Genomic DNA, 227053 nt, shown 5'->3' with positions numbered 1-227053 from the left:
TGAAACTGACAAATTCACTCCGGCTCTCTCCGTTGAGCGCCTTATCGTTTGCCACGCACCAATCCTTGAACTCCTGCGGTGTGGAGTAGATTTTCGTCGCGGCATGGCCTTGGCGCGTCACGCTTTCCAGCAGCTTTTTGGCCTTCTTCTGCCATTGAGGGAATGTGTTCGGTAGCTTATCTACGTCTTCAAATATTTCCAGAAACCGGGCGTATTGCTCGGCATCCCTGTACCAGAAAAAACCAATGTGTTTGACGTCGATCTGTTGCATCACAACCCCTTGATGAATGGAAATGGGTGAAGTTTATTTTACTCATCAGTGCCAGGGGTTGACGCAGCGGTTGCGGGAAATTTTTCTGTGCCGCCTGTCAAAGATCGGTTCAAAAAGGTGCAGATTCGTATAGATTTATGGGAGTTCATCCAACAAAAAAAATCACCCTTACCCATGGGACAAAGCCAGATGATCTCCACCCTCGAACTTCGCCACCTCATTGAATCGGCTTTCCTGCCTCTTTCCTGTACCTGCCGGGTCAACCCAGACGGATATCTGAGTGTTCAGATTTTTGATCAACAGTCTGGTCGAGTCGATCTCTTCGTTACGGGAATCTCCACTTCGGAACTGATCAGCAGCAGCGCAATCTGCAACCTCGTTTCGGAACTGCGGGCGGAACTCCAGGCCGGTCGGGACAATCTGCACATCAAGAAGCCAATCAGCATGGCCAGCTGATTTCCCGCAGAACTGACACCTTTGAGCAGCGCCGGATTACTGCATTTCCATCTGCAACAACAGGCTTTGGTCGTCGGCTCGTTTGCTATGTCGGACGATGCCGATGTACTTTTTGCCGTCCAGCAGAACATTCAGGGTATGCGCCTTATGCAGATCGTCCGGTGGTGCCTCGACCAATAGTTCGAACCCGGGTTGGTCCTTCAGGTTCAGAGTGAAAAGCCTGACCTGGCATTCGCAACGTTTCGAAATCGGGCCAAACAGGGTGTCTTGAACATAGTCGATGCAGGCAGTGCCTGTGCCAATCAACGAAGTCGAATTGTCCATGAGGCCTCCTCGGGTGATCCGGCCATTGCAGCCGTTGTAGCGCCAGCTCAATGCACGGGTCAATTGATTTTTTGATCGTCAGGAACCTCGATGGCGAGTTTGCCCGCCAGTGCGGCCAGTTCCTTATTGGCGGCGCTATGGTCCGTGAGCATCTGGTTGGCGAAGGCTTTGACATCAGCCGAGCTGCTTTTTTGCAACGCCCCTGGTCAGTCGTATTCCGGAAATGCCCATGAATGCCACTCCTGCATAAAAAATCCGAGCCACAGAATTACGAAACGTTGCAGCGGCAGGAGTTCAGCGCTTCTTGGATATAAGCAATAAAGGAAAAAGAAATAAAGGCGCAGGTGGACGAATGTATAGGTGCTAATTGTTATTCTTGTTAGTCGCTTTAGTTACATATCTCTCGGGTGATAGTTGTGGGCGTGTAAAAGATTTAACGCTTTTAATGGCCGCCTGCAGTTATCGCTAAAGAGTCTGAATATTATAGGTGGGTAATGTTAATGGCAGCTAGCATCCTATGGCGCGCAGCAGAAGTAGAAATTGGCTACGCGGTAGGTCACTTATGTTCACTCAAGGAAAAGGAAATCCCCACATGGAAAGCATCGCTATCTCAGCAGCCCAGATTAACTGGAACGGCGGACAACGTATAACCCTCACAGCGGGTGATACAGCCACCTGTACAGTACTTAGTCCGGGTCAGCTCTATGGGATCTTTATCTACAACTCCGCTCAAAATGACAATAATGCCAATGTCAATGTGGTCTGGAGCAATAGCCAGGCCCCCTGCACGATCACTGTTCCCGGCACCACGGCCAATGCAGGCCTGGCATCACTGGGTTTTGTCTCTGGCACTGATACTCAAACCATCTCGGTTTCGCTGCCCGTTGCCGCTGGCAACGCACAGGTCGAGGTCTGGCTCGGGAGTGTCGGCATGCCGACCAATACCTCCGGTTTGAATAATAGTGCGCTGCAGGCCAACGGTGAAAAGTATCCGTTCAACAAGTACACTCGCTACTATGCTGTACCCCCGTCGAAGTGGATGAGCCTGTCGATCGCCAGCACCATTACTCAGTTCATTTCGTGCCAGTTCCGCGAGAGTAAGGCGACTGTGTTCGTGGTTAACGAGACCTCCAATGGCCTGCTGCAGAATCAGGTCACGACAATAGGGCCTACGGCCAGTGAGAGCGGGACCGTAGCAATCGTTACTTCGCAGATCCAGAGTATTACCAATAATCTGCAAGGTGATGGTACGCAGTGGGTCTGGTTGGATGCCGACAGCCCGCAGGACTCTCAGAGTGCAAGCATTTCTTTGCAGTCGCTTTGATTTCCTGAGCTGGAAATGAGAGAAGGCCCTACAGTGTGGGCCTTCTTTCATCGCTAACGGCAAGCGAAAACTATAAACAATGTTCTGGGATAGCTGTTGCGCGATTGGAGCTCAAAGGAGGCGTATGAGGACTGTACTGCTGAAATTGAACAGTAGATTTGATTTGAGTGATAAAAAGAAACTCAGAGACGGATTATCGGCCGTGTTGCAGGTCGGTCAGTCGCTTTGGCTTGCCAATGATGAAAGGTTGACCCTGGAGCGTCTTGTTTACCAAGGCCAGACGGCTGCGGGTGAGTTTCTTTATGAAGATCATCAGCAGTTTGCGTTGAATGATTTTCTGCGTCTGTCTGCGCCCCCGACTTCCCCGCAAGATTTCGAAGAAGCAGATATAGAGGGACTTGCCTATGATGAGACCGAGCACTATCTCTGGTTGGTCGGCTCCCATAGCCTCAAGCGCAAGCAACCAGAAGCGCAAAGAGACGGACACAAGAATATCGAACGACTGAGCAAGGTCAGTAGCGACGGGAATCGATATCTGTTGGCCCGGATCCCTGTGGTGGATCAGGACGGCACCATCAGTCTTGTGCGAGAGACCACGGATTTGCAGCGAACGGCCGCACAGTTGCGCGGCGATCAGTCCTGGGACGATCTGACTAAAGCACTGGAGGAAGATGAGCACTTGAAGGGCTTTTTCGCGATTCCAGGCAAAGATAACGGTTTCGATATCGAAGGGTTGGCGGCCGCGGGCAAACGTCTGTTCATTGGTCTGCGAGGGCCGGTATTGAGAGGCTGGGCAATCATTCTTGAAATTGAACCGCAGGTGGAAGAACACGATCCTCATACCCTGAAGTTGGCAGGGATCGGTGAGCGCGGCCGTCCTTATCGCAAGCACTTTATCCAGTTGGGAGGATTGGGAGTTCGCGACTTATGCGTGCACGGATCTGATTTGCTGATTCTTGCCGGCCCGACAATGGATCTCGATGGACCGGTTACGGTCAGTCGCTGGCCAAACGGAGTACAGGCGGCCGGGGAAAGCATGGTGTTCAGCAAGGATCTCACGAAGATTCTGGATGTTCCCTTTGGCCAGGGAGATGATCACGCAGAAGGTATGACACTTTTTTCAACAGCCGACTGCCCTGGACCTTTTCTGCTGATTGTATGTGACGCACCTGCCGACCATCGAAAGCGCAGTGATGGTAGCGTGGAAGCGGACCTTTTTGATCTGTAGCGAGGCTTGGGTAAATCAGCTGATAGGGCGGATCAGTCTTGCCCCCTCATTCCTCACATTGCCCACCGCGAAATCCACCTTGAACCATTCGAACTCCTCGGCGGGTTCGCCCTGGTGCATGAGCATTTGCTCGGCGCGTTCCTTTGGCGTTGCGTGGGTGAGCCATTCCCGGGCCAGTTCGGGAGTTAGTACTACCGGCCGCCGGTCGTGGATGTCGACCATGCCGCCGACACTGTTTGCAGTAATGATTACAAAGCCATCATCGTCCCTCGGTTCTCGGCCGCCGGCGGGATATTGGCCAATGGCGGCACAGAGGATTGGTGCGCGGTCCTTACGCCGGATGAGATAGGGTTGCTTCTTCGAGCCGCCTTCATAAACCCACTCGAACCAGTTGTCGATCGGCGCAATCGCCCGGTGCGGCCAGATCGCATGAAAGAACGGACCATGCATGACCTTCTCGACCCTGGCGTTGATTGGCGGCGGACGGTCGGTTGCCCACTGCGGCCGCCATCCCCAGCGGACAAGGTCGGCATGCAGCAAGTCGCCTTCCAGATGGAGCAGCGCTACCTGGGTCGTCGGCGCAATGTTGTACCGTTCGAGTGGCTGATCACCCACGGTGTTGACCAGCGCGTTGGGCATGCTCAACGCAGCGACGAAATCGTGAATGCCCCGGTACTGAGAAAGCCTTCCGCACATGGGAAAGTCCTCCGGTTGAGCTTTTAGCTTAGCTGAGTCACTGGAACTATAAGAAAAGGCTGGATTTGCCGATTCAACAATCGATGTTTGCGATTTGAGCAAACCGACGATGCCCCACAGCAAGCAGGCCCATGCTTGGGGTAAGCTGCCGGGTGCCTGTTACTTGCTCTTGAATCGCAACGCCCTGGAGTTTTTCAATGGATGCAACCACGCTGTTTCTCTACGTCGCCACGGTCAGCGCAGTGATGATGACGCCTGGGCCCTCCATGCTGTTGGCGTTGAATAACGGTGCTTCCCACGGCATGCGTATTGCGGGTTGCGGTATTGCCGGTGCGGCGCTTTCCGATGTGCTGCTGATTGGCGCGGTGGGCTGCGGGTTGGGGGCGTTGCTGCAGGCGTCCGAGCAGTTGTTTTCGCTGGTGAAGTGGGGTGGGGCGGTCTATCTGTTGTACCTGGCCTGGGTACTGTGGAAGGCGCCGACCCGGGCGTTGGCGCAGCAAGCGTGCGCGAGCACCACCAGCGGGCGTTCGGCATTTATACGTTCATTGTTGGTCGGGCTTTCCAATCCCAAGGGGCTGCTGTTTTTCTCGGCGTTCCTGCCGCAGTTCGTGCGTCCTGATGAGCCGGTGGCGCAGCAGTACGTGGTGCTGGCGTTGGTCAGTGCGGCGATCGACTGCGTGATGATGGCGATCTATGCCGTTGGCGGTCGTCATGCCATGCGCACGTTTTCCGCCCGGCTCATGTTATGGATCAACCGCAGCTGCGCCGGGATGCTGGCGTTGCTGGCGGTGGGGCTGAGTCTTTATCGGCGCAGCGATGTACGTTGAGGGAAGGCGCTCCCTCAACGCGCACATCCTCAGTCTGCCATTCGCCGATTCCCAAACCAACGCACCAGCGCTTTCTCAAGTTCCACCAAGGCACAGGTGAGCAGCGCCGCGAGGCCACACCAGCCCCAGGCTTCCAACGGCATGGAGGCGGTGGCAAACAGTTGCTGCAGCAGCGGCAGTTCGGTGAACAGCAGTTGCAGGAACACGATCAGCAAGGCCATGCCCCAGACCATCGGGTTGTCACGCCAGGCGAAATGCGCCGCGCCGTCGAGTCGCCGACTGCTGAACAGATAGCCTACTTCGCAGGCCACCAGGGCATTGACCGCCAATGCCCGGCTGGCGTCCTGGCTCCAGCCCAGTTCCTGACTGAAATGGAACAGGCCCAGACAGATCACGGTCATCAGGGCGGAAATCATCAATACCCGCCACAGCAGCACATGACTGAGCAACGGCTGGCGGGGATCGCGGGGTGGTCGGCGCATTATCCCGGCTTCGGCGGGCTCGAAGGCCAGTGCCAGGGCCAGGGTGACGGCGGTGATCATATTCACCCAGAGGATCTGCAATGGCGTGATCGGCAATGTCCAGCCCAGGGCAATTGCCGCCAGCAGGATCATCGACTGCCCGCCACTGGTGGGCAGGATGAACAGGATGGATTTCTTCAGGTTGTCGTAGACGGTGCGGCCTTCCTCGATGGCATGGACGATGGTGGCGAAGTTGTCGTCGGCCAGCACCATCTGAGCCGCTTCTTTCGCCACTTCGGTGCCCTTGATGCCCATGGCCACGCCGATGTCGGCGCGCTTCAGTGCCGGTGCGTCGTTGACGCCATCACCGGTCATCGCCACTCGCGCGCCGCTGGCTTGCAGGCCTTCCACCAGGCGTAACTTCTGCGCCGGGTTGGTGCGGGCGAATACATGGGTATCGGTCAGGCGCGCGGCCAGTTGGCTGTCATCGAGCTTGTCCAGCTCGGCCCCGGTCATCGGCGGGCTGCCACCAAGGCCCAGGCGCTCGGCGATGCAGGCCGCGGTGGCGGCATGATCGCCGGTAATCATCTTCACCTGGATACCGGCGCTATGACAGTCAGCGATGGCCTGGATCACCTCGTCGCGCGGCGGGTCGAGCATGCCCACCAGCCCCAGCAGCACATATCCGCCATCAAGGTCGGCGTAGCTTAACTCCTGCTGGGGCTGTGGCAAGGTGCGCAAGGCCAGGCCAAGCATCCGCAGGCCCTGGCCAGCGCCTTGCTCCAGCGCGGCATGCCAGTGGTCCCGATCGAGGGGCTCTTCCTGGCCGTCACACCATTGTCGATTACACACCTCCAGCAAGCGCTCGGGGGCGCCAATCAGGTAGATCAGGCCGTGCCCGGCTTGATGCTGGTGCAGGCTGGCGGTGCAACGGTGTTCGGCACTGAAGGGAATCGCATCCAATCGCGGCAGATTGGCCGCTTCATGCTGCAACTCCAGGCCGAGCTTGCCCGCCAGGGTCAGCAGTGCCGCTTCGGTTGGGTCGCCGCTGATGCACCACTGCTTATCGGCCAGGTTGAGGCTCGCATGGTTGGCCAGCAGACCGGCCCGTGCCAGGTGCTGGATATCCGCCGCATGATCCAGCAGACAGCCATCACCCGCCGCACAGGAGACGCGTCCGTGGGGGGCGTAGCCGATGCCCTCGACCTGATAATGATGAGCCGCGGTGAGAACCTGCTGCACGGTCATTTCGTTGCGGGTGAGGGTGCCGGTCTTGTCCGAGCAAATCACCGTCACCGCCCCCAGGCTCTCCACCGCCGGCATTCGCCGGATGATGGCCTGGCGCCGGGCCATGCGCTGCACACCCAGGGCCAGGATGATGGTCAGTACCGCCGGCAGGCCTTCGGGGATGGCGGCGACGGCCAGACCCACAGCCGCCATCAACATATCCCCTGGCTCATAGCCTCGCAGGCCGACGCCGAAAGCAAAAGTGGCCGCCGCCATCACCAGGATAACCAGGGTCAGTTGGCGGGCAAAGCGCGCCAGGTCGGCCAGTAGCGGTGTTTGCAGCGCGCTGACGTTCCCCAGCATGTGGCTGATGCGACCCAGCTCGGTATCACCCGCGGTGCCGGCCACCACACCGACCGCGCTGCCGGCGCTGACCAGCGTGCCGGAGTAGGCCATGCTCAGCCGGTCGCCCAGGCTGGCATCCGTCTCTACCGGTGCCGTCTGCTTGTCCACGGGCAGCGATTCCCCGGTGAGGGCCGCCTCTTCAACGCGCAGGTCGCGTACTTCGAGCAAGCGCAGATCGGCCGGAACCCGTTCGCCGGCTTCGAGCAGCACAATGTCCCCCGGCACCAGTTCTTCAGCCGACAGGGATAGCACCTCGCCGTCGCGCCGGACCCGGCTGTCGACCACCAGCATGCGCTGGATCGCGCGCATCGCCTGCTCGGCCTTGCCCTCCTGGATAAAACCGACGATGGCATTAATCAGCACGACGCCGAAAATTACTGCGCTGTCCAGCCATTCGCCCAAGGCGAAGGTGACCAGGGAGGAGGCCAGCAACACATAAATCAGCAGGTTGTGGAACTGCAGCGCAAAGCGCTTCAGCGGACCGTTGCCGCGCCCCTGGGGCAGGCGATTGGCGCCATAACGCGCCAGGCGTTCGGCCGCCGCCGCGGCACTCAGCCCGTGTTCGCTGGCATCCAGTTGCCCGAGGCACTGCTCCGGCGTCTGGCTGTGCCAGGTGTTTTGAGTCACCTTGTCCATGTCGACATTCCCGAAATCAGCCTGTCGCAACTATAGAGTTCACTGGATGAAGCCGCGTTGGCCCACGTCAAAGGTTGGACATCTTTGGACTATAAAGGTAGCGGCCAGTCGTTCAGGCTTGGTTGGAGAAGTGTTTCTTCCAATTACACAGGCCTGAAAGCTTAGCGGATGAGAAGCGGGGACCGTTCAAAAACGCAACCACCGCAGCGCCAGCGGGTCACATATCAGACATCCCCTGACGGCGAGCGCTGGCCATGAAGAATCTGCGGATCGCGACGTTCAACATCAACGGCCTCCGTGCCCGACTGCCCAACCTGCTGGAATGGCTGGAGCGCGAGCAACCGGACATTGCCTGTTTGCAGGAGCTCAAGGCCGCGGATAAGGATTTTCCAGTCCTGGACTTCGAGGCGGCAGGATACGGGGCGATCTGGCACGGCCAGTCTTCCTGGAACGGGGTGGCAATTCTGGCTCGCGATGCGCAGCCGCTGGAAAGTCGTCGCGGTTTGCCGGGCGATGATGCGGACCTCCACAGTCGTTACCTGGAGGCAGCGGTGCATGGGGTGTTGGTGGGGTGTCTGTATCTGCCTAACGGCAATCCGCAGCCAGGGCCCAAATTCGATTACAAGCTGGCATGGTTCGAGCGCCTGATCGATTACGCCAAGTTGCTGCAGGACAGTGAGCATCCAGTGGTGCTGGCCGGGGACTACAATGTGGTGCCCACCGATCTGGATATCTACAACCCGCGTTCCTGGCTCAAGGATGCGCTGTTACAACCTGAAAGCCGCGAGTGTTACCAGCGCTTGCTGGCTCAGGGCTGGACCGATTCGGTGCGTAAGCTTTATCCGCAGGACCGCCTCTATACCTTCTGGGATTACTTTCGCCAGCATTGGCAGAAGAACTCGGGTCTGCGTATCGACCATCTGTTGCTCAACCGGGCCCTGAGCCCTTATTTGCACGAGGCCGGGGTCGATGCCTGGGTCAGGAATCAACCCCATGCCAGCGACCATGCGCCATGCTGGATTCGCCTGGCTTCGCGCAAGCGGCGTTAAATGGGATGATTGGTTAAATCCATTGTTGCTTGGAGGTGTTAATGGCTTATATCTATCGCCGATCCGCATAACGTTTCTTTTCCTGATGAGCCGAACCTATGGAAACGGGCGCCCACGACACCTTATGCGCAAGGACTCAATCATGAGCCAGCCTCAACTGCAAAATATCGGACTCTACTTGCAACGCCTGGGTTACGACGCGCCGCCAGCGCCGACCCTGGAAACCCTGCGCGAACTCCAGCTACGTCATACCAGTGTTTTCCCCTTTGAAACGCTGTCGACGATGTTGCAGGTTCCGGTGCCAATCGATCTGGCATCGGTGGAGTGCAAAGTCCTGCACGAAGGGCGGGGCGGCTACTGCTATGAACTCAATAATATGTTCCTGGCGTTGCTGCAACAGCTGGGGTACGAGGCGCGGGGCATTACCGGGCGGGTGGTGATGGGCAGTCCCGAGGACGCGTTGCCCGCACGCACTCACCGCTTGAGTGTGCTGACCCTGGACGGCACTCGCTATATCACTGACGTCGGCTTCGGCGGCATGGTGCCGACGACGCCGCTGCGGCTGGACACCGAAGAACAACAGCAAACGCCCCATGAGCCGTATCGGATAACGCAGGGGGAGGACAGCTACACCCTGCGCGCAAAAGTCGCCGGCGAATGGCGCGCACTCTATGTATTTTATCTGCAGCCGCAGTCGGCGATCGATTACGAGATCGGCAACTGGTACGTCTCGACCCATAAGGACTCGCCGTTCCTTGGACAGTTGATGGTGGCAAGGACGGGGCAGGGGCTGCGTCGAACGCTCAATAACGGCAGTTACGCCCTGCATCGGATGGGGCTTGAAAGCGAACGGCGAGAGCTGACGGACGCTGACGAACTCATCGAACTGCTGCACCGCGAGTTCGGGATTCGGGTTCCGCAACATCCGCAGCTGAGGCAGATCGTTGATCGCTTGATCAACCCGCCAGCCGTTTGAAACGTTTCAGCTGAAGGGCCTAATACCCGCCGCCACTACTTTCTCTGCGTTCTTTATTGGCCTGTTCCCGGACCTCCCAGCCGGCGCAATTGGTAAAACCCCGATGGTCCACCTTGTCGCGTGCATCGAGGCTGATGTGGTAGGCCTGGCGCTGGCCGGCCTGAGACAGCTGGTAGTCGAGACAGGAGCCTGGATTTTCCGTGCGATCGCTCACCGCAACCGGTTGCCCGCCGATGTCGAGCACCTGCTGCTTGCTCATGCCGGTGCTGACCTTGGCGACCAGCGGCTGGTCCCGGTAGATCTGCTCCTGCGGGGAGGAACAGGCGGCCAGAGTGGTCAGGGCAGCGAGTGTCACGAACAGAAGGTTGGACATGGTCAGGCTCCCGGGGTTGCCTGATGCGCCCGTTGCCGATTCAGCTCAGGGTTGCGCGAGCAGGCAGTATCACTTGCTGCCGCTGACATGCTGCCCTTGGAACTCGGTGCGGAACCAGTCGGCGAGCATGGCTTTTTCGGCATAGAGGCGATCACTATTAGCGGCCCGGCCGGGACGCTGCAGATAGAATTTGTCGCTGAGTTGGGCATCGGCCTGGCGGATCGTCTGATCGTTCTGCTTGAGGACGTAGTGCAGTTTCATCGACGGCCAGGTAATGTCGCGCATGAATCGCACCTGGCTGGCATTGATATGCCAAGGCTCGTAGCGACCGGCCAGATCAATGTCGCTGACTTCGATCTGCAACACCTGTCCAGGTTGCAGATAACGTTTGCCAAGCTGCTCGAAAGAGCTGCGCAACTCCTTCATGACGTAATCGTCGGCTCCGGTTTCATAGCCGGTAGTCCTCAGGCTGGCATCCCGAAACGACTCGGGACTCTTGAAGCTGACCTCGACCGAGGTCGTAGCGGCGAACGGTTGCGTCATGCTGCCCATTAACATCAGCAAGACGGCGGTACCAGCGCCTGTTGCGCGCATCACACACCTCCTGACGCGGCTTGAGTGAAGCCGGCATCTGGTATTAAGTTTACCCCTCGGCAAGTTTTCGGCAATTTCAGCCAGGTTCGTGAGACGCGGATTTTCTGGCTAACGCCGCGCGTCGTGGTTGCAATTGTGGTGTTTCGTGTCGCAAAGATTGTATACAAGTAGCTGGACATTTGTTCCGACTGTTGAATACAGTGTGCGCATAACAAAAACCAGAGACCCTCTCACCATGAATACGCCCTCTGTTTCAAAACAACGGCCCGAGGATCAGAAACTCGGGATCGGCGCGAATATGGCTTATGGCCTGCAGCATGTTCTGACCATGTACGGCGGTATCGTCGCGGTGCCGTTGATTGTCGGTCAGGCGGCCGGGCTGGCTCCGGCGGATATCGGTCTGTTGATCGCCGCGTCGCTGTTTGCCGGTGGCCTGGCGACTTTGCTGCAAACCCTCGGTTTACCCTTCTTTGGTTGTCAGTTGCCGCTGGTGCAGGGAGTTTCCTTTGCCGGGGTTGCCACCATGGTGGCGATCGTCGGTAGCGGTGGCAGCGGCGGTATTCCAGCGATATTGGGTGCGGTGATGGCGGCGTCCCTGATCGGGTTGCTGATCACGCCGGTGTTCTCCAGGATCACCAAATTCTTCCCACCGCTGGTGACCGGGATTGTGATCACCACCATCGGCCTGACGCTGATGCCGGTGGCGGCGCGCTGGGCCATGGGCGGCAACAGCCATGCCGCGGATTTCGGCAGCATGTCGAACATTGGCCTGGCGGCCATGACCCTGGTACTGGTGCTGTTGCTGAGCAAGATCGGCAGCGCGACCATTTCGCGCTTGTCGATTCTGTTGGCGATGGTCATCGGCACGTTGATTGCGGTGTTCCTCGGCATGGCCGATTTCTCCCAAGTCACCGAAGGGCCGATGATCGGCTTCCCGACGCCATTCCATTTCGGTATGCCGACCTTCCAGATCGCGGCGATCCTGTCGATGTGTATCGTGATCATGGTGACCCTGGTGGAAACCTCCGCGGACATCCTCGCGGTCGGTGAAATCATCAATACCAAGGTCGACTCCAAGCGTCTGGGCAACGGCCTGCGCGCCGATATGCTGTCGAGCATGTTCGCGCCGATCTTCGGCTCCTTTACCCAGAGTGCCTTTGCGCAGAACGTCGGGCTGGTGGCGGTCACCGGGGTGAAGAGCCGTTACGTGGTGGCTACCGGCGGACTGTTCCTGGTGATCCTCGGCCTGTTGCCGGTGATGGGGCGGGTGATTGCTGCCGTACCGACTTCGGTATTGGGCGGCGCCGGTATCGTCCTGTTTGGCACCGTGGCTGCCAGCGGTATCCGCACCCTGTCCAAGGTCGACTACCGCAACAATATGAACCTGATCATCGTCGCCACTTCCATCGGCTTCGGCATGATCCCGATCGCCGCACCGACCTTCTACGATCAGTTCCCGAGCTGGTTCGAGACCATCTTCCATTCCGGGATCAGCTCGGCGGCAATCATGGCGATTGCACTGAACCTGGCATTCAACCACTTCACCGCCGGCAACTCGGATCAACAGTCGGTATTCGTCGCCGGTACCGAGCGCAGCCTGTGCTTCCAGGATGTCGCGGCGCTGCGTGAAGGTGATTATTTCAGCGATGGCAAACTGCATGACGCTGAAGGTAACGAGATACCGCTGTTGGCTGAGCCTCTGCATGCTTCGGAGGATCATCATCCCCACGATCCAAAGGCCGCGAGCGCGTCGGGTAGTACCCAGGCCAGTAGTGCCTGAGTCCCGTAGGAGCTGCCGCAGACTGCGATTTTTTAGAGCGCACCCCAGATCTCACAGGCTTCTCCTCCCGCCTCAAAGCCACACCGCATCCCAAAGCGGGTAATCACCCAGCTTGTTGACCAGCCCGGGTGGTATGGAATGCAGACCTGCAACGGGTCTGCATTCGGGACTTTATCTTGGGGCCTCAAAAGATCGCAGCCTGCGGCAGCTCCTACAGATTTTGCGTACACCTGATAATTCGAGGGTATGCACGGTCGGTGTAGGAGCTGCCGCAGGCTGCGATCTTTTTGCGGTACACACGACATATCCTGAAAAATGGTTTCCAGGGCAAGCGTTGGAAATCCGGCTAGCTTTACCTGTGTCATACATCTTCAGGAGGGCAATGGATTGCCTGTCGCCGCTAATGGATGCCGCCTGCGTAAAGCACGGGTATCCGAAGTCAATCGTATTTATCTTCTGACCGCCGTGGCCCACCAGCGTCAGCCTGTATTCAGCGACTGGCGCTCGGGGCGCCTGGTGGTCGAACAACTGCGCCAGGCTGATGAAAACCAGTTGGCTACGTCCTTGGCTTGGGTAGTGATGCCCGATCACCTTCATTGGTTGGTACAGCTGAATTACGGCTCGTTGGCCGAGTTGATGTGTCGAGTAAAGTCGCGCAGCAGTCTTGCGATCAATCATCTGAATCGAGGTAATGACCGTGTATGGCAACGGGGCTATCACGACCGGGCGCTCCGCCGGGATGAGGATTTGAAAGCCGCTGCGCGCTATATCGTGATGAATCCGTTACGCGCCGGATTGGTCCACAAGCTGGGTGATTATCCGCTTTGGGATGCGGTGTGGCTTTGAGGCGGGCAGGGGTAAGCCTTTGGGCTCAGCAGCGCCTGTTAAAAGATCGCAGCCTTCGGCAGCTCCTACAGGTGGATTGCGCACGGAGCTGCCGCAGGCTGCGATCTTTTGATCTTCCGCACGATGCCTGACGCCTGTGGTCGTAGATTGTGTCCGCATCCTTCGCGCATTTCGCGCCTGTGTGCTGCGGATATTCTCTGGAGCACCGATGAGCCAGGACGTCCTAGCCACCGAAACCAATCGCCGTCAGTTGCAGCAGATTATCTCCGGGCTGTCGGACGGGGTCATCCTGATCGAAACGGATCAGACCATTCTCTGGGCCAACGAAGCCGCGCTGACCATGCATGGCGTCAGTCAGGTCAGCGAACTAGGCGCCAATGCACAGGAATATGCCGAGCGCTTTGCCTTGCGTTATCGCAACAACCATCCGGTTCTTCCTGACAGTTATCCGATCAGCCGCGTCGCCAAGGGCGAGATCTTCAGCGATGTGATGGTCGAAGTCACCGCCAACACCGACCAGCAACGCACCTGGGTTCATCGCGTGCGCAGCATGATTCTCGAGGATCGCAGTGGCGAACCGGAGTCGTTGGTGCTGATTTTCGCCGATGCCACCGACTGGGCCAGCGCCGAGCAACGCTTCGAAAAGACCTTCAACGCCAACCCTGCACCGGCGGTGATTTGTCGACTCAGTGACCTGCGTTACATCAAGGTCAACCAGGGCTTTCTGGAAATGACAGGCTACGCCCGCGATCAGGTCATCGGTCGCTCGGTGTATGAGCTGGATGTGCTGGAAGATGCCGATCGCAAGGACCTGGCCATCGAGCGTTTGAACGCGGGCGCGACCATTCCGCAGATGGAGGCCGAGCTGCGCTTGCCTGAGGGCGGCAGCAAACTGGTGGTAGTCGCCGGGCAGCCGCTGGACATCAATGATGAAGCCTGCATGTTGTTTTCCTTCATGGACCTGGAGCCGCGACGCAAGGCTGAGGTCGCGTTGCGTCAGAGTGAAGAGCGCTTTGCCAAGTCCTTTCGCCTGACGCCAGTGCCGATCCTGGTGTGCTACGCCGAGAGTCGGCAGGTGGTCGATGTCAATGAAGCCTTCCTGACAACTACCGGCTACACCGCTGAAGAATTGCTCGGTAGGACGGTCGAAGAAATAGCCTTTGTCGAAAGCCCGGAAGCCTGTTGCCGCTTGTTCACAGCGCTGGAGAAATCCGGAAGCATCGACGGTGTGGATCTGAAGGTGCGCAAGAAAGGCGCCGAGCTGATCGACTGCGTGGTCTCGGCCGACACCGTCAGCATTCAGGATTCGCCGTGTTATTTGCTAGTGCTGATGAACATCACCGAACGCAAGCGTACCGAGCTGGAGCTGGTTGCGGCCATTGAAGAAGTGATGCAGGACGCCTCCTGGTTCAGTCGGACCCTGATCGAAAAACTCGCCAATGTGAAAAGCGTGAATTCACCGCAACTGCCAAGCGTTTCCTTTGCCGACTTGACGGGCCGCGAGCGAGATGTGCTGAGGCTGATCTGCGAAGGGCTGGCGGACAAGGAAATTGCCGCGCGCCTCACACTGGCGCCCAATACCGTGCGCAATCACGTGGCGATGGTGTATTCCAAGATTGATGTACACAGCCGCAGTGAAGCAATTGTCTGGGCCCGCGAGCGTGGTCTGTTCGCTGGAGAACGGCGCGCAAAGGGCAAGCAGTAAGGTGCAAATGCACTAGGCCAGTCAGTGCAAATTCAGCTTCTGCCGGCTATTGGCGTTTCTTACTCTTTGACAGTGCGACATCCATCTTTTTGGATGGGTGCCGTACTCCCGTCAAGCAGGCAAAGGAACGTTACATGTACAGCGAACAGATCAATGCTGCTGTCGATACAGTCGCCGGCAAAACCCGGGGCACACTCGGGTGATTTCCCTATCGTTATTGCGCGGTTATCTGGCGCAGAGCTTCCTGCCGCTGGCCTGCGACTGCGGTCTGTGTCCCAGCTCTACGTTGACCGTGCGGGTTTATGATCCTGTCAGTGGGCGAGTCGATATGGTGGTCAGTGGCCTGCGTCTGGAAACGCTGAAAACCCTGGAAGATGTCCAGGCCCTGATCGAAGAACTGAACTACGAATTGCAGAGCAACACCCTGGATCGCTCTGGGACGTAGGAGCTGCCGCAGGCTGCGATCTTTTGATTTTGACGATGTCGATCACAACGAAACCTCCGCCACCGGCTCGGTCAATACCTTCCTGAACGTTTCCACCAGCGGGCGCAGATTGATCCGGTGCCAAGCCGCCCACAACGGCGTGGTGAACGAAATCCATGGCACTTCCCGCAGCACCACGCCAGGTGGGGCATTGCGGCTCAGGCCTTTCTGGATCATCGCAATCCCCAATCCAGACGCCACCAGCCCCAGCGCGGTAAAGGGTTCGGTGGCCTCCATGCGGATATCCGGGGTAAAACCGGCGCGGATGCACGCAGAGATGAAATCATCACGGCTGGCCTCATCCTGGCGCGGTTGCACGCCGATCCACTCCTGTTCGGCCAGGTCCGCGGGCGTCAGTTGCGTCTGACTGGCCAGCGGATGCTGTTCGGGCAGCGCCAACAGCATCGGGTCATCCAGCACTTGAAGGCTCTGCAGATCCGGGTCGTCAGTGGCGGGCGGCTCGCTGACCAAGGCGATATCCAGGCTTCTTTGGCGTAACCCCTCAAGCTGTTCGGCGGAGCTCAGGTTGTACAGCGCGACGTGCACGCTTGGCCGCGAATCACGCAGGACCCGCAAGGCATTGGGCAGTACTCCGGCGTGCATGGCGTTTTCGATATAGCCGATACACAGTCCGCCTTCTTCGCCACGGCCGAGACGCCGCCCCAGGGATTCCAGGCGGTTGGCATGGGTCAGCAGGGCGCGGGTTTCGGCGAGGAACGTCTGGCCGTCGCGGGTCAGGCGGATGCGTTGCTGGCTGCGTTCGAACAAGGTCAGGCCCAGGCGCTCTTCCAGCTGGGCGATCTGCCGGCTCAGCGGAGACTGGGAAATGTGCAGCCGTTCGGCGGCGCGACCGACATGTTCTTCCTCGGCGACGGCCACGAAGTAGCGCAGTTGACGGATGTCGATCATATGAGACCTATAGGGACTTAACTGCTGCTCATTATGTCTTGGACGGTCCGATAATCGCAATCTAGGATCTGCTCAACGGTCACTCAAGTGGCCATGAACTGATGAGGATTGAGCCATGAGTCTGAAAGACAAACTGCCCGGCGTTCTGGGCTTCGGTACCGCACCTTTGGGCAACATGTTCCGCGCCATCCCCGAGGAAGAAGCTCTGGCGACGGTCGAAGCGGCCTGGGACGCGGGTGTGCGTTACTTCGATACCGCACCCTTTTATGGTTCGGGTCTGTCGGAGCTGCGTCTGGGCGCGGCCCTGGCCCGGTACAACCGTGACGACTATGTGCTCAGCAGCAAGGTCGGCCGGGTCATCCTCGATGAAGTCGAGGACGCCGCCAACCGTGATCTGGGCGAGAAGAGCGGAGTGTTCGAACACGGCCGGCCAAACAAGATGCTCAACGATTACAGCGCCGACGCGACCCTGCGCTCTATCGAAGACAGCCTCGAACGGCTGCAGACCGACCGGCTGGACATCGTCTGGATTCACGACATTGCTCAGGACTTCTATGGCGATCAATGGCTGGAATACTTCAATCAGGCGCGCACCGGCGCATTCAAGGTGCTGACCCGTTTGCGCGAAGAGGGGGTGATCAAGGCCTGGGGCCTGGGGGTGAATCGCGTCGAGCCTTGCGAGCTGACCCTTGATCTGACCGAAGCGCAACCGGACGGCTTTCTGCTAGCCGGTCGCTACACTCTGTTAGACCACGATCGTGCCCTGCAACGCTTGATGGATGCGGCGCTGGCGCAGAAGGTCGAGATCGTCGTCGGTGGTCCTTACAGCTCGGGGATTCTGGCCGGTGGCGAGCATTTCGAATACCAGAAAGCCAGCCCGGCGATCATCAACAAAGTCGAACATATCAAGCGCATCGCCCACGCCCATGGGGTCGATATCAAGGCAGCGGCATTGCAGTTCTCCCTGGCCCACCCGGCGGTTGCCGCGGTCATTCCAGGGTCGAGTCGTCCAGGTCGAATCGCTGAAGACGTTGCCGCTTTATCGGCAAACATCCCGCGCGCGTTCTGGCAGGCGCTGCGCGAGGCTCATTTGATTTCTGCCAGTGCCCCTTTACCCACTGCTTAAGCATCTGGAGCCGAATATGAAGATTGATTTGACTGGAAAACTCGCGATTGTCAGCGGTAGCACCGCCGGGATCGGGCTGGGGATCAGCAAGGCGCTGGCCGAGTCCGGGGCCACTGTGGTGGTGATTGGTCGCGAGTGGTACAAGGTAGAGCGCGCATTGGCAGATATTCTTCAAAGTGTTCCCGAGGCCAAACTACGCGGGCTGGAGGCGGATCTGGGCACTGTCGAAGGCGCCGAACTGCTGTTCGCCAGCGAGCCGCGGGCGGACATCCTGGTCAACAATCTGGGAATCTTCAACGACGTCGACTTTTTCGACGCCCACGACAGCGAATGGGCACGCTTTTATGAAGTCAATGTGATCTCCGGGGTGCGCCTGGCGCGGCATTATGTGCCGGACATGGTCGGCCAGGGGTGGGGCCGGGTGATTTTCCTGTCCTCCGAATCGGGTATCGCAACGCCAGGAGACATGATCAACTACGGCGTCACCAAAAGTGCCAACCTGGCGGTGTCCCACGGTTTGGCCAAGCGCCTGGCGGGAACCGGGGTCACGGTCAATGCGATCTTGCCGGGGCCGACCTTCACCGATGGCCTGGAACACATGCTCAAGGACGCCATCGCCAAATCCGGGCGCAGCCCCCGTGAAGAGGCCGATGAGTTTGTACGCAAGGCGCGGCCGACCTCGATTATCCAGCGAGCCGCTGAGGTCGAGGAAGTCGCGAACCTGGTGGCCTATATCGCCTCGCCGCTGTCTTCGGCGACTACAGGTGCGGCCTTGCGGGTCGACGGTGGTGTGGTCGACAGCATGGCGATCTGATTCTTTTTAACCTGGATTTTTTGGAGAAAGTGGTATGGCTAACGCATCAGAATTCATCGATGTTCCGGTTTCGGCCGATCAGGTCTGGAAATTGATTGGCGGCTTCAATTCGCTGCCGGATTGGTTACCGTTCATTGCCAAAAGCGAACTCAGCGAAGGCGGCCGGGTGCGCAGCCTGCAAACCGCGGACGGCCTGGTGATCGTCGAGCGCCTCGAGGCGTTCGACAATGCCATGCGTTCCTACAGCTATTCGATCAGCCAGGCACCGTTTCCGGTGACCGATTACCTGGCCACCCTGCGGGTTGAAATGCTGGAAAGCGGTCAAACCTCGCGAGTCACCTGGTCGGGGCGCTTTACCCCGGTAGGGGTCAGCGAGGTGGCAGCGGTGGAGTTGTTTACCGGCATCTACCGTGAAGGACTGGAGGCGTTGCTGGCCAATTTCCAGGATTGAGAAGGCCCTAAAAGATCGCAGACTGCGCCAGCTCCTACGCCGACCGCATTTACCCGCCGGTTCGCTAACCATTCGTAGGAGCTGCCGCAGGCTGCGATCTTTTGATCTTCAGACCTCAGGTATCAGACTAGCCCTTCTTTTCCCCGGCCAACCCTAGTGCATAAAACCCGCCGATATTGCCCGGCTATTGCAAATTGCATGGTCGAGCGCCAGGACAAAAATCTAACTCATTGAAATAAAGCGATTTATCTAAAGTTCGCGATTGGCACGTTGACTGCAATTTCTGCCTTGAGAGTTGTAACTCCATTTCATGGCGGGAGCAGAACAACAATGAATAGATCCTCTGATACTTATCTCACTGCGCTGGACGAGTCGAGCAGTCACTCAGGAGTTTCCTGGGCGGCGGTGTTTGCCGGGGCTGTGGCTGCGGCCGCGTTGTCGTTGGTTCTGGTGGTGCTGGGTTTCGGGCTGGGATTTTCGGCAGTGTCGCCGTGGACCAACAGCGGCATCAGCGCCAAGAGTCTGGGCATCTCGACTATCGTCTGGCTGGCCTTCACGCAGATTGTTGCATCCGGCATGGGCGGTTACCTTGCCGGTCGCTTGCGGGTGAAGTGGGCGTACATGCACGGCGATGAGGTGTACTTCCGCGACACCGCCCATGGCTTTCTGGCCTGGGCTGTCGCGACCCTGGTCACCGCAACTCTGGTGCTCGGCACGCTGAGCAGTATCGTTGGCGGCGGGGTGCAGGCCGGTGCCAGTGTGGCCTCCGGTGCAACCAGCGCGATGACCCAGGTTGCAGGCAATGCCGCAAGCAACAGTCGTGGTGACGATTTTGGCTACTTCGTCGACAGTCTGTTCCGTGACAATCGCCCGGCGTCGGTCAGCGATGATGCGGTGCACGGTACGGTGACGCGTATCTTCGTCCGCAGCCTGAGCAACGACGGTCAGTTGGCGGTCGAGGATCGCAGCTATCTGGCGCAACTGGTCGCCCAGCGCACCAACCTCAGCCAGCCCGATGCCGAACGCCGGGTCGACGAGGTGTATGCCAAAACCCAGCAGGCCGTAGCGGACGCTAAACAAGCCGCCGACACCGCCGCCAAAGCCGCCGCCTGGACTTCGCTGTGGATGTTTGTTGCGCTGCTCTGCGGTGCGTTTTTCGCCAGCTTCGCCGCGACCTTCGGCGGCCGCAGCCGGGATGCCGTGGAATATCTCGAAACCGAAGACTATGTTCGCACCACTTCGCTGCCACCCGTTCGCTAAGCCAGGAGAATGACCATGCGCTCACTATTGCTGTTTTTTCTCGGTGTACCGATCCCGCTCATTATCCTGATTGCGCTGCTTACGTGATCGTGTAGGAGCTGCCGCAGGCTGCGATCTTTTGATCTTGATCTTCGACGGTCTTCAAATCGCGAAAAGATCGCAGCCTATCGGCAGCTCCTACGCCGACCGCGTACGTCCGCAATGTCGCTGGTGTAACCGTTGACCATCCTCTCGAGCACCCGGTATAGGCATCCAGCCGCCAGCTATGCTTATTGATTCAGGTGTCGGGTTGAAGCAGGAGGCCTGCAATGGCCACGGTTAAAACTGCACTGGTGCTGGCTGGTGGCGGCAGTCTCGGCGCGGTTCAGGTCGGCATGTTACGGGCGCTGCTCGAGGCCGGTGTGGCTTTCGATCTGGTGATCGGTGCTTCGGTCGGGGCCATTAATGGCGCGTATTTCGCGGCCAGGCCGACTGCCGAGGGGGTTGCCGAGCTGGCGGACTTCTGGCGTGGGTTGCGCAAGGCGGATGTGTTTCCGTTTTCGCTGACCGATACCCTGGCCGCGATCCTGCGTCGGCGCGGTTATCTATTGCAATCTTCGGCGCTCAAACAGCTGGTGCGTCGGGCGCTGCCGGTGACCTTGATCGAAGAGACCGAACTGCCCCTGTACATCGTCACCACCAACCTGCTCACCGGTACCGACGAACTGCTGTCGAGCGGCAGTGTCGAACAGGCGTTGCTCGCCAGCGCGGCTATTCCGCTGGTGTTCCCCACTGTGCAGATCGGCGACAAATGGCTGGTTGATGGCGGTGTGACCAGTAATACGCCGATTGCCAGTGCGGTGTTTTTGGGGGCAACCCGGGTCGTGGTGGTGCCGACCGGATTCGGTTGTGCCTGCCCACAGCCGCCGACCGGATTGGTGGCGCTGGCGCTGCATACCCTGAACCTGATGAGCATGCGCCAACTGGTTCGCGACATTGAGCTGTATTCACCGCGGGCCGCTATCCATGTGGTGGCGCCGCTGTGCCCGTTGGGAATTTCGGTGTTCGACTTCAGCCAGACCGATCTGCTGCTACGACGGGCCTATGAGCAGACCCAGGACTGGATCGGCAAGGGTGGGCTGGTGCGCACCGGGGTGCCGGGTTCATTGCAGGCCCACACTCACCAGCGAAATAAGCCAGTCTAATCCTCGAACCCTACCTGTTCGTGAATCTCGTCGACCTTCAATTCCAGGCGATAGGCCACGGCGATAAACAGCGCCTGGCACAGGCACAAGGTCGCACTCAACGAACGGAAGGCGAACGAGCTGCCCTCATTGACCAGCAGCACGGTATTGGCGCGCTTGGCCAGGGGCGACAGGTTGCTATCGGTGATGATCAGGGTTTTCGCCTGGTGGTGTTGGGCGATACGCAGGCAATGTTGGGTTTCCTTGCCATACGGGGTGAAGCTGATGGCGATCACCAGATCGTTGGCGCGCACGCTGCGCATCTGCTCGCGGTAACTGCCGCCCAGGCCCGAGACCAGATGGATGCGCTTGTTGGTGTGCTGCAGGTTGTAGACCAGGTAATCGGCCACCGCGAATGAACGGCGCACGCCGACCACGTAGATGTTGTCGGCATTCACCACCAGGTCCACGGCCTTGTCGAATGCCTGGTCGTCCAGTTCCAGGCCCAGCCGTTCGATGCCCGACAACGTGGCATTGATGCACTCGCGCGCCAGATCGCCGCCGCTGGCCTTCTGCGACTTATTGGCGATCATGCTGCGGATGCGCTGCTGGTAGTTCTGCACCGGCGTGGTCTTGTGGGTGTAGGCCTCGCGGAACAACGCCTGCATTTCACTGAACCCGCTGAAACCGAAGCGCTGGGAGAAACGCACGATGGCCGAGGGATGCACTTCGCACTCGCGGGCGATATCGCTGATGCGGTCGACCATAATCCGGTCGCTCTGCTGGCTCATATAGCTGGCGATGCGTTTGAGCTGGCGAGGCAGGCTTTCGTATTCCTCGGTGATCAGCTGCAGCAGGCGCTCGGCATTGATCGGGGGGCTGCCGAGATCGCTCTCGGGCGAACTCTGGGGCGTAGCCGGCTGATCGGTGCGGGACATAGAAAATCCTTCTGGCTTGTTCTTTCAGGGACGGCGGGTGGGTGCCGGCCCTCGACACTAGGTTGGCTTGCGCAGTCTACAGGGTAGGCGCAAATAAAATCTGGAGCGTGAAGTCAGGGGTCGAGTGCTGAATCGATGCACTTGAATCTTGCTGAGTTTATTGGAAAAAATATTCCACGTAAAAAATTTATAGAATAAATATTGATTGGAGTCGCGAGACGTTTTAGTCTGGCCCCACACCAAGAGTGTTCGCCTTGCACCGCGGCGAACTCAGGCTGATAAAAATAACAGGAGCCAGCATGGGCCAGACTCGTTTTGCCAGTGGGCGTCAATTGGATCTGATCTGCCTCGGACGCCTTGGCGTCGACCTCTACGCACAGCAAGTCGGTGCGCGGCTGGAGGACGTCAGCAGTTTCGCCAAGTACCTGGGCGGTTCATCGGCGAACATCGCCTTTGGCACCGCACGCCTTGGCCTCAAGTCGGCGATGTTGAGCCGGGTAGGGGACGACCATATGGGGCGTTTCCTGCTCGAATCCCTGACCCGCGAAGGCTGTGACGTCAGCGGCGTCAAACTCGATCCGGAACGCTTGACCGCCATGGTGCTGCTCGGGCTCAAGGATCGCGAAACCTTTCCCTTGGTCTTCTACCGCGAGAACTGCGCCGACATGGCGTTGCGTGTCGAAGACATCAACGAATCCTTCATCGCTTCCAGCAAAGCCTTGCTGATCACCGGCACGCATTTCTCCACGGACGGCGTGTACAAGGCGAGTATCCAGGCGCTGGACTACGCCCAAAAACACAACGTCAAGCGAGTGCTGGATATCGATTACCGCCCGGTGCTCTGGGGCCTGACCGGCAAGGCGGACGGCGAAACCCGTTTCGTTGCCGACCAGAAGGTCAGCCAGCATGTGCAGAAAATCCTCCCGCGCTTCGACCTGATCGTCGGCACCGAAGAAGAGTTTCTGATTGCCGGTGGCGGCGAAGATCTGCTCGGCGCCCTGCGCACCGTGCGTTCGCTGACGGCCGCGACCCTGGTGGTCAAGCTCGGCCCGCAAGGCTGCACGGTGATTCATGGGGCGATCCCGGCGCGTCTCGAAGACGGGGCGATCTATCCCGGGGTGCGGGTCGAAGTGCTCAACGTACTGGGGGCCGGCGATGCCTTTATGTCGGGCTTCCTCAGCGGCTGGCTGGAGGATGCGAGCGACGAGCGTTGCAGCCAGTTGGCTAATGCCTGCGGCGGTCTGGTGGTGTCGCGCCATGCCTGCGCCCCGGCGATGCCGACCCCTGCCGAACTGGATTACCTGTTCAACAGCCCGGTACCTGTTACCCGGCCCGATCAGGACCTGGTACTGCAACGCCTGCATCAGGTCAGCGTGCCGCGCAAAGCCTGGAAGCAACTGTTCATCTTTGCCTTCGACCATCGCTGGCAGCTGGTCGAGCTGGCGCAAAAGAGCGGTCGCGACCTCAACAGCATTGGTGAACTCAAGCAGCTATTTATCAAGGCCGTGGAGCGGGTCGAGGTCGACTTGCGCAAACAAGGTATCGAAGCCGATGTCGGTCTGTTGGCCGATCAGCGCTTTGGCCAGGACTCGCTGAACGCCGCCACCGGTCGCGGCTGGTGGGTCGCGCGTCCGGTGGAGGTCCAGGGTTCGCGGCCATTGGCTTTCGAACATGGTCGCTCGATCGGCAGCAACCTGATCGCCTGGCCCCAGGAACAGATCATCAAATGCCTGGTGCAATTCCACCCGGACGACGAGCCGTTGCTGCGACTGGAACAGGAAGCGCAGATCAAGGGCCTGTATCAGGCGGCGCAAGTCAGCGGCCATGAATTGCTGCTGGAAATCATCCCGCCCAAGGATCATCCGTCGCCTTATCCGGACGTGCTCTACCGTGCCATCAAGCGTCTGTACAACCTCGGCATCTTCCCGGCCTGGTGGAAGATCGAGGCGCAGAGCGCTGCCGAATGGGAGCAACTCGACAGCTTGATTCAAGAGCGTGACCCCTATTGCCGTGGCGTGGTGCTGCTGGGTCTGAACGCGCCGGCCGCGGCCCTCGCCGAAGGTTTTCAGCAGGCCAGTCGAAGCAAAACCTGTCGCGGCTTTGCCGTCGGCCGGACGATTTTCCAGGAACCCAGCCGAGCCTGGCTGGCTGGGGAAATCGATGACGAAGCATTGATTCAGCAGGTGCAGGGCACCTTTGTCGAATTGATTGAAGCCTGGCGCACGGCCCGGGGGTGAAAGGCGACCTTTGTGGCGAGGGGGCTTTCTGTGGCGAGGGGGCTTGCCCCCGCTGGGTCGCGTAGCGGCCCTAAAACCGGCAATCGCGGTTTTTCAGGTAGAACGCATCCGCCGGCTTTACGACTGCTTCGCAGCCGAACGGGGCGATGCGGCGTTCCGACAAGCCCCCTCGCCACAAGTGTTCGACCTGCGAGACCAGATTCACAGTCAGCAATTTATTCAGAAAACAACAAAAGGTGCAGCCATGCCCGCTATCCGAATTGGCATCAACCCGATCTCCTGGAGCAACGACGACCTGCCGGCTTTGGGCGGTGAAACGCCGCTGAGCACCGCTTTGAGCGAGGGCAAGGAAATCGGCTACGAGGGCTTCGAGCTCAACGGCAAGTTTCCCAAGGACGCCAAGGGCGTCGGCGATGTGCTGCGGCCTTATGACCTGGCACTGGTCTCCGGCTGGTATTCCAGCTGCCTGGCCCGGCGTTCGGTGGCCGAGGAAATCGACGCCATCGGCAGCCACGTCGAACTGCTGGCGAAGAACGGCGCCAAGGTGCTGGTCTATGGCGAAGTCGCCGATTCGATCCAGGGTCAGCACATTCCACTGGTTGAACGCCCGCGCTTCCATACCGCCCAGGCCTGGCAGGAATACGCCGACAAGCTCACCGAGCTGGCACGTTTCACCTTGTCCCAAGGCGTGCGTCTGGCCTATCACCACCATATGGGCGCCTACGTCGAATCCCCGGCGGACATCGACACACTGATGAGCCTGACTGGCAGCGAAGTCGGTCTGCTGTTTGATTCGGGTCACTGCTACATGGGTGGCGGCGAACCGCTGGAAGTGCTGCGTAAACATATCGATCGGGTGTGCCACGTGCATTTCAAGGACGTGCGCAAACCGGTGGTGCAACTGGCGCGCAACCACCTCTGGAGCTTCCCGGACTGCATCATAAACGGCACCTTCACCGTGCCCGGCGACGGCGATATCGACTTTGCCGCGCTGCTGGATGTGCTGCTGGCTGCCGATTATCACGGTTGGCTGGTGGTGGAGGCCGAGCAGGACCCGGCCGTGGCGCCGAGTTATGTCTACGCGAAAAAGGGTTTTGATACGCTGCGCGCACTTCTCAATACCGCCCTGGCTAACCGGAGTACGGGACAATGAGCCTGCTGATCAAAAGCAAAGCCCAAGGCCAGATCATGGTCGAACTGGGCGCCGGTGAACTGGAATACGTCGGTTTCGCCGCCTACCGCCTGAGCCTCGGCGAAACCCTGCCGGTGAGTGCCGGGGATAAAGAGCTGTGCCTGGTGTTGCTCAGCGGCCGGGTCACGATCCAGGGTGAAGCCCCGGGGCAGGGCGCCTTCAGCTGGGACAATATCGGCGACCGGCAATCGGTGTTCGAAGACAAGTCACCGTTTGCCGCCTACTTGCCGCCCGGCAGTCAAGCGCAGGTGTTGGCCTTGACCGATGTGCAGATCGCCGTCTGTGCCGCGCCCGGGTCGACCGAAAACGGCCTCGGCCCACGACTGATCAAACCGCAGAACATGAAGCGCAGCGTGCGTGGCAAAGGTGCCAACACCCGTTACGTCTGCGACATCCTGCCGGACACCGAACCGGCCCATTCGCTACTGGTAGTGGAAGTGCATACACCGTCCGGGCATTCGTCGAGCTACCCGCCGCACAAGCACGACACCGATGACCTGCCGCACCAGAGCTTTCTCGAAGAAACCTATTACCACCGGATCAACCCGCCCCAGGGCTTCGTCTTTCAGCGGGTCTACACCGACGACCGCAGCATCGACCAGGCCATGGCCGTGGAAAACAGCGACCTGGTGGTGGTGCCCAAGGGTTATCACCCGGTCAGCGTGCCCTACGGCTACGAGTCGTATTACCTGAACGTGATGGCCGGGCCCAAACGCGTCTGGCAGTTCCATAACGACCCGCAGCACAGCTGGCTGCTGGATTTGTAGGTTTCTAACTTTCAGATTGGAGAACAACAACAATGAGTGACGTCGAGGTTTTAGGCCATTATATCAACGGCCAAGTGCAGGACAGTGGCAGCGAACGCTTCAGCAACGTCTTCAATCCGGCCACCGGCAGCGTCCAGGCGCGGGTCGGGCTGGCCAACCAGAAGACCGTCGATGAAGCCGTCGCCTCGGCCTTGAAGGCCTTCCCGGCCTGGTCCGAGCAATCGTCCCTGCGTCGCTCGCGAGTGATGTTCAAGTTCAAGGAATTGCTTGATCGTCATCACAACGAACTGGCAGAAATCATCAGCCGCGAACACGGCAAAGTCTTTTCCGATGCCAAGGGCGAAGTCACTCGCGGCATCGAGATCGTCGAATACGCCTGCGGTGCGCCGAACCTGCTCAAGACCGAGTTCAGCGACAACATCGGCGGCGGCATCGATAACTGGAACCTGCGCCAGCCGCTGGGCGTCTGCGCCGGGGTCACGCCGTTCAACTTCCCGGTGATGGTGCCGTTGTGGATGATCCCGATCGCGCTGGTCACCGGTAACTGCTTCATCCTCAAGCCCTCCGAACGTGATCCGTCCGCCAGTTTGCTGATGGCCCGCCTGCTCACCGAAGCCGGTCTGCCGGACGGCGTGTTCAACGTGGTACAGGGCGACAAGAGCGCGGTCGATGCGTTGCTGCAACACCCGGATATCGAGGCGATTTCCTTTGTTGGTTCGACACCGATCGCCGAGTACATCCACCAGCAAGCCACGGCAAGCGGTAAACGCGTGCAGGCGCTCGGCGGGGCGAAGAACCACATGATCGTGATGCCCGACGCCGATCTGGACCAGGCTGCCGATGCCTTGATCGGCGCCGCTTACGGCTCGGCCGGCGAACGCTGCATGGCGATTTCGATTGCCGTGGCGGTGGGCGATGTCGCCGACCAGCTGATTGCCAAACTGCTGCCGCGCATCGACCAGTTGAAGGTCGGCAACGGCATGCGCAGCGACAGCGACATGGGGCCGCTGGTCACCGCCGAGCACAAGGCCAAGGTCGAAGGTTTTATCGATGAAGGTGTGGCCCAGGGTGCGCAACTGATTGTCGACGGTCGCAACTTCAAGGTCCCGGGGGCGGAGAACGGCTTCTTTGTCGGCGCGACGCTGTTCGACAAGGTCACGACCGAGATGAGCATCTACCAGCAGGAAATCTTCGGTCCGGTGCTGGGCATTGTCCGGGTCGCCGATTTCGCCAGCGCGGTGGCATTGATCAACGCCCACGAGTTCGGTAACGGCGTGTCCTGCTTCACCAGCGACGGCGGCATCGCCCGGGCATTCGCGCGGACCATCAAGGTCGGTATGGTCGGCATCAATGTGCCGATCCCGGTACCGATGGCCTGGCATTCCTTCGGTGGCTGGAAGCGCTCGCTGTTCGGCGATCACCACGCCTATGGCGAAGAAGGTATTCGCTTCTACAGTCGCTACAAAAGCGTGATGCAGCGTTGGCCGGACAGCATCGCCAAAGGCCCTGAATTCAGCATGCCGACCGCTAAATAAACCTATCGATCAGCTTTGAGAGCGGAGAAAAAAATAATGAGCCAGCCCCTGCGTTTCGCCCTGAACCGTATGGTCGCCCCAGGTTTGTCACTGCCGGATTTCATTGAGTTGGCAGTGTCCTTGAAAGCCGATGCCATCGAGATCCGCAACGACCTCAAGGGCGTCGAGATCGAAGACGGTACGCCGCCGCTTCGGGTCCGCGAGTTGTGCGCGGCCAAAGGGATCAAGGTGTTGTCGATCAACGCGCTGTATCCGTTCGATCTGTGGAACGACGAACGTCGGGAACAAGCCCGCAAGCTGGCCGCTTATGCCCGCGATTGCGGCGCCGAGGGGCTGGTGATGTGTCCGCTGAATGATCGCGCCGACCCGCGCACCAAGGTCCAGCGCAACACCGCGTTACGCACGGCGCTCAGCGAACTGGCGCCGATCCTGCGCGAGCACGGGATTTTCGGTTTTATCGAACCACTGGGTTTCGAAGAGTGTTCCCTGCGGCGTAAACGCACGGCGGTGGATGCGATCAAGTCGGTGGGCGGGCTGGATGTGTTCCGTCTGGTGCATGACACCTTCCACCATCACTTGGCCGACGAGCATGAGTTCTTCCCCGAGCTGACCGGGCTGGTGCACATCTCCGGCGTCGAGGATGCACAGGCGCCGCTGGCGAGCATTCGTGATGGGCATCGGGTATTGGTGGGGGAAGCGGACATCCTCGGCAATGCCGCGCAGATCGATACCTTGCTCAGCGGCGGTTACACGGGATATTTGTCGTTCGAGCCGTTTGCCGAGAGTGTGCACGGGTTGGTGGATATCGAACAGGCGATAGGGGCGAGCATGGAGCATCTGCAAAAATCCCTGGCATAAACCATCCACCGCGTAGGATCTGATGTGTATTTGAAAGGTGCAAGCATGACTACTACACGACTGACCATGGCCCAGGCCCTGGTGAAATTCCTCGATAACCAGTACGTCGAGGTGGATGGGGTACAGAGCAAATTCGTCGCCGGGATCTTTACCATTTTCGGTCACGGCAATGTGTTGGGCCTCGGCCAGGCACTGGAGCAGGACAGCGGCGACCTGGTGGTGCATCAGGGCCGCAACGAACAGGGCATGGCCCACGCGGCTATCGGTTTCGCCAAGCAACACCTGCGGCGCAAGATCTACGCCTGTACCTCATCAGTCGGCCCTGGCGCGGCGAATATGCTGACCGCCGCGGCCACTGCGACTGCCAACCGGATTCCATTGTTGCTGTTGCCCGGCGATGTCTACGCCAGTCGCCAACCGGACCCGGTGCTGCAACAGATCGAACAATTTCACGACCTGAGCATCAGCACCAACGATGCCTTCAAGGCCGTGAGCAAATACTGGGATCGCATCAACCGCCCCGAGCAGTTGATGAGCGCGGCGATCCACGCCATGCGCGTGCTCACCGACCCGGCGGAAACCGGCGCGGTAACCCTGGCGTTGCCCCAGGACGTGCAGGGCGAAGCCTACGACTATCCCGATTACTTCCTGCAAAAACGCGTACACCGCATCGACCGCCGCCTGGCCACCGAAGCGATGCTCGGCGATGCCCTGGCCTTGCTCAAAGGCAAGCGCAAACCCTTGATCATCTGCGGTGGCGGAGTCAAATACTCCGGGGCCAACGCGGTGTTGCAGGCGTTTGCCGAGCGGTTCGATATTCCTTTCGCGGAAACCCAGGCCGGCAAAAGCGCGGTGGTTTCAGCTCACCCGCTGAATGTTGGCGGCATTGGCGAAACCGGTTGCCTGGCGGCGAATCTGCTGGCGCGGGAAGCTGATCTGATCATCGGCATCGGCACCCGCTACACCGACTTCACCACTTCGTCGAAATCGCTGTTCCAGCATCCCGCAGTGGAATTCCTCAACCTGAACATCAGCCCCTGCGATGCACTGAAACTCGACGGCGTGCAACTGCTGGCAGACGCCAGGTCCGGACTGGAAGCCTTGTCCGCTGCCTTGGCGCGCACCGGATATCGCTCCGCCTGGGGCGATCAACCGAGGGAGGCCAAGGCGCAACTGGACGCCGAGGTCGACCGGGTTTATCAGGTCGAATACCAGACCGAGAATTTCGTCCCGGAAATCAACGACCACATGGACCCGGCGGTGCTGCGCGAATTCATCGAGCTGACCGGTTCCTGCCTGACCCAGAGCCGGGTGCTCGGCGTGCTCAACGAAAGCTTGCCGAGTGATGCGGTGATCGTCGCTGCAGCCGGCAGCCTGCCGGGGGATTTGCAGCGCAGCTGGCGCAGCAAGGGCGTGAACAGCTATCACGTCGAGTACGGTTATTCCTGCATGGGCTACGAGGTGAATGCCGCGCTGGGGGTAAAACTCGCCGAGCCTGAGCGCGAGGTCTATGCACTGGTCGGCGATGGCTCTTACCTGATGCTGCACTCGGAGCTGGTCACCTCGATTCAGGAGCGACGCAAGATCAATGTGATCCTGCTCGACAACATGACCTTCGGCTGCATCAACAATCTGCAGATGGAACACGGCATGGACAGCTTCGGCACCGAGTTCCGTTTCCGCAACCCGCAAACCGGCAAACTCGATGGCGGTTTCGTGCCGGTGGATTTCGCCATGAGCGCGGCGGCTTACGGCTGCAAAACCTACAAAGTAAACACGGTCGAAGAGCTGCAAGCAGCGCTGGCCGATGCGCGTTTGCAGACGGTGTCGACGCTGATCGATATCAAGGTTCTGCCAAAAACCATGATCCACAAATACCTGTCCTGGTGGCGCGTCGGCGTGGCGCAAGTCTCCACCAGCGCGCGCACCGATGCGGTGGCGAATACCCTGAATGAACGACTGGCCAAGGCCCGTCAGTACTGATTGCTCTGCAAATAAAAAATTCCAACGGGAGAACAGAGATGTCTTTGCTTTTTAATTCGTTGCGGGTCGGCGTCATCGGCACCGGTGCCATCGGTCAGGACCATATCCGTCGTTGCAGCCAGACCCTGCTCAACAGCCAGGTGGTGGCGGTGACCGACATTAATCTCGAGCAGGCGGCCAAGGTCGTCGCCGACTTGAAACTGACCGCCGAGGTCTACCCCGATGGCCATGCGCTGATCAACGCGCCGGAGGTCGAGGCGATACTGGTCACGTCCTGGGGCCCGAGCCATGAAGAGTTCGTGCTCGCCGCGATTGCTGCCGGCAAGCCGGTGTTCTGCGAGAAGCCGCTGGCGGTGACCGCCGAAGGCTGCCGCAAGATAGTCGAAGCCGAAGTAGCCCATGGCAAGCGGCTGGTGCAGGTCGGGTTCATGCGCCCCTACGATCAGGGTTACCAGGCACTTAAGGCGGTGATCGACAGTGGTCAGATCGGCGAGCCGTTGATGCTGCATTGCGCTCACCGCAACCCGACAGTGGGGGAGAACTACAAGACCGACATGGCGATCACCGACACGCTGATCCATGAACTGGATGTATTGCGCTGGTTGCTGGCCGATGACTATGTGTCGGTGCAGGTGGTGTTCCCGCGCAAGACCAGCAAGGCCCACGCCCACTTGAAAGACCCGCAGATCGTCCTGCTGGAAACCGTCAGGGGCACGCGCATCGACGTCGAGATTTTCGTCAACTGCCAGTACGGGTATGACATCCAGTGCGAAGTGGTCGGGGAGACTGGCATTGCCAAGCTGCCTGAGCCGTCCCAAGTGCAACTGCGCAGCGGCGCCAAGCTTTCCAATGCGATCTTGATGGACTGGAAGGATCGTTTTATCGCCGCCTATGACGTCGAGCTGCAGGCCTTTATCGACGGCGTGCGCGCCGGGCAAGTCGGCGGGCCGTCGGCTTGGGATGGGTTTGCGGCGGCAGTGGCGGCGGATGCGTGCGTCGAGGCACAAGACAGCGGAGCGATCGTCAAAGTCGCACTCCCTGACCGCCCCCATTTCTACGGCTAAACACATCCCCCTGTAGGAGCTGCCGCAGGCTGCGATCTTTTGATTTTGGCGTCCGCCCAGACAACAGGTTGCTCGCCGAAAAGATCAAAAGATCGCAGGCTTCGCCAGCTCCTACAAAAGCAGCGCCAGTCGCTGGCGAAGGAGAACAACAATGCGCATCGCACTAGACCCCTACATGTACCGCAACCTGTCCCTGGGCAAGATGGTCGACAAGGTCGCCGAGCTCGGTTACCAACACATCGAACTGTCTCCGCGGGAAGATTTCCTGCCGTTCTACAAGGCGCCGCGGGTCGACCGGGCGCGGATCAAGGAATTTCGCAAAGCCTTGAGCGACACCGGGGTGCAACTCTCCTCGCTGTTGCCGATGTACCACTGGGCCGCTGCCGACGAAGGCTTGCGCCAGGCCGCCTTGCGCAACTGGAAGCGCGCGATCCAGATTGCCGTGGAGATGGACTGCGAACTGGTCAACACCGAATTCACCGGCCAGTCGGATAATCCGCTGGTCTGCGAGAACCAGTTCATGCGCTCCATGGACGAACTGATGCCGGTGTTCGAACGCGAAGGCATCAAACTGGATATCCAGGCCCATCCCTATGACTTCTGCGAGCGCAACAACGAGTCGGTGGACATCATTCGTGGCCTGGATCGCGACTGGATCAACTACCTCTACGCCGCGCCTCACACCTTCTTCTACGACGACGGCAAAGGCGACATCGCCTCGATGCTCAAGTACGCCGGCGAAAAACTCACCCACCTGATCATCGCCGACACCTATAACCACAAGGCCTCGTCGGGCCTGCGCTACATCGTCAACCCGCCTGGCGTAACCGCCACTGTGCACCAGCACCTGGATATCGGTCAGGGCGAAGTGGACTGGGAGGCGTTTTTCAGCACCTTGCGCGAGCTCAAGTTCGACGGCATCGCCACGGTCTCGGTGTTCGCCTGGGAAGACCGGCCGGATGAGTCCAACCGGATGATGCTGGAGCGGGTGACGCGCGAGCTTTGCCTATAAATTATCTAGCCTGCATCGAACCTTGTGGGAGCTGCCCCTGTAGGAGCTGCCGAAGGCTGCGATCTTTTGATCCTGACAATCTTGCATCCGACTGAGATGCTTCCAGGAACAACAAGATCAAAAGATCGCAGCCTGCGGCAGCTCCTACAGGTCGCCCGCCAGAAATGCCACATATTTGAGGAAGCTCTTTATGCGTATCGGACTTGTCGGTTACGGCCATGGCGGCCGTTTTTTTCATGCTCCGCTGATCAGCAGCCTGCCCGCCGCGACTTTTGTCGGCGTGGTGACGCGTTCGGCCGAGCGACGCCAATGCCTGGCAAAGGATTACCCGGGCGTACCGGCCTTCGACACTATTGGCCAGTTGGTCGAAGCCGGGGTCGATGTGCTGGTGGTTTCGACTCCTCTGCCGGGCCGCCAGGCGCTACTGCTCGAAGCCATCGGCCACGGGGTGGCAGTGGTCAGTGACAAACCCTTTGCCGCCGACGCGCAGCAGGCGGCCGCCCTGATCGCCGCTGCCGAACGGCAAAAAATCCCGCTGAGCGTCTATCAGAACCGCCGTTGGGATTCGGATTTTCTCACTGTACGCAAACTGATCGAGGCCGGTGCCCTGGGGCGGGTGACCCGCTTCGAATCACGGGTCGAACGCTTTGCCCCGCAGTCGGTGGGCAATGGCAACGGCGGCGGTTTTCTGCGTGATCTGGGCAGCCATCTGGTGGATCAGGCCTTGCAACTGTTCGGGCCGGTGGCACGGGTCTACGCCGAGCTGCAGTACGCCAATCAAGGGCAGGCGTTCGATGACGGCTTTTTCGTTTCCCTGACCCATGCCAACGGGGTGATTTCACATCTGTCGGGCAGTTGCCTGCAAAACAGCCCGGCACCGCGATTTCGGGTCAATGGCACGGCAGGTTGCTACACCGTCGAGGGGCTGGACGGGCAGGAGGCTGCAGCGTTGGCCGGTCTGTCGCCCAAATCCGAGGGAGAGCGCTGGGGCGTTGAGGAGCACCGACGCTGGGGCTGGTTCGAACAAGGCGAGGAGCGCGAACGGATTCCTTCCGAGCGCGGCTGCTGGCAGCAATTCTATTTGCGGCTGCAAACGGCGTTGCAGAGCGCTGGCCCACTGCCGGTCGACCCCCGTGATGCACTTGAAACCACCCGTGTGCTGGACGCGGCGCGACTCAGTGCGCAACGCCAGCAAGTGGTCGAGCTGAGCGCGGTTTTCAGCGATGGAACAGAATTAGAATAAAATTCTAAAATGAGTTGATATAGAAATTATTTTCCAATAAAGTCATTTCCAGGTTGCCGACATCAGCGTCCGATCTGCCTCGAGTCACTTGAAGCAGCAGAGGACGAACCAACAAAAACAAACAGGTACCGTCGATGAAAACCTTCAGCACTGCTCTGCGAGTTTTACCTACCGCGCTCCACCTGTTCCGCGATCTGTTTCGCGGCTCGTATCGTTCCTTGCCCCTTTCCCTTTCCAGACTCCTGTGCGTCGAGCGCAAGGGCGCCTTGGTGTGCTGCATTGCCGGCGCACCCATCGTGCGTTTGCCGACGCAGGCCAACTGATCCCGGTCCAACGCCTTATCCATAAAACCAACAAGAATGTGGAGACAGACTTTCATGAAGACCAAGACCCGTTTTGCCTCACTTGCCTTGTCGCTGATGCTTGCTAGTGGCGCGGCGTTCGCTGATCTGAAGATCGGCGTGAGTATGTCGCAATACGATGACACCTGGCTGACTTACCTGCGTGAATCCATGGACCAGAAAGCCAAATCCATGCCCGACGGCGTGACGCTGCAATTCGAAGACGCTCGCAGCGACGTGGTCAGGCAGCTGAGCCAGGTGGAAAGCTTCATCAGCCAGAAGGTCGATGCCATCGTGGTCAATCCGGTGGATACCGCAGCGACCAGAAAGATCACCGAAGCTGCGGTCAGTGCCGGGATTCCGCTGATTTATGTCAACCGCCGCCCGGATGACCTGAAGCTGCCCAAGGGTGTTATCACCGTGGCTTCCAACGACCTCGAAGCCGGCGAGATGCAGATGCAGTACCTGGCCGAGAAACTCAATGGCAAGGGCGACATTGTGATTCTGCTCGGCGACCTGGCCAACAACTCCACCACCAATCGCACCAAAGGCGTCAAAGAGGTGCTGGCCAAATACCCGGACATCAAGATCGACCAGGAACAGACCGGCATCTGGTCGCGCGATAGAGGCATGACCCTGGTAAACGACTGGCTGACCCAAGGTCGTAAATTTGACGCCATCGTCTCCAATAACGACGAGATGGCCATCGGCGCGGCCATGGCCCTGAAGCAGGCCGGTGTCGAGAAGGGCAGTGTGCTGATCGCCGGCGTCGACGGTACGCCCGACGGCTTGCGCGCAGTGAAGAAAGGCGATCTGGCGGTGTCGGTGTTCCAGGATGCCAAAGGCCAGGCTGTAGGGTCCATCGACGCTGCGGTGAAAATGGCCAAGAACGAGCCGGTAGACCAGGCGGTGTGGGTGCCTTACCGCTTGATCACCCCGGAAAACGTCGATCAGTTCAAATAGCCGATCCGTTCAATAACAACAATAAGCACGCAAGGTGGCCAAGGCGGCCTTGCTGATGGAGTACCTGATCATGTTCGCTTCAGCGACTGCTTCGAGCACCCCGTTGGTGGGTAACCAGCCTACCGCCACTCCTGTCGATGAGCCGTACCTGCTGGAAATCATCAACGTCAGCAAAGGTTTTCCCGGTGTGGTGGCCCTGTCCGATGTGCAACTGCGGGTGCGTCCCGGTTCCGTGCTGGCCCTGATGGGCGAGAACGGCGCCGGTAAATCGACCCTGATGAAAATCATCGCCGGCATCTACCAGCCGGACGCCGGCGAGCTGCGGCTACGCGGCAAACCGGTGACCTTTGACACGCCGCTGGCGGCGTTGCAGGCCGGGATCGCGATGATCCACCAGGAACTCAACCTGATGCCGCACATGAGCATCGCCGAGAACATCTGGATCGGCCGCGAGCAGCTCAACGGTTTCCACATGATCGACCACCGGGAAATGCATCGCTGCACGGCAAAACTGCTGGAGCGACTGCGGATCAACCTCGACCCTGAGGAGCAGGTCGGCAATCTGAGCATCGCCGAACGGCAGATGGTCGAGATCGCCAAGGCGGTGTCCTACGACTCCGACATTCTGATCATGGACGAACCGACTTCGGCGATTACCGACAAGGAAGTCGCCCACCTGTTCTCGATTATTGCCGACCTCAAGGCCCAGGGTAAGGGCATCATCTATATCACCCATAAAATGAATGAAGTGTTCAGCATCGCCGATGAAGTGGCGGTGTTCCGTGACGGCGCCTACATCGGCCTGCAACGGGCCGACAGCATGGACGGTGACAGCCTGATCTCGATGATGGTCGGCCGTGAGCTGAGCCAGTTGTTCCCGGAGCGCGAAAAACCGATCGGCGATCTGTTGCTGTCGGTGCGCGACCTGCGTCTGGACGGGATCTTCAAGGGCGTGTCGTTCGACTTGCATGCCGGCGAGATCCTCGGCATCGCCGGGTTGATGGGCTCGGGGCGGACCAACGTCGCCGAAGCGATTTTCGGTATTACTCCAAGCGACGGTGGCGAAATCGAGCTCGACGGTCAGCCGGTGCGCATCAGCGACCCGCACATGGCCATCGAAAAGGGGTTTGCGCTGTTGACCGAGGATCGCAAGCTCAGCGGCCTGTTCCCCTGCCTGTCAGTGCTGGAAAACATGGAAATGGCCGTGCTGCCGCACTACGTCGGCAACGGTTTTATCCAGCAGAAAGCCCTGCGCGCCCTGTGCGAAGACATGTGCAAGAAGTTGCGGGTGAAAACCCCGTCGCTGGAGCAGTGCATCGACACCTTGTCCGGAGGCAATCAGCAGAAGGCCCTGTTGGCCCGCTGGCTGATGACCAATCCACGGATCCTGATTCTCGACGAGCCGACCCGCGGCATCGACGTCGGTGCCAAGGCCGAGATCTACCGGCTGATTTCCTACCTCGCCAGCGAAGGCATGGCAGTGATCATGATTTCCTCGGAATTGCCGGAAGTGCTGGGCATGAGCGACCGGGTGATGGTCATGCACGAGGGCGACCTGATGGGCACCCTCGATCGCAGCGAGGCGACTCAGGAACGGGTCATGCAACTGGCTTCCGGAATGTCCGCGGTTCATTGACGATTCAATGCATTTAAACGATTTCTGTTAGCGACCAGGGTACTGGTCGCTGGCAACGCTATAGAAGGGTGAGTGGCTATGAACAACGCGATACTGGAAAACAAACCCACGGCAGCTCAGGCCAAGACGCGCCGGCGGTTCCCCACCGAATTGAGCATTTTCCTGGTGCTGATCGGCATCGGGCTGGTCTTCGAAGTGTTTGGCTGGATCGTTCGCGACCAAAGCTTCTTGATGAACTCGCAGCGTCTGGTGCTGATGATTCTGCAAGTGTCGATCATCGGCCTGCTGGCAATCGGCGTGACCCAGGTCATCATCACCACCGGTATCGACCTGTCGTCCGGCTCGGTGCTGGCATTGTCGGCAATGATCGCCGCGAGCCTGGCGCAGACCTCGGACTTTACCCGAGCGGTATTTCCCTCGCTGACTGACCTGCCGGTGTGGATTCCGGTGATAGTCGGGCTCGGGGTCGGACTGCTGGCGGGGGCGATCAACGGCAGCATCATCGCCATCACAGGGATTCCACCCTTTATTGCCACCCTCGGCATGATGGTCTCGGCCCGTGGCCTGGCGCGTTACTACACCGAAGGCCAGCCGGTGAGCATGCTCTCCGACTCGTACACGGCCATCGGTCACGGTGCGATGCCGGTGATCATCTTCCTGGTGGTGGCGGTGATCTTCCATATCGCCCTGCGCTACACCAAGTACGGCAAGTACACCTACGCCATCGGCGGCAACATGCAGGCGGCGCGCACCTCGGGGATCAACGTCAAGCGCCACCTGGTGATCGTCTACAGCATTGCCGGGCTGCTGGCCGGGTTGGCCGGGGTGGTGGCTTCGGCCCGTGCCGCGACCGGGCAGGCCGGGATGGGCATGTCCTACGAGCTGGACGCGATTGCCGCAGCGGTGATCGGCGGTACCAGCCTGGCCGGCGGAGTAGGGCGCATCACCGGCACGGTGATCGGCGCGCTGATCCTCGGGGTCATGGCCAGTGGCTTCACCTTCGTCGGGGTCGATGCTTACATCCAGGACATCATCAAGGGCATGATCATTGTGGTCGCGGTGGTCATCGACCAATACCGCAACAAGCGCAAACTCAAGCGCTGAAAGCCGGTAGTCAACCCGACGGGAACCCTTCAGCGATGCAAAAAAACGCCACGCCTGACCCGCGTGGCGTAGCCGTTTGTCTTTCTATATAGCACCACTTGATTGAATTTCTTGTTATAAACACACTCAAATGCACATTCGTAAAGCCTGCCATAGGGCACTTTCAAGCTTTGTTGGACAAATTCGCTGTCATTTCAGTTGCTGAGCCCTCAAGTCGGCCTTAGACTGCCGCCCCTCGTAAATTGAGTGCCGGGTGGCGCTTGGAATGTATGGCGCCTTTCCGACGATCTGAACCGGTCGACTGGAACGCTCCCTTATTCGCCTTAATGCACGTATTTTTTATAGAGAAATCAATGACAAAGGAAAAGTTGCTGGCCATGCCGGCGGATGACTACATGAACGCCGAGCAACTGGCTTTCTTCACAAAGCTGCTGCAGGCCATGAAGGTCGAAACCCACGCGCGTATCGAGCAGAGCCGCATTGCCATTGAAAGTCTGGACACCCCGGCTGATCCGGCCGATGCCGCTTCCGTCGAAGAAGAGCGCCACTGGCTGGTCAATGTCATCGATCGTGACCAGCGCATGCTGCCGCAACTGGAAATGGCCCTGGGCCGTATCGCTGAAGACACCTTCGGCTGGTGCGACGACAGCGGCGAGGCCATCGGCCTGAAACGCCTGCTGATCAGCCCGACCACCAAGTACTGCATCGAAGCTCAAGAGCGTCATGAGCAAATCGACAAGCACCAGCGTCAGGCCTGATAAACCTGCGCCTCTGTAGGAGCAGCCGGGCGGCGTTCCGTTTGCTCGCGATGGACGTTAACGATAACGCGTGTTTTCTGAATAAACGTGCCGCCCTGTAGGAGCGAGCAAGCTCGCTCCTACAGGGGCAAGCTTGCCCCCTTGCCACAGGTCCAGCGTTTCATTCCACACTTCTATTGATCTGCTGCAACCCCACGACTAAGGGACCATAGATAATGGCCCGGTAGTGGCGTCTAATGCCGACAAAATAAATAGAAGCAGCAGTGGGGTGACGAACATGACGAGCGACGGATCTCTGGTTGGCGCGACGCCGCACTCTGCGGCGTCGCCCGGCCCGGCACGCTGGCTGGCGCCCACATTGCAAAGCATCGCCCTGATGCTGGTGCTCGGTGGCATGGCGTTTGGTGGCTGGTCGCTTTACCTTTGCCTGCCGCTGGCGGTATTGACCATCTGGCTGCCTCGCCTGCGCTCGCGCCCCGTTATCGATACAACAGTTGCGGACTCTTCCAGCGCCATCGCCGAGTTGACCCGCGACCTGTCCTATACCACCAGTCATAACGCCTTGTCCGCCGCCGGCGTGGCCTATTCGGTCAAGCAACTGGCCGCCAGGGTGCAGTCGCAACTGGATGCCGCGGCGCGGATCGTCAGCAGCGCCGAAGTGATGATCGGCACCGAACAAGCCACTTCGCAACTCAGTCGGCAAGCGCTCAGCGCGGCCAGTGAGGCCCATCAGAGCAGTATCGAAGGACGCACGGTGCTCGCCGAGTCCATAACCCGCATGCATCAGCTCAGCCAGCGCGCCAATGACAGTCGTCAGATGATCGAAGCCCTGAGTCTGCGCAGTGAAGAGATTCAGCGGGTGACCCTGGTGATTCAGTCGATCGCCAGCCAGACCAACCTGTTGGCGCTGAACGCGGCTATTGAAGCGGCGCGTGCCGGCGAACACGGCCGCGGTTTCGCCGTGGTTGCCGACGAAGTTCGCGGCCTGGCCGGGCGCACGGCCACGGCTACCGAGGAAGTCGGGGTGATGGTCGCCGATATTCAGCAGCGCACGGCGCAGGTGGTGGAACAGATCCGCCAGCTGTCCAGCGACCTGAACACCGGCGTCGAGCAGGTGGAGCACACCGGCCAATCGCTGCAGACTATTGCCCGGCTGGCGGCGGGAGTGGAGAGCCAGGTAAGTGACATCGCCAAGGGCGCAGATACCAATCGCGAACAGCTCGACAGCCTGTTCCATGCCGTCGAGCAGATGCGCAGCGACCTGGCGGTCAGCGATCAACAGACCCGCAGCCTGGCCGAGGCGGCGGTGCAGATGGAAGGCCAGGCCGAATCCATCAGCGAACGCCTCGCTGCAGTAGGGCTGGACGACTATCACCAGCGCATCTATGACCTGGCCCTGGAAGGTGTTGGCCAGATTGCCGCGCAGTTCGAAGCGGATATCGATCAGGGCCGTGTCAGCCTGGAAGATCTGTTCGATCGCAACTATCAGGCGATCCCCAAAACCAGCCCGGCAAAATTCCAGACCCGTTTCGATCGTTACGCCGACCAAGTGTTGCCGGCGATCCAGGAGCCATTGCTGGCGCGTCATGAAGGCCTGGTGTTTGCCATTGCCTGCACCCAACAGGGTTACGTGCCGACCCACAACAAGATATTCAGCCAGCCGCTGACCGGTAATGCGCAAGTCGATACGCTGCATAACCGCACCAAGCGAAAATTTGCCGACCGAACCGGGATCCGCTGTGGCAGCCACCAACAGCCGGTGTTGCTGCAGACCTACACCCGCGACACTGGCGAGTTGATGCACGACCTTTCGGTGCCGATCATGCTCAAGGGGCGGCATTGGGGTGGTTTGCGGTTGGGCTACAAGCCTGAGAGCGCTCCACGCCACTGAGGAGATGATTGTTACACCTGATGCAAATAACCTATGCAGGGCGATAGCTTTTTCCCTACCCGGTAAATCATTAACATGCCGACATTGTTAGGCAGCTAATGAAATGCTCGGGAAGTGCTCATGCAAAGCAAAGTCGATATTGCGGTAATGATTGGTAGCGGGGTGCCTGCCACGCTGCGGGCGCTGGGCCAAAGTGTCTGCTGGGTCGTGCTGCTCAATGGCGAGCGACGCGGTACCGCGTTCTGCAGTCGCGATGAAGCCGAGGAGTGCAGGGCTGCCTGGCTGGCTCAACTGAATGTCGAAAAGCCTGACAGCCTGCATTGAATGCTGCGTTAGTGCCTTTGATGCATGCGCAGGTTCAGATCGTCGACCACTCGTGCCCAATCGGCATCTTCGCGCAGCTGTTCTTTCAGAAAAGCCGCCTGCTGGGGTGACCAGAATTCAGCGTCTATCAGTTTTTTATCGTTGGCCAGCGGCGAGTGGCTGGCAATGAAATCGTCGATAGCCTTCTGGTTGGAATCCAGACCCAACTGATCGAACAGTCCTGTCAAATCATGTGTCGGCGAATCCATGGTCATCTCCTTCCCGATTGGCAACCCAAGGGTTCGAGGGTTGAGGTCTCATTGCCACACTGTATCTGAGGGAAGACTGACGCCAAGAGTTCGATTGGCAGCAGAGCCAGCCTCAGGCTGAAGTGTCGATCATGCCCTCAAGGCTAGCTCAGACCTGGAACAAGGCCATGGTCGCCATGGAATTCGCGCGGGTGACTGGCGCAAGGCAGATCGATCAAGCGTTCAATGCGCCTTCATCGACGGCAACTTTCAGCGACTTGGCCGCGTCTTTGGCTGCTTTTTCGGCAACGTCCGAAGTCTTGAACCAGCGGTCCTTTTCGACCTGATGGTAGGTCACAGTGGTCAAGGGCGGTTTGGCACGCATCACGATGACTGCCTGAAACTCGCCTTCGACTTCCCTGGACTCGCCATGGATGAAAAATTCACCTATATCAAATTCCGTCACGTAACGCCTTCCCATGGAGGTTATTGTACTTTTGAAGCACAGCCCGGCAGGCTGACTTTCAGTGATCGGGCCAGTATGGCAGTTGTTGCCTGCCGGTGGCTGAGTTAAGTCATCGGAGTGACGAAACGATTACACCGGCAAACGCTGGTCGGGGTGTCAGCTATTCCTCTCCAGGGTCTTCGCCAGAGCGCAGGCTTCGTTGTGGTTGCGGCGAAATCCTCTGACGCGTCCGGTGGCGGTTTCTTTGATGTGAAAAAAGTTCTTGCCTGCGAGTACTACCTGGAAACGCAGCAAAGGCAGGTATTCAGGGCCTGGCTCCAGTGGGTAGAATGGCGTGGCGCGCAGTGGTGCCAGGCAGTTTGCGAAAGTGCCCGAGTCCTGGGCGAAGGATGGAGGTGTATGCATAGGAAGTCCCTTTCTATGGTTTTACCGACGTCTGACCGACGCTATTTGTGGTCTCAATGAGCATGGCTGCTCTAGAATCACTACCAGCGCTGGAGGTATAGGTGTATCTAAAGCATTTTTTTTCTGGCGATATGTCAGAAAAGTGCTTTTTTAAAAGAGTTTTTTCCTTGAAGTTGATAGTCCAGTATTCTCTGGCCATTAGAAGGGCGATTTCCTTCAAGGTCTGACGATGGCATGGATAGGCAGCGCCAGTGTTGCTCCACTATTCTTGGCCTGTTGTATGTTGGAGCAGTGTTCATCTCTGTTCAGGGATCTGAGTGTCAGTCATTGTTGTGTCAGTGCCGACTCAGGCGTTTTTTGTGCTGTCTGTGTTTCATGCAGGCAGAGTCATTCTTAGATTCGGGGACGTTTCCTTGGCAGTAAGTAATCTCGATATGCATGCTTTGTTCGTGCTCGGTGATTTGCGCGCAAAGCTGGTCAAACAATTTCAATCACGTTTCGTCTACATCACCGAACAGACCGCTGAAGGTATCTACATCGCCGAGATCGATACCGAAACGGCATTGGTCGTCGATGATAAACCGCGCCTGGAACTCAAGGTGGGTGACCACTTCCGCGCTGCAGTATTGCCCAGCCGTGAAGGTGGCAAGTTCGAAATCAAGTTTCGCGAGATCAAGCTCACGGTTTATGGTCTGGGTGAATATGCGTTTGTCACCACGGCCGATGGCCACGCCATCCTGTTCAAGGAAGGGCAAACCGTGTTGACGGTGTTTGCCGCCAACGAACAACTGCAAGGCGGACTGGCCAAGATCTTGAAAGCAGTCACCGCTAAAGCGGCGAAGTGGCGCAAGGGCGAACTGACGTTCAAGGCCAGCGAGTAATGACGCTGAGCCGCGCCGATTTCCATGAGCAGAACCTCGAGAGTGCTCATGCGCTAGCCTTTCGGCTTTTCGAACAAAAGGCCGTTATGCAAGGCGCCTGGTTGGGTTGGGTGGCTTCGCAGATCTACAACGTGCACCCGGCCGAATACGCCAGCATGGTGCGACGTGAATTGAAGCGCTTGCAGGAAACCGGTGAAAAATAACCGACATGCCTCGAAAGCAGGAACCTCTACTACAGTCAGTTGACTGAACTACCAGAGGCTCGCGGTCTTCCTCAGGAAGATCATCCTGTTATTGCCGTGAAAAGCACGAGGTGCATAAGCATGAAAGGGTTTCGAGTGCTGCTGGCCAGCACGTTGGCCACTCTGTGTTTGTTGACTGCGTCCATCCCGGCAGCCGCGGCCCAGGCGCCGATTCATTTTGCCGACCTCAACTGGGAAAGCGGCAGCCTGATCACCGACATCCTGCGGATTATTGTCGAGAAGGGTTATGGACTGCCCACCGATACACTACCGGGCACCACCATCACCCTGGAAACCGCGCTGGCCAACAATGACATCCAGGTCATCGGTGAAGAGTGGGCGGGGCGCAGCCCGGTGTGGGTCAAGGCCGAGGCCGAGGGCAAGGTGGTGAGCCTGGGCGATACCGTCAAAGGTGCGACCGAAGGGTGGTGGGTTCCCGAGTATGTGATCAAGGGTGATCCGGCCAAAGGGATCAAGCCCATGGCGCCGGGCTTGCGCAGCGTGGCCGATCTACCGCGTTACAAGGATGTCTTCAGTGATCCGGAAACGCCTGGCAAGGGGCGCTTTCTCAACAGCCCGATCGGCTGGACCTCGGAAGTGGTCAACGCGCAGAAGCTCAAGGCCTATGGCCTGACCGACAGCTATGTGAATTTTCGCAGCGGCTCCGGTGCGGCGCTGGATGCGGAAATCAGTTCGTCGATCCGGCGGGGTAAACCGGTCCTGTTCTATTATTGGTCACCCACGCCATTACTCGGGCGTTTCAAGCTGATTCAACTGGAAGAGCCGCCCTTCGACGCCGAGGCCTGGAAAACCCTGACCGACGCCGATAACCCAAATCCAAAACCCACCCGTTCGCTGCCGTCGAAACTGTCGATTGGCGTGTCCACGCCGTTCCAGAAGCAATTCCCGCAACTGGCGGAGTTCTTCACCAAGGTCGATTTTCCGATCGATCCCTTGAACAAGGCATTGGCCGAGATGAGCGAAAAACACACCGCCCCACGCCAGGCGGCCGAAGCCTTTATGAAGGCCCATCCAGATGTGTGGCGGGCGTGGTTGCCCAAGGATGTGGCGGACAAGGTTTCTGCGGCTTTGAAATAAGGAAGGGTTAACAGAAATCCATGGTCGGGCGATCAACTGTGGTCTTGTGTCTCACCTTATGGGAGCAGGCTTGCCCGCGAAGCTTTTGACTCACTCAAAACCGGGTCTGCACCGCCAGCTCGAATGTCCGTGGCGTCCCCAGGTAGTACGCCGGCGAAACATGGGCGAATTCGGCGTACACCTCATTGGTGAGGTTGCGTACCCGGCCAGTCACGGTGGTGTGCCGGTCCACCTTGAAGCGGAGGAAGGTCCCGTACAAAGTGTACGACGGCAATGTCAGGGTATTGGCGTTGTCGGCATACACCGACGCGACATAACGCGCATCGACGCCGCCTTGCCAGGCTGGGGCAAAATCATAGGTCAGCCACAGATTGCCGACCCGTTGCGGAACGTTGGTCGGTGTATTGCCTTTACGTGAAACGGCCACCCCCGCGGCATTTTTCTCATTGAATTCGTCGTACTCGGCATCGACCCAGGCGAAGTTGCCTTCGGCCAGCAGCTTCGGGGTGATTCTGAAGGAGCCCGCAAGCTCGATGCCTTTGGAAGTCTGCTGACCGACCGGGATGCTTTGGGTCGGGTCCAGCGGATCGGTCACCGCGAAATCCTTGCGCTCGATCTTGTAAGCGGCCAGCGTCGCCGAGCCGCGACCGTCCAGGTAGTCGAACTTGCTGCCCACCTCCCATTGCCTGCCGGTAGAAATATCGAAATCCTGGGTGCCGCCCGGTTGCTCGGCGGCGGTGCTGTATTGCACATACACATTGGCGTTCGGAATGAACTGGTAGGTCAGGCCAGCCCGGCCCGTCAGCGGCTCCCAGCTACGGTCGAGGTGGCGCGGATTGCTGGCAGTCACTTCGCGATGGTTGGTGACCTCGAGGTCGATGTCGTCGTAGCGCAGGCCGGTCAACAGCGACAGTTTGTCGGTGAGGGCCAGGCGATTCTCGGCGAAAATCGCCCGGGTCGTGACTTCATTGGTCTTGTCGCTGACGAAGCCCGATTTGGTCCCTGGGATGTCATAGAAATGTCCGGGGTTGTAGTGGTCCGGGTCGACGGTGCTCGGGCCTTTGACATTCAGCGGCGAGTTGGTGGTGCGGTTGACCTTGTACTCGAAACCGCCGGACCAGGTGGTGTCGAGGCCGAACAGGCTATTGTCGTGACGCAACTCGAACTGGTTGCCGTTCTGCTCGCCCTGATGGCGCACCTGATAGGCGGTCGAACGGTTTACCAGGCTGTTATCGGCGTTGTACTGGTAGGTTTCCAGGTTGCGGTAATCGCGCTGGCTGTCCAGGTGGTAGAGGGTGTTGCGCAGGCTGGTGCTGTCGTTGATGCGGTAGTCGATGATCGAGCGGACCCAGATTGTCCGTTGTTCATAACGGCCGTCCTCGACGTTGTAGTTGTTGAAGCGGTTGTGTTTATCGATCTTCAACTCGCCGCGCTTGGGGTTCAGTACCGGCGTGCCCCAATAGGGGCTGTCTTCATGTTCGTCCTGATATTCCAGGGCCAGGGTGTGGGACAGGTCGGGGCTCAGGTCGCTGAGCAAGGAGAACGCGGCACTCCAGGAGTCGCGCTCCTGGCGGTCGATATAGCCGTTGCTGGCATTACGACTGACGTCCAGCCGCGCGTAGTGCTGTACGTCCGAGCTGACGTCGCTTAGGGCATGATTGAGGCCGAACGCGACCTCGCTGGTGTCGTAGGTGCCATAGCTGATTCGGCCCTCAGCCGCTTGCTCCTGGCGGGTCGCGAGTTTGGTGATGTAGTTCAGCGAACCGCCGACGGAACCGGCGCCATTGATCAGCGACGATGGGCCGCCCACCAGTTCCACCCGGTCATAGATCCAGGCATCCACCGGACGTGCGAGACCGCCGGAGACATTCACTCCATTGAACATCTGGGTGATCTGGCTGCTGGTGAAGCCGCGATAGGAGACGAAACCGCCAAACCCCGGCGGTGCGCTGGCATTCACCCCGGGCAGGGTGTTGGCGGCATCCTGGAAATTCTGCGCGCCGTGGCGCTCGATATCGTTGCGATTGGCCACGGCGATCGAGGCCGGGGTTTCGCGAACGCTCAAACCCAGACGCGAAGCCATGCCGCTGGATTGGTCCAGGCTCAGGCCGGGAGTGAACTGCGGTTCAGCGCCGCCAATGGTGGTCGGCGCCAGCTCAATGGCGGTTTGCGCCCAGGTAGTAGCGGACAGGCAGCCGAACAGGCCTGCGAGCAGGGGAAAGAGTTTCATCGGTGATCCTGAAGTCTTGTCATGGAAAACAGCCCACAGGCCAACGCCACGCGTTACGCGTTAGCGAGCCGGGGGATCAAGAAAAGGCGAAAGACTTAAGCGACAGGAGGGGCGCGAGGGTTGGCCGTCGGCCAGAGGGAGCGGGCAGGGATATCAGCGCTGGACAGCAGCGCCAGCGGCGGACTGTGTTGCTGCGGCAGGAGCGCCAGGGTCAGGCTGGAATTGAATGCCGGACCCATGCCGCCGGTGGAACACAGCGGACAGCCGAAGGCCTTGGTCAGGGTCGGCAGTTTTTCTTCGTTGGGGTTCGATTGGGCCGGCGCCTGGGTGAGCGGGTCAACCGTACAGAACTGGCCGCCGACGCCATTGAGCTGCATGCCGACCATTTGCCCATGACCGATACTGCAGGCGAACACATTGAACAGGACGCAGCAGTAAAGCATCCAGGCAATCAGTGAACGGTCGGTACGCGCGAGTTTCATGGGGTGGCACTTTAACACTACTGAAGATGCAGGAACTGACTAAGAGTGCTGACCTGTGGGAGCGAGCCTGCTCGCGATAGCGGACTGTCAGATGACACACATCCTTCAGACCCCCTCAGCTCCCACCCTCAGACCGCCGACTACTCACCTCCGCCGGCACATCATCCCCCGACATGCGCTTACGGAACAACGCCGCCCGCGCCAGCAGCAAGGTGGTCACCGGCATGGTGATCGACAGCAGGATCGGGATCAGCCAGGCGTGCAGCACCGGGCTCGACTTGAGGCCCGAGAAATAGATGATCGAGGCCAGTGCCACGCACCAGGCGCCCAATGTCGAGGCCAGGGCTGGTGGGTGCATGCGCTGGAAGTAGTCCTTCATCCGCACCAGACCGAAAGCGCCAATCAGCGCAAACACGCTGCCGAGCACCAGCAGGAAGGCCACAGGGACCTCGATCCACAGGGACAGTTGGCTGATCTCGTTCATTCGATCACCTCGCCGCGCAGAAGGAATTTCGCCAGGGCGAACGAGCCGACAAAACCCAGCAAGGCGATCAGCAACGCGGCTTCGAAGTAGGTATCACTGGAATAACGGATACCCAGCACCAGCATCATCAGCATGGCAAGAATGTACAGGTAGTCCAGGGCCAGCACCCGGTCCTGGGCCGACGGGCCTTTGAACAGGCGGACCAGGGTCAGGACCATGGCCACGGAAAAGATGAACAGACTCAGCAGAATCGCATTCGACAGCAGGGCGCTCATTCGAAGATCTCCATCAACGGGCGCTCATAAGTCGCCTTGAAGTGCTGGATGAATTGCGCGTCGTCATCCAGATCGAATACATGCAGCAGCAACACGCTGCGGTCCAGCGCCAGCTCCGACCAGACTGTGCCGGGAATCACCGTGGTGATCATCGACAGCGCGGCCAGGCCATTGGCATCGCGCAGGTCCAGCGGCACCTTGACGAACCGCGAGCGCGGTGCCCGGCGTCCGGCGTTCAGCACGCCCCAGGCGACGACCAGGTTGGACACCAGCACGTCGCGACCGACCAGCAAAAACAACCGCACAATCACCCAGGGCCGGCGAATGCGGATCGGCAGCGGGCGTAGCGGTTTCAGCATCAGCGGTGCGGCAAACCCGAGCAGGGCGCCAAGTAGCAGGTTGCCGGGGCTCATCGACAGGTTCAGCGCCAGCCACAACAACCAGAGCGCCAGCGACAGCCAGGGTGAAGGGAACAGACGCTTCATGGTTGCACCTCCAATAGCGCTGCCTTGGCTTCCGGGCTCGGCACGGCGCGCGTACCGAGCACCGCCATGACGTAGTGCTGCGGGTTATTCAGGGTATCGGCGGCGGCCTGGGTGTAACGCAGCAGCGGTTCGGCCTTGAAGGTCAGCAGGATGCTCAGGCCCAGCAGCGCGAAGATCGGCGCACACTCCAGGCGCCGCAGCAGCGGCGACGGGCGCTCCTCGGAGGTCCAGAAGCGCTGGATGCCCAAGCGCGAGAAGGCGATCAGCGAAGCCAGTCCGGAGAGGATCAGCAATGCCAGCAAGCCCCAGGCGGCAGTCGAGAGGGGCTGGTCTGCAGCGTTGCCCAGGCCCGCGGGGTTGATCAGGGCGCTGAGTAAACTCAGTTTGCCAATAAACCCCGACAGTGGCGGCATGCCGATGATCAACAGGGCGCAGGCAATGAAACTCAAGCCGAGAAAGGCCATGGTCCAGGGAATCAGCTGGCCGACCACGGTTTTCTGTTCGTCATCCAGGTTGGTGCCTTTGGGTGGCTGCAAGGATTCCCGGGGGCGCGGCAGGATCTCGCCCTCATAGTCCAGCGGCACTTCAATGGCCGTACGCGAACGCTCGATCAGTTCCGCCAGCAGGAACAGTGCGCTCAAGGCCAGGGTCGAGCTGACCAGATAGAACAACGCACCGGCGGTGAGGCTCGGCTGGGCGAAGCCGACGGCCGACAGCAGGATGCCTGCCGAGACCAGAATGCTCAGGCTGGCCATGCGCTCCAGCCGTTGCGCGGAGAGAATCGCCAACGCCGCGCAGACGATCGTCGCCATGCCGCCGTAGATCAGCCAGTCACCACCGAAGTATGCCGAAGCACCGGCTTGCCCGGAAAACAGCAGGGTCCACAAGCGCAGCAAGGTGTACACGCCGACCTTGGTCATGATCGCGAACATCGCCGCCACGGGCGCGCTGGCCGCGGAGTAGGCCGGCACCAGCCAGAAATTCAGCGGCCACATGCCGGCCTTGGCCAGGAATGCCACGGCGAGGATCGCCGCACCGGCGTGCAGCAGGCCGCGATCGGCTTCCGGTACCAGCGGGATCTTCAGCGCCAGGTCGGCCATGTTCAGGGTGCCGGTGACTCCATAGATCAGCGCCGCGCCAATCAGGAACAGCGACGAGGCCAGCAGGTTGATCGAAATGTAATGCAGCCCCGACGACACCCGCGCCCGCCCGGAACCATGGAGAATCAAGCCGTAGGAGGCCGCCAGCAGCACTTCGAAGAATACGAACAGGTTGAACAGGTCGGCCGTCAGGAAAGCGCCGTAAAGGCCCATCAGCTGGATCTGGAACAGCGCGTGGAAACTCGAGCCGGCACCGTCCCAGCGGGCCATGGCGAACAGCAGGGCACAGACGCCGATGATTCCGGTCAGTACCAGCATCAAGGCCGACAGGCGATCGACCACCAGCACGATGCCAAAGGGCACTTGCCAGTTGCCGGGCAGGTAGACGCCGATCGAGCCGGGCACATCTGTTTGCTGGGTCCACTGCAACAGCAGGAGCGAGATCCCCAGGCCGAGCAGGCTAGAGAACAGGTTGATCCGCGCCTTGAGCGGTCGACGTTTTTCCCCGAGCATCATCATCAGAGCCGCCGTCAGCAACGGCAGCAGAATCGGCGCAGCGATCAGATGGGGCATCCAGCTCATTCCTTAGGCTCCCGGCCATCCACATGGTCGGTACCGGTCAGGCCGCGGGATGCCAGCAGCACCACCAGGAACAGGGCGGTCATGGCGAAACTGATGACGATAGCGGTCAGTACCAGGGCCTGGGGCAGCGGGTCGGTGTAGTGCAGCAGATCCTGGGGGACGCCGTCCTTGATGATCGGCTCCTTGCCGATAAACAGGCTGCCCATGCTGAAAATGAACAGGTTGACCCCGTAGGACAGCAGGCACAGCCCCATCACCACCTGGAAGGTCCGTGGCCGTAGTAGCAGCCAGACTCCCGAGGCGGCCAGGACTCCAATGGCAATTGCGATGACTTCTTCCATCAGACGACTGCTCCTTGCTGGACAACGGGTTTGGGCTGGCTGCTCGGTTTATGGCCACGCACCGATTGGTGCGCCAGCGCCGTGAGGATCAGCAGCGTCGAACCCACCACCACGGCGTACACACCGACATCGAAGAACAGTGCACTGGCGATGTGGATGTCACCGATTATCGGCAGCTCGAAATGCCAGGTGTGGGTGGTCAGGAACGGATAACCGACGGCCATCGCCCCCAGCCCGGTGACAGTGGCGAACAGCAGCCCGGTGCCCATCCAGCGTACCGGCCGCAGGCTCATTTGCGCTTCGACCCACTGGGTGCCGGCGACCATGTATTGCAGGATGAACGCCACCGACATAACCAGCCCGGCGACAAAACCGCCGCCCGGCTGGTTATGCCCGCGCATGAACAGGTAGAACGACACCACCATGGCAATCGGCAGCAACAGCCGCACCAGCACCGCCGGAACCATCATAAAGCCCAGGGCGGTGTCGCTGGCCTGGCGCGGGTTGACCAGATCGGTCACCACGTCGGGCGCCAGCAACCGCTGTTGAGCCGGCAACTGCATGCTTTCCTTGGGCGGGCGGAAGCGTCGCAGCAGGGCGAATACGGTCAAGGCCACCACCGCCAGCACAGTGACTTCGCCGAGGGTATCGAAGCCACGGAAGTCCACCAGCATCACATTCACCACGTTGCTGCCACCGCCTTCGGGCAAGGCGCGGCTGAGGTAGAACGAGGAGATATAGTTGGGGGTCTGCCGGGTCAGCATGGCGTAGGACAACAGCGCCATGCCGCCACCGACCAGGGCTGATAAAAGCAAGTCGCGCAGGCGGCGCACCCGCGCTTTGCGCAGGGTGCCGGGCAACGGCGAGACGTCTTCGATCCGCCGTGGCAACCAGCGCAAACCCAGCAGGATCAGCACCGTGGTCACCACCTCGACCACCAGTTGGGTCAGGGCCAGGTCTGGCGCGGAGAACCAGACGAAGGTCACGCAGGTCATCAAGCCGCAGACGCTGACCATGGTCAGGGCCGCGAGCCGGTGATACTTGGCTTGCCAGGCGGCGCCGAGGGCGCAGGCAATCGCCAGCAGCCAGAGGGTGACAAAAACGATCGAGCCCGGAATCTTCGGCCGGTCGCCCCAGCTCAGGCTGCTGTGGAGCATCGGGATCAGCCCGGCGAGCACGGCCGCCACTATCAGCAGGAACAATTGGCTTTGCAGGCGCTTGGTGCTGAGCCGCCGTTCGATGCGCCGGGCCAGGCGCATCATCACCACCAGGCTGCGTTCGAACATCCGCTTGCCATTGAAGTGGCCGATGATCGGCGGGTACTTGAACCGCCCGCGCTTGAGCTGCTTGCGCAACAACAGATAGAGCAGGATGCCGCCGGACATGGCGATCAGGCTCATGATCATCGGTGCGTTCCAGCCGTGCCAGATCGCCAGGCTGTACTCGGGCAGAGTGCCGACCACCGGCAAGGCCGCGGCCGCCAGCAGCGGGCCGACCACCTGGGAAGGGAAAATCCCCACCACCAGGCAGGTGAACACCAGCAACTCGACCGGCGCGCGCATCCAGCGTGGCGGTTCGTGCGGGGTGTGCGGCAGGTCAGTGGCGGTCGGACCGAAGAACACGTCGACGGTGAAGCGCAGGGAATAGGCGACGCTAAACGTGCCGGCAATAGTCGCGATCACCGGCAGGCTCATTTCGACCCAGGCAGTGGCGGAAATGAACACGGTTTCGGCGAAGAACATCTCTTTGGACAGGAAGCCGTTGAGCAGCGGCACGCCAGCCATCGAGGCACTGGCGACCATCGCCAGGGTGGCGGTGAACGGAATCAGCCGGATCAAACCGCTGAGTTTGCGGATATCGCGGGTCCCGCTTTCATGGTCGATGATGCCGGCGGCCATGAACAGCGAGGCCTTGAAGGTGGCGTGGTTGAGAATGTGGAACACCGCCGCCACTGCCGCCAGCGGACTGTTCAGCCCCAGCAACAGGGTGATCAGGCCCAGATGGCTGATGGTCGAGTAGGCCAGCAGGCCTTTGAGGTCGTTCTGGAACATCGCGCAATAGGCGCCCAGCAACAGAGTGCAGGCACCAGCGCCACCGACGATGTAGAACCATTCTTCGCTGCCGGCGAGGGACGGCCAGAGCCGTGCCAGCAGAAATACCCCGGCCTTGACCATGGTTGCCGAGTGCAGGTAGGCCGAGACCGGTGTCGGTGCGGCCATGGCGTGGGGCAGCCAGAAGTGGAAGGGGAATTGCGCGCTTTTGCTCAAGGCGCCGATCAGGATCAGCGGCAGCAGGATCGGGTACAGGGCATGGGCCCGGATCAGTTCACCGGCGGCGAGCACCTTGTCCAGGTCATAGCTGCCGACGACATGGCCGAGCAGCATGACTCCCGCCAGCAGGCACAAACCACCCGCGCCGGTCACCATCAGCGCCATATAGGCACCGCGGCGAGCGTCGGCGCGGTGGTGCCAATAGCCGATCAACAGGAACGAGAACAGACTGGTCAGTTCCCAGAAAAATACGATTTGAATCAGGTTGCCGGAGATCACCAACCCGAGCATGGCGCCCATGAAGGCCAGGAAAAACGCAAAGAAGCGCGGCACCGGATCTTCCGGTGACATGTAATAACGCGCGTACAGCGACACCAGTGTGCCGATGCCCAGCACCAACAGCGAAAACAGCCAGGCGAAACCGTCCATGCGCAGGACGAAATTCAAGCCCAGGCTGGGCAGCCAGAAAAACTCTTCGCGAATCACCCCGCCATCGGCGATTTGCGGGTAGAGCAGGGCGACTTGCAGGGTGCCGATCAGCGCAACCAGCCCGGCGAGCAGGGATTCGGTGTTACGCGCGTTGTGCGGCAGCACGGCCGCCAGACAACTGCCAATAAAAGGCAAAAGCAGTAGAACTATCAGGGACATAGGCTTCTAAAATGCGCAGGTTTGGTGACGAATCATACGTGCCGGGCCCCCGATCACCAACTGCCAAGCTGTGGCAGGATCCTACAAGGTAGGCGGAAAAAGCCTGGTTTTCATTGTTTCGAAGAGCGATGTGCCGGCATCGGATTTTGGTTGTCTGCGAAAAGATCGCAGCCTGCGGCAGCTCCTACCCGCGTCCCAATGCGTCGTCAACTTCAACCACACCCTTGCCCTTGGTCTTCAACTCACTGACGATCACCGCCGCCACGATCAACCCGGCGCCCAGCAAGGCTATCGCCGGCAACCGTTCGCCGGCAATCCGCCCGACGATCCCGGCCCACACCGGCTCACCGGCATAGATCAGGGTCGCACGGGTCGGTGAGACACTTTTCTGCGCCCAGTTCATCGCCACCTGAATCGCCGCGCTGGCTGCGCCCAGGCCCAAGGCGCTGATCATCAGCAGCCAGGAAAACTCAGGAATGGCTTCCTGAGTCGGCACCACCATCAGGAACGCCAGCACCGAGGTCACGGCCAGCTGTACGACGGTTACCCGGCGCACATCGACCTGCCCGGCATAGGTGCTGATCAAGATTATTTCGGCGGCAATCGCGATGGCGCTGATCAGTGTGGCGATCTCCCCCGGGCTGAAATTCAACGAGGCCCCGGCAGGGCCGGAGAGCAGCATCAGGCCGGTGAACGCCAGCATGATGCCGATACTCGGCATCAACCCCGGCCGCCGCCCGAGCACCAGCCATTGCAGCAACGGTACAAAAGGCACGTAGAGCGCGGTAATGAACGCCGACTGACTGCTGGGGATGGTCTGTAACCCCACGGTCTGCAGACCATAACCGAGCATGATCGCCACCCCGATGAACGCCCCGGCCTTGAACTCGAACAGGCTCAGATTGCGTAAATGGCGGGCCGAGAACAACGCGACCAGGCCAGCCGCCGCCGCGAATCGCAGGCCAACGAAAAACATCGGGCCACTGACGGTCATTGCGTGCTGCACCAGCAGAAATGTCCCACCCCAGATCATGGTAATCAGCATCAGCACGCATTCGGCTTTGCTGAAGCGAGAGAACGGGGGAGAGGATTGGGGGGATTTCACCGACGTCATGACCTTGCGCGCTACCTGAGGGCGACGCACAATGCGCCTGAAGCTGGGCAGTATACTGCGCAAATCCGTAAAGTGAGCAATATAATGCACAAAGATCCTACGCAACGCGCTTCAGTCCTGCAGCACGTCAGCCAAAACGTGCGTCGCCTGCGGCATGCCGCGCAGTTGAGCCAGACTGCCCTGGCGGAAAAATCCGGGGTCAGCCGGCGAATGCTGGTGGCCATCGAAGCCGGCGAGAAGAACGTCAGCCTGACCACCCTGGATCGGGTCGCCGAAGCCCTGGACGTTGCCTTCAGTGACCTGATCCAGGCCCCCGATGCCCGCGACCCGAGCCGCATCAACGAGCTGGCCTGGGCCGGGCTGATTCCCGGAAGCAAAGCGGTGCTGCTGGCCAAGGCAACAGCCAGTCGTGAAGTCGAGTTGTGGGAGTGGCGACTGGAACCCGGTGAGCAGTACTTGTCGGAGCCGGATGCCGAAGGCTGGAGCGAACAGCTCTACGTGTTCGAAGGCTGCCTGACACTGATGCTCGGTGATCAGGCCCACACGCTTGAAGCCGGCGAATTCTTTATGTACGCCAGTCACCAACCCCATTCCTACCGCAACGATGGTCCGGTGGCAACGCGGTTCGTGCGTAACGTGGTGATTTGATCCGGGCAGCGGACAGCAACTGTTCGCGGCACAACAGCGGATAAACAATTTGCTTGTTCTTGTTCACTTGGATTCTAAGTTGGCTTCATAACTAACTGAATTCGTTTGCAATCTACATCAGGCACGACTTCTGCAAAGAACTCTTTGCGGATCCCCCATCACGCGTAGGCGTACACCGCAAAATTCTGTGGCATGCCAGATTTCCCTGTGGAAAGGGCCGGGTGCTGATGACTGTCCTGTTTTGGTACTGCTGGACGGGCCGACCATGGGTTTGGCGCCTATCATCGTTCAGGAAATTTTCGAGATCATCGCGCAGCCTTCTGATCGCCGGGTAACATAAATGTGGCGTAGAAATATGCCTCCCACACTGACAAGTGAGCACTGCATGAGCGAAACCAAAAGCGCACAGGCGAACCCCGCCATCCGCAGCGCGGACATCCTGATTGTCGGCGGTGGCTTGAGCGGCGCACTGCTGGCTGCGCAGCTGTTGCGTCTGCCCGGCAAGCGTCAACTGCTGGTGATCGAACCGCGCGCTGAACTGGGGCGCGGCGAGGCCTACAGTGCAGTCGAGTTGGGGCATACCTTGAACGGCAACGCGGCGCGCATGAGCGTCGATCCGGACAATGCCGATGACTTGACTCAATGGTTGAGTGAGTTCATCGCCGCCGGTGGCTGGCCCGAGTCGGATCAACAGCACGTGCCGGTCAGCGAGTTGTTCCCGCCCCGGGGAATCTTTGGTCTATATATGCAGCAACGCCTGGCCGAAGCCCAGGCGGTCGGTGCGCAGCAGGGCTCCAGCGTCGAGCATGTCCGTGGCGAAGCGGTCGATCTGCAAATGGATCAAAGCGGGGCGCTGTTGACCTTGGGCGACGGCAGGCAACTGCGCGGGGCTTTCGCGGTGCTGGCCACCGGGCTGTTCCCGGCCGCGCGTACGCCGCAAACCGAATCCAGCGGCTTGAACAGCGCCGCGCTGGACCCTTGGGATGTTGCGGCCATGACCCGGCTCGATCCGCAGTCCAGGGTGCTGATCATCGGCTCCGGGCTGACCATGGTCGACGCCGTGGTGTCGCTGGAGCAGGCCGGGCATCGCGGACCGATCGAGGTGTTTTCCCGGCACGGGCTTTTGCCCCATGTTCGCCGCCAGCCGCCGGCCTGGGTGGATTTTCTCGCCGAAGATCCAAGCATCCGCAGCCCCAGACAGTTGATGCGCGAACTGCGTCGCCAGTGCCAGGCGGCAATGGCGGCCGGTATCGACTGGCAAGCGCCGCTGGACACCGTGCGCGTACATATCGGCCGCCTGTGGAGTCAGGCGACTGACGAGCAGCGCCGGCAGTTCGTGCGCCATGTGCGGCCCTGGTGGGAGAGTCACCATCACCGTTCACCGCCACTGAGTGCCGCACTGGTGGCGCGGTTGCACGCCGAGGGGCGTTTGCGGATTCAGGCAGCGTCGTTCAAGGGCCTCGAACCCTCGGCTGACGGCCCGGTGAGCATTCGCCTGCGCCGACGCGGTGAAGCGCACATCAGCGTGGTCAGCGGTGCAGCGCTGATCAACTCCAGCGGCATCGAATACGACTGGCGCCGTGTGGCCCGGCCCTTGCCGCAGCAGCTGCTGGCACGCGGGCTGATTCAACCGGGGCCGTTGGCATTGGGAGTCGCCGCCGATGCTGGCGGTGCGCTGATCAATGCCCGTGGGCAGGTCGCCGAGCGCTTGTTCGCCATGGGCCCACCATTGCGCGGGATGTGGTGGGAAAGCACCGCGGTGACCGACGTGGCCAGCCAGGCCAAGGCGTTGGCGCAGAGGTTGGTTGAACTGTAGGAGCGAGCTTGCTCGCGATGGACTCAGGGGCGGCGCGTTAATCCAGAAAACACGCGTTATCGTTAACGTCCATCGCGAGCAAGCTCGCTCCCACATTTGATCTCGGGTGTTCACAAATAATGGGTCCACAAAAGATCCTTGTGGGCTTGCTCGCGAAGAAGATCGCTCGGGTTTCCCCGCTAAAACCGGGTCGCATGCTGCAGCATCTGCGCCGCAGTTGAATCCGCCGGGCTGACCATTGCGTAGTTATACCCGGCCCCCGACCAGTACTCGGCCTGTAACTCGCCGTCACTTCGGCTGCCACGGGGCAGCAGTTTGTTTTTCGGTCCCGGTGGGCGGATGTAGAAGCTGACCTTGCGCCCGTCCTGATCTTCGTACAACACCATCGCCGCCGGACCCTGGTCGGTGCTCAACAAGCGTGCGCTGACGGCCTTGAACCCGGCGCTCTGCAGGTCGGGCAGGCGGTTGGCATGGTCGAAGTAGCGGTCGAGCCAGGCTTGCATATCGCCGTTGTTCTGCACTTTCAAGTCGGCCGGCAGGAAGCCTTGCTGGGCGAACAACCGGTGCGCCTGCATGGCGTCGGTCATCGGTGGCGAGCCACCGGCCATGGTCATTTCCCGTGCCTGCCAACCGCTCAAACCACCGACGCCAATCGCCATCAACAGCAGGGCGGCGCTGGCCAGATGCCGTCGTGTCTGACGTTTGAGGCGCTGGCGGATGACGAGCGGATCGTGGTCCGGATTGGCCGGATACTGCAGGGTGCCGCTCAGGGCCGCGCGCAATTGCTGAGTATCCTGCTGCCAGGCTTCGACTTGCGCGGCGACCTCGGGCTGAGTGGCCAGATAGGTTTCGACCAGACGCCGGTCGGCATCGCTGAGTTGATGGTCGACGTAAGCGTGCAGGTCGCGTTCGTTTGGGGGCATGCTGATCATTTGAGTATCCGCAGAGAAGGGCTGGTGATCTCGCCGTCGCTGAGCTGGCGCAAGGCCTGGCGGGCGCGGGACAGGCGAGACATCACAGTGCCGATGGGGACGTCGAGAATCTCGGCGACCTCTTTGTAACTCAAGCCTTCCACCGAGACCCAGAGCAGCAGGGCGCGCTGCTCGGCGGTCAGCCGGTCGAATGCCTGGAGGGTCGATAACGCGATCACTGTGCGCTCCACTGAGGGCTGTACATCGTCGCGCCCGGTGAAGAACTCCAGCATCCGCGCATAACGTCGCGAGCGCCGATGGGCGTCGAGAAACTGTCGGTAAAGAATCGAGAACAGCCAGGCCCGCAGGTCGCCTTCGGGGCGTTTGTCACCCCAGCCCGACAGCGCCCGTTCAAGGCATGACTGCACCAGATCGTCGGCACTGCTGGAGTTACGGGTCAAGGACACGGCGAAGCGCCTGAGCCTTGGGATAAGTGGGCGTAACTGTTCATCGAGGTCGTTCATGAAATTCTGGCTAGTCTTGGGACTAGGGAGACGCCCGGGACTTAAGATTATTCCTGCCTCTGGAAAATAAACACCGGGCGATGGAATAAACCCTACCGGGCTTCGTCTGATTGATCCTTGTCATTTTGCGGCCCAGGGCCCTGGAGATTTTCATGGTTGAGCGCTCACCACCGCCACTGAGTACTGCGAGTCTGACGTTGCGTCTGGCGGGGATTGCCGTGGTGGTCGCGACGATTGCCGGGGCGTTTGCCTATGTCAACGGCACCTTCGACCCGCAGCGCCTGACGCCCAAGGCGCTGGTCGATGTATTAGAGAAAAACAACGGGGTGCATCCCGGATTCCGCCGAAATCACGCCAAAGGCGTGTGTGTGGCCGGTTATTTCGAGAGCAGTGGTCAGGCCCGCGAGTTTTCCCGCGCCCAGGTGTTCGGCGAGGCGCGTACGCCAGTGGTGGGGCGCTTTGCGTTGCCCAGCGGCAACCCCTATGCACCGGACAGCAGCGTGCCGATCCGCAGTCTGGCGCTGCGCTTCAAACAGGCCAACGGTCAGCAATGGCGTACCGGGATGAACAGCATGCCGGTGTTCCCGGTGGGTACACCCGAAGCCTTTTATCAACTGCAACAGGCCAATTCTCCGGACCCGGCCACCGGCAAGCCCAATCCGGCGAGTCCCCCGGCGTTCTTTGCCGCGCACCCGGAAACCGCGCCGTTCCTGCAATGGGTCAAGACCGCCAAACCTTCGGCCAGCTACGCCACCGAAACCTATAACGGGATCAATGCCTTTTATCTGGTGAACGCGGCGGGTAAGCGTCAGGCCGTGCGCTGGAGCGTGGCGCCGCTTGCTCAAGATGCAGCGGGAGCGAGTGCGCCTGAAGGCGCCGACTTCCTGGAAAAAAATCTGGTGCAGCGACTGGCCGCCGGACCCTTGCGTTGGCAGTTGAACATCACCCTGGCCAACCCCGAAGATCCCACCAATGACGCCAGCAAAGCCTGGCCGAACGATAGAAAAGTGTTGAATGCCGGCACCCTGGTGCTTGAGAGCACACAGGCGCAAAGCAACGGCGAGTGCCGCGATATCAACTACGACCCGCTGATCCTGCCGAGCGGCATCGAAGGATCCGACGATCCGCTGCTGGCTGCCCGCTCTGCGGCGTACGCCAAGTCATACCTGCGGCGCACCAGTGAAGTCAGCCAGTTGCCTGCCGCTACCCAGGAGTCGCACCCATGAGCGCCCAACCCAATCATTTCGCGCCTCTGGCGCGGCTGCTGCACTGGCTGATGGCGCTGATGGTCATTGCCATGCTGTTTATCGGCGCGGGCATGGCGGCCTCGGTGTCCGAGCGCCATGAATGGCTGATCCATATCCACAAGCCCTTGGGTGTGGCGATTCTGCTGCTGGTGATCGTGCGCCTGGTGGTGCGTTTCTCGACCCGACAGCCGCCGCTGCCGGCTGATCTGCCCGGCTGGCAGGTGCTGGCGGCCAAGGCTTCCCACCTGTTGCTGTACGCCCTGATGCTGATCCTGCCGCTGCTGGGTTGGGCAATGATCTCGGCGGCCGGTGACCCGGTGATGCTCGGCAGTTCATTGCAGCTGCCGGCGATCCTGCCGGCCAATGCGCCGCTGTTCGCCTTCCTGCGCAAGGCTCACGGGTACCTCGCGTACCTGCTGTTCCTGACCGTGCTGCTGCACTTGGCGGCGGCGCTGTTCCATGGTTGGGTGCGTCGTGATGGGGTACTGCAGAGCATGTTGTTTGGTAAGGATCAGGGCTGAAAATTCGGGGGATACACAACCAGTCAGGACCTGGGCGGCCCCAAAAGATCACAGCCTGCGGCAGCTCCTACAGGTTTTGCATACATCAGATAAATCGCGGGTGCATGGAGTCGCGTAGGAGCTGCCGAAGGCTGCGATCTTGGCGATCTGGCGAGTACCGAAAGTTCGGTGGCGGTCGAGTAACCCGGCCCGCATGCCCCGGCGCGGACATGCGGGCTGGTTGCCGGCTTAGCGCAACACTTCGACCATATCCGCCACTGTCGTTAAAACATCTTTCCCCAACCGCATCGAACGCTTCCCCGACCACCCGGTCAACGCATTCGGTGCGTCGTTGTTGTCTTTGAACGGCATTTCCAGGGTCAACGACAAACAATCGAACTTCTCTCCGACGCTGTTGCAGGCCAGGGTCATGTTGGCTTTGCCGGGTTTGTCTCGGGTGTAGCCGTGGGTGGTCTGGAAGTCGCGGGTCTGGTGTTTCAGGTGTTTACGGAAATGTTCTTCGAGTTTCTCGAGCCGCGGGGTGTAGCCCGGGTTGCCTTCGCAGCCAGCGGTGAAGACGTAGGGGATTTCTTCGTCGCCATGGATGTCGAGGAACAGGTCGACGCCGTACTTTTCCATTTGCTGCTGGACGAAGAAGACTTCCGGGCTGTTGTCCTGGCTCGCGCTCTGCCAGGCGCGATTGAGGTCCTGGCCCATGGCGTTGGTGCGTAAATGGCCATGGAAGGCGCCATCCGGGTTCATATTGGGGACGAGGTACAGATCGGCACTGGCCAGCAGCTTTTTCATCACAGGATCATCACGCTGTTGCAGACGCTCGATGATGCCTTCCATGAACCATTCGGCCATGTGCTCGCCGGGGTGCTGTTGCGCAATGATCCAGACCTTGCGCTGGCCTTCGGCGCCGGTGCCCTTGCGCAGCAACTGAATATCGCGACCTTCGACGCTTTTGCCGGTAGCGAGCAGTTCAGTGCCGGCCTTGGTCAGCGCCTGCTCGATCAGCCAGTCGTGACGTGCGCGGCTATAAGGCTCGAAATAGGCGAACCAGGCATTGGTGGCGCTGGTTTCAAGGCTGAACCGCAAGCTATCACCCTCGAAAATCGTCGGCACCCGAAACCAGTTGACGTGATCGTAGGAGGCCACGGCCTGGTAGCCAGCCCAGGCTTTGTTGTAGGAAGACCTGCTCGCGTTGCTCAGGCGGAACCAGTGTTCCTGACCCACATGCAGACCGCTGGCCTTGAAGTGGAACCATTGGAAGTGATTGCTGCGGGTGTCCGGTTTGATAGCCAGCAACAGCTGCAGCGGATTGCTGGTATCCAGCACCTCGATGTTGCCGCTGTCGAAGTTCGAAGTGATTTCAACAGAGCGCTGAGCCACGGTCATAATCTGGGTCCCTGAGTATGATTTTTATGGCTGCTACTTTACACGTAAGGAGGGGAGAAAATGGCGGGCAATTTCGGCAAAAAGGGGGGGCGTCGTCCCTGACGCGCCGGCAGCTTAGGGGGTATGCGATTGATTCTCAAGTGCTATTTTTGGATACTTTGCCCCAGTATCCACGGCGCTCTCTTGCAAACAGATATTCTTTTGCTATCATCGCCGCCATTCAAATAGCAGCACCCAGTCTTCATTAGCCTGAAGCCAAGCCAGAAAAAACTGGCAAAAAAAAGACCCGGCAAAAAGCCGGGTCAAAAACCGTGATTAGCCTGATGAGGAGATATTCCAAGAGTCCGACCTAAGGTCCCTTGGGCTATCGACTGATCTCGCGACCAGCTGCATGCAATAATAATCATTATCATTTGCAAGTCAAATGTTTTCCTCTGCTTTTCTGGAATTTTTTTTCCTGCCCTCTGCATTTTATCTCTATCTTGACGTCTTCGCTGTTCACGGAAAAGGGTGCCGCCCTTCAGTCGGTACGGGTTCCATCCAGCGCTCGATCGACCATGGATTTCGCCAGATCGATCATATACACCACCGAAAACGCCAGATCACGGTTTGCGCCGAACAGCTTGTCCGCTGTTTCATGGGCGGTGGCCGATGCGCAACGCAACAGGCCGCAGGCGTGGACCATGGCCTCCTCGCTGCTGATACCGCATTTCACCTCAAAGAGTTTTTCCTCGATCGCGGATTTTGAAACCTCCGGTTTCAAGTAATAGTCCAGGGCGCGCTGGGCCGCGGCGTGGTCCTTGAACGAGGAAAAGTCGACCTCTGTTGCCATTTCTATCGAGTCATTGCTGGGTTTGCTCATGATTTGGGATGCTCCACTGATGGGTCAAACAAGTCCATCCCAGACTAGTACAAATTGTATTTGTGACGAAAATTTAAATACTACAATGTGTGTATTGAGGGCTCGAGTACACAAAGTATTGTTCCGGCCATGGATAAATGGATCGAATTGGTCAAGGCCAAAATGAGTGACCTCAAGGTCACCCAAGAGCAACTCGCAGAGCGCCTCGGGATGTCCCAGGGCGGCGTCGGCCATTGGCTGAACAAACGTCGCCAACCGAAGATTGAAGACATGAACCGTGTGCTTCAGGAATTGGGCCTGGGATTTCTGGAGGTGGCTCTGGTGATCAGGGAACCCTCGACAAACGAGGAGGATGGGGAAGAGGATTACCAGCTATCGCTGGCCGATAAATACAATCCGTATTTCCGCTATCCGGTCAGCGACTGGCAAGGCGTATGCGAAGCGCGCGAGACGGAGCAACCGGCCTATTCCAGCGAGCGCTACGAACTGTCCGATTACCATGCCCGGGGCGCGGCGTTCTGGCTGGTGGTGGTCGGGGACGCCATGACGGCCCCGAGCGGCCTCAGCATTGCCCAGGACATGCTGATTCTGGTCGACCCGGCGGTTGAGGCAATGCCGGGCAAACTGGTGATTGCCCAGTGGCCGGGCAACGCCCAGGCGACTTTTCGCAAGTTGATCGAAGAGGGCGGCCAGCGTTACCTGGTGCCGCTCAATCCGACCTACCCGAAAACCCTGTACACCGATGAATGCCGGATCATCGGCGTGGTGATGCAGGCCACGGCGAAGTTCTGATTCGCCAGGTCCTGTGGGAGGCACAGGACCTGTCACTTCACTGCTCTGACTCCAGTTCTACCAACGCACTGCCTTCGCTGACCATCTCGCCTTCCAGGCAATACAGCGCTTTGATCACCCCGGCATGGGGTGCGCGAATGCTGTGCTCCATCTTCATCGCTTCGAGCACCACCAGTTGCGCACCGGCTTCGACGGCTTGCCCGGCTTCGACCAGCACCCGCACGATACTGCCATTCATCGGCGCCGTGAGGCCGCCGTGGTGGCTGTGGCTGGCTTCCACTGCAGCTATCGGGTCGTAAGGCTTGATGCTGCGCAGATCGCCTTCCCAGTGCAGGTAGAGCGTGTCGCCGCGACGGATCGCCCGATGCTGGCGCCGCAGACCGTTGTGCTCGATCAGCAACTGTTCGGCGCAAAGCTCGGCAGTGCGAGTGCCGGCAGGGTCCAGCGTGAGGGCTTTATCCTGCCCCTCGCAACTCAAGTGCAAGGTGGTTTCCAGCGGTAACCCGGCGCGAAATCCAGTGGGCAGCGCCCAGGGCGAACTTGGGTCATCGGCGCGCACCGAGTCTGGCTGGCTTTGCCCGAAGGCTTGTGCCGCGGCCTGCCAGAACTCGTCGCTCAGCTCGTTCGGCGGTGGCAGCAGTTGTTCCTGATAACGCGGAATAAAGTCGGTATCCAGTTCCGCTGCCGCAAAGGCCGGGTGGCCGACGATACGTCGCAGGAAGCTGATGTTGGTCTTCAGCCCGCCGATGGCGAATTCATCGAGCATGCTCAGCAAGCGCAGGCGTGCCTGTTCGCGGTTCTCGCCCCAAGCGATCAGCTTGCCGAGCATCGGGTCGTAAAACGGCGAAATGATATCGCCTTCTTCCACGCCGCTATCGACCCGACGACCCGGACCTGCTGCCGATTCGCGATACAGATCGAGGCGGCCGGCTGCCGGCAGGAAGTCATTGCTCGGGTCTTCGGCATACAAACGGACTTCAATCGCATGCCCGATCAACGGGACCTGCTCCTGAGTCATCGGCAACACTTCGCCCTGGGCGACGCGAATCTGCCAGGCCACCAGGTCGAGGCCGGTGATGGCTTCGGTGACCGGGTGCTCGACCTGCAAGCGAGTGTTCATTTCCATGAAGAAAAATTCGCCGCGCGAGTCCAGCAAGAACTCTACGGTGCCGGCGCCGACATACCCAATCGCCTGGGCGGCGCGAACCGCTGCTTCGCCCATGGCCCGACGTTGTTCGGCGCTCAACCCTGGTGCCGGTGCTTCTTCGACGACTTTCTGATGGCGCCGCTGGATCGAGCAGTCGCGCTCGTTGAGGTACAGGCAGTTGCCGTGCTGATCGGCGAACACCTGGATTTCCACGTGGCGCGGTTTGAGCAGGTATTTTTCCACCAGCATCTGCGAATTGCCGAACGAGGATTGCGCTTCACGCTGAGCCGAGGCCAGGGCTTCGGCCAGCTGGCTGACATCCTCGACCACTTTCATGCCTTTGCCACCGCCGCCGGCGGTGGCCTTGAGCAGCACCGGATAGCCGATGCGCTCGGCGGCGGCGCGGAAGGTTTCCAGGTCCTGGGCTTCGCCGTGGTAACCCGGCACCAGCGGCACGCCAGCGGTTTCCATCAGGGCCTTGGCCGCGGATTTGCTGCCCATGGCATCGATGGCCGAGGCGGGCGGGCCGAGGAAGATCAATCCCGCGGCTTCGATGGCGCGAGCGAACCCGGCGTTTTCCGAGAGGAAGCCGTAGCCGGGATGGATCGCCTGGGCGCCGCTGGCCTTGGCGGCGGCGATAAGTTTGTCGATTTGCAGATAGCTGTCAGCGGCTTTGCTGCCGCCCAGGTCGACGCGGATATCCGCTTCGCGACTGTGCCGCGCATCGCGGTCGGTGGCGCTGTGCACAGCCACGGTGGTCAGGCCCAGGGCCTTGGCGGTACGCATCACACGGCAAGCGATTTCGCCGCGGTTGGCCACCAGCAGGGTGGTGAGAAGAGGTGCGCTCATCAACGCGGCTCCTTGGTGGTCGTATTGGGCTGCCAGTTCGGCGGACGTTTTTGCAGGAAGGCGCGCAGACCTTCCTGGCCTTCGGGGCTGACGCGAATGCGGGCGATGGCGTTTTCGGTGTAGCGGCGTAGCGCCGGAGTCAGTGCGCCGTTGCCGACTTCACGCAACAAGTCCTTGCTGACGCGCATGGCGGCCGGGCTGTTGAGCAGCAGGTTGTCGATCCACTGTCCGACTTTCTGCTCCAGCTCAGTGGCTGGATAGCTTTCGGACAACAAGCCGATTTCCCGCGCCCGTTGCCCGCCGAATCGCTCGGCGGTCAGGGCATAACGGCGTGTCGCGCGTTCACCGATGGCCTGCACCACGAACGGGCTGATGACCGCTGGCGCCAGGCCAATGCGCACTTCCGACAGGCAGAACTGCGCGTCATCGGCGCCAATCGCCATGTCGCAGCAACTGATCAGGCCCAGCGCGCCGCCGAAGGCCGCGCCTTGCACCACCGCCAACGTCGGGATTTTCAGCTTGGCGAGGTTGTACATCAACTCCGCCAATTCCCGGGCGTCGTCGAGGTTGGTGTGGTAATCGAGTTCGGCCGACTGCTGCATCCAGGCCAGATCGGCGCCGGCACTGAAATGCTTGCCGCGACCGCGTACCAACAGAAACCGCAAGCTGGAATCGCTCGAGACCTTGTCCAGGGCGAGGATCAGTTCGCGGATCATTTCGGCGTTGAACGCGTTGTTCTTTTCTTCACGACTGAGCCACAGGGTCGCAAAACCACGCGGGTCGGTCAGCAGTTCGAGGGTGTTGAAGTCGCTCATATTGTTTTTGTCCTTCACTGCTTTGTGGGAGCTGGCGCTGTTGTTGTAGGAGCGAGCTTGCTCGCGATAGATTCAAGGTCGGCGCGTTTATTCTGAAAATACGCGTTTTCGTTAACGTCCATCGCGAGCAATCGAGCGTCGACCGGCTGCTCCTACACCAGGTTCACATCCGGAACACACCGAAGCGGCTCGGTTCGATTGGGGCATTCAGCGAAGCCGACAAAGCCAGGGCCAGTACATCGCGGGTCTGCGCCGGGTCGATGACGCCGTCGTCCCACAGCCGTGCGCTGGAGTAGTAGGGGTGGCCCTGCTCTTCGTACTGATCGAGGATCGGTTGCTTGATCTCGGCTTCCTGCTCGGCGCTGAAACCCTGGCCACTGCGTTCGGCCTGCTCACGCTTGACCTGCACCAGCACGCCGGCAGCCTGTTCGGCACCCATCACGCCGATCCGCGCATTCGGCCACATCCACAAAAAGCGCGGATCGTAGGCGCGGCCACACATGCCGTAGTTACCGGCACCGAAGCTGCCGCCGATGATCACGGTGAACTTCGGCACCTTGGCACAGGCCACTGCGGTCACCAGTTTCGCGCCATGTTTGGCGATGCCGCCGGCCTCGTATTTCTGGCCGACCATGAAGCCGGTGATGTTCTGCAGGAACAACAGCGGGATGCCGCGCTGGCAGGCCAGTTCAATAAAGTGCGCACCTTTCTGCGCGGCTTCGGCGAAGAGGATGCCATTGTTGGCGAGGATCGCCATCGGATAACCGTGCAGGTGGGCGAAACCGCACACCAGGGTGGTGCCGAACAGTGCCTTGAATTCATCGAACACTGAACCGTCGACCAAGCGTGCGATGACTTCACGTACATCGAACGGTTGCTTGGCGTCGGCCGGAACCACGCCATACAGCTCGTCGCTGGGGAACAGCGGGGCAATCGGCGTGCGCTGTTGCAACTCACCGAGCTTGCGCCAGTTGAGGTTGGACACGCTGCGTCGCGCCAGGGCCAGCGCATGCTCATCGCTGTCGGCGTAATGGTCCGCGACCCCGGAAATCTTGCAGTGCACATCGGCCCCGCCAAGGTCCTCGGCGCTGACCACTTCACCCGTGGCAGCTTTCACCAACGGAGGGCCGGCGAGGAAGATGGTGGCCTGCTGGCGAACCATGATCGCTTCGTCAGCCATGGCTGGTACATAGGCGCCGCCGGCGGTGCAGGAGCCCATGACCACGGCGATTTGCGGAATGCCCATGGCGCTCATATTGGCCTGGTTGAAGAAGATCCGCCCGAAGTGCTCGCGGTCGGGAAACACTTCATCCTGGCGCGGCAGGTTGGCGCCGCCGGAGTCCACCAGGTAAATGCACGGCAGGCGATTCTGCTGGGCGATGGTCTGGGCGCGCAGGTGCTTTTTCACCGTCAGCGGGTAATAAGAACCGCCTTTAACCGTGGCGTCGTTGGCGACGATCATGCATTCGACGCCTTCAACGCGGCCGATACCGGCAATCACACCGGCCGCCGGAACGTCTTCGCCGTAAACTTCGTAGGCCGCCAGTTGGCTGATTTCCAGAAACGGCGAACCCGGATCAAGCAGGCGATTGATGCGCTCGCGCGGCAGCAGTTTGCCCCGCGAGGTGTGCCGCTCCTGAGCCTTGGGCCCGCCGCCTTGCTGGACCTGGGCGAGCAGGGTATGCAGCGCGTCGACCTGGGTGAGCATCGCCGCACTGTTGGTCGCGAACTCCGCCGAGCGCGGGTTGAGCTGGGTATGCAAGATGGTCATGGACCTACTCCGTAGGAGCGGCAAGCCCCAAGCTACAAGCTGCAAGCAAGAGCCGATTCTCTTGCTGCTTGAAACCCGAAACCTGCCGCTAAATATCACTTTGCCTCACCCCAAGCCATAAGCCTTGCGCCGCAAGCAAGGGCGAACCCTTCTTGCGGCTTGAAGCTTGTCGCTTGAAGCTGCTCTTATTTCGTTTCGTTGAACAGTTCACGACCGATCAGCATGCGGCGAATCTCGCTGGTGCCGGCGCCGATTTCGTAGAGCTTGGCGTCGCGCAGCAGACGACCTGCCGGGAATTCGTTGATGTAGCCGTTGCCGCCGAGAATCTGGATCGCATCCAGCGCCATTTGCGTTGCGCGTTCGGCGCTGTAAAGGATCACACCGGCGGCGTCCTTGCGGGTGGTTTCGCCACGCTCGCAGGCCTGGGCCACGGCATACAGATAAGCGCGGCTGGCGTTGAGTTGGGTGTACATGTCGGCAATTTTGCCCTGGATCAGCTGGAACTCGCCGATGCTCTGGCCGAACTGCTTGCGGTCATGGATGTAGGGCACCACCAGGTCCATGCAGGCCTGCATGATCCCGGTCGGGCCGCCGGAAAGCACCACGCGCTCGTAATCGAGACCGCTCATCAGCACTTTTACGCCACCGTTGAGGGCGCCCAGCAGGTTTTCTTCCGGGACTTCGACGTCATCGAAGAACAGCTCGCAGGTGTTCGAACCGCGCATGCCGAGCTTGTCGAATTTGTTGCTGCGGCTGAAGCCTTTCCAGTCACGCTCGACGATGAACGCGCTGATGCCATGGGCGCCTTTTTCCAGGTCGGTCTTGGCATAGATGACGTAGGTGTTGGCATCCGGTCCGTTGGTGATCCAGGTCTTGCTGCCGTTGAGCACATAGCGGTCGCCGCGCTTGTCGGCGCGCAACTTCATCGAGACCACGTCGGAACCGGCATTCGGTTCGCTCATGGCCAGGGCACCAACGTGCTCGCCGCTGATCAGTTTTGGCAGGTACTTGGTTTTCTGTTCGTGGTTGCCGTTGCGGTTGATCTGGTTGACGCAGAGGTTGGAGTGCGCGCCGTAGGAGAGGGCGACCGAGGCCGAGCCGCGGCTGATTTCTTCCATGGACACCACGTGGGCCAGGTAGCCCAGGCCGGCACCGCCGTATTCTTCCGGCACGGTGATCCCGAGCAACCCCATGTCGCCGAACTTGCGCCACATGTCGGCGGGGAACAGATTGTCGACATCGATCTGCGCGGCGCGCGGGGCGATCTCTTTAGCAACGAAGGATTGGACCTGATCGCGCAGCATGTCGATGGTTTCGCCCAGGGCGAAGTTCAGGGTTGGGTAGCTCATGGGGTCACCTTTGGGCTTTTTGTTAGATGTGGAGAGCGCCTGTTCAGCTCTCACCTTTACGTTAACGTAAGCCTGAGATGGACGGCTGTCAATCACCCTTTACGTTAACGTCAACTTGCGCCAGAGTAGAGGCAGTTTCTGTAGGAGCCAGGCCCTCATCTGCCCGGTTCCTGCCTACCCACTAATAAACACAATAGGGGTCGTCATGGATCAACCAGGTGCCATTCAGCATAGCTATACCCGTGGCTCGCAGGACAAAGCCCTGCTGGCGCTGACCATCGGTCAGGCGTTTGACAATACCGTTGCGCAGTATCCGGATGGCGAGGCGCTGGTAGTTCGCCATCAGCAGCTGCGCTACAGCTGGAAGCAGTTGGCTGAAGCCGTCGACTTGCATGCCAGAGCGCTGCTGTCGCTGGGATTGCAGGCCGGCGACCGCCTCGGCGTCTGGGCGCCGAACTGCGCTCAGTGGTGCATCAGTCAGTTCGCCAGCGCCAAGATCGGCGTCATCCTGGTCAACATCAATCCGGCCTATCGCAGTTCCGAACTGGAGTACGTGCTCAAGCAATCCGGTTGCCAATGGCTGGTGTGCGCCGGGTCCTTCAAGACTTCCGATTACCACGCAATGCTGCAAGGCCTGGTGCCGGAACTGGCAGAACAGCCCATTGGCCAGTTGCACAGCGAACGCCTGCCCGAGCTACGCGGGGTCATCAGTCTTGATCCGCAGCCGCCATCGGGTTTCCTGCCCTGGTCGCAGTTGTCCGAATTGGGTGCCGGGGTAGCAGTCGAACGCCTGCAGACCCGGGCCAACAGCCTGCATTTCGATCAGGCGGTGAATATCCAGTACACCTCGGGCACCACCGGCTTCCCCAAAGGCGCGACCCTCAGTCACCACAACATCCTCAACAACGGTTACATGGTCGGCGAAAGTCTCGGCCTGACGGCTGCCGATCGGCTGGTGATCCCGGTGCCGCTGTATCACTGCTTCGGCATGGTTATGGGCAACCTCGGTTGCATGACCCATGGCAGCACCATGATTTATCCAAACGATGCCTTCGATCCGCTGCTGACCTTGACCACCGTCGCCGAAGAGCAGGCCACGGCTTTGTACGGCGTGCCTACCATGTTTATCGCCATGCTCGATCAGCCACGGCGCGCCGAGTTCGACCTGTCGAGTCTGCGCACCGGGATCATGGCCGGGGCAACCTGTCCGATTGAGGTGATGCGCCGTGTCATCAACGAGATGCACATGAGCGAAGTGCAGATTGCCTACGGCATGACCGAAACCAGCCCGGTGTCCTTGCAGACCGGTCCCGCGGACGATCTGGAGCTGCGCGTGACCACGGTCGGCCGAACCCAGCCGCAACTGGAAAGCAAGATCATCGACCCAGCCGGTAACACCGTCCCCCGCGGGCAGATCGGCGAGCTGTGTACTCGCGGTTACAGCGTGATGCTCGGTTACTGGAGCAACCCGCAAGGCACTGCCGAGGCCATCGATGAGGCCGGCTGGATGCACACCGGTGACCTGGCGACCATGAATGAGCAAGGCTACGTGTGCATCGTCGGGCGCAACAAGGACATGATCATTCGCGGCGGCGAAAACGTTTACCCCCGCGAGCTGGAAGAGTTCTTCTTCACCCACCCGGCGGTGGCGGATGTACAGATCATCGGCATTCCAGACGTCAAGTATGGCGAGGAAATCGTCGCCTGGATCAAGTTCCACCCCGGTCATGTGGCCAGCGAACAGGAGCTGCAAGCCTGGTGCAAGGAGTGTATCGCGCACTTTAAAACGCCGCGTTACTTCAAGTTCGTCGACGAGTTTCCGATGACCGTGACTGGCAAGATCCAGAAGTTCCGGATGCGCGAGATCAGCATCGAGGAGCTCAACGTGAACCGATAGATCCCGATTTGTCCTTCACCAGGCAAGCTCTGTTTAGCCGCGATGAAAAATGCCGATCCAAGTGTCGGCATTTTTTTGTCAGCCATTTGAAGGTTGTAGGTGACATTCATACACACTGCCCTTGATGACCCTGCTGCTGAGGCTGTTGTATGGTTTTTTCATGCCCACCATGGAGGAGGGTATGAGGACCTACAGGAGTTACAACAGACATGCACGGAAGAAAATTTTTGGCGATCGGTATTATGTGTTCAGCGGTAGGCGTTGGGCTGAGCGAGATGGCGCAGGCAGGTATTTCTCCGGTTACCCCCAAGCTGTGCGAATTAATGAAAGCCACTAATGTCATCACTGACGATAACCCGGTCGGCTGTGACAGATTGCGTGTGGTGACCTTCGACTTCACCAATTTCGAAGGCAACACCGAGCAAGGTTCGGTAACGGTATTGGATGCCTTTGCCCCTTACGTACAAACCATCTTCAACGACCTTCAGCGGATGGCGTTTCCATTGGAGAAAGCGCGTGGTCTCGAACATTACCTGGGGGATGATGGCGCCTCGATGGCCGACAACAATACTTCGGCTTTCAATGGGCGACCAATTACCGGGGGGAGCAGTTGGTCCTTGCATGCCTACGGCGCAGCGATTGATCTGAATCCGATTCAAAACCCCTACATCGGTATCCAGGCCAATGGTCAGGCGATGATCGATCCGGTTGCCTCGGCGCGTGCCTATGTCAATCGAATGCAGTTTCGACCCGAAAAACCGGAGCGGTTTGGCCTTGCTGAACCAGTAGTCGATACCTTCGCCGACAATGGTTTTATCAATTGGGGAGGTTATTTCAACTTCCCGATTGATTATCAGCACTTTGAAGTGGCACCTCGCCGTTTCCTCGAGCATCTGGCGGCGGTTTCTCCCGAGCAGGCTGCAAAAGATTTCGATGGATATGTTGCTCACTACCGGAGCTGTTTGCAGGACTCCAGTGAGCAGGATCCAGGCGCTCGCCGCGCCCGTTGTGTGGGCGATACTCTGGAAGCGTATCGCCAGGTGAAGAGTTAGTTCCACCCAGGAACGGCCGCAGGTTCGGACCGCGTTCGGACGAGCTTTTGGGAAGATAGAGATAAGGCCTGAACGCCAGAAAGCACAAAGGGGAGCCGAAGCTCCCCTTTAATTTGTTGTTACGTGCTCTTTTTTTATTATTGAGGGGCGGTCTGTTGTTGTTTTTGGCAACCGTGGCCCTTTACCGCTGTTATGTCGATCCCTATCCAGGATCAAGAGCAAACGTATTTTTTTGAGCGCTGATCTACCTTCTCGCTAAGCGATCCAACCAGTTCGGGAGCTACCTGAAGGTAGTTTTATTGTTCTCTGCCGGGTTGCGGGTTACTTCGAAAAGCACCCTGGAAGCACACCTTCTCCAAAAAAATCTGTTAGCTGCGTCTCTGCCGTGTTGTTTTTGTTATGTCAGAGTCGTTACGTCTTATTTTTATTGGGTTTGCCGCTTATTTTTATTCTTGTTGTACAGGAGATATAGCAGAAGCCGTGCCAACTTTTAAAAACCCTTTAAAATCAATCACATGGTTATTTTATAGGAAAAGGCACTCAGACAATTCCCGCGAATCTGTTCCCGTGTTACTCGTTTTCGCTCCGGGATTGAGGGGGCGGTAACACCCCGTCACAACCGCACCTCACACGGCGCTGCGAGCCTTGGCCACGCGAGAACCGGTCGGGCGTCCTAGTACCGTGCAGATCTGCTGGCCGGCCTGGATCAGGCGGTCCATGTCGATTCCGGTGCTGATTCCCAGGCCATTGAGCAGGTACAGCACGTCTTCGGTGGCGACGTTACCGCTGGCGCCTTTGGCGTAGGGGCAGCCACCGAGGCCGGCGATGGAGCTGTCGAACACCGCGATGCCTTCCAGCAGGCTGGCGTAGATATTGGCCACGGCCTGGCCGTAGGTGTCATGGAAGTGTCCGGCCAGTTTGTCCCGTGGCACCTGACTACCGACCACCTCGAACATCTTTCGGGTGGCGCCGGCGGTGCCGGTGCCGATGGTGTCGCCCAGGGAAACTTCGTAGCAGCCCATGGCGTACAGCTCCCGCGCGACAGCGGCGACTTGCTTGGGCGCCACCTGGCCTTCATAAGGGCAGCCCAGCACGCAGGACACATAACCGCGCACGCTGATGCCGTGCTGTTTGGCGGCTTCCATAATCGGAACAAAACGCTCGAGGCTTTCGCTGATCGAGCAATTGATATTGCGTTGGGAAAAGGCTTCGGAAGCGGCGGCGAATACCGCGACTTCCTTGACCCCGGCTGCCAGCGCGTCTTCGAAGCCACGCAGATTCGGCGCCAATGCACCGTAGGTCACCCCCGGTTTGCGCTGGATCTGTGCGAAGACTTCGGCTGAGCCGGCCATCTGCGGCACCCATTTGGGCGAAACGAAACTGCCGACTTCTATATAACCAAGGCCGGCGGCGGTCAGTGCATCGACCAGTTGCACCTTGTCCGCCACGCTGATGGGCTGAGCTTCGTTCTGCAGACCGTCGCGGGGGCCGACTTCGATCAGGCGTACGTGGGTGGGGATAGACATGAGTTGACCTGCTATGGGTTGTCAATGTGCCAAAGGACGCGAACATCGATCAAATGTGGGAGCGACGGTGCGGCGATCCCACATTGAGTTATTCGTCACCCTCACGATGGTGTTACTGAGCCACCTTCTGACTCTCGATCGTCTCTTCCAGCGCCTGGATACAGCGCTCTTCTGCCGTGTCCAGCTCAAGCTTCATTTGCTCGATATCGAGCATTTGCTGTTCCAGCTGTTCGCGACGTTCGGTGATTTTCGCCAGCATGCTGTGCAGCTGTTTCTGGTTGCCGCTGGTAGGGTCGTAGAGTTCGATCAGCTCGCGGCATTCGGCCAGGGAGAAGCCGATGCGCTTGCCCCGCAGGATCAGCTTCAGGCTGACTTTGTCGCGAGGCGAATAGATGCGTTCCTGGCCGCGCCGCTCGGGGGCCAGCAGGCCTTGCTCCTCATAGAAGCGAATGGCGCGGGTGGTGATGTCGAGCTCGCGGGCGAGGTCGGAGATGCTGTAAGTCTGGCTGCTCATGGAAGCGCTCAAGAAAGGTCTTGCTGCTAAGCTAATGGCAGGTTGACGTTTACGTCAAGCAGTGTAGATCTTCGGTGTCAGTACTGGCCTCATCGCTGTAGGAGCGAGCTTGCTCGCGATGGTCGCCAACGATAACGCGGGGCGCCTGAATCACTGCAGCGCTTTCGAGTTCATCGCGAGCAAGCTCGCTCCTACAGGAATTAAACGGACCATGTGTGAGCCTGCTCGCGATGAACGATGACGCGGTCCTCAGTCCTACACTTTGTCCAGCTTCTTCTCATGGGCAGTCACTTGCTGGCACAACTCGATCATCTGCTCGCGCATCCAGCGGTTGGCCGGGTCCTGGTCGGTGCTTTCATGCCAGTAGAGGTGGGTTTCGACCGGCGGCACGTCATTGACCGGCAGGTTGAATGCATGCAGCTCATGCCGACGGGCGAAACGCTCCGGCACGGTCATCACCATGTCGGTCTGCTGCAGCACTTGCGAAGCCATCAAGTAATGCTGTGAGCGCAGGGCGATCTTGCGCTGGATGCCCATCTTGCCCAATGCCAGGTCGACATGCCCCAGGCCACTGCGCCGGCTGGAGATATGGATATGGGTCAGCGACAGGTAGTCCTCGAGGGTGAATTTGTCTTTGCCTGCCAATGGATGCCCCTTGCGCATGGCGCAGACATAACGGTCTTCCATCAGCTTGACGTGGCGCACTTGCGGGTCGGTGTTGAGGGGCGCATCGACCGCGAAGTCGAGGCGACCGGCCGCCAGTTCCTTGGTGGTTTCCCGGCGTTTGGATAAAAAGCTCTCGATGATCACTGTCGGGGCCAGGCGTCGCAGGCGCTGGAACAGCGGCGGCAGGATCACCGCTTCGGTGAGGTCGGTCATGCTGATGCGGTAGGTCTTGGTCGCTTGCAGCGGGTTGAAAATCCGGCTTTCCTGCACCGACACTCGCAGTAGCGATAACGCGTTGCGCACCGGACCGATGATGTTTTGCGCCATGGGCGTAGGCACCATGCCCTGGGCGGTGCGCACGAACAACGGGTCGTTGAAGGTCTCGCGCAGGCGGGCCAGAGCGTTCGACACGGCTGGCTGAGTGATGCCGACGATCTGCCCGGCACGGGTCAGGTTGGCTTCGGTGTAGATCGCGTCGAAGACGATGAAAAGGTTCAGGTCGACCTTGCTCAGATTCATTGCGCTGCACTCTTATTTTTAGGTTTCGATCAACTGATCATATATCGGTGATGAATGTTAATACACGCCGAGAATAGGCTAGGTAAATTTTCGTAGCTGTTCTAGCATCGATTGCATGACCTCATCAACCTCCTCGAAGAAGGTAGCTGCTCATGGATTTCGCTTATTCCCCTAAGGTTCAGGAACTGCGTGAGCGCGTGACCGCGTTCATGGACGCTTACGTTTATCCGGCTGAAGCGGTGTTCGAACGCCAGGTCTCGGAGGGCGACCGCTGGCAGCCGACCGCGATCATGGAGGAGCTTAAACTCAAGGCCAAGGCCGAAGGCTTGTGGAACCTGTTCCTGCCCGAGTCCGAGCTGGGCGCCGGCTTGACCAATCTTGAGTACGCGCCGCTGGCGGAAATCATGGGTCGCTCGTTGTTGGGGCCGGAGCCGTTCAACTGCTCGGCACCGGACACCGGCAACATGGAAGTACTGGTGCGCTACGCCAACGAAGAACAGAAACAGCGCTGGCTGGAGCCGCTGTTGCGCGGCGAGATTCGTTCGGCCTTTGCCATGACCGAGCCGGATGTGGCTTCCTCCGATGCCACCAACATGGCCGCCCGTGCCGAGCGTCAGGGTGACGAGTGGGTGATCAACGGCAAGAAATGGTGGACCTCGGGTGCCTGCGACCCGCGTTGCAAGATCCTGATCTTCATGGGCCTGAGCAATCCGGATGCGCCGCGTCACCAACAGCACTCGATGATCCTGGTGCCGGTGGATGCTCCGGGTGTGAAGATCGTCCGTCCGCTACCGGTGTTCGGTTACGACGACGCGCCCCATGGCCACGCTGAGGTACTGTTCGAGAACGTCCGGGTACCTTATGAGAATGTGTTGTTGGGTGAGGGGCGCGGTTTTGAAATCGCCCAGGGTCGCCTTGGCCCAGGCCGGATTCACCATTGCATGCGCTCGATCGGCATGGCCGAACGTGCACTGGAGTTGATGTGCAAACGTTCGATCAGTCGGACTGCGTTCGGTAAACCCCTGGCACGTCTGGGTGGCAATATCGACAAGATCGCCGACTCGCGGATGGAAATCGATATGGCGCGTCTGCTGACACTGAAAGCGGCGTACATGATGGACACCGCCGGCAATAAAGTGGCGAAAAGCGAAATCGCCCAGATCAAGGTGGTTGCACCGAACGTGGCCTTGAAGGTTATCGACCGGGCGATCCAGATCCATGGCGGGGCCGGGGTTTCCAACGATTTCCCGCTGGCCTACATGTATGCCATGCAGCGCACCCTGCGCTTGGCCGACGGCCCGGACGAAGTGCACCGCGCGGCGATCGGCAAGTTCGAGATCGGCAAGTATGTGCCCAAAGAGATGATGCGTAGCGGGCAGTAAGACCCTGTGGCGAGGGAGCTTGCTGTGGTGAGGGGGCTTGCCCCCGTTCGGCTGCGAAGCAGTCGTAAAACCTGTGTATGCGTTCTCCCTGAAAAACCGCAGTTGCAGATTTTAGGGCCGCTGCGCGCCCCAGCGGGGGCAAGCCCCCTCGCCACAGAAGCCCCTCGCCATACTCTGTGTTCACTTCAATACACCCAAACCTCCACCCGCCGATTCTTTATCCGGCCTTCATCGGCGCTATTGGCCGCCACTGGCATCTCGGCGCCAAAGCCGCGAATCTCGCGAAATACCACGCCGTTCTTGACCAACTCCCGCCGCACCGCCATGGCTCGCAGCTTCGACAACAGGTCCGCCCGCGCCGGGTCGCTCTTGGCATCGCCAAAACCCACCAGCGTCACCTGTTTATCGAGCTTGTTGTGGAGCCTTAAATAGGCGAGCACTCGCGACAGATCCTGGCGGGCTTTGTTGTCCAGGCTGGCGCTGCCTTCCTCGAAGCGAAAATTCACCGACAGCCGTTGTGCGTGACGGGTGATGGCCTGATAGCCGTCAGGCATCTGCGCGCCGACCATTACCGGCATGGCATGCACGCTCTGAGCAATAAAACCGTTGGCAGCGACGATAGTCTGGCCCTTGCTGCTTTGGGCAAACGCCACCAGCGCAGTGGCCCACGGGTTTTGCCCGCTGGGTGGCAGGTAAAAGAACAAGCGCCGCGACAACGGGTAGTCCTCGGTGGCGATCAGGCTATTGAGCGGCAGCATGGGTTGCGAATCGCCGTCGACAATCGCCACGGCCTTGGCCTGACGTACATAAGGCAGGCCGATAAAGCCGATGCCTTGCGGGTCCTGGCTGACCGCATCAGACAGCTGCTCGCTGGATTCAAATCGTTTCGCCGCGCCGTCCAGGGTTTTGCCGCGACGGTTGAGCACAAGCTCCTTGAAGGTATCGTAGGTGCCCGATTGGTCATCCCGGGCATACAGCTGGATCGTCCCGCCAATGCCGCCCAGATCTTCCCAGGTGTTCACCTCGCCGCTGAAAATTCGCGCCAGTTGCTCAGTGTTCAATTGGCTCAAGGGGTTTTGCGGATGCAGGATGATCGCCAGCCCGTCGATGGCGATCACCTGCTCGGCGGCGGGGCTTTTCAGGTCGCCCAGGGTTTCGAGGTCGACCAGTTCACTGTCCTTGATCGGTCTCGATGAGGCCGCCAGATCGGCAGTAGCGGCTTGAAGTGCGGTAAACCCGGTGCTCGAACCATGGGCCGCGATTTCCACCACCACCTCGCGGCCTTGCGGCGTCTGGCCGACGATCCGCTGTTCGTTGGTGTGGCCGGTGATTTCGCTGCGCACCTTGAGCAGGCCCTGATCTTCCATCAGCCCTTTGACCAGCGCCGGACCCAATGCGGCGCCGATGGTGTTGGAACCCTGAATGCGCAGGGCAGGGCCCTGGTCCGGGATCGGTAGTTCATTGGCGACGACAGGAACAGTCAGGCTGCAAAGCATCATCACAAACAGCGCGCGCAGCATTGGAGCGGCACCTTCTAAGGCAAGGGAAGTGCCGGGAGAATAAGTCAGTGAGATTGCTGAAATATGACAAACGCCGCAGATCAACTGTGGGAGCGAGCTTGCTCGCGATTGGGGCTGACATTCAACATTGATGTTGGCTGACAGTCCGCTATCGCGAGCAAGCTCGCTCCCACATTATTAGAGTTGTGTCGGTCTTTGGGGATCAGCTCAACTCAAGCCAGATCGGCGCATGGTCGGAAGGTTTTTCCATGGCGCGCAGGTCGTAGTCGACGCCGGCAGCCTTGATTCGTGGCAACAGTGCGTGGGAGGCGAGGATCAGGTCGATGCGCAGACCGCGTTTAGGTTCGTCTTCAAACCCGCGACTGCGGTAGTCGAACCAGCTGAAGCGATCGGCGACGTCCGGGTTCAGATGCCGGAAGCTGTCCACCAGACCCCAGTTCTTCAGACGGGCCATCCACTCGCGCTCTTCCGGGAGGAAGCTGCATTTGCCGGTTTTCAGCCAGCGCTTCATGTTGTCCGGGCCGATGCCGATGTCGCAGTCTTCCGGGGAAATGTTCACGTCGCCCATCACCACCAGCGGCTGATCATTGCGGAATCGGGTTTCGAGCAATTGCTGCAGGTCGTTATAGAAGCGTTGCTTGGCCGGGAACTTGGTCGGGTGGTCGCGGCTTTCACCTTGTGGGAAATAGCCGTTCATGATGGTCACCGATTCGCCGTTGGCGTCGGCGAAAGTGCCCCAGATAAAACGTCGTTGAGCGTCTTCTTCATCACTGGCAAAGCCTTTGTGCAGCGCGATCGGTTCCTGACGGGAGAGCAGGGCGACGCCGTAATGGCCCTTTTGCCCGTGGTAATACACGTGATAACCGAGGGCCTGGATTTCGGCGAACGGGAACTGGTCGTCATGGACCTTGGTTTCCTGCAGGCCGATTACATCCGGCTGGTGTTTCTCGATCAGCGCTGCCAGCTGATGCGGCCGGGCGCGCAGGCCGTTGATGTTGAACGAGACGATCTTCATGGTCGGCAGTCCTGGCAAAACTGCGATGCTAGCCGACAAGTCCGGTGGCGGCCAGCGTGGCGGTAGGTCAGATGCACTGCTAGTGTCCTTTGAGCGTAGAGTGTGAGCAGTTGTTAAGGGGAACTGTGCGCTCGTACACAGGCTCGTAGTAACAAAGGCTTTTGTATAAAGAGCACGGCCACTTTGAGCCGCGCCCTGGGAGATCGACTGTTATGCCTGAAACCTCTGCCATCGCTGACATTCATATGCTCGATAGCGGTTATTCCCGCGAAGCGCGTTCCTTGCTGTATCAGGCCTACCGGCATGAGCCGACGTTCGCCTTTTTGTTCGAGCACGGGCGACCTGGTTATGAGCAGCGAGTCCGGGCAACGGTGCGCGAACTGGTCAAACAGCACTTTCTCCAGGAATTGCCGGCCATCGGCCTGCTGGTCAACGACCGGCTGATCGGTATCGCCTTGATCGCACCGCCACAACGTCGCCTGGGCATCACCGAGAGTTGGGCCTGGCGCCTGCGAATGGTGCTCAGCACCGGCTTTCGTTGTACCCGGCGTTATCTGGACTATCACGAGGCGGTGGTGGCCTGCCTGCCCTCCGATGCGGTTCATGTTTTGCCGTTGCTGGGGATTCATCCGCAATTCCAGGGCAAGCACTTCGGCGAGCAGTTGCTGCAAGCAGTGCATAATTGGTGCGCAGTGGACGAGCATTCGGAAGGTGTAGTACTCGACACCGGGAACCCTCGTTATCTGGAGTTCTATAAGCGCCAGGGCTATGAGGAAATCGGCGAGGTCGCTATAGGACCTGTCCGCGAACATGTGTTTTTTCACCCCAATCCGCAGATGTTACAAACAGCAACCGCTTAATGTAGAAACTTCCGGTCAATCCAGGGCTCTATCACGCTCCCTTGCTCGTGATAGCATCCGCGCCTATGAAGTCTCCAGGAAGAATTACCAGCAGTTTGCTCATGCTGGTCACAAGCTGTGCGGCGTTTGCGCAAAGCGAATTGGACGTCAGGATCAAACCGTCCAACGATGAACTGAAGGCCAATATAGAAGGCTATATCGGTGGCCTCGGCGAGCGCGATGAAGAAGCCTTGTTGCGCTTCAGTCGCGGCGCCGAAGAGCAAGCGCGAAAGGCCGCCCAGGCCCTGGGTTACTATCAGCCGCAGATCGACAGTGAAGTCAAAGGCGGCAAGAAGCCTCGGCTGGTGTTGAACATCGACCCTGGCGAGCCGGTGCACTTGCGTAATGTCACCGTGCGAGTCGATGGCCCCGCAGCCTCTCTCAAAGCCTTCCGCGTGCCGAAAGGCGCTCAGCTGAAATCCGGCGCGGTACTCAATCACGGTCACTACGAAGACGCAAAGCGGTTGATCCAGAATCAGGCCTCGCGCTATGGCTATTTCAGCGGGCGCTTTACCAGCCAGAAATTACTGGTCGACCCCCAGGCCGGCGTTGCCGACATCGAACTGATCTACGACAGTGGTCCGCGTTATGCGTTGGGCAAGGTCAGCTTTGCTGGCGACACTCCGTTCGATGAAGATTTGCTGCAGCGCATGGTGCCGTTCAAGGCCGGTGATCCCTACGACTCCGAACAGATCGCCGAGCTGAACCAGGCGCTGCAGTCCAGCGGTTATTTCGAAGGGGTGCGGGTCGATGCCGCGCCCGCCGCCGCAGCCAACAATGTAATCCCGGTGGCCGTGCAACTGGAAACCCGCAAGCCTCGGACCATGGGCCTGGGCCTGGGGTTTTCCACAGACGTCGGGCCGCGCGTCAAGGCCAACTGGACCCGGCATTGGGTCAACCCCCAAGGCCACAGCTATGGCTGGGAGACCGAGGTGTCCGCGCCACGGCAGAATGTCGGGCTGTGGTACGACGTGCCGCTGGATCCGCCGCTCACCGACAAACTTCGCTATGCCGGCGGCTATCAATATGAAGAACTGGCGGGCACCGACAGCCTGAGCAAGCTGCTGACCGTCGGCCCCGAGTGGCACAGCAAGTTGCCCAGTGGCTGGCAGCGGGTGATTTCGCTGAAATGGCAGCGCGAGGAATACCGCCTCGGCGATGATTCCGGTCTGAGTACCTTGCTGATGCCCGGCGTCAGTTATTCCTACCTGCGCAGCGACAACCGCATCGATCCGCACAATGGCTATCGTCTGCAATTCGACACCAAAGTAGCCAAGGAAGGATTGGGCTCGGATAACAATCTGCTCTATGGCACGGCACTGCTCAAAGGCTTGACCACGGTCTGGGACAAGCACCGGCTACTCGGTCGCGTGCAGTTCGGTGGCAGCGCCACCAATGGCTATGCCTCGATACCGCCGTCATTGCGCTTCTTTGCCGGTGGCGATCAAAGCGTGCGCGGATACGACTATCAGAGCCTGTCGCCGAAAAACTCCGACGGCGATCGCATCGGTGGACGCTACATGGTCGCCGGCAGCGCCGAGTATCAATATTCCGTCACTGACAAGTGGCGGGTCGCGACCTTCATCGACCAGGGCAATTCGTTCAACACCCTTGAATTGCCGAACCTCAAGACTGGGGTCGGTATCGGTGTGCGCTGGGTTTCGCCGGTCGGGCCGTTGCGCCTGGACGTTGCCCGGGCAATGGACGATGACGGCGGCTTTCGTTTGCACTTTTCCATGGGGCCTGAGTTGTGAATCGTGTTGTGAAAATAGCGCTGCTGGCGATCCTGGCGCTGGTGATGATGGTGTTGCTGGCGCTGGCCACGGTGCTGGGAACTCAGGCTGGCAGCCGTTGGGCGCTGGGCTGGGTGCCGGGTTTGACGGTGGAAAACTTCCAGGGTCGCCTGGGCGCCCGATGGAGTGCCGATCACCTGCTCTGGCAGCAGGACAGAAGCCGGGTCGAGCTGAGCCGGCCAGTATTTGCCTGGTCGCCGCTGTGCCTGACGCGCATGACTTTGTGTATCGAACAACTGAAGGTCGAGCAGGTCAGCCTGCAGTTTCCACCGGGCAGCGATGAAAGCAGCGGCCCCATCAGCCTGCCGGACTTGAAGCTGCCGCTGGCTATCGAGTTGGGCGAAGTGCGGATCGGCAGCTTGTTGTTCAACGGCAGCGAAGAACTCAAAGGCCTGCAACTGGCGGCGCAGTGGACGACCAAAGGGCTGCAGATCGACTCGGTGCACCTGCAACGGGACGAGCTGAGCCTGGAGCTGTCCGGCCTGCTGCAACCGAGCGGCGACTGGCCGTTGACGGCTGAAGGCCGATTGACCTTACCGGCGCCGGGCACCGGACCCTGGGCACTGGCCTTGAAAGTCGACGGCAATCTGCTGAAAACCCTGAAGCTCAAGGCTGACAGCAGTGGTTACCTGCAAGGCCAATTGACCGGCGAGCTGCAACCCTTGGTGGAGAACCTCCCTGCCCAGGTGCGCATCACCGCGGATGGCTTCAAGGCCAGCGCCGACTTGCCGGACACTCTGCAACTCAATCAGCTTGAGCTCACGGGCAAGGGCGATCTGAAAAACGGTTATCAACTGCAGGGCAGCGCCACCTTGCCCGCCGAACAGGGCCCGGTCGGTCTGCTGCTGCAAGGCAAGGTCGACGCAAAGGGCGCGCAAATCGCCGCGCTGGACCTCAGCGCCAGTGCTGAGCAGAGCCTCAAGCTCAGCGGGCAACTGGACTGGAGTGAAGGCTTCAGCGCCGAGGGCAAGGTCGACTGGCTGAACTTCCCCTGGCATCGGCTCTATCCGCTGATCGACGAACCTGAAGTGGCGCTGCGGACCTTCAATGGTGAAGTGTCTTACCGCGATGGCAATTATCTTGGCAACTTCAAAGCCGCCCTCGATGGCCCGGCAGGGGCGTTCAGCCTGAGCAGTCCGTTCAGTGGCGACCTGACAAAAATCTTCCTCCCGGAGTTCAAGCTGGTGGCCGGACAAGGCAAAGCCGAAGGGCACTTGAACCTGCAGTTTGCCGAGGGCATCGCCTGGGACACGGCGCTCGACCTGTCGGCGATCAACCCGGCGTATTGGCTGGCGGAGTTGCCGGGTACTCTCGCTGGACCGTTGCGCAGCAAGGGCGAACTGAAGAATGAACAGCTGAAGTTGAACGCTGACCTGGACCTCAAGGGCAAGCTGCGCGGTCAACCCGCGGTGCTCCAGGCCAAGGCCGATGGTGGCGGCGAACAATGGACCCTCAACGCCCTGGATATTCGCCTGGGTGACAACCGCATTCACGGCAGCGGCAGCCTGCAACAAAAACTGGCCGGGCAGATCGACATCAAGATGCCGCGCCTGGGGCAGCTCTGGCCGCAATTGCGCGGCCAGCTCAATGGCCGGGTCGACGTCGCGGGGACGCTCAAGGCACCCCAAGGCAAGCTGAGCCTGCAAGGCCTGCAGCTGGCGCTTGAGGATAAGCGCCTGCAAAGCCTGAACCTGGACGCCAAGCTGGACAGCGCGCAACGGGCGCGCATCGATCTTAAAGCCAGCGGCATCCAGGCCGGTGACACGCAACTGGGCACGCTGACCGCCAGCGGCCAGGGCGATATCAAGCAGCAGAAGCTGCAACTGGACTTGCAGGGCCCGCTGCTCAAACTGGCCCTGGGGCTGGACGGCAATCTGGATAAAGGTAACTGGCGCGGACGTCTGGCCAGCGGTGACCTACAGGCCGGAGGCCAGGACTGGAAGCTGCAGGCCCCGGCGAAGCTCGAGTATCTGGCCGATGGCAGGATCAACTTTGGAGCCCACTGCTGGGTGTCCGGACAAGCCAGTATGTGTGGTGAAGATCAGCGGTTGATGCCCGACCCGATGTTGCGTTACCACCTCAAGCAGTTCCCGATTGAAAGCCTCGCCCAATGGCTGCCGAAAGATTTTGCCTGGAAGGGCAGGCTCAATGCTGACGTGCAACTGGATCTGCCAGCCAGCGGCCCGAAAGGCCAGGTCACGGTCGACGCCAGCGGCGGCACCTTGCGCATCCGCGAAAAAGACCAGTGGCTGGACTTCCCTTATCAGACGCTGAAACTCGATAGCCGCCTTAGTCCGACTCGCATCGATACCCAGCTGAATTTCGTCGGTGGCAAGCTGGGCGAACTGATGCTGCAGGCGCAGATCAATCCTTTACCCCAAAACAAGCCGCTCACCGGCTCGTTCCGTCTCAGCGGCCTGGATCTATCGGTGGCCCGACCTTTCATGCCGATGGTCGAGAAACTGTCCGGGCATTTGAATGGCAGTGGCAGTTTGTCTGGAGGGTTGCTGACGCCCCAAGTCAACGGCAGTTTGATTCTCAGCGACGGCGAAGTGTCTGGGCCTGAATTGCCCACCAGCTTCGAGGCGCTGCAGATTCAGGCGCTGATCGCTGGCGAAAGCGTGCAGCTGAACGGCGGCTGGAAAAGCGGCAAGAGCGGGCAGGGCCGCTTGAGCGGGAATATTAACTGGGGCCAGGCACTGGTGGTCGATCTGAGCCTCAAAGGCTCGCAATTGCCGGTCACGGTCGAGCCTTATGCGGCGCTGGAAGTGGCACCGGACCTGAAGATCTCGATGCAGAACGACAAACTGGCGATCACCGGCAAGGTGCTGGTGCCCAAGGGCGATATCACCATCCGCGAGTTGCCGCCGTCCACCGTCAAGGTCTCGGATGACACGGTGATCGTTGGCCACCAGACCGAAGAGGGCAAGCCGCCGCTGGTCATGGCCATGGATATCGACGTGATCGTCGGCAAAGAAAAGCTCAGTTTCAGTGGTTTTGGATTGACCGCCAACCTGCAAGGCCAGGTGCATATCGGCGACAACATGGACACCCGTGGCGAGCTCTGGCTCAACGAGGGTCGCTATCGCGCCTATGGCCAGCGTCTGACCGTGCGCCGTGCACGGCTGTTGTTCGCCGGCCCAATCGATCAGCCGTATCTGGACATCGAAGCGATTCGCCAGACCGGTGACGTGATCGCCGGGATCCGCTTGAGCGGCAACGCCGAGCAGCCGACCACGCAGATTTTCTCCGAGCCGGCCATGAGCCAGGAGGATGCCCTGTCCTACCTGGTGCTCGGTCATAAGCGGAGCACCACCGGTGAAGACAACAACATGCTGGCCCAGGCGGCGCTGGGTCTGGGGTTGATGGGCAGTTCCAACTTCACCGGCACGCTGGCCAAGGATCTGGGGATTGAGGATTTCCAGCTCGACACCGAGGGCAGCGGCGCAGCCACTAGCGTGGTCGCCAGCGGCAATATCTCCGAGAAGCTCAGTTTGCGGTATGGGGTGGGGGTGTTCGAACCGGCCAATACCATCGCCCTGCGCTACAAACTGAGCAAGCGGGTCTACCTGGAAGCCGCCAGCGGCATCGCCAGTTCGCTGGATATCTTCTACAAGCGGGATTTTTGATTTAAAACCTTCAGGAATTCTCCTTCTTCTTCATATCATGAATGTATGAAGTAAGGAGGGAGAATTTGTTGTGTGGGAATATTCACCTTCGTGTATAGCCTAAGTTGTTTGGTGTTGAAGGTTGGTTGTTGCTGGAGTGTGGGGGTAATCTATTTTTTCAATGGAAGATTGTCTATTTGCTTGTTTTTTTGAAGTGTGTCGTGTTCGCTTTTTATGTATTTTAATATTTATATAGTTGATTTATAACGGTTTATTGTTATTTTACGTTTTCTGAAAGTTGGTTGATACTCTTTTATTATGTTTTTTTTGGTGACATGTTTTGAGGTCTTTTCGAACGGCTGTGGCTGTTCTTTGAAATGCGAGTCTGTACTAGGATGAGGTCATCGCAATTGATGCGATCTATTGATTTATCTGCCTGGGCTGAAAACAAGTCGTAGATGGATGATGACTAAACTTAAAGTGCATACATGGAGTAACAAACATGACTGGAATGACCCAGAAAATTTCCGCTGGCGTAATCGTGATGATGGCATTGATGGCTAACGCCTATGCCGGCAACGCCTGCCCAACGGTCAGCAAGATCCAGCAGAAAGCATCTGAACATGGCGGCTTTGTTTACACGGCACCTGCGGGTAATGGTCTGCAATGGACCGGTGAAAACCCGATGGCTGACGAGACGGATCTGAAAAATGTAGCGTTCAAGGAAGCGTATGTCGTAAATGCGAAAAACTTTGTGGCCTGCGACTACGTCGGCTCGAAGCGTGAAGGCGTACGCATGGCGCTGAAAACCTCTGGCTCCGTTCAACCGGGTGCGGCATGGAGCAATGAAACCCAGCCGGACGGCAGCGTTCTGCCTCGCTGTGCTGGCGTGATGCCAGATCAGTGCAAGTTCAACTGATCAGAGCTGCGCATTGGCTTATCCGTGAGTTGAATTGAATATCCCGCCTAGCCCGCAAGACCGAATCGCCCCGTTCGCGAGCAAGCTCGCTCCCAAAGGAATCACACTGATTCTGTGAGGGAGCGGGCTTGCTCGCGAACGGGGGCGCCGCGGTATCCCAAGCAACATTCCCCTCCGTTCCTCACTCAAATACAAAGCTTCCTAACTATTTCGTTGACATTCGCTGCCTAGGCAGTAACATCTGGACACACACTCTCTGCCTAGGCAGCTATTTGGTGGCCAGATGAAACACTTCACGCCGGACAACTTTCTAAATTGCCATCTCGGGCTGCTGCTCGGCCGTGCCGCGCTGCTCAAGGACCGGATCATCGACACCCATATGGAACCTCATGGCGTCACCGCCGCGCAGTTCAAGGTGCTGATCATCATGGCCCAGTTCGGCGTCGATACCCCGGCCGAGTTGTGCCGACACCTGTCCCTCGACAGCGGTTCGATGACGCGGATGCTCGACCGGCTCGAACAGAAAGGCCTGCTGGCGCGCCAACGCAGCGAAGGTGACCGGCGCCAGGTGCAACTGGTGCTGACGGTCGAAGGACAGCGACTGGCCGACATGCTTCCGGAAATCGGCGCCAACGCGATGAATCAATTGGCCAGCGCACTCGACCCCGAGGAGCTGCAAACCCTGGAGCGGATCCTGAAGAAAATATTGGTGGCGGCCGGTGATTCGATCACCTTGCTGCGGGTAGGTGATAAATGAGCAATAAATCCTTGCGTAGCGGTTTGAGCCTGGTGCTGCTGGCCCTGAGTCTGGCCGGTTGCGCCAGCTACAGCGGCCTCGCCACCGAAGGCGTCAGCCTCGACCCGAACCACCTCAAGGCTGGGCAATCGCTCAGTGGCGTGACCCTGTCACCGGCAGCCTGGCCGAAAAGCGACTGGTGGAAAAGCCTCGGCGATCCGCAACTCGACGGCTTGATCCGCGAAGCCCTGCGCGACAGCCCGGATATGCAGATCGCCGGCGCCCGGGCCCATCAGGCCAGCGCCGCCGCCTATGCCGCCAACGCCGCGCGGATGCCGACCCTCAACGCCAGCGCCAGCGTCAGTCGTTCGCGACTGGCCCGCGACCAGGACCCGAGCGGGCAGGGCGGCAACTACAGCACCCTGCGTAGCCTGGGCGTGGACTTCAATTACACCTTCGACCTCTGGGGCGGCCAGCGCGCCACCTGGGAAGCCGCGCTCGGCCAGGCCCGCGCTGCCGAGATCGACCGCCAGGCGGCGCAGCTGACCCTGGCCGCCGATGTCGCCCGGGCCTACAGCAATTTGGGCCAGGCGCATATCGTCCATGACCTGGCCAATGAAGATCTCAAGCGCACCCGGCAAATGCTCGACCTGGGCAAAAGCCGATTGAGCTCCGGGATCGACAGCCAATATCAGTACCAGCAAACCGAAAGCCTCGAGGCCAGCTCCCAGGCCGCGTTGATCGACGCCGAGAAAAACCTGCAAAGCGCCCGGATTGCCCTCGCGGTGTTGCTTGGCAAAGGTCCGGATCGCGGCAACGAAATTGCTCGGCCGAACGTATTGCAGGCCAGCGCCGTGGCCTTGCCATCGGTGATCCCGGCCGAGTTGCTGGGTCGCCGCCCGGATCTGGTCGCCGCACGCTGGCGGGTTGAAGCGGCGAGCAAGGATATCGTCGCCGGCAAGACCAACTTCTATCCAAACCTCAATTTGAGCGCGGCTGCCGGGGTGCAATCGCTGTTGGGCGATGCGATGTTCGGCTCGGCGAGCCGCTTCTTTAATGTCGCGCCGACCATATCGCTGCCAATTTTCGATGGTGGTCGCCTGCGTGCCGATCTCGATTCTCGTGACGCCGACTACGACCTCGCCGTGGCGCAGTACAACAAGAGCCTGGTGACCGCCTTGGGCGATGTCAGCGACGCCCTCTCGCAACTGAGCGACATCGGCCGGCAGATCAAAGCCCAGCAACACGCCACCGATATTGCCCAGGACTCTTACAACACCGTGGTCCAGCGCTTCGGTTCCGGAATCGGCAACTACCTGGACGTACTCAGCATCGAGCAACAACTGCTGCAGACCCAGCGTCAGCTGGCGAACCTGAATGCCGAGCAGATCGACCTTTCGATTCAATTGATGCAGGCACTGGGCGGCGGGTTTCAGGCCGACACGCTGGCTGCGGCCAACCCAACCCCAGCCACGCGGACTGAATAATTCAAGGTACTTGTCATGGCTACTGAAGACACAATCAACACTGCCGAAAACTCCCAGGACATGGGCAACCAGCGCAAGCGCAAGCTCATGCTGCTGGCGCTGGCTGTCATCGTCGTCCTTGGGGGCTTGAGCGTCTGGGGCTGGCACGAGTTCTACGGGCGCTGGAATGAAAGCACCGACGATGCCTATGTGAATGGCAACGTGGTGGAAATCACCCCCTTGGTCACCGGCACCGTGGTCAGCATTGGTGCCGATGACGGCGATCTGGTGCATGAGGGCCAGGTGCTGATCAACTTCGACCCCAATGACGCGCAAGTCGGTTTGCAAAGCGCCCAGGCCAATTTGGCCCGCACCGTGCGTCAGGTCCGCGGCCTGTACAGCAACGTCGATGGCATGAAGGCACAGGTCAATGCGCAGAAAGCCGAAGTGCAAAAAGCCCTGGAAAACTTCAATCGTCGCAAGAACCTGGCAGCTGGCGGGGCGATTTCCCAGGAAGAACTGTCCCACGCCCGGGATGACCTGACTTCGGCGCAAAACGCCTTGGCCAATGCCCAGCAGCAACTTAATACCAGCAGTGCCTTGGTGGACGACACCGTGGTCTCGTCCCATCCGGACGTGCAGGCCGCCGCCGCGCAACTGCGTCAGGCCTACCTGACCAATGCCCGCAGCACCTTGATCGCACCGGTCACCGGTTACGTGGCCAAACGCACCGTGCAGCTCGGTCAGCGGGTTCAGCCGGGCACCGCGCTGATGGCGGTGATCCCGCTGGATCAGCTGTGGATCGATGCCAACTTCAAGGAAACCCAGCTACGTGACATGCGCATCGGTCAGCCGGTGGACATCGAAGCCGACCTCTATGGCAGCGACGTGAAATACAGCGGCACCATCGACAGCCTCGGTGCTGGCACCGGCAGCGCGTTTGCCTTGCTGCCGGCGCAGAACGCCACCGGCAACTGGATCAAGATCGTCCAGCGGGTGCCGGTGCGGATTCATATCAACGCCGAAGAACTTGCCGAGCATCCATTGCGGGTCGGTCTGTCGACTCAGGTTCAGGTCAATCTGCACGACCAGAGCGGGCCGGTGCTGGCGCAACAACCGCCGCAAAAGGCCTCGTTCAGCACCGGTGTCTACGACCGTCAGTTGGTTGAGGCCGATGCAATGATCACTCGCTTGATCCACGACAACAGCTCTGCGGCGAGCAAAACCGTCCAGCGCTGATTCGCCAATCCGTCAGCTGCGGCCATAGCGGTCGCAGCGCGGGCTACGTTTCAAAGGATTCGCGATGAGCAATAACGCCTCATTCACGCCACCCAGCCTGGTGTTCGCCACCATCGGTTTATCCCTGGCGACCTTCATGCAGGTGCTCGACACCACTATCGCCAACGTGGCCTTGCCGACGATTTCCGGAAACCTGGGGGTGAGTTCGGAGCAGGGCACCTGGGTCATCACTTCGTTTGCCGTGAGCAATGCGATTGCGCTGCCGTTGACCGGTTGGCTCAGCCGGCGCTTCGGTGAGGTGAAGCTGTTTCTCTGGGCGACCATCCTGTTTGTGCTGGCGTCGTTCCTGTGCGGTATCTCCACCTCAATGCCCGAACTGGTCGGTTTTCGAATAGTGCAGGGCCTGGTGGCGGGTCCGCTGTATCCCATGACCCAGACCCTGCTGATCGCGGTCTATCCGCCCGCCAAACGGGGGATGGCATTGGCGTTACTGGCGATGGTCACGGTGGTTGCACCGATTGCCGGCCCGATACTTGGCGGCTGGATTACCGATAGCTACAGCTGGCCGTGGATCTTCTTTATCAACGTACCCATCGGCGTGTTCGCGGTCATGGTGGTCAAGCAACAGCTCAAGGCCCGACCGGTGGTGATCAGTCGCCAACCGATGGATTATGTGGGCTTGCTGACCCTGATCATTGGTGTCGGTGCGCTGCAGGTGATCCTCGACAAGGGCAATGACCTCGACTGGTTCGAGTCGAACTTCATCATTATCGGCGCGGCCATTTCGGCGATAGCCCTGGCGGTGTTCGTAATCTGGGAAATGACCGACAAGCACCCGGTGGTCAATCTGCGGTTATTCGCCCATCGCAACTTTCGCATCGGCACCATCGTGCTGGTGTTCGGTTATGCCGGCTTCTTCGGTATTAACCTGATCCTGCCGCAGTGGCTGCAGACGCAGATGGGCTATACGGCGACCTGGGCCGGGCTGGCGGTGGCGCCGATCGGGATTCTGCCAGTGCTGATGTCGCCGTTTGTCGGCAAGTACGCGCACAAGTTCGACTTGCGGCTGCTGGCCGGGCTGGCGTTTCTGGCGATTGGCTTGAGCTGCTTCATGCGCGCCGGGTTCACCAATGAAGTGGACTTCCAGCATATTGCCCTGGTGCAGCTGTTCATGGGCATTGGCGTGGCGCTGTTTTTCATGCCGACCCTGAGCATTCTGATGTCGGACCTGCCGCCGCACCAGATCGCCGACGGCGCCGGCCTGGCAACCTTCCTGCGGACCCTGGGCGGCAGCTTTGCGGCGTCCTTGACCACCTGGATATGGATCCGCCGCGCCGATCAGCATCATGCCTATCTGAGCGAAAGCATCAGCACCTATGAGCCGGCGACCCGGGATGCCTTGAACAGTCTGGGCGGGGCGGGGAATCCGGCCTATGCGCAGCTGGATCATGTGCTGACCAGCCAGGCCTACATGCTCTCGACCGTGGATTACTTCACGTTGCTGGGTTGGGCTTTCATGGGCTTGATACTGCTGGTGTGGCTGGCCAAACCGCCGTTTGCGGCGAAGGCGGGGCCGGCGGCGGCAGGGCATTGATTTAGCGGCGGCCGCTAAAAGATCGCAGCCTTCGGCAGCTCCTACATGGGAATCGCGTACACCCGTTAATTATCGGACGAACACAAATTCCGTAGGAGCTGCCGGAGGCTGCGATCTTTTGATCTTTGGTTTTTATGGTGTAACGAAGTCAAACGGTGCCAATGCAAACCCTTGCTCATCCACCTGCAACGCCCAGCCCTGGCGATCCCAGTCCCCCAGCACAATGCGCCTGGCCGCTTGCTCGCCAATCTGCAGCTTGTGGATGGCCGGGCGGTGGGTATGGCCGTGGACCAGGGTGCGTACGCCATATTCCTGCATGATCCGCGGGACTTCCTCGGGGGTGACGTCGACGATGTCGTTGGCTTTCATGCGGGTCTGGGTGCGGCTTTCGCTGCGCAGCTTGCGCGCCAGTTTCTGTCGGGTGCCCAAGGGCAGATGCCGCAGGATGAATAGGGTGATGGGGTTGCGCAGATAACGACGCAGCTTCATATAGGCTTCGTCACGGGTGCAGAGGCTGTCGCCGTGCATCAGCAGCACCGGCTCGCCGTTCAATTCAACGACGCTCGGGTCTTTGAGCAGGGTTGCTCCTGCGGCCTTGCAGAAGGCCTTGCCGAGCATGAAATCGCGATTGCCATGCATCAGGAACACCTGCGTACCGCTGTCGCTGAGTTCCCGCAGTGCCTGGCAAATGGAAAGCTGGTAGGGGGTCATGGCATCGTCGCCGATCCATGCCTCGAAAAAATCTCCCAAAATGTACAACGCTTGCGCCGAGCGGGCACGCCCACCCAGTAAATCCAGAAACGCCCGGGTAATATCCGGGCGCTCCTCTTCCAGATGCAAATCTGAAATCAGCAGTATCACTCAATGATCTCGGCTTTCTCGATGATCACGTCTTCTGCTGGTACATCCTGGTGGCCGGACTTCATGGTGGTGGCAACACCCTTGATCTTGTCGACAACGTCGCTGCCTTCGACCACTTTACCAAACACTGCATAACCCCAGCCTTGCGCGGTTTTGGCGCTGTGGTTGAGGAAGCTGTTGTCGGCAACGTTGATGAAGAACTGCGCGGAGGCCGAATGCGGCTCCATGGTGCGGGCCATGGCGACGGTGTACTTGTCGTTGGAGAGACCGTTGTCGGCTTCGTTCTGGATGCTTGGGCGTTTGTCTTTCTTTTCCTTCATGCCTGGCTCGAAACCGCCGCCCTGGACCATGAAGTTACCGATCACACGGTGGAATACGGTGTTTTCGTAGTGGCCGGCCTTAACGTACTCGACGAAGTTGGCCACGGTGATCGGGGCTTTTTCGGCGTTCAGTTCCAGGACGATGTCGCCCTTGTTGGTAGTCAGTTTGACTTTAGTCATGATCGTTATCGCTCTTTCAAGAAATTCGTGGGTTTCGGGGCGCTCACGCTGCCTGCAGGCCCGAACCGGTCTGGCAAAAAAACGCCAGGGTGCGCAGTTTAGCGTGCCGGGCGCGAATTTCGAGGCTGTTTTTCAAAACAGGTGCATTAAACGCAGCTGTTTTCGGGCCTCCTCTGTCAGGTGCTTGACAGCATCGGCTATGATAGCGGCTTTGTTTTGTCAGGCCCGTATTCCGGCCGCGCACTTGTACGTCCAAGGATCCTATGAGCAAGCCCACTGTCGACCCTACCTCGAATTCCAAGACCGGACCTGCCGTTCCAGTCAATTTCCTGCGCCCGATCATCCAGGCGGACCTGGACTCGGGTAAGCACACGCAGATCGTCACCCGTTTTCCGCCAGAGCCCAACGGCTACCTGCACATCGGCCACGCCAAGTCGATTTGTGTGAACTTCGGCCTGGCCGAGGAGTTCGGTGGCGTCACGCATCTGCGTTTTGACGACACCAACCCGGCCAAGGAAGACCAGGAATACATCGACGCCATCGAAAGCGACATCAAATGGCTGGGCTTCCAATGGTCCGGTGAAGTGCGCTATGCCTCGCAGTATTTCGACCAGCTGCACGATTGGGCGGTGGAGCTGATCAAGGCTGGCAAGGCCTATGTTTGCGACCTGACCCCGGAACAAGCCCGGGAATACCGCGGCAACCTGACCGAGCCGGGCAAGAACAGCCCGTTCCGTGAGCGCAGCGTCGAAGAAAACCTCGACTGGTTCGCCCGCATGAAATCCGGCGAATTCAAGGACGGCGAGCGCGTCCTGCGGGCCAAGATCGACATGGCTTCGCCGAACATGAACCTGCGCGACCCGATCATGTATCGCATCCGTCACGAGCACCACCACCAGACCGGTGATACGTGGTGCATCTACCCGAACTACGACTTCACCCACGGTCAGTCGGATGCCATCGAAGGCATCACCCACTCGATCTGCACCCTGGAGTTCGAAGGCCACCGGCCGCTGTACGACTGGTTCCTCGACAACCTGCTAGTGCCGGCGCACCCGCGTCAGTACGAGTTCTCGCGGCTGAACCTGAACTACACCATCACCAGCAAGCGCAAGCTCAAGCAGTTGGTTGACGAGAAACACGTTCACGGCTGGGATGACCCGCGCATGTCTACGCTGTCGGGTTTCCGCCGCCGTGGCTACACGCCGAAATCGATCCGCAACTTCTGCGACATGGTCGGCACCAACCGTTCCGAAGGTGTGGTCGACTTTGGCATGCTGGAATTCAGCATCCGCGACGACCTCGACCACAGCGCCCCCCGTGCCATGTGCGTGCTGCGTCCGCTGAAAGTCGTGATCACCAATTACCCGGAAGGCCAGGTCGAGAACCTCGAACTGGCGTGCCACCCGAAAGAAGACATGGGCGTGCGCCAACTGCCGTTCGCCCGTGAGATCTACATCGACCGTGAAGACTTCATGGAAGAGCCGCCAAAAGGCTACAAACGCCTGGAGCCGAATGGCGAAGTACGTCTGCGCGGTAGCTACGTGATCCGTGCCGACGAAGCGATCAAGGACGCCAATGGCAACATCGTCGAACTGCGTTGCTCCTACGATCCTGAAACCCTCGGCAAGAACCCTGAAGGCCGCAAGGTCAAAGGCGTGGTGCACTGGGTCCCGGCCGCGGCCAGCGTCGAGTGCGAAGTGCGTCTGTACGATCGCCTGTTCCGTTCGCCGAACCCGGAGAAGGCTGAAGACAGCGAAGGTTTCCTGGACAACATCAACCCTGATTCACTGAAGGTGCTCACCGGTTGTCGTGCCGAACCCTCGCTGGGCAATGCACAGCCGGAAGACCGTTTCCAGTTCGAGCGCGAAGGCTACTTCTGCGCGGATATCAAGGACTCGAAACCCGGTCAGCCGGTGTTCAACCGTACCGTGACCCTGCGTGATTCATGGGGTCAGTGATCAAGCGTTAAGGAACAATCGTGCTTACCATCTACAACACGCTCACCAAGAGCAAAGAAGTCTTCAAGCCTCTGGATGGCAACAAGGTGCGCATGTACGTCTGCGGGATGACCGTATACGACTACTGCCACCTGGGCCACGGCCGCAGCATGGTCGCCTTTGACCTGGTGACCCGCTGGCTGCGGTTCAGCGGTTATGACCTGACTTACGTGCGCAACATCACCGACATTGACGACAAGATCATCAACCGCGCCCGTGACAACGGCGAGGCGTTCGAAGCGCTGACCGAGCGCATGATCGCGGCGATGCACGAGGACGAAGCGCGGCTGAACATCCTCAAGCCGGATATGGAACCGCGTGCCACCGAGCATATCGCCGGCATGCACGCGATGATCCAGACCCTGATCGACAAGGGCTATGCCTACGCGCCAGGTAATGGCGACGTGTACTACCGCGTCGGCAAGTTCATGGGTTATGGCAAGCTGTCGCGCAAGAAGATCGAAGACCTGCGCATTGGCGCGCGGATCGAAGTCGACGAGTCGAAACAGGACCCGCTGGACTTCGTGCTGTGGAAAGCCGCCAAGCCGGGCGAGCCGAGCTGGGAGTCGCCATGGGGCACCGGGCGTCCGGGCTGGCACATTGAATGCTCGGTGATGTCGACCTGCTGCCTGGGCGAGACCTTCGACATTCATGGCGGCGGCAGCGACCTCGAGTTCCCGCACCACGAAAACGAAATCGCCCAGAGTGAAGCGGCGACCGGTAAGCAGTATGCCAATGCGTGGATGCACTGCGGGATGATTCGCATCAATGGCGAGAAGATGTCCAAGTCCTTGAACAACTTCTTCACCATTCGCGACGTGCTCGACAAGTACCACCCGGAAGTTGTGCGCTACCTGCTGGTGTCGAGCCACTACCGCAGCGCGATCAACTATTCGGAAGACAATCTCAAGGACGCCAAGGGCGCTCTGGAGCGTTTCTACCATGCGTTGAAAGGCCTGCCGAGTGTTCCGGCCGCCGGTGGCGAAGCCTTCGTCGAGCGTTTCACCCAGGTGATGAACGACGACTTTGGCACGCCGGAAGCCTGCGCGGTGCTGTTCGAGATGGTCCGTGAGATCAACCGCCTGCGCGACAGTGATGTGCAAGCGGCGGCCGGTCTGGCGGCACGCTTGAAAGAACTGGCCAGCGTGCTGGGTGTGCTGCAACTGGAAGCCGAAGACTTCCTGCAGGCCGGCGCTGAAGGCCGGGTTGATGCGACCGAGGTCGATGCGCTGATCCAGGCGCGTCTGGCGGCTCGTGCCAACAAGGACTGGGCCGAATCCGACCGCATCCGCGACCAGCTCACCGCCATGGGCGTGGTGCTGGAAGACGGCAAGGGCGGGACGACCTGGCGTTTGGCTGACTGATTGCTGCGTTTGCTATAAACAAAAACCCGCCACGTGCGGGTTTTTGTTTATCTAAAGATCAAAAGATCGCAGCCTGCGGCAGCTCCTACAGGATTGTGCTTATCCGCGATGGCAAGGTTGTACGCTACCCTGTGTAGGAGCTGCCGCAGGCTGCGATCTTTTGATCTTGGGTTGTCTCAGGTGTCAAGTTGACGCAATCGCTTGTACAAGGTATTTCTGCTCACACCCAGCCTTCGGGCAAGGTGAGAAATGTTGCCTCCTACCGCCTGCAACTGCCGATTCAAATCCTCGGCATCTTTCAAATCAACCGCCAACGGCTCATCCACCTCGCCCGGCTCCATCTCCAGATCCACAAAAAAATCATCCGGCAAATGCTCCGGCCGCACCGGTTGTTCCTCGGCCATGGCCAGCGCCACCTGCATCACGCTGCTGACCTGCCGCAGATTCCCCGGCCACGGATGACGTTGAAACAATTCCAGCACTTCACTGCTGAGCCCGGCCCATTGCGTCGGCTCCCGATGCTGCTCCCACAAGCGCTTGAACAGTGCCTGCTTGTCACTGCGCTCGCGTAAGGGCGGCAACTCCAGCGTCAACCCGCCGATTCGGTAGTAAAGGTCTACTCTAAAACGCCCCGCTTGAACCTGCTCGCGCAAGGCGCGGTTGGTGGCGGAGATGATGCGGATATCCACCGGGAACAGTTCGCTGCTGCCCACCGGCTGCACGCAGCGCTCCTGCAATACCCGCAACAACCGGGCCTGCGTCGGCAGCGGCATGTCGCCGATTTCGTCGAGGAACAGCGTACCTTTGTCCGCCTTGCGGATCAGCCCGATGCTGCCTTTCTGGCTGGCACCGGTAAAGGCGCCTTTTTCATAACCGAACAGCTCCGACTCCACCAGTTCGGCGGGGATCGCCGCACAGTTGACGGCAATGAACGGTTGTTTGCTCCTTGAGCTGGCCTGATGCAGGGCTTTGACGAACACTTCCTTGCCCACTCCGGTTTCGCCATGAATCAGCAACGGGATGTCTTTCTCCAGCAAGCGCTCGGCCTGGCGCACGGCTTTTTCGACGCGACTGTCACCAAAGTGCAGGGTACTGAGGCTGATCGCTGCCGGGGCGGGGCTGACCGGTTCGGCAAACACCCGGGCCTGAATCGGCGTCTGCTTGGGGTGCTTCAACACACACTGAAATCGATTGCGCCCCGAAGCCTGCAGCGCGAAGGGTAAACCTTCCGGCTGGTTGAGCAGGTCCCGCAACGAGACCTTGAACAGGCTTTCGACGCTGACCCGCGACAGGCTGATGCCCAGCAGATTGTCGGCGCGGCGGTTGGCCGATAGCACCTGGCCGCTTTCATCGAAGATCAGCAATCCGGCCCATTGGCTGTCGAGGTTGTTCAGGCCAGTGTTGAAGGTCAGCTGGAATTGCCGGCCCTGGAACAGGTTGAGGATCAGCCGGTTCTCCACCGTCTGACTCATCATTTTCACCATGCCCAAGGTGTGGGACGGCGGCAGGTAGCTGTCGCTGGAGACGTCGAGCACCGCAATCACCTTTCGATCCGCGTCGAAAATCGGCGCTGCAGAGCCGGTCATGAAGCGGTTGGCCTTGAGGAAGTGTTCGTCGTGCTCGATATGCACGGCTTGCTCGCAGGCCAAGGCGGTGCCGATAGCGTTGGTCCCGGTGCAGCGTTCCATCCAGCTGGCGCCGGCCTTGAAACCTCGGGCCAGGTTCGGCTCGATAAAGCGCTGGGTGCCCCAGGACGTCAGTACCTGGCCCTGGTTGTCGGCAAGCATGATCAGGCAGTTGGAATTGCTGAGTATGTTTTCGTAGTAGGGCAGGACTTCCTGGTGGGTGGTTTGCACCAGGGAGTGCTGGCTTTCAAGCAACTGGCTGATGCGTTCTGCCGGCAATTGATCGAAGGCTGGAGCGCTTTGATGACTGAGCCCGAAGGCCCGGCAGCGGCGCCAGGAGTCTTGAATGATGGTGTCGTGGGACAACAGCGGGGCAGGTGCGGCCATGGCAGTCGATCTCTGAGCAAGCTTTATTGTTTTTATAGGATTTCAGCGCTGCCCACGACCCTGTGACCGCGTAATTCGCGAGATGAACGGTGCACCCGACAAAGCGGCGGACAAGGCGAAAAGCATCCGTTGAGTGTTGTTCACTATTGTTCATTGTCAAACCCGGGACTGTTCAGTTGTTCAGTCGCGGTTGTTCATTTCTGTTCAGCAACGAATGCCGATCTCCCTTCATTTTCAGGAAAACCCAACTGGATCAATCGTTTGGAGTTTTTGGCACGAATGTCGCTCTGTTGTTCAGGTCGCTTGACTCCAATAATAAAAAGGCCGAGCCATGTCATTAACGCTGGAGCACGTCAGTCGAACCGTCGAGGGCCAGGTCTGGATCGACGATGCGAATCTTCGCTTCGAACCTGGATCCTTCAACGTCTTGCTCGGCCGTACGCTGTCCGGCAAGACCAGTCTGATGCGGCTGATGGCAGGTCTGGACAAGCCCGACAGCGGACGCATCCTGATGAACGGCGTCGACGTCACCCAGCGCCCGGTGCGGTTGCGCAATGTGTCGATGGTCTATCAGCAATTCATCAACTACCCGACCATGACTGTCTTCGAAAACATCGCCTCACCGCTGCGTCAGTCCGGTGTTTCGGCCGACCTGATCCGGAGCAAGGTGCTGGAAACCGCACAGATGCTGCGCATCGAAAAGTTTCTGCAGCGTTATCCCCTCGAACTCTCCGGTGGCCAACAGCAGCGCACCGCCATGGCCCGGGCGCTGGTCAAGGATGCCGAGCTGATCCTGTTCGACGAGCCGCTGGTCAATCTCGACTACAAGCTGCGTGAAGAGCTGCGCCAGGAAATGCGCGAGCTGTTCAAGGCCCACCACACCATCGCGATCTACGCCACCACCGAGCCCAACGAAGCGCTGGCCCTGGGCGGCACCACGACTATTCTGCATGAAGGCCGGGTGGTTCAGAGCGGCAAGACCGCCGAGGTCTATCACCAGCCGCAGACCGTGCTGGCCGCCGAGCTGTTCTCCGAACCCCCGATCAACCTGATGCCGGGACGTATTGCCGGCAATGAAGTGAGCTTCGCCAATTTCGTGCATTTTCCGCTGAACGTGGATTTACGTCCGGTCGGCGAGGGCGAATTTCGCTTCGGCGTGCGGCCGAGCCATATCTCCCTGGTGCCGAGCAACGACGACGACCTGGAGCTGGCGGTGACCGTCGAGGTGGCGGAGATCAGCGGTTCGGAAACTTTCCTGCATGTGCGCAACGAGCATTTCCTGCTGGTGCTGCACTTGCCCGGCGTCCACGAGTACGACGTCGACGCGCCGATCCGCATTTACATCCCGACTCACAAACTCTTCGTCTTCGATGCGCAGGGGCGGTTGGTCCAGGCGCCCGGTCGGCGTGTCGCGAGGGTTGCCTGATGGCCGAAATCCGTTTGCAGAACCTCGCCCACAGCTACAGCCCTGCGCCTGCCGGGCCTGAGGATTATGCGATTCGCGAGATGAACCATATCTGGGAGCAGGGTGGTGCTTATGCCTTGCTCGGGCCTTCCGGGTGCGGCAAGTCGACTTTGCTCAACATCATTTCCGGGCTGCTCATCCCGTCCGAAGGTCAGGTGCTGTTCGACAGCAAGGTGGTTAATGAGCTGACGCCCGAGCGGCGCAACATCGCCCAGGTTTTCCAGTTTCCGGTGGTCTACGACACCATGACGGTGTTCGATAACCTGGCCTTCCCGCTGCGCAATCAGGGCATGGCCGAGGCGAAGATTCACAGCAAGGTGCTGGAAATCGCCGAGGTCCTAGATTTGCAGGCGCTGCTGTACAAGAAGGCCCGCAACCTGACGGCCGATGAAAAGCAAAAGGTCTCCATGGGCCGTGGCCTGGTGCGTGATGACGTGTCAGCGATTCTCTTCGACGAGCCGCTGACAGTGATCGACCCGCACCTGAAATGGAAACTGCGGCGCAAGCTCAAGCAGATCCATGAGCAGTTCAACATCACCATGGTCTACGTGACCCACGATCAACTCGAGGCCTCGACCTTTGCCGACAAGATCGCGGTGATGTACGGCGGGCAGATCGTGCAGTTCGGCACGCCGCGGGAATTGTTCGAGCGGCCGAGCCACACCTTTGTCGGTTATTTCATCGGCAGCCCGGGGATGAATCTGATCGAGGTCAAGCCCCAGGCCGGCGGCGTCGGTTTTGCCGGAACCCATCTGGCCTTGTCCGAGGCCTTGCAGCAGCGGATTGCCAAGAGCCAATGGCAGACCCTGAAAGTCGGTATTCGTCCGGAGTTCATCCACGTCTGGGACGAGCCCTACGACGACGCGCTGCAAGCGGCCGTGGTGCACGTCGAAGACCTGGGCACCTACAAGATCATGACCCTCGATCTGGATGGCGCGCCGTTGAAAGTGCGCCTGACCGAAGACAAGCCGGTACCCGAAGGCAAGGCCTGGATCAGCTTCCCGGCGCAGTGGTTGATGGTCTATGCCGATGATTACCTGCTAGAGGCGCAACCCATGAACGAGGCGCAGCCATGAATAAGGTGCAGAACAACAAGGCCTGGTGGCTGGTGTTGCCGGTGTTCCTGCTGGTGGCCTTCAGTGCGGTGATCCCGATGATGACGGTGGTCAATTATTCGGTGCAGGACATTTTCGATCAATCGAGCCGCTATTTCGTCGGAGCCGACTGGTATCGCCAGGTGCTGCTCGATCCACGCCTGCACGATTCGCTGCTGCGGCAGTTCATCTATTCCGCCTGCGTCTTGCTGATCGAGATCCCGCTGGGTATCGCCATCGCCCTGACCATGCCGACCAAAGGCCGCTGGTCATCGCTGGTGTTGATCTTGATGGCGATTCCACTGCTGATTCCGTGGAACGTGGTCGGCACCATCTGGCAGATCTTCGGCCGCGCCGACATCGGCTTGCTCGGCTCGACCTTGAATGCCATGGGCATCAGCTACAACTACGCGGCCAACACCATGGACGCCTGGGTCACGGTGTTGGTGATGGACGTCTGGCACTGGACCTCACTGGTGGCGCTGCTGTGTTTTTCCGGTCTGCGGGCCATCCCGGATGCGTACTACCAGGCGGCGCGAATCGACCGGGCTTCGAGCTGGGCGGTATTTCGCTACATCCAGTTGCCGAAGCTGAAAAGCGTACTGCTGATCGCGGTGATGCTGCGCTTCATGGACAGCTTCATGATCTACACCGAGCCGTTCGTCCTGACCGGCGGCGGGCCAGGTAATGCCACCACCTTCCTCAGCCAGACCCTGACCCAGATGGCGGTCGGGCAATTTGACCTGGGGCCGGCGGCGGCATTCTCGCTGGTGTACTTCCTGATCATTCTGTTGGTGTCCTGGCTGTTTTACACCGCCATGACTCACTCTGACGCCAACCGCTGAGGTCTGCCATGAGCAAACGTCTCACCCCTTCTAAAACAGTGCCCTTGCTGATCTACATTCTGTTCCTGCTGGTGCCGATCTACTGGCTGCTGAACATGTCTTTCAAGAGCAACACCGAAATTCTCGGCGGCCTGACGCTGTTTCCCCAGGACTTCACTTTCGCTAACTACAAAGTGATTTTCACCGATCCGAGCTGGTACACCGGTTACCTCAACTCGTTGTACTACGTGAGCCTGAACACGGTGATCTCCTTGAGCGTGGCGTTGCCGGCAGCCTATGCGTTCTCTCGTTACCGGTTCCTCGGCGACAAACACCTGTTCTTCTGGCTGCTGACCAACCGCATGGCGCCACCGGCGGTGTTCCTGTTGCCGTTCTTCCAGCTGTATTCGTCCATCGGCCTGTTCGATACCCATATCGCGGTCGCGCTGGCTCACTGCCTGTTCAACGTGCCGCTGGCAGTGTGGATTCTCGAAGGCTTCATGTCCGGTGTGCCGAAGGAAATCGACGAAACCGCCTACATTGATGGCTACAGTTTTCCCAAGTTTTTCGTGAAGATTTTCATCCCGCTGATCGGTTCGGGCATCGGCGTGACAGCGTTCTTCTGCTTCATGTTCTCCTGGGTCGAACTGCTGCTGGCGCGCACCCTGACCTCGGTCAACGCCAAGCCGATCGCAGCGGTGATGACCCGCACCGTTTCGGCTTCGGGGATCGACTGGGGCGTACTGGCGGCGGCAGGGGTGTTGACCATCCTGCCGGGCATGCTGGTGATCTGGTTCGTTCGTAATCACGTGGCCAAGGGCTTTGCCCTCGGCCGGGTCTGAGGAGCTGCTGATGGAATGGATGAACTGGACCCCGCCGACCGCGGCATTCTTTGGCGCCATCGCTCTGTTGCTGGCGGGCATGACCACCTGGGAGCTGCGTTCGCCGAGCATCCCTCGGCGCGGCTTTCTACCGATCAGCACCACCCGTGGTGATCGGCTGTTTATCGGTCTTCTCGCAAGCGCCTACCTGCATCTGCTGGTGATTGGTGTGACTGAGTGGAGCATCTGGGTGGCGTCCGCGCTGTCCCTGGTGTGGCTGTTGGCTGTGATGCGTTGGGGCTAGCCGAAATCCGGCAGTCATGCTCCGAAACCCAAACAGGAGGTCTCTATGTTCGACAAAAACAATAAGCTGCGACATAGCGTTTCATTGGCAGCCATGCTGGCACTCAGCGGGCTGAGCGCTGCGGCCTGGGCCGATGCCTATGAAGACGCGGCGAAGAAATGGATTGGCAGCGAGTTCAAACCGTCCACCCTCACGCCAGACCAACAACTCGAAGAACTGAAGTGGTTCATCAAGGCCTCCGAGCCGTTTCGCGGGATGAAGATCAACGTGGTCTCGGAAACCATTGCCACCCACGAATACGAGTCTAAGGTGCTGGCCAAAGCCTTTACCGAAATCACCGGGATCAAGCTGACCCACGACCTGTTGCAGGAAGGCGATGTGGTGGAAAAACTGCAGACCCAAATGCAGTCGGACAAGAATATCTACGACGGCTGGGTCAACGACTCGGACCTGATCGGTACCCATTTTCGCTACGGCAAGACCGAATCGATCACCGATCTGATGGCCAAAGAAGGCAAGGCCTACACCTCGCCAACCCTGGACATCAAAGACTTCATCGGTATCTCCTTCACCACCGCGCCGGACGGCAAGATCTACCAGTTGCCTGACCAACAGTTCGCCAACCTCTACTGGTTCCGCGCCGACTGGTTCGAACGTGCGGACCTCAAAGCAAAGTTCAAGGAAAAGTACGGCTACGAGCTGGGCGTGCCGGTGAACTGGTCGGCCTATGAAGACATCGCCAAATTCTTCAGCGAAGACGTCAAGGAAATCGACGGCAAGCGCGTCTACGGTCACATGGACTACGGCAAGAAAGACCCGTCCCTTGGGTGGCGCTTCACCGATGCCTGGTTCTCCATGGCCGGCGCCGGCGACAAAGGCATACCCAACGGCTTGCCGGTGGACGAGTGGGGCATCCGCGTCGAGGATTGCCATCCGGTCGGTTCCAGCGTGACCCGCGGCGGCGACACCAATGGCCCGGCGGCGGTGTATGCGACCACCAAGTACGTTGACTGGATGAAAAAATACGCGCCACCGGAAGCGGCGGGCATGACCTTCTCCGAATCCGGCCCGGTACCGTCTCAAGGTAACATCGCCCAGCAGATTTTCTGGTACACCGCTTTCACTGCCGACATGACCAAACCTGGTTTGCCGGTAATGAATGCCGATGGCACGCCAAAATGGCGCATGGCACCGTCGCCGAAAGGTCCGTACTGGGAGGAGGGCATGAAACTCGGTTATCAGGACGCCGGTTCCTGGACCTTCCTCAAATCCACACCGGAGAAACAACGTCTGGCGGCCTGGCTCTACGCGCAGTTCGTGACTTCGAAAACCGTGTCACTGAAGAAAACCATCGTCGGCCTGACGCCAATCCGCGAATCGGATATCAACTCGCAAGCCATGACTGACCTGGCACCGAAACTCGGCGGCCTGGTGGAGTTCTATCGCAGCCCGGCCCGAGTGCAATGGACTCCGACCGGGACCAACGTGCCGGACTATCCACGTTTGGCGCAACTGTGGTGGAGCCACATCGCCGAAGCCGCCAGCGGCGAGAAAACCCCGCAACAGGCGCTGGATGGCCTGGCCAAGGACCAGGACGCAATCCTGACCCGTCTGGAACGCTCGAAAGCACAAGCGGTCTGCGCCCCGAAAATGAACCCGGAGCGCGATGCCCAATACTGGCTCGACCAGCCGGGTGCTCCGAAACCGAAATTGGCTAATGAGAAGCCTAAAGGCGAAACCGTGAGCTATGCCGAACTGCTGAAATCGTGGGAGGCGGCGCGTAAGTAAACCGCTGAATCACGCAATGCAAAACGGCACCGCAAGGTGCCGTTTTTTTTATGGGACACATCTCTAAAGGCTAGAACTCCCGTAGCAGCTGTCGAGTAGAACGAGGCAGCGTCCGAGGACGGAGTCCTCGTAAAACCTGTGCTCGCAGTTTATCTGAAACACCGAGGTGCCGGGTTTTACGGCTGCTTCGCAGCCGAACGCTGCCTTGCTCTACTCGACAGCTGCTACGCCTTTTTGCTGCGCGTCGATCAAGGACGGATCAGCCTTCAATCGTTCAGGTTAACTCTGCGAGCCGCGCTACCGTCTCTGGGAATCGTGCAACCAGGCGGATAAGCGTCACAGCTTGAGCGTTTGGTTTCGCCCGCCCTTGTTCCCAGTTTTCCAGGGTGCGGGTGTTGGTCCGCAGATACATGGCAAACACGGAACGCGAAAGATTCAGTTGCTGGCGTAGGCATCGGCGAAGGTCATCTGTTTCATCGGGCTCAACCGTTCAGTTCGTGTGAGGCGGGTATTTTCACCAGAGATGGAAGTCTTTTTCAGAGTTTCCCTAGCAGTTCTGATTCATATGAGGCGCCCCCGAGTTCCACCATGGGCCGCGACCATTGAAGGCTGATTTGCAGGCGCGAGCTTCACTAAGCCCCGCTCCTGCAACCGCCCAGTTTTTTTTTTTGGCGTCGTAGGAAATAAGCTACGTTATTTTTAGATATATCTTATCTTAAGTTGGGAATAGTACTTCAAGGGTTGTAAGTGGATTCTGAAATTTTAGAGTTTTCTTTGCATAAATTTTTCTATTGCACTAGTTTCGATTTATTGGCGATTCATCGTTGATTGGTCTGTTGGTCTACTTTGGCTGTCGTGTGTTTGAATGTTTTGAATATGCATAAAAGTATTTATTAAATAGTCAAAAGCCCGAGAGAGTGAAAGTATGAACGAATAGGCGCGATCCTCGATCCTGAAAACTTTAATGTCCCTGAGATGATGTTAGCTCAAATCATTAGATCTGAAAGATGTAGCCAGCCTATAAGAATATTTTCTCTTGAGTCGGTGTTCGTCCCTTATTTTTTTAACCCGATGAGTGGGCCTAAAGCCTAATCGCGCTGCCAGTATTGTCAGATCTTTCCGATAGGCCAGTAAGATACTACCTTTTTCGTTATTTTGCCGATGGAAGATCGTGGTGACGTATGAGAGGTATGGTTCAATAGATAATATTAGATGAAACTTTCACTTGTCCGCTCTTTAGGTGCAATCAATCGATAATAGAAGTGACGTATTTCGCTTCTTGGAGGCAAAGGTGCAAGACCAGGTTTCTTCTAAATATCCGGATTATCTGTGCATTCACCATTTATTCGAGGAGCAGGTTGCGAACAATCCTGAGGCAACGGCACTGGTCTTTGAGGATGAGGAACTCAGCTATGGCGAACTCAACGCCAGGGCTAATCGACTGGCACATCGGCTGATTGATCTGGGAGTTGGGCCCGACCAGCAGGTGGCGATCTGTGTCCAGCGCTCCCCGGCGATGGTTGTTGGCCTGATGGCGATCCTGAAGGCGGGCGGTGCCTATGTACCGCTCGATCCGGACTATCCGGGGGAGCGACTTGCTTACATTCTTGGAGATACTGCTTCGGTCCTGGTGCTGGCCGATGCGGCCGGACGGCAGGTGCTGGGTGAGGCGTTGCAGACCCATACCGTGCTTGACCCCAATGAATCCCAGGCAGGGGTGTTGGCGGAGGCTGATGCTGATGCCAACCCCCGGGTTCCCGGCCTTACCCCCAGTAACCTCGCCTATATCATCTATACGTCGGGTTCAACCGGACAGCCTAAAGGGGTCATGGTTGAACATGCACAGGTGGTGCGTCTGTTCGACACGACACAACCCTCCTTTGGTTTTGAGGCCAGTGACGTTTGGTGCCTGCTCCACTCTTTTGCCTTCGACTTCTCGGTCTGGGAACTGTGGGGAGCCCTTCGCTATGGTGGCACGCTGGCTTTGGTTCCTCATGCCATTACCCGCTCTCCACAGGCTTTCTACCAGTTGATTTGTAAGCAAGGCGTCACCGTCTTGAACCAGACCCCGAGCGCCTTTACCGCCTTGATGGAGTATGTACAACCGTCATCGGACCGACTGCGCTATGTCATCTTTGGAGGCGAAGCTCTGCAGTCGTCGACCCTTCGCGACTGGTATGCGGTGCGTGGCGATACTGTCCCGCAACTGGTCAACATGTATGGGATCACGGAAACCACGGTCCATGTAACCTATTACCCTCTGACTTCATCAGATGCGCAACAAGCCGATAGCGTGATCGGTACACGTCTGCCGGATTTGAATCTCTATCTTCTGGACGCGTATGGCCAGCCTGTTCCGATGGGGGCAGTGGGTGAGATGTACGTAGGAGGCGCCGGTGTCGCGCGCGGATATCTGAACCGGCCCGAACTGACGGCAGAGCGTTTCCTGCACGACCCCTTTGCGGGTAAGCCTGACGCGCGGATGTACAGGACAGGGGACCTGGCCCGTTATCTTCCGAACGGGAATCTGGCGTTTCTTGGGCGCAATGATGACCAGGTCAAGATCCGCGGCTTCCGGATTGAGCTGGGTGAGATTGCGGCGAAATTGGCCGAGCATCCATCCATCCGCGAGGCGGTGGTGGTGGCTCAAGGCGAGGAGACCGACAAGCGCCTGGTTGCTTATGTTTTGGCTCAGTCCGAGGTTCTGGAAAATGATGTCTCTGAGCACAAGGCAGTAACCTCTGAAGCTGGCTTGGCGCTGGCGGGTACGCTGCGTGATTATTTGAGTGGCCGTTTACCCGACTACATGGTGCCGTCTGCCTTTGTGCGGATGGAAAGCTTTCCCCTGACGGCAAATGGCAAGCTTGATCGCAAGGCTTTGCCTGTTCCGCAGGAGGGCGCCTTTGCCCATGCGGCATACGAGGCGCCGTTGGGCGAGATAGAGGTCATCCTTGCCGGGATCTGGTCAGAGCTGCTTGGCGTTGAACAAGTCGGTCGCCATGACAACTTTTTCGCCCTTGGCGGCCATTCGCTCATGGCCGTGCGGCTGGTCAGTCGCATAGCAGCCTTTGGGGCTGAATTGCCTCTTGCAACCTTGTTCGCATCTCCAACGCTCAAGGCTGTGGCTTTGGCAATTGAGGCTCAGCGCAACGCCGGCGCTGTGGCGCGTGCATCGATCCGGACAATCTCTCGCGATGAGTCCTTGCCGCCGTCTTTTGCTCAGCAGCGACTGTGGTTTCTGGCACAACTCGATAGTGGAATCAGCGATGCCTATCACATCCCCTTGGCTCTGAGATTGCGGGGCCAGTTGAACGTGACGGTCTTGCAGCAGGCCCTTGATGCACTGTGGTCGCGCCATGAGGCATTGCGCTCGGTCTTTGTCACTAAAGAGGGGGAGGTCGAAGTGCGTCTGCTGGCCTGCGACCAAGGTTTGCCATTGCGCCAGATTGATCTGCATGATGGACCGATCAAGGGATCGGGTGCAGAGGCCGAGCTTATAAGGCTTTGTACCGACGAGGCTCGGGCCCCCTTTGATCTCGATACAGGCCCGCTAATCCGGGCTTGCCTGATCCGGGTAGCCCTCCCAGAATCTGCCCCATCATCTGCAGATGAGCATGTATTGCTACTCACACAACACCACATCGTCTCGGATGGCTGGTCGCTCGGCATACTGTTACCTGAGCTAAGTGCGCTGTATACGGCGTATAGCAACCATCAGGCCAGCCCGTTGCCGCCGCTTGCGATCCAATATCCGGACTATGCCGCATGGCAGCGGCAATGGCTGTCGGGGGCGCGCCTGGATGAGCAGGTGGATTACTGGAAGCAGGCGCTGGCCGATGCTCCAACGCTGCTCGACCTGCCAACAGACAGGCGGCGGCCTGAGCAGCAGTCCCTGGTGGGCGCCTCTGTGCCGATCGAACTAAGTGCAGAGCTGACAACTCTCCTCAAGCGGTTTAGCCAGCAGCAGGGTGTGACGCTATTCATGACACTGTTGTCGGCCTGGGCGACAGTACTGTCACGCGTGTCGGGGCAGGAAGATATTGTGATCGGAGCGCCAAGTGCCAACCGGGGCCATTGCGACATCGAGCCGCTGATCGGCTTCTTCGTCAACACACTGGCGCTGCGGATTGATCTCGGCGACAACCCGAACGTTGCCGACCTCATTGCTCGAGTACGCGAGAGGGCACTCAAGGCCCAGGATCATCAGGATCTGCCGTTTGAGCAGGTGGTGGAGATAACGCAGCCGCCAAGACGGTTGAGCCATACGCCACTGTTTCAGGTGGTGTTTGCCTGGCAAAACTATGATGCAGGCCAATGGGCTTTACCCGGCCTTGAAGCCAGCCCGGTTGGTTCTTCCTATGATGTAGCCCGGTTCGATCTGGAGCTAAACCTGGCCGAAGCGGGCGATCGAATCGTTGGTGCTCTTGGCTATGCGACTGCGTTGTTTGACGCGGCCACGATCGAGCGCCATGTGGGTTATCTGAAGATCGTCCTTGCCGAGATGACCAGGGATGCCAGCCAGACTGTAGCCACAATCGACCTGCTTGATGCGTCTGAGCGCACATTGTTGCTCAAGACGTGGAACTCGATGGATGTGTCCTGTCCAGCTCATCTGTGTATGCATCAGTTATTCGAGGAGCAGGTTGCGCGCAGTCCTGCGGCAACGGCACTGGTCTTTGAGCAAGAGGCCCTCAGCTATGGCGAACTTAACGCCAGGGCTAATCGGCTGGCGCATCGGCTGATTGCTTTGGGCGTCAGGCCTGACCAGCGGGTGGCGATCTGTGTCGAGCGCTCTGCGGCCATGGTTGTTGGCCTGATGGCGATCCTGAAGGCGGGCGGCGCCTATGTGCCGCTCGATCCGGAGTACTCGGGAGAGCGACTGGCTTTCATTCTTGCCGATACTGCTCCGGTCCTGGTGCTGGCTGATGCGGCCGGGCGCCAGGCGCTGGGGGCCGCTTTGCAGGCTCATACCGTACTCGATCCCAATGAGGCCCAGACTGAAGCTTTGATAGGGGCTGACGCCAACCCTGAAGTTCCCGGCCTTACTCCCAGTAACCTCGCTTATATCATCTATACCTCGGGTTCAACCGGACAGCCCAAAGGGGTCATGGTTGAACATGCCCAGGTGGTGCGTCTGTTCGACACGACACATGCAGCCTTTGGTTTTGAGGCCAATGACGTTTGGTGCCTGTTCCACTCTTTTGCCTTCGACTTCTCGGTCTGGGAGCTGTGGGGAGCCCTTCGTTATGGGGGCACGCTGGTGGTGGTTCCTCATGCCATTACCCGCTCTCCGCAAGCGTTCTATCAGTTGATTTGTGAGCAAGGCGTCACCGTCTTGAACCAGACCCCGAGCGCCTTCACAGCCTTGATGGAGTACGTACAACCGTCATCGGACCGGCTGCGCTATATCATCTTTGGCGGCGAAGCGCTGCAGCCGTCGACCCTGCGCGACTGGTATGGGGTGTGTGATGAGTCTGTCCCGCAACTGGTCAACATGTATGGGATCACGGAAACCACGGTCCACGTCTCCTATTACCCTCTGACTTCATCAGATGCGCAACAAGACGACAGCGTGATCGGTCAACGTCTGCCGGATTTGAATCTCTATCTTCTGGACGCGCATGGCCAGCCTGTTCCGACGGGGACAGTGGGTGAGATGTACGTAGGCGGCGCCGGTGTTGCACGCGGATATCTGAACCGTCCCGAACTGACGGCAGAGCGTTTCCTGCACGACCCCTTTGTGGGGAAGGCTGACGCGCGGATGTATAAGACGGGGGACCTGGCCCGTTATCTTCCGAACGGGAATCTGGCGTTTCTTGGGCGCAATGACGACCAGGTCAAGATCCGAGGCTTCCGGATTGAGCTGGGTGAAATTGCGGCCCGATTGGCCGAGCATCCCTCCATCCGCGAGGCGGTGGTGGTGTCGCGAGGCGAGGATAGCGACAAGCGCCTGGTTGCTTACGTAGTGGCGCAGTCCGAGGTTCAGGACACGTCGGTAGCCTCTGAGGCTGGCTTGGCGCTGGCGGGAGCGCTGCGTGATTATCTGAGTGGCCGTTTACCCGACTACATGGTGCCGTCGGCCTTTGTACGTTTGGAAAGCTTACCGCTGACGGGTAATGGCAAGCTTGATCGGCGGGCGTTGCCGGTTCCTGAGGGCGATGCCTTTGCCCATGCGGCATACGAGCCTCCGTTGGGCGAGATAGAGGTCATCCTTGCCGGGATCTGGTCAGAGCTGCTTGGCGTTGAACAAGTCGGTCGCCATGACAACTTCTTCGCCCTCGGCGGCCATTCACTCTTGGCTGTGCGGTTGATCGAGCGGTTGCGCCGCCAGGGTCTGAGCCTTGCTGTGCGTGATCTGTTTCAGACGCCAGTGTTGTCGGTTCTGGCCAGCACGCTTGGCCAGCACCGCGAGGTGGTGGTGCCGCCAAATCTGATCAGGCCCGAGACGCCCAGAATCACGCCCGAACTGCTGCCGTTGATAGATCTCAGCCAATCGGAAATCGACCTGATAGTTTCACAGGTTCCTGGGGGGGCAGCCAACATCCAGGATATCTACGCACTCTCACCTATGCAGGACGGCATCCTGTTCCACCACATGCTGGCTAAAGAAGGTGACCCCTATTTACTGGTTGCCCAGATGGCCTTTGCTGATCATGAAACATTGGAACGATATCTAGGCGCAGTTCAACAGGTTGTAGACCGCCACGACATTTTGCGTACCGCCTTTGTTTGGGAAGGGATGTCACGCGCCGCGCAAGTTGTCTGGCGACAGGCTTCGCTCTCAGTCACTGATATTGTTCTCGATCCGGCAGATGGCCCCATTACCGAACAGCTTTCCCGGCGCTTTGATTCATGCCGCCACCGAATTGACCTGACCCAGGCACCGGTGCTTCGCTTTATTGTTGCCCATGATCCTGTCGAAGGCCGCTTTATTCTGATGCAACTGCAGCATCACTTGATTGACGATGCTTCTTCATTGCAGTTTTTTTATAACGAAGTACAGGCTTTCCTTGCCGATCGTGGCGAGAAACTGCCATCGCCTCAGCCGTTCCGCAACCTGATCGGTCAGGTACGGTTGGGCAAGAGCGTGGAGGAGCATGAACGTTTCTTCAAATCAATGCTGGCTGACATAGAAGAGCCGACGCTGCCATTTGGATTAGCGGAAGTACATCTGGACGGCGCGCAGGTGGGCCAAACCCACCGCATGGTTTCGGCCGAACTCAATGGTCGGCTGCGGGCGCAGGCGAGGCGATTGAATGTGAGTCTCGCAAGTCTGTGCCATGTTGCCTTTGCTCAGGTACTGGCACGCACCAGCGGCCAGGAAAAGATCGTGTTTGGTACGGTGCTGTTTGGGCGCATGCAAGCGGGCCATGGGTCAGATCGAGCCATGGGCATGTTCATCAACACGCTACCGATTCGATTTGACTCAGGTGGCATTGATACCGCGGAGAGTGTTCAGCAGGCTCATGCTCGACTGGCTGAGTTGCTCGCCCACGAGCATGCCTCGCTGGCGCTGGCACAAAGGTGTAGTGGGGTCGCTACAGGTACGCCACTGTTCAGCGCATTGCTCAACTATCGGCACAATGATCTGTCTGGTGAAGACAATATTGTCCAAACCATGGGGAAAATGACAGGTGTCGAGTTCTTGAGTGAACAAGAGCGGACCAATTATCCGTTCACATTGTCTGTGGAAGATTTCAGTCACTCACTTGGGTTTACGGCCCAAGTGGTCACGCCGTTCGATTCCAATCGCGTGTGTGGCTATATGGAGCGGGCGTTGGAAAGTCTGGCGCAGACCTTGGAGCGCTCGCCGCACTGGCCGGTTCGACAGCTGGACATTCTGCCTGCGTCTGAGCGTACATTGCTGCTCAAGACGTGGAACGCGACGGATGCATCCTGCCCGGATCATTTGTGCATTCATCATTTATTTGAGGAGCAGGTTGCGCGCAGTCCAGAGGCAACGGCGCTGATCTTTGAGGGAGAGGCGCTCAGTTACGGTGAGCTCAATGCCAGGGCAAATCGACTGGCACATCGGCTGATCGAGCTGGGCGTTGGGCCAGACCAGCGGGTGGCGATCTGTGTTGAGCGCTCTGCGGCTATGGTTGTTGGTCTTATGGCGATCCTGAAGGCGGGCGGCGCCTATGTGCCGCTTGATCCGGCCTATCCGGGAGATCGACTGGCTTACATTCTTGCCGACACTGCTCCGGCCCTGGTGCTGGCCGATGCGGTCGGTCGGCAGGTGCTGGGTGAGGCGTTGCAGACCCATACCGTGCTTGATCCCAATGAAACCCACGCAAGGGTGTTCGCGGAGGATGATGTCAATTTCCAGGTTTCTGGCCTTACACCCCGAAACCTCGCTTATATCATCTATACCTCGGGTTCAACCGGACAGCCTAAGGGCGTCATGGTCGAACATCGCGGATTAATAGCGTCGACACTGGCAAGAACCACTGTTTATAAGCCGGGACCCGATGCTGTATTTTTACTATTATCATCGATCGCATTTGACAGTTCCGTAGCAGGAATTTTCGGAACTTTAACAACCGGTGGTGCTTTGTGTTTACCAGGCAGCGAAGCAGTAGTAGATCTACAAATTATTAGCCGCCTTTTGATTGAAAACAACGTCACATCAGTGCTGCTTGTGCCGTCTCTCGCAAGATTGGTGCTGCCGCAAGTCGCCCAACTCGGATATGGGCAACTCCGTCAGGTGATCGTGGCGGGTGAATTGTGCCCTGCGAAGCTAATCCAGGAAGTGACTTCAGCATTTACTGCCGTTGAATTATTCAATGAATACGGCCCCACTGAAGCGACAGTCTGGGCTGCGGTCTATCGCTGTTCGTCTGACGACTTTGATCCAGTCCCCATAGGCCGTCCGATTTCAAACACACGCATATACCTTCTGGACGCGCATGGCGAGCCTGTTCCGCTGGGGGCGGTCGGTGAGATGTATATCGGGGGGATGGGCGTTGCGCGTGGATATCTGAATCTCCCCGAACTGACGGCTGAGCGTTTCGTACTCGATCCATTTGCAGGCAAGCCTGACGCGCGTATGTATAAGACGGGGGACTTGGCCCGTTATCTGCCGAACGGGAACCTGGTGTTCCTGGGCCGCAATGACGACCAGGTCAAGATCCGAGGCTTGCGGATTGAACCGGGTGAAATTGCGACCAGATTGACCGAGCATTCATCCATCCGCGAGGCGGTTGTGGAGGTACAAGGCGTAGACACCGACAAGCGACTGGTCGCTTATGTAGTGGCTCAGCCAGCGGTCTCGGGAGATGATGCCTTTATATTCAAGGCCGATTCAGAGGCGGGTTTACCGCTTGCAGGACTACTGCGTGATTATCTGAGTGAACGTTTACCCGACTACATGGTGCCGTCTGCCTTTGTGCTCATTGAAAGCTTGCCGCTAACCCCTAATGGCAAGCTTGATCGGCGGGCGTTGCCCGTTCCTGAAGGTGAGGCCTTTGCCCATGCGGCCTATGAGGCACCACAAGGTGAGACTGAGACTATCCTGGCAGCGCTTTGGTCAGGGTTGCTCGGGGTTGAGCAGGTCGGTCGCCATGACAACTTCTTCGCCCTCGGCGGCCATTCGCTCATGGCTGTCCAGCTGATGCAAAAAGTCAGGAGGTATGGTTTGAAGTGTTCGCTGAGCGACATTTTGGAACACCCGCGATTGGCTAACCTTGCCTTTCAAATCTCACAGTCTCCTGTGTTTAACCCGCATATCGGAGCGATCACGGTGCGCGCTGGCGGGACTGAGTCCCCGGTCTTTTTTGTTCCCTCGGGATTAGCTGATTTTTCGTATGCTATTTCTCTGGCGCAACAAATCCGGGTTAGCTGCCCGATCCATGTATTGCCGTGGTCGGCCATTGGCGACCCTTTACCTCACTCGATGGAGGTTATGGCCGAAAGAATGATACCGCTCATCCGGGCGATCCAGCCTGAAGGGCCTTATCGAATTGCGGGGTATTCTTCTGGAGGGATCCTCGCTTATGCCATCGCCCATGCGCTTATGTGCAAAGAGGCCAGCGTTGAGTTTTTAGGGTTTATCGATGTTCCTGCGCCGCATAAGTTGCTTTATAAAAATAAAGATATAAAGCACTATTTTATTGAGCATGTTAAGGCGGTGGCTTCCGAGGCGGAGAGTCATAAATTCGATATATTAAGTGAGGGTGATGAGTTTGGTGAACTGATAAAAAAAGCACAGGATTTGGGAGGCTATGATTTAAATGCAGATATCTCACTGGAAACAGTCAAATGGCAAGCAATTTATCATTTTTCACAAATTGCGGGCGCCTATGAGCCATTACCATTACCGATTAACCTCTATCATTTTTACGCGGCTGATCGTGAGCGTGCCAATTTGCCGCAGGTTGATATGGTGGGCGGATGGAGGGAAATATTACCTGATTTAACTATTAATTCTATTTCCATTCCAGGTAGGCATGTGACTATGATGGCTGATGTTAGCAATCGCAAGCATTTAGCTGAAGCATTCAATCGAGCACTTTTTTAAGAAGTGATGATTGAGGGGTAGCATTACATACGTCGCTCACCTATATGCAGGTGGGGCTGTTGCAAAATTTGTAACTGCCCACTTGCATGCTTGCTTAAATGCACTATTTAGTCGCCAGTAAACCGCCCCAAATAGTTTACGTCGCGTACAGCGGGATACTAATCAGCGTCGTATTATAAACTGGAGAAATCATGGCTAATCCCTATCGCGAACTTCTGACAACCCCCGGCGTCATGGGGTTAGTGATCGCGAGTTCCATTGCCCGTCTGCCACAGGCAATGATCGGCATCGGCATCATTACCATGTTGGTGCAGCAGACGGGTCTTTATTGGCTGGCTGGCTCGGTCGCCGGTACATTTACCTTGGCGAATGCGCTTATCGGCCCGCAAGTATCGAAACTCGTTGATCAACGGGGTCAGACTCGGGTTCTGCCCTTTGTGACTGCCTTCAGCATTGGTATGTTGCTGGCGCTGATAATTGCTGTCTATTTGAGGGCTTCGGCCTTCCTGCTTTTTATTCTTGCGGCACTGGCGGGCACGATGCCAAGCATGCCCGCCATGATAAGAGCACGCTGGACACAGCTTTTCCGTGGCAAGTCGCAATTACACACGGCCTTCTCCTTGGACACTGTTCTAACCGAACTCGCCTTTATTATCGGCCCACCACTCGCCATTGGTCTGAGCACCAGCTTCTTCGCCGAAGCCGGACCTCTTGTTGCCGTCTTGCTGCTGGTCATCGGCGTGACTGCTTTTCTTCTGCAGCGGCAGACAGAACCGAAGGTGGTCGTGGGCAGCAGGAGGAGCGCAAGCTCGACCTTACTTATCCCCGGCCTTCGTACCATCGTTCTGGCGCTTCTAGCGATGGGTGTGATTGGCGGATCAATCGATGTGGCGGTTGTTGCCTTCGCCAACGCACAAGGCTGGCCAGCGTCCGCCAGCTTCATCCTGGCAGCCTATGCGCTCGGCTCAATGATCGCTGGCCTGACGTTCGGCGCGCTAAGGGTTTCCTTACCGATTGAAAAGCAGTTCTTCGTTGGGGTACTGGTAACGGCAGTAACAGCCGTATTGCCCATTTTCTCACCGGACGTCTACATCCTTTCTGGGATGCTCTTTGTGGCAGGTATGTCATTTGCGCCAACGATGGTCGTCGTCATGAATCTCGGTACGATCATTGTTCCACCGTCCAGGATCACCGAAGGACTAACGTGGATGACGACAGGCATCAGCATCGGCGTAGCGCTCGGTGGAGTACTTTCGGGCCTGGTTATCGACGTCTATGGCGCGCGGGCAGGGTTCGGTGTAGCCATTGTCGCGGGGCTCGTAATGGTGGGAGTCGTGCTTATAGGTCTGCCCGCACTTCGTACCGCGTCAGCGACGTACGCCGAGCCGACCTTCCAGTAATTGGTACTGTCCGAATTGGACAAATGGATGCGGCACCGACTGAGAGCGATTCAACTCAAGCAATGGAAACTGGGAACTATCACTTATCGTGAGTTGTTAGCTCTGGGTGCGAGTAAAGAGGTTGGTTTTGAGTAAAGGTACTCAGATCGGAAAAGTTGAAGAGGTCGCCGAGGTCGAGCAGATGCTGTTGAACAGACATAAAAAATCCGATGCCAGAGGTCTGGCACCGGATTTTCAAGGAAGCCCTGCTGAGACTCAAATGCTTAAGTGAACAGCATTACGCCTTGTGCGGGTTTTGTTTTTGAGCTGTGCGCTGACAGTTCAGGTCAACACTGCCAACTGTTCAACCGTTTCCGGAAAGCGCTCGACCAGCCGGATCAGGGTAGTGGCTTGAGCATTCGGTTTTGCTCGTCCTTGTTCCCAGTTTTCCAAGGTGCGGGTATTGGTGCGCAGGTACATGGCAAACACCGACCTGGAGAGGTTCAGTTGTTGGCGTATGCCCACCACTTCCTCTGCTGTGATCGGGGCGAGCTTGGCCAGTTTTACCTTGTGAGTACGCAGTGTGACTTTGCCTTGGCGCTCATCGGCCAAGGCCTCAAAGCCCTCTACCAGTTCGGAAAAAATGTCACGTTTCATCGTTCGTTCTCGCTTTTATTTCTCGATGCAGCATGTGTTTGAGCGGGCATTTTTGTTGTGGTGTCAGATCGTCCTGCTGGTTCTTGCCATACAAGGTAAAGAGCCAGAACTGGTCGTAGCCGGACCACCAGTAATAGATCACCCTCAGTCCGCCGCGCTTGCCCTTGTTTCGTCGTTGATCAACAACACGAATTTTACGCAGGCCTCCAGTGCCTTCGACGACATCTCCAGCTTCCGGGTTTTTCAGCAGCTCCTGTTGAAACCTGTGGAACAGGTCATCGTCCAGATAGTCGCTGCGGTGTTTTTCAAATACGGGTAATTCGATAAAGAGAGCATCCATTTTCTATACGTTACCTGCGTATACGTATATCACAAGAATCGAATAGGTCAAGGCATCTGTCCCTGCCAATTCGGTCAAGTCATTACGTACGGTCGCAGGTGGGACAGGGATGTAGGACGAGGCTGTGATTTACCGGTGGGGGTGTTCTGGATGTAGGCGAGGAGGGGGCGAACAGTGTGAAATCCAAAACGCAAAAACGGCACCCGAAGGTGCCGTTCTGTTTTTCTACCGCCTGTAACTAACCGATCAACCCGCCAATCCCGACTGTTGCACCAACGCCAGCAGCGGCTGTGGGTACACACCAAGGAAGAACGCCAGAACCGCGATGGCCAGCAGCATCACGCCGCCGGTACGTTGTTCCCAGTGCAGTTGAGCATCGTGGCGACGCAGGTTTGGTTCGATCAGGTACAGGGTGACCATGACCCGCAGGTAGTAGAACACGCCAATGGCGCTACCCAACACCAGGGAACCGACCAGCCACCATTCGTGGGATTCGACACCTGTAGCGATGATGTAGAACTTGCCGATGAAGCCGGCGGTCAGCGGGATGCCGGCCAACGACAGCATCATCACGGTCAATACCGCGGTCAGGTACGGACGACGCCAGAACAGGCCGCGGTACTCGTACAGTGCGTCGGCGTCACGGCCGTTGTACGGCGAGGACATCAGGGTGATCACCCCGAACGCGCCGAGGCTGGTGATCACGTAGGTGACCAGGTATACGCCGATGGCTTCCATCGCCAGACCCTTGCTCGCCACCAGGGCGATCAGCAGGTAACCGAAGTGCGCGATGGACGAGTAGCCCAGCAGACGCTTGAGGTTGCTCTGGGTCAACGCCAGCAGGTTGCCGAACAGGATCGACGCGATGGCGATGATGGTCAGCACGTTGCTCAGTACGCCGCTGTTGGCCACTGGCGAGATCTGGAACAGACGCACCATCACCGCGAACACCGCGACTTTCGAAGCCGTCGCGAGGAACGCCGCTACCGGCGCCGGAGCACCTTCGTAGACGTCCGGAGTCCAGAGGTGGAACGGAACCAGCGACAGCTTGAACGCCAGGCCGATCAGCATCATCGCCAGGCCCAGTTGCGCGATCGGGCTTGGCAGACCGGTCGCGGCCAGTGCCTGGCCGATACCGCTGAAGCTCATGCTGCCGGCTTCTGCGTAAAGCAGCGCCATACCGAACAACAGGAAAGCCGAGCCGGCTGCCGACAGCACCATGTACTTGATGCCGGCTTCCAGGGAACGCTTGTTGAAGAAGGCATAGGCCACCAGACCGTAGACCGGTACCGAAAGCAGTTCCAGACCGACGAACAAGCCGGCCAGGTGCTGTGCGCTGACCAGTACCAGGCCACCGGCCGCAGCCATCAGGATCAACAGGTACAGCTCTTCGCGGTTGCCCGGGTAACCCGAACCGCCATCGCCGAGGTAGGCGTGGGCGAGGGTCACGCAAGCCAGGGTGGCGACCAGGATCAGCGCCATGTAGAGGCAGGCGAAGCTATCGATCTGCAGCAGTGGAGTCACGGCCAGAGGCGCGACTTTCAGGGCCGGGAGGATCGACAGCAGGGCCAGGTTGAGACCGGCTACCGACAGCAGGAAGGTCTGTGAGTGGTTGCGACGCCAGGCGATGGCCAGCATCACCACGATGATCGTGGCGCTGGTGATCAACAACGGCGCAAGCGCGATAAAGTGTTGAGTCGTAAAGTCCATAGCGCTCTTACCGGGCCGAAGCGAGTTGAGTGAAGGCGGTACCGAACCATTGCTGCACACCACTCATCGTAGCGGCAGAGGTATCGAGGAATGGTTGCGGGAACACGCCGAGGTAAATCAGCAGCCCCGCAAGTCCAACCACCATGATCAGTTCGCGAGCATCCAGGCCCTGCAGAACTTCGTCCGACTTGGACGGACCGAAGTAGGCACGGTGGATCATGATCAGCGAGTAGACCGAACCAAACACCAGACCCGAGGTGGCAATCGCGGTGATCCATGGTGAGCTGGCGAAGTTGCCCAGCAGGATCAGGAATTCACCGACGAAGTTACCGGTACCCGGCAAGCCCAGCGAAGCGGCTGCAAAGAACAGGCTGATCGCCGGCAGGTACGCGATGCGTGACCACAGGCCGCCCATCTCGCGCATGTCGCGAGTGTGCATGCGTTCGTACAGCTGGCCGCTGAGGATAAACAGTGCGGCTGCCGAAACACCGTGCGCGAGCATCTGCATCACGGCGCCTTGCAGCGCCAGCTGGCTGCCGGAGTAGATCCCGATCAGCACGAAGCCCATATGCGAAACGCTGGAGAAGGCGATCAGGCGCTTGATGTCGGTTTGGGCGAAGGCCAGGAACGCACCGTAGAAGATCCCGACCAGACCCAGGGTCATGGCGATCGGCGCGAACTCGGCCGAGGCATTCGGGAACAGCGGCAGGGCGAAACGCAGCAGACCATAAGCCGCGGTCTTCAGCAAGATACCGGCCAGGTCGACGGAACCGGCGGTCGGTGCCTGGGCGTGTGCATCCGGCAGCCAGGAGTGGAATGGCACCACCGGCAGCTTCACCGCGAAGGCGATGAAGAAGCCCAGCATCAGGATGTACTCGGTGGTCAGCGACATCTTGGTTTTCAGCAACAGGGCGTAATCGAAGGTGATCACTCCGGTGTCGTTGAAGTTGACCAGGACCAGCCCGAGGATCGCCACCAACATGATCAGGCCGGAAGCCTGGGTGAAGATGAAGAACTTGGTCGCCGCGTAGATCCGGGTCTTCTTGCCGTCCGATGAACTATGACCCCAGAGCGCGATGAGGAAGTACATCGGCACCAGCATCATTTCCCAGAAGAAGAAGAACATGAACAGGTCGAGGGCGAGGAACACGCCGACCACACCGCCGAGGATCCACATCAGGTTCAGGTGGAAGAAGCCAACGTGACGCTGGATCTCTTTCCACGAGCAGAGTACCGAGAGGACCCCCAGCAGACCGGTCAGCAGGATCATCAACAGTGACAGGCCGTCGAGGGCCAGGTGCACGTTGATGCCGAAGCGTTCGATCCAGACGTGTTTGAACTCAATCACCCAGGTCGGATCGGCGCCAGGCGCCGGAGCAAATGAATAATCGCCATGGGCCCACAGCCAGAGGCCGAGAGCGAGTTCCAGGGACATGGTCAGCAACGCAATCCAGCGTGGCAGGGTTGCGCCGAAGCGCTCCCCCATCCAGCACAGCAGGCCGCCGATAAAGGGGATCAGGATTAGCCAAGGCAGAATCATGACGGGCTCAATTCCTTTCGCAATTTCGCAAGGTTCATATCAGACCGCTACCAACACGATGGCGCCCATTACCAGCACGGCACCAGCAGCCATGGAAGCCGCATACCAACGCAACTGACCGGTCTCGGTACGGCTCAGGGAGTTGTGACCCCCTTTGGCCAGACGCGGGATCAGGCCAATGGTCTGGTCGAGCGGGTCTTTGCGCAGTACATGGTTGATCATCAGATACGGCTTGACGAACAGTTTGTCGTAGATCCAGTCGAAGCCCCAGGCAGCGAACCACCAGGCCGAGAGGAAACGCCCGATACCACTGTTGGCGATAGCCGTGACGAAGCGCCGCTTGCCGAGGAACAGCATGGCCGCCAGCAGGATACCGGCCAGGGCGATGGCGCCCGAAGCGATTTCCAGACTGTGCTTGGCTTCGCCGCCGGCATGGCCGACGCTTTCCGGCAGCACGCCGTGCAGCGGTGGAACGATCATCGCGCCGACGAAGGTCGACAGTACGATGAGCACCGACAGTGGCAGCCAGTGGGCGATGCCGTGACCTGCGTGGGCTTCGGTCTTGGCTTCACCGTGGAACGCGATGAAGATCAGGCGGAAGGTGTACAGCGAAGTCATGAAGGCACCGACCAGACCTGCGTACAGCAGACCGTGGTTGCCGCTGGCGAAAGCTTCCCAGAGGATTTCGTCTTTCGAGTAGAAGCCCGCGGTCACCAGAGGCAGGGCCGACAGTGCGGCACCACCGACGATGAAGCTGGTGTAGGCCAATGGCAGTTTCTTCCACAGGCCGCCCATCTTGAAGATGTTCTGCTCGTGGTGGCAGGCGACAATTACCGCACCGGATGCAAGGAACAACAGCGCCTTGAAGAACGCGTGGGTCATCAGGTGGAAGATCGCGCCGTCAAAGGCACCCACGCCCAGGGCCAGGAACATGTAGCCGATCTGGCTCATGGTCGAGTAGGCGAGGATCCGCTTGATGTCTGTTTGCACCAGCGCGGCGAAACCGGCCAGGACCAGGGTCACGCCACCGACGATGCCGACCAGTTGCAGGATATCCGGCGCCAGGGCGAACAGGCCGTGAGTACGGGCGATCAGGTAGACACCGGCGGTCACCATGGTTGCGGCGTGGATCAGTGCCGAAACCGGGGTAGGGCCGGCCATCGCGTCCGCCAGCCAGGTTTGCAGCGGCAGTTGCGCGGATTTACCGACCGCACCACCGAGCAACATCAGGGTCGCCAATACGATCCAGAAGTCGCCGACTTTGAAGTGCTCAGGCGCCTTGACCAGCAGTTCCTGGATATTCAGCGTGCCCAACTGTTGGAACAGGATGAACAGGCCGATGGCCATGAACACGTCGCCGACCCGGGTGACGATAAAGGCTTTGAGTGCGGCGTTACCGTTGTTGCGGTTGCTGTAGTAGAAACCGATCAACAGGTAGCTGCACAGGCCCACACCTTCCCAGCCAAAGTACAGGAACAACAGGTTATCGCCCAGCACCAGGAACAGCATGCTGGCGATAAACAGGTTGGTGTAGGCGAAGAAACGCGAGTAACCGGCTTCACCGCGCATGTACCAGGAGGCGAACAGGTGGATCAGGAAGCCGACGCCGACCACCACACCGAGCATGGTCAGGGACAGGCCATCCAGGTACAGGGCGAAGTTCGGCTTGAAGCCTTCCACCGCCATCCATTGCCACAGGACCTGGGTGTAGTGACCACCCTCGGGTGGGGCAACGTTGAACTGCCAGATGATATAGGCAGTGACGATCGCCGAGAGGCCGACGGAGCCGACACCGATCAGCGCCGAGAGGTTTTCCGAGAGGCGTCCCCGGGAGAACGCCAGCAGCACATAACCGATCAGAGGGAACAGGAAAGTCAGATAGAGAAGGTTCATCCGCGCATCTCGCTGGCAGCGTCGATATCGAGAGTGTGGAAGCGGCGATACAGCTGCAACAGAATCGCCAGGCCGATACTGGCCTCGGCGGCTGCCAGGCTGATCACCAGGATGAACATGATCTGTCCATCCGGCTGCGCCCAGCGGCTACCGGCGACGATGAAGGCCAGTGCTGCGGCATTCATCATGATCTCCAGGCTCATCAGCACGAAGAGGATGTTGCGGCGGACCATCAGGCCGACCAGACCCAGGCAGAACAGCACGCCGGCGACAGCCAGGCCATGTTCCATTGGGATGGAACCGAAAGGGATAGCAGGCATAGTGTTACTCCTTCGCCTCGTTGCGGCCCAGGTGGAACGCCGTGACAGCTGCAGCGAGCAGCAGCATCGAGGCGAGTTCGACCACCAGCAGATAAGGACCGAACAGGCTGATGCCCACGGCCTTGGAGTCCACGGTGGTGTGGCCGATACCGCCGGCGCTCGGGTTGGCGAACAGCACATACAGCAGTTCCGCCAGCAGCAGCGCGGCGAGTACCACCGGACCAAGCCAGATGCCGGGCTTGAGCCAGACGCGCTCTTGCTGAACCGAGGCCGGGCCCAGGTTCAGCATCATCACCACGAACACGAACAGCACCATGATGGCACCAGCGTAGGCGATCACTTCCAGTGCGCCGGCGAATGGAGCACCGAGGCTGAAAAAGGTCATCGCCACGGCAAGCAGCGAAATGATCAGGTAGAGCAGGGCGTGCACAGGGTTGGTGTTAGTGATCACGCGAAGCGTGGACACAACGGCTACTCCTGATGCGAAATAGAAAGCGAATTCCATCTTTCTTCCTTAAGGCAGCAAGCTCTTCACGTTGATCGGCTCGGCTTCATTCTGCGCGGAGCCTTTTGGCTTACCGGCAATGGCCATACCTGCAACACGATAGAAGTTGTAATCAGGGTTTTTACCGGGACCGGAGATCAACAGATCTTCTTTCTCGTAAACCAGGTCCTGACGTTTGAACTCGGCCATCTCGAAATCCGGTGTCAGCTGGATCGCGGTGGTCGGGCAGGCTTCCTCGCAGAGGCCGCAGAAAATGCAGCGCGAGAAGTTGATGCGGAAGAACTCCGGGTACCAGCGCCCGTCTTCGGTTTCAGCCTTCTGCAGCGAGATGCAACCCACCGGGCACGCCACGGCGCACAGGTTGCAGGCTACACAACGCTCTTCGCCGTCGGGGTCGCGGGTCAGCACGATACGCCCACGGAAGCGTGGCGGCAGGTACACCTCCTCTTCCGGGTACTGCAACGTGTCACGCTTGCGGAAGGCATGACCGAAAATCATCACCAGGCTGCGAAGCTGGGTGTAGGTGCCATGCAAGATGTCAAACAAGTACTTCATGGTTCTCTATCCTCACTGAGCCGCGCCGGCGGGCGTGTTCATCAACACGATCGCAGCGGTCACCAGCAGATTGATCAGGGTCAGCGGCAGGCAGAATTTCCAGCTGAAATCCATCACCTGGTCATACCGTGGGCGCGGAATCGATGCGCGCAGCAGGATGAACAGCATGATGAAAAACGCGGTCTTCATAGCGAACCAGATGAACGGGATCTGCGGCAGAATGCCGAAAGGTCCGTGCCAACCACCGAAAAACAGAGTCACCAGCAGCGCCGAAATCAACACGATGCCGATGTACTCACCGACGAAGAACATGCCCCATTTCATGCCGGCGTATTCAATGTGGTAACCGTCGGCCAGTTCCTGTTCCGCTTCCGGCTGGTCGAAGGGGTGACGGTGAGTCACGGCCACGCCAGCGATGAAGAAGGTACAGAAACCGAGGAACTGCGGAATGATGAACCACAGGTTCTGCGCTTGATATTCGACGATGTCGCGCATGTTGAACGAGCCAACCTGTGCCACCACGCCCATCAGCGCCAGGCCCATGAACACTTCATAGGACACGGTCTGGGCCGAGGCACGCAAGCTGCCGAGCAGGGCGAACTTGTTGTTGCTCGACCAGCCGGCGAACAGCACCGCATACACCGACAGGCCGGCCATGGCGAAGAAGAACAGCAGGCCGATGTTCAGGTCCGCGACACCCCAGGTCGGGGTGATCGGGATGATCGCGAAAGCAATCAGCAAGGCGCTCATGGCCACTACCGGCGCCAAAGTGAAGATCACTTTGTCGGCGAACGGCGGAGTCCAGTCTTCCTTGAAGAACATCTTGATCATGTCGGCGGCGATCTGGAACGCACCGAACGGACCCACCCGGTTCGGACCGTAACGATCCTGCCAGAGGGCCAGCAAGCGTCGTTCGACCCAGCTCAGCAGCGCGCCGCAAACCACCACGGCGAGCATAATCACGATGGCCTTGACCACCGCGATGATCACGTCGATCACTTCAGGGGTGAACCAGGTCATTGCGCTGCCTCCTGCAGACCGTCAACGGATTTGCCAAAGATCGCCGGTGGAATACCGGCCAGACCGGCAGGCAATGCGACCAGACCGGCACCCAACTCATCATTGATTCGCAGCGGCAGACGCAGGGTCTGACCGGCAACGTTCAGGCTGAGCAGGGCACCGTCGTTGACACCCAGGCGATCCGCTTCGGATTTGGCCAGCGACACGTAGGCGGCCGGGATGCGTTCCTGAACCGGTGCGGCTTTCGAAGAGTTCTCTTCGCTGCCGAACAGGTGATAGAACGGCACAACCTGCCAGGTACCTTGAGCCGGGTTGAATGCGCGCGGAACAGTGGCGAACCAGCTCAGACCATCACCTTGGCTTTCGATCAGGCGAGTGCCCGGATCGCCAGCGCGGATGTGACCGCCGACTTCGTCCTGGAACTTGTTCCAGGCTTGCGGCGAGTTCCAGCCCGGAGACCAGGCGAACGGCACTTGCTGACGCGGTTCGACAGAGCCCGAGTAGCCTTCCATGGAGAACGAGAACGCGGTGTCGTTGTCCTGGGAGGTACGCGGTTCATGCACGCTGATGTCGGCACGCATGGCGGTCCGGCCACTGTAACGCAGCGGTTCGCGGGCCAGTTTCAGGCCTTTGATGCGGAACGCGGCAGACGGTGCGGCGCTGACGATGCCGGCCAGTTGCGGGTTGCTGGCGGCGCAGTCAGCGGTGACATGGTCCAGTTGGGTCCAGTCCAGCGGCTGGTTCAGCAAGGTCGCGCGCAGGGCATGCAGCCAGCGCCAGCCTTCATGAACCATGATGCTCGCGTCCAGGTAAGTCGGGTCGAAGACCTGGAAGAAGCGCTGGGCGCGGCCTTCCTGGCTGACCAGGGTACCGTCGCCTTCAGCGAAGCTGGCAGCGGGCAGAACCAGGTGCGCGCGATCGCTGGTGGCGGTTTTCTGATGATCAGCAACGATCAGTACTTTCGCGGCGCTCAGGGCAGCATCGACCTTGGCCTTGTCGGTACGGGTATACAGATCGTTTTCCAGGACGACGATGGCATCGGCCTGGCCGTCGATCACCGCTTGCAGCGCAGCGTCGAGCGATTCGCCACCGAGCATGGCCAGGCCGAGGCTGTTGGCCTCTGGCACGATCAGGCTGATGGAACCGTTCTTCTCGCGCAGCTTCAGGGCTTTGGCAATGTTTGCAGCAGCTTCGATCAGCGACTTGGAACCCAGGGAGGTACCGGCGATGATCAGCGGACGCTTGGCCGTGAGCAGGGCGTTGGCAATGCGCTGGGCCAGTTCAAGCGCTTCGCTGTCCAGGCCTTCAACGGCTGGAGCGCTGGCGTCGAGGGCGTGGGCCACGGCGAAACCGATACGAGCCAGGTCGTCGGGAGCGGCGTGAACGCACTCTTCGGCGATATCGTCGAGTTTGGTTTCAGCCAGGCTGGCGATGAACAGCGGGTTCAGCGCATTCTGACCGATGTTTTTCACCGCGGCATCCAGCCAAGGCTGAACGCGCATGGCGTCAGCCATCTCTTCGGCCTTGCCCTTGACCGACTGACGCAGGGCCAGGGCCATACGGGCAGCGGTCTGGGTCAGGTCTTCGCCGAGGACGAAGATCGCGTCGTGGTCTTCGATGTCGCGCATGTTCGGGATCGGCAGCGGGCTGTTTTTCAGCACTTGCACGACCAGACGGATGCGTTCCAGCTCGCTGGCTTCGATACCCGAGTAGAAGTGTTCGGCACCGACCAGTTCGCGCAGGGCGTAGTTGCTTTCCAGGCTGGCACGCGGCGAACCGATACCGACAATGTTGCGACCACGCAGCAGGTCGGCGGCTTTATCCAGCGCTTCGTCGAGGCTCAGCTTGGCGCCGTTGGCCAGCAGTGGCTGACGTGGGCGATCCTTGCGGTTGACGTAGCCATAACCGAAACGGCCACGGTCGCAGAGGAAGTACTGGTTTACCGAACCGTTGAAACGGTTTTCGATGCGCCGCAGTTCACCGTAACGTTCACCCGGGCTGATGTTGCAACCGCTGGAGCAGCCATGGCAGATGCTCGGCGAGAACTGCATGTCCCACTTGCGGTTGTAGCGCTCGGAGTGAGTCTTGTCGGTGAACACACCGGTCGGGCAGACCTCGGTGAGGTTGCCGGAGAACTCGCTTTCCAGGGTGCCGTCTTCAACGCGACCGAAGTACACGTTGTCGTGGGCGCCGAATACACCGAGGTCGGTGCCGCCGGCGTAGTCCTTATAGAAGCGCACGCAGCGATAGCAGGCGATGCAGCGGTTCATCTCGTGGGAAATGAACGGGCCCAGTTGCTGGTTCTGGTGGGTACGCTTGGTGAAGCGGTACCGACGCTCGTTGTGGCCGGTCATGACCGTCATGTCTTGCAGGTGGCAGTGACCGCCTTCCTCGCAGACCGGGCAGTCGTGCGGGTGGTTGGTCATCAGCCATTCGACGACGCTGGCGCGAAACACTTTGGCTTCTTCGTCGTCGATGGAAATCCAGCTGCCGTCGGTGGCAGGGGTCATGCAGGACATGACGATACGACCACGCTTGTCGTTCTCGTCGGTGTACTGCTTGACCGCGCACTGGCGACAGGCGCCAACGCTGCCGAGGGCGGGGTGCCAGCAGAAATAGGGGATGTCGAGGCCTAGCGACAGACATGCCTGTAACAGGTTGTCTGCCCCATCGACTTCGAGCGCTTTGCCGTCTACGTGGATAGTGGCCATGGTTCAAAGATCTTCGTTGGCCCGGTGTCAGCGGGCGTGGCTAATGGAATCTTGTTTGCGTGCGAATCAACACAGCCGTTAACGGCGTCATCGCACGAAAGGCGAAGGGCACGGACCCTTCGCCTTTTTTAAAGCGTCAAGCGCCGACTACGATCGGCCTTGCCAGAGGCGGGACGGTGGCGCTGGTGGGCGCGATACCGGCTTCGAACTCTGGACGGAAATATTTGATTGCGCTGCCCAATGGCTCCACGGCGCCCGGTGCGTGAGCACAGAAGGTCTTGCCCGGGCCGAGGAAACCGACCAGACCCAGCAGGGTCTCGATATCGCCGGCTTGCCCTTCGCCATGCTCGAGCGCCATCAAGAGCTTGACGCTCCACGGCAGACCATCACGGCACGGAGTGCAGAAACCACAGGATTCGCGGGAGAAGAACTCTTCCATGTTGCGCAGCAGGGAGACCATGTTGACGCTGTCGTCCACGGCCATCGCCAGGCCGGTACCCATACGGGTGCCGACCTTGGCGATGCCGCCGGCATACATTTGTGCGTCCAGGTGCTCGGGCAGCAGGAAGCCGGTCCCGGCGCCGCCTGGCTGCCAGCACTTGAGCTTGAAGCCGTCGCGCATGCCGCCGGCGTAGTCTTCGAACAACTCGCGACCGGTGATGCCGAACGGCAGTTCCCAGAGGCCAGGGTTCTTCACTTTGCCGGAGAAGCCCATCAGCTTGGTGCCGTGGTCTTCGCTGCCTTCGCGAGCGAGGGATTTGTACCAGTCAACGCCGTCGCCGATGATCGCCGGCACGTTGCACAGGGTCTCGACGTTGTTCACGCAGGTCGGCTTGCCCCAAACGCCAACGGCGGCCGGGAAGGGCGGTTTGGAGCGCGGGTTGGCGCGACGGCCTTCGAGGGAGTTGATCAGTGCGGTTTCTTCACCGCAGATGTAACGCCCGGCGCCGGTGTGGACGATCAGTTCGAAATCGAAACCGCTGCCCAGGATGTTCTTGCCCAGCAGGCCCGCGGCCTTGGCTTCTTCCACTGCACGGTTCAGGTGCTTGGCGGCGGTGGTGTATTCGCCACGCAGGAAGATGTAGCCACGGTAGGTTTTCAGCGCGCGAGCACTGATCAGCATGCCTTCGATCAGCAGATGGGGCAGTTGCTCCATCAGCATGCGGTCTTTCCAGGTGTTGGGCTCCATTTCATCCGCGTTGCACAGCAGGTAGCGGATGTTGATGGATTCGTCCTTGGGCATCAGGCCCCACTTCACTCCCGTGGGGAAGCCTGCGCCGCCGCGACCCTTGAGGCCGGCGTCCTTGACGGTCTGGACGATGTCGTCCTGAGACATATCGGCGAATGCCTTGCGCGCAGCGGCGTAGCCATTCTTGGCCTGATACTCGTCGAGCCAGACGGCTTCGCCGTCGTCACGCAGACGCCAGGTCAGCGGATGGGTTTCTGCGTTGCGCGCGATGCGGTTGGCAGGGCCGAATGAAGTCAGGGTCATACGTAGCCCTCCAACAGTTTGGCAACGCCAGCGGGCTGTACGTCACCGAAAGTGTCGTCGTCGATCATCAACGCCGGCGCCTTGTCGCAGTTGCCGAGGCAGCAGACCGGCAGCAGCGTGAATCGACCGTCGGCAGTGGTTTGACCCAGGCCGATGCCGAGGTTGTCCTGCAGCTCGCTGACCACCGACTCGTGGCCGCCGATGTAGCAGACCATGCTGTCGCAGACGCGAATGATGTGACGGCCGACCGGTTGACGGAAGATCTGGCTGTAGAAAGTCGCTACGCCCTCGACGTCGCTGGCCGGAATGCCGAGGATCTCGCCGATGGCGTAGAGCGCGCCATCCGGCACCCAGCCACGTTCCTTCTGGACGATCTTCAGGGCTTCGATCGACGCCGCGCGCGGGTCTTCGTAGTGATGCAGCTCGTGCTCGATGGCCGAGCGCTCGGTTTCGCTCAAGGCGAAACGGTCTGTCTGGATAAGCGTGTTATTCATGCTTAGCGGTCCACGTCGGCCATAACGAAATCGATACTACCCAGGTACGCAATCAAGTCCGCGACCATGCTGCCTTTGATCACCGAAGGGATCTGCTGCAGGTGCGGGAAGCTTGGCGTACGAATCCGGGTGCGGTAGCTCATGGTGCCGCCATCGCTCGTCAGGTAATAACTGTTGATACCCTTGGTCGCTTCGATCATCTGGAAGGATTCGTTGGCCGGCATGACCGGGCCCCACGAAACTTGCAGGAAGTGCGTGATCAGGGTTTCGATGTGCTGAAGCGTGCGCTCTTTTGGTGGCGGAGTAGTCAGCGGGTGATCCGCCTTGTACGCGCCTGCCGGCATGTTGCGCATGCACTGGTCGATGATCTTGATGCTCTGGCGCATTTCTTCGACGCGAACCATGCAGCGATCGTAGGCGTCGCCATTGACCGCCAGCGGTACTTCGAACTCGAAGTTCTCGTAGCCCGAATAGGGGCGAGCCTTGCGCAGGTCGAAATCACAACCGGTGGAACGCAGGCCGGCTCCGGTGACGCCCCATTCCAGGGCCTCTTTGGTGTTGTAGGCGGCGACGCCGACGGTACGACCCTTGAGGATGCTGTTCTGCAGGGCAGCCTTGGTGTATTCGTCGAGGCGCTTGGGCAGCCATTCGACGAAGTCCTTGACCAGTTTGTCCCAACCGCGCGGCAGGTCGTGAGCGACGCCACCGATGCGATACCAGGCCGGGTGCAGGCGGAAACCGGTGATGGCTTCGATCACCGTGTATGCCTTCTGGCGGTCGGTGAAGGTGAAGAACACCGGGGTCATGGCGCCGACGTCCTGGATATAGGTACCCAGGAACAGCAGGTGGCTGGTGATCCGGAAGAACTCGGCCATCATGATGCGGATGGTGTCGACCTTGTCCGGAACCTTGATGCCAGCCAGCTTCTCGACCGCAAGCACGTACGGCAGGTTGTTCATCACCCCACCGAGGTAGTCGATCCGGTCGGTGTACGGGATGAAACTGTGCCAGGACTGGCGCTCGGCCATCTTCTCGGCACCACGGTGGTGGTAACCGACGTCAGGCACGCAGTCGACGATCTCTTCACCGTCCAGTTGCAGAATGATGCGGAACGCACCGTGAGCCGAAGGGTGGTTCGGGCCAAGGTTGAGGAACATGTAGTCCTCGTTGGCACCGGAGCGCTTCATGCCCCAGTCTTCCGGTTTGAAACGCGCTGACTCTTCTTCCAGCTGTTGCTTGGCCAGGGTCAGGCTGAACGGGTCGAACTCGGTGGCACGGGCCGGGAAGTCCTTGCGCAGCGGGTGACCTTCCCAGGTCGGCGGCATCATGATCCGGGTCAGGTGCGGGTGGCCGGCAAAGTCGATGCCGTACATGTCCCACACTTCACGCTCGTACCAGTTGGCGTTCGGCCAGATTCCGGTCACGGTCGGCACGCTGAGGTCGCTCTCGGACAAGGCGACCTTGATCATTACGTCACTATTACGTTCGATCGACATCAAGTGATAGAACACAGTGAAGTCGGCGCCACTCGGCAGCCCGTTGCGCTTGGTGCGCAGACGCTCGTCCACGCCATGCAGGTCATAGAGCATGACGTACGGCTTGGGCAGTTTGCGCAGGAAGGTCAGTACTTCGACGAGTTTGGCACGGGTAACCCAAAGCACCGGCATGCCGGTGCGGGTGGCCTGGGCGGAAAACGCCTCAGGGCCAAAACGGTTGTTCAGTTCGACGACCACATCTTGGTCGTCTGCCTTATAAGGCGGGATGTACAGAGCACTGCCTGTAGTCATGGTTTTTTATCGCTTTCGGTCAACGTAAAGAATGAAGCCAGTTTCTCGTTCTTTGTAAGAGCAGAGCTGGATCAGACTTCGTCGGGGCTGCGCAGGTTGGTTACCTGAATACGCTGTTCGCGGCGCTGTTCCTTTTGCGACGGCATCTCGGCGCGGTATACGCCTTGATCGCCAACGACCCAGGAAAGTGGGCGACGCTCCTGGCCAATCGACTCCTGCAACAGCATCAAGCCTTGCAGGAATGCCTCAGGGCGGGGCGGGCAGCCAGGCACGTAGACGTCCACGGGCAGGAACTTGTCCACCCCTTGAACGACGGAGTAGATGTCGTACATGCCACCGGAGTTGGCGCACGAACCCATGGAGATAACCCACTTCGGTTCGAGCATTTGCTCGTAGAGACGCTGAATGATCGGCGCCATCTTGATGAAGCAGGTTCCGGCAATAACCATGAAATCCGCCTGACGCGGTGATGCCCGGATAACCTCGGCGCCAAAGCGCGCGATGTCGTGGGGCGCCGTGAAGGCGGTAGTCATTTCCACGTAGCAGCACGAAAGGCCGAAGTTGTACGGCCACAGGGAGTTTTTACGTCCCCAGTTGACCGTGCTGTTCAGCACGTCTTCGAGCTTGCCCATGAAAATGTTTTTGTGGACTTGATCTTCTAACGGATCGGAAACGGTTTCCCGTTCGCCGATCGGGTACTGCTCGTTAGGAGCATCCGGGTCGATCCTGGTGAGATTGTATTGCATCGCCAAAGCCTCATTGTTTCAGCTTCGCTTGCCGCTTACGACGACCTTCCGGAGCCCAATCAAGTGCCCCCACTCGCCAAAGGTAGACAAGACCTGCCAACAGAATTGCTATGAAAACGAGAGCTTCGACAAATCCGGTCCAGCCGCTTTCGCGGACGGACACAGACCAGGCAAAGAGAAAAAGGGCTTCGATATCGAAGATCACGAAGAGCATCGCGACCAGATAGAATTTGGCTGAGAGCCGCAAGCGGGCGCCACCGGTAGGTAGCATGCCGGACTCGAACGGTTCGTTTTTGCTGCGGCCCCAGGCTTTGGAGCCGAGCAGGCTGGAGACGCCGAGCATGAAGGCACAAAGGCCGCCGACACCCAGAAGGAAAATGGCAAAGCCCCAGTTGTGGGCCATGAGTCCTGTCGCTTCGGGCATGCTGGTAATCCTTAACAGAGAGCAAGGGTCTCTGAGCTTGAAAAGAAATAAAGCAGTGACGATATGTCGCAGCGCAATCAATCCCGCTGATTTTATGGCTAAACACCGTGCAAGTAAATTTTCTAAAGCGAAATTATTTAGCGGAATAAGGACATTGCGTGCCTCCGAACCCACGCAGCCCATACGTTGCGGGCATTAGACGGGGTTTTGTTAATTATGTTTTGTGAGTGATGTAACGAACTGCCAGCGTGTAAATGATAATCAATATTGTTTGTCGCGGTTTTTAAACTGTTATTCGCAATGGTGGCCAGGAAGTTGCCGTTACATACCCTTTATCGCAAGTTCTGAGCGTAGCCTTTTTAACCTTTTTTTTCGGAGCAGATACTGCGTTTGGTCAATTTTTTTTGGCGCTGGGTGAGGGCTTGGTAAGGGCGCGGGCGCTTGTGTGTGGGGTAAGCCTGATACAAGTCTTGGGTGGGGGGAAGTCGACTTTGGATGCAGTGTTCTAGTCCGAAAGTCACCCCTCACCGCACCTCTCTCGGAACGCCGGACCGCCCCAGAGGGGCAAGGAGTGGTTCTTGCGCCCGAAGCGATCCTCTGTAGGAGCGAGCTTGCTCGCGATAGACGTCAACGATAACGCGTGTTGTCTGAATGAACGTGTCGCCCTTGAGTCCATCGCGAGCAAGCTCGCTCCTACAGAATCCGGGGAATCGCAGACAAAAAAAACGCCCCGAACCAGTCGGGGCGTTAGATAGGCGGCATTGCAGTTAGCTTTCTACTCGGTCTGCAATGGCCGTTTGCTCAAGAAGCGAAGTCGATCAGTGGAACTGTTCTTCTTCGGTGGAGCCGGTCAGCGCGGTAACCGAAGACGAGCCACCTTGAATCACGGTGGTCATGTCGTCGAAGTAGCCGGTGCCCACTTCCTGCTGGTGAGCCACGAAGGTGTAACCCTTGGCAGCGTCAGCGAACTCTTGCTCTTGCAGCTTCACGTAGGCAGTCATGTCGTTGCGGGCGTAGTCGTGCGCCAGGTTGAACATGCTGTGCCACATATTGTGAATGCCAGCCAGGGTGATGAACTGGTGCTTGTAGCCCATGGCGGACAGCTCGCGCTGGAACTTGGCGATGGTCGCGTCGTCCAGGTTTTTCTTCCAGTTGAAGGAAGGCGAGCAGTTGTACGACAGCAGTTGGTCCGGGTATTCCTTTTTGATCGCTTCAGCGAAGCGACGAGCCTCGTCCAGGTCCGGCTTGGCAGTTTCGCACCAGATCAGGTCGGCGTACGGAGCGTAAGCCAGGCCGCGGGAGATCGCCTGATCGAGACCGGCGCGCACTTTGTAGAAACCTTCCTGGGTACGTTCGCCAGTCACGAACTCTTTGTCGTACGGGTCGCAATCGGAAGTCAGCAGGTCAGCTGCGTTGGCGTCGGTACGGGCCAGGATGATGGTCGGTGTACCGGCAACGTCAGCCGCCAGACGGGCAGCGGTCAGCTTCTGTACAGCTTCCTGGGTAGGAACCAGTACCTTGCCGCCCATGTGGCCGCATTTCTTCACGGAAGCCAGTTGGTCTTCGAAGTGAACGCCGGCGGCGCCTGCTTCGATCATGCTCTTCATCAGCTCGTAGGCGTTCAGTACGCCGCCGAAACCGGCTTCGGCGTCAGCCACGATTGGTGCGAAGTAGTCGATGTAACCTTCGTCGCCCGGGTTCTTGCCGGCTTTCCACTGGATCTGGTCAGCACGACGGAACGAGTTATTGATGCGCTTGACCACGGTTGGAACCGAATCCACCGGGTACAGCGACTGGTCCGGGTACATCGATTCTGCAGAGTTGTTGTCTGCAGCAACTTGCCAGCCCGACAGGTAGATGGCCTGGATGCCGGCTTTGACTTGTTGTACAGCCTGGCCGCCGGTCAGGGCGCCCATGCAGTTGACGAAATCTTTCTCGGGACGGAAGGACGGTTTGGCGCCTTGGGTGACCAGGTTCCAGAGTTTCTCGGCGCCCATACGTGCCAGGGTGTGCTCAGGTTGAACCGAGCCACGCAGGCGGACGACGTCAGCAGCGGAGTAAGCGCGTGTCACGCCTTTCCAGCGTGGGTTTTCAGCCCAATCTTTTTCGAGGGCTGCAATTTGCTGTTCGCGTGTCAGTGCCATGGAGATAAACCTCGTCGCGTCTTTTATAAAAAGTCGTTCTTGGGTGGAAAATTCTTGCTGCCAGATACGCATGTTTGGAAGGTTGCGTAAAGGGCTGCTCGCTGACCAGAAGCTTAGGTCAAGTCAGGCTTGGCGGGGAATGCGACGGGAGAACGATGGGCTCGAGAATGGAAGTGAGCAGGTAAGGGCAAGCTGCCGTGCACATTCGGGCGTCGTGGGCCTTTATGTGATCAAACAGTGTGTAGCCGAACTACCTAATTACGCTTCCGTCCCTCGGGACAACTTCGTTCCAGTCGCAACCTCGTCAAACTGCCTTGTGGGCGGTACAGACACGAATCGGCTCAGGTGGGTAAGTCAGAGCGGCGATCCGAAGGCCCTTGCCAGGGCCCCTGATTAGCGGGAGCGGGGCCATCATGCCCTTGGTTTTCTGACCCGTCAAATGTTTTGTAGTGCTTTTTTTTAGCCACTACATCTTTGGTCTAATACGACTAATCAGTCAGTTTTTGGTGCTTTGGTCCAGAGTTTCCACTTTCACGCGCAAGGTCATGTCGTCTCGGCCCTGTGTCCCATAGCTGCGGGCTAGACCCTTTTGGTCGGCCTGAGTCTGGCGATTGACCCCGGCCAGGGTGATCCATTCGCCAAGCCTGCCGCTGACCGTGCTGTCAGTGCTTTGCACGTTCACTACATCGGGACGTTCCTGGCTCATTCGGTCACGATTGGTACTGATGCTGAGATGAACGATGTCGCCGGTGACGCTGGCGGTGACGTAGAACCCCTGGGTAACGTTGCGGTACTGGGTCTGGTTTTGCAGACGGCCGTAGGGGTCGGTCTCGGTGCTGGTCAATGGCACGCTCTGGCCAACCTGGATCAGTGCCGGAGCACCTTCGCTGGCCTGAATCTGCTGAATGCCACCGTCACGGCTGGCGGTGCTGCGGCTGATGATGCGGGTGTTGGCGCCGCCATTCACCGAGTAACCCTGTTGGTCCTGGGTGTTGTTTTCATTGGTGTCGACGGTGATCAGCAGGCGTCTGGGTGCGGTGTCCAATTGCTCGAGAAAGGCCCGCAGCTCGGTGATTTTCTCGGGTTCGGCGTTGACGATCAGTTGATTGCCGTAGGCGCTGACCTTGCCGTCGTTGCCGAGGAAGTTCTGCGCTACCGGCAGCAGGTCGGCGCTGGTGCGGTAGTTGAGCGGCACGATCTCGGTGGCGGCGACCACCGAGAAGCTACAGGTCAGCAGCAGCGTGGTGAGGAGGGTGCGTAGGGACATGTCCGTTTATCTCCGCAATTAAACGTAGGAGCTGCCGCAGGCTGCGATCTTTTGATTTTGCCTGCAACCCTTCGCACCATAGCAAAACGCCCCGCCATTGGGGATGGCAGGGCGTTTTGTGGTGTTCTCTGTGGCGAGGGAGCTTGCTCCCGCTGGGTCGCGATATAGGTCCTAAAATCAGTCAGCGCGGTTTATCAGATAAACCGCATTCACCGATTTCACGACTGCTTCGCAGCCGAACGGGGGCAAGCCCCCTCACCACAAGGTCTTCAGTCGATCCCGCGCACCATATCCACATGGGGAATCCCTGCTTCGAGGAATTCGCCGCTGACGATGGTAAAGCCCATGCGCTCGTAGAAAGTCGTCGCCTGGACCTGCGCGCTGAGACTCAGATGCTTCAGCTCGCGCTTCTCGGCTTCGCCGATCACGGCCTGCATCAGTGCAACACCGACCTTCAGCCCGCGCCAGTCTCTGAGGACCGATACCCGACCGATATGGCCGTCGGGCAGCAGGCGGGCGGTACCAATCGGGAAGTCACCTTCGTAGGCCAGAAAGTGCACGGCGCTGACGTCGTCGGCATCCCATTCAAGCTCTGGCGGAACGGACTGCTCGGCGACGAACACCGCTTCACGAATGCGCCGGATCTCGGCGTTATCCTTTTGCCAGTCTGCGACACGTACGTGAATCTTACTCATCGGCAAACCCCAGGCTTCCTTGCTTGACCAGTTCACAGAGCAGGTTGCGCCCATCTTCATCCGCCAGCCATGGGCCGAGGTTGTCTGTGTGCAGCGCATCCGCGGCGCAGACCATCTTCAACAGCTCACGCAGCTTGCCCGGCAGCAGGCGGCTCTGGCCGCTGGCGAACAGCAGCAGGTCGTCATCGACTTCCGACCAGGCCAGACGGGCGCTCGGGTTGCGAATCAGCACGGCGCCTTGCTCAAGGCTGCTTAGCAGATCTTCTTCTTCCAGTTCCGGGCCGACCACCAGTTCCGGGTAGCGTGGCTCGGTCATGAACTGGCCGAACCAGGTCAACAGCAGGCGCTCGTCGCTCATGTGCTCGGCCAGCAGGCCTTTTAAACGGTCGAGTGCGTCGTGCTGGATCTGGTGCGGATCACTGACAGGCGTAGCGTCGGCATCGGTGTAGCGCTCTTCGTCCGGCAGGAACTGGGCGAGGAAGTCGGTGAAGTGGGTCAGCACTTCGGCGGCGCTCGGAGCGCGGAAGCCTACCGAGTAGGTCATGCAGTCGTCGATCGCGACACCGCAGTGGGCCAGGCGTGGCGGCAGGTAGAGCATGTCGCCCGGTTCCAGCACCCATTCGGCGGTTTCTTCGAAGTCGGCGAGGATGCGCAGGTCGGCATGTGGCAGCAGCGGACTCTCGGAGTCGCACATCTGGCCGATTTTCCAGTTGCGCTTGCCGTGGCCTTGCAGCAGGAACACGTCGTAGTTATCGAAGTGCGGACCGACGCTGCCACCTGGCGCGGCGAAGCTGATCATCACGTCGTCGATGCGCCAGCTCGGCAGGAAGCGGAAGTGCTCCAGCAGTTCGCCGACTTCCGGCACGAACTGGTCGACCGCTTGTACCAGCAGGGTCCACTCGCGCTCCGGCAGCTTGCTGAATTCGTCTTCGGCGAACGGGCCGCGACGTAATTCCCATGGGCGCTCGCCGTGCTCGATGACCAGGCGCGATTCGACTTCTTCTTCGAGGGCCAGGCCGGCCAATTCGTCGGCGTCGATCGGGCTTTCGAAGTCAGGAATCGCCTGGCGGATCAGCAGCGGTTTTTTCTGCCAGTAGTCGCGCAGGAATTCCCGCGCAGTGATACCGCCCAGAAGTTGAAGAGGAATATCAGGATTCATGTGTAACCTATTGAAAAAAAGCACTTTTCAGACGGGAATAAAAACGCCCGGCGCGGCCGGGCGTCTAAATCTGTTGCGATCAGTCAGATGCGTTTGGCTTGCGCCACGGCGTTACCGATGTAATTGGCCGGGGTGAGCTTTTTCAGCTCGGCTTTTGCTTCGGCGGGCATTTCCAGACCGTCGATGAAAGTTTGCAGCGCTTCAGGGCTGATGCCCTTGCCGCGGGTCAACTCTTTGAGCTTTTCGTACGGGTTTTCGATGTTATACCGACGCATGACCGTCTGGATCGGTTCGGCCAGGACTTCCCAGCACGCATCCAGGTCCGCAGCAATCTTCTGAGCATTGAGCTCCAGCTTGCTGATTCCCTTGAGACTTGCTTCGTAAGCGATAACGCTGTGGGCGAAGCCGACACCGAGGTTGCGCAGAACGGTGGAGTCGGTCAGGTCACGCTGCCAGCGGGAGATCGGCAGCTTGCTCGCCAGATGCTGGAACAAGGCGTTGGCGATACCCAGGTTGCCTTCGGAGTTTTCGAAGTCGATCGGGTTGACCTTGTGCGGCATGGTCGAGGAACCGATTTCGCCAGCAATGGTGCGCTGTTTGAAATAGCCCAGGGAGATGTAGCCCCAGATATCGCGATCGAAGTCGATCAGGATAGTGTTGAAGCGAGCCATGGCATCGAACAGTTCGGCGATGTAGTCGTGGGGCTCGATTTGCGTGGTGTAGGGGTTGAAGCCCAGACCCAGCTCGTCTTCGATGAAGGCGCGAGCGTTCTCTTCCCAGTCGATTTCCGGGTAAGCCGAGATGTGTGCGTTGTAGTTGCCGACAGCGCCGTTGATCTTGCCCAGCAGTGGAACGGCAGCGACCTGGGCGATCTGGCGCTCAAGGCGGTAAACCACGTTGGCCAGCTCTTTGCCCAGGGTAGTCGGCGAAGCCGGTTGGCCGTGGGTGCGCGACAGCATCGGCACGTCGGCGAAACGCACGGCCAGTTCACGGATGGCCTCAGCGGTCTGGCGCATCAGCGGCAGCATCACATCATCACGGCCTTCGCGCAGCATCAGGGCGTGGGACAGGTTGTTGATGTCCTCGCTGGTGCAGGCAAAGTGGATGAATTCGCTGACCTTGGCCAGTTCCGGCAGCTTGGCCGCCTGCTCTTTGAGCAGATATTCGATGGCTTTGACGTCGTGGTTGGTGGTGCGCTCGATCTCTTTGACGCGCTCGGCGTGCTCCAGAGCGAAGTTTTCCGCCAGGGTGTTCAATACCGCGTTGGCTTCGGCGGAGAACGCCGGAACTTCGCTGATGGCCGGGTGTGCGGCCAGGCGCTGGAGCCAGCGCACTTCAACCAGGACGCGGGCACGGATCAGACCGTATTCGCTGAAAATCGGGCGCAGGGCCTGGGTTCTGCCGGCGTAGCGGCCGTCAACAGGGGAAACCGCAGTGAGCGAAGAAAGCTGCATGGGGTGCTCTCGGACAGTCGGGCAACGAAATGGGGCGCGTATCATACATGAAAAAAACCGCTGGTCCGTTGCCAACTGACCAGCGTCTTACGCGTACAGACTACAAAACGTTGTTGCGGGCGCGGTTCAGCTGCTGCGCATCAGCGGGTAAAGCTCTTTGAGCAGTTTGCGGCGGCTGACCACCAGCTGCCAGCGATGGCCGCCCAGCTGGCGCCACAGCCGCGCCGAGCGGATGCCGGCCAGCAGCAGTGCGCGGATCTTCGAGGCGTTGTTCGGCTGTTGCAGGTTGCGCATGTCGCCGTGCACCTGGATACGCTGGCGCAGGGTACTCAAGGTGTCCTGGTACAGCGCGCCACAGGCCGCCACCACGTTTTCGTGGGCCGGGCCGAAGTGTTCGACCTGGGACTGGATTTGCGGCAGGCGCTTGCCGATGGTTTCCAGCAGGTCGTCGCGCTTGGCCAGTTGTCGCTCCAGGCCGAGCATCGACAGCGCATAACGCAGCGGTTCGCGTTGCAGGGTGTTCGGGTCGCGTTCCAGGGCGCCGACCAACGCACGATAACCTTCGCGCAGATTGAGATCGTCGCCACCGTAGACTTCCAGGGTGTCCTTCGGGTCGCGGATCAGCAGGCTGCCCAGCATGCAACCGAGGCCGGCTTCGGTGACCTGGCCGGTCTTGGCGATCTTGTCGACCAGCACTGCGGCGAGAAACACGCCGCCCAGGGCGATCAGTTGCTCCTGAGTCGGGTTCATGGGCGCTGGTCCTTGCTGCTCCAGGGTTCGGCTATTTCAATGACGCCGCCGCCGAGGCAGATTTCACCGTCGTAGAACACCACCGACTGGCCTGGAGTGACTGCGCGCTGGGGGTCGTCGAAGATCGCACGATAACCGTTGGCGGTCTTTTCCAGGGTGCAGGGCTGGTCGCTCTGGCGATAGCGGACTTTCGCCGTGAGCCGGCGGGGTACGCTCAGGTCGACCGGGTTGACCCAGTAGATGTCCGAAGCGAGCAGGGCGCGGGAGAACAACCACGGGTGGTCATTGCCCTGGCCAACGATCAGTTCGTTGTGTTCCAGGTCCTTGATCAGCACGTACCACGGCTCTTCACCGGCGTCTTTCAGGCCGCCAATACCCAGACCCTGGCGTTGGCCGATGGTGTGGTACATCAGGCCGTGGTGCCGGCCGATCACTTCGCCTTCGGTGGTTTTGATCTCGCCCGGCTGGGCCGGCAGGTATTGTTTGAGAAAGTCGCTGAAGCGGCGCTCGCCGATAAAGCAGATCCCGGTGGAATCCTTTTTCTTCGCGGTGGCCAGCTGGTGTTTCTCGGCGATCGCGCGAACCGCGGGTTTTTCCAGCTCGCCGACCGGGAACAGGGTCTTGGCGATCTGCTCGCCGCCGACGGCGTGCAGGAAATAGCTCTGGTCCTTGTTCGGATCCAGGCCCTTGAGCAGTTCGGTGCGGCCATCAATGTCGCGGCGGCGCACGTAGTGGCCGGTGGCGATCAGGTCGGCACCGAGCACCATGGCGTAGTCGAGGAACGCCTTGAACTTGATTTCACGGTTGCAGAGGATGTCCGGGTTCGGCGTGCGTCCGGCCTTGTATTCGGCCAGGAAGTGCTCGAACACGTTGTCCCAGTACTCGGCGGCGAAGTTGGCGGTGTGCAGCTTGATGCCGATCTTGTCGCATACGGCCTGGGCGTCTGCCAAGTCATCCATGGCGGTGCAATATTCCGTTCCATCGTCTTCTTCCCAGTTCTTCATGAACAGGCCTTCCACCTCATAACCCTGCTCGATCAGCAGGAGAGCGGAAACGGAAGAGTCCACGCCGCCGGACATGCCGACAATGACGCGCTTCTTTTGTGTGTCAGAAGGGGCTGGATCACGCATAGGGATTCAATGAGTGTCTTGAAAAAGGACGCGATTCTAGCAGGCTGGAGCCTACAAGGCTAAAGAGAAGGGCGGATCAGCTCGAGACTGTGCATCTTGCCGCTCAGATAATCGTCGATGCACTGGATGATCAGCTCGCTGCGCCAGTTTGAGCGCTGCTCAAGCAGCTCCTCGCGAGTCAGCCAGCGCGGACCCAGGATGCCGTCGTCCAGCTGATAATCGGCGTGGTGCCGCAGGGGTCTACCGGCAAAGCATACACGCTGGTAGGTCACGCCATTGCTCGGAGCGGTATACAGGTAGATGCCGATCACGCCAGTCAGTTCGATGTCCCAGCCGGTTTCCTCAAGGGTTTCGCGGATGGCGGCGTCGATCAGGCTTTCGTCGGGATCCAGATGCCCGGCGGGCTGATTGAGTACCGCTCGTCCGCCGGCGAGTTCTTCGACCATCAGGAAACGGCCGTTATCTTCGACGATCGTCGCGACGGTGATGTGGGGTTGCCAATCCATGGGATCTCCTCGATGTCAGGGTTGCAGAAATTTTAATACGGGAACCGGCACCACAGTGGATTTGTGGTGTTGCTGAAAACAGAAACCCCGACACAAAGCCGGGGTTTCTGGTGTTACAGCACGGTGCTATCAGGCAGCCAGGCTATCGGAAACCAGCGCAGCGATCGCCGCGTTGAAGGTTTCGCTTGGGCGCATGGCTTTGCTGATCAGCGCTGGCGTGGCGTGGTAGTAACCGCCGATCTCCAGTGGCTTGCCCTGAACGGCATTGAGCTCGGCGACGATGGTCGCTTCGTTCTCGGTCAGGGTTTTCGCCAGCTGGCCGAACTGAGCCTGCAGGGCGACATCTTCAGTCTGGGCGGCCAGGGCCTGGGCCCAGTACAGCGCCAGGTAGAAGTGGCTGCCGCGGTTGTCGATGTTGCCGACCTTGCGCGCCGGCGACTTGTTGTTGTCCAGGAACTGGCCAGTGGCCTGATCAAGGGTCTTGGCCAGTACCTGGGCCTTGGAGTTGGCGTAGGTGCTGCCAAGGTGCTCGAGGGAAGCTGCCAGGGCGAGGAACTCGCCCAGCGAGTCCCAGCGCAGGAAGTTTTCTTCGAGCAGTTGCTGGACGTGTTTCGGTGCCGAGCCGCCGGCGCCGGTTTCGAACAGACCGCCGCCGTTCATCAGCGGAACGATCGACAGCATCTTGGCGCTGGTGCCCAGTTCCATGATCGGGAACAGGTCGGTCAGGTAGTCGCGCAACACGTTGCCGGTGACCGAAATGGTGTCCTTGCCGTCGCGGATGCGCGTCAGCGTGAAGGCCATGGCGTCGACCGGCGACATGATGCGGATGTCCAGGCCCGAGGTATCGTGATCCTTCAGGTAGGCCTGAACTTTCTCGATCACTACGCCGTCATGGGCGCGCATCGGGTCCAGCCAGAAAATGGCCGGGGTGTTGCTGGCGCGAGCGCGGTTGACGGCCAGTTTGACCCAGTCCTGGATCGGCGCGTCCTTGGTCTGGCACATCCGGAAGATGTCGCCGGCTTCCACGGTCTGTTCCAGCAGCAGGCGGCCGGCGCTGTCGCTGATCCGCACGACACCATCGGTCTTGATCTGGAAGGTTTTGTCGTGGGAACCGTACTCTTCGGCTTTTTTCGCCATCAGGCCAACGTTTGGCACGCTGCCCATGGTGGTCGGATCGAAGGCGCCGTGTTGCTTGCAGTCTTCGATAACTGCCTGGTAGATGGTCGCGTAGCAGCGATCCGGGATTACGGCCTTGGTATCGTGCAATTGACCGTCGGTGCCCCACATCTTGCCGGAGTCACGGATCATTGCCGGCATCGAGGCGTCGACGATGACGTCGCTCGGCACGTGCAGGTTGGTGATGCCTTTGTCGGAGTTGACCATCGCCAGGGATGGGCGAGCGGCGTACACCGCCTGGATGTCGGCTTCGATCTGCGCCTGCTGCTGCGCCGGCAATGCCTTGATGCGAGCGTACAGGTCGCCGATGCCGTTGTTCAGGTTGAAGCCGATCTGGCGCAGCACGTCAGCGTGCTTGCTCAGTGCATCCTGGTAGAACTCGGCAACGATCTGGCCGAACATGATCGGGTCGGAGACCTTCATCATGGTCGCTTTGAGGTGAACCGACAGCAGCACGCCTTGCTGGCGCGCATCTTCGATTTGCGCTGCGATAAAGCTGCGCAGGGCTTTTTTGCTCATGACGGCGCAATCGATGATCTCGCCGGTTTGCACGGCGGTTTTTTCTTTCAGGACGGTGGTACTGCCATCCCGAGCGATCAGTTCGATTTTAACGCTGTCTTTGGCGTCGATCAGGGCGGCCTTTTCGCTGCCGTAGAAGTCGCCGCTGGTCATGTGCGCTACGTGGGACTTGGAGTCTGCGCTCCAGGCGCCCATTTTATGCGGATGCTTGCGGGCATAGTTCTTGACCGACAGCGGGGCGCGGCGGTCGGAGTTGCCTTCGCGCAGTACCGGATTTACCGCGCTGCCCTTGATTTTGTCGTAACGGGAGCGAATGTCTTTCTCGGTCTCGCTGATCGGCGCTTCCGGGTAGTCCGGCAGCTCGAAGCCCTTGGCCTGGAGCTCTTTGATCGCGTCCTTGAGCTGCGGCACCGATGCACTGATGTTGGGCAGCTTGATGATGTTGGCTTCCGGGGTGATGGCCAGGTCGCCCAGTTCGGCGAGGTGGTCCGGCACGTTGCCAGCGCTCAGCAGCTCCGAGAAGCTGGCAAGAATACGCCCTGCAAGAGAGATGTCGCGGGTTTCCACGGCGATATCAGCGGGGGCCGTGAAGGCTTCGATGATGGGCAGCAGCGAGTAGGTCGCGAGTGCGGGTGCTTCGTCGGTGAAGGTATAGATGATCTTCGAGCGGGTGGGCATATTCGGATTAACTCTCTTCTTTGCTAGGCGTGCTCGGAAACTCGGGGTGCGCGGGGTATGCGCTTTCGTTCAAAGTCATCCATGAGTCGAAAGTCGAGGTTTCTTCGCGGTGATGTTGGGTGCATCAGTCGAGCGTCAGATGGCTGGGTTGCGGTAACAACTCAGCCTTTTCAGGCTTGAAAGTCTCATTTCAGACAGATCGGCCCGCAGTGACTCGCTGGTCACCGGGCCATTATACATAGGTCTTTAGTATTAGGACGATGGTTGAAGTGCAACGAATTTCCTCCTTTGGTCTAAAGGACCGCGATCCGGGGGCGCCGTACACTGGTCGACCTAGTGCTGAGCTTTGGCGGTTTTCCCTTTGCTTTCAGGCTTGTAGCCAGCGAAGGGCGCAGGTTCGGCCCTAGATGCATGGAACATAAGGTTCCCGTCCAGATTCAACTGGGTTACGCTCCTGCGCAGCCAGATGTTCAATCCACACAACGGAGTTCAGCATGGGATACAAGAAGATTCAGGTTCCAGCCGTCGGCGACAAAATCACCGTCAATGCAGACCATTCTCTCAATGTTCCTAACAACCCGATCATCCCTTTTATCGAAGGTGATGGTATTGGCGTCGATATCAGCCCGGTCATGATCAAGGTTGTCGATGCTGCTGTTAAGAAAGCTTACGGCGGCGAGCGCAAAATCTCCTGGATGGAAGTCTATGCCGGCGAGAAGGCCACCCAGGTATACGACCAGGACACCTGGTTGCCTCAGGAAACCCTGGACGCGGTCAAAGACTACGTCGTTTCCATCAAAGGCCCGTTGACCACTCCGGTCGGCGGCGGCATCCGTTCCCTGAACGTTGCCCTGCGTCAGCAGTTGGACCTTTACGTTTGCCTGCGTCCAGTGCGCTGGTTCGAAGGCGTGCCTAGCCCGGTCAAGAAGCCAGGCGACGTCGACATGACCATCTTCCGTGAAAACTCGGAAGACATTTATGCCGGTATCGAGTGGAAAGCCGGTTCGCCGGAAGCGACCAAGGTCATCAAGTTCCTGAAAGACGAAATGGGTGTTACCAAAATCCGTTTCGACCAGAACTGCGGCATCGGCATCAAGCCGGTTTCCCTGGAAGGCACCAAGCGCCTGGCGCGCAAGGCTCTGCAGTACGTTGTCGACAATGACCGCGACTCGCTGACCATCGTGCACAAAGGCAACATCATGAAGTTCACCGAAGGTGCCTTCAAAGAGTGGGCCTACGAAGTGGCTGCCGAAGAGTTCGGCGCTACCTTGCTCGACGGCGGCCCGTGGATGCAGTTCAAGAACCCTAAAACCGGCAAGAACGTCATCGTCAAGGATGCCATCGCCGACGCCATGCTCCAGCAGATCCTGCTGCGCCCGGCTGAATACGATGTGATCGCGACCCTGAACCTCAATGGCGACTACCTCTCCGACGCCCTGGCGGCCGAAGTGGGCGGTATCGGTATCGCGCCAGGTGCCAACCTGTCCGACACCATCGCCATGTTCGAAGCCACCCACGGTACGGCTCCAAAGTACGCTGGCAAAGACCAGGTGAACCCGGGTTCGCTGATCCTGTCTGCTGAAATGATGCTGCGCCACATGGGCTGGACCGAAGCGGCCGACCTGATCATCAAGGGCACCAATGGCGCTATCTCGGCCAAGACCGTGACCTATGACTTCGAGCGTCTGATGGACGGCGCTAAATTGCTGTCTTCTTCCGCGTTCGGCGATGCCCTGATCTCTCACATGTGAGCTGATCCGCGCTAAGCAAAAAACCGGCCGCTCAGAATATTGAGTCGGCCGGTTTTTTTATGACTGGATGTTTGGTGGTGCTAGTTCTGCGTGGTTTCGTGTTGGCTGGGTGTGGGCAGTAGGGCTGACTGTGGGATGGCATTCTTGATTTCGACAGCATGCAAACCCTTTGGACCCTGGATGATGTCGAAGCTCACGGCCTGGCCTGCCTTCAGGGTTTTATAGCCGTCCATCTTGATCGCCGAGTAATGGGCAAACAGATCTTCGTCCTTGCCGTCCTCGTTGATGAATCCATACCCTTTGGCATTGTTGAACCACTTGACCTTGCCACTCGCCATGTTCATATCCCTCTGCAACAGACCCCATCACTGGAGTATCATCCAGTTCATCTGCACTCGAACCAGGAAATCTGGTTGACTGTGCGGACCTTTATTACCCACTGTGGGCTCTATTGGTTGTAACACCGATTTGCCGATAGTCAAGGTGACCGGGCGGTCAGAGTTGAAATCGTCCATAGCCGCCCCCACCACTGTATTTGCACAACTGACGAACCTTTCTTTCCATGCATGCAATCAGCCAGATTCGACTAACATTCAATCAGGATCGCCCGGATTTACACGACGACGATTCAGCTGGCTTGGCTGTACAGGAAGCTAAGCCGGCCTTACAGGCGCCACCGATGTACAAGGTGGTTTTGTTCAACGATGACTACACACCGATGGATTTCGTCGTCGAAGTGCTCGAAGTGTTTTTCAACCTGAATCGAGAGTTGGCGACCAAGGTAATGCTGGCCGTTCATACAGAAGGACGGGCAGTATGTGGAGTGTTTACCCGCGACATCGCCGAGACGAAGGCCATGCAGGTCAACCAGTACGCCAGGGAAAGCCAGCATCCGCTACTCTGTGAAATCGAGAAGGACGGTTAACGCCGACCACTTGGGTATGAGGTGAAGCTATGTTAAACCGCGAGCTCGAAGTCACCCTCAATCTCGCCTTCAAGGAGGCGCGCTCGAAACGGCATGAGTTCATGACCGTCGAGCACCTCCTGTTGGCTCTTTTGGATAATGAGGCAGCCGCCACCGTTTTGCGTGCCTGCGGCGCGAACCTCGAAAAACTCAAGCATGACCTGCAGGAGTTCATCGACTCCACCACGCCATTGATCCCTCTGCATGACGAGGATCGTGAAACCCAGCCAACCCTGGGCTTCCAGCGTGTACTGCAACGTGCTGTCTTTCACGTACAGAGCTCGGGCAAACGCGAGGTGACTGGCGCCAACGTGCTGGTCGCAATCTTTAGTGAGCAAGAGAGTCAGGCAGTGTTTCTGCTGAAACAGCAGAGCGTTGCGCGCATCGATGTCGTCAACTACATCGCCCATGGCATCTCGAAAGTGCCAGGGCATGGCGATCACTCTGAAGGTGAGCAAGATATGCAGGACGACGAGGGCGGTGAGTCTTCTTCTTCAGGCAATCCTCTGGATGCTTATGCCAGCAACCTCAACGAACTCGCACGCCAGGGTCGTATAGATCCGCTGGTCGGGCGGGAACTGGAGGTCGAACGGGTCGCGCAGATCCTGGCGCGCCGACGCAAGAACAATCCACTGCTGGTGGGTGAGGCGGGCGTGGGTAAAACCGCGATCGCCGAAGGTCTGGCCAAACGCATTGTCGACAATCAGGTACCTGATCTGTTGGCCAATAGCGTGGTCTACTCCCTCGATCTGGGGGCGTTGCTGGCCGGCACCAAATACCGCGGCGACTTCGAGAAACGCTTCAAGGCGTTGCTCAACGAGCTGAAAAAACGGCCGCAGGCGATCCTGTTCATCGATGAAATCCACACCATCATCGGTGCCGGTGCGGCTTCCGGTGGCGTCATGGATGCTTCGAACCTGCTCAAGCCGTTGCTGTCTTCGGGTGATATCCGTTGCATCGGCTCGACCACCTTCCAGGAATTCCGTGGAATCTTCGAGAAGGATCGGGCCCTGGCTCGACGCTTCCAGAAGGTCGATGTGTCCGAACCCTCGGTAGAAGACACCATCGGCATCCTCAGAGGCCTCAAGGGGCGCTTCGAGCTGCATCACGGTATCGAATACAGTGATGAGGCGTTGCGTGCCGCAGCTGAGCTGGCATCGCGCTACATCAACGATCGGCACATGCCGGACAAGGCCATCGACGTTATCGACGAGGCAGGGGCTTACCAGCGCCTGCAGCCAATCGAAAAACGCGTGAAACGCATCGAAGTGGCTCAAGTCGAGGACATCGTCGCGAAGATCGCGCGGATTCCGCCAAAACACGTCACCACCTCGGACAAAGAGCTGCTGCGTAACCTTGAGCGTGATCTGAAACTGACCGTGTTTGGCCAGGATGCAGCGATCGACTCCTTGTCGACGGCGATCAAGCTGTCTCGTGCCGGCCTCAAATCACCCGACAAGCCAGTGGGTTCGTTCCTTTTCGCGGGCCCTACGGGTGTCGGTAAGACCGAGGCCGCGCGGCAACTGGCCAAGGCGCTGGGGATCGAACTGGTTCGCTTCGACATGTCCGAGTACATGGAGCGGCACACCGTTTCCCGCTTGATTGGTGCACCTCCAGGCTACGTGGGCTTCGATCAGGGCGGTTTGCTGACCGAGGCGATCACCAAACAACCTCATTGCGTGCTGTTGCTCGATGAAATCGAGAAGGCGCATCCGGAAGTCTTCAACCTGCTGTTGCAGGTCATGGATCACGGTACGCTGACCGATAACAACGGGCGCAAGGCGGACTTCCGTAACGTTATCGTCATCATGACGACCAACGCCGGTGCCGAAACTGCAGCGCGGGCCTCGATCGGTTTCACGTATCAGGATCACTCGTCCGATGCGATGGAAGCGATCAAGAAGAGCTTCACGCCGGAATTCCGTAACCGTCTGGACACCATTATCCAGTTTGGTCGCCTCAGTCATGAGGTCATCAAAAGCGTGGTGGACAAGTTCCTTACCGAGCTTCAGGCGCAACTGGAAGACAAGCGTGTCCTGCTCGAAGTGACCGATGCGGCGCGCGGTTGGTTGGCGGAGGGTGGTTACGACGTGCAGATGGGTGCGCGACCAATGGCTCGTTTGATCCAGGACAAGATCAAGCGTCCGCTGGCCGAGGAGATTCTCTTTGGCGAACTGGCCGAACATGGCGGTGTGGTACACATCGACCTCAAGGACGGCGAGTTGACCTTCGAGTTCGAGACCACTGCCGAGATGGCCTGATAGTTGTTGCTGTAAAGCAAAAGGCGCCGAAAGGCGCCTTTTTGCTGCCTTGAAGAAGCACACCAATCCCCTACACAAGCAGATTCCGGCGGCCGTTAAATCCCGGACAAACAAAAACGCCCGGCAGAAGCCGGGCGTTTTGTATTGACTTGTTTATCGAGCGCGGTAAGTAATGCGCCCTTTGCTCAAGTCATAGGGCGTCAGCTCGACGCGCACTTTGTCACCGGTAAGAATACGAATGTAGTTCTTGCGCATCTTGCCGGAGATATGCGCGGTTACGACGTGCCCATTTTCCAACTCCACACGAAACATGGTGTTGGGCAGGGTGTCGACGACAGTGCCTTCCATTTCGAAGCTGTCTTCTTTCGACATGCAGTAAAGCCCTCGGTATCCAATGAATGGCCCGGTGCAACTGCGCCAGGCAAAAGCGGCGTGCATTGTGCCCGAAAAATAGGGTTTAAGCCAAGGGCTTCTAGCTCAAGGTGACCCATCGTTGGTTAATCAGTAGCTCAATGGGTCGATATTGGGTCTTGTAGCTCATCTTTTTGCAGTTTTTGATCCAGTAACCGAGGTAAACCGCGTCCAGATCCCGTCGCCGGGCTTCGCCAATCTGCCAGAGAATCGCAAAACGACCCAGGCTGCGGCGCTCTTCTTCCGGTTCGTAGAAGGTGTAGACCGCCGACAGGCCATTGGGCAGCAGGTCAGTGACAGCAACCGCCAGCAGGCGTCCCTCGAGACGAAACTCATAGAATCGGGAAAACGGCAGATCGCGGACCAGGAATGTCGAAAACTGATCGCGACTCGGTGGATACATATCGCCATCAGCGTGGCGCTGTTCGATGTAGCGTTGGTAAAGATCGAAATACTCTTCGCTGAAGCCGGGCCTCGCCGGATGCACCTGCAGATCGGCATTGCGCTTGAGAATGCGTTTCTGCTGGCGATTGGGTGAAAACTGCGCCACAGGAATGCGCGCCGGAACACAGGCATTGCAATTCTGGCAATGCGGCCGGTAAAGGTGGTCGCCGCTGCGGCGAAAGCCCATTTCCGACAGATCCGCGTAGACATGCACATCCATGGGCTGACTAGGGTCGAGGAACAGCGTGGTGGCCTGCTCTTCGGGCAGATAGCTGCAAGAGTGGGGCTGAGTGGCATAAAACTTCAGGCGCGCCAACTCGGTCATGATCAACCCTCGGGTATGCTTTGGATTAAGTGTAAGCCAGGCTGGGAAAAGTCGCCTAGGAAACCCAGGTGGCCGTGTTGGGTTGATCGAGATGCTGGCGCAAATAGCCGGCAAAACTGCTGCGCGGTATGGCGCGTGCACCGAGGCTGTGCAGATGATCGGTAGGCATCTGGCAATCGATCAGCACGAAGCCCCATTGCTTGAGGTGTCTGACCAGGGTCGCGAAACCGAACTTCGAGGCGTTGTCGGCACGACTGAACATCGACTCGCCGAAAAACAGTTGGCCCATCGCCAGGCCGTAGAGCCCGCCGACCAGTTCACCTTGATCCCAGACCTCGACCGAGTGCGCATGCCCGCGCCTATGCAGTTCCAGGTAGGCGTCCTGCATCGCTTCGGTGATCCAGGTGCCATCGGCATACTCGCGCGGAGCGGCACAGGCGCGGATCACCGAGGCGAAATCGCGGTCGAAGGTCACCTCATAACGTTGCTGGCGCAGCAGCTTGTTCAGGCTGCGCGAGACATGCAGTTCGTCTGGAAACAGCACGGTGCGCGGATCGGGCGACCACCAGAGAATCGGCTGGCCTTCCGAGAACCACGGAAAGCAGCCATGGCGATAGGCCTGGACCAGGCGGTCGGCGGACAGGTCGCCGCCGGCCGCCAGCAAGCCATTGGGGTCGCGCATGGCTTTTTCCAGCGGCGGAAAGGTCAGGGTGTTGCGTTGTAACCAAGTCAGCATGGCATCCGGGCTTGCAGAAGGGGAGGGCGATGACGGGCTGGGGGCCCGCCTTGAAGTGAGCCGTCAAACGGTGGGAATGTCGTCGAGGAATTTCTCGGCGTCCAGCGCCGCCATGCAGCCGGCCCCGGCGGACGTCACCGCCTGGCGGTAAACATGATCGGCAACGTCGCCGGCGGCGAACACGCCCTCGATTTCGGTGGCGGTGGCATCGCCTTCGCTACCACCCTTGACCAGCAGATAACCGTCACGCATGTTCAGTTGGCCTTCGAACAGGTCGGTGTTGGGCTTGTGGCCGATGGCGATGAACACGCCAGCCAGTGGCAACTCAATGGTTGCGCCAGTATGGCTGTCGCGAAGGCGGGCGCCGGTCACGCCGCTGGCATCGCCCAGAACTTCGTCCAGATTTTGATTCCAGTGCAGGCGGATATTGCCCGTGGCGGCTTTTTCGAACAGTTTGTCTTGAAGAATCTTCTCGGAACGCAGTTTGTCGCGTCGGTGAATCAGGTGGACTTCCTTGGCAATATTCGACAGGTACAGCGCTTCTTCAACCGCCGTGTTACCGCCGCCGACCACCGCGACCACCTGATTGCGGTAGAAGAAACCGTCGCAGGTAGCGCAGGCGGAAACCCCTTTGCCGGCAAATGCCTCTTCCGATGGCAGTCCGAGGTATTGCGCCGAGGCGCCGGTGGCAATAATCAGGGCGTCGCAGGTGTAGGTGCCGTTGTCGCCGGTGAGCTCGAACGGGCGCTGTTGCAACTTGGCGGTGTGGATGTGGTCGTAAACAATCTCTGTATCAAAGCGTTCGGCGTGTTTCTGCATGCGTTCCATCAGCACCGGGCCGGTCAGGCCTTCGACGTCGCCGGGCCAGTTGTCGACTTCGACAGTGGTGGTCAATTGGCCACCAGCCTGCAGGCCAGTAATGACGGTGGGTTTGAGGTTCGCGCGAGCGGCATAAACGGCGGCGCTGTAACCGGCAGGGCCGGAACCGAGGATAATCAGGCGTGAATGCTTCGCTTCGCTCATAAAAACACCTCATAAGCCTTTGTCACAAAAGAGAATGCATGCTCAAATTGAACCGCGCATAAAATGCTGTTGGCTATGCTACACCGAAGCCGCTGGCGTGGCATCGGGCGGACAAACCCGTACAATGCCGCTTTGTATCCACATGTTGGATAATATTGGTATTCAAAGATCGCAGCCTGCGGCAGCTCCTACGGGTTTTGGAATGCAGGGCCCGAGTGTTAAAAGTAGCTCCAGTTGTGCTAATTAACTTTGTTACCTGCTCGGATTGAGCAGTTTTTTGTAGTCAATCAACAGTTGGGCGCGCTACAGGCGCAGGAAAAGACGCGTTTTGAAGAAATCCACCGCTACACCTAAAACAGTAGTTCCGCTCTGGCGTCAGCAACTGCACTACCGATTGAAGGAAGGTGCACTGATTGCCATCGGAGCCTTATGCCTGTTCCTGATGATGGCATTGCTGACTTACGGCAAGGACGATCCGGGCTGGAGTCATAACAGCAAAATTGAAGACGTGCAGAACTTCGGCGGCCCCGCGGGCTCCTACAGCGCCGATATCCTGTTCATGGTGCTGGGCTATTTCGCTTATATCTTCCCGCTGCTGTTAGCGATCAAGACCTATCAGATTTTCCGTCATCGCCATGAAACCTGGGAATGGAGCGGCTGGCTGTTTTCCTGGCGCCTGATCGGCCTGGTGTTCCTGGTGCTGTCGGGCGCGGCCCTGGCGCATATCCACTTCCATGCAGCCACCGGCTTGCCGGCGGGCGCCGGTGGTGCGCTGGGCGAAAGCCTCGGCGATTTGGCAAAGAACGCATTGAACATCCAGGGCAGTACCCTGATGTTCATCGCGCTGTTCCTGTTCGGCCTGACGGTGTTCACCGACCTCTCCTGGTTCAAGGTCATGGATGTCACTGGCAAGATCACTCTCGACCTGTTCGAACTGTTCCAGGGTGCGGCCAATCGCTGGTGGGCGGCGCGTACCGAGCGCAAGCAACTGGTTGCGCAATTGCGTGAAGTCGACAGCCGGGTCAACGAAGTGGTGGCCCCGACCGTGACCGACAAGCGTGAACAGGCCAAGGTCAAGGAACGCTTGATCGAACGTGAGCAGGCGCTGAGCAAGCACATGTCCGATCGCGAGAAGCAGGTGCCGCCGGTGATTGCCCCAGCGCCGCCCAAAGCGCCGCTGCCAAGCAAGCGCGTGGAAAAAGAGAAGCAGGCACCGCTGTTCGTCGACAGTGCGGTTGAAGGGACCTTGCCGCCGATCTCGATTCTCGACCCGGCGGAAAAGAAACAACTCAACTATTCCCCTGAATCCCTGGCTGCAGTCGGCCACTTGCTGGAAATCAAACTCAAGGAATTCGGCGTCGAAGTTTCGGTCGACTCGATTCATCCCGGCCCGGTGATTACCCGTTACGAGATTCAACCGGCCGCGGGGGTCAAGGTCAGCCGTATTTCCAACCTGGCCAAGGATCTGGCGCGTTCGCTGGCGGTGACCAGCGTGCGGGTGGTGGAAGTGATTCCCGGCAAGACCACCGTCGGTATCGAGATTCCCAATGAAGACCGGCAGATCGTGCGCTTCTCCGAAGTGCTGTCGACACCTGAGTACGATAACTTCAAGTCCCCGGTCACCCTGGCCCTGGGCCACGATATCGGCGGTAAACCGGTCATCACCGACCTGGCAAAAATGCCTCACCTGCTCGTTGCCGGTACCACCGGTTCCGGTAAGTCGGTGGGGGTGAACGCGATGATCCTGTCGATCCTGTTCAAGTCTGGCCCGGAAGACGCCAAGATGATCATGATCGACCCGAAAATGCTCGAGCTGTCGATCTACGAAGGCATTCCGCATTTGCTCTGCCCGGTAGTGACTGACATGAAGGACGCGGCCAATGCCCTGCGCTGGAGCGTCGCCGAGATGGAACGGCGCTACAAACTGATGGCGAAGATGGGCGTGCGTAACCTGGCGGGCTTCAATGCCAAGATCAAGGAAGCTCAGGACGCCGGAACGCCGTTGACCGATCCTTTGTACAAGCGCGAAAGTATTCATGACGAGGCGCCGCTGCTGGTCAAGTTGCCGACCATCGTGGTCGTGGTCGACGAATTCGCCGACATGATGATGATCGTCGGCAAGAAGGTCGAAGAACTGATCGCCCGTATCGCGCAAAAGGCCCGGGCAGCCGGTATCCACTTGATCCTTGCGACCCAGCGTCCGTCGGTTGACGTGATTACCGGTTTGATCAAGGCGAACATTCCCACGCGTATGGCGTTCCAGGTATCGAGCAAGATCGATTCGCGAACCATCATCGATCAGGGCGGCGCCGAACAGCTGTTGGGTCACGGTGACATGCTCTACATGCCGCCCGGCACCAGCCTGCCGATCCGGGTCCACGGTGCGTTCGTGTCCGACGAAGAGGTGCACCGGGTGGTTGAAGCCTGGAAACTGCGCGGCGCGCCGGAATACAACGACCAGATCCTCGCGGGTGTCGAAGAAGCCGGTAGTGGCTTTGAAGGCGGCAGCGGCGGCGATGAAGACAGCGAATCCGATGCGCTCTACGACGAAGCGGTGCAGTTCGTTCTGGAAAGCCGTCGCGCATCCATCTCCGCGGTTCAGCGCAAGCTGAAAATCGGCTACAACCGCGCCGCCCGCATGATCGAAGCCATGGAAATGGCCGGGGTCGTCACTTCCATGAATACCAACGGTTCCCGTGAAGTCCTGGCTCCAGGCCCGGTGCGCGACTGATTTGAATTGAACAGCGGCGGGGCAGTGATGCGCCGCCACTCTCCCCACGAATGTTATGAGGACTCCCATGCGCTTTATCCGCATGCTGTTGTTGCCGGTACTGGCTTTAACCACTCTCTCGGCCCATGCCGACAGCAAAGATGTGGCGCGTCTGACCCAGTTGCTCGAAAAGTCGCAGACCCTGACGGCGCGTTTCTCGCAGCTGACCCTCGATGGCAGCGGCACTCAGTTGCAGGAAACTACCGGTGAAATGTCCCTGCAGCGCCCTGGCCTGTTCTACTGGCACACCGACGCACCGCAAGAGCAACTGATGGTTTCCGATGGCAAGAAGGTTTCCCTGTGGGATCCTGACCTGGAGCAGGTCACCATCAAGAAGCTCGATCAGCGCCTGACCCAGACCCCGGCCTTGCTGCTGTCCGGCGACGTGTCGAAGATCAGTGAAAGCTTCGACATCAGCGCCAAGGAAGCCGGCGGCGTGATCGACTTCACCCTCAAGCCGAAAACCAAGGACACCCTGTTCGACAGCCTGCGCCTGTCGTTCCGCAATGGTCTGGTCAATGACATGCAACTGATCGACAGCGTCGGCCAGCGCACCAATATCCTGTTCACCGGGGTGAAGGCCAACGAGCCGATTCCGGCGTCCAAGTTCAGGTTCGACATCCCCAAGGGTGCCGACGTGATCCAGGAATAATCCGCAGGACTTGTAGGAGCGAGCTTGCTCGCGATAAACCCGAGCACGCCGCGGGGTGTCTGGCTTGCAGCGTTATCGTTGACGACCATCGTCGGAACGCCGCCCGGAGCAAGCTCGCTCCTAGATCGGCATCCGGACCCAGTGGAGGTTTCATAAGTAGTGATGGATCTGTTTCGAAGTGCTCCGATCGCTCAACCGTTGGCAGCGCGCCTGCGCGCTGCCAACCTGGATGAATACGTCGGTCAGGAACACCTGCTCGCTCGTGGCAAGCCTCTGCGTGAGGCCCTGGAGCAGGGTGCCCTGCACTCGATGATTTTCTGGGGGCCGCCGGGGGTGGGTAAAACCACCCTGGCGCGGCTGCTGGCGGAAGTCTCGGACGCGCATTTCGAAACGGTCTCGGCGGTATTGGCCGGGGTCAAGGAGATTCGCCAGGCGGTGGAAATCGCCAGGCAGCAGGCCGGGCAATACGGCCGCCGGACCATCCTGTTCGTCGACGAAGTGCATCGCTTCAACAAGTCGCAACAGGACGCTTTTCTGCCCTACGTCGAAGACGGCACCCTGATTTTTATCGGAGCGACCACGGAAAACCCGTCGTTCGAGCTGAACAATGCACTGCTGTCCCGGGCTCGGGTCTACGTCCTCAAAAGCCTCGACGAAGCGGCGCTGCGCAAACTGGTACAGCGCGCACTCACTGAAGAACGCGGCCTCGGCAAACGCCAGCTGAGCCTCAGTGACGAAGGTTTCAAGATGCTGTTGACGGCCGCTGACGGTGACGGCAGGCGTTTGCTCAACCTGCTGGAGAATGCCTCCGACCTGGCCGAAGACGGCACTGAAATCGGCATCGAGCTGCTGCAAAGCCTGTTGGGTGATACCCGCCGGCGCTTCGACAAGGGCGGCGAAGCCTTCTACGACCAAATTTCGGCGCTGCACAAGTCAGTGCGTGGTTCCAACCCGGACGGTGCGCTGTACTGGTTTGCGCGCATGCTCGACGGCGGCTGCGATCCGCTGTACCTGGCGCGGCGCGTGGTGCGCATGGCCAGTGAAGACATCGGCAATGCCGATCCGCGCGCGTTGAGCCTGTGTCTCGCCGCCTGGGACGTGCAGGAGCGCCTGGGCAGTCCCGAAGGCGAGTTGGCGGTGGCCCAGGCCATCACCTATCTGGCCTGCGCGCCGAAAAGCAATGCGGTGTACATGGGCTTCAAGGCCGCCATGCGCAGCGCGGCCGAGCACGGCTCGCTGGAAGTGCCGCTGCATTTGCGCAATGCGCCGACCAAGCTGATGAAACAGCTGGGCTATGGTGACGAATACCGTTACGCCCACGATGAGCCCGAGGCCTATGCCGCCGGTGAGGACTATTTCCCGGACGAACTTGAGCCGCAGCACTTCTACCAGCCGGTGCCCCGTGGCCTTGAACTGAAGATCGGCGAGAAACTCAATCATCTTGCCGCGCTGGACCGGCTCAGTCCCCGACAGCGGAGAAAGCCTTGATTCCATTGATTGTCGCGGTCTCCGTGGGTGGAGTTGCCGGGACCCTGCTGCGCTTTGCCACAGGTAACTGGATCAATGCTAATTGGCCGCGGCACTTCTATACCGCGACGCTGGCCGTTAATATCGTGGGCTGCCTGTTGATCGGCATCTTATACGGTCTGTTTTTGCTCCGCCCGGAGGTGCCGCTTGAGGTGCGTGCCGGGTTGATAGTGGGCTTCCTCGGCGGCCTGACGACTTTTTCATCCTTTTCACTGGATACGCTGCGCTTGCTGGAAACCGGGCAAGCGCCGCTGGCCTTGGGCTATGCGGCAATCAGCGTATTCGGCGGGCTGCTCGCGACCTGGGCTGGCCTGTCCTTGACCAAACTTTGATAAACGAGAGACCGACATGCTCGATTCCAAACTGTTACGTAGTAACCTGCAGGACGTAGCGGACCGCCTGGCATCCCGTGGCTTCACCCTGGATGTCGCGCGCATCGAAGCGCTGGAAGAACAGCGCAAGATCGTCCAGACCCGCACCGAACAACTGCAGGCTGAACGTAATGCGCGCTCCAAATCCATCGGTCAGGCCAAGCAGCGCGGCGAAGACATAGCGCCGCTGATGGCGGATGTCGAGCGCATGGCCAATGAACTCAATAGCGGTAAAGTCGAGCTGGATGCGATTCAGACCGAGCTGGACTCGATTCTGCTGAACATCCCCAACCTGCCGCATGAGTCCGTGCCGATTGGCGCCGATGAAGAAGCCAACGTTGAAGTGCGCAGCTGGGGCACACCGACGGCCTTCGACTTCGAGGTCAAGGATCACGTCGCCCTGGGCGAGAAATTCGGCTGGCTGGATTTCGAGACCGCGGCCAAGCTCTCTGGCGCGCGATTCGCGCTGCTGCGTGGGCCGATCGCGCGTCTGCATCGCGCACTGGCGCAGTTCATGATCAACCTGCATATCAACGAACACGGCTACGAAGAGGCTTATACCCCGTACCTGGTTCAGGCCCCGGCCTTGCAGGGCACCGGCCAGTTGCCGAAGTTCGAAGAAGATCTGTTCAAGATCAGCCGCGAAGGCGAAGCCGATCTGTATCTGATCCCGACCGCTGAAGTGTCGCTGACCAACATCGTATCCGGCGAGATTCTCGATTCGAAGCTGCTGCCGATGAAGTTCGTCGCTCACACGCCATGCTTCCGCAGTGAAGCCGGCGCGTCGGGCCGCGACACCCGCGGGATGATTCGCCAGCACCAGTTCGACAAGGTCGAGATGGTCCAGATCGTTGAGCCATCGACGTCGATGGAAGCGCTGGAAGGCCTGACCGGCAACGCCGAGAAGGTCCTGCAATTGCTCGAGCTGCCGTATCGCGTACTGGCGCTGTGCACCGGCGACATGGGCTTCAGCGCGGTCAAGACCTATGACCTCGAAGTCTGGATCCCGAGCCAGGACAAATACCGCGAGATTTCCTCGTGCTCCAACTGCGGCGACTTCCAGGCCCGACGCATGCAGGCGCGCTTCCGTAACCCGGAAACCGGCAAACCTGAACTGGTTCACACCCTGAACGGTTCCGGTCTGGCGGTTGGTCGTACTCTGGTGGCGGTGCTGGAAAACTATCAGCAGGCCGACGGTTCGATCCGTGTACCGGCGGTGCTCAAGCCGTACATGGGTGACATCGAGGTCATCGGCTAAATGGACTATCTGCCGCTGTTCCACAACCTGCGCGGCAGCCGCGTATTGGTCGTCGGTGGGGGGGAGATTGCCTTGCGCAAATCCCGCCTGCTGGCCGATGCCGGTGCGCTGCTGCGGGTAGTTGCGCCTGAAATAGAAATCCAGCTGCGCGAACTGGTGCAGAACAGCGGCGGTGAGTGCGTCTTGCGCGGTTATGCCGAGGCCGATCTCCAGGGCTGCGTGCTGATCATTGCCGCCACCGACGACCAACAGCTGAATGCGCAGGTGTCCAGAGATGCGCAGCAGCGATGCGTGCCGGTCAACGTGGTCGATGCTCCGGCATTATGCAGCGTGATTTTCCCGGCGATCGTCGATCGCTCGCCCTTGGTGATTGCGGTTTCCAGTGGCGGCGATGCGCCAGTGCTGGCACGGCTGATTCGGGCCAAGCTGGAAACCTGGATTCCGTCGACCTACGGTCAGTTGGCCGGTCTGGCGGCGCGGTTTCGCACCGAGGTCAAAGGTCTGTTCCCGGATGTGCAGCAGCGGCGGGCATTCTGGGAAGATGTTTTCCAGGGTCCCATTGCTGATCGCCAATTGGCCGGGCAGGGCGCCGAAGCCGAGCGCCTGCTGCTGGAGAAAATCAATGGCACTGCGCCTGTGGCAACGGGCGAGGTTTATCTGGTTGGGGCCGGGCCGGGCGATCCGGACCTGCTGACGTTCCGCGCCCTGCGTTTGATGCAGCAAGCGGATGTGGTGTTGTACGACCGTCTGGTTGCACCGGCGATCCTCGAGCTGTGCCGGCGTGATGCCGACCGGGTCTACGTCGGCAAGCGTCGGGCTGATCACGCCGTGCCTCAGGAGCAGATCAACCAGCAATTGGTGGATCTGGCCAGACAGGGCAAACGGGTGCTGCGCCTCAAAGGCGGCGATCCGTTCATCTTCGGCCGTGGCGGCGAAGAGATCGAAGAACTGGCGGCGCAGGGCATTCCGTTCCAGGTAGTGCCAGGTATCACCGCGGCCAGCGGTTGTGCGGCTTATGCCGGGATTCCCCTGACTCATCGTGATTATGCGCAGTCGGTGCGGTTCATCACCGGGCACCTGAAGGATGGCACCTCGGATTTGCCGTGGAGCGACCTCGTGGCCCCGGCGCAGACCCTGGTGTTCTACATGGGCTTGATCGGCTTGCCGATCATTTGCAATGAACTGATCAAGCACGGCCGTTCGGCAGATACGCCCGCGGCACTGATCCAGCAGGGCACCACCTCGAATCAGCGAGTCTTTACCGGCACCCTGGGCAACCTGCCACAGTTGGTCGCCGAGCATGAAGTTCATGCGCCGACCCTGGTGATAGTCGGGGAAGTGGTGCAGCTGCGCGAGAAGCTAAAGTGGTTTGAAGGGGCGCAGTCGCAGGTTTGACCTGAGTCGCCTGCCTTAAAAGATCGCAGCCTGCGGCAGCTCCTACAAAGTCCTTGTCCACCCGTGATTTATCGGGTGTACACAAAATCTGTAGGAGCTGCCGCAGGCTGCGATCTTTTTCGGGCTACACCTAAATCATCCTGCAATCATTTATTCTGCCAAACCCCTTTCCCGCTCAACCGCTCCCGATCATGACTGGCATTGAAATCCTGCGCCGGCCCCTTCGGCACGATGCCGGTGGGATTGATCGTCCGATGGCTCGAGTAGTAGTGCCCCTTGATGTGGTTGAAGTCCACGGTCTCGGCAATGCCCGGCCACTGATACAGCTCCCGTAGCCAGTTCGACAGATTCGGGTAATCGGCAATCCGTCGCAGATTGCACTTGAAGTGGCTGTAATACACCGCGTCGAAGCGAATCATTGTGGTGAACAGGCGGATATCGGCTTCGGTGAGGTATTCACCCGCTAGATAGCGCTGGCCGTCCAGGCGCTTTTCCAGCCAGTCGAGTTCACTGAACAGCTCATCGAAGGCTTGTTCATAGGCCTTCTGCGAAGTAGCGAAGCCGGCGCGATAGACGCCGTTGTTTACCGCCGGATAGATCCGCGCGTTCAATTCGTCGATCGTCGCCCGCAGCGGTTGCGGGTAGAAGTCCAGGCGATTGCCGGTCAGTTCGTCGAAGGCACTGTTGAACATGCGGATGATTTCCGCCGATTCGTTGTTGACGATGCGTTTGTGCTTATTGTCCCAGAGCATCGGTACTGTGACCCGACCGGTGTAGTCGGCGGTATCTGCGGTGTAGCGCTGATGCAGATAGGTCAGGTTGTCCAGGCGGTCGCCGCTGGAGCCGAAAGCTTTATCGAAGGTCCAGCCGTTTTCCAGCATCAACCAACTGACGACGGAGACATCGATCAGGCTTTCAAGGCCTTTGAGTTTGCGCAAGATCAGCGTGCGGTGGGCCCAGGGGCAGGCGAGCGACACATAGAGGTGATAACGGCCGGCCTCGGCCGGGAAACCGCCTTCACCGGTCGGACCCGGCTGGCCATCGGCAGTCAGCCAGTTACGGCGCTGGGCTTGTTCGCGCTGGAACTCGCCGTCTTTGCCGCTCTCGTACCACTGGTCATGCCAGCGCCCTTCAATCAGCAAACCCATCAGAAACTCCTCGGCTAATAAGCGTTGGAGTTCAGTCTAATCCGATGAGTTCGAACAAAAAGCGCAAAGCTTGGGCGTTAATGATCGGTTAAATCGATTTGTCCCGCGCATCCCAGTATTGCTGAGCCAGTTCGAACGCCTGCTCCCGCGGCGTGCCGAGGCCCCGCAGGGCCAGGGCCATGGTCGAGATCAGCGCCAGTTGCGGGTAACTGTCCTGCACCTCGCCACGCCACAACGCGGTCAATTGCTCGGGGTCCAGGGTCGCGGGTTTGACGTGTCGTTGGGCCGACAGTGCCGGCCATTCCTCATCCCAGCTTTCGCCACCGGTGGTGCCGTACAAATGGCTGATGGAATCGGGGTTGATTTCGATCTCGCCGCCATCGCCTTTGATGACGATGCTGTTGTCACCCAGCAGGCCACTGGCATCGCGGTGCACGCCCTGATAACCGGGATGGAAAATACTTTGCAGGCCACAACGAGCGCCCAACGGATTGAGAATCCGCGCCAGGGAATGGATGGGCGAACGCAAACCGAGGGTATTGCGCAGATCGATCATTCGTTGCATCTGCGGCGCCCAATCGCCGAGCGGGATAAACGCCAGATTGCCTTGCTCCAGCGCGGTCCCGACCTGCTGCCAATTGCGGCACAACGGGATCTGCAATAGCTCGAGCAACTGCTCGCTGTACAGCCGGCCGGCGGTATGCGCGCCGCCGCCGTGCATTAGAATGCGCACGCCGTTCTGCGCCAGGCATTTTGCGGCCAGCAGGTACCACGGCAGATGACGTTTCTTGCCGGCATAGGTCGGCCAGTCCAGATCAACCTTCAACGCCGGTGCGTTCAATCGCTCACGCAGCGCTTCGGTAAAGCCGGCCAGCTCTTCCGGGCTTTCTTCCTTGTGCCGCAACAGCATCAGGAAAGCGCCGAGCTGGGTGTCCTCGACTTTTTCGTCGAGCAGCATGCCCATGGCCTCCCGCGCTTCTTCGCGAGTCAGACTGCGGGCACCGCGCTTGCCTTTGCCAAGGATTCGCACGAATTGGGCGAAAGGGTGCTCGGCGGGAGTTTCAGTGATCAACGGCGCAAAATCAGTCATAAGCAATTAGTCGGTTTGGGCAGGCCCGCCAGCTTGGCGGCAAGTTTGGCGGGAGTGCCTTTGAACAGTCGGTTCAGGTGCAGGCTGTTGCCCTTGTCCGGGCCCAGCTTCAATGTGGTGTACTTGATCAGCGGACGGGTCGCCGGAGACAGCTGGAACTCTTGATAAAAGCCGCGCAGCAGCTCGAGGATTTCCCAGTGCTCCGGGCTCAGCTCGAGTTCTTCGGCAGCGGCCAGCGCACTGGCGACCTCGGTGGACCAATCGCTCAGGTTGACCAGATAACCGTCTTTATCAAGGTCGATGCTCTGTGCACCTACGATCAACGAGCTCATAGCCAGCTGTTGACCTTGTCATAGTGAATCGACAGCTCGACAAACCCTGGGTAATCGACGTTTTTCACCCAATCGGGGACTTCCAGGCCACGGGCCTGACAGTCTTCCTCGAGGACAAACAAGCGCAACGTATCGATCCGTGCTTGCAGCGCGTTGAACGGTGCGCTGCCGGGTTGCAGGGCATACAGCGCGTCACCGCAGAGCAGGAGGGCATCCTGCGCGCCAAGCAGGCGCAGGCAACTGGTCAGCCGGTTATCGGTAAACGGCGAGTGGGATAACACATGCAAAGTCGACATCAGAGGGTAATAACCTGGTCGTAACTATCAATAATCGAGGAGAGTTGCTCCGGGTCCAGCAACTGCACAGTGTCCATGTTCAGCGCCGATGGTGCAAAACCACGTTCCTTGACACTGTTGCCGCAGGCAAACACATCCTCTACGCCAAACAGCGACAAGGCTTGCAGATTGGCGCTCAGATCCTTTTGCTGAACGGCTTTGGCGTTCTGTGCCGGCGCGAGCTGGAATACCCCGTCATCGAGAAACAACAGGCCGATCGGCAAATCAAAGGCGCCGCCTGCCAGCACGATATCCAGCGCTTCACGAGCGCCGGGGCCGGACCAGGGTGCCTGCCGGCTGATAATCAGCAAGGATTTAGGCATTTCATGGCCCTCCGAAACATATCAAGCGGTCGGCCGCTTGCACGGCGTCATGCAGTTGCCCGAGTCCGGACAACTCCCAGGGCGCGCTCAAATTGACCGCAGAACGCTGATACCGCCGGGCTTCCTCTTCATTCAGTACGCCACGGCGCAAGGCGGCAGCGATACACACCACGCCGTCGAGCTGATGCTCGGTGACGAACGCGCGCCATTGCCGGGGCAGGTCCAGCTCATCCTGCGGGGTAACCGTAGTGTCCTGAGCGTTGTAAACGCCATCCTGATAGAAAAACAGCCGCACGATCTGGTGCCCGCCGGCCAGCGCAGCCTGGGCAAACAGCAGGGCGCGGCGCGAGGAGGGCGCATGGGCGGCGGAGAAAAGGGCAATGGCGAACTTCATGACGAACTCTGTCAGCAAACCTGGGGCAATGATAAAGCTTTATCGCCCCATCGGCGAAATCCGTTTCACCGGGCCTGACCGTAATGCCGGCTTGCCAAAGATCAGCGCGGCATATAACCCAATTGCCAGCGATGGGGGATTTTCAGCGAGGCAACACCGAGAATCGCCGCCAACAAGCCGCTGACGAACAGCGCCTTGATCCCCAGTTGATGCTCGAGCAGCGCACCGAGCACAGCGCCGGCAAACATCCCGGTCCAGGGTATCAACTGCACCCGTCAGCCATTCCTCCGTTCCCCAAGCATCCAGCGTCCGAGGCCCCGGCCAAAACGCGAAAGCGCGCCGGTCACGTAGGTCAGTCCGACGGGCAGGCCGTTGACCTCTTCGACGGCGGCGTTAAGCATGCCCATGGCAATGATCGCCGCCAGCAAGGCTGGTAACTGTGTTTCAAACGGCCAGACCGCGGCGGCGCACAGCAAGGTAGCAATGCACAACAGCAAGGGCAGGGCGCGCCGACCGCCGATTCGACTGACGACAATGCCCAAGGCATTGCCGACGATAAAGGTGACGACGAGGATAAGCAGCCGCAGGGTCAATCCCGGGTCACCGTCGCTGATCGCTACCGCCAGACGCGTAGTGTTGCCGCTCATGAAGGAGACGAAGTCGCCGGTGGCCATGAAGCCTATGGCATCGGTCATCCCGGCTAGTACCGAAAGGCTCGCGACCAGGCACATTCCGATGCGTCCGCGCCATTTCTGGGTGTGCCGCAGGCCGGGGTGAGAATGGTTTTTAGGTGAGGTGGGCAGCATCAGCGAAATGTCATCGGCAAAGATCCTTTATAGGCGCTATCGAGCTATAGGCGCTATAGGGCTTTGGTCACTGGTCGAGATCATGCAATTGACAATATTGCTCCCAGTCCATGCCGGCCATTTCAGCCACCTCCTTGTGTACCTCCATTCTCCGGGTCTGGTAGTCCTGGGGCGATGCGGCGGTCAGCTGCAACGTCAGCTCCCAGGCAAACAGGCCCTGGCGCTCGGCTTCTGCTTCGAACGCTTCATGCAGACGCTCCTCGCGGTACTGTTCCAGCGTCTCGCCCCTGGCCTGGGCAGCCAAAGGATTCAGGTGATCGAGCTGCTCCTTGAGCTGCGGGTGTTGCAGCAGGAATTTATCCAGAGCCAGCTGGTGATGGGGTTCGATCGGCGGCATCGGCGGTCCTTGATGGTTTGCTTGATTGTCGGGTGTAGCCACCCATGAATACGTACCACGATCTATAGTGATATTCCATGCCTCCAAATAGAAGCGAGAGTGCGATGAAACGATCCATTCTATTTTTGCTTGGCGCATTGGTCGCGACGCCGCTCTTTGCCGCGGACGACCTGTGCGCGATCAATCTGCAAAAGATCAGAGAGCTGAAAGCGACCCCGGTGATGGGCCAGCCTCAACTGGATAAAATTCGAAATGCGCGAATGGAAGCGGAAAAAGCCCAAGCCGCTGGCGACACTCAAAAGTGCATAAACCTGACCAATCGGGCTTTACAGGACATTAATAACGCTCAAAAAAACCAGTGACGAGGGAGGCCGGGCCGGCATCCCGGCACGGTCATGTATCGGATTGCGTGAAGCCTGGCTCCTACTTGTAGCCCAGGCAGGGCGGGAGGTTGCCATGAGCTATCAATCGATAACCGAAGAGCAGTGGGCTACGGTCACTTGCGCCGCGGAAGAGGCGCAGGAGCTGAAAAAGTACGCAGTCAGGTTGACCGTGAAGTTGAAGGAATATTTCGATGACGAACACTCGAGAGAGCGCCTCGGGGTGAAGTTCGAGGTTCTTGGAGATGACACTTCCTGGAGGATTGAATCGCCGTTTGGTGTGGCCAGGGCGCAACTGCGGATTTTCACCAATGAAGCCGGCCTGTACGCGAAATACCTCATCGAAAGACAGAATAAATGTCCCGCGGATCAACCGGTCTGGCAGCCGATATGGGCCATTCATATCACCCTGCAAGGCGTGGCCCATCCAGGGCACGACAGCGCGGAACCGATCAACCTCAGGGCTTCGTCTAACCATGCCGACGATGCCATAGGGGGTTTGGGGCTTTCCTTGCTCTATGCGCTGGGGCAGGAGTAGCAGGCGTATATTATTAATAGTATCGACCAGGCAGTAGCGGATAACCCGGGACGTTTGGAGGTGCGATATGAGCCAGTATCAGCGACTTTTTCTGATAGCAGGTGAAACCATGCGCCACTCGCCGGCGATGGAGCGGGCGGTCGCGATTGCCGACGCCACGGATGCAGCGCTGCATATCGCGGTGTTCATCGAAGACTTCGACCTGATGCGGTTAATGAAGGGCAGCAAGCAACAACGCGAGACCAGTCGGCAAGAGAACGAGCAGTGGCTCATGGATGAAGCGGATCTGCTACGCCACAAAGGCCTCGAAGTGACCACCGAAGTGGTGGTGACCCGCGATCCGTTGCAAGAGATTCTCGACCATGTGGCTCAGATGCGGCCGGACCTGGTGATCAAGGACCTGCACCACGAATCGGCGCTCAAGGGCGCGGTCATGACGCCCCTGGATTGGCAACTGCTGCGCCGTTGTCCAGTTGCGGTGCATCTGGTCAGCGAGGTCCGCTGTCCGCTGCCAAGGGTGGTCGTGGCGGCTGTTGATCCGGCACATCCGGCGGGGCAGATCCACGGGATCAACGACAGCATCATTCAGGCCGCACAGGACCTGGCCGAGCAATGCGACGCCGAGCTGCATCTGCTGCATGCCTACGATCTGAGCCACACTCAAATAGCCGATGCGGGTGCGGGCGCCGTAACCATGCCGGGCTTCGGCGCCGACGTGCGTCGCTCCCTTGAAAAAACCTTTGCTGCACTGGCCAGGCAGTACGAGGTGCCAGTCGAGCGCCAGCACTTCATCGCCGGGCCGCTGACCAAGGCCCTGGCTAACTTCGTCGCCCATAGCCGGGCCGATGTGATCGTCATGGGCAATGTGCATCACAAAGGGCTAGGCAAGCTGATTGGCAGCACCACCGAGCATGTTCTGCAGCACGTACACTGCAACGTGTTGGCCATAGAGGGTGAGTCGATCGATAAGCAAGGCGGCTGAATGGGCTTAAGCTCAGGCCGTCGCAATCGACGCCCTTCAGGAAACACTCTCGCAGAGTGCTGCCTGGAGGGCATCCGGCCGACACTCTGGTTACTCAAGCTTGGCTGCCACCCCAGACTCCACTGGCCGCCGTGCGCCGCACATAATCGGAAAAGTCCCGGGGAGGGCGACCGAGCGCGCGCTGCACGCCGTCGGCTATTGGCGTGTTGCGGCCGTCCAGCACCGTGGTGAACAGGTAGAGCACCAGATCGATCAGCTCTGTGGGGAGCAGGCTCTGTTCCAGCGCCTCGCGATAAGCCTGGGTTGGCACACTGACGAAGCGGATGTCGCGACCGGTGGCGCGGGCGATTTCGTCGACAGCCTCGGCGAAGGTCAGGGCGCGCGGACCGGTCAGTTCATAGAGTTGACCGGCATGCCCGGAACTGGTCAGGGCCGCGACGGCAATCTCTGCGATGTCCTCGACGTCGACGAAAGGTTCGGCCACCGGGCCGACCGGCAGCGCGAGTTCGCCCTCGAGTATCGGTTCGAGGAAATGCGCCTCGCTGAAATTCTGGTAGAACCAACTCGCACGCAGCACCGTCCATTCGGCGCCGGACGCCTGTAATAGTTGTTCGGCTTGGGCCGCCTCGATCTCACCGCGCCCCGACAGCAGCACCAGCTTGCGGGCGCCGCTTTCGAGCGCCTGATTAATAAAGGCCCGGACTGTCTCGAGGGCATTCGGCACCGCGAGGTCCGGCTGGTAGGAAATATACACGGCCTGGACTCCATCAAGCACGGAGCTCCAGGTGGAGCGGTCTTCCCAGTCGAAGGGCGGGTTCGCCGCACGCGATCCGAGACGCACCGGGTGCCCGGCGGCTTGCAAGCGTTCGGCGATTCGCCGACCGGTTTTACCGTTGGCACCCAGCACCAGGATTAAGTCGTTAGAGGTGTTCATCAGGTTTGGCTCCGCTGAAATGTGAGTATTACTCACGTTTAAGAAGATGATAAACCCTCATGTTTTTCCGTCAAGCAACCCGGTTCACGAAACCGACGGAAGGCACAGCTTGGCGCTCTTTGTCATTCCAGAAATCCGGTGCTAAGGTGAGTACTCGTCACATTTAACTTTTCACATTTAACTTCAGGGGATCGCGCGAGTGGGGGAAAAAACGGCTGCTCAAACATCACCAGCGGCGGTGGAACCGGCACTGTCGGCGCGTCGTACGCCGACGCAACAGCGCAGCCGGGAACGGCTGGAGCGGATCTTGACGGTATCTACCGAGTTGATCGCGGCCAAGGGTAGCGATCAGGTGAAGATGAGCGAGATCGCCGAGCTGGCGCAAATCTCGATTGGTTCGCTCTATCAGTATTTCCCCGACAAAAGCACGGTCATCCGCACCCTGGCCGAGCGCTATAACGCCGAAAGCCGGCGCTGCATCGAAGCGGCCCTGGCTGGCGTCCAGGACCTCGATGGCTTGCGGATGGCCTATTCAGGCCTGCTGGACCAGTACTACCAGATCGTCCTCGCCACACCTGCGATGCGCGACATCTGGTCAGGCATGCAGGCCGACAGGCAACTGCTGGCGCTCGAACTTGAGGAAAGCCGCGCCGCCGGTGCGCTACTCGCCGAGGCGATGCGCCGCGTGCATCCAGACGCCGACCCGCAGCGAATGGCCGAGTCGGCGTTCCTGATCTGGCATCTGGGCGAGGCGACCATGCGCCTGGCCATCTCTTATGAGGTCGAGGAAGGGCGGGCGCTGGTGGAGGCTTTCAAGCGAATGTCCCTGCGCGAGATCATTCAGCCCCAGGCGGCTGATCCGCTTTAGTGCGTTTGATATGCCGGGCCTTTACCTCGTCGGCGTAGGCGAGCAGTCGCTTCTCGTTGGTCTCCAACAACTCACGAAGCCTGCGCATCGCCTGAGCGTCGGCGTCATCTCCGGCCCGATTCAATTGTTCAGTAATGCGCAGCAGTTCGACAGCCGACCACCGCAAGTCAGAGGCGACACCCTGAAGGTCGCGTCTTAGTTCCTGCTCTGATTCGTTGAGCCACATGATGTTCTCCTTCAAATACCCGCCACCTCCAGATGACTGATCGGGAGTCAGCGGGATTGAACAGGCACCGGTTGAAGTGCCATTGAATGGATTCAGCCTCTTCCAATACTAGCTGCTCGAGTGAATGACCCCGAGCTCCTTGCATCAGTTCCTTTAGCAGAGACTCAACGCCGGCCTGCTAGCCTGTATCCCGTACCGGTTTGCCTGGCTGCTGCCGATTGTCTTTACTGCCTTGTTGATCGGTGGCGCCGGGAAAATCGCCCGGGGTGCGCATTTGGCACGTCGCCAGTGGTTGTTCAACTCCCTTGGGAGGAGAGTCGGTCATGAATATCGAGCTTTCGGACGGGGTGGTCACGCTGCGGCTGTTCAGTAAATGGCTGCAGCCAGGGGCCGGCTCATGAGCAAGCCCGTTTTTTTTCGATGAGTCCTGGGTCGGTCACCTGCGTCACCATGAGCGAGTGACCCGCGCCGAGCTGAAGATCGAAGCCGCCGCCAGGCAGTTTCAGAGCGAGGGCGTTGCGGTGCGGATTCGCCATTTTATAAAGGGGTAAGCACTGCGCCCTGTAGGAGCGAGCTTGCTCGCGATGGACGTCAACGATAACGCGAGTTGTCTGAAGGAACGCGTCGCCCTTGAGTTCATCGCGAGCAAGCTCGCTCCTACAAGGCATTAGGGTAAGCCGGGGAAGTGTCTAGCGGCTCCGACCCTGCTTCCACCGCCTCAGCAACACCAGGTAGACAAACAGATTGATCAGCAGCACCAGAGCGCCCAGCCATAGTTGTATGTCGGGTGTCAGCCCGGCCGGATAAATCAGCGGCCACAGGTAATGCTCGATGAAACTGCTGGCATAACCGGCCTCGCCGGCGGCCCGGCGCATCTGGTTCTCCCATCCGGTCAGCGGGCAGGGCAAGTGGAAGACCTCGACCGCCACCCCCCAGGCCACCGCAGGCAGATGCCACCAGCACAGCGAGCGCCATTTCAGTACCAGCAGCCCACCGCCCAGCACGAAGAGAATGAACAGCAAATGAAACAGCACCAGCCCGTCGGCGGCTATTCGGTAGAGCATGTCGACTCCGGCGCTCCTGGCGGGTGGGGAGAGAACTCACCATAGCACCGCAGAACGCCAGTGATTCACAGGCAGGCCAGAATGCCGCAATGCCAGTCAGTGAACGGAAATCTATGGTCGGACGATCAACTGTGGCGAGGGAGCAAGCTCCCTCGCCACAGTTGTTGCGTTCGACAAGTGCGCGGGCTCATCCCACACACGCATACACCACCAGCTCCACCAGCATTTCCTCCCTGGCCAGGCCCGCAACCACCACTGCGGCGCGGTTGGGGAAGGGCGCCTGGAAGTACTCGGTGTAGAGCGCGTTCACGGTGGCCAGGTAGCTGCGGTCGATAACGTAGATCAGTACCTGGGTGACCGCGTCGAGCGAGCTACCGGCGGCCTCCAGGGTATGACGCAAGTTGTCCAGCGTCTGCCGGGTTTGTGCTTCGATGCCACCCGCCACTACCTGGCCTTGGCGGTCGATGGGGATCTGTGCGGTGTACAGCGTGCCTTTGCCGACCACGGCCCACTCCATTGGAGCACGAGAGGCAAAGAGGTCGGTCTTGATGGCATGTTTCATCGGTCAAAATCCTGGTTCAGGTATGAAAAAATCAATCCCGGGGCGCGGTCTGGTGACGGCGCCGGAATGTTTAGCAAGGCGTGGCCGCGGCGTTTCTATGTGGCGTCGCTGCTTTCCCCGGCGCCACGGCGTCGCGACTCCTCGGTGCTTTCCACCAGCACCCGTTCACCGAGTTTTTTCAGCATGACCCAGACACTCTCGTCTACCTCCAGACCGCCAGAGAGCTGCTGGCTGCTGCTACTGGCAAGTGTCTGCTGATCCAGGTTCAGACCGGGCGCGAGATCCTCTGGACTCAGGCGTGGCAGCAGCGTGAAGTGTCGAGAGATCAGCACATTGATGCTTTGCTCGTCGCTCTGCGCTGGTTGTTGCAGGTCATATACCCGCAGCGACGGGCTGCTTTGTCCGGCGCTGAACGTGGCCACCAGTTCCTGGCGAGCATCGCGCCAGTAGACGCAAAAGTTCAGCCCCTGTTCGGCGCATCGCGCCAGATAGCCGAGCAGCAGAATGCGGTTGTGGCAGTGGCGGATACGGATCAGCGCACTGCCGCCGCGCAAGGCCTTGCCGACCCCCAGTTCCACGGCTTGGGCGGCACAGCGCAATACGCTCTGGCCGTGAGCATCGAGGGTCAATTGAGCGGCATCTTCGTAACAGGTATCGAAGGGTCGATCGACTTCATTGTGGAGGAACGCGAGGGCTTTTTTCAGCGCGCCAATCCCGTCGAGACCCTGCAGTTGCAGCCAGGCAATCATCTCGGCGGCGTCGTCGCAATCACCCGTGGCGAAGCCGATGCCTTCGAAGGCCTTGCGGCAGATAACCTGCACTTCATTGAGCGAAACGCGCATATCAGAGTTCTCCGGCAGCGGTTGCCAGTTGGGGCATGACGGCGAAGTTCCAGTCGTCATCGAAAGGCTGGCCAATCTCACTGACCAGTGGCGCGCCCTGGAATAAGGTGATGCGTACCCAGCGGCTGGACTTTGGATCGAACTTGCCAGCACCGAAGAACGCCAGCTTGCAGCGCAGCAGGTGGATCGGCAGCATGCCGCGATCCATCAGGTTGGCGCGAATTTCACCATGGCTGCAGCGCGCCATGCCCTGCAAACGGCAGACAGTGCCCTTGAACTGCGGTTGGGCGAGCAAGAAATGCGCGGTCAGTTTCTGTGGGTGCTGTTCCAGAAAGGCAAGCAACGCGCTATGGCAGCGTTGAATATTGTGGGCAATGCCCAGCTGCATTTCCTTCTCGGCGCCGGGCTCCATGGCGCGCTCTCCCAGCCGCGGTTCTTCCTTTTCTGCCGAGCGATACCAGAAGAAATGGTTTGCCTCGGCATTGCTCAGGTCGTAATCGAGGGCCCATTGGTACCGGTCCTCGATCAGCTCGCGCAGCGCTCCCAGAGGCATCTCGGCATTGAGTCGAAAACCTTCCTTGACCGCCATCTGTTCTGCCAGCGGATCGATCTGCTCGGGGTACAGTTCCAGCAGCAGGCTGACCAGCAGTTCCTGGCAGCCCATGTTGCAGTGCCGTTCGGCCCAGGCTTGCAGCCGTGCCCACAGGTCGGCACTGAGCGGTTGGCGGTTGAACCACTCGCTCAACTGTCGAAGATCGGTCAGGGTGCGTTGGTCAATGGCGCTTTGGCGTTGATCTTCGGTCGCGGTTTCCTCAAGGTGCCGACGGGCCCGCTCGAGCAAGGTCCGCAAGCGCTGCTGGTGAGGCAGCTCGGTCGATTGCGCCAGGGCGCGCGCCAGAGCGGTTTCCCTGGCCCACACCCATTGATTGACCAATTGCGGGTGATTGACCAGGAACGGCGCCATGCCCAGACCGGTGGAATTGCCGACGCCCAGGTAGCGTTGCAGGGCAATGTCCAGCCCGACCGCCCGTTGTGGGTTGCGCGCTCGAGCCATGTGTTCTATCTGCTCGATACTGAAATGCCGGAGCAGGTAGACGGTAAACATTTGCGCGCTGAACGGTTGAGTAAAGTCGGCATTGCCTTGCAGGCAGCTGAAGTCGGCGATGCCGAACTTGCCATTGCCATAAACGGCGGTGGTGCGATACAGGTAGCCGACGTCGGCGAGCTGCCGAGGGTCTGGCTGACAACCTTCGGCAAGCGCCCCGAGAAAACGCTCGAAGTTGCGCAGGCTGCGGTTGGCTCGCGAGAGCACCAGCACCCGGGCGTCAAAGCGACCGGCTTCCTGCAAGGGCACGTTGCGGCGCAGATCGGCCAACTGCTGGTCATCCACATCGCCGGCGAGCAGGACGAAGCTGACGTCCCACTGATCGGCGATCACCCGGTCGCTGCGCTTTTCCGGCGGCAGGTACATCGAGAAGATGACGCAGTGATAATGCGCGTTGGCCGTATCGATACGATAAATGGCTGTACCAAAACCCTCGGCATCCAGATCGAAGCAGGTGCGCTGGATGCGCCATTGCTCGTTCATCATTCTGCGCATGCTGCTGCGCACGAAACTCAGCCGGCTCTGGAAATGACTGCCCAGGCGATCCAGGTCCATAACCTGTGCGGCGGGCCGCAAGGTCTGTTGTGGCGTTGTGCCGGAGTGGGGGTGCGACATAATTGCGATTCCTGAACTATTCATGATCAGACAGCCTGCTCGCGAGCCATGTGCCGGGCGATCCGCAGCGCATCCCAGAGCGAGGGCAGGATCAACAGCGAAACCGGAACGGCAGTGATCACAATAAAGGATTGCAGCGCCGTCACGCCGCCCGCGCCGATGGTGATCAGTACTACCGCGGCCAGCCCCATTCCGATGGCCCAGAACGCTCTCAGCCATTTTTTCGGCTTGTCGTTGCTCGACATGGCCATCGCTACGGTGAAGGCCATGGCATCACCATTGGTGGCGACCGAGATGAAGCTCAAGAACAGAAACAGCGCCGAGACCAGTCCACCCAGTGGCAGGTTCTGGGTGACGCCCAACAGCAGGGCTTCGGGTTGCGCGCCATTGGCCGTGACGATGCCGGGCGATTGCAGTTCCAGGCCGATGCCGGTACCGCCGACCACGGTGAACCAGAACATGGTCACAATCGGAGCGATGATCGACAAGGTCATGATGACTTCCCGGATGGTCCGTCCACGGGAAATCTTCGCCACGTAGAGCGCCACCATCGGCGCATAGCCAATGAACCAGCCCCAGTAGAACACCGTCCACCAGTCCAGCCATTTTGGATCGGCGCGAAACAATGTCATCGGAATGAACTGTTCCAGATGCAAGGCGAAGGCTGTCGGGAAACCGCCCAGAATAAAGGCCGTCGGTCCGAACACCACCATGAACACCGCCAGGCCAATCATCAGCCAGACGTTGATTTCGCTGACGAAGCGGATGCCCTTGAGCCCCACCAGGCAGGAGGTGGTGTACAGCACCGTGACCAGAACTATGGTGATGGCCTGGACCGTCAGGTCATTCGGGATGCCCCAGACCGAATGCAACGCACTGCTGATTTGCAGGCCGAGGAAACCGATCGGTCCGATGGTCCCGGCGACCACTGCGATGATCGAGGTGGCATCCGCCAACGTGCCGATCGGGCCTTTGAGCGCTCGTTCGCCGAGCAGCGGATAAAGCAGGGTTCGCGGCGCCAGCGGCAAGCCTTTGTCGTAGTGCAAATGCATCAACACGATCGCCAGCAAGCTGCCCAGTACTGCCCATGCCAGGAAGCCCCAGTGCACGAAGGATTGGGCCAGTGCGGCATGCCCCGCCGCTTCGCTGTGGGGTTGCACGCCAGCGAACAGCGGTGGTGGGCTGGCGAAGTGCATCATGGGTTCCGCCGCCGCCCAGAAGGCGCCGCCGCCAGCGAGCAAGGCGCACATGATCACCGCGATCCAGTTGAAGGTGCTGGTGTCGGGCCTGTGGTCGACGCCGCCCAGCCGCACCCGTCCGCATTTGCTGAAACAGATGAAAAGGCTCACCGCAAAGGTCAGCAGCATCAATATCTGCCAGTACAGTCCAAAGAACTTCGTCGACCAGGCGAACAGCGTATTGACCAGGGTCGACACGCCATCGATATCGATCAGTGCCGCTATCAGGAATGCACCAAGGAAGCCGCCACTGATGAGAAACAGCGGCCAGTCGATGTCTTTTTTACGTGCTGCCAGACTCAGCGGCTGGCTGTCGGCTTGTAGTTCAGTGGATGTTTTCATGATGCCTCCAAAATACGCGCTTGAGGCTGTCCATCGCCGGTTGGGGAGATGAACGGGAAGCTATTGTTTTTGTTTTTCATGCTGTCCTCACGGTTTGGATCAGGCGTCAGGTTTGTGGGGTGGTGGCGCTTTCCAGCAGGCGCAACCAGTTGAGTCCCATGATGTTTCGCACCTCGTCCTCGGCGAAGCCACGGGTCTGCAGGCCACGGGCGATGGCGGGGAAGTCCCGGCTGTCGCGGAACCACTGCAGGGGTGAAGGCCAGTGGGCATTGTCGGCCGAGCCTTCGCCGTAATCCTTGTCCTTGCTCCAGCGTCCGTTGCGCATCCATTCGAGCACTTGCAGCGGCTGTTGTTGGCACAGGTCGGTACCAATGCCGATGTGCTCGACGCCCATTAATTCGGCAGTACTGGCGACCATGTCGCAGAACGTCTCGAGGGTGCAGCCCGACGCGCCCTTGAGGTGGAAGGGGTAAGTACTGAAGCCGAGCAGGCCACCGGATTCGGCGATACTGCGCAGCACCGCATCGGACTTGTTGCGCTTGGCGGCATGGAAGCTCGAAGGGTTGGCATGGGAGATGATCACCGGACGGCTCGACAGCTCGATGGCTTCCAGGGTGCTGCGCTCAGCGCTGTGGGACATGTCGATCAGCATGCCCACACGGTTCATCTCACTGATCACCTGGCGGCCGAAACGGCTGATGCCGTTGTCTTCGCTCTCGTAGCAACCGCTGGCCAGAAGGCTCTGGTTGTTATAGGTAAGTTGCATGATCAGGACCCCAAGCTGGCGGAATATCTCCACCAGGCTGATGTCATCTTCGATCGGCGAGCAATTCTGGAAGCCGAAGAAGATTGCGACGCGTCCTTCCTGATGAGCCAGGCGAATATCTGCTGCCTCGCGCACCGGACGAATCAGCTCGGGCCAGGTCTCGAATCGACGATTCCATTCGCCGATTCGCGACAGGGTTTCCCGGGCATTTTCGTGGTACGCAATGGTGGCGTGAACGGCACTCAGGCCGCCGGCCTGCATCTGGCGAAAAATGTCCTCGCTCCAGTTGGAATATTGCAGGCCATCGATCATCAATAAGTCGTGCATGGTGATCTCCGATTCAGGGACGTACGTAGGTAGTCTTGACCACTGTGTAGAAGTCGCGGGCGTATTGCCCTTGTTCGCGCGGGCCGAAGCTTGAGGCTTTGCGCCCGCCGAACGGCACGTGGTAATCGGTGCCGGCGGTGGGCAGGTTGACCATCACGCAGCCGGTACGGGCGCGGCGTTTGAAATCGCTGGCATGGCGCAGCGACTGGGTAATGATCCCGGCGGTGAGCCCGTACTCGGTGTCGTTCAGCACGGCGAGGGCTTGTTCGTAGTCGTTGACCCTGATCACACAGGCAATCGGACCGAAGACTTCTTCGCGGTTGATGCGCATGTCGTTGTGGCTGTCGATGAATAGCGCCGGACGCATGTAGTGCCCTTCAGGTTGCAGTTCCAGGCGTTCGCCGCCTTCGACCAGCGTCGCGCCTTCTTCCAGGGCCAGCTGCAGGTAATGAAGGTTCTGCTCCAGCTGACGGGCCTCGGCCACCGGACCGATCTGCACCCCTTGCGCAAGTGCATGGCCGACCTTCAGTTGACGCATGCGCGCAATCAATGCAGCGACAAAGCGGTCATGGATGCCGTCGCAGACAATCAGACGCGATGAGGCGGTGCACTTTTGCCCGGTACCGAAGAACGCACCGTTCAACGCACATTCGACGGCGATGTCGAGGTCGGCATCATCAAGCACCACCAGCGCATTCTTGCTGCCCATTTCGAGCTGGCAGCGCACCAGATTGGTCGCTGTGGCAACGGCCACTCGACGTCCGGTCGGCAGCGAACCGGTGAAGGTCAGCGCATCGATATCGGCCGACTGAATCAGACTCTCGCCGACGATGCTGCCGCTGCCCATCACCAGATTGAAGGTGCCTGGCGGCAGGGCCTGGCGACTGATGATTTCGCTGAGTGCCCAGGCGCTGGCAGGGACCAGGTTGGCCGGTTTGAACACCACCGCATTGCCGAAGGCCAGGGCCGGGGCAATTTTCCAGGCGGCAGTCGCCATGGGGAAATTCCAGGGAGTGATGATGCCGACCACGCCGACCGGTTCGCGATGAACTTCAATGTCGATGCCGGGGCGCACTGACGCTGCTGTCTCGCCCATCTGGCGCAGGACTTCGGCGGCGTAATAGTGGAAGAACTGGGCAGAGCGATTGACCTCGCCGATACCCTCGTTGAGGGGTTTGCCTTCTTCGCGGGAGAGCAGATGGCCCAACTCATCCTTGCGGGCAATCAACTCGTCGCCGATGGCCATTAACACCTGTTGGCGTTGCTCCAGACCGGTCGACGCCCAGAGCGGCTGCGCGTCACGTGCTGCAGCAATGGCAGCATGAGTCTGTTCGGTACTGGCCTGGTGATAGTGACCAATGAGGTCCTGAATGTCCGAAGGGCTGTGGTTGGCGATGAGGCCTTGGCCTTCGCACCAGTTTCCAGCGATGTAATTTTTGTAGGGTTGCACTGCCATGGGAACCTCCGATTGCGTGGTCCCCATCTTGAGAGTATTAATCTGCAAATAAAAATTAATAATAAATATAGAACGATAAGGAAAACTTACCATGTTGCCCGAGCTGAAGATTACCCAATTACGTTACTTCGTCCTCGTGGCGCAGCTGAAAAGCTTTCATGGGGCAGCAAAACAGGCCTATCGCACCCAGCCCGCACTGTCCCTGGCCGTCCGCGAACTCGAGCAGAAGCTTGGCCAGGCGCTGTTCGAAAAAAGCGGAAAAACCGAGCTGACACCTTTTGGCGAACACTGCCTGCCACTGTTCCAGGATCTACTCGCCCATCACGACCGAATTGCCCGCGAAGTGACCTTGCTGGCCCGGCATGAGATCGGTCAGGTGAGCATCGCCACTGTACCCTCGGTGGCCAGCCGGCTCTTGCCGCACCTGCTGGCGCGTTTTGTCAGCGAGCATCCCAAGGTGCAGATCAGTATTCAGGACGGTAACGCCGACAGCGTGCAGCAGCTATTGGCCCAGGGGCAGGTGGACTTCGGCATCAGCAGCCTCTGGATGCCGGATGAGAACATCGATTTCCTGCCGATCCTGAGTGATCAGGTTGGCGTGGTCTGTCGGCGTGATCATCCGTTGGTGGCGGCCGGTGGAGCCTTGCACTGGTCGAGCCTGCAAACCTACCCGCTGGTGCGCAACGGCACTTCGCGCTTGCTCGAAGGCACCGAGGCGGCGGGGCTGCTGGAGAGCAGTTTATTGTTCGTTTCCAACATGATTTCCTTGATCGCCATGCTCGAACAGGGCATCGGTATTACGACGTTGCCCTACCTGGCGTTTCCGGCAGGCAATGAACAACTGGCATTCCTCCCCCTCTCAGAACCGAAGGTCGAGCGCCAGATAGGTATCTTGAGCAGGAAGGGACGCAGCCTGTCGCCAGCGGCGGCTGCATTGATGGGTTTCCTGCGTGAGAACATGCAGAGGAAGGGCGATAACGATGATTCGGTAAAAGTCAGCGGGACTTCATTGGCCTGAGATTCACTGAGTTGGCATTCGCGGACCCTGGACGGAGTTGGAACTAGCCGACTCGCGAAAAGGTCTAGTCATCAGTGCTTCCGTTTCTGGAGGCGATGCTGGAGAGACGCCATTGAATATCTTCGAAGCACTGCGTGAGAGCCACGAGCGGCAACGCACCTACGCTGACGCACTGATCCAGACCAGCGGAGACAACCCGCAGCGCGTCGAGGCGTACAAACAGCTCAAGACCGAGCTCCAGGCTCACGAAACGGCGGAGGAGCGGTTTTTCTACATACCGTTGATGGAGTACGACGAGGGTGTGGATTTGAGTCGTCACGCCATTTCAGAACATCACGAAATGGATGAAATGATGGAGGAACTGGATAAGACAGAGATGTCCAGCCCCGGCTGGCTGGCCACCGCGAAAAAGCTCTCCGAAAAAGTCCATCATCACTTGAAAGAGGAAGAGCAGAAGTTCTTCCAGATGGCTGGCAAGATTCTCGACGACAAGCAGAAAGAATCCCTGGCCAGCGGATACATCAAGGAATACGAGGAACAGCTTTCCACCCCCTGAGGGTGGAATGCATCGATCATCCGCTTGGGCATTTCCGGAGATTTCAGGAGTGCCCAGGCCAGGTGTAGGAGTCGCGCAGCATCAGCAGTGCGCGCTCCAGCGGTTCTCCTGAAAGGTTGTTTTTGAGTATGGTGATAGCCCCCAGGGCGGCGTCGAGGGAATCAGCCCTCTGAGCTTGCGGGCATTGCGGCTCGGAGGCGCGCGCTGCATCGATGACATCCTGCTCAAATTTGTTCATGGGGCGTAGAGACTCTTGCTGCGTGGTGCTTTTGTGATAGCAGCAAAAGGCCATTAGTTCCAATTTCATTCGGTAAATTTTATACGACGCAGGGTTGGCGCATGACGTCGGGGACGATCAGTCGATGGAGAGCAAAAAGCGATCATCCAGGCAGCCGGGCGATCACCGCAAGCGGTGCCCTGGATTGTCAGGGTCAAGCCAATCAGTTACGCACGGTAGTTCACCACAGGCTGGCGCTATTGCACGTATAGTTAAATGATATATAAATTTTATTTAATGCTGTCTAACCTTAAGGCTATTGGCGTTGTGCTGTCTATCAATAACAAGAGGTAGAGGTTATGACCAAGCTATTGCCGGTTATCGTAGCGTTATTATTGACGGGATGTTCGTCAGGGCATCAGGCTGCAATGGATGCACATGCACATGCACCTGCACCTGAGGACGCACGGCAGTTAAAGGGAAGTGAGATAAATGAAGCTTTGATAGGTCGATAACTCTCCAGCGTCACCTCGACGGGTTATAAGTTTTTGGAAACTCTCAATCCGGATGGGACTTCGTCAATAGAAATTAGCGGACAGCCCAGACAAAATGGACGCTGGACTATTGCAGAGGATGTCATCTGTGTAACTTATCAAAAATATGGAAAAGAATGCAATACAGTCCGTACTGATGGTAATTCAGTTTGGCTGGTGGATAAAACAAGTAACACCACGAACAATAAATTCAGCAGGCAATAGCACTGCGCAACAAAACTATTTGCTGAGCTCAGGGCGATCTCCAGTCAAGCGACCCACGGCGTGCTGGATATGACAGAAGCATGAATGAATCTGCGCGCACCCGCTAGAATGGGCAAATTTCATGGTTCTGCGGTGGCAGTGATGCGAAGAGAAATTGGCTACTGGGATCGAGAGGGCAGAGAGCTGTTCTACTATCTGGAGTTCAAGGTAGAAACGGCGGAGTTCTTCATCACCTGCGAGCACAAGCCACGCGGTGGCGAAGCGAGTGTCCGATCAGTACTGCTAAGTGAGGCCCGCGGTGAACGCTACTACAATGACGCGTTGCTGATTATCAAGGAGGAGCTTTTCAAGGATTACAGAATCTGAGCGCGTCGCGTCTGCTTGAGGAAACTGCGCGCTCCGCGCGACCCCACCACACGTCGGAAGCGAGGAACAACCAACTGTTGATTGCTTCTACATAGTAGGCAGTCAACGGAGTTTTGCCATGAATGACGACCAGAAGGAAACGGCATTACTGGCCTGGCGCAAGCTATTGAAGGAGCCCGGAATCCGCATGGATCCGGAGGAACATTACGATGAACTTCTCAAGGCAGCCGATGAGCTTGAGCGCGCAGGTGTTATCAGCAATAGCGAATGGCGAAAGCTGGTAAAGGAGGCCAGCACCGCTTTTGCCAATTCGGTAGAGGGGCTGGGCGGCGGCACTTGAAAGTAGCTGCATCTGAATGAAAAAGCCCGCAAATAGCGGGCTTCTTCAACTGGCTTGATTCACACCGCAAAACACTAGCCTCGGCGATAGTAGTCTCCCCGGCGATCATCGTCGCGACGGTCATACGAATCCCGGTCCTTTTTATGGCGGTGGTCGTGATCATGACGACCCCCGCGATCGCGATCCCTGTCGTGGTCGTGGTAGACGCATCCCGAGGACGCCAGGACCGCTAATACCAAGGCAAGCATTGAAAATCGAGTAAGCACTGGTGTCTCCTTTCGCGCGGGTGCTGGGGGTATTCGCCCGACCCTGAGTAGGACAATGCTTTTGCTGGTTAGTTAGACTCGCGCCGAAAAAACTCACTGCTAGTTATTGATCCCATGGGATATTTCAGGAAAACGGCAGCTTGGCTCGCTACCTGAACCGCAATCATGCTCGCGCGATTTCGAGGGGGATTTGCAGGGTGAAAAGAGCACCCAGGCCTGGTCCATCGCTATGGATGCGAAGATGCCCATTCATTTCTACGGCAGCGAGTGCACAACTGTGCAGGCCAAAGCCATGGCCTTCTTTGCGAGTGGTGAAGCCGTGGGTAAAGATGCGGGTCTGGTTCTCGGCGGCGATCCTTTCGCCTTGGTCTTTACTTCGGGCAATGCATCCAGGGAAGTACGCAGTATCGAGTTATGCTGTTGAAACTGCTCAGCCAGTCGGGTTTTGTTTTTCACAGCATCCAGATAGCCCTGCCGTTTTTTTGCTCTCAGGATTTTGACGTTCCAGTTCGCATCAAGTCAATGGGCCGTTTATTCATGATAATCGAGAACTATTGTATTGCCGCTGCGTGGCTGTATCTGGAGAGATGAGCTGAGTACCTTGGGTCGACTTCAACGACATAGGGATCCGTTCATGTTCAGCCGTTTGCTACTCCCGTTTACCTTGCTCTTCACCGTCGGCGCCGCGCAGGCCGTCGAAACTGAAAAATGGTACCCGTCCAACTATGGCGCCAATGACGAGATCGGCGCGCTCAATCTCTTGAACGCCGACTCGGTGATCAAGGCATCCAAACTGATCACCACTGGCAAGACCTATCCGCTGGCGGTACCGGTCGACCGGAATCTGCCGGCCTTTCGTCATCGCAGCTTTCAGTTGACCAACGTCCAGCCCGGCGAGGCTGGCGGCACCTCCAGCGGCCCCAACAAATTTACCTTCAACGATGAACTGGTGGTGGGTTGGACCGGCGTAGGCACGCAGCTCAACGGCATCGGTCACATCGGCATCGATAACGTGTATTACAACGGCAATCGCGCGGCGGATTTCGTCACGGTGGAGGGGGTGAAAAAACTCGGCATCGAGAAGGTCCCGCCGATTGTCACCCGTGGTGTCGTGCTGGACATGACCGCCGTCTTCGGCAGGCCGATAGTTCCGGAAAACACCGAGTTCAGTGTCGCTGATATTCAGAAGGCGCTGGACCTGCAAGGCATCAGAATTCAGAAGGGCGACGTGGTGCTATTCAATACCGGCTGGCTGGAGCTGCTCGGCAAGGACGACAAGAAGTTCCTCGAAGTAGAGCCGGGCATCGGCATGGAGGCTGCCAAATGGCTGGCGGACCAGCAGATCGTTGCGTTCGGCGGCGACACCTGGGCCTCGGAAATCTATCCGGCCAAAGATGGCCAGGAGTTCGCGGTCAACCAATTCATGCTGGCCAAGAAGGGCATCTACAACCTTGAGCTGATCGACAGCCGGGCGCTGGTGCGAGACAAGGCCTGGGAGTTCATGTTCGTGCTGGGACAGCCGCTTTACACGGGTTCGACCCAGGTGAATATCAATCCGGTAGCCATTCATTGAGATGACGATTTGACAGGGAACGCATCCTCGCCGGCTGACGCTGGTGAGGGTTTTGAAGTCTTCGTCCATTGAAACGAGCAATCAGAGCTATGGTCCCCACCCTTGATAGTATCGCTGCGCGCTTGCGCCTCAAACAACTGCGGCTGTTGATCGCCCTGGATGATCGGGGTTCGCTGCACAAGGCCGCCGAGCATATTTCGATTTCTCAGTCCGGCGCCACCAAGGCCCTGCATGAAGTCGAGTCATTGCTCGGCATGCCGCTGTTCGAACGCCAGCCCAAGGGCCTGCTGGCCAATGACATGGGGCGATGCGTTATCCGTTATGCGCGGCTCATCTATAGCGATGTGGAGCATTTGCATAAAGAGATGCTGAGCATCATGCAGGGCCAGGGGGGACGGTTGTCCGTGGGGGTCATCACAGGTGCATGTTCCTTCCTCGCCGACAACCGACTTCCAGCGAATGTCAGTATGGAAGAGTAAGGAACGGACTACCTATATCGCGAGCAAGCTCGCTCCTGCATGGGGCAGGGCGTGGATCAATGAATGCCGTGGTAAGCGTTGCGGATGATCTTTTCGATGTCCGCGGCGGTAGTCAGGCGCGGATTGACCAGTACGTTGCCGCTGCGCATGGAGTCGCTGATCATCTGCGGCAGGTACTCCAGATCGACGCCCAGATCCTTGATGTTGTCCGGGATGCCGATGGCTTTGTTCAGCGCCACCACGTGGTCCACGACCTTGTGACCGGCCTGTGCAGGGCTCAGGCCGTCGACGTCTTCGCCCATGGCGATGGCGATCTCGCGAAACAGTTCCGGGCAGGCGGCGAGGTTGTATTCGATGACGAAGGGCAGCAGCGTGGCATTGGCGATGCCGTGAGGGATGTTGAACACGCCGCCGAAGGTGTGAGAGATGGCGTGGACATTGCCCAGTTTCGATTGGGCGAATGCCACTCCGGCGAGGAACGAACCCAGCAGCATATGTTCTCTGGCGTGCAGATCGGAGCCAGTGAAAAACGCCTTGGGCAGGTGCGTGCAGATCATCTTTATCGCTTGCAGGGCCAGGGCCTGGCTGACCGGGTTGGCTTGTTTGGAGACGTAGGATTCGATGGCATGGGTCAATGCATCCATGCCGGTGGCGGCAGTGATTGCCGGTGGCAACTTGAGGGTCAGCTCGGCGTCGAGTATGGCGGTTTTCGGAAACAGCGCCGGGCTGACGATCACGGTCTTGAACAGGGTTTGGGTGTTGGTGAAGACCGTAGAGGCGGTGCATTCGCTGCCGGTGCCCGAGGTGGTGGGAATGGCGAATATCGGCAGCGGCGGATGCAGCAGCTTGTCGTAGCCTTCGTAGTCCAGGATGTTGCCAGGGTTGCAGGCCATGGCGGCCACGCCCTTGGCGGTGTCGATACTGCTGCTGGCAGCCATTACCGCGACCGAACGTCCCACCAGCGTGCGCTGGCGGATATTTCTCATCATGTTGTTGCTGATCGCCATCAACTACATCGACCGCGCTTCGCTGTCGGTGGCCTTGCCGATGATTTCCAGCGAATTCCAGTTGCCTCCGGCGCTCGAAGGTTTGATGCTCAGCGCCTTCTTCTGGTCCTACGCCTTGATGCAGATTCCCGGCGGCATGCTGCTGGACCGCTTCCAGACCCGCCGCGTGATTGTTATCGCCACTGTTGCCTGGGGCTTTTTCCAGGCGCTGGCGGCCGGTGCGCACAGCTGGGTCACGCTATTGATCACGCGCATGGGCCTGGGGGTTGCCGAGTCACCGATCATGCCCGCCGGGGCCAAGCTCAACGGTGCCTGGCTGACCCCCAATGAACGCGGTCGCGGTGCGGTGCTGGTGGACGGCGGAGCGCCGCTGGGCAGTGCCTTCGGCGCGATTATCATTGCCGGGCTCATTGGCTTGTTCGACTCCTGGCGCATAGCCTTTGTCATCGCCGGCGTCGGCACGATGCTGGCGGGAGTGCTGGCCTGGAAATACATCCGCAACCATCCCGGCGAACACCCGGGGGTGAACCCCGCGGAGCTGGCGCACATCACCGAGGCCAATGCCGCGGTCAGTCATTCAGGCGCAGTGCGCAGCATTGCGTTCAAGGAGCTGCTCAAGGATCGCTCGGTACTGGCGATGTTCGCCGGCTACTGCTGCATACTCAGTGTGTTCTACGGCTTGCTGACCTGGATGCCGAGTTACCTGCACCAGACCCACGGCCTGAATATCTCAAGCATGGGCGGCGCGACTTTCCTGATCTTCATGAGCGGCTTCGTCGGCGAGCTGATCGGTGGCTACCTGGGTGATAAATGGAAGGCCAGCGGTGCGTCGCCCAACCTGGTAATGCGCAGCATGTTCAGCGGTTCCGCCCTGGTGGCGGCGCTCTGCATGTTGGTGGTGGCCTACACCACCGAGGCCGGCCAGGCGATCGGGTTGTTGTGCGTGGCTATGTTCTTCATTCGCTGGTGCGGCATGTACTGGTGCATCCCGTCGAATCTCGGCGGCACCTCGAAAACCGGGGTGCTGGCCGGTACCATGAACTTCTGCGGCAATATGGCCGGGGTCATAGTGCCGATCCTGATAGGCCTGATCGTGCAGTTCACCGGGTCGTATTTCCTGGTGTTGATCTTCTTTGTGATCATGGCAGTGCTGCTGGCGGTTTTTTCCAGTCTGATCGACTATCGGGAACGGGGACTGGCTTGAGTGGCGCAGGCTGATCAGATGGTGCTGGCCGTTGCAGCAACAAATTGGGTAGACACTGTTTAAGCGAGCGGGCATCACACCTTGCGGTGCGGCTCCCAGTTATGCGGCAGCAGTTCTCCGATCGTACTCATTTTCTGCGTAGGTAGCCGCTCCAGTACGTCCTTCAAATACTCATACGGATCATGCTCATTGAGCTTGGCCGACTGGATCAGACCCATCAGTGCAGCCGCGCGCTTGCCACTGCGCAACGAGCCGGCGAACAGCCAATTCGAGTGAACTATTGGCCAAGGGCGTATCTGGCTCGCAACCCAACTATTGTCGATGGGCACGCGCCCATCGTCGAGATAGCGCATCAACGATAGCCAGCGTTTCAGGCTGTAGTCCAGCGCTTTGGCAATGGCCGAACACGTCGGCACCAACTGACGTTGAGTGATCATCCAGGCCTGCATGGCATCCATTATTGGCGCCGCTTTTTCCTGGCGTAATTGTTGACGTTGATCCGGCTCCAGGCCGCGTACCTCGCGTTCGATCTCATAGAGCTGCGCGAAGTAGGGCAGTGTCTGCTCGGCAATCTTGCTTTTGTTTGTGGCGTGCAGGTCGTAGAACTTGTGGCGAGCATCGGCCATGCAGGCGATTTCGGTCACTCCGCGTTCAAAGCTGGCTTTGTAGTCGGCGAAATTGTCGCAGACCAGCTTGCCTTGCCAGTCCTGTAAAAAAGCGTGGGCGTGTTCGTCTGCACCGCTAAGGCTGAAGTCATATACGACGGCACTTATGTCGGAAAACAAGGTGGTGGCGTAGGCCCAGACGTGGGCTCGGTGGGTTTTCCTCGAGCCCGGAGGGAACCTTTGTACCGGCGTTTTATCGGCATGCAGCACGCTGTGCTCAAGCACCACATCGCGCAAGGCAGCAACCAGCGGCTGCAATTGCTCATTGCAGGCGCCGACCCAGTGAGCCAGGGTCGAGCGCGGGATCGCCAGGCCGGCCCGGCGAAACATTATCTCCTGACGGTAGAGCGGTAAATGATCGGCGTACGTGGCGATCATTATCTGAGCCAACAGCCCGGCGGTCGGGATACCCTTGTCGATGACATGGGGCGGGACCGGTGCCTGGGTCAAGGTTTCGCACTGATCGCACACCCATTGGCCTCGGATATGACGCTTGACGGTGAATATGCAGGGTGTGTATTCGAGTTTTTCACTGACATCTTCGCCGATGCGTTTGAGAGCGCAGCCGCAATTGCATAGGGTGTCATCGGGTTCGTGATGGGCCTGCGTGCGTGGAAATTCTGCGGGCAGTGCTGTGTGCCCGGGCTGCTGGCGAGTGAATGATACGGCAGACTCCGGTGCCGAGGCTTCAAGTTCGGCCTCAATGGTGGCGAGGTCGCTCTCCAGCAAATCATCCAGGAAACTGAGAGGGGTGGGGCTGAACGACTCGGTTCGCTTGGCGAAGCGCTGATAGGTGAGCAGGACGATTTCGTGGTTGAGCTGCTGGTTAAGTGTTTTGTGGTGCAGCACCGCTTTATCCAGACGTTCGAGGTCCTGGATCAATTGCGCAGCCAGGCTGCGCAATTGTCCGGCGTCGAGTTGATCGAGAGAAGGGGCTGAAATCATGTCGACCATTTTGCCAAAGCAATCGATGCCCGGCGACTAGCCGAACGGCTAGGTGCGAGTCGGTTTGTAGCGCGATGAGTAAGCTTGTTGCCCCCTCAAACAAGACACAGCTTGAAGCCTATAGCCCAGTCGCCGGCGACCCAGGCCGTTGTTTGAATCGACTGGGCTTTCTGGTCGGGAAACTCGGGGTTAATTCAGACCCTCTTTAAAGACCGAGTACGTTGGCGCCTATGCAAGGATCGATTGCCCGTTCAAGTTTCCGATCATGCACGATGACGGTGATCTCCATCGAGCCGGTGGTCACTTCAAAGTCCAGGATGTGACCGCCATAGGCCTGAAAAGAACTGTCGCCGGCAACGCCGTGCATATGAATGGAAGGTTGATCTTTTTTCCAGGCGAGGGAGCCGGTAATACTGGCCATTTCCACATTCTGAAAGATCCTCGAATCAAAATCCTTTTTGTCCTTGTTCCAGAAGCCAAAGGTAACGTTGCCGAACCCGATGCCGGCCAGGGAGGCGCTTGGAATCTTTTCGGCAATAGCCAGTTTGGTCAGCTCCTTGAACGCGTTATCGCCCATGCGCAGGACCAGCAGATAACCGCTGGGCGTCTTGGTGTAGCGCGGAGCGTCGGATACACATTGCAGGGGCGCGGTAGCCGCTTGCGGTTGGGTGGCAGCCAGTGCGTGCGGTGAAGTCAGTGGATTCATCAAGATCCCTACGGTGGCTGCCACAATCAGAGTTGGCCACCCGTTCCGCGAGTTTGCTTTGGTTGTCATGTTTGTTTCTCTTGTTATTGTTTTTTAGGTGCAGAAAACCTGCGATGTTTTTTCGAAGTTGTATTGTTAAGGTCGAGCACCTCCCGCTACTTGAAGCAACAAGTAGTCATATCGCCGATGGATCAATAGCGTTACAGGTTCAACCCGGGAACCCGAGTTACAGCAGCGGGATGCTGTAGCTGACGATGAGCCGGTTCTGTTCCTGGTTTCTCGCGGCTTCGCTGTTGGACTTGCCGTTACGCCAGCCGAACCCGACACCCTTGAGTGCTCCCGACTGCAGGACGTAGTCCAGGCTGATGTCCCTTTCCCATTCCTTCTGGTCATCGCCGGACGTGGTCTTGATATTGTCCCCGGACAGGTACATGACCGAGGCTTTCAAGCCAGGCACACCGAGGGCGGCAAAGTCATAGACGTACTGCCCGAAAGCCGTGCGCTCGCCGGCGCGGTTGAAGCTCTGGATCATACGGTCGGTGTACAGGTACAGGCTGGTGCCCCCGGCACCTTTGTCTGCCAGGCTGCCCTGATTGAGCTGGGTGAAGTTGCTGCCGTCTGAAACGCTTTGGTAGCCCGCGGTGATCCCATGCCCCCCAAGGGTGTAAATCAGTGCTGCGCTCCAGGTACGGTTGTCGATCTCGCCATCGCCGTTGCGGGTGAAGCCACTGATTCTGTAACCGGAGGTGCCGGAGCTGTTTTCGCCTGACGAGTCGGTCTTGAAGTAACGCAAGTCGGTTTTCAGCAACTGAGTGTCCGAGAAAACCAGGGTGTGGATCAGCCCGAAAAACTGCTGGGTGTAGTAGTTTTCGAGGTTGGCGTAGTAGTACTGCGCGGTCAGGTCCTTGGTGACCTTCCAGTCGCCCCCGGCAAAGTCGAACTGGTTGCTTTCGCGGGTACCGCCAGCAACGGCCAGCCCGGTCCGGTCGCTCGAACCACGGCCGGTTGCATGTTCGATACGACCGCCAGTCAGGGTCAGGTTCTTGAACTCGCCCGAGGTGATCTGGCCGCCTTCGAAGGTCTGTGGCAGCAGGCGTCCATCGTTGGCAACGAGGATCGGCAGTTTCGGAATCAGGGTGCCGTAACGCAGTTCGGTCTTCGACAGTTTGACTTTGCCGGTCAGCCCCAGGCGGCTCCACTCATCGACGGCGCTGTTGTCTGTGTCCGAAGGAATCATGCTGCTGCCGACGTGACGACCTTTGCCGCTGTCCAGAGTAACGCCCAGCAGGCCCAGGGCATCGACGCCAAAACCAACGGCGCCATCGGTGTAGCCGGACTTGTAATCCAGCATGAAACCCTGGGCCCACTCCTCGGTTTTCGAAGGGGCTGCGGCGCCATCGCGGTTGTCGTTATTGAAGTAGAAATTTCTCAGCCCCAGGGTGGCTTTGCTGTCGCTGATAAAGTCGGCGTGGGCCTGGGAGGCCAGGGCTGCACCCAGACCGCCCAGCGCCAGGGTTACCGCAAGGTTTCTATTGCTTTTCAATCTGTGCTCCGGTTTTTGTAGTTTTAATGGTGGATGACAGGACACAACAAAGCTCATTGCGTCTTATAAGGTCGCGCGGCTGCTGGCGCCGTCCACCAGGCGGGCAATGCCCAGCGGGTTGGCGTTCTTCAGTGCATCGGGCAGCAAGGCGTCCGGGCAGTTCTGGTAACAGACCGGGCGCAGGAAACGGTCGATGGCCAAGGTGCCCACCGAGGTGCCGCGCGCATCGGAGGTCGCCGGGTAGGGGCCGCCATGAACCATCGCATCGCAGACTTCCACGCCGGTCGGGTAACCGTTGAACAGCACGCGGCCGACCTTCTGTTCAAGCAGCGCCAGCAGGTCGCCATGGGCCTCCACTTCGGAATCTTCGATGATCAGGGTTGCGGTCAGCTGGCCACGCAAGCCTTGCAGGGCCTGGATCAACTCGGCCTTGTCGGCGACTTCGACGACGATAGTGGCCGGGCCGAACACTTCCTCCTGCAGCAATTCGTCACCGCTGAGCAGCAGGCTGGCATCGGCCTTGAACAACTGTGGACGGGCCTGGTTACCCTGTTGCGCGGCACCCGCCAGGTGGCTCACGCCGTTGTGTTGGTGAAGGTTGTCCAGGCCATGGCAGTAACTTTTCAGGCCCCCGGCGTTGAGCATGGTCTGCGCTGGTTGCGCGCCCATCAGCTCGGCAAAAAGCTCAAGGAAGGCCGAGAATTCCGCCGAGCGGATGCCCACCACCAGGCCGGGATTGGTGCAGAACTGCCCAGCGCCAAGCACCACTGAAGCGGCGAGCTCGGCGGCGATTTTCTCGCCGCGCGCTTTGAGCGCTTCAGGCAGCAACACCACCGGATTGATACTGCTCATCTCGGCGAATACCGGGATCGGTTGAGGGCGAGCTGCGGCCATATCGCATAGGGCACGACCGCCGCGCAGTGAGCCAGTGAAGCCGACGGCCTGGATCAGCGGGTGCTTGACCAGGGCTTCGCCGACGCTGCCGTAGACCATGTTGAACACACCCTTGGGCATGCCGGTCTTGTCGGCGGCGCGGATGATCGCCTCCGCCACCTGGTCGGCTGTCGCCATGTGCCCGCTATGGGCTTTGAACACCACCGGGCACCCGGCGGCGAGGGCGGCGGCGGTATCACCACCGGCGGTGGAAAAGGCCAGCGGGAAGTTGCTGGCGCCGAACACGGCGACGGGACCCAGGCCGATGCGATATTGGCGAAGGTCCGGGCGCGGCAAGGGCTTGCGCTCGGGCAGCGCGCTGTCAATGCGCGCGCCATAGAAGTCGCCACGGCGCAACATCCGGGCGAACAGGCGCATCTGGCCGCTGGTACGTCCCAGCTCACCCTGGATGCGGCCGGGGGGAAGCGCGGTTTCCCGGCAGACGATGGCGACGAAAGCCTCATCCAGAGCATCGAGCTCAGTGGCAATGGCATCGAGGAATTCGGCACGCCTGGCTGCCGGAAGGCTGCGCAAGGTGATATGCGCGGCAGCGGCGGCTTCGGCGGCGGCGTTTACTTCATCCGTGGTTGCTTGAAAGAAGTGGTAGGGCAGCACTTCGCCGGTACTGGCGTCGTGGCTCTGGAGGATGACCGCGCCGGCCGAGCGGCGAGTGCCGCCGATGTAATTCTGTCCTGAAATTTCAAACATAGGGATACCTGCATGGGGTGTTAAATGGGCTTTTCTGTTCAGCGAGAACATGCTCGTTGGCCCGTCAGGCCAACCGATACAGGCGTCGGGCGTTGTCGTGAAAGAGCGCGAGCCGATCGACGACAGACATGTCCCTGACGATGCTTTTGAAACCATCGAGAATGGCGCTCATGCTGTTGACGACACCGTCAACCGGATAGTTGGTGGCGAACGCACAACGGCTCGGCTCGACTATCGAAATCGCGTCCCGCACGATGGGCGCATTCGACTCGACGGGCCAGGGTTGGCCCGGCACGCAGATGCCCGAGATCTTCAGCGCCACGTTCGGCTCGCGCGCCAGCAGCGCCAGGGCAGCACGCCAACCGGCGAGGCCCTCGGGCGAGCGATCGGAAGGCAGTGCGGTATGGTTGACGATGATGGTCACCTCGGGAAAATCCCGCGCCAGTTGCGCCGCTTCCGGTAGATGCCACCAGGGTGCTTGCAGTTCGAAGTGCAGGCCGTGTTCGGCCAGTCTGGCGTAGCCGTCACGCCAGCGGGTGTCGGCCATGGACCCTGGAGCTGCGAAGCCTTCGGTCCATTCCTGGCGAGTGGTTACCGTGGGTTTGTGGCGCACACCCCGTACCAGCGGGTGCGCGCCATAACCTTGCAATAGCTCGACTACGTCGTCGCGATCCAGCCAGACCTGCGCGACCATGGCCGCCAGGGTCGGTTCGTCTGCTGCCAGTGCCTCCACCCATTTCACTTCATCGGCTGGAGTCGCGGGGTCCCACTCGCCCTCGATGACCACGGTCTGGACGATCCGATGGGCACCCGCCTGGCGACGGTAGTCGGCGGGCAGGAAGTCCTTGCAGATCGCCGAATAATCACCGTATCGAAAAGGTCGTAATGGACGGTCGCGCAGCCATGGATAGTAATTCGCGGCGACGTCGAAGTAGTGCTGATGGGCATCGACGATCGGCAAGTCGGCATCGTCGCCAGTGGCGAGGAATCGTGCGCGCCAATCCACATCCGCGCCGGTTTCAGTAGGGATCTCGTAGGTCATTTGGGGTCGTCCAGGCGATAGAAACGATGGGCATTACCGGCTAAAACCGCTTCCTGCGCGGCACGCCCCCAAGGCTCGAGCATGGCCGCGACACCGTCGGCGATTGTGTCGTAGGAGGCTCGCAGGCCAGCGACCGGAAAATTGCTGGCAAACATGCAGCGTTCGTAGCCGAAGATCTCCACGGCCGTGCGCACCACCACGCAGTTGTCGGCGTAGTTCCAGGGCGAGTCCTTGAGCCCGAACTCCGAGAGCTTGATATGCACATTGGGCTGACGCGCCAGTGCCTCCAGCCCCTTGCGCCAGCGGTGCATGCCCTCCGGGCTGCGGTCCCAGGCAAAACCGCTATGGTTCAGCGCGATCGGTATCTGTGGAAACAGCGCGGCGACCTCGGCAGCCTCGGCCAGATGCCAGGGCGGAACCCGCAAGTCCCACGAGAGGCCGTAGCGGGCGAGCCGGGAAAAACCCTCGAGCCACGCCGGGTCCTGCATTGTTCCTGGTGCGCCGGTCACCGAGATGTCGGGAGCAGGGGAGGTTACCGGCTTGGAACGAATGCCCCTGACCAGGGGACGAGCTGCCTGGGCCGCAAGGATCTCTTCGCTGTCGTCACGATCGAACCATGCGTGCGCGACAATGGCATTCGGAAAGCCGTAACGGGCATTCACCTGCTCGAGCCATTGGGTCTCGGCAAGCTGTTCGTCCCGTGCACGCTCCGCCTCGACATGGACGGTACCGATCAGGCGCTGGTTTGCAGTGAGGGCGAGAAAGTCCTGCGCCAGGAAATCCCGGCACAGGGCGTGATAATCGCCGAGGAAAAACGCCTCGTGATAGTCGTCCTGTAGCCACGGATAGCGCCCGCACTTCAGGTCCCACAGATGATGATGAGCGTCGATCAGCGGAAGGGCAGCCTCGCTGGCGAGGTTCGGCAAACCGTTGCGTTCATGCAGGGTCATCATGATGCTCGCCCCGTCCGTTACAGCGCTGCGCCATAGCGGGAAATGCCCGGGACTTCGTCCAGGGCATCACCGGCCACTGCCGCAGCGGCTTTGGCTTGCACGCGGCTGCGCAACTTGGCGACATTGACCACCACCCGGGTATGCGCCGCGGTGGCGACCAGCTCCATGTCGTCGCGGACCTCTACGTTGAAGGTGATACTGCGTCCTTCGATGCGCATGACGGTGGCCACAATGTTGACCGACATGCCGAGCAGCGTGGCGCCGACATGCCGGATGTCGACTGCCGCGCCGACGGTGTTTTCGCCCTCGTCCAGGTAGTCGAGCAGGAAGTCGAGGCAAACCCGTTCGATGTCATCCACAAGCCGTGGCGTGGCATAGATGCGCAAGTCCTCGCCGAGGAACGAGATGGTGCGTTCCTGGTCGACGGTCAAGCGATGCTCAGTCGAGGTGCCGGTTTCAAGCGTGGATATTTTCATCAAGAGCCTCGTGATCGAGTGGCCGAGACCCTTGCTGCGGGTCACGGACAAAAAGTGTCAGAAAGGGGGCCGGGCGGCTCAGGCCGTCGGCAGGAAACCAATGGATATCCAGGGGACGGCGATCAGCACGGCGAGGGCAACGACCAGCGCACCGAGGTACGGCCAGACCCGGCCCATGGCTTTGCCCGGATCGACTTGGGCGATGGCGCAGGCGGCGTAGAAGCCCACCCCGAATGGCGGCGCGAACAAGCCCAGGCCCATGGCAAAGATTGCGACCATCGCGTAGTGGACTTCATGGATGCCCATGGTATGAGCGATCGGAAACAACAGCGGTCCGAACAGCACGATGGCCGGAATGCCCTCAAGAAAGCTGCCGAGCAGGATGAACGCCACCGCCGAGATGATCAGGAAACCCAGCTGTCCACCGGGAGCGGCCGCCATCAGTTCTGCGAGCTGATGAGAGAATCCCGACTGAGTGAGCGCCCAGGCCATGGCCGTGGCACTGCCGATGATGATCAGGATTGCCCCTGACAGCGAAGCCGTGGCGACCAGGATCGGATAGAGGCGACGCCAGTCAAAACAGCGGTAGCACAGCAACCCGACCACGAAGGTATAGGCCACGCCCAGGGCCGCCACCTCGGTGGCCGTAGCGATGCCTTCGACCACCGCCGTGCGAATCACCACCGGTAATGCCAACGCCGGCACGGCGATCAGCAGTGCACGGCCGATTTCCCGACCTGTTGCACGTTTGCCGGTAGAGGCGTCGCGCTTGCGGTTTTTCCACCAGACCACGGCGGCCATGGCAATCGCGCCCACCACCGCAGGCATGAAGCCGCCGGTGAACAGCGCCGCGATCGATACGCCGGTCACCGAACCGATGGTAATCAGTACCAGGCTTGGCGGAATGGTTTCGGACATCGCACCGGAGGCGTTGAGCATGGCCACCAGTTCGTTTTCGTCTTCGCCGCGTTTTTTCATTTCCGGAAACAGTGCCGGCGCGATGGCTGCCATGTCGGCTGCCTTGGAGCCGGAGATACCCGAGATGAGATAGATGGCGCCGATCAGTACATAGGACAGCCCACCGCGCACATGGCCAATCAGCGAGCAGAGGAAGCGGATCATGGCCCGCGCCATCCCCATCGCCTCGATCAGCGCACCGAGAAACACAAACAGTGGAATCGCCAGCAGAATCAGGCTCGCCATTCCCTCATCCATGCGTCCGACAATGAGGGTCATGGGGGTGTTGGTCATGGTCGACAGATAGGCGACCGTTGCCAGACCGAAGGCGACCATGATCGGTACGCCGAGCATGATCATGCTCATCACACCGATCACGAAGAAAATCACCAGGTTCCAGTTGCCGATCAGGCTCATGACCCCTTGTGCCGACCACAGCAGCCCCGCCAGCGAGGCCAGTATTGCGACGGATACGGAAAAGTCGATCAGTCGCGCAGCGATCATCAACCGTGCCGCGCAGGTCATCAGCATCAGCGTCAGGCCGACCGCAATCGCCGAAACGCGAAAGGCGTTAGGGATCTCGAGCGCGGCCGTGGTGATGATCCACTCGTCACTGGCGTACTCCCAGGCGGGCGAGAACAACATGACAATGAAGGTGATGACGATCACCGCACCGAAGGTGTCGACGAAGGCCCGTCTACGTGCCGGCAGCCAGGCGACGAAGGAGGTGAGGCGCATGTGCTCACCGCGGCGCATGGCAACCACCGAGCCGAGCATGGCCAGCCAGAGGAACAGCAGCGCTGCCAGCTCATCGCCCCAGACCAGCGGTTGATTCAGTGCATAACGACAGAACACGTTGGTGAACAGCAGGCCGACTTCGGCGACTACGAGCAACGCTGCACTGCCCTCCGTCAGCCAGCGCAATCCCGTATCGAGAGAGCGCCCGAGGCGAAATACGGCATGTTGCGGTCTGAATCCGTCACTGGAGGAAACGTCCGTCATTGGAATCTCGGTTTTCATGACAATTTCTCCGGTTTACGACAGTTGACCCGCGTACTGCTCGAGCAAACCCCAGGCTTCTTCTCCGTACTTTTGCTTCCACTGTGCGTAGAAGCCTTTTTTCTGCAGCTCTCCCCTGAACAGCGAGTGATCGACTTTATTGAAGGTGATGCCTTTGCCGGTCAGCGTGCTTTCCAGGCTGGCATTCAGATCAATCACCTGCTGACGCTGGACCAGCGCGGCCGCGTTGATCTGCCGGGCAACGATTTCCTGCACGTCCTTCGGCAGTTTTGGCCAGGTCTTGCCCGAGGCGAGCATCCAGAAACCACCCCAGATGTGATCGGTCATCGAGCAGTACTTCTGCACTTCGTAGAAGCGTGCCGACTCGACCACCACCAGCGGGTTCTCCTGGCCGTCAACGACCTTGGTCTGCAGGGCGGAGTAGGTTTCGTTGATGCTGATGCCGGTGGGTGCGGCGCCCAGGGTGCTGAACATCGAGGTCCATAACGGGCTGACCAACACCCGCAGTTTGAAACCGTTGAGGTCAGCGGGAACCTGGATCGGACGGGTCGAACTGGTGATCTGGCGGAAGCCGTTGTTCCAGACTTTCTCCATGGGGATCAGGCCGGTTTTTGCGGTCTGGGCGCGGACGTACTCACCCAGTTTTCCATCCAGCGCGGCCCATACGCTGTCGTAGTCCTTGAAGGCGAACGGCATGCTTTCGATCGACATGACCGGCACCAGGGTCGACAGAATGGCGCCCGGCAGAGGGATGAAGTCGACTGCGCCGGCACGGACCTGTGACAGCATGTCGGTATCGCCGCCCATCGCGGCATTGGCGTACACCTGCAGATCCACCGCGCCATTGGTCTCGAGACGGATGGCCTCGGAGGCGGCTTTCATTTGCTTGTTCAGCGGGTGGGTGTCCGGCAGGCTGCTGGTGTAGCGCAGCACGATCGGCTTGGTCTGTGCGAACGCGGATGTCGGCAACAGGCTTGCAGCGACTGCGCCACCGACAGTCACACCGGCAGTGACGAGAAACGCGCGCCGACTGACAGTCTCGGTCAGGATACGACTCATGATGTTCACCTTTTTGTTCTTGTTTTAATTATCAAGCTTCGGCCTTGAGGTCGAAGCAGGTCAGGAAACCCTTGCCAGCACCGCTTGTGTGCGAATCAGTTCGTTGATTTCATCTTCCCTGTAGCCTGCTTCCTTCAGGACTTCACGCGTGTGTTCGCCCAGCAGCGGTGCATGCCGGCTGGTGGGGGGAGTGCTGCTGTCCATGTCGGAAAAGTGAATCGGCAAACCCATTCCGCGCACCCGGCCCTCGGTCGGGTGTTCGGTCTCGACGACCATCCCGCGCGCCTCGGTCTGGGGATGAGCGAGCGCCGCGGCGATATCCAGCACCGGGCCGGCCGGCAGGCCCAGCTCGTCGAAGAGCATCATCCACTCATCGGTGGTGCGGGCGACCAGTATGTTGTTGAGGATTTCCACCAGGGCCAGACGATGCTCCATGCGCAGGGCATTGGAGGCGAAGCGTGGGTCCGCGGCCAGTTGCGGCACGGCGAGGGCTTCGACCAGGCGTTCGTAGTTGGCCTGGTTCGCGGCGCCGATGTTGATCCAGCCGTCCGCGGTACGGAACACCTGGTAGGGGGCGCTGGTGGAGTTGGCCGAACCCATCTTGGGCAGGATCGAGCCATCGGCGAAGTACGCCGCCGCTGGCCAGTACATCTGCTGCAGGCCGGCTTCGAACAACGAGGTGTCGACCATTTGCCCAAGCCCGGTGCGCTGCTTGGCGGCGTAAGCGGCGCAGATGCCGAGCGCGGCGAGAATGCCGGAGTTGATATCGGCCACCGGCGAGCCGGCCTTGACTGGCTCACGCCCGGCTTCACCGGTCATGCTCATCATCCCGCTCATACCCTGGGCGATCAGGTCGAAGCCACCTTTTTCACCGAACGGACCGCTGCGGCCATAGCCGGAAATCGCGCAGTAAATGAGACCGGGATTGAGGGTCTTGAGGGTTTCATAGCCCAGGCCGAACTTTTCCATGGTGCCGGCACGGTAGTTCTCGGTGATCACATCGGCGTCGAGCAGCAAGCGGCGCAATACGTCGCGTCCACCGTCGGTTTTCAGGTTCAGGCCGATGCCGCGCTTGTTGCGGTTGACCACCATGAATGAGGCAGACTCGCCACTTTCCATGATCGGCGAGAAGCGTCGAGAGTCGTCGCCGTGGGGGACTTTTTCCACCTTCACCACATCGGCACCCATGTCGGCCAGCATCATGCCGCATACCGGCCCGGACATAATGTGGGCCAGTTCTACCACGCGCATTCCAGTTAGCGGTCCCATCTCAATTCCCCTTGAACTGTGGCCGGGCTTTCTCGATGAAAGCGCTCAGGCCGATCTGAAAGTCTTCGGTGTCGTAGCAGAAGTAACTCGCCTGTATCTGCTCGACGCTGGGGGCAATTTTCGCTTCCAATTGCCGTGCAGCCTGCCGATGCCAGCGCGCCACGAGCGGCGCTCCCGCACATATTCGCCGCGCGCTGGCCAGGGTTTCTGCCTCGACGGCGTCATCGGCAACCACGCGAGTGACGAGATTTTTCACGTAGGCATCGGCGGCATCGAGAATCCGCCCTTCGAGCAGAATCTCGAGGGTCGTCGAGCGCCCCGCCAAGGCGACCAGACCGGCCATTTCGTCATAGGACATCACCAGCCCGAGCTTGCCGACGGGGGCGCCGAAGCGGCTCGAAGTGCCACAGATGCGCAGGTCGCACAGCGCGGCAATCTCCAGGCCGCCACCGACACAAACACCGTGGATCATTGCAATGACCGGGTGCGGGCATTCGGCGACTGCGCGCATCGCCTTTGCTGTGACCTCGGCATAGGCGTGGGCTTGAGTGGCATTGGCGCGTACCGAGGGAAACTCGCCGACATCGGCTCCGGCAGCAAAGGCCTGCTCGCCGGCGCCGCGCAAAATCACACAGCGCAGGCTGTCGTCGGCCGCCAGTTCGAGCATGACGTCGTGCAGGTCCTGCCACATGGACAGGGTTAGCGCATTCATCTTTCCCGGATTGCTCAGGGTAACGATGGCAAGTGAGTCTTGCCGTTCGATAAGGACTGTTGGCTTCATGATTCTTCCGCTGTCACCGGTTCACGCGAACGCGGCGCTGCGGATGTCTCCTGTATGAAGTGGGTTGGATAGTCGCGGCGCTCGAGAGAGGGGGCGCGGACTAAAGCGACTGCACCAGCATCGACTGGTAATCGGCGCGAGAGGCATCACGCGGATTGGTCTTGTGGCTGTGGTCGCGCAATGCGCCTTCGACGATGCCGGGAAACAGGCTTTCGTCGACCCCGATATCGCGCAAGCGGGTAGGCAGGCCAAGTCTGCTGGTCATGTCGGCGATGGCGGTGCTGATGTCAGCGTCTTCAGCGAGGCCCATCGCATGCCGGAGTCGCTCAAGTTTGCGCTCATCGCGAACAGTGGGAGCCTCGGCATTGAAGTTCACCACTGCAGGTAGAAAGATCGCATTCAAGGTCCCGTGGTGAAGCCCGGGGTTGATGCCGCCGAGGGCGTGCGACAGGCTATGCACGCAGCCCAACCCTTTCTGGAAGGCGAGTGCGCCCTGCATGGAGGCACTCATCATGTTCATCCGCGCTTCTCGGTCCCCAGGCTCGGCGGTGGCGCGCTCGATGTGCTCCCAGGCGCGCCACAGGCCATCGAGGGCGATGCCGTCAGCGGCCGGGTTGAAGGCCGGAGCCATGAAGGTCTCGATGCAATGGGCGATGGCATCCATACCGGTGGCGGCGGTCAGCATGGAAGGCAAGCCAAGGGTCAGTTCGGGGTCGCAAATCGCGACCCGGGGCACCACGTAGGGTGAAATCACCCCGACCTTGCGGCCGTCATCGAGAATCAGGATCGCCCCCCGTCCGACTTCGCTGCCGGTGCCGGCGGTGGTTGGAATTGCGATCAGCGGCGCGGTGGCTGCGGTGATGCGCTGCAGGCCACCTTCGATCACCGCAAAGCTCTGCAGGGGGCCGTCATGGGTCGCGCAGACCGCGACACCTTTGGCCAGGTCGATCGACGATCCGCCGCCGACGGCGATGATGCCGTCGCATTCACCCGCGCGGTAGTGCTCCACGGCATCACGCACTGAGCTTTCATTGGGATTGGAGGGAGTCGCGTCATAAATGGCAGGCAGGCGGGAGGCGCCCAGGGCGGCGATCACTTGGTCGACGATTCCAGCCCGGCGCACGCCAGCGTCAGTGACAATCAGCGGCCTGGTAATGCCGGCGAACTCGGCTTCAGCCGCCAGATGTTCCAGGCTGCCAAAGCCGAACTGGATCTTCGTAACGTAATTGATCAGGGACATGTGATTCACCAACGGTTATACAGGATTGTTATTGTCACAATCGATTTGCCGCAGGAGAAACACCGATCCTCTACGCAAACCCATTGCATTACCTGGCTCTGGCGTCGACTATAGGATCATCGGGCGCGGGCTCGATACTGACAACTTTCGATACCCCTATAACTTTCAGTTAACTCAGATGATACCTTCACTCAATTCGATCATTTCTCGCCTGCATGTAAAACAGCTTCGTCTGCTGATTGCCCTGGACGAGCACGGCTCACTGCTCGGCGCCGCCAAACAGGTTGCGTTGACTCAGCCAGGCGCCAGCAAAGCGCTGCAGGAAATTGAAACGACATTCGGCAGCCAGTTATTCGTGCGCACCAACCGCGGGCTCGAGCCGAACGATGCCGGTCGCTCGGTGATTCGCTACGCTCGGTTGATACAGACCGACCTGGCGCATCTGCGCGAAGAAATCATCGGGATCATGAGCGGGCAGGGTGGGCGTGTGTCGGTAGGCACGATCATGGGCGCCGTGCCCTTGCTGACGACCGCGATCAGCAAGGTAATTGCCGATAACCCCAAGATGTCGGTCGAAATAGTCGAAGAAACCAGCGCAGCGCTGCTGAGCCAGCTGGATTCCGGCAGGCTCGATCTGGCGATCTGTCGCACAACGATCAGCAACACCCCTTATCTGTATGAGACTAACGCGTTCGCTGAGGAAACCCTGGCGGTGATCGCCAGCACCCAACATCCTTTCGCCTTCGCCAGGCGACTGACCCTGGAAGACCTGGTTGATTATCGCTGGGTCGTGTATCGCGCCAACATGCCGATGCGCCTGCTGCTTGAACGAGAATTCCATGAAGCCGGGTTGCGCTTCCCCGTGCACCTGCTGGAGACCACATCGGCCTTCGCGACCTTGTCGTTATTGCAGAAAAACCCGACCTTCGTCGCGCTCGTCTCCACCGATGTGGCGAATTTCTGCTCCGGCCATGGCTTCACTACTACCTTGCCACTGCTTATCACCTCCCGCAGCGAGCCCTATGAACTGATTTCACGCAAAGGCGTTCCCGACTCACCTGCGGCCAGACTGTTGCGCGAGGCGTTGTTGAACCCGGATTGAGAGTGAAGGAGATGCGCCGGATGCCGCCGATCAGTTGGCGAGTTACGCACGGGTAAGCCAACCAGAATTAACAAAGGGCCATAATGAATATGTGATGCGGGGAGCGTCATGCAAACCATCGATATTTTGATGGGTGACGGGAGTCAGCGTGAACGAAGTTCAACGCTTCAAAATCAACACCGCCGGCCGTGATTTCGCGGTAGGCGACATCCACGGCCACTTCACCAGGCTGCAGGTGGCGCTTGCTGCCATCGAGTTCAATCCGCTAATCGACCGCCTGTTCAGCGTGGGCGATATGGTTGATCGTGGTCCCGAGTCGCTGGATGTTGATACCTGGCTTCTGCGCAAGCCCTGGTTCCATGCGGTTCGCGGCAACCATGAGCAAATGACGATCGACTCGTACAACGCAGGAAGGGCAAGCGATGAGTGCGCAATGCACTTCACTAATGGCGGCGCATGGTTCTATGGGCTTTCGCGTGTCGAGCAGGCGTGTTACTCGAACCTGTTCGCGGAACTGCCACTGGTGATAGAGGTGGAGACTGCGCACGGTCTGGTCGGGATTGTTCACGCCGATGTGCCGCGCGGCAGCTGGAGCGATCTGATTGAGGCGCTGGCTGGCGACGACACAGAGGCCGAGCACGTGGCTGCCATGTGTCTGTGGTCGCGAAGGCGAATCACCAACGAAAATCACGACGGTGTAAGCGGCATCCGGGCAGTCATTGTCGGACATACAGTGGTGCACCAGCCTGTGGTGTTGGGGAATGTTTACTACATTGATACCGGCGTTTGTATGGGCGGCCACTTCACGTTGATGGAGCTGTCCACGCTTAAGTGCTACACGACGATTACTGCGAAACGGCGTCTGTAGGAGCGAGCTTGCTCGCGATGGACTCAAGGGCGGCGCGTTTATTCAGAATGCACGCGTTATCGTTAACGTCCATCGCGAGCAAGCTCGCTCCTACATGGGAATTATGGCGTACCCGACATTTACACCCCTTGGAGAACTCTTATGTCTGAAAAGACAGTTTCCCCGGATTCTTCCGAGCAACTCCAGACGGCGCTTTCGAAATGGGACAATGAGGGCGCCCGAGTCATGAGGGTGCCAACGACCCTTATGCCGGACACCTCTCAGCCGACAGCTGGTGCCGGGTAGACAAGCGAATTTCCCAAAGGGGTCGCGGCCGCGGTCAACGTTGCGGGTTCGGTTCTGGCCCGGCCCATCAGATGCACCACGGTCCTGCCGCGATGGAGAAGGTAGTCCGCTACGATTCTGCGATGGCAACGCCACCAGACGGCCTCCGAACACATGATTGCGCATCGCTGGTCCTGACTGAGTTCTTGCAACCGCAACAAGCCCTGTTCAAATGCTTCGGACAACGCATAGTCGGCATAGTTATGAAAGTTTTGATTGATCCAGAATCCATTAATGTCTGGCGCCACAGTTTTTTATTTTTTTCGTAATCCGCCAAGTTCAGCCAGTTGTATATAATCGATGTTTTGCGCAGCAAGTGCCTGCGGTAATGTATCCAGATTGAATTGAGGGTTAGTTCGGGATCGGGGCACGGTACGAATATCCACGACCCGCTCCACATGCCCTGACTGGAGTAGTTCGATGAACTCCGAAAGGGTTTTGGTGGAATGACCTATTGTATAAATGGCTGGAAGTTCGAGCATTAACCTGGGTCCGAAAATACCGATATGGTTAACTGGATAATAGCTGATCAACTTCGACTGCCGTCACCTTGAACGCTAAGGTGTAGGGGGTTGAGTGCTTCACTTCGATTGATGGTGTTATACCTGTGAGTATATTCACAAGAGGGGACAATTTGAGAATTCCCGTTTATGGTCAAGAGAAAAATTTATTCAGGTCTGTTTTTTAGACGAAAACGCAATGGGTATTAGACCTGAAAGCTCGTCAGGGGAGGGGCGCGACCATTATTCAGGCGGTTTTTTTTGTGAAATTGGCCAAAAATAACTGATTTATCTATAGGCATTATTGGTGCTCAAGCCCCATTAAATAAATATTGAACTATGGTAAAGAAAGGGTACTGAAATTATTCTGATCCGCTGATGGAATAAGTTTGCTATGTCCGTGAGTAAGGAGGAGTGTTGATCAAATAATTCTAATCAAGAGGCGTTGGAGCATAATCGTTACTCGGCGGGTCATTCAAGCAGAGGTCGATAGCTCAGCGAACCCATGCGTGCTTCCAAGCTCTCCCTGCCCTGTGTCCTGCGGCCATTTAAATATGGGCTGATCATCTTGTTGTGCCTGGTGTTCGATGGATTTTCTGGATTACAGGCTAAGGAATACGGCGAAATCGAGCAGCAGCGCATAGAAAAAACATTTCCTGGCAGTGCTGACGTTTCCGCGCCGACAGGCGAGTTCAAGGTTCGCACCATTAGCACCGGAGAAAAGGTGCTCGGTTATGTGTTCCAGAGTCAGGACGTGGTGGAAATTCCGGCCTATTCAGGCAAACCCATCAACATGCAAGTCATCCTCGATGCCGGCGGGGTGATCCAGGATGCCTACGTGCTGGAGCACCATGAGCCGATCCTGCTGATTGGCATTCCCGTGGAAAAGCTCCACGCCTTCGATGCCAAATACAAGGGTGTCAAGGCCGACCGGAGAGTGGTGGTCGGTCGTTCCAGTGATCCGGAGGCGGTGACAGTCGATGGGGTTGCCGGGGCCACGGTGACCGTCATGGTGGTCAATGAGATCATCATGCGCGCTGCGCACAAGGTGGCGGTATCGCTCAAGCTGGTCAAAGACACGGGCGGTGTGGCGCGCAAACCGGCCACCGTGCGCGAAGATTTTTTCGAGCCCGCCACCTGGGAGCAACTGACCGGTAACGGCGCCATTCGCCGCTTGAACCTGACCCGCGGCCAGGTCGACGCAGCCTTCAAGGGTACCGAAGCCGAAGGCATCGACAACGCCAGTCCCGAGCAAGTCGATGAGACCTTTATCGAACTCTATGTCGCCGACCTGAATCCGCCGGCCATCGGCCGCAACCTGCTGGGTGACAATCAGTACCGTTTCCTTATGCAGGATCTCAAACCCGGCGAACAGGCCATTGCCGTACTGGGCCGCGGGCTGTTCTCCTACAAGGGTTCGGGTTATGTGCGCGGCGGGATCTTCGACCGGGTGCAACTGCGCCAGTTCGGTAACATCATCAGCTTTCGCGATATGGACCATCAGCGGCTCTCCGATGTGTTCGCCAAGGACATGCCCGAGTTCAATGAAATGTCGATTTTCATTGTCCGCGAACCAGCCAGGTTCGATCCGGGATCACCCTGGTCCCTGGAGCTGCTGGTGCGGCGTCAGACCGGTGCGGTTGCCGGTATGTTCAGCAGCTTCGAACTGTCTTACCAACTGCCCGAGCAATACCTCTTGCGGCCACCGCCCACTGCCGAAGAACTGGCCGCCATCGAGGTTGCCAACCGGCCGACCTGGGTGAATATCTGGTACCAGAAAGCGTTTCAGATCGGGGTACTGGTCACGGCCCTTGTAGTGCTAATGGTGATTTTGTTCCTGCAGGACACCTTTACCAAATACCCGCGCTTTCTCCACTGGTTGCGTCGCGTCTATCTGGTCTTCACCGTGGTGTTCATCGGCTGGTATGCCCTGGGCCAGATTTCGGTGGTCAACGTGCTGACGTTCGTCCATGCCTTGTTCGAGAACTTCCGCTGGGAACTGTTTCTCACCGACCCGATCGTTTTCATCATCTGGACCTTTACCGCCGCCAGCATCCTGCTCTGGGGCCGTGGAGTGTTCTGCGGCTGGCTGTGCCCGTTCGGCGCCTTGCAGGAGTTGATCAACGAAGCCGCGCGCAAGCTGAAGATTCCCCAGTACGAATTGCCGTTCGCGGTCCATGAGCGGCTGTGGGCGATCAAGTACATCATCCTGCTGCTGCTGTTCGGCATCTCCCTGGAGTCGATGACCACTGCCGAGCAATTTGCCGAGGTGGAACCGTTCAAGACCGCCATCACCCTGAAATTCGACCGCCAATGGTGGTTCGTGGGCTACGCGGTGGCGCTGCTGGTGATCAATATCTTTACCCGCAAGGTCTACTGCCGCTACGTCTGCCCATTGGGCGCGGCGCTGGCGATTCCGACCAAGCTGCGGCTGTTCGACTGGCTCAAGCGCCGCAAGGAGTGCGGTACTCCCTGCCAGCTCTGCGCCAAGGAATGCGAGATCCAGGCAATCCACCCGGATGGTCATATCAACGCCAACGAGTGCCACTATTGCCTCGATTGCCAGATGACCTATCACAACGAAAACAAATGCCCGCCACTGGTACTGAAGACCAAGCGCAAGACGCGGAGCAAGCCTGCGCCAGTGCTGGATCGCACTGAGTTGATTCCGGTTGTGCAAGTGTTCGAGCCCTGAGCTCCTTGCTGCAAACAAGGCACCAAGAATCGATTGACCGAACTTTTTTATCTGCCCCCGATGGAGCAATACCCATGAGCGATAACGAGTCGAAAAACGATCATGAAGCCGTGAAACCAACGCAGGTGCCAGAACCGACCGGCCTCAGCCGTCGCGGTTTTCTCGGCACCACTGCCGCGGCCAGCGTCGCGCTGGCCGGTGCCTCGGCCCTTGGCAGCGTGGTATTCACCCGTGAAACCTGGGCGGCAGCGGCCAAGGACGCGCAATCGAAGATCCACGTGGGGCCGGGCGATCTGGACCAGTACTACGGTTTCTGGAGTGGCGGCCACCAGGGCGAAGTGCGGATCATGGGCATTCCATCGATGCGCGAGCTGTTGCGCATTCCGGTATTCAACGTCGATTCTGCCACCGGCTGGGGCCTGACCAACGAAAGCAAGCGGATCATGGGCGATAGTGCCAAATTCCTCAACGGCGACTGCCACCACCCGCACTTGTCCATGACTGACGGCAAGTACGACGGCAAGTACCTGTTCATCAACGACAAGGCCAACAGCCGCATCGCGCGTATCCGCCTGGATATCATGAAGTGCGACAAGATGCTCACCGTGCCGAACGTGCAGGCCATTCACGGTCTGCGCCTACAGAAAATGCCGCACACCAAATACGTGTTTGCCAATGCCGAATTCGTCATTCCTCACCCCAATGACGGCAGCAGCTTCGACCTGCTGGACAAGAACAGCTACACCATGTTCAACGTCATCGACGCCGAGAAAATGGAAGTGGCGTTCCAGGTCATGGTCGACGGCAACCTGGACAACACCGACGCCGACTACACCGGCAAGTACGCGGCTTCGACCTGCTACAACTCGGAAAAGGCCTACGACCTGGGCGGCATGATGCGCAACGAGCGCGACTGGGTGGTGGTGTTCAACATTCCGCGCATCGAGGCAGCGATCAAGGCCGGCAAGTTCATCACCCTGGGCGACTCCAAGTCGCCGGTGGTCGACGGTCGTAAAACCGAGGGCAAGGACAGCGAATTCACCCGTTATATCCCGGTGCCGAAGAACCCTCATGGCATCAATATGTCGCCCGATGGCAAGTACTTCATCGCCGCCGGCAAACTCTCGCCGACCTGCACCATCATCGCCACTGCCAAGCTGGACGATCTGTTCGACGACAAACTCAAGGACCCACGCGACGCGGTGGTCGGCGAGCCGGAACTGGGTCTCGGTCCGCTGCACACCACCTTTGACGGTCGCGGCAACGCCTACACCACGCTGTTTATCGACAGCCAGGTGGTCAAGTGGAACATGGACGAGGCCGTTCGCGCCTACACCGGCGAGAAGGTCAACTGCATCAAGCAGAAACTCGATGTGCAGTACCAGCCGGGTCACAACCATGCCTCGCTGACCGAAACCAGCGAGGCCGACGGCCAATGGCTGGTGGTCCTCAGCAAGTTCTCCAAGGACCGCTTCCTGCCGACGGGCCCGCTGCACCCGGAAAACGATCAGTTGATCGATATTTCCGGCGACGAGATGAAACTGGTGCACGACGGCCCGGCCTTCGCCGAACCCCACGACTGCGTCATGGCCCGTCGCGACCAGATCAGGACCAAAAAGATCTGGGACCGCAACGACCCGTTTTTCGCCGAAACCGTGGCCATTGCAGCCAAGGACGGGATCAAGCTGGAAACCGACAACAAGGTTATCCGCGACGGCAAGAAAGTCCGGGTCTACATGACTTCGATGGCCCCGGCCTATGGCATGCCCGAGTTCACCGTCAATCAGGGCGATGAGGTCACCGTGACCATCACCAACATCGACCAGATTGAAGACGTGAGTCATGGTTTCGTCATGACCAACCACGGCGTGAGCATGGAGATCAGCCCACAGCAGACTTCCTCGATCACCTTCGTCGCCGACCAGCCCGGCCTGCATTGGTACTACTGCAGCTGGTTCTGCCATGCGCTGCACATGGAAATGGTCGGCCGTATGAAGGTCGAGCGGGTTTCAGTGGCGTAGCGCCTCAGGGCCGCAAAAAAGGTAAACGCAGTGTTCAGAACCCTGACAACCGATCCACGACACGGCATGGCACTTTTGCTGTTGGTATTTCTATCGGTTGTCGCCCAGGCCTCGCCACGGCCCATCACCGATCTGCCCTTGCAAGCCGCTGGCGATAACCACTGGAAGCTGCCTGCCGGAGAATACCAAGGGCAGTTCACTGTAGATCAGCCGATCCAGATCGATTGCGAGAAAGGTGCGGTGATCAACGGGCAGGGACAGGGCAATGCACTGTTCATCAGCGCGCCTGACGTGGGGATCGAGGGCTGCACGTTGCTCGATTGGGGGCGCGATATGACGGCCATGAACTCGGCGATTTTCATCGGGCCACAAGCCCGTGGCGCAGTGATACGCAACAACCGCTTGAAAGGGCCAGGCTTTGGCATCTGGGTGGATAGAGCCCACGACGTCAGCTTGATTGACAACGATATCGAAGGCGATCCGAGCATTCGTTCCCAGGATCGCGGCAACGGCATTCATCTGTTTGCCGTACGGGGTGCGCGGGTGATCGGCAATCACGTCCGGCTGACCCGCGACGGGATCTATATCGACACCTCGAACGGCAACCTGCTGCAGGGCAATACCCTGGAGGATTTGCGCTACGGCGTGCACTACATGTACGCCAACGACAACCAATTGCTCGGCAATACTACCCGCCGTACCCGCACCGGTTATGCCTTGATGCAAAGTCGCAAACTGACGGTGATCGGCAATCGTTCCGAGCAGGACGAGGGCTATGGCATTTTGATGAATTACATCACCTATTCCGAGCTGCGCGATAACTTCGTCAGCGACGTGCGCAGCGGTTCCGCCGATGGCGGCATGGTCAGTGGTGGCGAGGGCAAGGCGCTGTTCATCTACAACTCGTTGTTCAATGTCATCGAACACAATCACTTCGAGCGCAGCGCCCTGGGCATTCATCTCACCGCAGGCTCCGAAGACAACCGCATCGCCGACAACGCATTTGTCGACAATCAGCAGCAGGTCAAGTACGTCGCCACCCGTACTCAGGAGTGGTCGGTGGACGGCCACGGCAATTACTGGAGCGACTACCTGGGTTGGGATCGCAATAACGACGCGGTTGGCGATGTGATCTACGAACCCAACGATAACGTTGACCGCCTGCTCTGGCTGTACCCGCAGGTGCGGCTGTTGATGAATAGCCCGAGCATCCAGTTACTGCGTTGGGTGCAACATAGCTTCCCGGTGACCAAGTCGCCGGGGGTCAAGGACAGTTACCCGTTGATGAACCTGCCGACCATACCCCAAATACAGCAGCCTATCCTATGAACGCAGTCGAGATCGAAGGTGTAAGCCAGCGTTACGGCAGCATGACCGTGTTGCACGATCTGACCCTGAGTCTGGGTGAAGGTGAGGTGTTGGGCTTGTTTGGCCACAATGGCGCGGGCAAGACTACTGTCATGAAATTGATCCTCGGTCTGCTCAAGGCCAGCGCCGGTCAGGTGCGCGTGCTCGGTTGCCGGCCTGCACAAACCGAGGTGCGTCGTCAGCTCGGATATCTTCCGGAAAACGTCACCTTCTACCCGCAACTCAGCGGCCGCGAAACCCTGCGGTATTTCGCCCGCCTCAAGGGCGCCGCGCTGTCGCAAGTGAGCGAGTTGCTGGAACAGGTCGGTCTTGCCGACGCCGCGGACCGGCGGGTGAAAACCTACTCCAAGGGCATGCGCCAGCGTCTGGGCCTGGCTCAGGCGGTGCTCGGCGAGCCACGTTTGCTGCTGCTGGACGAACCTACTGTCGGCCTCGATCCTATCGCTACCCAGGAGCTTTACCTGTTGGTCGACCGCCTGCGCCAGCAGGGCACCAGCATCATTCTTTGTTCCCATGTGTTGGCGGGGGTCGAAGCGCATATCAACCGCGCGGCGATTCTGGCCAATGGCTGCTTGCGGGCGATTGGCAGTCTGGCCAGCCTGCGCGAAGAAGCCGACCTGCCGGCGCGTATTCGCGCCAGCGGTCTGTCCGGGCGCGAGCAATGGTTGCAGCGCTGGAATGCCGCAGGTCATAGCGCCAAGGCCATGGGCGGTACCGGGGTCGAGGTGATGGCGGTCAACGGCCACAAAGTCGATCTGCTCAGCCAATTGTTCCGCGAGGACCAACCGCAGGATATCGAGATACTGCAACCCTCCCTCGAGGACCTTTACGGCTACTACATGAGTCGTGCAACCGCCACTACAGAAGGCGCTCATCCATGAAGCAGATCTGGAGCATCGCCAGCAAGGAGTTTCACGACGGGATGCGCAATCGCTGGCTGCTGGCAATCAGTCTATTGTTCGCCATTCTGGCGGTGGGTATTGCCTGGCTCGGCGCGGCGGCGTCCGGGCAAGTGGGATTCACCTCGATTCCGGCGACCATCGCCAGCCTGGCCAGCCTGGCGACCTTCCTGATGCCGCTGATCGCGCTGCTGTTGGCTTACGATGCCATCGTCGGCGAGGACGAGGGGGGCACGCTGATGCTGTTATTGACCTATCCCTTGGGGCGTGGGCAAATCCTGCTGGGCAAGTTTGTCGGTCACGGGCTGATCCTGGCCTTGGCCACGCTGATCGGTTTTGGCTGTGCCGCGCTGGCCATTGCCTTGCTGGTCGATGATGTCGAGTTGGGAATGCTGCTCTGGGCCTTCGGCCGCTTCATGGTCTCCTCCACGCTGCTGGGCTGGGTGTTCCTGGCGCTGGCTTATGTGCTGAGCAGCAAGGCCAGCGAAAAATCCAGCGCAGCCGGGATGGCATTGGGTGTGTGGTTCCTCTTCGTATTGGTGTTCGACCTGGCACTGCTGGCGTTGCTCGTACTCAGCAAAGGCCGGTTCAACCCGGACCTGTTGCCCTGGTTACTGCTGCTCAACCCGACTGACGTCTATCGCTTGATCAACCTCTCCGGTTTCGAGGGCAGCGGCAATGCCGTCGGCCTTATGGCGTTGAGCAGCGATCTGCCGGTGCCGGGCTCAATGTTGTGGGGCTGTCTGCTGCTGTGGGTCGGAGTTCTGCTGCTGTTGGCTTACTGGATGTTTCGCCGTCGGCTGAGCTGATTTTCCAAGCTTGGGAGATTCCAATGAACACTTTGTACCTGACCGGGGCACGAGCTCTGATGGTCATCATCACCTGCCTGGGATTGGCGGCTTGCAACGAGCCAGCAGATGTTAAACAGGCGCTGCAACCAGTGGCTTTCCATCAGGCTGACGAGTGCCATGTCTGCGGCATGGTCATCGCCGATTTTCCGGGCCCCAAAGGTCAGGTAGTGGAAAAAGGCGGGGTCAAGAAGTTCTGCTCCACCGCAGAAATGCTCGGCTGGTGGCTGCAACCGGAGAACCATCTCACTGAGGCGAAGTTGTATGTGCACGACATGGGTAAAAGCGCTTGGGAAAAACCCGACGACCATTATCTGATCGATGCAACCAAAGCCTGGTATGTGGTCGGAACCAAACTCAAAGGTTCCATGGGCGTTGTTCTTGCGTCATTTTCCGAGGAGGCGGCCGCAGGTAAACTGGCCAGCGAAGAGGGAGGCAGGGTACTGCGCTTTGAGGAAATCGACCTGGCACTCTTGCAGCAAGCTCCTGCGATGTAGCAGGCCAACCATTGCGGCTTGAAATTTCCCGGGTCGGGAAGGGGGCAAGGCACAATGCCCGCGGTGCGTAGCAGCTGCCGAACGCAGGCTTCGCCAGCTGCTACGAGGTAATCTTATTTCAGCGTTAGAATCCAGTCGGCCAGAGTCTTGGCTTCTTCGTCGGTCACTTGGTTGGCCGGCATTGGTATCGCACCCCATTTGCCGGTACTGCCTTCTTTGATGCTCTTGACCAAGGTGGCAGAAGCGTCGGCCTTACCGGCGTATTTGGCAGCAACTTCCTTGTACCCCGGACCGACCAGTTTGGCGTCGATGGTATGGCAGGCAACGCAGGTTTTGCTCTTGAAGAGCGCCTCGCCGTCAACGGCCAGAGCTGATTGCAGGGTGAGCGCTGCACCCAGGGCCAGCAGTGGAACCAGAATTTTTTTCATCAGTGTTTCCTCAGACTACGAAGCAGATTCGAAACGACCCGCTTCCGGTTTATTCAACAGGCATCGTGTTGAATTTGTCAGCAAGGCAAACTCATTTCTTACAGGGGGCTGATTATTATTTTTGGGCAGTAGGCTTTTGAAAAAAATGCCCTTTGCACTATTTTTAGATGTTCGACTTTGAGCAATCGTTCAATTTTATCAGGATGTATTGGAAGGTGTGAGGTTAATTGTCGCGGGTGGAGAGTTAATTGTTGTGTGCTGATTGTGTCGCATTCGCGAATCCTGGAGTTTAGTGCTGATGATTTATCTTCTTGATAATCATTCCTTTTTAGTTGGTATGGCGTAAGTCACTGAAATATATTGGATTTAAAGTTTAATGACGGTGAGGATATGTTCGGCGTCAGCCAAATTATTCGATGGTCGTTTTGCAACTTATGTGTGCGCTGGCGCAGGATGTCTGCGGTGGTAAAATTGAAAATCACTTCTCGAAAAAAAGAAAACTTCTACGAAGTAAGGAGTTGCTGAAATGGTTGTTTTGTTTGATCTAATAACCTCCACCGCCCATGCCCCCCATTCCGCCCGTATGGCTGCGTGGATTCCTGGCTTTTTGCTGTACGCGACTCCATTCCGCGCAGGTCATGAAACTCGTATGGTCCACTTTGCCAGATCCATCGAAGCTGACATTGAAAGGCTGCTTATGACCGGCTTGAGTAAACATATAGTCAAAGCAGGTGCCGAGCTCCGCTATGCGCTCAGTTACCGATAAAGGCTTTCCGCCAATAGCCTGAACCTGATCCTTGCTCATGCCCGTCTCGACCTTGGCGACCAGCGGCTGGTCACGATAGACGTGTGAGTCAGTGGTGCAGCTGCCCAGCGCCGACAGCACGGCGAGCAGTGCGAATACAGATTTGTCCATGGCAGGGCTCCCGGTAGCGAGTGTCGTGAAGAGGCTCCTGGGTGCATCCATTGAATTAAAGTCGAGTTCTGCCGGGCGTGCCAAATATCCTCGGAGTCGAGGTTGGAGGTGTTGCAGCGTTTGGGGATGGGCGCTGCTGGCCGAGCGCCGGCAGCGAATCGATTATCAGCGTGAGTTGGCGACAGCTACTGATGTCTGTCGTTGCTAGCCGGACCAGCATTGCGCCGATCTTCACCGCAAGGGTAGCCGGTGTTCAGCAGTCTTCTCTCCGCCAAAACATTTTGAAGTGCCTGGCGGTCTGAAGGGGCCAGCTGATGCTCTCTCTCCTTCAGCTCAAGCAAGATTGGGCTGGACCAATTGCGATAGGTTTGCTCAGCAACACGAATCGATGTCATCTCTCTCTCCTTGATCAGGCGCCTGCCAACAAAGTAACCGCAGCTCTATGCGGTAGAAACCCTAGTTGAGAAAGCTGTTTGTCGCCAACAATTGGCTACGCTTAACGTTCCACAGAGAGGTATGCGTCATGAGCGAAGATCGAGTTGTTGCGCTTGAGATAGCGTTGAAAACGGTGATGGCGATCGCCAGAAATCATGGACTTGATATTGATCAACTGTGCAGGCAATCAATTGGCGCGATAATCGGTGACTCCGCAATGACCTGGGTAAAGGCCGATCACGCCCAGGATGCCATCGCCGAGATTGAAATGGCCCAGGCGGACATTGCGCGCCTGCCGCTGTCTTCGGCGCAATAGCTGACGGGTTCTGCTGAAGTTTGACCAGATCGAGAAGGTAAATTATCAGGGCTTTAACGATAACCAAGGCCCGCATTGAGGGCCCTGGTTATTTGGGATTCCCGTACAGACTTCACCCGGGTGATGCCGACGTAGTGGGCGTCGTGCACGGCTTCAGTCTAGCGGGCTTTTTCCGACATGCCGCTGACCGAGTACGGGCAGGTCGACAAACCTCGCTGCCTTGTTTCCGGATTCAGCGGGTTCGCGTATCGCCCTCAACTGGGCGTCCGCCAATCGGGACGAAGCGGTCTTTGGAGATCCCGATGAATTGCGCCTCGATCGCGATTCCGAGCCGAACCTGCTCTATGGTGCCGGCATTCATGTCTGCCCCGGTGCACCGCTTGCCAGACTGGAGCTGCGGATCGTGATGGAAGAACTGCTCGGAAGCACCAGCCAGATTACACTGGCGCCGGATAAGGAACCGGTGAACGCGTTTTTCCCTGCCAGTGGGTTTTCTTCTTTACCCCTGCGGATTCAGAAACCTTCTTCCCAGGCTTTGTGAGCCTGCCTGACCCCCGAAATCCGATGATCCCGGGACTGGTTTTTTATGCTGGATGGATTAGGTGGCGGGACCGACGTGTGGGTCGGATGACGCCCGAATCGTGGAAGTCAGAGCAAGTAGCCAGTTACCTGTGCGCACTGGTTGTCCTTCATTCCAGCGAGGAGGTGCAGCGGCAGGTACTGTTGCCCATGAGTGGGGTGGAGCTTCGAAACCTTGCACCATCGTAGAATGTCGCTCGCTGGGCTCGACCGGCGCTTCTGCCAGTGTTTTAGCCATTCTCGCGTGGTTCGCTGCGATTTCATTGAGAGTTGACACGTTACATCTCCCCGGTGACTGACCAAGCGCTTCGCTGGAGTCCTTGAACGTTAATTTAATGTGCTGCCGCGTCAGATTTACGTCGTTCCGGGGCCGCTACCGGCGTCCTTTGCAATCCTTAAGCCAGTCATGGTCAAGAAATCGGCACCACCTTTCCCGATGCGACGAATGGTGGTGGGGGGATGAGGTTTCCTGCCTGGCCGGAATCCCAGTAACCACCACCGTCGAATAGTAGCCTCCTGCCTCCAAGCGGCGAGTCGACGATGAGTGCAAGTGTGGAAGAGGTCGTATTGGGGTCGAAAACCAAGCGCGAGGCTGACCGGTTGCAGGCTCAATAAGCCCGGGGTCCCGCACAGTGCCCACGGCCACATCGACCCCAGGTGACTACAAGCATTTGTCTAGTTACCATCCGCCACCTTCCGTTCTATCTCAGCTATTTTTCGACTGAGCTCCTCAGCGTCCTGCTCCTTGGTTCGAGGTGAAGAAGGCGTAATGGTCAGATCCGCGCCTTTGGCGTCACTGTCCCTGTTCTCAAGATCTCTTTCGACCACATTCACGGGTTTACCAGACGTATCGGCGGGCGGAACGTTTGATGCTGTTTCTGAATCGACGTCGTTAACCTTGTCATCGTTGTTCATATCGCTTACCTCCAGTGGCCTACACATTGGATACCGCAGTAAGGCTTGAGTTCGAGATTTTTTGCCGGCGTTCCCAATGACCGTCGACGCAGGGCTATGAGCGCTTTTGGGGATGTGTGTATCCCATAAATGCTGATCATCTGTGTCTATCGAAAGCACCACTGGATGGGTACGGTCCACGGACGCTCCTTCATCGATGAGGCAACCATGGATCTAATGGCAGTTCCCTTTGGTACGACCGACTGGTCGACTGTCGAACCTGTTCAGCATGTTGGACAGACGGGGACCGCCCTTTGGCGGACCTGTCAGTTTGGTTCGACGCGTGTGCGGATGGTTGACTACAGTCCCGGTTATCTGGCCGATCACTGGTGCTGGAGAGGACATATCCTGTTGTGCCTGGAAGGCGAGTTGCATACAGAACTGGAGGATGGTCGCCAGTTCACGCTTACCGCCGGGATGAGCTATCAGGTGGGCAATAATGCTGAGGGGCACCGATCATTCACTACAACCGGTGCGAAGTTGTTCGTCGTGGATTAACCCGGGCAGCAAGTAAAGGAGCCCGCTATGCGCTGGAAAAAAACCCTGCAAATGGCCGATGTGCATTGTGAAGGCGAAATCGGCCTGTATTGTTGAGAAAATGACCCTATGAGCAAAGAATCTACTGAAGTAGCCAGTGGTGCGAAACGACTCTGAAGCTCAAGCCGAGCATGCCGCTGGACGAGTATGCCTGGCTGCTCAGTTCGGTCTTTCCCGCTCGCCAGTGCGTGATGCGCTTGCCGTTTGATCAGCGAAGGTCTGGAGCCGAGCATGCGGCCCATGACCCCAATAGAAAGATTGGCAAGGCAATGGCATGGCTGCGTCAGCACGCTATGCTTCATCCAGAGTCTGGGCTGAAGTGTGGGCCAGGAGATTTTACCAAAAGGCAGAACGACAAAGCCCTGAATTATCAGGGCTTTGTCGTATAAAGATGGTGGAGGCGATGGGATTCGCACAGGCGGAAGGATCGTCTATAGTGGCAATAGGCCGCCATCTTGGTGGAACTCATGAAGCTGGACTACTAAAATGAATACGTTCGGTAGGCGATTGAAGGAGGAACGGGCGGCACTGGGCCTCTCCCAGCAAGAGTTCGCCGCTCTGGGAGGCGTATTGGCAAACGCTCAAAGTAAGTACGAAAAGGGATCTCGATTTCCTAAGGCCGACTACTTGACAGCTGTCTCACTCAAGGGGGTCGACGTCCTCTATCTTCTGACGGGGAAGAAGTCCCGGTTTAAGGAAGACCTGCCCGACGAAGAAACCCAAATCCTTGAGCATTACCGCCGCCTTAATCAGGGCGATCGGAGCGCCTTCGCACGTCTTGCATCGTCACTTGCCGGGTTGGCACCACCAAACAACAGTGGCTCCTAATGCTGTCGTATGTATGGACCGGGGACATAGCTGACCTGTGTGCGGGGACATAGTGGACACTTTCTGGTGAGTCGAACTTGCCAGGAAACCATCATGCCTGGGATACGAGAGACATCATGGCCGGCCAGTCCAGAGCAGCCGATCGAGCCAGTAACCCCGGTGATCGCCGCTGATCCCCAGGCGCTCGCCACCGAATTGATGTAAAGCCACAACGAATACCGCACCCGTCATTGAGCGGGTTTATTTTTGCCTCGAGAAAAGTATGCCCATTACTCTTATCCGGACACGATACTTGCGCAGGGCGTGCGGAGGGCTTTGCTGCGGTGATCACGGTCCCGAATAGCTGGCTTGATCTGCGAGCCTGCCTATACTGCCTTTTCCAAATGATCAGAAAGGAGGCTGGTATGGGAAACCTTTACGAGATGATAGTGGCTGGACAGCCGTTAATGCAGCAGGCTCTAAAAGCATTGCGGCGGTACAACGAAGCGAATGGAGTGAAGCCGGACGAGGAGGTCAAACATCTGCGCCTCGAAGCGCAAGCGCTCATGACGGCGCTGTCTGAGTATGTATCTCGATCGCTGGGTGGTCCGGCGCGGACTCTTCACTGAGCTGGAAGGATCAGGCTCTGCCCCTGGTTCCGCACATTTCCCACGGTTACATCGACCTTGAACCACTCGAAGGTCTCGGAAGGCCCGCTCTGCAGTAGCTCCTGATGAGGAAGTGCAACTCGGGTTGTCGGTGCGACGTTGTACCGCTCGTGAGGCGGGCCGATCAGGCGAGGGTGGAGCGACGAGCTGCAGAGTCTTGGGTTTGTGTGCGGTCGGCAGGACGCCGGGGGAGGGGAAAAGCGGCTGAGTTATGGAACACATCGGTTTGCAGCGCCTGAGAACCAAACCCCAGAAACGAAAAAGCCCTGAATAATCAGGGCTCAAACGTACAAATATGGCGGAGGCGATGGGATTCGAACTCATGGACCTGTTACAGTCGACGGTTTTCAAGACCGCTATTCAAAGCCGCTGAAACCGTGGCTTGTGGCTCTTTTTCGTTACATTACTTTTGTTTTTCAGCCCCTCTGTAGACCGCATTCTACAAGGGGCTCAGTTTGAGTTTTGTAACGCTTTTTCGGCTATTTTGACGGCTTCGCGATGGCACCAATGCGACGGTAAACACGCTCCGTGATATCGCCCTTGGTGTGACCCAGGAGCAGGCTCGCTTCGCCGACGTCGATGATTTCAGAAGCAGCTTTTGGCCTGATATCACGGAACTGGAATTCACCGATCTTGGCCGCCAGCAGCTCGTCGCCGATCTCCATCGCGGCCAACTTTGCTTTCTCGCGTGCAATATCCCAACGCTTTCTCAGCATCGTCGCGGTCATCCGCTTGCCGTGCCTGCTTACAATCAGATAGTTCGAGACGTGTTGAGCATTGCGCTCGGATATCTCGGCGATCAGCCGGCCAAGACTGTTTGCTTCACCGCCGGCGGTCATCTGTATACGAAGCTTCTTTTGCGTCTTGTTCTGCTGCACGCCCAAATATCCCCCCTCGACATCATCCTTTCGCATGACCAGGACATCTGCCGGCCGCTGCCCGGTCAGGTAGGCGAGGTCCATCGCGTCTTTCAGCTCTTGAGCTGCCTTCTTGTAAACTGCATCCCAAACCACATCATTCGCATAATAGTCCCGCGGCTTTTCCTTATTTTTGCGCACTCCTTGGCATGGGTTTTCCTTGGTCGTCAGCCCCCATTCCCGGGCAATATTGAATACGTGGGAGAGGGTGGCGAGCTCACGGTTCGCCCGAACTTTTGCTGTCCTTGCATCCCGGTACCCGGCAATCGTGGCCGGGGTAATCGAGTCTATTGGGGCGCTGTCAAACATCGGCCGCAGCTGTTTGATCTCAGACAGGTTGTCTTTTTGCGTGCGAAGCGCTTTCTTGGAGACGATGTCGCGGATGTACCTGTCGAAGATGCCCTTCATGCTACGTAGGTCCAGCGGCTTTTCCTTGGCTTCGAGTTCCGCCCATTTGATCCTGGCCTGGTCCAGGTCCTTGCCCAGTGGGATCGCCTTACCAGTAAGGTCCAGGTAGTAATAGGCAATCCAGTCTTTTCCGCTTTTACGTGGCCGCGTCCACTGATACATACGGGGCGGTAAATTGCGTGTCTCGGCCTTGCGGGGTCGCATATCAGTTCACTCGCGAGAAGTCGGGCGTCCATACCGGCGGCGCCGGAGGATGGTTTTGGTCAGCGACGCTCGGCGAGATCATGCCCAGTTTCATTCGGGCGTACATCCGGCCAACCAGAGGCCGTTTGCCGCGGCTCTCAACAAACACCCACTGGCGATCTGTCAGCCAGCGCCGCTGGTAGGCCCTGGCCTTGTAGCCAGTGATATCCGCCAACTCTTCGTCCGAGAGAATTTCGGTTTTCATTTGATTCTCCCTGCCGCGCGTGGCGGCAGAAGGTGGTTATTGGGTCGCTTTGGCGATGGCGGCTCGCGCCGATTCGATGGCCGCATCAGTGATGTCGTTTCGGTGTCCTGGCAGATAGCCGATCAGCGCCATGCGGGCCTGCTCAAGCGCAGCCACCAGTTCTTTGCGCTGTTCTGTCAACTTGATCGCCTCGTTGCGGAGCTGGTCAGCGTCGTCCATCCATTCTTCAGCCATGATTTCGAAGTGCTCGGCAGGCTCCCATGGGGAGGGGATAACGTTCGTTACCCAGTCGTGCCAGTACTCAACGCTTTCGCCGCGTGCGATCCGCTCAGCCTTCATCCTGTCGCCCATGGCTCGTAGTTCTTGGGCTCGGCGCTCGGCGTCTTTCTTGTTGAGGCAGGGGTACTCCTCGCCTGGCCCGACACTGTGGATTGCCCAGAGCTCGACTTTTGGTTCAGCAAGAGCTTGGCGAAACGCGCAGACTTCTTCGCAGAGCGCCGGCCCGGCCTGCGCGATATCCGGATGGCTTTCCATCCAGGCCAGCGCTCGCCCGACCATCTGGCGATCAATCGTCAGTACCTCTATTGCTGGTGCCGACGGTGCTGTCATGGCTTCAATGATTCGTTCTATTCCAGACATGAGCGTTCCTTCGCCCGCCGTTCACCGGCAGGCTTTGTGAAAACAAGGATTGGGTCTACGGTTTAGGCATTACAGCCAAAACCGCCGGGGTATTTATGAGTGAAACTTTAGAAGTGGAATTTGAGGGGAAGCCTTACAGAGTCACGTACTCAGTGGAGAAAGGCATGATTACTGTTCGGACAGCCTTCGATAAAAAGACCACTCAGGTTGGAGGATCACCGCCAGAAACTCTCGCGCTGATTATGGCAAGGGAGTTGTTGATGGAGGCGAAGCAGGCGGGGCTGTTGTAAGGCTTGCGCTTACAGCTGGCAGGTCAGCGCTTCATGAACGTGATCCAGTGCGTTTTTTCACGCTTGCCTGACTTGTGGCCAAACAGGGGTTTTTCATCGGTGAGGGCTAATAGCTCGCTGACCAGGACCTGAGCTTCAGCCCATTTGAATATCAGGATTCCATCGGTGGCCAGCACGCGAAAGCACTCGGCAAACCCCTTGGCAATATCGTCACGCCAATCGGCGGTGAGCACGCCGTACTTGGCGCGCATCCAACTATCGACGCCAGCCCGGGTGAGGTGCGGTGGATCGAAGACGACCAGTTTGAATGTGCCGTCTTCGAAAGGTAGCGACCGAAAGTCCATGATGACGTTCGGCTCGACCTTCAATACCCGGCCATCACAAAGGACGTGCTCCTCGTCACGAATATCGCCGAACAGTGCACGCTGGTCCTGCTTGTCGTACCACATCATTCGACTGGCGCTGCATGGGTCGAGGACTTTAGCCGCGGAGTTCATCGCCGTGGCCCCGTGTAGATGAGCCAGGCCATGTAGGCGAGGGCGGCGATAGGATCATGGAGTCACCTGCCGACCCCAGATGCAGACCGGACCGTCCTCGGCATCGTGAATGGAGAGGATGAACCAGCCCGGTTCGGCGGGATGCTGAATGACCCACGCCGAGCAATCGACCTGGCCGTCATTCAGGTAGGTGTCGAACACATCGGCGTCGACATCGCTTTCCATGTGACTGATCTTCGTTTCCACCTGGTGGCGGGCGCACCAGTCGTTGAACTGCTCTTCAGTGATTTCATCGTCGAATTCTGAGAGGTAGTCAGGGTGCGACCACCAGCCGTCGGCATCGCGCTGCACGGGCAATGGCCCGATCAACACATTTTCTTCAGGCATGACTGTTCCTTTACCGCTATAGCGGCTGACTTTGAAGGGGGAGGGAGTGGTATTACTTGAGGGGAGATGCAGAGATTTTGGAGTAAGTGTCGATATCAGTTGTGGCAAGAAGGCAGCGACCATCCTTGAATTTTGCGTAGAAGGTTATTTCCTTTTCTTTATCACATAGCAACCAGCCCGCAACTAGTCCAACCGGACCTAAAAGCAAGGCTCCAGCCAGACTCCATCGAATAACGCTTCCTTTCTTATTAACGACTTCCTCGGTTGCTGTTTCCAAGGTTTCTAGTTTTGAAATGGGTATCTTTAATTCGAGAGAAGGTTTTATTGCGGATTTTAGAGTGAACAGTCCAGATTGAAATTCAGCATCACCCGCCAGAAAGTCACCGGATATCACCGTTATTTTCGACATGGTGGTTCTCTTCCGATCAAGTTTAGCCAGCTGAGTACTGGGCTCCAATGGTCCTCGTCAGTCAATCGACTTGCGACAAAAGGTGAGGCCGACGGTCACTCCATCGATACCAGATCTTGTGCATCAACAACCGTCATGCCGAGGCGTTCAGCGATCAGCACTTCGAGGCGGGCGCCTTGCGACCTTTCCCAATCTGGCAGTAGGGCGATTGTTCCGCACAAGCCCAGGCGCGTCAGGTCATAGGCCATGTAGTCGGCCCAGACCGCACCCTCGACGATGCCGTGGTCTGCTGGGTTCTCCACTTCGTAGCCCTGGGCGCGAAGGTCGGCAGCCACTGCATTGAAAAGCGGAAAGTTGAAATCCTTGAGACCAGTCATCGGGCCGGCTACGTACACCCGGTTTTCACGGGCAGCAGCGAGTGTCACGCCGGTAGCGGCGATTTTGTTTTCTGTGGGCATGGGGCGTCCTATGCCGGGTCATGCCCGGGCGGCTGGCGTGATACGAGTTTGTGGTCTATTGCTTGATGGCCCAGATCCGGGCCTCAGGGAGATCGATATGTGTTTGGTGACTGAACGGCCAGGACCGGTGGATTACGCCCATCCCAATGGGGAACAGGCGACGATCGATTTCTTTTGGGGCGAGCCCACGAACTCAGCCCCCATTGGTATCGTTATTTTGCTGAATGACGGGGAGAAGCCGATAAAGCTCGGCGAGGAAATAGGCACTTGGAGCACATTTGGCGAGGCCAGGCGCCGTGGTATCGAACTGGCAACCAGATGGATTCAGCGTGATAGCTGATAGCTACTCGCCTGCCTCTGCCTTCAGGCGGCTGGCGCGACTTTCAGCGTCACGGTCACCGGCCCATCGCGGAAGTTGCCATGGATCTTCCCGTCGAGTTGGGCGATCTCCTGCTCGGTGAGGTTCTTCCACTTGGCAATCTGGTAATCACCCCTGAGCACTGGTGTTGGTTGCATTGCCGAGCCTGGCCCGTAGCTATAGCCGCGTTCTGCCAGCCAGTTCTGCGCGGCGTAAAGCGAGTTGAATGTGCCTGGGCAATCGAATGTCTTCTTGAACACGGTCAATCTCCAGTCAGGCGCCGCCCTCCGTGACCGGATGCGACAGAGTGTGTTTGACCTCTCGCCGGTTGGCGTGATTCGAGTTTGTGGGCTATTGGTTGATGGTCCGGCATGAGGCCGGATCCAAGGAGCTGCAAATGGTTACTGACTACAGCAAAGGGAGCTACAACGTCTTCGGTCCAGCACGAAATCAGATCGGTCGAATCGATGAGGACGAGTTTGTCCGGCAAGAAGGGAAGCTGGTCTATCGAATCGACGGCGATGAGATCTATTCTATGCAGGGCCAATACCTTGGCTTTATCGACGACGGCTTTGCTCGGTCTCCGAACGGCAACTTGCTGTTTACGATTGAACCAGAGTGAGTGATTAAAGAGGCCTTCAGCGCAATAGGTGAAGGTGGGTCAGGCGCGCTTTATGCTGCCTCCGCGACTTGCTGACGGGGCGTCCTATGCCGGGTCATGCCCGGGCTGTGGATTCGCTGAAGCGGGGTTATTCCTTCGGATAGGACGCGGCTAGAGAGTCTCGCTGATCCGCTCATATTCGGATTCCAGCCAGGCCGCGTGGTCCCGAGCCTCCTTGATGGTCGAGAATGAATCCACGTTCTTTCCGCACTCGGTATCGACCGAGAACTTCGCGGTGCCATTGATAGAGCGATCGACGACTTGGAATTTCATGATGGGACCCTCGGAGCCGGATGGTTAGATAGCGCAAAGGTCGTTCGAGTCAGTGAGCTCACAAAGCGGCTCTTCGACGTGCGCGACGCCGGACAGAAACGACATGATGATGGGGGCGATGGTTTCGGCCTGGGTGACCAGGAACAGGTGCCCGTCGTGGATGACGTGCAATTCAGCGTTAGGGATCCGCCTGGCCATTAGGTGCATGTTGACCAGCGTGATCAGTGGATCGTTCAAATGCGCTGATTCCGTCGTATCCGGCGAACAAATCAATTGCTGTGGTCATGAGGATCCTCGCCGGCTGGCGTGATTCGTTGAAGTGGGAGCGATAACGCTTAGAGTGATTCGCAATCGCTAGATTTTGGGTGAAGGCTATGCGAGATTGCGGGCCTAATTGGAGAGCGTGAAAAATATGAAAATCTTCATCAGCTGGTCAGGCAGCCGTAGTAAAGCGGTAGCGGAAGTAATGAGTGATTGGATTAAGTGTGTTCTTCAGGCTTCTGAGCCTTGGATATCTACCAGGCATATCGAGCGTGGGTCGCTATGGTTTTCTGAAATCAATGAGAAGCTTCAAGATGTATCAATTGGAATTGTTTGCTTAACTCAGGAAAATAAAAACAAGCCGTGGATACTTTTCGAAGCTGGAGCGTTGGCAAAGGGATTGAGTGGCAGTCGAGTATGCACATTCCTTATCGACCTTGAACCTGCCGAATTAACTGATCCATTGGCACAATTCAATCACACGCAGCCGAATGAAAACAGTGTCTGGGAGCTGGTAAGAACCCTCAACTCAGGTCTGGCTGAAAAGGCCTTGGAGGAGCGCGTTCTTGAAAAAATATTCGATGTTTATTGGCCGCAGTTCTTAGCGGATTTTGATAAGGCTCTGCTGGAGAACGAACCGCGGGAGGTTGTAGCACCTAGATCTCAAAATGATCTTTTGAGTGAGATATTAGACAATACTCGCATGCTTGGGCGCAGAATATCTGACCTCGAAGATCGAGATAATAGGTCTGTTTCGAAGCTTAAGAATATGCACAAGATGGTAGAGGTTACGCCGACTATTCTTAATCCTGCGGTAGATCTTGTGTTTGCAGGAGCTTCGGATAGTGCTGTGCGAGAGTATCTTGTCGGTGCGAATGTTCCAATAAATCAGGCAAATGACATAATGAAAAAGATCAGGTCAAGCTACGATCGAAAACTTACTGAAAGTTTCGATCCAGCACCAACTGGTAATGATTAGTCATAAGGGCCTTATGTTGCCGCACTACTCTTTCCATGGCGGATAGAGTGGTGCGGGGTACATCATTTTGGATCAAACGATCCCAAAGACAGCGTCGCAGCCTCACCGATCTTGTCCTGAAGCACCGACTTGAATTCCTGCGCGATCTCTTCGCGCTGAACCTCTTCACCAACCCAACGCAGTTTCAGTGCCGGCTGCGCACCGCTGGTGATGACCGAAATGCGCAGAATGATCTCGCGCAGCTGCAGCCCTTCGAACGGTACCATCGAGAACACCAGCGAGGTCGGTAGCGTTTCTTTGCTGGTCGCCTCGATGGAATCCATGGCGCTGCGGCTGGCGCGCGTCTCGCTGACGGCGTGATCACTTTCGGACGATGCCTTCACCGTGATGGTGCGCACCGCTGCAATGGCTTTTACCAGGCTGATGTTCTGGTTGTCATCGCCGACGGCCGACAACGTACTGTGCCAGTCCTCGATCCAGTCGCTCATGTCTTTCTGCGACATGGCCCGGCCACTGATTGCCTGCACCGCCTGGTAACCGGCCGTTGCCTTCAGCTTGAGCACGCCGCGATCATCGGCATGGCCAGGGGCCGCTTCGGTGCCGAGGTTGAACAGTACCGAGCAGGTCATCTCTTCTTGATTGATAAAACCCTGGGCATTTACGACAGCCCGGTCGGTGACGTACTTGCCGAAGTCCAGCAGAGAGTTGGTGGAGAAGGTGCCACGGAAGCGGCTGCGGAATGCGCCGAAGGCTTCCAGGCTGATTACTTTGGCGCCTTCAGGCAGCACCGCGGTTGGCATGTCAGTGTCTAGCGCTTTGGCCGTGGCAATCAGCGCAGTATCGGTGATCAGTTGAATTGCTTCTTTCGTGAGGGACATATTTCAGGTCTCTATGGGGAAGGGCTGCGGGGGATCAATTGCGGCGCGGGATTGGTGCCTCGTCCCGGGTGAACATTTGATCGTGCTTCTCAGCAAACAGCGAGATCTTGCCGCCGCTGCCGACGTGCATCGGCGTGTCCAGGCTGGTGTTCTCGCTGCGAGTACCGCGCTTGGTCGGCACCTTGTAGTCGAGCTTGTGCTTGATCTTCACCTGGCTGGATTCGCCGATCTGGCTGAAGTCCAGGGTGATCACCAATTTGCCGACCTTGCCGTGATCCACTACGTCGGCGGCGACTTCGGAAAGGGCGTGGCCGATCTGACTGGCGAACGCGCCGCCATTCAGCTCTTCAAGAAACTCGGCGGTATCTGTTGCGATTGGCATGGCGGTTTCTCCGATGGTGTTTTTATCCCGCTGGCCGGCAACGCCAGCCAGGTTTGTCGTTTGCGTTGCTGAACCCTGGAGCCGAATCGCCGCATCAGCAGACCACCAGCGGGTAGGGGATGTCGTAGTTCTTGATCAGTCGGGTCAGCAGCGAGAAGCTGATGTCCAGGTGCAAGCGGGCTTTGTTGCGCGTCATGCGCTTGTCCATGCACTCGCGGATGCGCAGAACCAGGGCTGCCTCGGTGATCTCGTCCATCTTCAGCGCCGTCTTGAAGTTGAACCCGTTGTTCGCCGAGATCGTGTAGAGCTGCTTGCGGGTGAGACCGGTTTCGGCGGTGACCTCGGCCTGGGTCATGGTCTTGGCCATTTCCCTGATCTTGGTGATCAGTGCCGACTTCTCGTTGACCGGCTCCGGCTCCAGCTCCTTCTGTTGCCGAGCCGGTGGCATCCTAGTGCTGTAGGTGATCGGCCGGGGCACGTAGCCGAACGGCTTGGCCTCTTGGATCTCGCCGCCCACGGCCAGGAACAGGGCGACTTTCGTCGCCAGTCCTTCCGATGCCGGCCGGAGCGCTTCGATCATGCTGAGGTTATTACTGATCATGCTGCGATCCCCAATACCTTGTTCATGCGCTCGTCGAGGATTTCGTAGAACGTCTTCACTCGTTCGGTCAGCTTGCGAATCATCACTTCGTCACGGTAGGCGCGCTTGATGAATAGCGGCATTCCCGGCCAGTAGCAGACAAAGTCGATCCATTCTCGCTCCGACACCCAAAGGCCGCCCTGACACTGAGCGACGTGATCTTTCGGAACTTCGCCGCCAAGAATCACTTCAACTTGCAGCTTAGGAAGCTTGGTTTTGATCTCGGTCAGGCCGTCGGCGCCGACCAGAGAGTCAGGCGAGTAGCCAATCCCGTGATTCAGGATGATGCCGACTTGAGTGGTTTTGATCTCTTCGCAGTCCTCGTAAAGCTTGCGCGCCACCCCTTCAAGTTCATGGCCTCGCTCGGTGTGTCGGTTGCCGGTGAACGGATCGGCCAACTCGCCGGTAATGCGCTCGCCGATCAGGGTGTTCATGTAGGTGAAGGCACCCGCGCCAAGCCCTGACGAGTCCTTTCCGTTCACCAGGAGGCAATCAAGCTCGGAGCAGGTGACGATCCCAAGACGCAAAGCCAGCCATTCAGGCGAGCCTTGCTGAACTTCGGTGATGATTTGCATGACTCACTCCTGTGGCCGGCTGGCCGCCTTGGTGATTCGGGCCGAAACGGCGTCGAACTCGGATTTATAAACATTCGCCGCCGTTCCGTACTTGGCTGCGAAGTTGTCCTGTAGCGGCTGGCTGCATTTTTTCAGCAAGGCGTCGAGCTGCGCGGCCTGGCCAGCGGTGATCACCGGCTCAGCTGGAGGATCGGCCGGCTCGTGGTTGCCGTCGCTGTCCTCGTTCACCATGACGACGTTGAAGATGTTCATCGTCAGGTAGCGGCGTGCATAGCTGTTGGTCGAGCCGTGGGCATGGACGCCGGTCTTGTTCGTCTTGCCGCCTATCCCAGTGGCGTCAAGCGGCAGATCCATCTGGTACTGCTTCGTGTGCCCGTGCTCATGCATCACATCGCAGACAACTCGGATATGGCCGGCCAGTGGCGAGTCGCCGGTTCCGAACGACAGCGAGAAGCCTTCCGATGTGTAAACCGGGCTGATCGCCTGATCGATGTCCTCAATCTTGGCGTAAGAGCTATTGGTCTGCGTGTTCACGGAGCGGCGCACAACCGGCTTGATGCGCTGCTGTGCGCGAACCATTGCGGCGTTAAAGGCTGCCGAGGCTTGCCGATCAACGAAGCGCTCGTGCATCTGCATCAGGCGCTCCATCTTGTCGACATCAACTGTTGGGTCTGCGGCGGCGCGCTGGATCATCTGAATCATCATCGTCGACTCAGATGCCGGCGCCACCCCGGCCGGCACGTCAACTCGCTGCACGTTGGCTTGCTGTTCGGCAAGGGCTACTTGAGACATGAGAACTCCAAGCCGGCGCGATGCCGGCGAGTATTAAAAGGTTATTTTGATGTTCGGGACCTTGCCGGCGCGGATCATGGTGATTACGGCGCGGGCCTGGTCCTCGGTGATGCCCGTCAGCATTACGGCTTCCTTGGCGGCGGTCAGAATGGCTGTCTTATGCGCTACATCGGCTTCGCGAGCTTCGGCTTGCCGGATGATCTCGTCGGCGGCCGCCTTCTGGCGGGCAACCTCTGCCAGTCGGGCGCGTTCTGCAGCTTCGGCCTGGCGCGCTTTCGAGTTGACGCGTTCCTGTTCGGCGCGCGCCTCGGCGGCAACACGACTGGCTTCGGCATTGGCAATGGTCTGGCGGTTGCGTTCTTCGTCGTCAGCCTTCTGCTGGGCAGCCCGTTGTTCGGCGGCTAGTCGATTGGTCTCGGCCTGGGCTGCTGCTCGCTCTGCCTGCTCGGCTTGGAGCTGAAGCTGCAGTCGCTGGTTTTCTGCGGCGGCGGCAGCATCGCGGGCCGCCTGTTCCGCGGCGCGCTTGGCGTTGGCGGCCTGGTCGATCAGGTCTTGTTCACGTTTCGCCGCAGCATCCCGTTCGGTCTGGGCGCGCTGCTCGATACGTGCAGTCTCGCGCTCAATGATCTCCCGTGCCTCGCGGTCGATCTCTGCCTGACGCTCGCGTTCGGCCTTCTCGGCATTGAAGCGGGCAATCTCGGCCAGTTCCGCTTCGTGCTTGGTGCGATCAGCCAGCAGTGTCCGGAGAGTCGCCAGCGACTTGTCTTTGACCTGTGCAGCCTCGGGCAAGAATTCCTGCCAGCTATCGTCGAGCGCTACCAGCTCCAGGTCTTCAATGATCTGCGCCACGAAGGCAGCC

The 227053-nt window shown here is 58.9% G+C and carries 210 protein-coding genes and 13 pseudogenes (2 of these 223 cut by a window edge); 101 read left to right on the top strand and 122 right to left on the bottom strand.

Going from position 1 to position 227053, the window contains the following annotated elements; genetic code table 11:
* Positions 1–271, bottom strand: the 5' portion of a protein-coding gene (locus ACA064_RS20950) for a hypothetical protein (protein WP_497669830.1). The gene continues 71 nt to the left of window position 1, outside the view; only the first 271 of its 342 coding nucleotides appear in the window; it begins with the start codon at positions 269–271; its stop codon lies off the left edge, out of view.
* Between the two features lie 189 nt (positions 272–460).
* On the opposite strand from ACA064_RS20950, the gene ACA064_RS20945 reads away from it, so the two are divergent.
* A complete protein-coding gene (locus tag ACA064_RS20945; protein WP_497674295.1) occupies positions 461–727 on the top strand; it encodes a DUF1652 domain-containing protein in 267 nt (88 codons plus the stop codon).
* A gap of 36 nt (positions 728–763) precedes the next feature.
* On the opposite strand, the gene ACA064_RS20940 is transcribed toward ACA064_RS20945, so the two are convergent.
* Positions 764–1051 (bottom strand): hypothetical protein, encoded by a 288-nt coding sequence (locus ACA064_RS20940; RefSeq protein ID WP_497669829.1) that lies wholly within the window; start codon positions 1049–1051, stop codon positions 764–766.
* Between the two features lie 74 nt (positions 1052–1125).
* A pseudogene (locus ACA064_RS20935) lies at positions 1126–1251 on the bottom strand (DUF4142 domain-containing protein); the annotation flags it as partial.
* 392 nt (positions 1252–1643) lie between these two features.
* On the opposite strand from ACA064_RS20935, the gene ACA064_RS20930 reads away from it, so the two are divergent.
* Together ACA064_RS20930 and ACA064_RS20925 are read left to right on the top strand one after the other, a co-directional pair.
* Complete coding sequence (locus tag ACA064_RS20930; RefSeq protein ID WP_497669828.1) at positions 1644–2375, top strand: hypothetical protein; 732 nt, start codon at positions 1644–1646, stop codon at positions 2373–2375.
* A gap of 124 nt (positions 2376–2499) precedes the next feature.
* Positions 2500–3603, top strand: a complete 1104-nt coding sequence (locus tag ACA064_RS20925) for a DUF3616 domain-containing protein (protein WP_497669827.1) — start codon at positions 2500–2502, stop codon at positions 3601–3603.
* A gap of 15 nt (positions 3604–3618) precedes the next feature.
* On the opposite strand, the gene ACA064_RS20920 is transcribed toward ACA064_RS20925, so the two are convergent.
* Positions 3619–4299 carry an SOS response-associated peptidase family protein gene (locus ACA064_RS20920; protein WP_497674294.1) on the bottom strand — a complete coding sequence of 227 codons (681 nt, stop codon included), beginning with the start codon at positions 4297–4299 and terminating at the stop codon, positions 3619–3621.
* Positions 4300–4496: 197 nt separating this feature from the next.
* On the opposite strand from ACA064_RS20920, the gene ACA064_RS20915 reads away from it, so the two are divergent.
* Complete coding sequence (locus tag ACA064_RS20915; protein WP_497669826.1) at positions 4497–5126, top strand: LysE family translocator; 630 nt, start codon at positions 4497–4499, stop codon at positions 5124–5126.
* A gap of 29 nt (positions 5127–5155) precedes the next feature.
* Here the strand turns inward: ACA064_RS20915 and ACA064_RS20910 are convergent, their stop codons facing one another.
* A complete protein-coding gene (locus tag ACA064_RS20910; RefSeq protein ID WP_497669825.1) occupies positions 5156–7855 on the bottom strand; it encodes a cation-transporting P-type ATPase in 2700 nt (899 codons plus the stop codon).
* Positions 7856–8109: 254 nt separating this feature from the next.
* Between ACA064_RS20910 and ACA064_RS20905 the strand changes: the two genes are divergently transcribed.
* Together ACA064_RS20905 and ACA064_RS20900 are read left to right on the top strand one after the other, a co-directional pair.
* On the top strand, positions 8110–8904 hold the full coding sequence (locus ACA064_RS20905; RefSeq protein ID WP_497669824.1) for an exodeoxyribonuclease III: 795 nt from the start codon (positions 8110–8112) through the stop codon (positions 8902–8904).
* A 142-nt stretch (positions 8905–9046) separates the two neighbouring features.
* Complete coding sequence (locus ACA064_RS20900; protein ID WP_497669823.1) at positions 9047–9880, top strand: arylamine N-acetyltransferase family protein; 834 nt, start codon at positions 9047–9049, stop codon at positions 9878–9880.
* A 19-nt stretch (positions 9881–9899) separates the two neighbouring features.
* Here ACA064_RS20900 and osmE (ACA064_RS20895) read toward each other — a convergent pair whose 3' ends face one another.
* On the bottom strand, positions 9900–10253 hold the full coding sequence (gene osmE, locus ACA064_RS20895; RefSeq protein ID WP_497669822.1) for an osmotically-inducible lipoprotein OsmE: 354 nt from the start codon (positions 10251–10253) through the stop codon (positions 9900–9902).
* A 69-nt stretch (positions 10254–10322) separates the two neighbouring features.
* Entirely contained in the window at positions 10323–10847 is a 525-nt protein-coding gene (locus tag ACA064_RS20890) for a DUF3016 domain-containing protein (RefSeq protein WP_497669821.1), read from the bottom strand.
* 235 nt (positions 10848–11082) lie between these two features.
* On the opposite strand from ACA064_RS20890, the gene ACA064_RS20885 reads away from it, so the two are divergent.
* From ACA064_RS20885 to ACA064_RS20870, 4 genes are all read left to right on the top strand, one after another.
* Positions 11083–12627: a nucleobase:cation symporter-2 family protein gene (locus ACA064_RS20885; protein WP_497669820.1), complete on the top strand. Its 1545-nt coding sequence runs from the start codon at positions 11083–11085 to the stop codon at positions 12625–12627.
* A gap of 387 nt (positions 12628–13014) precedes the next feature.
* Positions 13015–13473 (top strand): REP-associated tyrosine transposase, encoded by a 459-nt coding sequence (locus ACA064_RS20880; protein WP_497669819.1) that lies wholly within the window; start codon positions 13015–13017, stop codon positions 13471–13473.
* 208 nt (positions 13474–13681) lie between these two features.
* Positions 13682–15178: a helix-turn-helix transcriptional regulator gene (locus ACA064_RS20875; RefSeq protein WP_497669818.1), complete on the top strand. Its 1497-nt coding sequence runs from the start codon at positions 13682–13684 to the stop codon at positions 15176–15178.
* A gap of 199 nt (positions 15179–15377) precedes the next feature.
* A complete protein-coding gene (locus ACA064_RS20870) occupies positions 15378–15623 on the top strand; it encodes a DUF1652 domain-containing protein (RefSeq protein WP_497669817.1) in 246 nt (81 codons plus the stop codon).
* A 42-nt stretch (positions 15624–15665) separates the two neighbouring features.
* Here the strand turns inward: ACA064_RS20870 and ACA064_RS20865 are convergent, their stop codons facing one another.
* A complete protein-coding gene (locus ACA064_RS20865; protein ID WP_497669816.1) occupies positions 15666–16571 on the bottom strand; it encodes a LysR substrate-binding domain-containing protein in 906 nt (301 codons plus the stop codon).
* Positions 16572–16686: 115 nt separating this feature from the next.
* On the opposite strand from ACA064_RS20865, the gene ACA064_RS20860 reads away from it, so the two are divergent.
* The 5 genes from ACA064_RS20860 (at position 16687) to ACA064_RS20840 (ending at position 21406) form a co-directional block, all read left to right on the top strand.
* Positions 16687–17697: an aldo/keto reductase gene (locus tag ACA064_RS20860; RefSeq protein ID WP_497669815.1), complete on the top strand. Its 1011-nt coding sequence runs from the start codon at positions 16687–16689 to the stop codon at positions 17695–17697.
* Between the two features lie 16 nt (positions 17698–17713).
* Positions 17714–18511: an SDR family NAD(P)-dependent oxidoreductase gene (locus ACA064_RS20855; RefSeq protein WP_497669814.1), complete on the top strand. Its 798-nt coding sequence runs from the start codon at positions 17714–17716 to the stop codon at positions 18509–18511.
* Positions 18512–18545: 34 nt separating this feature from the next.
* Positions 18546–18962 carry an SRPBCC family protein gene (locus ACA064_RS20850; protein ID WP_497669813.1) on the top strand — a complete coding sequence of 139 codons (417 nt, stop codon included), beginning with the start codon at positions 18546–18548 and terminating at the stop codon, positions 18960–18962.
* Positions 18963–19292: 330 nt separating this feature from the next.
* Positions 19293–20222 (top strand): hypothetical protein, encoded by a 930-nt coding sequence (locus ACA064_RS20845; protein ID WP_497669812.1) that lies wholly within the window; start codon positions 19293–19295, stop codon positions 20220–20222.
* A 308-nt stretch (positions 20223–20530) separates the two neighbouring features.
* Positions 20531–21406 (top strand): patatin-like phospholipase family protein, encoded by an 876-nt coding sequence (locus ACA064_RS20840; protein ID WP_497669811.1) that lies wholly within the window; start codon positions 20531–20533, stop codon positions 21404–21406.
* Here ACA064_RS20840 and ACA064_RS20835 read toward each other — a convergent pair.
* Positions 21403–22323 (bottom strand): MurR/RpiR family transcriptional regulator, encoded by a 921-nt coding sequence (locus tag ACA064_RS20835; protein WP_497669810.1) that lies wholly within the window; start codon positions 22321–22323, stop codon positions 21403–21405. The two genes, ACA064_RS20840 and ACA064_RS20835, sit on opposite strands and share 4 nt — an antisense overlap.
* Before the next feature lie 299 nt (positions 22324–22622).
* On the opposite strand from ACA064_RS20835, the gene ACA064_RS20830 reads away from it, so the two are divergent.
* The 16 genes from ACA064_RS20830 to ACA064_RS20755 all read left to right on the top strand — a co-directional run bounded on the left by ACA064_RS20830 (position 22623) and on the right by ACA064_RS20755 (position 41231).
* Positions 22623–24560, top strand: a complete 1938-nt coding sequence (locus ACA064_RS20830) for a bifunctional 5-dehydro-2-deoxygluconokinase/5-dehydro-2-deoxyphosphogluconate aldolase (protein ID WP_497669809.1) — start codon at positions 22623–22625, stop codon at positions 24558–24560.
* Between the two features lie 244 nt (positions 24561–24804).
* On the top strand, positions 24805–25713 hold the full coding sequence (gene iolE, locus ACA064_RS20825; RefSeq protein WP_497669808.1) for a myo-inosose-2 dehydratase: 909 nt from the start codon (positions 24805–24807) through the stop codon (positions 25711–25713).
* Complete coding sequence (iolB, locus tag ACA064_RS20820) at positions 25710–26519, top strand: 5-deoxy-glucuronate isomerase (RefSeq protein WP_497669807.1); 810 nt, start codon at positions 25710–25712, stop codon at positions 26517–26519. The genes iolE and iolB overlap by 4 nt, the downstream gene beginning before the upstream one ends.
* Positions 26520–26551: 32 nt before the next feature.
* Positions 26552–28054, top strand: coding sequence for a CoA-acylating methylmalonate-semialdehyde dehydrogenase (locus ACA064_RS20815; RefSeq protein ID WP_497669806.1), 1503 nt, complete (start codon positions 26552–26554; stop codon positions 28052–28054).
* A gap of 36 nt (positions 28055–28090) precedes the next feature.
* Positions 28091–28912, top strand: a complete 822-nt coding sequence (locus ACA064_RS20810) for a TIM barrel protein (RefSeq protein WP_497669805.1) — start codon at positions 28091–28093, stop codon at positions 28910–28912.
* Between the two features lie 45 nt (positions 28913–28957).
* Positions 28958–30895, top strand: a complete 1938-nt coding sequence (gene iolD, locus ACA064_RS20805) for a 3D-(3,5/4)-trihydroxycyclohexane-1,2-dione acylhydrolase (decyclizing) (protein WP_497669804.1) — start codon at positions 28958–28960, stop codon at positions 30893–30895.
* 38 nt (positions 30896–30933) lie between these two features.
* The gene (iolG, locus tag ACA064_RS20800) at positions 30934–31959 is read left to right on the top strand and encodes a bifunctional inositol 2-dehydrogenase/D-chiro-inositol 1-dehydrogenase (RefSeq protein ID WP_497669803.1); all 1026 of its coding nucleotides are present in this window, start codon (positions 30934–30936) and stop codon (positions 31957–31959) included.
* Between the two features lie 151 nt (positions 31960–32110).
* Entirely contained in the window at positions 32111–32971 is an 861-nt protein-coding gene (locus ACA064_RS20795; protein ID WP_497669802.1) for a sugar phosphate isomerase/epimerase family protein, read from the top strand.
* A 190-nt stretch (positions 32972–33161) separates the two neighbouring features.
* On the top strand, positions 33162–34214 hold the full coding sequence (locus tag ACA064_RS20790; protein WP_497669801.1) for a Gfo/Idh/MocA family protein: 1053 nt from the start codon (positions 33162–33164) through the stop codon (positions 34212–34214).
* A gap of 134 nt (positions 34215–34348) precedes the next feature.
* The gene (locus ACA064_RS20785; protein ID WP_497669800.1) at positions 34349–34537 is read left to right on the top strand and encodes a hypothetical protein; all 189 of its coding nucleotides are present in this window, start codon (positions 34349–34351) and stop codon (positions 34535–34537) included.
* A gap of 54 nt (positions 34538–34591) precedes the next feature.
* Positions 34592–35518 carry a sugar ABC transporter substrate-binding protein gene (locus ACA064_RS20780; RefSeq protein ID WP_497669799.1) on the top strand — a complete coding sequence of 309 codons (927 nt, stop codon included), beginning with the start codon at positions 34592–34594 and terminating at the stop codon, positions 35516–35518.
* Positions 35519–35588: 70 nt separating this feature from the next.
* A complete protein-coding gene (locus ACA064_RS20775; protein WP_497669798.1) occupies positions 35589–37154 on the top strand; it encodes a sugar ABC transporter ATP-binding protein in 1566 nt (521 codons plus the stop codon).
* Positions 37155–37232: 78 nt separating this feature from the next.
* Positions 37233–38258, top strand: a complete 1026-nt coding sequence (locus ACA064_RS20770) for an ABC transporter permease (protein WP_497669797.1) — start codon at positions 37233–37235, stop codon at positions 38256–38258.
* A gap of 353 nt (positions 38259–38611) precedes the next feature.
* A complete protein-coding gene (locus ACA064_RS20765) occupies positions 38612–39016 on the top strand; it encodes a TraR/DksA family transcriptional regulator (protein WP_497669796.1) in 405 nt (134 codons plus the stop codon).
* A 277-nt stretch (positions 39017–39293) separates the two neighbouring features.
* The gene (locus ACA064_RS20760) at positions 39294–40907 is read left to right on the top strand and encodes a methyl-accepting chemotaxis protein (RefSeq protein WP_497669795.1); all 1614 of its coding nucleotides are present in this window, start codon (positions 39294–39296) and stop codon (positions 40905–40907) included.
* 120 nt (positions 40908–41027) lie between these two features.
* Positions 41028–41231 carry a hypothetical protein gene (locus tag ACA064_RS20755; protein ID WP_497669794.1) on the top strand — a complete coding sequence of 68 codons (204 nt, stop codon included), beginning with the start codon at positions 41028–41030 and terminating at the stop codon, positions 41229–41231.
* A gap of 8 nt (positions 41232–41239) precedes the next feature.
* On the opposite strand, the gene ACA064_RS20750 is transcribed toward ACA064_RS20755, so the two are convergent.
* The 3 genes from ACA064_RS20750 to ACA064_RS20740 form a co-directional block, all read right to left on the bottom strand.
* On the bottom strand, positions 41240–41479 hold the full coding sequence (locus ACA064_RS20750; protein WP_150644313.1) for a DUF2789 domain-containing protein: 240 nt from the start codon (positions 41477–41479) through the stop codon (positions 41240–41242).
* Positions 41480–41693: 214 nt separating this feature from the next.
* Entirely contained in the window at positions 41694–41924 is a 231-nt protein-coding gene (locus tag ACA064_RS20745) for a hypothetical protein (protein WP_150644334.1), read from the bottom strand.
* A 156-nt stretch (positions 41925–42080) separates the two neighbouring features.
* Positions 42081–42329 carry a hypothetical protein gene (locus tag ACA064_RS20740; RefSeq protein WP_497669793.1) on the bottom strand — a complete coding sequence of 83 codons (249 nt, stop codon included), beginning with the start codon at positions 42327–42329 and terminating at the stop codon, positions 42081–42083.
* 434 nt (positions 42330–42763) lie between these two features.
* Here ACA064_RS20740 and ACA064_RS20735 point away from each other — a divergent pair, with 434 nt between their 5' ends.
* The 3 genes from ACA064_RS20735 to ACA064_RS20725 all read left to right on the top strand — a co-directional run bounded on the left by ACA064_RS20735 (position 42764) and on the right by ACA064_RS20725 (position 44550).
* Positions 42764–43210 (top strand): hypothetical protein, encoded by a 447-nt coding sequence (locus tag ACA064_RS20735; protein WP_497669792.1) that lies wholly within the window; start codon positions 42764–42766, stop codon positions 43208–43210.
* Positions 43210–43413 (top strand): hypothetical protein, encoded by a 204-nt coding sequence (locus ACA064_RS20730; protein WP_497669791.1) that lies wholly within the window; start codon positions 43210–43212, stop codon positions 43411–43413. Before ACA064_RS20735 ends, ACA064_RS20730 begins: the two co-directional genes overlap by 1 nt.
* 120 nt (positions 43414–43533) lie before the next feature.
* Positions 43534–44550 (top strand): ABC transporter substrate-binding protein, encoded by a 1017-nt coding sequence (locus ACA064_RS20725; protein ID WP_497669790.1) that lies wholly within the window; start codon positions 43534–43536, stop codon positions 44548–44550.
* A gap of 94 nt (positions 44551–44644) precedes the next feature.
* Here ACA064_RS20725 and ACA064_RS20720 read toward each other — a convergent pair whose 3' ends face one another.
* The 9 genes from ACA064_RS20720 to ACA064_RS20680 all read right to left on the bottom strand — a co-directional run bounded on the left by ACA064_RS20720 (position 44645) and on the right by ACA064_RS20680 (position 54651).
* Positions 44645–46780: a TonB-dependent receptor gene (locus ACA064_RS20720; protein ID WP_497669789.1), complete on the bottom strand. Its 2136-nt coding sequence runs from the start codon at positions 46778–46780 to the stop codon at positions 44645–44647.
* Between the two features lie 95 nt (positions 46781–46875).
* Complete coding sequence (locus ACA064_RS20715; RefSeq protein ID WP_497669788.1) at positions 46876–47262, bottom strand: DUF2946 domain-containing protein; 387 nt, start codon at positions 47260–47262, stop codon at positions 46876–46878.
* 115 nt (positions 47263–47377) lie between these two features.
* Positions 47378–47746 (bottom strand): Na+/H+ antiporter subunit G, encoded by a 369-nt coding sequence (locus tag ACA064_RS20710; RefSeq protein ID WP_497669787.1) that lies wholly within the window; start codon positions 47744–47746, stop codon positions 47378–47380.
* On the bottom strand, positions 47743–48021 hold the full coding sequence (locus tag ACA064_RS20705; RefSeq protein WP_497669786.1) for a K+/H+ antiporter subunit F: 279 nt from the start codon (positions 48019–48021) through the stop codon (positions 47743–47745). The genes ACA064_RS20710 and ACA064_RS20705 overlap by 4 nt, the downstream gene beginning before the upstream one ends.
* Positions 48018–48506 carry a Na+/H+ antiporter subunit E gene (locus ACA064_RS20700; protein WP_497669785.1) on the bottom strand — a complete coding sequence of 163 codons (489 nt, stop codon included), beginning with the start codon at positions 48504–48506 and terminating at the stop codon, positions 48018–48020. The genes ACA064_RS20705 and ACA064_RS20700 overlap by 4 nt, the downstream gene beginning before the upstream one ends.
* Positions 48503–50188 carry a monovalent cation/H+ antiporter subunit D gene (locus ACA064_RS20695; RefSeq protein ID WP_497669784.1) on the bottom strand — a complete coding sequence of 562 codons (1686 nt, stop codon included), beginning with the start codon at positions 50186–50188 and terminating at the stop codon, positions 48503–48505. The genes ACA064_RS20700 and ACA064_RS20695 overlap by 4 nt, the downstream gene beginning before the upstream one ends.
* A complete protein-coding gene (locus ACA064_RS20690) occupies positions 50185–50529 on the bottom strand; it encodes a Na+/H+ antiporter subunit C (RefSeq protein ID WP_023968969.1) in 345 nt (114 codons plus the stop codon). The genes ACA064_RS20695 and ACA064_RS20690 overlap by 4 nt, the downstream gene beginning before the upstream one ends.
* Positions 50529–53447 carry a monovalent cation/H+ antiporter subunit A gene (locus ACA064_RS20685; protein ID WP_497669783.1) on the bottom strand — a complete coding sequence of 973 codons (2919 nt, stop codon included), beginning with the start codon at positions 53445–53447 and terminating at the stop codon, positions 50529–50531. The genes ACA064_RS20690 and ACA064_RS20685 overlap by 1 nt, the downstream gene beginning before the upstream one ends.
* Positions 53448–53631: 184 nt before the next feature.
* Positions 53632–54651, bottom strand: coding sequence for a DMT family transporter (locus ACA064_RS20680; protein WP_497669782.1), 1020 nt, complete (start codon positions 54649–54651; stop codon positions 53632–53634).
* Between ACA064_RS20680 and ACA064_RS20675 the strand changes: the two genes are divergently transcribed.
* From ACA064_RS20675 to ACA064_RS20665, 3 genes and pseudogenes are all read left to right on the top strand, one after another.
* Entirely contained in the window at positions 54646–55209 is a 564-nt protein-coding gene (locus ACA064_RS20675) for a helix-turn-helix domain-containing protein (RefSeq protein WP_497669781.1), read from the top strand. The two genes, ACA064_RS20680 and ACA064_RS20675, sit on opposite strands and share 6 nt — an antisense overlap.
* 215 nt (positions 55210–55424) lie before the next feature.
* Positions 55425–55525, top strand: a pseudogene (locus tag ACA064_RS20670) (ABC transporter ATP-binding protein); the annotation flags it as partial.
* A gap of 69 nt (positions 55526–55594) precedes the next feature.
* On the top strand, positions 55595–57025 hold the full coding sequence (locus ACA064_RS20665) for an FAD/NAD(P)-binding protein (RefSeq protein WP_497669780.1): 1431 nt from the start codon (positions 55595–55597) through the stop codon (positions 57023–57025).
* Between the two features lie 179 nt (positions 57026–57204).
* Here the strand turns inward: ACA064_RS20665 and ACA064_RS20660 are convergent, their stop codons facing one another.
* Both ACA064_RS20660 and ACA064_RS20655 read right to left on the bottom strand, forming a co-directional pair.
* On the bottom strand, positions 57205–57957 hold the full coding sequence (locus ACA064_RS20660; RefSeq protein ID WP_497669779.1) for an anti-sigma factor family protein: 753 nt from the start codon (positions 57955–57957) through the stop codon (positions 57205–57207).
* Positions 57954–58460: a sigma-70 family RNA polymerase sigma factor gene (locus tag ACA064_RS20655; protein ID WP_497669778.1), complete on the bottom strand. Its 507-nt coding sequence runs from the start codon at positions 58458–58460 to the stop codon at positions 57954–57956. The genes ACA064_RS20660 and ACA064_RS20655 overlap by 4 nt, the downstream gene beginning before the upstream one ends.
* 152 nt (positions 58461–58612) lie before the next feature.
* Between ACA064_RS20655 and ACA064_RS20650 the strand changes: the two genes are divergently transcribed.
* Together ACA064_RS20650 and ACA064_RS20645 are read left to right on the top strand one after the other, a co-directional pair.
* Positions 58613–59686, top strand: coding sequence for a catalase family peroxidase (locus ACA064_RS20650; protein WP_497669777.1), 1074 nt, complete (start codon positions 58613–58615; stop codon positions 59684–59686).
* Positions 59683–60228: a cytochrome b gene (locus ACA064_RS20645; RefSeq protein ID WP_497669776.1), complete on the top strand. Its 546-nt coding sequence runs from the start codon at positions 59683–59685 to the stop codon at positions 60226–60228. The genes ACA064_RS20650 and ACA064_RS20645 overlap by 4 nt, the downstream gene beginning before the upstream one ends.
* A gap of 228 nt (positions 60229–60456) precedes the next feature.
* Here ACA064_RS20645 and ACA064_RS20640 read toward each other — a convergent pair whose 3' ends face one another.
* Positions 60457–61608 carry a M14 family metallopeptidase gene (locus tag ACA064_RS20640; protein WP_497669775.1) on the bottom strand — a complete coding sequence of 384 codons (1152 nt, stop codon included), beginning with the start codon at positions 61606–61608 and terminating at the stop codon, positions 60457–60459.
* Positions 61609–62128: 520 nt separating this feature from the next.
* The gene (locus tag ACA064_RS20635; RefSeq protein WP_497669774.1) at positions 62129–62470 is read right to left on the bottom strand and encodes a DUF6124 family protein; all 342 of its coding nucleotides are present in this window, start codon (positions 62468–62470) and stop codon (positions 62129–62131) included.
* A 129-nt stretch (positions 62471–62599) separates the two neighbouring features.
* On the opposite strand from ACA064_RS20635, the gene ACA064_RS20630 reads away from it, so the two are divergent.
* Complete coding sequence (locus ACA064_RS20630) at positions 62600–63262, top strand: LexA family protein (protein WP_497669773.1); 663 nt, start codon at positions 62600–62602, stop codon at positions 63260–63262.
* A 37-nt stretch (positions 63263–63299) separates the two neighbouring features.
* Here ACA064_RS20630 and ACA064_RS20625 read toward each other — a convergent pair whose 3' ends face one another.
* The 4 genes from ACA064_RS20625 to ACA064_RS20610 form a co-directional block, all read right to left on the bottom strand.
* Positions 63300–65258 (bottom strand): acetyl/propionyl/methylcrotonyl-CoA carboxylase subunit alpha, encoded by a 1959-nt coding sequence (locus tag ACA064_RS20625; protein ID WP_497669772.1) that lies wholly within the window; start codon positions 65256–65258, stop codon positions 63300–63302.
* A complete protein-coding gene (locus ACA064_RS20620; protein ID WP_497669771.1) occupies positions 65258–66073 on the bottom strand; it encodes a gamma-carboxygeranoyl-CoA hydratase in 816 nt (271 codons plus the stop codon). The genes ACA064_RS20625 and ACA064_RS20620 overlap by 1 nt, the downstream gene beginning before the upstream one ends.
* A gap of 163 nt (positions 66074–66236) precedes the next feature.
* On the bottom strand, positions 66237–67844 hold the full coding sequence (locus ACA064_RS20615; protein ID WP_497669770.1) for a carboxyl transferase domain-containing protein: 1608 nt from the start codon (positions 67842–67844) through the stop codon (positions 66237–66239).
* A 185-nt stretch (positions 67845–68029) separates the two neighbouring features.
* Complete coding sequence (locus tag ACA064_RS20610) at positions 68030–69193, bottom strand: isovaleryl-CoA dehydrogenase (RefSeq protein WP_497669769.1); 1164 nt, start codon at positions 69191–69193, stop codon at positions 68030–68032.
* Positions 69194–69398: 205 nt separating this feature from the next.
* Between ACA064_RS20610 and ACA064_RS20605 the strand changes: the two genes are divergently transcribed.
* Positions 69399–71090, top strand: a complete 1692-nt coding sequence (locus ACA064_RS20605; protein WP_497669768.1) for an AMP-binding protein — start codon at positions 69399–69401, stop codon at positions 71088–71090.
* A 209-nt stretch (positions 71091–71299) separates the two neighbouring features.
* Complete coding sequence (locus ACA064_RS20600) at positions 71300–72142, top strand: M15 family metallopeptidase (protein ID WP_497669767.1); 843 nt, start codon at positions 71300–71302, stop codon at positions 72140–72142.
* A 626-nt stretch (positions 72143–72768) separates the two neighbouring features.
* On the opposite strand, the gene ACA064_RS20595 is transcribed toward ACA064_RS20600, so the two are convergent.
* The 3 genes from ACA064_RS20595 to ACA064_RS20585 form a co-directional block, all read right to left on the bottom strand.
* Positions 72769–73668, bottom strand: a complete 900-nt coding sequence (locus ACA064_RS20595) for a hydroxymethylglutaryl-CoA lyase (RefSeq protein WP_497669766.1) — start codon at positions 73666–73668, stop codon at positions 72769–72771.
* A gap of 112 nt (positions 73669–73780) precedes the next feature.
* Entirely contained in the window at positions 73781–74182 is a 402-nt protein-coding gene (locus tag ACA064_RS20590) for a MerR family transcriptional regulator (protein WP_497669765.1), read from the bottom strand.
* A 255-nt stretch (positions 74183–74437) separates the two neighbouring features.
* Complete coding sequence (locus ACA064_RS20585) at positions 74438–75367, bottom strand: LysR family transcriptional regulator (RefSeq protein ID WP_497669764.1); 930 nt, start codon at positions 75365–75367, stop codon at positions 74438–74440.
* 152 nt (positions 75368–75519) lie between these two features.
* Here ACA064_RS20585 and ACA064_RS20580 point away from each other — a divergent pair, with 152 nt between their 5' ends.
* Positions 75520–76749: an acyl-CoA dehydrogenase gene (locus ACA064_RS20580; RefSeq protein WP_497669763.1), complete on the top strand. Its 1230-nt coding sequence runs from the start codon at positions 75520–75522 to the stop codon at positions 76747–76749.
* Positions 76750–76934: 185 nt separating this feature from the next.
* On the opposite strand, the gene ACA064_RS20575 is transcribed toward ACA064_RS20580, so the two are convergent.
* Positions 76935–78248 (bottom strand): substrate-binding domain-containing protein, encoded by a 1314-nt coding sequence (locus ACA064_RS20575; protein WP_497674293.1) that lies wholly within the window; start codon positions 78246–78248, stop codon positions 76935–76937.
* Positions 78249–78471: 223 nt separating this feature from the next.
* Positions 78472–79284 carry an exodeoxyribonuclease III gene (gene xthA, locus ACA064_RS20570; protein ID WP_497669762.1) on the bottom strand — a complete coding sequence of 271 codons (813 nt, stop codon included), beginning with the start codon at positions 79282–79284 and terminating at the stop codon, positions 78472–78474.
* 212 nt (positions 79285–79496) lie between these two features.
* Here xthA and ACA064_RS20565 point away from each other — a divergent pair, with 212 nt between their 5' ends.
* From ACA064_RS20565 to ACA064_RS20530, 8 genes are all read left to right on the top strand, one after another.
* Positions 79497–80144 (top strand): GNAT family N-acetyltransferase, encoded by a 648-nt coding sequence (locus tag ACA064_RS20565; protein WP_497669761.1) that lies wholly within the window; start codon positions 79497–79499, stop codon positions 80142–80144.
* 65 nt (positions 80145–80209) lie between these two features.
* Entirely contained in the window at positions 80210–81937 is a 1728-nt protein-coding gene (locus ACA064_RS20560; protein ID WP_497669760.1) for an autotransporter assembly complex protein TamA, read from the top strand.
* Positions 81934–85605: a translocation/assembly module TamB domain-containing protein gene (locus ACA064_RS20555; protein ID WP_497669759.1), complete on the top strand. Its 3672-nt coding sequence runs from the start codon at positions 81934–81936 to the stop codon at positions 85603–85605. The genes ACA064_RS20560 and ACA064_RS20555 overlap by 4 nt, the downstream gene beginning before the upstream one ends.
* A gap of 481 nt (positions 85606–86086) precedes the next feature.
* Complete coding sequence (locus ACA064_RS20550; protein ID WP_497669758.1) at positions 86087–86503, top strand: DUF3757 domain-containing protein; 417 nt, start codon at positions 86087–86089, stop codon at positions 86501–86503.
* Between the two features lie 283 nt (positions 86504–86786).
* Positions 86787–87260 carry a MarR family winged helix-turn-helix transcriptional regulator gene (locus ACA064_RS20545; protein ID WP_497669757.1) on the top strand — a complete coding sequence of 158 codons (474 nt, stop codon included), beginning with the start codon at positions 86787–86789 and terminating at the stop codon, positions 87258–87260.
* A complete protein-coding gene (locus ACA064_RS20540) occupies positions 87257–88726 on the top strand; it encodes an efflux transporter outer membrane subunit (RefSeq protein ID WP_497669756.1) in 1470 nt (489 codons plus the stop codon). Before ACA064_RS20545 ends, ACA064_RS20540 begins: the two co-directional genes overlap by 4 nt.
* Positions 88727–88741: 15 nt before the next feature.
* Entirely contained in the window at positions 88742–89944 is a 1203-nt protein-coding gene (locus ACA064_RS20535) for an HlyD family secretion protein (RefSeq protein ID WP_497669755.1), read from the top strand.
* Between the two features lie 64 nt (positions 89945–90008).
* A complete protein-coding gene (locus ACA064_RS20530; protein WP_497669754.1) occupies positions 90009–91538 on the top strand; it encodes a DHA2 family efflux MFS transporter permease subunit in 1530 nt (509 codons plus the stop codon).
* A gap of 132 nt (positions 91539–91670) precedes the next feature.
* Here ACA064_RS20530 and lpxH read toward each other — a convergent pair whose 3' ends face one another.
* Positions 91671–92399 (bottom strand): UDP-2,3-diacylglucosamine diphosphatase, encoded by a 729-nt coding sequence (lpxH, locus tag ACA064_RS20525; RefSeq protein WP_497669753.1) that lies wholly within the window; start codon positions 92397–92399, stop codon positions 91671–91673.
* A complete protein-coding gene (locus ACA064_RS20520) occupies positions 92396–92899 on the bottom strand; it encodes a peptidylprolyl isomerase (protein ID WP_150806917.1) in 504 nt (167 codons plus the stop codon). The genes lpxH and ACA064_RS20520 overlap by 4 nt, the downstream gene beginning before the upstream one ends.
* Positions 92900–93162: 263 nt before the next feature.
* Between ACA064_RS20520 and ACA064_RS20515 the strand changes: the two genes are divergently transcribed.
* Positions 93163–94860 (top strand): glutamine--tRNA ligase/YqeY domain fusion protein, encoded by a 1698-nt coding sequence (locus ACA064_RS20515; RefSeq protein WP_497669752.1) that lies wholly within the window; start codon positions 93163–93165, stop codon positions 94858–94860.
* 20 nt (positions 94861–94880) lie between these two features.
* A complete protein-coding gene (gene cysS / locus ACA064_RS20510) occupies positions 94881–96263 on the top strand; it encodes a cysteine--tRNA ligase (protein WP_497669751.1) in 1383 nt (460 codons plus the stop codon).
* 176 nt (positions 96264–96439) lie between these two features.
* Here cysS and ACA064_RS20505 read toward each other — a convergent pair whose 3' ends face one another.
* A complete protein-coding gene (locus ACA064_RS20505; protein WP_497669750.1) occupies positions 96440–98275 on the bottom strand; it encodes a sigma-54-dependent Fis family transcriptional regulator in 1836 nt (611 codons plus the stop codon).
* Positions 98276–98606: 331 nt separating this feature from the next.
* Between ACA064_RS20505 and ACA064_RS20500 the strand changes: the two genes are divergently transcribed.
* From ACA064_RS20500 to ACA064_RS20475, 6 genes are read left to right on the top strand one after another with little or no spacing between them, the layout of a single operon-like run.
* On the top strand, positions 98607–99701 hold the full coding sequence (locus ACA064_RS20500) for an ABC transporter ATP-binding protein (RefSeq protein ID WP_497669749.1): 1095 nt from the start codon (positions 98607–98609) through the stop codon (positions 99699–99701).
* A complete protein-coding gene (locus ACA064_RS20495; protein ID WP_497669748.1) occupies positions 99701–100816 on the top strand; it encodes an ABC transporter ATP-binding protein in 1116 nt (371 codons plus the stop codon). Before ACA064_RS20500 ends, ACA064_RS20495 begins: the two co-directional genes overlap by 1 nt.
* Entirely contained in the window at positions 100813–101679 is an 867-nt protein-coding gene (locus ACA064_RS20490) for a carbohydrate ABC transporter permease (RefSeq protein ID WP_497669747.1), read from the top strand. Before ACA064_RS20495 ends, ACA064_RS20490 begins: the two co-directional genes overlap by 4 nt.
* Positions 101680–101687: 8 nt before the next feature.
* The gene (locus ACA064_RS20485; RefSeq protein ID WP_497669746.1) at positions 101688–102500 is read left to right on the top strand and encodes a carbohydrate ABC transporter permease; all 813 of its coding nucleotides are present in this window, start codon (positions 101688–101690) and stop codon (positions 102498–102500) included.
* 10 nt (positions 102501–102510) lie between these two features.
* Positions 102511–102783 (top strand): DUF2160 domain-containing protein, encoded by a 273-nt coding sequence (locus ACA064_RS20480; RefSeq protein ID WP_497669745.1) that lies wholly within the window; start codon positions 102511–102513, stop codon positions 102781–102783.
* A gap of 45 nt (positions 102784–102828) precedes the next feature.
* Positions 102829–104571 carry an ABC transporter substrate-binding protein gene (locus ACA064_RS20475; protein WP_497669744.1) on the top strand — a complete coding sequence of 581 codons (1743 nt, stop codon included), beginning with the start codon at positions 102829–102831 and terminating at the stop codon, positions 104569–104571.
* A gap of 274 nt (positions 104572–104845) precedes the next feature.
* On the opposite strand, the pseudogene ACA064_RS20470 reads toward ACA064_RS20475, so the two are convergent.
* Together ACA064_RS20470 and ACA064_RS20465 are read right to left on the bottom strand one after the other, a co-directional pair.
* Positions 104846–105022 (bottom strand): annotated as a pseudogene (locus ACA064_RS20470) (helix-turn-helix domain-containing protein); the annotation flags it as partial.
* A 105-nt stretch (positions 105023–105127) separates the two neighbouring features.
* Positions 105128–105211, bottom strand: a pseudogene (locus ACA064_RS20465) (group II intron maturase-specific domain-containing protein); the annotation flags it as partial.
* 702 nt (positions 105212–105913) lie between these two features.
* Between ACA064_RS20465 and ACA064_RS20460 the strand changes: the two are divergent.
* From ACA064_RS20460 to ACA064_RS20445, 4 genes and pseudogenes are all read left to right on the top strand, one after another.
* A pseudogene (locus tag ACA064_RS20460) lies at positions 105914–115090 on the top strand (non-ribosomal peptide synthetase); the annotation flags it as partial.
* 191 nt (positions 115091–115281) lie between these two features.
* A complete protein-coding gene (locus ACA064_RS20455; RefSeq protein ID WP_497669743.1) occupies positions 115282–116490 on the top strand; it encodes an MFS transporter in 1209 nt (402 codons plus the stop codon).
* 15 nt (positions 116491–116505) lie between these two features.
* Positions 116506–116613 (top strand): annotated as a pseudogene (locus ACA064_RS20450) (group II intron maturase-specific domain-containing protein); the annotation flags it as partial.
* 4 nt (positions 116614–116617) lie between these two features.
* Positions 116618–116761, top strand: coding sequence for a hypothetical protein (locus ACA064_RS20445; protein WP_497674365.1), 144 nt, complete (start codon positions 116618–116620; stop codon positions 116759–116761).
* 50 nt (positions 116762–116811) lie between these two features.
* Here the strand turns inward: ACA064_RS20445 and ACA064_RS20440 are convergent, their stop codons facing one another.
* The 24 genes from ACA064_RS20440 to ACA064_RS20325 form a co-directional block, all read right to left on the bottom strand.
* On the bottom strand, positions 116812–117126 hold the full coding sequence (locus ACA064_RS20440) for a helix-turn-helix domain-containing protein (protein WP_497669742.1): 315 nt from the start codon (positions 117124–117126) through the stop codon (positions 116812–116814).
* On the bottom strand, positions 117116–117466 hold the full coding sequence (locus ACA064_RS20435; RefSeq protein ID WP_497669741.1) for a toxin: 351 nt from the start codon (positions 117464–117466) through the stop codon (positions 117116–117118). The genes ACA064_RS20440 and ACA064_RS20435 overlap by 11 nt, the downstream gene beginning before the upstream one ends.
* A 246-nt stretch (positions 117467–117712) precedes the next feature.
* Positions 117713–119176 (bottom strand): NADH-quinone oxidoreductase subunit NuoN, encoded by a 1464-nt coding sequence (gene nuoN, locus ACA064_RS20430; RefSeq protein ID WP_497669740.1) that lies wholly within the window; start codon positions 119174–119176, stop codon positions 117713–117715.
* A gap of 7 nt (positions 119177–119183) precedes the next feature.
* The gene (gene nuoM / locus ACA064_RS20425) at positions 119184–120716 is read right to left on the bottom strand and encodes an NADH-quinone oxidoreductase subunit M (protein ID WP_497669739.1); all 1533 of its coding nucleotides are present in this window, start codon (positions 120714–120716) and stop codon (positions 119184–119186) included.
* A 39-nt stretch (positions 120717–120755) separates the two neighbouring features.
* Positions 120756–122609 carry an NADH-quinone oxidoreductase subunit L gene (nuoL, locus tag ACA064_RS20420; RefSeq protein WP_497669738.1) on the bottom strand — a complete coding sequence of 618 codons (1854 nt, stop codon included), beginning with the start codon at positions 122607–122609 and terminating at the stop codon, positions 120756–120758.
* Positions 122606–122929, bottom strand: coding sequence for an NADH-quinone oxidoreductase subunit NuoK (gene nuoK / locus ACA064_RS20415; protein ID WP_497669737.1), 324 nt, complete (start codon positions 122927–122929; stop codon positions 122606–122608). Before nuoK ends, nuoL begins: the two co-directional genes overlap by 4 nt.
* Positions 122930–122933: 4 nt before the next feature.
* Complete coding sequence (gene nuoJ, locus ACA064_RS20410) at positions 122934–123434, bottom strand: NADH-quinone oxidoreductase subunit J (RefSeq protein WP_497669736.1); 501 nt, start codon at positions 123432–123434, stop codon at positions 122934–122936.
* A 9-nt stretch (positions 123435–123443) separates the two neighbouring features.
* Positions 123444–123989 (bottom strand): NADH-quinone oxidoreductase subunit NuoI, encoded by a 546-nt coding sequence (gene nuoI / locus ACA064_RS20405; protein WP_497669735.1) that lies wholly within the window; start codon positions 123987–123989, stop codon positions 123444–123446.
* 12 nt (positions 123990–124001) lie between these two features.
* A complete protein-coding gene (nuoH, locus tag ACA064_RS20400) occupies positions 124002–125009 on the bottom strand; it encodes an NADH-quinone oxidoreductase subunit NuoH (RefSeq protein WP_489360817.1) in 1008 nt (335 codons plus the stop codon).
* Positions 125006–127720 carry an NADH-quinone oxidoreductase subunit NuoG gene (gene nuoG, locus ACA064_RS20395; protein ID WP_497669734.1) on the bottom strand — a complete coding sequence of 905 codons (2715 nt, stop codon included), beginning with the start codon at positions 127718–127720 and terminating at the stop codon, positions 125006–125008. The genes nuoH and nuoG overlap by 4 nt, the downstream gene beginning before the upstream one ends.
* Before the next feature lie 136 nt (positions 127721–127856).
* Entirely contained in the window at positions 127857–129212 is a 1356-nt protein-coding gene (nuoF, locus tag ACA064_RS20390; protein WP_497669733.1) for an NADH-quinone oxidoreductase subunit NuoF, read from the bottom strand.
* Entirely contained in the window at positions 129209–129706 is a 498-nt protein-coding gene (gene nuoE / locus ACA064_RS20385; RefSeq protein ID WP_497669732.1) for an NADH-quinone oxidoreductase subunit NuoE, read from the bottom strand. Before nuoE ends, nuoF begins: the two co-directional genes overlap by 4 nt.
* 2 nt (positions 129707–129708) lie before the next feature.
* A complete protein-coding gene (nuoC, locus tag ACA064_RS20380; RefSeq protein WP_497669731.1) occupies positions 129709–131493 on the bottom strand; it encodes an NADH-quinone oxidoreductase subunit C/D in 1785 nt (594 codons plus the stop codon).
* Between the two features lie 71 nt (positions 131494–131564).
* A complete protein-coding gene (locus tag ACA064_RS20375; protein WP_150643422.1) occupies positions 131565–132239 on the bottom strand; it encodes a NuoB/complex I 20 kDa subunit family protein in 675 nt (224 codons plus the stop codon).
* A 10-nt stretch (positions 132240–132249) separates the two neighbouring features.
* Positions 132250–132663 carry an NADH-quinone oxidoreductase subunit A gene (locus tag ACA064_RS20370; protein WP_007929187.1) on the bottom strand — a complete coding sequence of 138 codons (414 nt, stop codon included), beginning with the start codon at positions 132661–132663 and terminating at the stop codon, positions 132250–132252.
* Positions 132664–133481: 818 nt separating this feature from the next.
* The gene (gene aceA / locus ACA064_RS20365) at positions 133482–134807 is read right to left on the bottom strand and encodes an isocitrate lyase (RefSeq protein WP_497669730.1); all 1326 of its coding nucleotides are present in this window, start codon (positions 134805–134807) and stop codon (positions 133482–133484) included.
* A gap of 496 nt (positions 134808–135303) precedes the next feature.
* Positions 135304–136074, bottom strand: a complete 771-nt coding sequence (locus ACA064_RS20360) for a secretin N-terminal domain-containing protein (protein WP_497669729.1) — start codon at positions 136072–136074, stop codon at positions 135304–135306.
* A 269-nt stretch (positions 136075–136343) separates the two neighbouring features.
* Positions 136344–136769 (bottom strand): GNAT family N-acetyltransferase, encoded by a 426-nt coding sequence (locus tag ACA064_RS20355; protein ID WP_497669728.1) that lies wholly within the window; start codon positions 136767–136769, stop codon positions 136344–136346.
* Positions 136762–137928, bottom strand: a complete 1167-nt coding sequence (locus ACA064_RS20350) for a ribosomal protein uL16 3-hydroxylase (protein ID WP_497669727.1) — start codon at positions 137926–137928, stop codon at positions 136762–136764. Before ACA064_RS20350 ends, ACA064_RS20355 begins: the two co-directional genes overlap by 8 nt.
* A gap of 83 nt (positions 137929–138011) precedes the next feature.
* Positions 138012–139382 (bottom strand): adenylosuccinate lyase, encoded by a 1371-nt coding sequence (gene purB / locus ACA064_RS20345; protein ID WP_497669726.1) that lies wholly within the window; start codon positions 139380–139382, stop codon positions 138012–138014.
* Positions 139383–139508: 126 nt separating this feature from the next.
* Positions 139509–140132: a high frequency lysogenization protein HflD gene (gene hflD / locus ACA064_RS20340; RefSeq protein WP_150643428.1), complete on the bottom strand. Its 624-nt coding sequence runs from the start codon at positions 140130–140132 to the stop codon at positions 139509–139511.
* Positions 140129–141262, bottom strand: a complete 1134-nt coding sequence (mnmA, locus tag ACA064_RS20335; protein WP_497669725.1) for a tRNA 2-thiouridine(34) synthase MnmA — start codon at positions 141260–141262, stop codon at positions 140129–140131. The genes hflD and mnmA overlap by 4 nt, the downstream gene beginning before the upstream one ends.
* A gap of 59 nt (positions 141263–141321) precedes the next feature.
* Positions 141322–141768, bottom strand: a complete 447-nt coding sequence (locus ACA064_RS20330) for an NUDIX hydrolase (RefSeq protein ID WP_497669724.1) — start codon at positions 141766–141768, stop codon at positions 141322–141324.
* Positions 141769–141897: 129 nt separating this feature from the next.
* Positions 141898–144141, bottom strand: a complete 2244-nt coding sequence (locus ACA064_RS20325) for an NADP-dependent isocitrate dehydrogenase (protein WP_497669723.1) — start codon at positions 144139–144141, stop codon at positions 141898–141900.
* Positions 144142–144635: 494 nt separating this feature from the next.
* Between ACA064_RS20325 and icd the strand changes: the two genes are divergently transcribed.
* Positions 144636–145892 carry an NADP-dependent isocitrate dehydrogenase gene (gene icd / locus ACA064_RS20320; protein WP_150643432.1) on the top strand — a complete coding sequence of 419 codons (1257 nt, stop codon included), beginning with the start codon at positions 144636–144638 and terminating at the stop codon, positions 145890–145892.
* An 80-nt stretch (positions 145893–145972) separates the two neighbouring features.
* Here the strand turns inward: icd and cspD are convergent, their stop codons facing one another.
* Positions 145973–146230 (bottom strand): cold shock domain-containing protein CspD, encoded by a 258-nt coding sequence (gene cspD, locus ACA064_RS20315; protein WP_497674292.1) that lies wholly within the window; start codon positions 146228–146230, stop codon positions 145973–145975.
* Positions 146231–146454: 224 nt separating this feature from the next.
* On the opposite strand from cspD, the gene clpS reads away from it, so the two are divergent.
* Together clpS and clpA are read left to right on the top strand one after the other, a co-directional pair.
* On the top strand, positions 146455–146817 hold the full coding sequence (clpS, locus tag ACA064_RS20310; RefSeq protein ID WP_150806949.1) for an ATP-dependent Clp protease adapter ClpS: 363 nt from the start codon (positions 146455–146457) through the stop codon (positions 146815–146817).
* Positions 146818–146846: 29 nt separating this feature from the next.
* On the top strand, positions 146847–149117 hold the full coding sequence (gene clpA, locus ACA064_RS20305) for an ATP-dependent Clp protease ATP-binding subunit ClpA (RefSeq protein WP_497669722.1): 2271 nt from the start codon (positions 146847–146849) through the stop codon (positions 149115–149117).
* A 153-nt stretch (positions 149118–149270) separates the two neighbouring features.
* Here the strand turns inward: clpA and infA are convergent, their stop codons facing one another.
* The 4 genes from infA to trxB all read right to left on the bottom strand — a co-directional run bounded on the left by infA (position 149271) and on the right by trxB (position 152056).
* Positions 149271–149489, bottom strand: a complete 219-nt coding sequence (gene infA, locus ACA064_RS20300; protein WP_002553999.1) for a translation initiation factor IF-1 — start codon at positions 149487–149489, stop codon at positions 149271–149273.
* A 100-nt stretch (positions 149490–149589) separates the two neighbouring features.
* Complete coding sequence (locus tag ACA064_RS20295; protein WP_497669721.1) at positions 149590–150297, bottom strand: arginyltransferase; 708 nt, start codon at positions 150295–150297, stop codon at positions 149590–149592.
* Positions 150298–150352: 55 nt separating this feature from the next.
* Positions 150353–151033 carry a leucyl/phenylalanyl-tRNA--protein transferase gene (aat, locus tag ACA064_RS20290; protein WP_497669720.1) on the bottom strand — a complete coding sequence of 227 codons (681 nt, stop codon included), beginning with the start codon at positions 151031–151033 and terminating at the stop codon, positions 150353–150355.
* A 63-nt stretch (positions 151034–151096) separates the two neighbouring features.
* Entirely contained in the window at positions 151097–152056 is a 960-nt protein-coding gene (trxB, locus tag ACA064_RS20285) for a thioredoxin-disulfide reductase (RefSeq protein WP_497669719.1), read from the bottom strand.
* A gap of 328 nt (positions 152057–152384) precedes the next feature.
* On the opposite strand from trxB, the gene ftsK reads away from it, so the two are divergent.
* The 6 genes from ftsK (at position 152385) to cysG (ending at position 160029) form a co-directional block, all read left to right on the top strand.
* Positions 152385–154787 (top strand): DNA translocase FtsK, encoded by a 2403-nt coding sequence (gene ftsK, locus ACA064_RS20280; RefSeq protein ID WP_497669718.1) that lies wholly within the window; start codon positions 152385–152387, stop codon positions 154785–154787.
* Between the two features lie 67 nt (positions 154788–154854).
* Entirely contained in the window at positions 154855–155478 is a 624-nt protein-coding gene (lolA, locus tag ACA064_RS20275; protein WP_497669717.1) for an outer membrane lipoprotein periplasmic chaperone LolA, read from the top strand.
* 162 nt (positions 155479–155640) lie between these two features.
* The gene (locus ACA064_RS20270; RefSeq protein WP_497669716.1) at positions 155641–156966 is read left to right on the top strand and encodes a replication-associated recombination protein A; all 1326 of its coding nucleotides are present in this window, start codon (positions 155641–155643) and stop codon (positions 156964–156966) included.
* On the top strand, positions 156963–157337 hold the full coding sequence (gene crcB / locus ACA064_RS20265) for a fluoride efflux transporter CrcB (RefSeq protein WP_497669715.1): 375 nt from the start codon (positions 156963–156965) through the stop codon (positions 157335–157337). Before ACA064_RS20270 ends, crcB begins: the two co-directional genes overlap by 4 nt.
* Positions 157338–157353: 16 nt before the next feature.
* The gene (gene serS / locus ACA064_RS20260; protein WP_497669714.1) at positions 157354–158634 is read left to right on the top strand and encodes a serine--tRNA ligase; all 1281 of its coding nucleotides are present in this window, start codon (positions 157354–157356) and stop codon (positions 158632–158634) included.
* On the top strand, positions 158635–160029 hold the full coding sequence (gene cysG / locus ACA064_RS20255; RefSeq protein ID WP_497669713.1) for a siroheme synthase CysG: 1395 nt from the start codon (positions 158635–158637) through the stop codon (positions 160027–160029). It abuts the gene before it with no gap.
* A gap of 146 nt (positions 160030–160175) precedes the next feature.
* Here cysG and ACA064_RS20250 read toward each other — a convergent pair whose 3' ends face one another.
* The 8 genes and pseudogenes from ACA064_RS20250 to ACA064_RS20215 all read right to left on the bottom strand — a co-directional run bounded on the left by ACA064_RS20250 (position 160176) and on the right by ACA064_RS20215 (position 164854).
* Positions 160176–161177, bottom strand: a complete 1002-nt coding sequence (locus ACA064_RS20250; RefSeq protein ID WP_497669712.1) for a glutathione S-transferase family protein — start codon at positions 161175–161177, stop codon at positions 160176–160178.
* Positions 161178–161265: 88 nt separating this feature from the next.
* Positions 161266–162249: a glycosyl transferase family protein gene (locus ACA064_RS20245; protein WP_497674291.1), complete on the bottom strand. Its 984-nt coding sequence runs from the start codon at positions 162247–162249 to the stop codon at positions 161266–161268.
* A 14-nt stretch (positions 162250–162263) separates the two neighbouring features.
* Entirely contained in the window at positions 162264–162599 is a 336-nt protein-coding gene (locus ACA064_RS20240) for a TusE/DsrC/DsvC family sulfur relay protein (protein WP_497669711.1), read from the bottom strand.
* Positions 162596–162895, bottom strand: coding sequence for a sulfurtransferase complex subunit TusB (gene tusB, locus ACA064_RS20235; protein ID WP_497669710.1), 300 nt, complete (start codon positions 162893–162895; stop codon positions 162596–162598). Before tusB ends, ACA064_RS20240 begins: the two co-directional genes overlap by 4 nt.
* The gene (tusC, locus tag ACA064_RS20230; protein WP_497669709.1) at positions 162895–163257 is read right to left on the bottom strand and encodes a sulfurtransferase complex subunit TusC; all 363 of its coding nucleotides are present in this window, start codon (positions 163255–163257) and stop codon (positions 162895–162897) included. The genes tusB and tusC overlap by 1 nt, the downstream gene beginning before the upstream one ends.
* Position 163258: 1 nt before the next feature.
* Positions 163259–163651 carry a sulfurtransferase complex subunit TusD gene (gene tusD, locus ACA064_RS20225; RefSeq protein WP_497669708.1) on the bottom strand — a complete coding sequence of 131 codons (393 nt, stop codon included), beginning with the start codon at positions 163649–163651 and terminating at the stop codon, positions 163259–163261.
* A gap of 101 nt (positions 163652–163752) precedes the next feature.
* Positions 163753–164457: pseudogene (locus ACA064_RS20220) on the bottom strand (YoaK family protein).
* Between the two features lie 67 nt (positions 164458–164524).
* Positions 164525–164854: a DUF6388 family protein gene (locus ACA064_RS20215; protein WP_497669707.1), complete on the bottom strand. Its 330-nt coding sequence runs from the start codon at positions 164852–164854 to the stop codon at positions 164525–164527.
* Between the two features lie 104 nt (positions 164855–164958).
* Here ACA064_RS20215 and ACA064_RS20210 point away from each other — a divergent pair, with 104 nt between their 5' ends.
* The 3 genes from ACA064_RS20210 to ACA064_RS20200 all read left to right on the top strand — a co-directional run bounded on the left by ACA064_RS20210 (position 164959) and on the right by ACA064_RS20200 (position 166754).
* On the top strand, positions 164959–165216 hold the full coding sequence (locus ACA064_RS20210) for a PA2433 domain-containing protein (RefSeq protein ID WP_497669706.1): 258 nt from the start codon (positions 164959–164961) through the stop codon (positions 165214–165216).
* A 94-nt stretch (positions 165217–165310) separates the two neighbouring features.
* Complete coding sequence (locus tag ACA064_RS20205; RefSeq protein WP_497669705.1) at positions 165311–165772, top strand: hypothetical protein; 462 nt, start codon at positions 165311–165313, stop codon at positions 165770–165772.
* 67 nt (positions 165773–165839) lie between these two features.
* A complete protein-coding gene (locus tag ACA064_RS20200) occupies positions 165840–166754 on the top strand; it encodes a universal stress protein (RefSeq protein WP_497669704.1) in 915 nt (304 codons plus the stop codon).
* A gap of 94 nt (positions 166755–166848) precedes the next feature.
* On the opposite strand, the gene ACA064_RS20195 is transcribed toward ACA064_RS20200, so the two are convergent.
* Positions 166849–167688, bottom strand: coding sequence for an NAD(P)H-binding protein (locus ACA064_RS20195; RefSeq protein ID WP_497669703.1), 840 nt, complete (start codon positions 167686–167688; stop codon positions 166849–166851).
* 199 nt (positions 167689–167887) lie between these two features.
* Between ACA064_RS20195 and ACA064_RS20190 the strand changes: the two genes are divergently transcribed.
* On the top strand, positions 167888–168556 hold the full coding sequence (locus ACA064_RS20190) for a TetR/AcrR family transcriptional regulator (RefSeq protein WP_497669702.1): 669 nt from the start codon (positions 167888–167890) through the stop codon (positions 168554–168556).
* On the opposite strand, the gene ACA064_RS20185 is transcribed toward ACA064_RS20190, so the two are convergent.
* Positions 168525–168782, bottom strand: a complete 258-nt coding sequence (locus ACA064_RS20185; RefSeq protein ID WP_497669701.1) for a hypothetical protein — start codon at positions 168780–168782, stop codon at positions 168525–168527. The genes ACA064_RS20190 and ACA064_RS20185 overlap by 32 nt on opposite strands.
* A gap of 410 nt (positions 168783–169192) precedes the next feature.
* Between ACA064_RS20185 and ACA064_RS20180 the strand changes: the two are divergent.
* Positions 169193–169333 (top strand): annotated as a pseudogene (locus ACA064_RS20180) (MFS transporter); the annotation flags it as partial.
* Positions 169334–169471: 138 nt separating this feature from the next.
* Here the strand turns inward: ACA064_RS20180 and ACA064_RS20175 are convergent.
* The 7 genes from ACA064_RS20175 to ACA064_RS20145 all read right to left on the bottom strand — a co-directional run bounded on the left by ACA064_RS20175 (position 169472) and on the right by ACA064_RS20145 (position 177099).
* The gene (locus ACA064_RS20175) at positions 169472–169846 is read right to left on the bottom strand and encodes a DUF2784 domain-containing protein (protein ID WP_497669700.1); all 375 of its coding nucleotides are present in this window, start codon (positions 169844–169846) and stop codon (positions 169472–169474) included.
* A 187-nt stretch (positions 169847–170033) separates the two neighbouring features.
* Positions 170034–170408 (bottom strand): RidA family protein, encoded by a 375-nt coding sequence (locus tag ACA064_RS20170; RefSeq protein WP_497669699.1) that lies wholly within the window; start codon positions 170406–170408, stop codon positions 170034–170036.
* Between the two features lie 95 nt (positions 170409–170503).
* Positions 170504–171250, bottom strand: a complete 747-nt coding sequence (locus ACA064_RS20165; protein ID WP_497669698.1) for a DUF3726 domain-containing protein — start codon at positions 171248–171250, stop codon at positions 170504–170506.
* Between the two features lies 1 nt (position 171251).
* Positions 171252–172970, bottom strand: coding sequence for a hypothetical protein (locus tag ACA064_RS20160; RefSeq protein WP_497669697.1), 1719 nt, complete (start codon positions 172968–172970; stop codon positions 171252–171254).
* Between the two features lie 26 nt (positions 172971–172996).
* Entirely contained in the window at positions 172997–174550 is a 1554-nt protein-coding gene (locus tag ACA064_RS20155; protein ID WP_497669696.1) for a BCCT family transporter, read from the bottom strand.
* A gap of 106 nt (positions 174551–174656) precedes the next feature.
* Positions 174657–175643 (bottom strand): dipeptidase, encoded by a 987-nt coding sequence (locus tag ACA064_RS20150; protein WP_497669695.1) that lies wholly within the window; start codon positions 175641–175643, stop codon positions 174657–174659.
* Between the two features lie 13 nt (positions 175644–175656).
* Positions 175657–177099 (bottom strand): aldehyde dehydrogenase family protein, encoded by a 1443-nt coding sequence (locus ACA064_RS20145; protein ID WP_497669694.1) that lies wholly within the window; start codon positions 177097–177099, stop codon positions 175657–175659.
* 91 nt (positions 177100–177190) lie between these two features.
* On the opposite strand from ACA064_RS20145, the gene ACA064_RS20140 reads away from it, so the two are divergent.
* Positions 177191–178117 (top strand): LysR family transcriptional regulator, encoded by a 927-nt coding sequence (locus ACA064_RS20140; RefSeq protein WP_497669693.1) that lies wholly within the window; start codon positions 177191–177193, stop codon positions 178115–178117.
* A 112-nt stretch (positions 178118–178229) separates the two neighbouring features.
* Positions 178230–178673: a hemerythrin domain-containing protein gene (locus tag ACA064_RS20135; RefSeq protein ID WP_497669692.1), complete on the top strand. Its 444-nt coding sequence runs from the start codon at positions 178230–178232 to the stop codon at positions 178671–178673.
* Positions 178674–178716: 43 nt separating this feature from the next.
* Here the strand turns inward: ACA064_RS20135 and ACA064_RS20130 are convergent, their stop codons facing one another.
* On the bottom strand, positions 178717–178911 hold the full coding sequence (locus tag ACA064_RS20130; RefSeq protein ID WP_497669691.1) for a hypothetical protein: 195 nt from the start codon (positions 178909–178911) through the stop codon (positions 178717–178719).
* Positions 178912–179732: 821 nt separating this feature from the next.
* On the opposite strand from ACA064_RS20130, the gene ACA064_RS20125 reads away from it, so the two are divergent.
* Positions 179733–180014: a hypothetical protein gene (locus ACA064_RS20125; RefSeq protein ID WP_497669690.1), complete on the top strand. Its 282-nt coding sequence runs from the start codon at positions 179733–179735 to the stop codon at positions 180012–180014.
* A gap of 118 nt (positions 180015–180132) precedes the next feature.
* Positions 180133–180354, top strand: a complete 222-nt coding sequence (locus ACA064_RS20120) for a hypothetical protein (protein WP_497669689.1) — start codon at positions 180133–180135, stop codon at positions 180352–180354.
* Positions 180355–180783: 429 nt separating this feature from the next.
* On the opposite strand, the pseudogene ACA064_RS20115 reads toward ACA064_RS20120, so the two are convergent.
* Positions 180784–180993, bottom strand: a pseudogene (locus ACA064_RS20115) (ATP-binding protein); the annotation flags it as partial.
* A 261-nt stretch (positions 180994–181254) separates the two neighbouring features.
* On the opposite strand from ACA064_RS20115, the gene ACA064_RS20110 reads away from it, so the two are divergent.
* The gene (locus ACA064_RS20110; protein ID WP_497669688.1) at positions 181255–182193 is read left to right on the top strand and encodes a cyclase family protein; all 939 of its coding nucleotides are present in this window, start codon (positions 181255–181257) and stop codon (positions 182191–182193) included.
* Between the two features lie 89 nt (positions 182194–182282).
* Positions 182283–182618 (top strand): annotated as a pseudogene (locus ACA064_RS20105) (LysR family transcriptional regulator); the annotation flags it as partial.
* Between the two features lie 110 nt (positions 182619–182728).
* On the opposite strand, the gene ACA064_RS20100 reads toward ACA064_RS20105, so the two are convergent.
* Positions 182729–183679, bottom strand: a complete 951-nt coding sequence (locus ACA064_RS20100; RefSeq protein WP_497669687.1) for an iron-containing alcohol dehydrogenase — start codon at positions 183677–183679, stop codon at positions 182729–182731.
* Between ACA064_RS20100 and ACA064_RS20095 the strand changes: the two genes are divergently transcribed.
* Positions 183564–184883, top strand: a complete 1320-nt coding sequence (locus ACA064_RS20095) for an MFS transporter (RefSeq protein WP_497669686.1) — start codon at positions 183564–183566, stop codon at positions 184881–184883. The two genes, ACA064_RS20100 and ACA064_RS20095, sit on opposite strands and share 116 nt — an antisense overlap.
* Positions 184884–184957: 74 nt before the next feature.
* Here the strand turns inward: ACA064_RS20095 and tnpC are convergent, their stop codons facing one another.
* From tnpC to gbd, 12 genes are all read right to left on the bottom strand, one after another.
* A complete protein-coding gene (gene tnpC, locus ACA064_RS20090; RefSeq protein ID WP_497669685.1) occupies positions 184958–186493 on the bottom strand; it encodes an IS66 family transposase in 1536 nt (511 codons plus the stop codon).
* 205 nt (positions 186494–186698) lie between these two features.
* A complete protein-coding gene (locus ACA064_RS20085; protein ID WP_497669684.1) occupies positions 186699–187268 on the bottom strand; it encodes a PPC domain-containing DNA-binding protein in 570 nt (189 codons plus the stop codon).
* Positions 187269–187425: 157 nt separating this feature from the next.
* The gene (locus tag ACA064_RS20080; protein WP_497669683.1) at positions 187426–188742 is read right to left on the bottom strand and encodes an OprD family porin; all 1317 of its coding nucleotides are present in this window, start codon (positions 188740–188742) and stop codon (positions 187426–187428) included.
* 63 nt (positions 188743–188805) lie between these two features.
* Entirely contained in the window at positions 188806–190383 is a 1578-nt protein-coding gene (locus tag ACA064_RS20075; RefSeq protein ID WP_497669682.1) for an aldehyde dehydrogenase (NADP(+)), read from the bottom strand.
* A 64-nt stretch (positions 190384–190447) separates the two neighbouring features.
* A complete protein-coding gene (locus tag ACA064_RS20070) occupies positions 190448–191425 on the bottom strand; it encodes an amidohydrolase family protein (RefSeq protein ID WP_497669681.1) in 978 nt (325 codons plus the stop codon).
* Positions 191422–192378, bottom strand: coding sequence for an amidohydrolase family protein (locus tag ACA064_RS20065; RefSeq protein WP_497669680.1), 957 nt, complete (start codon positions 192376–192378; stop codon positions 191422–191424). The genes ACA064_RS20070 and ACA064_RS20065 overlap by 4 nt, the downstream gene beginning before the upstream one ends.
* Before the next feature lie 17 nt (positions 192379–192395).
* Positions 192396–192854, bottom strand: a complete 459-nt coding sequence (locus ACA064_RS20060; protein ID WP_497669679.1) for a thioesterase family protein — start codon at positions 192852–192854, stop codon at positions 192396–192398.
* A gap of 78 nt (positions 192855–192932) precedes the next feature.
* Positions 192933–194831: a TRAP transporter large permease gene (locus tag ACA064_RS20055; protein ID WP_497669678.1), complete on the bottom strand. Its 1899-nt coding sequence runs from the start codon at positions 194829–194831 to the stop codon at positions 192933–192935.
* 15 nt (positions 194832–194846) lie between these two features.
* Positions 194847–195890 (bottom strand): TRAP transporter substrate-binding protein, encoded by a 1044-nt coding sequence (locus ACA064_RS20050; protein ID WP_497669677.1) that lies wholly within the window; start codon positions 195888–195890, stop codon positions 194847–194849.
* Between the two features lie 60 nt (positions 195891–195950).
* A complete protein-coding gene (locus ACA064_RS20045) occupies positions 195951–197159 on the bottom strand; it encodes a CaiB/BaiF CoA transferase family protein (protein WP_497669676.1) in 1209 nt (402 codons plus the stop codon).
* A gap of 1 nt (position 197160) precedes the next feature.
* Positions 197161–197940: an enoyl-CoA hydratase-related protein gene (locus tag ACA064_RS20040; RefSeq protein WP_497669675.1), complete on the bottom strand. Its 780-nt coding sequence runs from the start codon at positions 197938–197940 to the stop codon at positions 197161–197163.
* A 100-nt stretch (positions 197941–198040) separates the two neighbouring features.
* A complete protein-coding gene (gene gbd, locus ACA064_RS20035) occupies positions 198041–199180 on the bottom strand; it encodes a 4-hydroxybutyrate dehydrogenase (RefSeq protein WP_497669674.1) in 1140 nt (379 codons plus the stop codon).
* 178 nt (positions 199181–199358) lie between these two features.
* Between gbd and ACA064_RS20030 the strand changes: the two genes are divergently transcribed.
* Positions 199359–200282 carry a LysR family transcriptional regulator gene (locus tag ACA064_RS20030; protein WP_497669673.1) on the top strand — a complete coding sequence of 308 codons (924 nt, stop codon included), beginning with the start codon at positions 199359–199361 and terminating at the stop codon, positions 200280–200282.
* 148 nt (positions 200283–200430) lie between these two features.
* Positions 200431–201150, top strand: coding sequence for a metallophosphoesterase (locus tag ACA064_RS20025; RefSeq protein ID WP_497669672.1), 720 nt, complete (start codon positions 200431–200433; stop codon positions 201148–201150).
* 260 nt (positions 201151–201410) lie between these two features.
* On the opposite strand, the pseudogene ACA064_RS20020 reads toward ACA064_RS20025, so the two are convergent.
* Positions 201411–201956, bottom strand: a pseudogene (locus ACA064_RS20020) (DUF488 domain-containing protein).
* Positions 201957–202479: 523 nt separating this feature from the next.
* On the opposite strand from ACA064_RS20020, the gene nosR reads away from it, so the two are divergent.
* The 6 genes from nosR to ACA064_RS19990 all read left to right on the top strand — a co-directional run bounded on the left by nosR (position 202480) and on the right by ACA064_RS19990 (position 210302).
* Positions 202480–204669, top strand: a complete 2190-nt coding sequence (nosR, locus tag ACA064_RS20015) for a transcriptional regulator NosR (RefSeq protein ID WP_497669671.1) — start codon at positions 202480–202482, stop codon at positions 204667–204669.
* A gap of 74 nt (positions 204670–204743) precedes the next feature.
* On the top strand, positions 204744–206690 hold the full coding sequence (nosZ, locus tag ACA064_RS20010; protein WP_497669670.1) for a TAT-dependent nitrous-oxide reductase: 1947 nt from the start codon (positions 204744–204746) through the stop codon (positions 206688–206690).
* Positions 206691–206756: 66 nt separating this feature from the next.
* The gene (locus ACA064_RS20005; RefSeq protein WP_497669669.1) at positions 206757–208019 is read left to right on the top strand and encodes a nitrous oxide reductase family maturation protein NosD; all 1263 of its coding nucleotides are present in this window, start codon (positions 206757–206759) and stop codon (positions 208017–208019) included.
* Positions 208016–208939 (top strand): ABC transporter ATP-binding protein, encoded by a 924-nt coding sequence (locus ACA064_RS20000; protein ID WP_497669668.1) that lies wholly within the window; start codon positions 208016–208018, stop codon positions 208937–208939. The genes ACA064_RS20005 and ACA064_RS20000 overlap by 4 nt, the downstream gene beginning before the upstream one ends.
* The gene (locus ACA064_RS19995) at positions 208936–209766 is read left to right on the top strand and encodes an ABC transporter permease (RefSeq protein WP_497669667.1); all 831 of its coding nucleotides are present in this window, start codon (positions 208936–208938) and stop codon (positions 209764–209766) included. The genes ACA064_RS20000 and ACA064_RS19995 overlap by 4 nt, the downstream gene beginning before the upstream one ends.
* 23 nt (positions 209767–209789) lie before the next feature.
* Positions 209790–210302, top strand: coding sequence for a nitrous oxide reductase accessory protein NosL (locus tag ACA064_RS19990; protein ID WP_497669666.1), 513 nt, complete (start codon positions 209790–209792; stop codon positions 210300–210302).
* A 113-nt stretch (positions 210303–210415) separates the two neighbouring features.
* On the opposite strand, the gene ACA064_RS19985 is transcribed toward ACA064_RS19990, so the two are convergent.
* The 3 genes from ACA064_RS19985 to ACA064_RS19975 form a co-directional block, all read right to left on the bottom strand.
* Positions 210416–210730 (bottom strand): c-type cytochrome, encoded by a 315-nt coding sequence (locus tag ACA064_RS19985; protein ID WP_497669665.1) that lies wholly within the window; start codon positions 210728–210730, stop codon positions 210416–210418.
* 544 nt (positions 210731–211274) lie between these two features.
* Positions 211275–211646, bottom strand: a complete 372-nt coding sequence (gene osmE, locus ACA064_RS19980) for an osmotically-inducible lipoprotein OsmE (RefSeq protein ID WP_497669664.1) — start codon at positions 211644–211646, stop codon at positions 211275–211277.
* Between the two features lie 185 nt (positions 211647–211831).
* Positions 211832–212041 carry a hypothetical protein gene (locus tag ACA064_RS19975; RefSeq protein ID WP_497669663.1) on the bottom strand — a complete coding sequence of 70 codons (210 nt, stop codon included), beginning with the start codon at positions 212039–212041 and terminating at the stop codon, positions 211832–211834.
* Positions 212042–212169: 128 nt separating this feature from the next.
* Here ACA064_RS19975 and ACA064_RS19970 point away from each other — a divergent pair, with 128 nt between their 5' ends.
* Both ACA064_RS19970 and ACA064_RS19965 read left to right on the top strand, forming a co-directional pair.
* Positions 212170–212397: a hypothetical protein gene (locus ACA064_RS19970; protein WP_497669662.1), complete on the top strand. Its 228-nt coding sequence runs from the start codon at positions 212170–212172 to the stop codon at positions 212395–212397.
* Between the two features lie 220 nt (positions 212398–212617).
* Positions 212618–212938, top strand: a complete 321-nt coding sequence (locus ACA064_RS19965) for a cytochrome P450 (protein WP_497669661.1) — start codon at positions 212618–212620, stop codon at positions 212936–212938.
* Between the two features lie 713 nt (positions 212939–213651).
* Here the strand turns inward: ACA064_RS19965 and ACA064_RS19960 are convergent.
* Entirely contained in the window at positions 213652–213891 is a 240-nt protein-coding gene (locus ACA064_RS19960; protein ID WP_497669660.1) for a hypothetical protein, read from the bottom strand.
* Between the two features lie 207 nt (positions 213892–214098).
* Here ACA064_RS19960 and ACA064_RS19955 point away from each other — a divergent pair, with 207 nt between their 5' ends.
* The 3 genes from ACA064_RS19955 (at position 214099) to ACA064_RS19945 (ending at position 215903) form a co-directional block, all read left to right on the top strand.
* Positions 214099–214428 (top strand): DHCW motif cupin fold protein, encoded by a 330-nt coding sequence (locus ACA064_RS19955; RefSeq protein ID WP_497669659.1) that lies wholly within the window; start codon positions 214099–214101, stop codon positions 214426–214428.
* A 525-nt stretch (positions 214429–214953) separates the two neighbouring features.
* Positions 214954–215295 carry a helix-turn-helix domain-containing protein gene (locus ACA064_RS19950; RefSeq protein WP_497669658.1) on the top strand — a complete coding sequence of 114 codons (342 nt, stop codon included), beginning with the start codon at positions 214954–214956 and terminating at the stop codon, positions 215293–215295.
* A 404-nt stretch (positions 215296–215699) separates the two neighbouring features.
* On the top strand, positions 215700–215903 hold the full coding sequence (locus ACA064_RS19945) for a hypothetical protein (RefSeq protein WP_497669657.1): 204 nt from the start codon (positions 215700–215702) through the stop codon (positions 215901–215903).
* Here the strand turns inward: ACA064_RS19945 and ACA064_RS19940 are convergent.
* The 4 genes and pseudogenes from ACA064_RS19940 to ACA064_RS19925 form a co-directional block, all read right to left on the bottom strand.
* Positions 215897–216001, bottom strand: a pseudogene (locus tag ACA064_RS19940) (DUF159 family protein); the annotation flags it as partial. The gene ACA064_RS19945 and the pseudogene ACA064_RS19940 overlap by 7 nt on opposite strands.
* A gap of 420 nt (positions 216002–216421) precedes the next feature.
* Complete coding sequence (locus ACA064_RS19935) at positions 216422–217471, bottom strand: phage integrase (RefSeq protein WP_497669656.1); 1050 nt, start codon at positions 217469–217471, stop codon at positions 216422–216424.
* 1 nt (position 217472) lies between these two features.
* Positions 217473–217715, bottom strand: coding sequence for a DUF4224 domain-containing protein (locus tag ACA064_RS19930; RefSeq protein ID WP_497669655.1), 243 nt, complete (start codon positions 217713–217715; stop codon positions 217473–217475).
* A gap of 36 nt (positions 217716–217751) precedes the next feature.
* Positions 217752–218324: a hypothetical protein gene (locus ACA064_RS19925; RefSeq protein ID WP_497669654.1), complete on the bottom strand. Its 573-nt coding sequence runs from the start codon at positions 218322–218324 to the stop codon at positions 217752–217754.
* 125 nt (positions 218325–218449) lie between these two features.
* Between ACA064_RS19925 and ACA064_RS19920 the strand changes: the two genes are divergently transcribed.
* Positions 218450–218644, top strand: a complete 195-nt coding sequence (locus ACA064_RS19920; protein ID WP_497669653.1) for a hypothetical protein — start codon at positions 218450–218452, stop codon at positions 218642–218644.
* A 23-nt stretch (positions 218645–218667) separates the two neighbouring features.
* Here ACA064_RS19920 and ACA064_RS19915 read toward each other — a convergent pair whose 3' ends face one another.
* The 4 genes from ACA064_RS19915 to ACA064_RS19900 all read right to left on the bottom strand — a co-directional run bounded on the left by ACA064_RS19915 (position 218668) and on the right by ACA064_RS19900 (position 220395).
* The gene (locus ACA064_RS19915; RefSeq protein ID WP_497669652.1) at positions 218668–219141 is read right to left on the bottom strand and encodes an SAM-dependent methyltransferase; all 474 of its coding nucleotides are present in this window, start codon (positions 219139–219141) and stop codon (positions 218668–218670) included.
* Between the two features lie 54 nt (positions 219142–219195).
* Entirely contained in the window at positions 219196–219528 is a 333-nt protein-coding gene (locus ACA064_RS19910; RefSeq protein ID WP_497669651.1) for a hypothetical protein, read from the bottom strand.
* 52 nt (positions 219529–219580) lie between these two features.
* Entirely contained in the window at positions 219581–219937 is a 357-nt protein-coding gene (locus ACA064_RS19905) for a hypothetical protein (protein ID WP_497669650.1), read from the bottom strand.
* 95 nt (positions 219938–220032) lie between these two features.
* On the bottom strand, positions 220033–220395 hold the full coding sequence (locus tag ACA064_RS19900; protein WP_497669649.1) for a DUF4406 domain-containing protein: 363 nt from the start codon (positions 220393–220395) through the stop codon (positions 220033–220035).
* A 97-nt stretch (positions 220396–220492) separates the two neighbouring features.
* Between ACA064_RS19900 and ACA064_RS19895 the strand changes: the two genes are divergently transcribed.
* The gene (locus ACA064_RS19895; RefSeq protein WP_497669648.1) at positions 220493–220735 is read left to right on the top strand and encodes a hypothetical protein; all 243 of its coding nucleotides are present in this window, start codon (positions 220493–220495) and stop codon (positions 220733–220735) included.
* A gap of 23 nt (positions 220736–220758) precedes the next feature.
* Here the strand turns inward: ACA064_RS19895 and ACA064_RS19890 are convergent, their stop codons facing one another.
* On the bottom strand, positions 220759–221013 hold the full coding sequence (locus ACA064_RS19890; protein ID WP_497669647.1) for a hypothetical protein: 255 nt from the start codon (positions 221011–221013) through the stop codon (positions 220759–220761).
* A 137-nt stretch (positions 221014–221150) separates the two neighbouring features.
* On the opposite strand from ACA064_RS19890, the gene ACA064_RS19885 reads away from it, so the two are divergent.
* Complete coding sequence (locus ACA064_RS19885; RefSeq protein WP_497669646.1) at positions 221151–221375, top strand: hypothetical protein; 225 nt, start codon at positions 221151–221153, stop codon at positions 221373–221375.
* A 150-nt stretch (positions 221376–221525) separates the two neighbouring features.
* On the opposite strand, the gene ACA064_RS19880 is transcribed toward ACA064_RS19885, so the two are convergent.
* Both ACA064_RS19880 and ACA064_RS19875 read right to left on the bottom strand, forming a co-directional pair.
* Positions 221526–221687, bottom strand: a complete 162-nt coding sequence (locus tag ACA064_RS19880; protein WP_497669645.1) for a hypothetical protein — start codon at positions 221685–221687, stop codon at positions 221526–221528.
* A 24-nt stretch (positions 221688–221711) separates the two neighbouring features.
* A pseudogene (locus ACA064_RS19875) lies at positions 221712–221921 on the bottom strand (alpha/beta fold hydrolase); the annotation flags it as partial.
* A 178-nt stretch (positions 221922–222099) separates the two neighbouring features.
* Between ACA064_RS19875 and ACA064_RS19870 the strand changes: the two are divergent.
* Positions 222100–222927: a toll/interleukin-1 receptor domain-containing protein gene (locus tag ACA064_RS19870; protein WP_497669644.1), complete on the top strand. Its 828-nt coding sequence runs from the start codon at positions 222100–222102 to the stop codon at positions 222925–222927.
* 62 nt (positions 222928–222989) lie between these two features.
* On the opposite strand, the gene ACA064_RS19865 is transcribed toward ACA064_RS19870, so the two are convergent.
* The 6 genes from ACA064_RS19865 to ACA064_RS19840 all read right to left on the bottom strand — a co-directional run.
* On the bottom strand, positions 222990–223805 hold the full coding sequence (locus tag ACA064_RS19865; RefSeq protein ID WP_497669643.1) for a YfdQ family protein: 816 nt from the start codon (positions 223803–223805) through the stop codon (positions 222990–222992).
* A 34-nt stretch (positions 223806–223839) separates the two neighbouring features.
* Positions 223840–224187, bottom strand: coding sequence for a YfdP family phage-associated protein (locus tag ACA064_RS19860; RefSeq protein WP_497669642.1), 348 nt, complete (start codon positions 224185–224187; stop codon positions 223840–223842).
* Positions 224188–224281: 94 nt separating this feature from the next.
* Positions 224282–224788: a hypothetical protein gene (locus ACA064_RS19855; protein ID WP_497669641.1), complete on the bottom strand. Its 507-nt coding sequence runs from the start codon at positions 224786–224788 to the stop codon at positions 224282–224284.
* Positions 224785–225402, bottom strand: coding sequence for a lambda exonuclease family protein (locus ACA064_RS19850; protein ID WP_497669640.1), 618 nt, complete (start codon positions 225400–225402; stop codon positions 224785–224787). The genes ACA064_RS19855 and ACA064_RS19850 overlap by 4 nt, the downstream gene beginning before the upstream one ends.
* 3 nt (positions 225403–225405) lie before the next feature.
* A complete protein-coding gene (locus ACA064_RS19845; RefSeq protein ID WP_497669639.1) occupies positions 225406–226194 on the bottom strand; it encodes an ERF family protein in 789 nt (262 codons plus the stop codon).
* A 33-nt stretch (positions 226195–226227) separates the two neighbouring features.
* Positions 226228–227053 carry the 3' portion of a hypothetical protein gene (locus tag ACA064_RS19840; RefSeq protein ID WP_497669638.1) on the bottom strand. The gene runs 416 nt beyond the window's last position, so only the last 826 of its 1242 coding nucleotides appear in the window; its start codon lies beyond the right edge, outside the window — the gene reads right to left on this strand; its stop codon occupies positions 226228–226230.

It is taken from the genome of Pseudomonas sp. LBUM1658 (assembly GCF_059716055.1).
This window is presented reverse-complemented; position numbering and strand designations above follow the sequence as displayed.

What these genes read in the sequence shown, in the direction of transcription:
- ACA064_RS20205 (WP_497669705.1), top strand. Translation starts at nt 165,311, where the DNA reads ATGAGCTATCAATCGATAACCGAAGAGCAGTGGGCTACGGTCACTTGC.
- ACA064_RS20585 (WP_497669764.1), bottom strand. Translation starts at nt 75,367, where the DNA reads ATGAATCTGAGCAAGGTCGACCTGAACCTTTTCATCGTCTTCGACGCG.
- clpA (WP_497669722.1), top strand. Translation starts at nt 146,847, where the DNA reads ATGTTAAACCGCGAGCTCGAAGTCACCCTCAATCTCGCCTTCAAGGAG.
- ACA064_RS20775 (WP_497669798.1), top strand. Translation starts at nt 35,589, where the DNA reads ATGTTCGCTTCAGCGACTGCTTCGAGCACCCCGTTGGTGGGTAACCAG.
- tnpC (WP_497669685.1), bottom strand. Translation starts at nt 186,493, where the DNA reads ATGATTTCAGCCCCTTCTCTCGATCAACTCGACGCCGGACAATTGCGC.
- ACA064_RS20940 (WP_497669829.1), bottom strand. Translation starts at nt 1,051, where the DNA reads ATGGACAATTCGACTTCGTTGATTGGCACAGGCACTGCCTGCATCGAC.
- ACA064_RS20725 (WP_497669790.1), top strand. Translation starts at nt 43,534, where the DNA reads ATGAAAGGGTTTCGAGTGCTGCTGGCCAGCACGTTGGCCACTCTGTGT.
- ACA064_RS20755 (WP_497669794.1), top strand. Translation starts at nt 41,028, where the DNA reads ATGCAAAGCAAAGTCGATATTGCGGTAATGATTGGTAGCGGGGTGCCT.
- ACA064_RS20210 (WP_497669706.1), top strand. Translation starts at nt 164,959, where the DNA reads ATGAAACGATCCATTCTATTTTTGCTTGGCGCATTGGTCGCGACGCCG.
- ACA064_RS20850 (WP_497669813.1), top strand. Translation starts at nt 18,546, where the DNA reads ATGGCTAACGCATCAGAATTCATCGATGTTCCGGTTTCGGCCGATCAG.
- ACA064_RS20625 (WP_497669772.1), bottom strand. Translation starts at nt 65,258, where the DNA reads ATGAGCGCACCTCTTCTCACCACCCTGCTGGTGGCCAACCGCGGCGAA.
- ACA064_RS20350 (WP_497669727.1), bottom strand. Translation starts at nt 137,928, where the DNA reads ATGAATCCTGATATTCCTCTTCAACTTCTGGGCGGTATCACTGCGCGG.
- ACA064_RS19895 (WP_497669648.1), top strand. Translation starts at nt 220,493, where the DNA reads ATGTGTTTGGTGACTGAACGGCCAGGACCGGTGGATTACGCCCATCCC.
- ACA064_RS20125 (WP_497669690.1), top strand. Translation starts at nt 179,733, where the DNA reads ATGAATCTGCGCGCACCCGCTAGAATGGGCAAATTTCATGGTTCTGCG.
- ACA064_RS20790 (WP_497669801.1), top strand. Translation starts at nt 33,162, where the DNA reads ATGCGTATCGGACTTGTCGGTTACGGCCATGGCGGCCGTTTTTTTCAT.
- ACA064_RS20810 (WP_497669805.1), top strand. Translation starts at nt 28,091, where the DNA reads ATGAGCCAGCCCCTGCGTTTCGCCCTGAACCGTATGGTCGCCCCAGGT.
- icd (WP_150643432.1), top strand. Translation starts at nt 144,636, where the DNA reads ATGGGATACAAGAAGATTCAGGTTCCAGCCGTCGGCGACAAAATCACC.
- lolA (WP_497669717.1), top strand. Translation starts at nt 154,855, where the DNA reads ATGCGCTTTATCCGCATGCTGTTGTTGCCGGTACTGGCTTTAACCACT.
- ACA064_RS19865 (WP_497669643.1), bottom strand. Translation starts at nt 223,805, where the DNA reads ATGTCCCTCACGAAAGAAGCAATTCAACTGATCACCGATACTGCGCTG.
- ACA064_RS19905 (WP_497669650.1), bottom strand. Translation starts at nt 219,937, where the DNA reads ATGTCGAAAATAACGGTGATATCCGGTGACTTTCTGGCGGGTGATGCT.
- tusB (WP_497669710.1), bottom strand. Translation starts at nt 162,895, where the DNA reads ATGTCGACTTTGCATGTGTTATCCCACTCGCCGTTTACCGATAACCGG.
- ACA064_RS20165 (WP_497669698.1), bottom strand. Translation starts at nt 171,250, where the DNA reads ATGCGCGTTTCGCTCAATGAAGTGCAGGTTATCTGCCGCAAGGCCTTC.
- ACA064_RS20085 (WP_497669684.1), bottom strand. Translation starts at nt 187,268, where the DNA reads ATGACAACCAAAGCAAACTCGCGGAACGGGTGGCCAACTCTGATTGTG.
- ACA064_RS20835 (WP_497669810.1), bottom strand. Translation starts at nt 22,323, where the DNA reads ATGTCCCGCACCGATCAGCCGGCTACGCCCCAGAGTTCGCCCGAGAGC.
- ACA064_RS20100 (WP_497669687.1), bottom strand. Translation starts at nt 183,679, where the DNA reads ATGGCGATCAGCAACAACATGATGAGAAATATCCGCCAGCGCACGCTG.
- ACA064_RS19975 (WP_497669663.1), bottom strand. Translation starts at nt 212,041, where the DNA reads ATGACATCGATTCGTGTTGCTGAGCAAACCTATCGCAATTGGTCCAGC.
- ACA064_RS20480 (WP_497669745.1), top strand. Translation starts at nt 102,511, where the DNA reads ATGGAATGGATGAACTGGACCCCGCCGACCGCGGCATTCTTTGGCGCC.
- nuoC (WP_497669731.1), bottom strand. Translation starts at nt 131,493, where the DNA reads ATGACTACAGGCAGTGCTCTGTACATCCCGCCTTATAAGGCAGACGAC.
- ACA064_RS20860 (WP_497669815.1), top strand. Translation starts at nt 16,687, where the DNA reads ATGAGTCTGAAAGACAAACTGCCCGGCGTTCTGGGCTTCGGTACCGCA.
- ACA064_RS20735 (WP_497669792.1), top strand. Translation starts at nt 42,764, where the DNA reads ATGCATGCTTTGTTCGTGCTCGGTGATTTGCGCGCAAAGCTGGTCAAA.
- ACA064_RS20875 (WP_497669818.1), top strand. Translation starts at nt 13,682, where the DNA reads ATGAGCCAGGACGTCCTAGCCACCGAAACCAATCGCCGTCAGTTGCAG.
- ACA064_RS20930 (WP_497669828.1), top strand. Translation starts at nt 1,644, where the DNA reads ATGGAAAGCATCGCTATCTCAGCAGCCCAGATTAACTGGAACGGCGGA.
- ACA064_RS20030 (WP_497669673.1), top strand. Translation starts at nt 199,359, where the DNA reads ATGATACCTTCACTCAATTCGATCATTTCTCGCCTGCATGTAAAACAG.
- cysG (WP_497669713.1), top strand. Translation starts at nt 158,635, where the DNA reads ATGGACTATCTGCCGCTGTTCCACAACCTGCGCGGCAGCCGCGTATTG.
- ACA064_RS20370 (WP_007929187.1), bottom strand. Translation starts at nt 132,663, where the DNA reads ATGCCCGAAGCGACAGGACTCATGGCCCACAACTGGGGCTTTGCCATT.
- ACA064_RS20855 (WP_497669814.1), top strand. Translation starts at nt 17,714, where the DNA reads ATGAAGATTGATTTGACTGGAAAACTCGCGATTGTCAGCGGTAGCACC.
- ACA064_RS20640 (WP_497669775.1), bottom strand. Translation starts at nt 61,608, where the DNA reads ATGACCGTGGCTCAGCGCTCTGTTGAAATCACTTCGAACTTCGACAGC.
- ACA064_RS20295 (WP_497669721.1), bottom strand. Translation starts at nt 150,297, where the DNA reads ATGACCGAGTTGGCGCGCCTGAAGTTTTATGCCACTCAGCCCCACTCT.
- ACA064_RS19990 (WP_497669666.1), top strand. Translation starts at nt 209,790, where the DNA reads ATGAACACTTTGTACCTGACCGGGGCACGAGCTCTGATGGTCATCATC.
- ACA064_RS20575 (WP_497674293.1), bottom strand. Translation starts at nt 78,248, where the DNA reads ATGATGCTTTGCAGCCTGACTGTTCCTGTCGTCGCCAATGAACTACCG.
- ACA064_RS19855 (WP_497669641.1), bottom strand. Translation starts at nt 224,788, where the DNA reads ATGATCAGTAATAACCTCAGCATGATCGAAGCGCTCCGGCCGGCATCG.
- ACA064_RS20580 (WP_497669763.1), top strand. Translation starts at nt 75,520, where the DNA reads ATGGATTTCGCTTATTCCCCTAAGGTTCAGGAACTGCGTGAGCGCGTG.
- ACA064_RS19900 (WP_497669649.1), bottom strand. Translation starts at nt 220,395, where the DNA reads ATGCCCACAGAAAACAAAATCGCCGCTACCGGCGTGACACTCGCTGCT.
- iolG (WP_497669803.1), top strand. Translation starts at nt 30,934, where the DNA reads ATGTCTTTGCTTTTTAATTCGTTGCGGGTCGGCGTCATCGGCACCGGT.
- ACA064_RS20440 (WP_497669742.1), bottom strand. Translation starts at nt 117,126, where the DNA reads ATGAAACGTGACATTTTTTCCGAACTGGTAGAGGGCTTTGAGGCCTTG.
- nuoJ (WP_497669736.1), bottom strand. Translation starts at nt 123,434, where the DNA reads ATGGAATTCGCTTTCTATTTCGCATCAGGAGTAGCCGTTGTGTCCACG.
- ACA064_RS19985 (WP_497669665.1), bottom strand. Translation starts at nt 210,730, where the DNA reads ATGAAAAAAATTCTGGTTCCACTGCTGGCCCTGGGTGCAGCGCTCACC.
- ACA064_RS20195 (WP_497669703.1), bottom strand. Translation starts at nt 167,688, where the DNA reads ATGAACACCTCTAACGACTTAATCCTGGTGCTGGGTGCCAACGGTAAA.
- nuoF (WP_497669733.1), bottom strand. Translation starts at nt 129,212, where the DNA reads ATGACCCTGACTTCATTCGGCCCTGCCAACCGCATCGCGCGCAACGCA.
- ACA064_RS19995 (WP_497669667.1), top strand. Translation starts at nt 208,936, where the DNA reads ATGAAGCAGATCTGGAGCATCGCCAGCAAGGAGTTTCACGACGGGATG.
- ACA064_RS20070 (WP_497669681.1), bottom strand. Translation starts at nt 191,425, where the DNA reads ATGACCTACGAGATCCCTACTGAAACCGGCGCGGATGTGGATTGGCGC.
- ACA064_RS19970 (WP_497669662.1), top strand. Translation starts at nt 212,170, where the DNA reads ATGAGCGAAGATCGAGTTGTTGCGCTTGAGATAGCGTTGAAAACGGTG.
- ACA064_RS20730 (WP_497669791.1), top strand. Translation starts at nt 43,210, where the DNA reads ATGACGCTGAGCCGCGCCGATTTCCATGAGCAGAACCTCGAGAGTGCT.
- ACA064_RS20325 (WP_497669723.1), bottom strand. Translation starts at nt 144,141, where the DNA reads ATGCCCACCCGCTCGAAGATCATCTATACCTTCACCGACGAAGCACCC.
- ACA064_RS20055 (WP_497669678.1), bottom strand. Translation starts at nt 194,831, where the DNA reads ATGAAAACCGAGATTCCAATGACGGACGTTTCCTCCAGTGACGGATTC.
- ACA064_RS20700 (WP_497669785.1), bottom strand. Translation starts at nt 48,506, where the DNA reads ATGAAGCGTCTGTTCCCTTCACCCTGGCTGTCGCTGGCGCTCTGGTTG.
- nuoH (WP_489360817.1), bottom strand. Translation starts at nt 125,009, where the DNA reads ATGACCTGGTTCACCCCTGAAGTGATCGACGTGATCATCGCGGTGGTC.
- nuoN (WP_497669740.1), bottom strand. Translation starts at nt 119,176, where the DNA reads ATGGACTTTACGACTCAACACTTTATCGCGCTTGCGCCGTTGTTGATC.
- nuoK (WP_497669737.1), bottom strand. Translation starts at nt 122,929, where the DNA reads ATGCCTGCTATCCCTTTCGGTTCCATCCCAATGGAACATGGCCTGGCT.
- ACA064_RS20120 (WP_497669689.1), top strand. Translation starts at nt 180,133, where the DNA reads ATGAATGACGACCAGAAGGAAACGGCATTACTGGCCTGGCGCAAGCTA.
- ACA064_RS20185 (WP_497669701.1), bottom strand. Translation starts at nt 168,782, where the DNA reads ATGTGGCTCAACGAATCAGAGCAGGAACTAAGACGCGACCTTCAGGGT.
- mnmA (WP_497669725.1), bottom strand. Translation starts at nt 141,262, where the DNA reads ATGCGTGATCCAGCCCCTTCTGACACACAAAAGAAGCGCGTCATTGTC.
- ACA064_RS20600 (WP_497669767.1), top strand. Translation starts at nt 71,300, where the DNA reads ATGCACGGAAGAAAATTTTTGGCGATCGGTATTATGTGTTCAGCGGTA.
- gbd (WP_497669674.1), bottom strand. Translation starts at nt 199,180, where the DNA reads ATGTCCCTGATCAATTACGTTACGAAGATCCAGTTCGGCTTTGGCAGC.
- ACA064_RS20605 (WP_497669768.1), top strand. Translation starts at nt 69,399, where the DNA reads ATGGATCAACCAGGTGCCATTCAGCATAGCTATACCCGTGGCTCGCAG.
- ACA064_RS20695 (WP_497669784.1), bottom strand. Translation starts at nt 50,188, where the DNA reads ATGAGCTGGATGCCCCATCTGATCGCTGCGCCGATTCTGCTGCCGTTG.
- ACA064_RS20620 (WP_497669771.1), bottom strand. Translation starts at nt 66,073, where the DNA reads ATGAGCGACTTCAACACCCTCGAACTGCTGACCGACCCGCGTGGTTTT.
- ACA064_RS20945 (WP_497674295.1), top strand. Translation starts at nt 461, where the DNA reads ATGATCTCCACCCTCGAACTTCGCCACCTCATTGAATCGGCTTTCCTG.
- nuoM (WP_497669739.1), bottom strand. Translation starts at nt 120,716, where the DNA reads ATGATTCTGCCTTGGCTAATCCTGATCCCCTTTATCGGCGGCCTGCTG.
- ACA064_RS20140 (WP_497669693.1), top strand. Translation starts at nt 177,191, where the DNA reads ATGTTGCCCGAGCTGAAGATTACCCAATTACGTTACTTCGTCCTCGTG.
- ACA064_RS20630 (WP_497669773.1), top strand. Translation starts at nt 62,600, where the DNA reads ATGGATAAATGGATCGAATTGGTCAAGGCCAAAATGAGTGACCTCAAG.
- aceA (WP_497669730.1), bottom strand. Translation starts at nt 134,807, where the DNA reads ATGGCACTGACACGCGAACAGCAAATTGCAGCCCTCGAAAAAGATTGG.
- ACA064_RS20660 (WP_497669779.1), bottom strand. Translation starts at nt 57,957, where the DNA reads ATGATCAGCATGCCCCCAAACGAACGCGACCTGCACGCTTACGTCGAC.
- ACA064_RS20720 (WP_497669789.1), bottom strand. Translation starts at nt 46,780, where the DNA reads ATGAAACTCTTTCCCCTGCTCGCAGGCCTGTTCGGCTGCCTGTCCGCT.
- ACA064_RS19850 (WP_497669640.1), bottom strand. Translation starts at nt 225,402, where the DNA reads ATGCAAATCATCACCGAAGTTCAGCAAGGCTCGCCTGAATGGCTGGCT.
- ACA064_RS19860 (WP_497669642.1), bottom strand. Translation starts at nt 224,187, where the DNA reads ATGCCAATCGCAACAGATACCGCCGAGTTTCTTGAAGAGCTGAATGGC.
- ACA064_RS20910 (WP_497669825.1), bottom strand. Translation starts at nt 7,855, where the DNA reads ATGGACAAGGTGACTCAAAACACCTGGCACAGCCAGACGCCGGAGCAG.
- ACA064_RS20050 (WP_497669677.1), bottom strand. Translation starts at nt 195,890, where the DNA reads ATGAGTCGTATCCTGACCGAGACTGTCAGTCGGCGCGCGTTTCTCGTC.
- ACA064_RS20330 (WP_497669724.1), bottom strand. Translation starts at nt 141,768, where the DNA reads ATGGATTGGCAACCCCACATCACCGTCGCGACGATCGTCGAAGATAAC.
- nosR (WP_497669671.1), top strand. Translation starts at nt 202,480, where the DNA reads ATGCGTGCTTCCAAGCTCTCCCTGCCCTGTGTCCTGCGGCCATTTAAA.
- ACA064_RS20915 (WP_497669826.1), top strand. Translation starts at nt 4,497, where the DNA reads ATGGATGCAACCACGCTGTTTCTCTACGTCGCCACGGTCAGCGCAGTG.
- ACA064_RS20785 (WP_497669800.1), top strand. Translation starts at nt 34,349, where the DNA reads ATGAAAACCTTCAGCACTGCTCTGCGAGTTTTACCTACCGCGCTCCAC.
- ACA064_RS20520 (WP_150806917.1), bottom strand. Translation starts at nt 92,899, where the DNA reads ATGACTAAAGTCAAACTGACTACCAACAAGGGCGACATCGTCCTGGAA.
- ACA064_RS20045 (WP_497669676.1), bottom strand. Translation starts at nt 197,159, where the DNA reads ATGGGACCGCTAACTGGAATGCGCGTGGTAGAACTGGCCCACATTATG.
- purB (WP_497669726.1), bottom strand. Translation starts at nt 139,382, where the DNA reads ATGCAGCTTTCTTCGCTCACTGCGGTTTCCCCTGTTGACGGCCGCTAC.
- ACA064_RS20815 (WP_497669806.1), top strand. Translation starts at nt 26,552, where the DNA reads ATGAGTGACGTCGAGGTTTTAGGCCATTATATCAACGGCCAAGTGCAG.
- nuoI (WP_497669735.1), bottom strand. Translation starts at nt 123,989, where the DNA reads ATGAAGTACTTGTTTGACATCTTGCATGGCACCTACACCCAGCTTCGC.
- ACA064_RS20270 (WP_497669716.1), top strand. Translation starts at nt 155,641, where the DNA reads ATGGATCTGTTTCGAAGTGCTCCGATCGCTCAACCGTTGGCAGCGCGC.
- serS (WP_497669714.1), top strand. Translation starts at nt 157,354, where the DNA reads ATGCTCGATTCCAAACTGTTACGTAGTAACCTGCAGGACGTAGCGGAC.
- cspD (WP_497674292.1), bottom strand. Translation starts at nt 146,230, where the DNA reads ATGGCGAGTGGCAAGGTCAAGTGGTTCAACAATGCCAAAGGGTATGGA.
- ACA064_RS20170 (WP_497669699.1), bottom strand. Translation starts at nt 170,408, where the DNA reads ATGAAACATGCCATCAAGACCGACCTCTTTGCCTCTCGTGCTCCAATG.
- ACA064_RS20780 (WP_497669799.1), top strand. Translation starts at nt 34,592, where the DNA reads ATGAAGACCAAGACCCGTTTTGCCTCACTTGCCTTGTCGCTGATGCTT.
- ACA064_RS20615 (WP_497669770.1), bottom strand. Translation starts at nt 67,844, where the DNA reads ATGACCATCTTGCATACCCAGCTCAACCCGCGCTCGGCGGAGTTCGCG.
- iolD (WP_497669804.1), top strand. Translation starts at nt 28,958, where the DNA reads ATGACTACTACACGACTGACCATGGCCCAGGCCCTGGTGAAATTCCTC.
- ACA064_RS20550 (WP_497669758.1), top strand. Translation starts at nt 86,087, where the DNA reads ATGACTGGAATGACCCAGAAAATTTCCGCTGGCGTAATCGTGATGATG.
- iolB (WP_497669807.1), top strand. Translation starts at nt 25,710, where the DNA reads ATGAGCCTGCTGATCAAAAGCAAAGCCCAAGGCCAGATCATGGTCGAA.
- ACA064_RS20885 (WP_497669820.1), top strand. Translation starts at nt 11,083, where the DNA reads ATGAATACGCCCTCTGTTTCAAAACAACGGCCCGAGGATCAGAAACTC.
- ACA064_RS20665 (WP_497669780.1), top strand. Translation starts at nt 55,595, where the DNA reads ATGAGCGAAACCAAAAGCGCACAGGCGAACCCCGCCATCCGCAGCGCG.
- xthA (WP_497669762.1), bottom strand. Translation starts at nt 79,284, where the DNA reads ATGAAGATCGTCTCGTTCAACATCAACGGCCTGCGCGCCCGGCCGCAT.
- ACA064_RS20635 (WP_497669774.1), bottom strand. Translation starts at nt 62,470, where the DNA reads ATGAGCAAACCCAGCAATGACTCGATAGAAATGGCAACAGAGGTCGAC.
- tusC (WP_497669709.1), bottom strand. Translation starts at nt 163,257, where the DNA reads ATGCCTAAATCCTTGCTGATTATCAGCCGGCAGGCACCCTGGTCCGGC.
- ACA064_RS20155 (WP_497669696.1), bottom strand. Translation starts at nt 174,550, where the DNA reads ATGAAAACATCCACTGAACTACAAGCCGACAGCCAGCCGCTGAGTCTG.
- ACA064_RS20515 (WP_497669752.1), top strand. Translation starts at nt 93,163, where the DNA reads ATGAGCAAGCCCACTGTCGACCCTACCTCGAATTCCAAGACCGGACCT.
- ACA064_RS20200 (WP_497669704.1), top strand. Translation starts at nt 165,840, where the DNA reads ATGAGCCAGTATCAGCGACTTTTTCTGATAGCAGGTGAAACCATGCGC.
- ACA064_RS20715 (WP_497669788.1), bottom strand. Translation starts at nt 47,262, where the DNA reads ATGAAACTCGCGCGTACCGACCGTTCACTGATTGCCTGGATGCTTTAC.
- ACA064_RS20355 (WP_497669728.1), bottom strand. Translation starts at nt 136,769, where the DNA reads ATGAGTAAGATTCACGTACGTGTCGCAGACTGGCAAAAGGATAACGCC.
- ACA064_RS20565 (WP_497669761.1), top strand. Translation starts at nt 79,497, where the DNA reads ATGCCTGAAACCTCTGCCATCGCTGACATTCATATGCTCGATAGCGGT.
- ACA064_RS19910 (WP_497669651.1), bottom strand. Translation starts at nt 219,528, where the DNA reads ATGCCTGAAGAAAATGTGTTGATCGGGCCATTGCCCGTGCAGCGCGAT.
- ACA064_RS20545 (WP_497669757.1), top strand. Translation starts at nt 86,787, where the DNA reads ATGAAACACTTCACGCCGGACAACTTTCTAAATTGCCATCTCGGGCTG.
- ACA064_RS20845 (WP_497669812.1), top strand. Translation starts at nt 19,293, where the DNA reads ATGAATAGATCCTCTGATACTTATCTCACTGCGCTGGACGAGTCGAGC.
- iolE (WP_497669808.1), top strand. Translation starts at nt 24,805, where the DNA reads ATGCCCGCTATCCGAATTGGCATCAACCCGATCTCCTGGAGCAACGAC.
- aat (WP_497669720.1), bottom strand. Translation starts at nt 151,033, where the DNA reads ATGCTGACTTGGTTACAACGCAACACCCTGACCTTTCCGCCGCTGGAA.
- hflD (WP_150643428.1), bottom strand. Translation starts at nt 140,132, where the DNA reads ATGAACCCGACTCAGGAGCAACTGATCGCCCTGGGCGGCGTGTTTCTC.
- ACA064_RS20360 (WP_497669729.1), bottom strand. Translation starts at nt 136,074, where the DNA reads ATGTCCCTACGCACCCTCCTCACCACGCTGCTGCTGACCTGTAGCTTC.
- ACA064_RS20705 (WP_497669786.1), bottom strand. Translation starts at nt 48,021, where the DNA reads ATGAGCGCCCTGCTGTCGAATGCGATTCTGCTGAGTCTGTTCATCTTT.
- ACA064_RS20095 (WP_497669686.1), top strand. Translation starts at nt 183,564, where the DNA reads ATGGCGGCCACGCCCTTGGCGGTGTCGATACTGCTGCTGGCAGCCATT.
- ACA064_RS20040 (WP_497669675.1), bottom strand. Translation starts at nt 197,940, where the DNA reads ATGAAGCCAACAGTCCTTATCGAACGGCAAGACTCACTTGCCATCGTT.
- ACA064_RS20060 (WP_497669679.1), bottom strand. Translation starts at nt 192,854, where the DNA reads ATGAAAATATCCACGCTTGAAACCGGCACCTCGACTGAGCATCGCTTG.
- ACA064_RS19955 (WP_497669659.1), top strand. Translation starts at nt 214,099, where the DNA reads ATGGATCTAATGGCAGTTCCCTTTGGTACGACCGACTGGTCGACTGTC.
- infA (WP_002553999.1), bottom strand. Translation starts at nt 149,489, where the DNA reads ATGTCGAAAGAAGACAGCTTCGAAATGGAAGGCACTGTCGTCGACACC.
- ACA064_RS20435 (WP_497669741.1), bottom strand. Translation starts at nt 117,466, where the DNA reads ATGGATGCTCTCTTTATCGAATTACCCGTATTTGAAAAACACCGCAGC.
- ACA064_RS20770 (WP_497669797.1), top strand. Translation starts at nt 37,233, where the DNA reads ATGAACAACGCGATACTGGAAAACAAACCCACGGCAGCTCAGGCCAAG.
- ACA064_RS19930 (WP_497669655.1), bottom strand. Translation starts at nt 217,715, where the DNA reads ATGAAAACCGAAATTCTCTCGGACGAAGAGTTGGCGGATATCACTGGC.
- ACA064_RS20535 (WP_497669755.1), top strand. Translation starts at nt 88,742, where the DNA reads ATGGCTACTGAAGACACAATCAACACTGCCGAAAACTCCCAGGACATG.
- osmE (WP_497669822.1), bottom strand. Translation starts at nt 10,253, where the DNA reads ATGTCCAACCTTCTGTTCGTGACACTCGCTGCCCTGACCACTCTGGCC.
- ACA064_RS19935 (WP_497669656.1), bottom strand. Translation starts at nt 217,471, where the DNA reads ATGCGACCCCGCAAGGCCGAGACACGCAATTTACCGCCCCGTATGTAT.
- ACA064_RS20005 (WP_497669669.1), top strand. Translation starts at nt 206,757, where the DNA reads ATGGCACTTTTGCTGTTGGTATTTCTATCGGTTGTCGCCCAGGCCTCG.
- ACA064_RS20495 (WP_497669748.1), top strand. Translation starts at nt 99,701, where the DNA reads ATGGCCGAAATCCGTTTGCAGAACCTCGCCCACAGCTACAGCCCTGCG.
- ACA064_RS20795 (WP_497669802.1), top strand. Translation starts at nt 32,111, where the DNA reads ATGCGCATCGCACTAGACCCCTACATGTACCGCAACCTGTCCCTGGGC.
- ACA064_RS20065 (WP_497669680.1), bottom strand. Translation starts at nt 192,378, where the DNA reads ATGATGACCCTGCATGAACGCAACGGTTTGCCGAACCTCGCCAGCGAG.
- ACA064_RS20175 (WP_497669700.1), bottom strand. Translation starts at nt 169,846, where the DNA reads ATGCTCTACCGAATAGCCGCCGACGGGCTGGTGCTGTTTCATTTGCTG.
- ACA064_RS20900 (WP_497669823.1), top strand. Translation starts at nt 9,047, where the DNA reads ATGAGCCAGCCTCAACTGCAAAATATCGGACTCTACTTGCAACGCCTG.
- ACA064_RS20595 (WP_497669766.1), bottom strand. Translation starts at nt 73,668, where the DNA reads ATGTCTATCCCCACCCACGTACGCCTGATCGAAGTCGGCCCCCGCGAC.
- ACA064_RS20840 (WP_497669811.1), top strand. Translation starts at nt 20,531, where the DNA reads ATGGCCACGGTTAAAACTGCACTGGTGCTGGCTGGTGGCGGCAGTCTC.
- ACA064_RS20610 (WP_497669769.1), bottom strand. Translation starts at nt 69,193, where the DNA reads ATGAGCTACCCAACCCTGAACTTCGCCCTGGGCGAAACCATCGACATG.
- ACA064_RS20750 (WP_150644313.1), bottom strand. Translation starts at nt 41,479, where the DNA reads ATGGATTCGCCGACACATGATTTGACAGGACTGTTCGATCAGTTGGGT.
- ACA064_RS20740 (WP_497669793.1), bottom strand. Translation starts at nt 42,329, where the DNA reads ATGCATACACCTCCATCCTTCGCCCAGGACTCGGGCACTTTCGCAAAC.
- ACA064_RS19870 (WP_497669644.1), top strand. Translation starts at nt 222,100, where the DNA reads ATGAAAATCTTCATCAGCTGGTCAGGCAGCCGTAGTAAAGCGGTAGCG.
- ACA064_RS20685 (WP_497669783.1), bottom strand. Translation starts at nt 53,447, where the DNA reads ATGTCCCTGATAGTTCTACTGCTTTTGCCTTTTATTGGCAGTTGTCTG.
- ACA064_RS20765 (WP_497669796.1), top strand. Translation starts at nt 38,612, where the DNA reads ATGACAAAGGAAAAGTTGCTGGCCATGCCGGCGGATGACTACATGAAC.
- ACA064_RS20500 (WP_497669749.1), top strand. Translation starts at nt 98,607, where the DNA reads ATGTCATTAACGCTGGAGCACGTCAGTCGAACCGTCGAGGGCCAGGTC.
- ACA064_RS20375 (WP_150643422.1), bottom strand. Translation starts at nt 132,239, where the DNA reads ATGCAATACAATCTCACCAGGATCGACCCGGATGCTCCTAACGAGCAG.
- ACA064_RS20150 (WP_497669695.1), bottom strand. Translation starts at nt 175,643, where the DNA reads ATGCACGACTTATTGATGATCGATGGCCTGCAATATTCCAACTGGAGC.
- ACA064_RS20530 (WP_497669754.1), top strand. Translation starts at nt 90,009, where the DNA reads ATGAGCAATAACGCCTCATTCACGCCACCCAGCCTGGTGTTCGCCACC.
- ACA064_RS20710 (WP_497669787.1), bottom strand. Translation starts at nt 47,746, where the DNA reads ATGAACGAGATCAGCCAACTGTCCCTGTGGATCGAGGTCCCTGTGGCC.
- osmE (WP_497669664.1), bottom strand. Translation starts at nt 211,646, where the DNA reads ATGGACAAATCTGTATTCGCACTGCTCGCCGTGCTGTCGGCGCTGGGC.
- ACA064_RS20865 (WP_497669816.1), bottom strand. Translation starts at nt 16,571, where the DNA reads ATGATCGACATCCGTCAACTGCGCTACTTCGTGGCCGTCGCCGAGGAA.
- ACA064_RS20645 (WP_497669776.1), top strand. Translation starts at nt 59,683, where the DNA reads ATGAGCGCCCAACCCAATCATTTCGCGCCTCTGGCGCGGCTGCTGCAC.
- ACA064_RS19945 (WP_497669657.1), top strand. Translation starts at nt 215,700, where the DNA reads ATGGGAAACCTTTACGAGATGATAGTGGCTGGACAGCCGTTAATGCAG.
- ACA064_RS19925 (WP_497669654.1), bottom strand. Translation starts at nt 218,324, where the DNA reads ATGACAGCACCGTCGGCACCAGCAATAGAGGTACTGACGATTGATCGC.
- ACA064_RS20110 (WP_497669688.1), top strand. Translation starts at nt 181,255, where the DNA reads ATGTTCAGCCGTTTGCTACTCCCGTTTACCTTGCTCTTCACCGTCGGC.
- nuoE (WP_497669732.1), bottom strand. Translation starts at nt 129,706, where the DNA reads ATGAATAACACGCTTATCCAGACAGACCGTTTCGCCTTGAGCGAAACC.
- ACA064_RS19920 (WP_497669653.1), top strand. Translation starts at nt 218,450, where the DNA reads ATGAGTGAAACTTTAGAAGTGGAATTTGAGGGGAAGCCTTACAGAGTC.
- ACA064_RS20240 (WP_497669711.1), bottom strand. Translation starts at nt 162,599, where the DNA reads ATGAGCTCGTTGATCGTAGGTGCACAGAGCATCGACCTTGATAAAGAC.
- ACA064_RS19915 (WP_497669652.1), bottom strand. Translation starts at nt 219,141, where the DNA reads ATGAACTCCGCGGCTAAAGTCCTCGACCCATGCAGCGCCAGTCGAATG.
- ACA064_RS20925 (WP_497669827.1), top strand. Translation starts at nt 2,500, where the DNA reads ATGAGGACTGTACTGCTGAAATTGAACAGTAGATTTGATTTGAGTGAT.
- ACA064_RS20215 (WP_497669707.1), bottom strand. Translation starts at nt 164,854, where the DNA reads ATGCCGCCGATCGAACCCCATCACCAGCTGGCTCTGGATAAATTCCTG.
- ACA064_RS20655 (WP_497669778.1), bottom strand. Translation starts at nt 58,460, where the DNA reads ATGAACGACCTCGATGAACAGTTACGCCCACTTATCCCAAGGCTCAGG.
- ACA064_RS20475 (WP_497669744.1), top strand. Translation starts at nt 102,829, where the DNA reads ATGTTCGACAAAAACAATAAGCTGCGACATAGCGTTTCATTGGCAGCC.
- clpS (WP_150806949.1), top strand. Translation starts at nt 146,455, where the DNA reads ATGCATGCAATCAGCCAGATTCGACTAACATTCAATCAGGATCGCCCG.
- nosZ (WP_497669670.1), top strand. Translation starts at nt 204,744, where the DNA reads ATGAGCGATAACGAGTCGAAAAACGATCATGAAGCCGTGAAACCAACG.
- ACA064_RS20485 (WP_497669746.1), top strand. Translation starts at nt 101,688, where the DNA reads ATGAGCAAACGTCTCACCCCTTCTAAAACAGTGCCCTTGCTGATCTAC.
- ACA064_RS20075 (WP_497669682.1), bottom strand. Translation starts at nt 190,383, where the DNA reads ATGTTTGAAATTTCAGGACAGAATTACATCGGCGGCACTCGCCGCTCG.
- ACA064_RS20690 (WP_023968969.1), bottom strand. Translation starts at nt 50,529, where the DNA reads ATGGAAGAAGTCATCGCAATTGCCATTGGAGTCCTGGCCGCCTCGGGA.
- ACA064_RS20455 (WP_497669743.1), top strand. Translation starts at nt 115,282, where the DNA reads ATGGCTAATCCCTATCGCGAACTTCTGACAACCCCCGGCGTCATGGGG.
- ACA064_RS19880 (WP_497669645.1), bottom strand. Translation starts at nt 221,687, where the DNA reads ATGAAATTCCAAGTCGTCGATCGCTCTATCAATGGCACCGCGAAGTTC.
- ACA064_RS20000 (WP_497669668.1), top strand. Translation starts at nt 208,016, where the DNA reads ATGAACGCAGTCGAGATCGAAGGTGTAAGCCAGCGTTACGGCAGCATG.
- ACA064_RS20130 (WP_497669691.1), bottom strand. Translation starts at nt 178,911, where the DNA reads ATGAACAAATTTGAGCAGGATGTCATCGATGCAGCGCGCGCCTCCGAG.
- trxB (WP_497669719.1), bottom strand. Translation starts at nt 152,056, where the DNA reads ATGAGCGAAGCGAAGCATTCACGCCTGATTATCCTCGGTTCCGGCCCT.
- ACA064_RS20920 (WP_497674294.1), bottom strand. Translation starts at nt 4,299, where the DNA reads ATGTGCGGAAGGCTTTCTCAGTACCGGGGCATTCACGATTTCGTCGCT.
- ACA064_RS19960 (WP_497669660.1), bottom strand. Translation starts at nt 213,891, where the DNA reads ATGAACAACGATGACAAGGTTAACGACGTCGATTCAGAAACAGCATCA.
- ACA064_RS20760 (WP_497669795.1), top strand. Translation starts at nt 39,294, where the DNA reads ATGACGAGCGACGGATCTCTGGTTGGCGCGACGCCGCACTCTGCGGCG.
- ACA064_RS20675 (WP_497669781.1), top strand. Translation starts at nt 54,646, where the DNA reads ATGCACAAAGATCCTACGCAACGCGCTTCAGTCCTGCAGCACGTCAGC.
- nuoG (WP_497669734.1), bottom strand. Translation starts at nt 127,720, where the DNA reads ATGGCCACTATCCACGTAGACGGCAAAGCGCTCGAAGTCGATGGGGCA.
- ACA064_RS20560 (WP_497669760.1), top strand. Translation starts at nt 80,210, where the DNA reads ATGAAGTCTCCAGGAAGAATTACCAGCAGTTTGCTCATGCTGGTCACA.
- ACA064_RS20830 (WP_497669809.1), top strand. Translation starts at nt 22,623, where the DNA reads ATGGGCCAGACTCGTTTTGCCAGTGGGCGTCAATTGGATCTGATCTGC.
- ACA064_RS19950 (WP_497669658.1), top strand. Translation starts at nt 214,954, where the DNA reads ATGAATACGTTCGGTAGGCGATTGAAGGAGGAACGGGCGGCACTGGGC.
- ACA064_RS20505 (WP_497669750.1), bottom strand. Translation starts at nt 98,275, where the DNA reads ATGGCCGCACCTGCCCCGCTGTTGTCCCACGACACCATCATTCAAGAC.
- ACA064_RS20540 (WP_497669756.1), top strand. Translation starts at nt 87,257, where the DNA reads ATGAGCAATAAATCCTTGCGTAGCGGTTTGAGCCTGGTGCTGCTGGCC.
- ACA064_RS20250 (WP_497669712.1), bottom strand. Translation starts at nt 161,177, where the DNA reads ATGGGTTTGCTGATTGAAGGGCGCTGGCATGACCAGTGGTACGAGAGC.
- ACA064_RS20650 (WP_497669777.1), top strand. Translation starts at nt 58,613, where the DNA reads ATGGTTGAGCGCTCACCACCGCCACTGAGTACTGCGAGTCTGACGTTG.
- ACA064_RS20160 (WP_497669697.1), bottom strand. Translation starts at nt 172,970, where the DNA reads ATGTCGCACCCCCACTCCGGCACAACGCCACAACAGACCTTGCGGCCC.
- ACA064_RS20145 (WP_497669694.1), bottom strand. Translation starts at nt 177,099, where the DNA reads ATGGCAGTGCAACCCTACAAAAATTACATCGCTGGAAACTGGTGCGAA.
- ACA064_RS19885 (WP_497669646.1), top strand. Translation starts at nt 221,151, where the DNA reads ATGGTTACTGACTACAGCAAAGGGAGCTACAACGTCTTCGGTCCAGCA.
- nuoL (WP_497669738.1), bottom strand. Translation starts at nt 122,609, where the DNA reads ATGAACCTTCTCTATCTGACTTTCCTGTTCCCTCTGATCGGTTATGTG.
- ACA064_RS20490 (WP_497669747.1), top strand. Translation starts at nt 100,813, where the DNA reads ATGAATAAGGTGCAGAACAACAAGGCCTGGTGGCTGGTGTTGCCGGTG.
- ACA064_RS20905 (WP_497669824.1), top strand. Translation starts at nt 8,110, where the DNA reads ATGAAGAATCTGCGGATCGCGACGTTCAACATCAACGGCCTCCGTGCC.
- tusD (WP_497669708.1), bottom strand. Translation starts at nt 163,651, where the DNA reads ATGAAGTTCGCCATTGCCCTTTTCTCCGCCGCCCATGCGCCCTCCTCG.
- ACA064_RS20890 (WP_497669821.1), bottom strand. Translation starts at nt 10,847, where the DNA reads ATGCGCGCAACAGGCGCTGGTACCGCCGTCTTGCTGATGTTAATGGGC.
- ACA064_RS19845 (WP_497669639.1), bottom strand. Translation starts at nt 226,194, where the DNA reads ATGTCTCAAGTAGCCCTTGCCGAACAGCAAGCCAACGTGCAGCGAGTT.
- ACA064_RS20590 (WP_497669765.1), bottom strand. Translation starts at nt 74,182, where the DNA reads ATGAGCAGCCAGACTTACAGCATCTCCGACCTCGCCCGCGAGCTCGAC.